This is a genomic window from Pedobacter sp. UYP24, from assembly GCF_054057295.1.
The window spans coordinates 1-197,984 of record NZ_JBSRZD010000007.1 but is presented as its reverse complement, the minus strand read 5'-3'; the positions used below and the strand labels follow the sequence as shown (position 1 = coordinate 197,984).

Genomic DNA, 197,984 nt, shown 5'->3' with positions numbered 1-197,984 from the left:
TCGCCTATAGCTTCTTTCCGAAAAAACCAGCAATCAAATATCAAACTGATGCTTCAACACAAATAACACTTTTTTAAATCGAACTCAGGTTAATAAAAATTTTAAATGCAACATTGTTGCGTTATATTTGTTTAATGAAATTATCAAACAAATCTGATCATCTTGACAAATTGGGGATGTCTGCGTCTATTGCCTGCGCTATCCACTGTGCAGCTGTTCCAGTTTTTATTACATTTCTCCCGCTTTGGGGATTGGGATTTTTGGCCAATCCAACGGTAGAACTCCTAATGATACTCCTTTCCATATGTCTTGCTTCAATTGCATTGAGCAAGTCATTTAGGGCACATAGAAAGATTCAGCCGATCATCGTGCTTTTGATTGGGTTTGCCTGTATTATTCTTGGTCACTTTCTTATCGAAAGCCTAGAGGCTGTACTTGTTCCTTTAGGCGGATTTACCATTGCTACCGGTCATTTCCTAAATATGAGGTACACCCGCATCTGTGCCCACCATATCAAAGACGATTTAGCGTAGCAAATACTTTACATATTTATGAGATGCAATATTGTTGCATTATTTATATTTGTATGGTTTAATTGAATTTATCGAATAAGCCCGACATCATAAAAAATCATAATATGAAAAGAAAATTGAGTTGGTTACTTTTGCTGATCTTGATTAGTGTTCTCCAACCCGGGTGCAAACATGAACAGGTTAACGCAAAAACTATATATCTTAGATATTTAAAGGCTCATATCAAGAAATAAATATGATATCGATAAGCTCAGTCACCCATGGTTATGGTAATGGTGCTCAGATTAGTTTTAGAGACCTGAAAATACAACAAGGGGAAAAGTGGTTGTTTCTTGGTGATTCTGGAAGTGGGAAGACGACGCTGCTCCACATCATTGCAGGTATACTCAGGCCAAGCAAGGGAGAAGTCCAAATTGATGACACGTTGATCTACGGATTATCATCAAAAAAACTAGATCAATTAAGGGGCAGAAGTATCGGTATCGTATTCCAACGCCCACACCTGATAGCCAGTCTAACGGTTAAAGAAAACCTTTTGGTGGCTCAGTCCTTTGCAGGCTTGAAGGAAGATGTTTCCAGAATAACTGAAGTGATGGGATCTTTGGATGTTAAAGATAAGCTGAATAGTTATCCATACCAACTTAGCCAAGGTCAGCTTCAGCGTGTCTCCATAGCTAGAGCAGTAATAAATGAGCCTTCACTGTTAATTGCTGATGAACCTACATCTAGCCTTGACGATAAAAATGCCAATGCTGTACTTAAGCTATTGGTTTCTCAAGCAAACCTTAACCATGCGTCACTGGTTATCGCTACCCATGATAAGCGGGTAAAGGACGCCATCAACAATATATATACCATCTCATGAGTCCGTTAAAAATCAGCTGGAAAAGCTTATGGTCTAAGCCATTGTCCTCATTGTTAAATGTCATGTTGATAGCTTTTGGTACGGGCATACTAACGATATTGATTTTAGCCACTACGCAGATCAGTGATAAGCTCAACAATAATTCCAAAGATATAGACCTTGTTGTAGGTGCCAAAGGCAGTCCGCTACAATTGATTTTAAGTAGTATTTATTATATAGATTTTCCTACTGGCAATATTCCATTAAAGGATGCGCAGGAATTGATGCGTAATCCATACGTAAAACGTGCTGTTCCGCTTGCCCTTGGTGATAATTATCAGGGTACAAGAATTGTTGGTACAGATAGTTCTTTTATAGCGCTTTATGGTTTGAAGTTGGGAGCTGGTAAGTTTTGGAATGGAGATTTTGAAACCACTATAGGCAAAACGGTAGCAGAGGTAAATCACTTAAAGGTTGGAGATAAATTTTTTGGCGCTCATGGTCTTACAGGTAACAGTGATATACATAAGGCACATGCTTATATCGTTACTGGTATATTGGAGCTTCAGGGTAATGTTACCGATAACCTAATCTTAACCAATATAAAAAGTGTGTGGCGGATGCATGATCCTGCCGATGAACACAACGAAGAAAAATCAACGGTAGCTACAAAAAATAAATCAAGTGCTGCGGTTGATATAAACGGATACCATAACCGATCTGTTGATGAAAAACCTGCAGAGATCCAAGATAAGGAGATTACTTCCTTACTTATCCAGTACCGTTCCCCCATGTCTGTAGTGATGTTTCCAAGAATGGTTAATTCTACCACAAATTTGCAGTCTGCGTCCCCAGCAATGGAAAGTACCAGACTATTTTCATTGATAGGGATAGGCGTAGATACGATTCAGTGGTTTGCCATCCTGATTATGGCCATTGCCGCAATCAGTGTTTTTGTAAATCTTTATAATTCACTCAAGGAACGAAGTTATGATTTGGCCATCATGCGAATATTAGGAGCATCTCGAACCAAATTGTTTATCATTATTATTCTTGAGGGAATTATACTAGCAGTAGCAGGCTCTTTGATTGGGATTGTGCTAGGTCATGCGGCAGTTGCGCTGATAGGTCATTTTCAGGACAGTAGCCAGGCAAAGTTAAGCGGAACGATATTTCTTGTTGATGAATGTTATCTCTTTGCCGCTGGAGTCTCCATTGGGATCATAGCAGCGGTGTTGCCTTCAATCCAGGCCTACCGAGCTAACATTTCTAAAACGCTCAGCCAGAATTGAATTTGACAAAAATAGGAGGACAAATTAGTTAGGTTTTACTAATTTTGTATCTATTCACCAAGATTAGGTCGTAAAGAATTATGAAAGTTAATGCCGAGGAAATTCTAAGGAACAACAAGCTTAAGAATACCAAACAACGAGTAATGGTGCTTGATGAGATTGCCGCCAATGATTTGGCCGTTTCCCAACCTGAGTTAGAGAAAAAATTTGGAAAGGACATTGACAGGGTAACACTATATAGGATTTTATCAATATATGAAGACAAGGGAATCCTCCATAAGATACTTGACCATAATGGCACTGCCAATTATGCGGTATGTAGCTCAAATTGTTCTTCTGATAAGCATCAGGATGAGCACCTTCATTTCAACTGCACCAACTGCTCAGGGATTTATTGCCTCAATATTGCGATTCCACATGTTTCAATGCCAAAAGGGTTTACGGCGAATACAATCAACCTAATTGCGTATGGAATATGTGATCGATGCAATAAAAAATAACACTACTGTTTCTTAAAATATTCGTTAATAGTTAAATGATATTTGAGTTATGAAAAAAATAAGTTTGATGATTTTATTATTTTCAGGTACATATTTTGTAGCTAGGGCTCAACATGATCCAAGTGACCAAATTATTTCAGGAAACTGGGATATGATCGGTAATATAGAATTTAAAACTGTTAAAAGCACAGAAATGTATGCCATTTTTGGTAATGACATTAAAAAGTATTCAAACAAACCATTTGAATTGGAAGGATATATAGTCCCTATAAAAGATGGCATGAAACAAAGTAAGTTTATGCTCAGTACACTCCCTATAAACCAATGTTTTTTTTGTGGACAAAATGGTATTCCGATGATGGTAATGATAGAATTGACGGAGCCTATCAAGTTTACCTATCAACCAATTACAATAAAGGGTATTTTAAAGTTGAGTACATCAAATGTAATTAATGTTCCTCCAGTTAGCTTGGTGTCTGGAAAAGCACTTTAAAATTTTCAATAATTAGAAACTTCAAGAAATTTTTAATGTTAGAATAGTGTTCGAAAAACTTTAACTTAATTAACTACAATCGCCTTCGTGAGCATAGCTGTAGGTGTATACATGATATTGCCAGCGTGGAGTTTTAGAATTCCTTTAACTTTTATAGTGTTGTCGGTAAATTTCATAGCCTTGTCTAACATAATATAGACCATGATAGGTACACCGTTTTTGCCGCAGAAGAAGCACTGATTGATTGGTAGCGGTGAAAGCATGAACCTATTGTGCTCCATTCCCTCTTTCACCGGTATCATGTACCCCTCTAGTTCAAATTGTTTATTGGCATAAGCTTTAACGGTCGGGTTCAGGATACCAAAAATCTGCATATTGTCATCGGTCTTGAATTCTATACTTCCTATAGTTGCCCAATTATCAGATTTAATCTGGTCGTTTGAATTATGAAGCCGTTGTTGTCCCAATACTGGTAGAGATGTTAAAAATAGAATTATCAACACGGTTAAAGTTGCTATAATATTTATTTTCGATTTTTCCATACTCCTCGCTTAAAGTCTTTTTTGTTCGTCTGTAGTGTTAATTTTGCTTCTGGTCATCTCTCCTCCAAAATGGTAACTCAGTTTTAGGCTAAACCTATTGCTGTTAGGCTTAGAAATATAACTATAGTCTGTATTATTGCTTAATGATGTCCCCCAATACCTACTGGTATGCAACAAATCGGCCAATGCGGCGACAAGTTTTTTCCCTGCTTAAAAGTGAAAAGAACCCCAAAATTGATAGAACTTATAGACAGTGAAGGAGGTTGATAATATCAATAAACCTTTAAAACTGATCTGGCTCTCTGAAGTTTAAAGGTTTTTTTTGAATTAACTTTTCCGACAATTGTCTGGTCAATTTGTTCATGGTGATGCAACAACTGAACTATTGGGAACATCACAAATATACACGCAATTAGTTTTGTAAATAAAGTTTGATGTTGCTTTTGCATTTTATATTGCATCAAAGTTGCAACAAAAAATTTTGATTTGCAAGAAAAAGTTTTGTAACAGTTTAATTGCATTTTTTTAAGCTAAAACATGAGCTAAACATCTTTTCAAATCCATGCATTTGCAAGTTTTTACCAATAATCACGATTTTTGATTCTCGGGGTTCATCTGTAGCCCACATTTCTCCGCAAGTTACAGCAGAATTTTTACCCACACTTTGGTAAATCACTTTATATTCATGATCGTCACTTTCAATAATCCCTTTAACACGATATACATCTTTAGCCTGAAAATGCAGAAAAGCCATCATCCTGTATTCTAGTTCTATAACATTGAAAGGCGTTGTAAATTTCAATAAAAGCGTGTCTATATTACTATGCTGATGCCGTTTATGAACATTATTTGAGAGCGAAAATTTGGGCTGAGGGTTGGCTGGTGCGATAGAAATAAACCCTTTGATAGTGTAAGCCTGTTTAGGGTTAGAAAAAAATGTAGTTGATCTGGAATGGTTGAATAGTTGATTCACTTTAAAATCATTTTCTGCACCAATTAAAATTTCTGTAAAAGGGTTAATCGTGTTTAGCGTTTCTATTAGTGTAGCAACATGATTTGCACTTACTTTCTCTACCTTATTTAACAAAATAATATCACAAAAGGCAATTTGCTTAATTGCTTCTTCGGTATCTCTTAACTGGTTCTCTATCAATTCTGCATCAACCACGCAAATCACTCTTTTTAAATTACACCATTTATAGATAAACGGATTTAACATAAATGGGTTAGCGATATTTGCAGGATCAGCAATCCCTGTGGCCTCAATAATTAATTCGTCCCATTCGTTCGTTCTTTGGTGAAGGGAATTTAAAATATCGTACAAATCATCGTTTAAAGAGCAGCATAAACAACCATCATTAAGTTCTATAATATCCTCAGCACCTTTTATAATTAAACCGGCATCAATACTTTCTTTACCAACTTCATTTTCAATGATGGCAAATTTAGTGGTTGATTTTTGAGCAATAATTTGGTTTAACAGGGTTGTTTTTCCGGCTCCCAAAAAGCCTGTTAAAATAGTTACCTGCTTAGTTTCCATTTACTAGTGTTAATAATTGAGTATGTTAATTAAAATCTCATAAAGTATTAATGTGATGTGATATTTAAATCCGCACCACGATAACGCATCAAAGTTGCATTTAATTGTTTAGATTTACATTAGTTAAATATTCAAATGGATGTAAAATAAAGTATCAAGAAAAGCAGGAACTAAAATTATTGCATTTAACACATCGCCTCTGCAGGTTTACAAAGACTTGCTTTTTCTATAAACAGCACAAATATTAAATTTTCAACTGTGAGCCAAACAAAAGAATTTAACGAATTACTAGAGAAGCATCAACTAAAAAAAACATTATCTCGTTTAAGTGTGCTTTCAGTTTTAAAGTCAAGCAATGCCGCGGTATCGCAGCCTGAACTGGAAACCATTTTAGGAAAAAAAACAGACAGGGTTACCTTGTACAGAACGCTTACAACTTTTGAGGAAAAAGGAATAATCCATAAAGTTTTGGATTTTAAAGGAACGGCAAATTATGCTTTCCGTTCCGCCTCACTTAACAAACACCAGCACAGTGACGAACATGCTCATTTTAATTGTACTGTTTGCATGAATGTTTATTGTTTAGCGTCTGTACAGATTCCTCAATTAACTATGCCAATTGGCTATACTTCTCACGCTGTTAACTTTATTGTTTATGGCGTTTGTAACAGCTGTAACAACGGGTCGGCGATGCTTTTATAAGTTTTTTTTAAATTTTGTACTTGAAATGTAATCGCTTTGGCACTATCTAACTTTTTAACAGAGCTATAATTTACAACTATGCTATAGTTTAAGCCTTAAAGCGTAATCATATAATTTCCTTATTTTTAAATGCAACATTGTTTCATTTAAAAATAAATCCTATATTTGCAACACAATTGCATTATGGAGTGGTTTAGTTTAGAAAGTACGGTTCTATTATTTGTTTTAGGCTTACGGCATGGTTTAGATCCAGACCATATTGCGCTGATCGATAATATTACGCTAAAATGTGTTGAAGAGAAACGTAGCTATTCTCGCTGGGTGGGTAGTTTTTTTGCTTTAGGTCATGGATTAACTGTTACGCTTATTTCCGTTTTGATTTCTTCTTTTAGCATACAGTTAAATGGGGCAAAATCATTTTTTACCTATACAGAATGGCTGCCTACATTGCTATTAATTGTGGTAGGCTGTGCCAATTTGCATCAGCTATTAAAAAGACCGAATGAAGTTCCTGCTAGCAGATTGGCATTGATTCCGAAAAGTTGGAACATACAATCTAAGCCCATTTTCATTGTTTTTGTGGGAATGGTTTTCGCTATGGTTTTTGATACCACCACACAAGCAGCTGCTTGGGGATACGCCGCCAGCTCTCCATTAAATCTAACTGGAGCATTCATTTTGGGTGCTATTTTTACGATGGGCATGTTGTTAAGCGATACCATAGACAGCAGCCTGCTCAATGCCTTGTTAAAAAAAGGACTATCAATAAAAAACCTCACCACTTATCGCAGAAAGCTGGGATGGATCATTGTGATACTTTCTTTTTCGGTAGCCGGTTACCAATTACTCCTTGCTTTTAAACCCAGCCTACAAATAGCTGAGAGCTATAAATTAATGTTTGGTTTATCCTTTGCAGTGTTCGTTTTATTCAATTATTTGTATCTGTTTATCAAAACCAATCAAAAAAATGGCTATTAAAGATTTAACCGAAATAAAAAAACACCTTTTTATTTGCAACGGGAGCAGTTGTAAAAGATTAGGTGCAGAAGAGGCAACAGGTGTGTTGCGTTCCGCTATAAAAAAAGCAGGGCTTCATCAAGAAATACATACTTCTAAAACCCTATGCAATGGCCGTTGTGATGATGCACCTGTTGTTATTGCGATGCCAGAAGGTAAATGGTTTAAAAACATAACTCCAGAGAGTGCGGAAATATTTGTTAAAGAATACTTGGTGGAGGAAAAGCCATTATCGCATTTAACATTATACACTTACGGCAACAATGAAATCAATAGCTAGAACAGCCTATTGGTACAAATAATTTATCTTTTATAAATAAAAATAATACTATGATTAATAAAAAAATACCTGTAACGGTGTTAACCGGTTTCTTAGGGTCAGGAAAAACAACGTTGCTAAACCGCATTTTAACGGAACAGCATGGTAAAAAAATAGCCGTAATTGAAAATGAATTTGGCGAAATTGGTGTAGATAATGAGTTGGTTATCGGTGCAGATGAAGAAATTTTCGAAATGAATAACGGTTGCATTTGCTGTACCGTTCGTGGAGATTTAATCCGCATCCTAACCAACCTAACCAAACGAAAAGACCGATTAGACCATATCATTATTGAAACTACAGGTTTAGCAGACCCTGCGCCAGTTGCACAAACTTTTTTTGTAGATGAAGAGATGCAGGAACAATACCAAATCGACGCTATTGTTACCGTAGTTGACGCTAAACACGTATGGCAACATATTGATAGTAGTGATGAATGTAAACAACAAATAGCTTTCGCCGATGTATTGCTATTGAATAAAACCGATCTTATATCGCCGGAAGAGCTAGCTATTTTAGAACAGCGCATTCGCAAAATGAACTCTCAAACTAAAATTTACAAAACAATTAATTGTGACCTAGCGATAGATAAAATTTTAGATGTGAAAGCATTCGATTTGGATGCTAAAGTAGAGATTAATCCTGATTTTATGAAAGAGGAACTTCCTTTTGAGTATGCAGGCGTTTATTATTTTGAAACAAGGAAATATACGATACTTGCCCAAGAAGGCCCAGATCCAGAAATGGATCTCATCATCAAGAAAATAGAAGCCAATACAGACGATGCGATAGAAAGAGAAAAAAAAGCCGCTGTGATTGCTTTTTCAGGTGATCCCCACCAACACAGGCCTGGCACCATGCTTATTCCCGACAAGGAATTGCACCAATTATTATTTACAAAATCTGTTAATACCTTTGAGCTAAACATTACACAGGCTGGCTGGTACATACTTTTTACGCAGCACCATCCTGATGAATTTGAACTTAAAATAACAGAAGGTAACATTATCGTCAAGCCCTTTAAATCTTTAGAATTTGAAGCCAGTCACGAGCATGACAATTCTGTAACTTCGGTTGGAATAGAATATACGGGCGACCTCGATCTGAAAAAGTTTAACACATGGATTTCTTGGGTATTGGATAATAGAGGCGTGGATATTTTCAGAAGCAAGGGGATTATTAGTGTAGCCGGCCATGATGAGCGTTTTGTGTTTCAGGGTGTGCATATGCTTTTCGACGCCCAAAGCGACCGTTTATGGAAACCTGGGGAGAACCGTAAATCACAAATTGTGTTTATTGGTCGGAATTTGAAAAGAGAAGAATTAAACGCGGGCTTTAAAGAGTGCATTGCCAGATAAGTATATGGAACAGGAAAACGAACTAGAGATATGGAAGGTCTCATTGGACGACTATGTGATACAAACCGCTTGGAATGCCAATGGCAAGCAATTACTGGCTGGGACCGCTTCGGGCAAATTATTCGCTTTTGGTGCAGCAAGCGGCGATCCACATTTTTCTGAGCAACTGCATCAAGGAAGTATATCTGCTATCGCAACACATCCGCACGAAGCTTCTAAAATTGCCACCGTTGGACAGGATGGGTGTATTGTGATTTATGATACTTTAAACTTGAAAATCATTAATCGCATTAAAAGTAATGCACAATGGATAGAGCATGTGCAATGGTCTCCTGATGGGAAATACCTAGCTGCTGCCGGTGGCAAAGAGGTGATGATCATGAACTACGAAGGTAAGCTAACCGGTATCTTTTGCCATCCGCAAAGTACGGTATCCGCTATATTTTGGAAAAAAGACAGTTCTTTATTGGCAATAGGCGGGTTTGGATCTGTACAATTAATTAATCCAGAAAATTTAAAACCTGAAGAGGTTTTAGAATGGCCAAATTCCCTTATTTCTTTATCTTGGAACCGCGACGGAAAGTATATCGCAGCCGGCACACAAGATTGCCGCATTCAATTTTGGAAATTGCCTCATACTCCCGGTAAAGAATTACAGATGAGCGGTTACGCCACAAAGATCAAAGCGCTGAGCTGGTCGGGAGATAATAAATCTTTGGCTACCAATTGCGGGGTAGAAATAGTGATTTGGAATATTTCTGGCAAAGGACCAGAAGGGACAAGCCCGCAAACGTTAAAATTTCATCAGTCAAGGATTACCCAAGTTGCCTACCAAAACCAAGCATCTTGTTTGGCCAGTGCAGACCAAAATGGAATGATAGTTTTATGGTTGCCAAATAAAGGGTCGAAACCATTGGTTAATGGCGTTGTAAAAGGTGTGGTAAGTAGTTTAAGTTGGTCGCCAAATGACGAAAAACTGGCTATCGGCACTGCAGACGGCATGTTGAACGTTTGGGCATTGCCTTAAACCTTACCTTGTGCTCAAAAGGCGATGAAAATGTTATTGCGGATTTGGGCAGATAAGTGTCATCAATAGTAAATGTCTCGGTTTTAAGTTGTTAAATTTTCTGGCTCTGTCTTTCTTTTCCTGCGGTTCAACATCGATGCGCTCTATGACAAAGGCACGATTACCAAACTGAGAACAGCGTTACAATAAAGATGTACGTTGTTTCAGTTTTTTATCTCTATAATTAACCTAGCTTTGGAATGAGGCGTTAGATTCTCTTAATATAAAGCAGTAATAGCACTAGCCAAAAGTCAGGAGATAAATATTACCAGTTTTGAAGAAAAAATTAATTCGTTCAGGGATGGCTTTGGGAAAAGTTACGATTTGGAATCAAGAAAATGTAATGATGCATTTTTACCGCTAGACAAAAGTATCAAAAAGATACAGAGCATATAAAAGGCATTGTTATCTTCAAAAAATAATCTTCGTTAAAAACAATTGTGCTCCCGACAATTGATTAGTAAACAACGCTTGCAATTTCCAGCACAATCGGAGGGATATCCAACGAATTGAGATTATTTAGAATTAGTTTTCCCTTAATTTTTACAGGTTTGTATGTAAATTTGAGAGGTTTTACAAGTTCTACCATCACCATGATTGGATTTCCATTCTTTCCGCAATAAAAGCACTGGTTAATAGGGAGTGTGGAAAGCATAAACTTGCTTTGTTTTATTCCTTCTTCCAAGGGAATCATGTATCCTTCAAGTTCAAAGATCTTGTTCTGATATTTCTTGATTTGAGAAGAAAATATAGGGTATATTGTGTCTTCATTAACAGTTTTAAAATCTGTAGTGCCAATGATCTCCCAATTGGTTGAGTTGAGTTGGTCGATTAATTTGTGCTGAGCTTTACCATAATATCCATTGAATATTAAAATAAAGAAAAAAATACTTTTCGAAATAACAGTACAATCGATGATGTTGATTTTTTTTGTATGGCAAATTGCTCTTTTCATTATTTATAATATTTAGATATTTACCAGTTAAATTTTATTTCCCGTTGCGGGTGTAAAAGAAAGCTTGCATTCTTGATCAAATATAAGTGCAATTGTGTTGCATTTAAAATTAATTTTTAATGTTCAAATTTGATTGAAACATGTATATAAAGTAAAGTATTAAAGATGATCGGAGAAATTTACAAGATAAAGCTTTCCTTTTGAAGCTAATTAGATTAACTCGCATACTCAATTTAATCTATTTAGCTAAAGCAACAATATTGCATTTGCTCAAAAAATTTGTATGTTTGTTTTTTGGTCGCTATTAATATTATTGAATATTTCAATCAATAATGTGTAAAGGAATTAGTTTTATAAAATAGGAATTTTCATTTACTGAAGAAAGATGGGCACTGATTACAGGATTTTTTAAATTCCATGACTTTATTCCATTTACCAAATCGAATTTGATTAATTAATACTTTCATCATTTTAATTTCACATTAATTATCTTTCTTAGCCATTATGAAAAGAAGAGATTTGTTTAAAGGAGGCACTGCAGCATTTATTGGCTCAGCGTTGCTCTCACCTTTGGAAACTATTGCCTCCATTGGAAATGAGGAGAGATATGGGAAAGCTGGGATTGCTAAAAATATTATTTTTTTGGTAAGCGATGGTATGAGTATTGGTACGCTCAATATGGCAGATTTGCTTTTGAAACGAAAAGAAGGACGACAGAGCAGATGGCTTTCATTGTACGAACAGAGCATAGTAAAACGTGCCTTAATGGATACGGCCTCTGCTAGTTCGCTAATTACCGATTCTGCGGCCGCTAGCTCTTCCTGGGGTGGGGGCAAAAGAGTGCCAAATGGTTCATTGAATGTGAATGCCGATGGTTCTGAGAATGTACCTATTTGGAAAAAGTTTAAGGCTGTTGGCAAATCTGCAGGCTGTGTAACAACCGTTCCAATTACCCATGCAACACCAGCAGGGTTTTGTGTGACCAGTAAGCTAAGGAGCGATCAACCTGAGATAGCGCTGAAATATCTGACCAACGAATATGACGTCCTTCTAGGTGGGGGAATGGAATATTTTAGCGCAAACATGCGGGCAGATAAGCAAGATGTTTTTAAGAAATACGCTGATAAAGGTTATCAAATCACAACCAACCGCGATGCTCTCCTGGAGGTGGGCAAGGATAAAAAAGTACCGTTTTTAGGCGTTTTTTATAAAGATGGGCTTCCCTATTCCCTTGATAGGGCAAACGATAAAATGTTACAGGAAACGGTTCCTACATTGGCTGAAATGACTCAAGCTGCTATTAGTAATTTGAACCAAAATAAAGAAGGTTTTGTGTTGCAGGTCGAAGCTGGAAAGGTAGATTGGGCAGCTCATGCCAATGATGTAGGCGCATTGCTGTATGATCAAATTGCATTTGATGAGGCCGTGGGAATTGCCATGGATTTTGCCCAGCGAGATAAAAATACTTTGGTAATAATAACTACAGACCATGGCAATTCTAATCCAGGACTGTTCTATGGTGCAAAAGCCAATGCTAATTTTGATAGAATACAGCAATTTAAACACACCAACGAATGGGTGTTGGCAGGCGTTGATAAGAATACAACCAGTAACGCCCTTATTGAGAAGATAGAATTTGGACAAGGTTATGCCATAAAACAAACAGAGGCAATTGACATTCTTAAGCATTATGATAAGCTGGACGATGAAGCTTTGTACAATCCCCGCAAGCTTCCTTTTAAACAACTTGCCTTGGTACAGGTAGGTTATACTTCTGTAGGTTGGGGAGCAATGGATCATTCTGCAGATTATGTAGAACTTGCTATGTTTGGTCCTGGAAGTGAACTTCTGTTGCCTTTTGTAAAAAATACAGATCTCCATTATCTTATGCTTAAAGCATGTGGTCTTTAATTATGACTTAAAATTTTAAAAGGCGACAAATTTGAAAAGCAAAGATGAGCCGAAATAAAGTAATTAGTTATCATCGGTAAAAACCTAAAAGTAAAAGGGTTCGGAAATTTGTTTAGTAATTGTTTAAAACCTTCTATATGACTTTAGGCTATATCAACTGGAACCCAGATCCGACGCTATTTGATTTTGGTTTCTTCCAATTAAGATATTACTCATTATTTTTTTTGTTGGCCTTTGTTTTTAGTTACGTCATCGTTAAAAAGCAATTTATTAAAAATAAAATCGACTTAACATTGTTAGACAAACTAACGATATATGTTTTTTTAGGAACATTGATTGGGGCTAGATTAGGCCATTGCCTGTTTTACGATTTTGATTACTTTTCCAAGCATCCTTTAGAAATAATTCTTCCTTTTTCCTTTTCTCCGTCCTTTCATTTCACTGGATATACAGGTTTGGCTAGCCACGGTGGGGGTATTGGTATCATTACTAGCCTCATTTTATTTGCAAAAAGGTATAAGATCAACCTGTGGTTTCTATTGGATAAAGTTGCGCTGGTGGTGCCATTGGCTGGTTTTTTTATAAGGCTGGGCAATTTGATGAATTCCGAGATTATTGGAAGGCCTACCCACGTAAGTTGGGCATTTGTTTTTTTAAAAGAAGATCTTTTACCAAGGCATCCTACACAATTGTACGAGGCGGCGGCCTACATGTTTATCTTTATAGTTGTGTATCAACTTATGGGTAAATGGGTGAGACCAAGCGGTTTTTATTTTGGGCTGGTATTGCTGTTGATTTTTCTTTTCAGGATTGGAATAGAATTCTTTAAGGAAGACCAGGTTGCATTTGAATCGGGGATGCTACTGGATATGGGACAGTTGTTGAGTATTCCTTTTATCTTAATAGGAATAGGAGTTATGGCCTTTAGGTATAAAAAAGTAGTTAAATTAATCCATCAAAAATGATAAAACTAAAATCTATTTTATATCGCACTTTTTTAATTTGTATTGCCCTTTCGCAATCAAATTGTTCAAATGGAGGCAAAGTCACAACTTCCGATACAGTTAAAACTGCAGCCGTATCTGGAGATGGTGCGAAGTTAACTTCTTTTATAGCCAACGAACTTGGAAAAGTAATGGTGCTGGAATATCACTTGATCGGAACCCCGGAAAATGAATGGAGACGAACCCCAGATAATTTTAGAAAAGACCTGAAGTTACTCTACGAAAATAATTTTTATCCGATATCTGTTAATGAGCTTGCGACAGCCACATTTAATATCCCGGCAGGTAAAACACCCTTCGTGCTAACTTTTGATGATTCGAGTGCCGGCCAGTTCCGTTTCATCACCACAAATGGGAAAATGGAAATAGATCCAGATTGTGCCATCGGAATAATGGAGGCATTTAAAGCCAAGCACCATGATTTTCCACTGACTGCCAGTTTTTATATACTGCCTGCAATAAAACCCACACTAAGATTATTCGGACAGCCAGAATACCAGAAGCAAAAACTAGAATGGTTAACTAAGCATCATTATGAAATTGGCAACCATAGCTGGTTCCATGTGGCACTCAATAAGTTAGATGATGCAGGCGTACAAAAGCATTTGGCAATGTTTGTGAAAGAGATTAGAGCCTTTTTGCCTTCTTACGAAGTTAAAAGCCTTGCCTTGCCTTTGGGTATGCATGCCAAAAATAGGGCATTAGAATCTAGGGGTGAATTTTAGGGAATTACATACCGTCACGAAGCAGTTTTTTTAGTAGGCTCAGCAACTTCTGTATCCCCTTATTCTAAAGATTTTAATCCACTTGCATTACAGCGTGTACAGGCAGGTGATACTCAAACCGGACCAGAAGCATTTATGAAACAGCAAGATAAACATGGAAACCGTTTCATCAGCGATGGAGATGCAAAGCAACTTTCTTTCCCAGGAAATTTCAAACCCATGTTGCGACAGGATCTCATTAAAAAATATAAACTTAACCTGCTTCCTGCTCAGGAGTTATAATAGTGATAACATACCTAACCTTAAACGCCTATTTATTGGTCACATCTTAGCTTTTTTAATTATTTCCTAGCCTATAATATAATGGACCAGTTGATAAGTTTACCTCTACGATCACCTTCTTTTTGAAAAACATTCAGGTAAATAATTTTTGTTAATAATTATCGGATTTAATCGCGATTAAATGGTTTTTCGAAAAAAAATAGATAATCTAATACGGGAATTTAGTAATAAAACATAGAGAATAAAACTGCTTCAAAAGCAACATAGTTGCATTTAATATTAATTTTAGTAGTTTTGTTTTACAATAGATTGAAAGAAAATGAAAAGATTACCAGTAACAGTATTGAGTGGATTTCTAGGAAGTTGGTTTAAAGAGGAAAAAGGCAATAGGTTAGATTGATAATTAAAAATGCAAAAGTAAGTTTTGAATTCCGATGGAATAAATGCAACTTTGTGGCGATGTTTAAAAATTGGAATACAGGTAGGTTATCAACCATAAGAACCGCATTAGCTTTAATGCTAGTGTTATGTGTACTCTTGGCACCTATATCCGAGATTTCTCATACACATTCCAACACTTCAGATATTTCAGGAACGGTAAAAGATGGGCTGCCTGTATTAAAACATGCCAGCTGCGAAGTATGCCAATTCTTTAAAATCTTTCATACCCAATCAATCGATCTCCACACGTCCACAAATAGCCATATATTTTTTGGGGAGATAGCAGTCAGCTTTGTTCCGTTCAAAAAGAACTATGGCTTTATTGCGTTCATTCAAAAGGGGAATAAGGGTCCACCCATATCCAATCAGCCGGCTTAATAGCCAAAATCATAACGATTGAATATTTTCCTTTAACTTTTACAGGCCGTAGTAATGCAGCCTTTCACTAATGCGCATGCGTTTTTCTAAAATTAATCTCACTTTAGTTAGTATTGGGATACTGCTATACTTACTTTGTATTTCGGCCATTGCCAAAGCTCAGGTACATCAGATCACAGTAAAGGGCAAAGTAACTGCTATTGAAAATGACAGACCGCTTCCTGATGCGATTGTTCAGGTTGATGGCGCTGGAATATTTGCCACAACAGATCAGAATGGTTTTTTTACCTTGTTACTTCGTAATCCCGGCGCTTATCAGCTCTTGGTTTCTCTATTAGGCAAAAAGCAATTGCAACTTAATATTTTGCTAAAAAAAGATACGCTACTCAATCTGCAGATGGAAACGCTTTCTTTAGCGTTAAAAGAAGTTTCGGTAGTGTCAAAACGCAGGAAAATGGGGTCGTCCAATGTAATCGATCAAACTGCCATCCACCATTTACAACCCATAAGTCTTGGCGATATACTACAACTTTTGCCTGGGCAATTAGCAAGAAACCCCGATATGTCTGCTGCACAACAATTCAACCTTCGTCAGGTACCAAGTAATAGTGATGCCAGTAGGGCAAACGCTTTGGGCACAGCAATAATTATGGATGGAATTCCACTTTCAAATAATGCAAATTTGCAAACCAGTGTAAACATCTTAAATAGTGCACCAGGATCACTGCCTTCTTTTTCTTCTGTTGCTGGCAGGGGTAACGACTTGAGGCAGATTCCTGCAGACCAGATTGAGAGCATTGAGGTAATTACCGGTGTGCCATCTGCACGTTATGGCGATCTTACAAGTGGGGGAGTACTAGTTAATACCCGTGCTGGTGTTTTCAGCCCACAATTAACTACCCGTGTAAATCCACTGCTTGTACAACAGTCGCTAGGCTTCGGTTTTAAATTAGGTAAAAATGGAGGGATTTTGAGTATAGACAATGACTTTTCCTATTCATTTCAGGATCCCCGTAATACCTTAAGTCAATATACTCGAATAACAAACCAACTGACCTATAGCAAAGCTTTCCTAAAAAATAAGGGCCTGTATACCACCACACGATTAGGTTTTTCTTCAACACTAGATAATCTAAAGCAGGATCCTGATGATAAAAGATACCAAAGAAAAATCTATAGCAAGGATCAGGGGCTTCGGTTTGGAACCAATTTAAAGCTTAATACTTCACTGAGTTGGCTATCCTCACTAACTATGGATTTTGGAATAAACTATACCCATCAGCAAAGCTATCTTCAGGAACTGATAACCCGTGATCTTTTTCCGGTAAGCAACGCATTGGTTGATGGTACCAACGTTGCTCGTTATGGCGAAAGTGAATACCTATCAGTAGTTAATACAGACGGGAAGCCATTATCTTTATACAACCGTTTGGAAGGTGTTTTTTTTAATAATGCTACAGCTAGAAACTTAAAACATCAATTGGTAGCTGGATTTGAGTATCGCTTTGATGGTAATACTGGCGAGGGTAGGCTTTTTGACCCAACAAGGCCGCCAAGGCAAAATTATGCAGTTGGTGACAGGCCGCGTTCCTATGACGAGATACCGGCATTGCAACAGATTGGCTATTATGTAGAAGATAGAATAACCTCAACAATTTTTAATAGGGAACTGAATTTCAATGCTGGCATACGTTATGATAATATTCAGCCTAGCAGCCTATTTACAGGAAGATTTGGCAATAAATTGTTGCCAAGGATAAATATGGCAGTAGAAATATGGAAAAATTTCCGTTTTAAGGCAGGTTATGGGCTAACCTCCAAATCACCTACACTATCCTTTTTATATCCAGGCAAACGGTATGTTGACCTAGTTAATTTCAATTATTACGCTGCCAATCCCACCGAAAGACTCGTGGTAATTACCACTAAGGTATTTGATGTTAATAATGAACAGCTCAAATCTTATACCGCAGAAAAATTCGAACTCGGACTTGATTATGAAAAAAATGGATTTAGCGGTTATATTACTGCATATAGAGAAGGTACAAACGGTGCTTTTGGTATCAATAGGGATGTTACCGTGTTAGCTGTTGCCAAATTAAAGGCAACAAGTTTTCCTGTAGGCACACCACCAGTTCTTAGTCCAACTCCAGAAAGCATGGTTCCTTTTTATGCTGGTTATGATGTAAGTGTTAACAACAGAAAAATTACCAACAAGGGTGTCGAATTCCAGCTGAATACACCAGAATTTAAGGACATCAATACCAGTTTGAACTTTAACGGTGCCTGGACTACAACTACGTCTTTCGACAATGGAAATGCTGTTGACTATCAAAAGGCGATTTTCAGTAGCGTTACTCCAACATCTGTAGCCATCTACAGGTCGGGTTTTGGTAACAGGGGAAGCCGTTTCAATACCTCACTCCGATTTGCAACCCATTTTCCGCAGCTTAAATTCCTACTATCAGGTCTGGTGCAAACCGTATGGAGCAGCAGCAATAGAAATCTTGATCTTAGTCCATACCCTGTAGGCTATGTATCCAATATGGGGGAAGTGGTTTATCTTTCCCAATCGGATGCCATGAAGCCTGAGTATATTCCTTTACGCCGCATCTTGAGCAGTACTTTGGCAGGTACAGATAGCGCTCCACCCTTATGGCTTTTCAATATCCGATTAACCAAGGAATTCAAAAACAATAGCGGCATTTCATTTTATGTTAACAACGTAGTTGCAGATAGGGGAACTTATCTGAATACAGTTTCAAACAGTTTCGTACAGCGCAACCAAAGTCTGTTCTTTGGCGCAGAATTTACTATCCATTTATAAACACAATTAAAAAACATGAAAACAACAAAAGTTACAATTATTCTTTTATTAGCTATAACCGCTTTTTTTGGCTGCAAAAAAAGAAATAGCATGATCCAAACTGCTACGGTGCAGGTAACCGTTCAATATCCCACTACTTACAGTCAGAGCGGTGCCGCTAATACAGAGGTAAAACTGGTCAGCAAAACTGATGGAGCAACTCTAACTGCAGTTACCAATAGCTCGGGGGTAGCCACATTGAACGATGTGATCCCTGGAACCTATAATATTACTACCACAAAATCGATAACAGCAACAGAAGCCCTAACCTTAACTGGAGTTTCACGGGCGATCCAATTAAATGCTGCAGAAAATGATGTGAACGTTGGAACCGTAGCAAATGTTACGCTAAAACTTGCAGGCTCAGCTGCGGGAAGCCTGTTGATCAAAGAAGTGTATTATAATGGATCTAGAACGCTTACAGGGGGCACCTATTTCTCTGATCAGTTTGTGGAAATTTACAACAATTCAACCGATGTGATCTATCTTGATGGACTTTACATCGCCGATCTTTATGGAAATTCTGGGCTGATAAATCCTACCTCAGACGCTACTCCATATAAAAATGATAAGGATAATAGCTATGCGAGTAATGTTTGGCGCATTCCTGGTACTGGAAAACAGTATCCACTAGCAGTAGGTAGTAGCATCATTATTGCACAGGATGGGGTAAACCATCAAGAAGCAACGCTAAATCCCAATAGCCCGGTAGATCTTTCTAAAGCAGATTTTGAAACTTATAACGAAAGACCTGATAACCGTGATGCAGATGCTCCTAGCGTGCCTAATCTTGAAAAAACATACTTTACAGGAGGTTTTGATTGGTTGTTAACCGTATTTGGCCCTGGCTTGGTTATTTTCAGGGCAGATGATTTTACCAAACTTGAAAAGGTTGCTATCCCTGGCAGTACTCAAGATCCGCGTATCAAAATCCCTAATGCCTTGGTAATTGATGCTTTCGAAGCGTTAAAGGATGCAAATAGTGCAGGATACAAGAGAGTTCCTGTGGCGTTAGATGCGGGGTTTGTATTTGCGGCAGATACCTATAACATGGAAAGCTTCAGAAGAAAAGTATCCACAACCATCAATGGCCGTGTGGTACTCCAAGATACAAATAACAGTGGAAATGATTTTGTGAAGATCGCAAAACCTACCCCTAAAAAATTCAATTAAATTATCAATACAGGTCGTCAATATCTTTGACGACCTGTTAACTCATTTGAAATGAAGAGCACTAAATTTCGATACATGTTGTTACTGGGCACAGCCATTTTGTCTTTTGATATGACATCGGTTGTTTTTGCGCAGAAAGGCGAACAGCACATCGACAGATTGGAACTATTTCGCCAACAGATTAATGGATTTTCGTTGGGAGCTTCATCAAATGCATTGGATATAAAAGATGTTGGCATCCCAAACTATGCATTAGCGGGTTTCGATTATAGTAACCAAAACGGAAAATTTAGAAGGCCCCAAGAGGCAGACAAGATCCAATTTCTTGGCTTTGGTGCTAACGGATTTCAAAGCTATAAAAATTGGCATTTCTATGGGGAATTCAATTACCACAAGTTTACAAAAGATAGCATCCGGTTTGCCAACGTGGCAAGGCCTTATGAAGGTAACCCCTTTATTACAGCCGATTCGATAGGAGGAAATTGGCGTGGTGATGAAATGAGGGCTAAACTTCAGGTTGCCTATCCTAAGATCGGCAGATGGATATTGGCAAGCGACATCGACTACCTGGCCGAGCAGGGTAATAGAAGGAATGATCCAAGACCATTATATCGCTACCTTGATTTTAAAGTTTCACAATCTCTAGGCCTCCTCATTAATAGTAAAAATCGGATGAGCATAGAAGCTTCCTATAGGCGAAAAACCGAAGATGTCGAAACAGGCGAATTTTCATCCACAAATTTCAAACTTTACAGCTTGCGTGGGTATGGTACTTTTGACTATGTTCCGGTAGTGAGAGCAGAACGCTATACCAAGGGATGGGGATGGCAGGCCGGATTGGCGTATAAATATCAATTCGATAAGGGAGTATTCTTGATTGGTGCTAGGGTGGGCTACCTTACAGAAGATGTTGGAGATGGAAATGTACGTGATCCGAGCACCAATATCCTAAATCCATTATTAGTTGGTGGCTATGATGAAAAAAATGCGGAATTTTATTCAGGCTATCAGCACCGATCTGATTATAATAGGGGATGGTCGGTAAATGTAAATGGTACGCTTAAAGATGGGACCGGTTATGATCCAAGGTTCAAGGGCATAAATCCAGCCAGTTACATTTCCAACCTGCGGCTTAAAGCTTCCATTTGGCGGCCTTGGGGTAAAAAAAGCTGGGTTCATGCCGACTTCCTTCCTTCGATAACCTACATGAACTATAACGAGACCATCGCAAAAACAGATTGGACGGTAACACAATTGCATAACGATCTCCGTTTCAGTTTAAGTCAAAGATTTAATGGAAGAGTGCAACTACAAATAGAACCTTTAATGGGCTATCATTTTCCATTGTTCTCAGATTTGGTAATCAATCGCGCTACTGTAATTTCCAATCTGTTGGTAAGGCCGGATTTTGCCTACATGGATACTTCCTACCTCAAATTCCAACTGGCAACAGCTTTAAATTTTAAAACAGGTTCCCTCAACTACCGCTTGTCTGCAGCCTATACGACACTCCAGACACAAAATAATAGCAGCCTTAATTATTTACAAACCACTATTCAACTTTTATTCTAATATCAACTATAAATGCTGGCAGTGCTTAAAAATGGAATAGTGGATTAGCGCTTGAATCGTTTAAAACTTTAACAAAATAACAATGAACAAATTCCTCTACAGCTGTACTCTTTGCATCATGTTTCTTGGCGCATGTAGTGTTTCAAAGCAGCACGTAAAAAAATATCGCAGTGCATATAATTCCCTATCGGTAATCGATAAGCAATTGGCAGACACCTTACTACAAAAATCGTTAGAAAATGAAGGCCTTTATACCCTTTCGGGACGGCTCAAGCCAATGAGCACCGTGGCGGATCTTAACCTGGCAATTGCTCAAAAGGATACCTTGGCAAAAAGCAATGCGATGGTTACGGACGTAAATGGGGGGGATTATAAAAAACTACAACAATACCAAAGAATAATCAATGCGCTTCAGTTTGATGATGTACACTTCATCATGGTTCCATTTAAGATTCAGCGGAAAGGTTTAAGAAATATTTCCATCAACGTTTACCGCCAGAGTTTGGTTGATTCGATGGTCAATGCAAACAGTTCTTTTTATGGTCAGTTCGCATACGTGTCTGGCACGCCTGCACCATTACTGGTCAATACCACCGAATATGAGCGGCCGTATGACCGCTTCCGTTCCTATGGAAATTTGTTTGGCTACCCACCGCATGCGGTAGATTTTTTTGTGAAGGCTTCCATCACGAGTGATGAAACCAAGGAATTCGTTAAACGCGATTTTTATAACATGCCAGTATATTCAAAGGAAACTGGAAGGTTCGTTTATGCGATCCCGAAAGATAGCAAGCCAGGTACTGCAGATGAGACCATTAAGCAGAGGGCAGCCTTTGCATTAGAGAAATACAGGGCGCTGCGTATTAAATATGTAAGGACTGATGGTTCAGTGGACTATTACAACCTTTTCCTAAATATTGCAAGCATTGGAAAAAAATAAGATCGGATTTCTTACTGCCACTGCGCTGGTAATTGCCAATATGATTGGTACTGGAGTGTTTACCAGCTTGGGTTTTCAGGTCGGGGCATTACCATCTGTATCTGCCATCCTACTTTTGTGGATAGCCGGAGGAATAATTGCGTTATGCGGAGGGTTGAGCTACATAGAGTTGGCGAAACAATTTCCTGGATCAGGCGGCGAATACCATTATATTGGTAGTAATTATCCCGTAGCGATACGTTCTTTTGCTGGTATTGTTTCTGTATTTGCAGGCTTTACTGCACCTATTGCCCTTGCCTGCATGGCTTTTGCCGCCTATTTGGGAACTGGATTTTCTTATTTTTCGCAAAAAACTTTAGCTATAGCCATATTAAGTTTCATCTCCCTATTTCATTTTATAAACCTGAAAATAGGAGCCAACTTCCAGCTCTTCACCACTGGCCTTAAAATATTGGTCATATTGATATTGATCGGTTTTGGTTTTAGTGTTGCGGGCACAGCAAATCCAGTAACGTTAAACCAATGGGATATTGGACTAGTCGCTTCGCCTTCGTTTGCAATTGCATTGGTGTACGTATCTTTTGCCTATTCGGGATGGAATGCCTGTGTCTATATTTTTGGGGAAATAAGTGATGTTGAACATACCATCAAACGGGCAGTTATTACAGGAACCATTTTCGTTATAGTCCTTTATGCGCTGCTCAATTATATTTTTTTAAAATTGATACCTATCAATAAGATAGATGGCGTACTTGAGATTGGGGCATTGGCCACTATGTACTTATTTGATGGGGTCAGTGGCAGATTTATAGGAATGATGCTGTCCTTTTTGCTCATTTCTACCATTAGTGCCATGGTTTGGATTGGTCCTAGAGTGATAGCAAGAATGACCGCCGACACAAAGATTCCCTTTTTTGCAAGGGCTGGACAGGGCATTCCGCGTTATGCGATAATGTTACAATATGCAATAATTGTGGTGATGATCCTGTCTGGCTCCTTTAAACAAATTTTAACTTATTCGGCGGTTTTAATGAATGTTTGTGCGGTGCTTTCTGTTGTTATCCTGCTGCGTTCACGGCTCCAATTGAAATGGTATAAATTAATTTGTCCTGGTTTTTTTATTGCAGCTACTATATGGAGCATCTATCATTTAGTTAATCAGGGTTTAAAAATTTAGTAATCGATATGGGAAAAGATTTAAAACTTGATGCAATCATTATTGGAGGTAGTTATGCTGGTCTTTCAGCCGCATTGGCTCTCGGTCGTTCGTTAAGAAGTGTGCTGGTCATCGATGGTGGGCGTCCCTGCAACAGGTATACGCCAAGGTCCCATAATTTTTTAACACAGGATGGAAATACCCCAATGCAAATTCATAAACTGGCGAAGAAGCAAGTGGCCACCTATAAAACGGTTAGTTTTTTTGATGATGTTGTGCTTGGTGCGAGTCCGATAGCCGAAGGCTTTGTACTAAATACATTGTTGGGGGAAGTATTTAGTGCAAAGAAACTCATCTTTTCCACAGGAATTATAGATGTGATGCCTGATATAAAAGGTTTCGAACAGTGCTGGGGAATATCCATATTACATTGCCCATATTGCCACGGCTATGAAGTCCGTAATCAAAAGACTGGGGTGATTTTAAATGGGGAAATGTCGTTCGAACTTGTTCAAATGGTTTCAAACTGGACAAAAAACCTAATTCTGTTCACTAATGGGACTGCGCATCTTTCATCCGTAGGTATTGCAAAACTACATAGCCGTGGGGTGATGATAATTGAGGTGCCAATACAGGAAATTGTTGCAAATATGGGTATGGTTCAGTATGTGGTACTGGTAGATGGGAGCAGTATTGCCGTTGAGGTGCTTTATGCCAGACCGCAAATGGTACAGCATTGTTCTGTTCCAGAGAAAATGGGCTGTGATATCACTGATCAAGGCCTTGTCAAAATCGATGGATTTAATAAGACAACACTATCGAGTGTGTTCGCCTGTGGCGATAATGCTAATCCTCTCCGTTCAATCTCCTCCGCTGTAGCGGCTGGAACTTTGACAGGAGCAATGCTGAATAGGGAAATGATTATCGAAGAATTTTAGCACAAGATTATGAAATTAAGGATAATCTTATCAATGCTTTATTTCTTTTTCTTTTGCCAATTGGCAAGAGCTCAGCTCAACTGCACCGAGTTGTTGGATAAAAAACCTTATTTCCTTGGACATCACGTTACAGCAAAGAATTCTCTTTTCATGAACGATTTAAAGATTTTGAGGTATTGCGGAAATTTTATTGGCTCAGATACATTACTTATGAATGGAACCATACTCCTTACGGTTCTGCAAGACCAGGTAGAGCTTTCCAATTTGGCTAGTTATAGAGACGTAGTAGGTGCGATCAACGCATTCAAAAAGACGAACAATTATCGGGAATTTATGGAAAGCCTGCTATTGTACCAAAGCCTGGAAAATAAAAAGGTAGCGCCGAAAGATTGGGAAAAGGATAAGCAACTGTTTGTGAGGTTGGGGTTTACCGAAGCCGACCTTGAAGATTTTCTCCGCTACATTTCCGATTCTGCACACAATAAGTTTACCTACAAACAGGCCTACATCGATTACATGAAAGAAATCGATGCGATGGCTCCTCCAGTACATTGATTAAATAAAAATTTGTTTATAAAATTAAATTTATAGAAAAAAATGAAAAAGATAATTTTTGGACTTACCCTTTCGCTAGCTGGGGTTCTGATGACCTATTTCAATATGCCTGAGGCAGATCCCCAAACTGGCGAGTATATCGAAGAGATTACTTTTCTCCGTTTACTATATTGCTATGTGATTACGGTCGGTATAATTATTGCTACAGCGGGCCTCGGCGACTTTTATCAATCCAAAAAAAAATTAAAACATTTCAGCCGCTAACATGTATTAATGATGTTGTACAGCTTACTTTTCCGAAAATTACACTTATCTTGCGAACATAAGATGAAGACAAAAATATTAGTCCGTTATATCAGTTATGTGCTGCTCATTGCTATGCAATTTGCAGTATTGCCGATACAACAGATTTTTCATCATCATCTCAGTACAACATCTACAGAAAGTAAAACTCCTATTTTAAAAAAATACGAGAGGTCTTGTTGCGAGCAGTTTAAAGTAATTATTTCGACTGCCGTTCAGGATCAATCGCCTATTATTGCTCATCAACAGCATTCAGTAAATTATTTAATCCCTTCAATTCCTTATTCTTTCTTAGCCGATCTTCAATTGGCCAATAAAGCTCCACCTGTAGCGTAGCCTAAAGTCCATTTAGTCTAATTTTTATCTACAGTTTCTAATGAGTAACAATAGCTGGCTTTTAATGCCATTTTTCTTGTTTTTTATGCCTTTTTATAGTACTGCGCAACAATGCTCGGGTACTATTAGTGGGCTTGTTCTTGATGGCAGAACCAATTCTCCATTGATTGGTGCTAGTATTGAACTGAAATCAGTGAACCAGGTTGCAGTGTCTAAAGCAGACGGAAGTTATTTGATAAACGGCTTTTGTCCAGGTAAATATAGCATGACCATCAGTTTTATTGGTTATCAATCTAAAGAAATAACTATTTTATTGAAGGAAAAACTTCAAACTAATATTTCACTTTTTGCTTCTGACAATCGATTGGCTGAAGTAAGAGTGGAAGGCGTTCGGCCAGAAATCAAGCCATTGCAAATCAATAACCAATTGGATGGAAAAGCGCTTGAAATGACAAGGGGCGAATCCCTTGGAGAAAGCTTAAAGGCTATCGCTGGGGTAAACTCGATCCAAACTGGCCCAACGATTTCAAAACCCATTATTCAGGGGCTTTATGGTAACCGTGTACTTATTCATAATGCGGGTGTAAGGCAGGAAGGTCAACAGTGGGGTAGTGAGCATGCACCAGAAATTGATCCCTTTATTGCTGGTCAGCTTACCGTGGTAAAAGGTGCAGCTACCGTAATGTATGGCGCCGATGCAATTGGAGGCGTAGTGTTGGTAGAGCCTGCACCGTTAAACTACCACACAGGATTAAGGGGACAGGTAAATTTAGTAGGAATGAGCAATAGCGGGCTCGGTGCTTTTTCTGGGATGATAGAAGGTGGCCCAGGTTTACAAAGCCATTTCAGCTGGCGACTACAGGGAACTGTAAGAGTTGCAGGCAATTCTAAGACGGCAGATTATTACTTAAAGAATACTGGATTGCGGGAATATAATGGTGCACTGATACTTGGCTACCATTATAACAATTGGAAAGCGGAAGTATATGCTTCCAGCTTTAATACCAAGTTAGGAATATTTAGCGGGTCTAATGTGGGAAGCACGGCAGACAGGAACAATGCAATTGGAAGACCTGAGCCTTTGGCAATCTACCAATCAAATCTCAATTATCTAATAGAGCGTCCTTATCAACTTGTTAACCATCAACTTATAAAATCGAAAGTAAGCTACCTCTTTGAAAACATTGGTACAGTTAATTTGCAATATAGTTATCAGCAGAACTATCGCCGCGAATACGATGTAGTGCGTGCCTCATCGCAGGATGATTACCAATACAAATTTGACCTTAGTACACAGGTAGCTGATTTTTATCTTGATCATAAAACAATAGCTGGCCTCTCGGGCAGGATTGGTGCAGGAGGAATAGTTCAGCAGAATTATTATGATGGTGCCTATCTTATTCCATTTTTTAAAAGCTACAACGGTTCGCTTTACTTAATCGAAAGGTGGAATAGTGGCAATCTTGGACTTGAAGCAGGATTTCGTTATGATAAAAAATTTATGCAGGTAACCAAAAGGATTAGCCCTAAAGATAACAACAGCCCGATCGAAAACCCTGAATTTAACTTTAATCAACTTTCTGGTACCGTAGGATCGTCTTACATGCTGCCGGCTAATTATAAATTAACAGCAACAATAGCTAAGGGATGGCGCCCACCTGCTATTAACGAACTCTTTATAGAAGGTGTTCATCAGGGGAATGCATCTTTTGAAAAAGGAGATCGAAAACTTAAGGAGGAATCTTCATTGAATCTATCTGTTGGTATTACTAGGCATAGTGGTAAACTAACAGGCGATATTAATTTCTACCATAATAAAATAGATGGCTATATTTATCTGCAGCCCCAGCTTGACGCATCTGGAGCTCCAATATTTGAAATTACCCAACGTGGTGGCTTTCTTTCCAATAAGTATGTGCAGTTAAATGCTCGTTTTACGGGTCTGGATGCAATGTTGGATTATGAAATAGATAAACATTTTAGTTTAAATGGAAAATATTCCATCGTAAGGGCTTATGACCAAGCTACCCACGACCATCTTATCTATATTCCGGCAGACAAGGTAACAGGAAGTATTCGTTACAGCTTACCAAATTTCAAATCTTTCAATGCAACCACAATCGATTTCTCGACAAGCTATGTTGCAAGACAGAACCAGGTTAGGGATGATCAAGATTTTGCACCAGCACCAGCAGCTTACACGCTTTTGGACGCAACGGTTGCAAGTTCAATTACTATTGGTGCACAGCAATGGAATATTGGACTTACCGTGAATAATATAATGAATGTTGCCTACCGAGACTATCTTAATAGATTTAGATATTATACTGATGATATAGGTCGAAATATTACGTTGCGCTTACAGATACCCTTTGGAACAACACATAATTAAAATAAATATTAACAATTTAAAAACAAAAATCATGATTAACAAAAAAGTAAAATTCGGAACGATCGCTGTAACTGCTCTAGTGATGAGCTTATCGGCATGTAAAAAAGATAAAGAAGTGCCAATGGCTGATGAAAATGAGCTGATTACAAAGGTCTCTTTAAAATTTACCAATACAACAAATACAGCCGATGTATCAACTGTGACTTGGTCTGACCCTGATGGTGATGGTGGTGTAGCTCCAACCATTGGTACACTTACACTTAAAAAGAATGTAGCATATACTTTTGAAGTATCTGAGGTATTGAATGAATCTACTACCGATGCAACCAAAAGAAATGTGCTAAGTGAAATCATCTCAGAGTCCGATGAACATTTATGGATCTACAAACCAGCTACAGGATTAAACATTACATTAGTGAGAACTGATAAGGATAAAAACAACTTAGAGATTGGTATTAAAGGCACGGCAGCAGTTGGAGCTGCTTCTACTGGTAAACTTCAGGTTGTCCTTCGCCACCAACCAAATGTTAAAAATGGAACAGAGTCACCTGGAAGTACTGACTTTGATGCTAGCTTTAATACGATTATACAATAATTAAAAATATTGCATAATTAAAATTCCCTGTTGCTAAATAAGAAAAAGGGGATAAAGAGGTCTAGCTTAATAGCTGGGCCTTTTTTTGAATACTATATTGGAAGAACTACTTGCTTTTCGCTGAGTTTGCTGATTGCTCTCGCTACAATATTTTTTAAGGTTTGCTGTTTTTTATATTAATCGTTTAATTATCCAACCTACAATAATTAATAAAACTTAATGATTCAACACATTAAAGAGTTTTTGATAATTTTACATTGAAATTTTTTTAAAATTAATATTAACGCAACATTATTGCGTTTGAATATTTTTTCTTTATATTTGGCTATCATAAATTTGATAGATTGGTTAATATAGTTAAGGTGTGGCGGAGTTTCTCCGCCACATTTTTTTCCAGTCGCTATGCAGATCATACTAAAATATTCTCAATATCTAAGATTAAAAAAATACATATTAAACTTTAAAAAATTCGATGGGCTGTGAAATTTTTTCTATATTTGCATCATCAAAACATAATTGATTGCAATTAAAAGATGTTTTTGACATATATAATTATATAAATTTAGGTTAATTATATGTGCCCTATTCGGTGTCTTTTTATTAAAAATGTACAGGAGAAATATCTAAGTAATTAGATAACAACATATTAAAAAGGGAACGGCTAATCCTGCCACCCCGACAAATTGCTTGGCTTAGCAATTTAAATTTGACCAGCTAAAAAAGAAGATACCAGTTCGGGGTGTAGCGTAGCCCGGTATCGCGCCTGCTTTGGGAGCAGGAGGTCGTAGGTTCGAATCCTGCCACCCCGACAATTAGACTTCTAAAAGTCACTTAAACCCCTTTAATTGTATGATTAAAGGGGTTTTTTATTGTTTTCTAATTTTCTTTCCTCCTTATATTTACGTTGTTCTACCATTGGCTATGCAAAAGGGTCTTCCAGTTTAGACTATCAAAAATCTATGCTTAGTTATAACTAAGAAAAATTAAACCCAAAGTATTATGAATACTAAAAACCCTTCGAAAGTATAGGATTGGCTGACGACGCCCTTTTTCTTCCTCATGAACCAACAACAAATTAATACATAATGAAGAGGAGATATTTGATATGCCATTATTCGCTTCTTTTACGATGCTGAAAGTTCAAGATGAGAAAATGTTTATTGCACAGATATTCAGAAAATAACGGAAAGGGAGAATTTTAATTATGGGAAACTGCTTGGAGAACAAATTTATACCGAAGAGAAAAATGGAGGAAAGGCAGGTGCTATTTCTTGAAAAAGTAATGCTAAGATATGTAATAACGAACAAAAGGTATCATCTGAGTATAATGCAATAGTTAAATAGAAATATTAACTGATTGCATAACAGTTTGAAAATGTGTAAATTATATAACTTATTTACGCATTTATGTAACTTTTATCAATTTAAACACAATACTTTTATTCATATTAATTCAATACAAAAAAGAGAGGTTACGTTAAAATGGGTAACAGCGGAACTGAAGAGCAGGAGACAGTGTAACTGAATAAAAAATAAACAAAAAAATCATGGATAATTTTATCAAGCATACTTTTCATATTGGCGGCATGAGCTGTGGTGGCTGCGTTTCATCAGTTAAAAATAGATTAGCCGCTGCTCCAAATGTAACATCGGTATCCGTTGACTTGGCCAATAAGCAAGCAGAAATCACGTCTTCTGTGGCGATCAAGGCCGAGACACTTCAGGATGCATTCAAGAATACGAATTATACCATTACAGACTTAACACAGCTTAATTAAATGTTATGTAAGGTTCAAGATATTGGTTAGTAAATAATCGTGCTGCGACGAAAATTATATAGAAGTTTGTTTGTAGAGGAATGATTAAAATCTTCAATCGATCTCCTTATTAGAATATTTTTTCCTGTCTCACATCATTTAATCGACAAAAAAAAGGAATCGAAAAACGAAAACCTGTTAATAGAAACAACGCTTAATATGGAATCAAAAACTGCAATAACAACACTCTTTCTTGACATTGGCAATGTACTACTAACCAATGGATGGGGTCATAAGTCGAGATGGCTGGCTGCAGAAAAGTTCAATCTTGATTTTAATGAGTTTGATACTAGACATGCCGTGGCATTTGAAACTTATGAACTGGGAAAGCTTACTTTGGATGAATATCTGGACATCACAGTTTTTAATAAACTGCGTGATTTTACAAAAGTGGAATTTCGTCAATTCATGTTTGCGCAATCAAAGCCCTTCCCAAAAATGATCGAGCTGATAAAGAGCTTAAAAAAGCGGTACGGTTTAAAGGTTATTGCAGTGAGCAATGAGGCAAGGGAACTAAATGCATACAGAATTGAGGAATTTGAATTGGCAGACATTATAGATTTTTTTGTATCCTCAACCTATGTTCACATACGGAAACCCGATGTTGATATTTACAAATTGGCGCTTGATATGGCACACTCAAAACCAGAGGAAACGGTTTGTATTGATGATGTATGCGTATTTGTAAAGATTGCCGAAAGCTTGGGCATAAAAGGTATTTGCCATAATAATTATGAAGCAACCTGTATAGAATTACAATTATTAGGATTTAATACTTCATTATAATGGCCTTAAAAACATGTGTATTGGTCATCAATGGCGGATGCACAAAGAAACTTTAAATAAATACTCTAATTAAACAACAGTAAAAATTTAAGTAATGGAAACAAAATCTTTAGAAACATCAAACGAGAACTTATCGGAAGATCTGTTAAAAAAAATAAATGCCTACTGGCGAGCCGCTAATTATCTTTCTGTTGGACAAATTTATTTACATGAGAATCCGCTTCTAAGAGAGCCTTTAAAACCCGAACATATTAAGAATATGCTGCTTGGGCATTGGGGCACCACTCCGGGTCAAAATTTCATCTATGTCCATCTCAACAGGATTATAAAAAAGTATGATCTTGATATGATCTATGTTTCTGGCCCTGGTCATGGCGGTCCCGCAATTGTTGGGAATGTTTATTTGGAGGGTACTTATAGCGAAGTTTATCCAAATATAAGCCAGGATGAGGAAGGGCTAAAAAAGCTTTTTACGCAATTTTCATTTCCCGGCGGAATACCGAGCCATGTTTCTCCCGAATGCCCCGGTTCTATCCACGAAGGTGGAGAACTTGGCTATTCGCTCAGTCACGCTTTCGGAGCTGCCTTTGACAATCCAGATTTAATCGTGTCTTGTGTAGTTGGCGATGGCGAAGCGGAAACAGGACCATTAGCAACTGCATGGCATTCCAATAAATTTTTAAATCCAGTTACAGATGGTGTGGTGTTGCCTATTCTTCATCTAAATGGGTATAAGATTGCTAATCCTACTATTTTAGCAAGAATCGGAGATGAGGAATTGGAGCAACTTTTCTTGGGTTATGGCTGGAAGCCTTATTTAATTGAAGGCAGTGACCCGATGGACATGCACCAAAAAATGGCAACATTGCTGGATAAGGTAATCGGAGAAATAAAAGCCATTAAGGAAAAGGCAGCTCAAGACAAAAATGCTGCTCGTCCGAAATGGCCTATGATTATTTTAAAATCACCAAAAGGTTGGACAGGCCCTAAATTTGTGGACGGTAAAAAGATAGAAGGTAATTTTTTGGCGCATCAAGTTCCTATTAAAGATCCTGCAACAAATCCCGAACATTTAAAGCAGTTAGACGATTGGCTGAGGAGTTACAAACCAGAAGAATTGTTTGATAAAAACGGACGTTTAAATGGCGACCTTCAAGAATTGGCACCATCGGGAAAACACCGAATGGGAGATAATCCAAATGCCAATGGAGGGCTCTTACTCCAAAATCTACGTATGCCCGATTTTAGGGACTATGGCATTGAAATGAGACGTGGTGAATTGGGACCAGGCGATACTTTGGTGCTGGGGAAATTTATAAGAGATATTATAAAGGCCAACATCGGCCAAAGAAACTTCCGGATTTTTGGACCAGATGAAACCCTTTCCAACAAATTGGACTTTGTTTTTGAAGCGACCAACCGTCAGTGGGAAGCACCGGTAATTGATACGGATGACTTTCTTAAAAAGGAAGGTCGAGTGATGGAAATGCTAAGCGAACACCAATGCGAAGGCTGGCTGGAAGGATATTTATTGACGGGAAGACATGGGCTTTTTAATTGTTATGAAGCCTTTATTCATATTATTGACAGCATGTTTAATCAGCATGCTAAATGGCTGAAAGTCACCTCGCATTTACCTTGGCGTAGAAAAATTGCCTCTCTAAATATCCTTTTAGCATCACACGTATGGCGACAAGATCATAACGGCTTCACCCACCAGGATCCTGGTTTTCTTGATGTGGTGATGAACAAAAAAGCATCGGTAGTACGGGTTTATCTTCCACCAGATGCCAACTGTCTTTTATCGGTAATGGATCATTGTTTCCGTAGCAGGCAATATGTAAATGTAACAGTGGCTGGTAAACATCCTGCACCACAATGGCTAAGCATGGATGAAGCTGTAGTGCATTGCACTAAGGGAATCGGAATATGGACCTGGGCAAGTAACGATAAAGATTTAGAACCAGATGTAGTAATGGCTTGTGCAGGAGATGTACCGACACTAGAAATTTTGGCTGCTGTTTCTATTCTTCGGGATAAATTACCTGAACTTAAAGTGCGGGTAGTAAACGTAGTTGATTTAATGAAACTGCAACCGGAGACAGAACATCCCCATGGTTTAAATGATAAAGACTTCGATACTTTATTTACAAAAGACAAACCGGTAATTTTTGCATTTCATGGTTATCCATGGCTCATACATAGACTAACTTATAAACGTACTAACCACGTAAACTTCCATGTACGTGGCTACAAAGAAGAAGGAACAATTACCACACCCTTTGATATGACGGTTTTGAACGATATGGATCGGTACCATTTAGTAATGGACACGTTAGATAGGTTACCGCAATTGAAAAACAAAATAGCCTATTTAAAACAAGAGATGCAGGATAAATTGATAACACATAAAAACTACATTAGGAAAGAAGGTATGGATATGCCTGAAATTAGAAACTGGAAATGGGAGGGTTTTAAGTCATGAACAAACAGATTCTTATAGATACCGTTCAACAATTATTAGGCTTAGACAAAGGATTGCTTGCTATGGATGAAAGTACAGGCACCTGCAACAAACGTTTTGCCGCATTGGGTATCCCACAAACCATTGAAATGCACCGCAAATATCGTGAACTAATCGTGACAACTCCTGGTTTGAATGAAAGCATTGGTGGTGCTATTTTGTATGATGAAACTATCCGCCAGCAAACAAAAGACGGAATTCCCCTTATAGATGTGTTGGTTAAGGCTGGGATTATTCCTGGAATCAAAGTTGATATTGGTGCAAAACCAATGGCCGGTTTTCCAAATGAAAAAGTAACAGAAGGATTAGATGGGTTAAGGGACCGCTTACAAGAGTACAAAAAATTAGGTGTTCGCTTTGCCAAGTGGAGGGCTGTAATTTCCATAGGCGATGGTATTCCAACTACTGGTTCTATTGAGGCGAACATTCATGCCCTGGCCAGGTATGCCGCTTTATGCCAAGAGGCAGATATTGTGCCGATTGTGGAGCCTGAAGTATTGATGGATGGTAACCACAGTTTGGAACGTTGTTATCAAATAACAACGCAAGTACTTAAAATACTTTTTTATCAGTTGTATGTTAACAACATTAGTTTGGAAGGAATGATTTTGAAACCGAATATGGTAATTGCCGGAACGGGAAGCAAAATACAAAACAGCATAGACCAGGTAGCAGAAGCCACTGTTAACTGTTTGCTAGAATCAGTTCCTGCTGCCGTTCCTGCTATTGCATTCTTATCTGGTGGGCAGTCTGCCGAAGATGCGACAGCTCATTTAAATGCGATACACACAAAGTTTAAGAACCAATTGCCATGGATAGTTACATTCTCTTTTGCAAGAGCTATTCAACAACCCGCTTTGGATATTTGGAAAGGTGTTGAAGCAAATGTTGCAAGAGCACAAAAATCATTATATCACAGGGCAAAATGTAACGCAGCTGCAAGGCGTGGAGAATATGATGCTTCCATGGAAAACGATTTAATAGAGTAGATTTATTTTTCATTTAACGAGGTTTTAATTTTTTTCCCTTCAATAACCCCCAAATTTAAAAATATGTCAAAGAACTTTTTCACCAGCATCACTGCTTGCTAACATCGCGTTGTATCATACAAATTTACCCAATATAAGTGTCTTTAAAAAGGTCATATGACCTTAGTTGGTACGTCATTTGACCGGTTTTGGTACCTCATATGATCGATAAATGGGACAAATAATACATTATCAGCGTATTGCAGCTTGGCTGATGTTAACTCTCTAAAGCACCTCTTTTCGATAACGATTGCGTAAAAAAACAGGGGATAACATTTTTAAAACCGTACAAAACATTGATATTGTCGAGTAATCAAAACCCCTATAGATTTAGTGTGGTATATCTAAATGAGCAAATCACTTATGAAAATACATTTATCCATATTATCACTTTTAACAATAGCTTTAACTTCAATCAGTTTTTCTGCAACTGCTAAAGATTATCCTGCGTCTTATTTTGGCATACAAGGTGGAGGCACCATACTTAATACGAGATCAATACAATATGGTATTGATTACATCAGCCTAAATGGCGGTGGAAAGCTCATTTTTCCTTCTGGAAAGTACCTAACCGGGTGTATTCACTTAAAATCTGATGTCACCATTCATTTAGATAAAGGCGCAGTATTATTAGGTTCGGTTAATCCTTTTGATTATGATCGGCAAAACACGGCTTTCGACCATAATTTTAATACTTCACTAGCACTTATATTGGGCCTTAACCAACATAATATAGGTATTACCGGCAAAGGTATTATTGATGGACAAGGAAAAGAGCTGGCTGCAAACGTTGGCGAATTATTAAGAAAAGGTTTGGAAAAAGGTGGCTCGATAAACCGACCAGATGAAGACAGGCGGCCCATGATCATAAACTTATTTGGTTGTGAAAATGTGACTGTTAAGAATATCACCCTGAAAAATTCGGCCTGTTGGGTAGAATGTTATAACCAGTGCAAAAATGTTACCATTGATAGTATACGGGTTGAGAGCCGTGCGTTTTGGAATAACGATGGTGTTGATATTGTTGATTGCGATAACGTAAAAGTAACCAACTCTTATTTCAATAGCAGTGATGATGGTATCTGTCTGAAATCATTAGGGCCGGATGTCTTAAATCAGAATATATTAATACAAAATAACAGCATGACTACAGATGCAAGCGGCATCAAGTTTGGAACAGCTTCGCTTGGCGGCTTTAAAAACATTCGTATAATAAATAATAAAGTATTTGATACCAATCGCTCAGCAATAGCCCTTGAAGCCGTCGACGGTGCTACCATTGAAAACATTGAAGTTGATGGTATAGAAGGGACAAATATCGGTAATGCTATATTTTTACGTGCCGGCGCGCGTAAAGGCACGCGAAAGGGTGAGGTAAAAAATGTCTCAGTTCAAAATGTTAATGTAGAGATTCGCACTGAAAAAAATCCGCTTAAAGCAATGCCTGGTGTAGTGATAGCAGGTATGGCAGACCAGATGATCGCTAACATTACCCTTAAAAATATCGTCATCAAATTTCCGGGCGGGGCAGAAAAATCATTGGCAAAGGTATCTATTTCCAACATGAAGGATATTCCCGAAAAACCAGATAGCTATCCCGAATACAGTATGTTTGGAGAGTTGCCTTCCTGGGGGGTGTACATTCGCCATGCCAGGAATGTTACGTTTACCGGTCTTTCTTTATCAGTAGGCAAAAGCGATTTTAGAACCGCTATTGTTCTAGATGATGTTCATAAAGCCTCATTTAAAAAAGTAAACGTAAAAGGCCATGAAAATAAAAAGAAAATATTTGTTTTGAACTCTTCGGGTATTTCTGCAAAATAGTTTATCAGCACCAGCGCAATATAGATATGAAAAAGAATTACATTAACGGATTGATATTACTAACGCTACTGATAAGTGTCATTACTTTATCAGCCTTGAAATATCTGGATGATGAGCCTAACGCCGGTTTAATAATACCCCAAGGCTTTACAGCAGTAAAGCTGATTGAAGGTATAGGCAAAGTAAGGCACATCGCTATTACACAGAACGGGAATATATATGCCAGGCTGGCTAGGCCGGTTAATGGGCAGGGGACATTGTTGTTAGAACAAAAAGACGGAAAAGCTACGGTAAAGATGGGATTTGGTAATTATGGCGGTACCGGAGTGCATTTATATAAAGGTTATTTGTATACGGCTTCAAATTCAGAGATATTCCGTTATAAGATTGATAAAAACGAGCAGGTAATAGATACCAATGCCCGCGAGACTATTGTAACCGGATTATTAGATAAAGGAACCCATGAGACCAAATCTATTATGATGGATAATGTGGGTAATATGTACATACCCATAGGCTGCCCATTAAACTCTTGCCAGCAAAAAGATAGAGAAAAAGGATCCATGGGTATACCCGGATGCCCTTTGTTATCCATAAGCGGTGGTGTGTGGCAATTTAAGCCCGACAAGCTAAATCAAACCTATGCCGATGGTGTACGTTATGCTACCGGCCTAAGAAACGTTGTGGCAGTTGACTGGAATACCCAAACTAACCAGCTTTATGTAATGCAGCATGGCCGCGATCAATTAGATAACATATTCCCGGACCTGTTTACTGCTAAACAAAATGCGGAAACGCCTGCAGAATGCATGTATGCTTTGAAAAAGGGTGATAATGCAGGCTGGCCGTTTATTTATTATGATCGTTTACAAAATAAAAAAATCCAAATGCCTGAATATGGTGGCGATGGTAAAAAGGAGGGGAGTGCTGAATACATTGACCCAGTGGCGGCATATCCCGCACACATGGCACCTAATGATATACTCTTTTACACAGGTGATCAATTCCCTGCAAAATATAAAAACGGGGCATTTATAGCATTTCATGGCTCTTGGAACAGAGGTCCCGAACCACAGGCGGGTTATTACGTTATTTTTCAACCTTTTAAAAACGGTAAACCATTTGGAGATTGGGAGGTATTTGCAGATGGTTTTTCGGGTTCGCCTGAAAAAACCGCATCAGGCCGTGCAGATCATCGCCCATGCGGGCTGGCACAAGGCCCGGACGGCGCTTTGTATGTTACAGATGATGTAAAAGGTGCCATTTACAAAATCAGTTATGATAAAGACAAAATGCCACGAGCTACAACTACCAACGAAAAAACTACTCCCGTTAAAGTTGTTAGCCCTATAAAAACGATTTACAAGATACCAGCGGCAATTAAGCCGTCTTATACTGCGGGATCGGCAATTTACACAAAAAACTGCGCTGCCTGTCATATGGTTGATGGCGGCGGGGTACAAGACCTGAACGCACCGCTTATAAAAACCGATTATGTATTGGGTAATAAAACCAGGCTAATTAAGGTACTTCTTAAAGGCCTGAAAGGAGTAGAAATAAACGGAGAAAAATACAGCAATGTAATGCCATCACACAGCTTTTTAACAGATAAACAAATTGCCGATGTGTTAACCTACGTGCGCAATAGTTTTGGGAATAAAGCTGGTGCGGTCACTCGTTCAGAAGTCGCCAATGTGCGTAAAATTAAATAATAGCTAACAAACACTTTTCCATTTATAACCAAATATTACCTATGAACACTTCATACACAAAATTAACCGGGATATTTATCTTGCTACTTTTAACTGTTAATCAGGCTTCGGCACAGGCGCCGGTTTATAATGTTAAAAAATATGGGGCAAAAGGCGACGGTAAAAATATAGACACCAAAGCCATTGACAAGGCTATTGATGCGGCTAACGCAGCAGGAGGCGGAACTGTCTATTTCCCAGCAGGCGATTATTTGTCGGTTACTATTCATTTAAAAAGCAACGTAGCTTTATATATTGATCAGGGAGCCACTATTGTTGCGGCCACTACAGGAGAGGGTATTCAATATGACTTGCCTGAAAAAAGTGAAAATGAAACCTACCAGGATTACGGACACAGTCATTTCCACAACAGTCTAATTGTTGGCGAAAATTTACATGATATCTCCATTATTGGGCCGGGTCGGATATGGGGAAAGGGCCTGGTAAAAGATGAAGGTAAACCCGGTAAAAATGAAGGTTTTGGCAATAAAACGCTTGCGCTTAAACTTTGTCGCAATGTAACATTAAAGGATTTTACCATTTTTCATGGCGGCTGGTTTTGCTTTTTGCTAACGGCGGTTGATAATGCCACTATCGATAACATCAAGATGGATACCGGTCGTGATGGAATTGATCTGATCTCAAGCAAGAATGTTCGTATTTCAAATACCACTATCAATGCCCCCGGCGATGACGCCCTGGTATTGAAATGTGATTTCTCATTGAATTATCCACGTGCCTTAGAGAACGTAACCATAACCAATTGTCAGGTTTCAGGCTACAATGAGGGTACTTTTTTAGACGGAACTTATTTAAAGGACGGCAGAAAACACCCACAAGGCCGTATTAAACTGGGTACCGAGTCCAACGGCGGCTATAATAACATTACCATAACTAACTGTATTTTTGACCATTGCAAAGGTTTGGCGCTGGAAACTGTTGACGGTGCGGCATTAGAGGACATTATTATCAGTAATATAACCATGCGTGATATCAACAACGCACCTATATTTATCAGGTTAGGGGCCCGCCAGCGTGCCCCTAAAGATTTTCCATATAGTCAGCTTCACCGGGTAATGATCAGCAATATTATAGCTTATGATGTAACGGGCGATCAAGGTGCTATTATCAGTGGCATACCAGGACATGATATTGAAGATCTGACCTTAAGCAATATTCATATTTATTTTAAAGGCGGCGGCACTAAAATACAGGCGGCGCGAGAAGTTCCTGCATTAATAAAAGACTACCCTGAACCGGATTCTTTTGGTATAACACCTGCGTATGGGTTTTTTATCAGGAACGTTAAAGATTTAAAGATGAGTGATGTTGAAGTGAGCTATTCAAGTGAGGACCTGCGCCCCGCTTTTGTTTTAGACAATGTAGATGGTGCAGATTTTCAGCATATCCGTGCTCAGAAAGCTGATGGAGTGCCGATGTTTATGTTTAAACAGGTAAAGAATTTTAACCTGTTTAACAGTGGCCAGCTTCCAAATACCAAACTGGCTACTGTTGATAAACAACAATTGTAATTATGACATTATTATATCGCAACTTAACTGGGATATTTCTCTTACTTCTTTTAAATGCTAGCCCTGCCTCTGCGCAGGCACCAGTCTATAATGTGAAAAAATATGGTGCCAAAGGAGACGGCAAAAATTTAGACACCAAGGCCATTGAGAAAGCAATTGGCGCAGCTGCGAAAGTGGGAGGTGGTACAGTTTACTTCCCCGCCGGCAACTATCTATCGGTAACCATTCACCTTAAAAGTAATATTGGATTATATTTAGACCAAGGTGCCACCATCGTTGCGGCAACTACCAGCGAAACGGTTAAATACGATTTACCCGAAAAAAGTGATAATGATTTGTACCAGGATTTTGGACACAGTCATTTTAACAATAGCTTAATTGTTGGTGTAAATCTACATGATATCTCTATAACTGGTCCGGGACGGATTTCAGGTAAAGGTGGTTTGATCAGAGACGATCAAGAAAAAAAAAATGATGGTTATGCCAATAAAGCGATTAGCTTAAAGCTTTGCCGAAATGTAATATTAAAAGACTTTACCGTTTTTTATGGCGGCTGGTATGCCTTTCTCCTCACCGCTGTTGATAATGCGACCATCGATAACATTAAAATGGATACCAACCGCGATGGTATTGACCTGGTATCAAGCAAAAATGTACGTATTTCAAACTGCAGTATAAATGCCCCTGGTGATGATGCTATTGTTTTAAAAAGTGATTACGCCCTGAACTATCCTCGTGCCACCGAAAATGTAACCATTACCAATTGCCAGGTATCAGGTTATAACGAGGGTACTTTTTTAGATGGCACTTATCAAAAAAATGGAAGGAAAGACCCAAGTGGTCGCATTAAATTAGGGACAGAATCAAATGGAGGCTTCAAAAATATAACGATAACTAATTGCACGTTTGATCATTGTCGTGGCCTAGCCCTCGAAACTGTTGATGGAGCTGTTTTAGAAGACATCACCATTAGCAACTTGACCATGCGCGATATTTTGAATGCACCTATTTTTGTACGATTAGGAGCCCGTATGCGCGGACCTAAAGATTCCCCTTACAGTCAATTGCGCAGGGTAATGATTAGTAATATTATCGCCTCTGAAGTAACTGGTGAACAAGCTGCCATCATCAGCGGGATACCTGGACATGATATTGAAGATCTTACATTAGACAATATTCATATCTATTTTAAAGGAGGTGGCACCAAAGCCCAAGCCAAAAGAGAAGTGCCTGCCTTAATAGACAGCTATCCCGACCCCAATCGCTGGGGAATTACACCTGCTTATGGTTTTTTTATCAGAAATGTTAAAGACCTAAAAATGAGTAATGTGGAAGTAAGCTTCATGAAGGAGGACCTTAGGCCTGCATTTATTCTGGATAATGTAGATGGTGCAGACTTTCAACACGTGCGTGCACAAAAAGCTGATGGGGTGCCAATGTTTATGTTGACCCAGGTAAAAAAGTTCAACCTTTTTAATAACGATAAAATTCCCAATACCCAATTAATAGAAGTTGGTAAAAAACAATTATAACTATTAACCAAATATTTAAACATTATGAGAGTTATCAAAATCAGTCTTCTTTTTGCGTTATGTGTAACTGTTTCTCCAAAATGGCTTAGTGCACAGAACGCCAAAAGCACATCTAAAAAGACTTCAGCAACCCCATGCATGGATGTGCTTCACTTATTCACGGCAGCCAATGTCCCTGCAATGGCTCCAGAAGAAGAGTTTGCGCCACTAATAAATTCAACAGAGCCAACACCTGCAAACCTGCCCGGAAAAGGCTTGGCGCAACATCCCATGTTATATGTTGGCGAAAACTGCAATAGAATGTCATTAGTGAAAAATGGCAAAGTGATTTGGACTTACAATACTGGTAAAGGACCTGAGTTTGACGATGTGTGGATGTTGTCAAATGGCAACATTTTGTTTTCACGTATGCAATATATTGCTTTAATAACACCAGACAAGAAGGTACTTTGGCGTTACGACTGCAATAACTCCAAAGGAATGGAGCATACCGAGGTGCATGCCTGCCAGCCTATTGGTTTAGACAAGGTTATGTTTGTCGTAAATGGCCTGCCTCCAAAATTATTTGTGGTTAACATTAAAACTGGTAAGGTTGAAGTAGAACAGGTGCTTCCGTCTAACCAGCCGGCAACAGTTGGTGATATTCATCCTCAGATTAGAAGGGCTCGTTATACCGCACAAGGTACCTACCTGGTTTCATTACTTAACCAAGGTCGTGTTGTAGAATACGATAAGAATTTCAAAGAGATATGGAGCTACAAATCTACCAAACCCTGGGCTGCCCTGAGATTAAAAAACGGCAATACTTTAATTACAGACGAAACTGACAATGCTACCCGAGAAGTAAATACCAAAGGCGAAACCGTTTGGGAATTCAATTGTAAAACAGACCTGCCAACCGAATATCAGTTTACTTCGGCGCCACAAAGCTGTACCAGGCTGGCTAATGGCAATACCATTTTTGCCTCACGCGGCCAAGGAGGCAAAGGTCCGCAAATGATTGAAGTTACCCGAGATAAAAAAGTAGTTTGGGTACTGCATGATTGGCAAACCGTAGGCGACGGTACAGCAGTGCAAGTTTTAGACGATCCGGGTATACCTGAAATACCGGGACAATCAGAACATTAATGGTACATTAGATGCTATAATAAAAACAACAGCCAGTATACCGATGAGTAATCATTATAAAATAACATTCGTAACATTAACAACCTTGGTTGCTAATGTTACGCTTGCGCAAGTTCCTCCAAAGGCACAGGCTGCACAAGAAAGGGCAAAAACCGATTCTTTAACCAAAGAAAATTATCAGCAAACACTGCAAAGCTTAGGTATTAAATTACCAGTTCTTCCACCAATGGCAGAAGATCCAATGCGACCCAAAAATTCAACCCTAAAAACTAATGGTAGGGGCTATGTCGATTCAAGAGGCCAGTCGCTTACCCGCTCGTCTTGGGGTGCTTGGGTAAATTATAGTGAAGATAGCGCTAACGAATACACTTTGCCCGATCCATTGGTTTTAAAAAACGGCAAACAGGTTACCGATGCTAAAACGTGGTGGCAGCAGCGCCGCCCCGAAATAGTGAATGATTACGAAACCCATGTGTTTGGTCGTATTCCAAAAAATACCCCTAAAATAGCCTTTGAAACAAGTGATATCGATAATAATGCATTGGATGGTACCGCCATTAAAAAAACCATTACCGGCCGTATTGATAATTCTGCTTATCCGGCTGCGCAACCTGTCATTAAAATGGTTTTGTATTTACCGGTTAAGGCAGCAGGACCGGTCCCTTTAATGGTTATAGCTTCATCAAACACAATTGGTGATGCACAAACTATTAAGTTGATGAATAGTACAGGCTGGGCCGTAGCCATATTTGATACCAATGCTATACAAGCTGATAATGGGGCGGGGTTAAGTGCAGGTATTATTGGATTGATGAATAAGGGTAAACTAAGAAGGCCGGAACAGTGGGGTGTTCTAAGAGCCTGGAGCTGGGGCCTAAGCAGGGCTTTAGACTATTTTGATGCTCATGAGATGATGGCACTGGTAGCACCGCGTCCATTATTCATTACTGGTGGAACGCAGGACATTTGGGCTGATCCTTTAGGCGAATTTAAAGCTTGTGTTGCTGCAACACCGGTTTATACGTTATTAGGTAAAACAGGCATTCCCGTAACCCAATTACCATCGCCAGATGTTTCCCTTATCAATAGCGAATTAGCATTCCGTTTACATGAGGGTGGCCATACAGATTCAATTGACTGGCCAATTTTTATAGAATTTGCAAAGAAATATTTTAAATAAAATGAAAAAATCAACTATTGTTTTAACGGGTTTATTGGCCTGTTTTGTAACCGTAAATGCACAAAATAAAAAAGGCAGTTACGTTCCCCTATTTAATGGTGTTAATGGCAAGGGATGGCATCTAGCTAATGGAACATCTTTCCCAGAAAAGGGCTGGGAGATCAAAGATGGCGTAATTACTATTCAAGCCAGCGGCGGAAAAGAAGCAGTTACTTATGGTGATATTGTTACTGATAAAGAATATAGCGCGTTTGATCTGGTCTTTGATTTTAAACTTACACCAGGGGCAAATAGTGGTATAAAATATTTTGTAACGCTGGCCGAAAAATCTGCCGGTTCTGCCATTGGCTTAGAATACCAGATATTGGATGATGAACGTCACCCTGATGCCAAACTCGGCAGGGATGGCGACCGGACTCTGGCATCGTTATATGATCTGATCAAAGGCAAAAAATCAAAATCAATTATCAAACCAATTGGCGAATGGAATCACGGACGCATCATAGTATATCCCAACAATCATGTGGAACATTATTTAAATGGCGTAAAAGTTTTAGAATACGAGCGTAGTTCTTCCTCGTTTAAAGCATTGGTTGCTCAAAGTAAATATGCTAAATGGCCGAATTTTGGGGAAGCTAAAAAAGGGCACATCTTATTGCAGGACCACGGTAATGAAGTAAGTTTTAAAAATATAAAAATAAAAGTGCTTAATTGATCGCTAAATATCACATGAAAGGTCTAAGATTTTTTGCTGCCATTTGTTGTTTTTCTATAAGTACATCTGGCCTTTACGCGCAACAAAAAGTATTTGCCGGTGCAGACGAAAAGACACCGTCTAAAGCGCAATATTTCAGTTGGATCAACAATACTAATGAGGGACCAACCGAAAAGCAAACCTTGATCAACTTTAACTTTTTTAACTGGTTAAAGAAAGATTACGGTATGCAACTGGATATCTATGCTTTTGATGCGGGTGCTATAGATGGGAAAAACTTTTACGGCAGCATTTATTCAGATCGTTTTAAAAAGCAGTTTCCCAATGGGTTTGATCCGTTATACAAGCAAGCCAAAGATATGGACTTCCGCCTGGGTGTTTGGGGCGGACCAGACGGTTTTGGCAACACGCCGGAAGAACAACAGCAACGGATAGATCAAATGGTTAAACTTTGCAAAGATTATAACTTTGCACTCTATAAATTTGATGCAGTTTGCGGCCCTTTAAGACCGGAGAAAGAGGATGCTTTTATCAAAATGATGGTCGACAGCCGTAAATACAGCCCGGATCTGATCTTGCTGAATCATCGGCTCGGGTTGACTAAAGGACTGCCTTATGCGACAACGTTTTTGTGGGGCGGCACAGAAACTTATATTGATGTTTTTTTGGCCAATAGTACAACTGCTCCTCATCACCGCGCAGGGGCGCTTGCCCGTGGCGAGGTTCCCGGCCTTCAACGACTAACTGAAGACCACGGAGTCTGTCTGTCATCTTGTTTGGACAATTGGGATGATGACCTAATCTTACAAGCGTTTAATCGGAGTTTGATACTCTCGCCGGAGATCTATGGTAATCCTTGGTTATTAAGTGATGCTGAATACCCAAAACTAGCCCGTATTTACAACATCCATCGCAAATACAACAGCATATTGATCAACGGTAAAATATTACCATCTGAAAAATATGGAGCTGATGCGGTTTCACGAGGTGATGGCACGATCCGATTGATCACTATGAAAAATCTTGGCTGGACAACGCAGACAAGACAAATCAAACTTGGAGAAGAAATTGGATTAGAAAAAGGCAAAGCAGTTAAGCTAGTTCAAATTCATCCTCAGGAAGAATACTTGGGAAGCTATGCTTCTGACGCAGAGGTATCAGTTAAAATAGAGCCTTTTAAGTCGACATTATTTATTGCTACAACGGTAGATTATACCGATCCTTTGATTACCGGATCGCGTTTTAATGTAGTTAAAAATGTACCGGGCCAACCGGTGATCATTGATTTGGTTGGCGCTCCTGGTACTGATGCTTTCATTTCTGTGGCGCATCCTGAAAAATATAAAAAGGCAGTGTTACCCAATGGTGTAAATTTAAAACGAAATATTCATTTTGGCGGGACCAAATTAAAACTTAGTCCATACCGAAAGTTAAATAATTTTACTCCTATTACCATACCTGAAGATGCTGCAGCATTATATGAGGCTACGGTATTTGCTGCGGATAATAATGCTTTAGAGGTGCGTTCGCTACAGCGTTCGGGTGATACACATATTTTGGAAGTAAAGCAGGCAAGGGATGCTTTTTTTGAACAGGAAACTTTTATTAAGCGTGGCGTATGGGATAAAAATTTATTTGACGGTGATATGAAAACCGGGTTTTGGGTTTCTCAAAAATATCAGCAAAAAGTAAATGGTGGTATGTTAAGGCTCGACTTGGGCAAAGTAACCGCGTTAGATGAATTGTTGTTGAAAGTACCCAATGAGTTTGCCTTACAACCGCTATTGCCCCAGGAAGGAAATTATGTAGAAGTTTCAAATGATCTGAAAACTTGGAAACAGCTTACCTATATAGCCGGTATTACCAGCCATATCACCATTAATGATTCCGTACGTTATTTCAGGTTTGGCAGTTCACCGCAACAGTTGGTTGAGATAGAGGGAATATATAAAGGCATATCAGTAGACAGAGCTTTATGGCGAGCCTCAAATTTGTTTTCACCGGCAAATAAAATGGGTACTAAAAAAGCATGGAAAACTACTATAAAACTGTCTGAACTTGCAGCTAACAGTTATTTAACCATTGCCCTTAACGGAAAACATGGTGTAGAAGGAGCTTATGTAGCTGCTAAGATTAACGGGGAATACATTGGCGCACCCGATCGTTCCACTTCTTATCCATCTAATACCTGGGAACATATTAACGTTAAGCAAGATCAGAATTATACGTACTACATACCCCTTAAAGACAGCTATTTGAATAAAGAGATAGAAATTTTTGTGTTAGCCAATGATCCGGAAAATCTTAATATCGATCCCCAAGCCTGGATCTGGTCTAAAGACCCAAACAAAAAGATACGTCTAACACTTTATCAAAAATAACCGACAAATTTTATTAGGTGAGATTGCAATGCTCACCTTAAACTTTTCAGCCTTGTTACTGAAAAAATTTCAATCTGATGCTCACCAAAAGTTCTTCCGCTTTTTTGATGTTGCATTTTTTATATATAGGCAATTGTTTATGTAAAGATTTTTCCATTTCCTTTACATAACATGTTATATTTGTATGAGTTTTTTAAATTTCTTTACATATGCAAGGCTGGACATTAGATAAGCTTCCTTTAGCAATAGAGTTGGAAACCGTAAAAGTTTTGAAAGCATTGCCGGCTGCACATGCAGCTTTGGCAGAATTGAAAGGTATAGCTTCAACAATTCCTAATCAAAGCATTTTAATAAACACTTTAGGACTTCAAGAAGCAAAGGACAGTTCTGCTATTGAAAACATCATTACTACACATGATGATTTATATAAATCTGAACTTAATCTTGACGCGTTCAAATCAATGGAAGCAAAAGAAGTGCAGAATTATATATTAGCATTAAAAAAAGGATTCGAACTCATTAAAAAGGATAATTTATTAACCAACAGAACTATTATTGAAGTTCAAGAAACTTTAGAAGATAATAATGCTGGATTTAGAAAACTTCCTGGAACTGCACTCAAAAATGCTGTTACCGGGGAGGTAGTGTATACACCACCACAGGATTACGAACAAATAAACCAGTTGATGTCCAATTTAGTAAAATACATCAATGATTCAGAAATGCAGGATTGCGACCCATTAATAAAGATGGCAATGATTCATTTTCAATTTGAAAGTATACATCCATTTTATGATGGAAATGGACGCACCGGAAGAATTATAAATATTCTATATCTGATTTTGGAAGGCCTGCAAAATCTACCCATACTGTACTTGAGTAATTATATTATCAAGCATAAAGCTGATTATTATCGGCTGTTACAAAAGGTAAGAGATGAAAACTTATGGGAAGAATGGCTTTTGTTTATGATAAGAGGCATTGAAATTACCGCTAGGGAAACTATAGAATTGATTATCAAAATAAAAGACTTGATGTTGGACTTTAAGCATAAGCTAAGAGACAATTATAAATTTTACAGTCAGGACTTATTAAACAATCTATTTAAACACCCCTATACTAAAATTGAGTTTTTGGTGAACGATTTAGGCGTATCGAGATTAACTGCCGGAAACTACTTAAATAAACTGGCAGAAGATAAAATGCTGAGAAAAGAAAAATTAGGGACTGGAAACTATTACATTAATGAAGATTTATTCGCGTTACTAACGAAGCGGTAAACGATTACTGTATTATTTTTTAGGGCAGATACTTACGCTTGACAACTATCATTGTTTACGCCTTTGATTAAGTAAGCCGTGAAAATGGAACGGTAATAACAAAAGCTTCAATCATAATGTAATCTTTTTTGATTCTGTGTTTTTGTACGTTATGATTGAACAGAATCAAGAGTCTTTTTTTGACGATAACGATTTCGTAAAAAAGCACTGAATATCGTTTTAAATCAGTATAAAAGATAGATATTGCTGAGTGATTTAAACAATAACCAATGAAAATCAAAATATTCCCTTACTTATTGCTCACATTGACGATCATATGCATTATGTTTTTTAAAGCATCTGCTCAAAAAAAACATGGTGTTCAACTTATATTACGCGCTACTCCCTGGCAATTTTCTGGAGGGAAAGCACTAAGTACCCTTTCGCTGCAAAAGAACAAGGCGATATTTAGCGTGCCATCTGACAGCAGTAGCTTTACCATCAAAATGCGGGTTAACTTAAAAACGGTAAGCGCTGCTATCAATCTCCTTAACATTCCAGGCGTGCTCACTTTGACCACCTCCCAGCATAGTCCGACGGATAGAAAAATTCAAAACTATCCGGCTTATCCAAGGCCAGATGGTTCAGTTCCGGTATTAGAAGCAGCACTTAGGCTTTATCCACCATTAGAACCTGCGGGCCCAAGAGACATGCCTATAGGTATTCCATTGGCCATGTTGGCGAAACCAGAAGGAGAACATGAGGTGGTGCTTCATTTCTCCGGCGTTAGATGGACTATGTATGTCGACAATGAATTGTTGGACAACGACTTTCCTATAGGTTATCCAAAATGGGGAGCTAAAACCACTTGGGAAATAAATCCATCATTGGTTTCCAGTGCAGAGATTTTCTTCCCCGGCATCGAACCACAAAGAGTAGCCTTAAAGAAACCCCGTGTTTCAAACGAGATCCAATATTGGACACCTCAGGCCCATAACGCCTGGGTGGGCGACGTAGCTTCGTTTTACTACAAAGGTCGTTATCATATATTTTATTTGTTTGACCGCCGTGGCCATAGTAGTAAGTTTGGGAAAGGTGGCCATTACTTCGAGCACATCTCCACAACAGATTTCAAAACATGGACTGAACATGAGGCAGCAACTCCAATAGAGGCACAATGGGAAACAATTGGTACCGGTACACCTTTTATATTCGACAATAAACTTAGTTTGAGCTACGGTCTTCACACCACACGGATCTATCCCAAGGAACAAACCATGTTGCCTTTACAATGGGATTACTACAATAAACATGGCTATACAGGTTCTTTCCGTTATGATACTATTCCTGGCTATCCGGCCGGATCTACTTATTCGGTTAGTGAAGATGGCGTCAGTAAATTCAAAAAAACAAAAATTTTATTCCATCCCTGCGAAAACCCAAGTGTTTACACCGACCCCGAAGGACACTTACGCATGTTGGCTAACTATGGAGCGAAAGGAACCTGGGGATCAGAATCAATAGTGGGCGGGTGGCGCTCTCTCAATCCAAACTTCCCTCCGGGCGGTGATTGCACTTTCTTTTTCCGTTGGGGAAATTACGATTATGTAATAGGAGGCTTTACCGGCTTTTGGTCGAAACCAGCTACCGCATCCGAAGATAAATTTGCAGATGGAGTTAAAGCCGGGTTAGATTTTTACAACGGAATGAATGTGCCGGCGGTGACAAAAATAAAAGATGGCCGTTTCTTATTAGCCGGTTGGATCCCCATGGCAGGCTGGGGCGGTTCACTAACTATACATGAAATGATCCAATCTGCTGATGGTAGAATTGGAACAAAATGGATGAAGGAGATCATACCTGCAACCCTTAATGAAAAACTGTTGACCAAAGAAGTTAAGAAAACCTCCACTTTTGCTACCGGATCTTCCTCTTTCCTGTTAACATTTGATGTAGAACCAGGTAAAGATCTAAAAGGGAAATTAGGCGCACTTTTTCTAGGTAGAGATGGTGAAAATCATGCCTGTGAAGTCCAGCTTAACCCAATTGCAAAAATCGCACAATACGGAAAAGGATACTTTCAGCATTTCTCTTCGCCAGAGAAATCATTAAGAGCGGGTGGTTCTCCAAGTGCTGCGCGCAATTACGCTATCGAAAATTTGGCCAATACAGATAAACCGTTTACCGTTCGCATCATTGTAAAGTATGAAGATAAATTTGGTGGTTCACAGATAGACACAGAAATTGCAGGGCAACGCACCATGATCGCTTTCTGTCCGGATTTAAAGATCGAAAAACTGTTGTTACGGTCGGAAGAAACGGGAATCAAAAATGTAAAGATTGCAGCGCTTAAGAATTAAGTATTCTGGCATTTCTTTACCTATGTAAAGTGGTTTTAATCTTTCTGTCTCTATTTTAGCTAAAGCAAAATTGGTGAGCAATTATAAAAACACTCGCCCATGTTAGAGACTTATGCGCCCAAACAGATTGTAACCTTAGAAAGACTAAAACAATGACAAATAACAAATTATTAAGAATGGACAACGTTGGCATCGTGGTAGAATCTCTAGACGATGCAATTTCTTTTTTCTCAGAGATTGGTTTAAAGCTCGAAGGTCGGGGAAAAGTAGAAGGCGAATGGGCTGGCCGTGTTACAGGACTTGATTCTCAATGCGTAGAGATTGCCATGATGATTACTCCAGATGGTCACAGTCGATTGGAGCTTTCGAAATTCATAACACCATCCACCATATCAGATCATAGGAATGCGCCTGTAAATGCACTTGGTTATTTACGTGTTATGTTTACCGTTGAGGACATTGATGAAATGGTAGCCAGACTGATCAAACATGGTGCTCAACTTGTTGGAGAAGTAGTTCAATATGAAAACTCCTACAGATTGTGTTATATTAGGGGAGCTGAAGGACTTCTTGTTGGACTGGCAGAAGAAATTGGTAAAAAATAATTGCATACTTAACTCATCAGGCTATAAGTAAATTAGTAATCTTAACCATCTTAAAATACAAAAATTAAACAAAAATGAAAAATTCAATTAAATCCAGAATCTTATTTTTATTGGCACTCTTGTTTGGGCTAATGTTCATCAACGCAGGTCTTAATAAATTCCTCAATTATATGCCTATGCCAGAAAAGTTACCAGAAAAGATGGTAAAAGCGATGGCAGCATTTATGGAAATCGGATGGCTTTTACCACTTGTTGGACTTGCAGAAATCGTTGGTGGAGTGCTAATAATTATTCCAAAAACGAGGGCACTTGGTGCATTGGTAATTTTCCCTATAATGGTTGGTATAACACTTACTAATATTTGCCAAGACAGTAGTGGTTTGCCGATAGTATTTATTTTATGGGCTATTCTAATCTGGATAATGGTTGAAAACAAAAGAAAATATCTGCCTTTGCTTGATTAATTTAATTCCTATCAAGGACCTTTAAAAGCAACTTAGAAGGATACTATTTTAGTCTGCCTTCACACAAATACCATACAAGAACCATATTCAGACCATACTTCTACACAAAAAGGTACCCTTTTTGTGTAGAAGTATGGTCTTTGTATCGAAGAAATATCGAAGCAGTTCCTAACTTGTCTAGTACTGATTTACATCAGTCCTGCTCTCCACCGATAGTCTACTGTTGCCTGTCATTTTTCTTGACCTATGTAAAGCAGATTATATAATTCTATTTCTATTTTAGCTAAAGCAAATAGTTAAGTATTAAAATATGAGAAAAGTAATTGCGGCAATCAATATGACACTTAACGGGGTTTGCGATCATACGGCAGTTAATCCGGATGAGGAGATACATCAGCATTATGCTGATCTGTTAAGTAGTGCAGATACCGTGCTTTATGGGCGGATAACTTATCTGCTTATGGAATTCTGGCGAGCTTTGGTGAAAAATCCATCGGGAGAAAAATCAATGGACGACTTCGCCCTGGTCATGGACCGCATTCCGAAACTTGTGTTTTCTCACACGCTTGAAAACGTAGAATGGAAAAGTGCAAGCTTGTCGACAGAGCCCCTTGAAGCAGCAGTTGCAGCACTAAAGCAACAATCTGGTAAAGATATTTTAGTGGGTAGTAGGAGTTTAATTATACAATTATTAAAGCTAAATTTAATAGATGAATTCCAGCTGTGTATTCACCCTGTCATCGCTGGAAAGGGATCGTCCTTATTTGAAAATATGATTGATAGGACCATTCTTAAACTGTTAAGTACAAAAACCTTTAATTCTGGGGCAGTGATTCTTTACTATGAACCCATAAATAAAAGAACAACTATATGAGAAAGATAATTTCATTTATGCATATATCGCTTGACGGTTTTGTAGCAGGCCCGAACGGAGAAATGGACTGGATTAAAGTTGATGAAGAACTTTTTGAACATGTAGGTCATCGCATAAGCGATGGAAATACTGCATTATACGGCCGGGTAACTTATCAAATGATGGAAAGTTACTGGCCTACAGCAGGAGAGAAACCAACAGCATCCCAGCACGACATTGAACATTCAAAGTGGTATAGCAAAGTTAAAAAAGTTGTGCTATCAAGAACAATGAAAGGTGCTGATTTGGAAAACACATTAATTATTAATGATGACCTTAAGGATAGCCTAAATGAGCTAAAACAAGAAGGAGATCAAGAAATCCTACTTTTTGGTAGCCCAACAGCTACACATTCATTGATGGAAAAGAATTTAATTGATGGCTATTGGCTTTTTGTTAATCCGATAATTTTGGGACAAGGTATTCCGCTGTTTACAGGTAGCACAGCAAAAGCACAACTAAAACTATTAACTACGCATCAGTTTACGTGCGGAGTAACCGAATTGAATTACATAGTGGACAAACATAAAAACTAATCATGAGCAACACCGTAACATTACATCGCGTTTTAACCGCGTCGCCAGAGAAAGTATTTCGAGCCTTTTCCAATATAAATGCTTTTTCTTCGTGGATTCCCCCATATGGATTTATCTGTGTAGTTGATCATAGTGATTTTAGCCTAGGAGGAACCTACAAAATGTCTTTTCTCAATTTTTCTACCGGGAGTTCCCATTCTTTTGGTGGCGAATTCTTAGAAATCATCCCAAATGAGCTGATAAAATATACAGATCGATTTGATGATCCAAATATGCCCGGAGAGATGATCACTACCGTGCGCTTGAAGAAAGTGTTGTGCGGAACGGACTTGCATATTGTACAGGAAGGTATTCCTGCAGCAATTCCTGTAGAAATGTGCTATCTGGGATGGCAGGAATCTCTTGAAAAACTAAAGAAACTGGTTGAACCTGAGATTCCTGACGCATAAGTGGAGTAGGGAGGAGCTGTAAGTCATTTTTTATTTCAAGTACTTCACAATTGCTTTGTTAAATGGGCTTTTGAACCGATCATAGCTATCCATTGTCGGTTAAATTTTGTCGGGAGGTTGTAACTGCTGTGAATACTGAAGTTGTTAAAATAAAAAATTTGCCTTGTTTACTTCAAAATGTTCTGTTGAGTATTAAACAGAAATACCTAAACAACGCATAGTTGCGGTAATAATTCCTGTAATCACCGCATGACTTACTTATAATTTTAGAAATGCGGTAATTAAACTTTATATTCACCGCATATTTGCGACGATATGTATGTGCATCAATTAGAGAAATGGCCTGAGTTTTATTGGAACGCAGATAGTTTATCAGCAAAACTTGGAAGAGTCAGGCATCATCAAGGCAAAATTTTCGGTCAGGTTAAGGCTTTGGGGTTTAAGTTTCAAGAAGAAACCTTATTATATACGCTAACACAAGATGTTTTAAAATCTAACGAGATTGAAGGACAATTGCTCAATCGCGACCAGGTTAGGTCTTCAATTGCCAGAAGGTTAGGGATAGATGTTGCGGGTGCTACACATGTTGAACGTAATGTGGAAGGTGTAGTAGAAATGATGTTGGATGCCACCCAAAACTATAAAGATGAACTAACAGAAGAACGCCTTTTTGGTTGGCATGCGGCTTTATTCCCCACTGGAAGAAGTGGGATGTCCAAAATAAATGTTGGCGCATGGCGAGAACATCCGATGCAAGTTACTTCTGGATATATAGGTAAGGAGATTGTTCATTTCCAAGCTCCGGAGGCGGAGAGATTGGATGAGGAAATGCATACCTTCCTAAATTGGCTTAACGGAAAAAGGGAATTAGATGCGGTAATTAAGGCTGCGATAGCACATTTATGGTTTGTAACTATACATCCATTCGACGACGGAAATGGACGTACTGCCAGAGCGATTGCCGATCTACTTTTGGCTAGGGCAGATCAAAGTTCTCAGCGTTTTTATTCCATGTCCGCTCAAATCCAACAGGAGCGAAGTGAGTATTATACAATTTTGGAACGCACACAAAAAGGAGATTTGGACATTACCGCCTGGCTCGATTGGTTTTTGGAGTGTCTTTATCGTTCTTTGGAAAGCACGGAAAAAACTATTGAAAAAGCTTTAGAACGGGCCAGATTTTGGGAAAGAAATAATGCTGTAGATTTTAATGCCCGGCAGCTGAAAATGCTACAGGTTTTATTAGATGATTTCTTTGGAAAATTGAATGTTTCCAAATGGGCTAAAATAACAAAAACATCAACTGATACCGCTCTAAGGGATATACAAGATTTATTAAAAAAGGAAATTCTAATACAAGAAGGTGCAGGAAGGAGTACCAGTTATCGCATAAAGGAAGATTTTATGGAGAATTAATTATATTTATTTGGTCTTAGGCGAAGACTGTTAAGTGATTTATCCGTAGAAAAACAATGATGTGGTAACAAATTTTACAATTGCGATGTTCAAGCGCTATCGAAGAAGTTTATAAACGTATTGATGTAATCTGTCTTTTACTAGCTGAGCGGTGAATACTGCCAGTAGGGAACTCAATATTTTACATTTGAGCCTCGCTAACTGGTACACTTTTCTATTTTGATCTTTATCATCGTTTTTTCGGTCTCTGTTTTGCATAGATGAAGTGCCTTTGTCAAATATTCATTGGTCTTGTTAGTGTCAATAAACTTGTATAATTCTGCTAAAAGAATAAAGTAAAAATGATTTGTTTTTAAGTCTAATTTTTTAGCTTCTCTTATGGCTGATAAATTTCCATAAACTTTTGAGAACGCCCAAACTCTGTTTAAGGCAACTATTTGAGAATTGTTAGCTAACAATAACACTTCATACAAATTCAAAATGTTTGGCCATTTGTCAGGATTTATGCTTTCAACCGTATGCCAATAAGCGATACTTGCCTCAATATAGTATGTTGATGTGATTTCCCATTTAGATGCTTGCTGTAAATAATAAAATCCTTTTTCAATAAACTCTGTGTCCCAAAGCGTTCTGTCTTGGTCGTCATACAGCACAATGTTTCCATTTGGCGTTTGCCTTGCTTCTAAACGTGAAGCGTGAAAACACATTAGTGACATCAAACTATTTGTATCGTGATTGTTCGTAATAGGATTGTCCAAAAGTAAACACGCTAAATTTAATGCTTCAACGCAAAGGTCTTTGCGAACAATAGCGTTGTTACTTTCTGAATAGTAACCTTCACTGAATAGAAGATATATCGTCTGTATAACGCTGTTTAACCGCTCATTAATTTTTTTATCATCAGGCATTTCAATCTTTATTTTTTCTGACTGCAGCTTTCCTTTTGCCCTTTGTAATCGTTTGTGAATTGTTTCTTTGTTCGATAAAAATGCGTCTGCGATTTCATTTAGCCCTAAGCCACAAAGTATGCGTAATGCCAAACAAATTTGTGATTCGGCGGAGATTGCCGGATGACAAACCGCAAAAAGCATTTGAAGCTGACTATCAGATATATTACCATCCGAAAAGTCAATCTCAATTAGCAAATTTTTGTTGGTTAATTGTCCAGAAACGATTTTGCTAAAAGAATTGGTTCTTGCAAAATGATTTCTCAATTTGTTTTTAGCAACGGTATAAAGCCAGGCCGTTGGGTTTTTAGGCGTTTTTTTATATGACCAACTATCAAGTGCCGATAAAAAAGTCTCGCTTACAATATCTTCTGCGATTTCAATATACGCAAGACCAAATGACTTGGTTAGAACAGAAACCATTTTACTGTATTCTGTTTTAAATAAATGGGGAACCAATTCATTTTTATCGCTATCCATTACTATTCAAAAAAACCTTTTGTAGCATTAACAAGTTCATCGATAACAACATTATTTGCTAATTTAGAAGGGTGATCTCCTGATTGAAAACCATAATTTCCAATGTCTGAATGATTCATACCCTTAATAAATATGATCTGTGCATCATTTGGTAGCTCATCTTTATGCTTTTTAATTTTCTCTTCTGGAAACACACCATCCTGCTCGCCATTAATGCTTCTAACTTTTTTCATTTCTTTTGAAATGTCAGTACCACTATAAGTGCCGAAAATCAAAATGCCATCGACACTTTTATGGTTCTTACTGGCGTACAAGCAGGCCATAGAACCACCAAGAGAATGGCCTCCAATATACCAGTGTGTAATTTTAGGAAACCGTTTCTGAATTTCGGACGCTTTATTAATACCAAAGAATGCAAGATTCTTATACATCTTAGGAATAAAGATTTCTACATTATTGAAAACCGCGATGGAAGACAGTTTTGAGATATATGCTTCTGGTTGAACTTTGGCGCCTGGGTAAAAAATATATCCTTTATTACTTTTATGGTTGAACGGTGTAATTGAAATATATTTATCAGTGTTTTCTATAATAACGTTTCGATTCTTTAACGCATTTGACAGCACTTCTTTATCAGCATCATATCCAAAAGATGCCCAAACAAAAAAAGCTACAGTACCTATAACTAACACCAATAAAATAAAGTATCCTATCCTTTTTAAATTCCTTTTCATTTAAAAACATTGATTTCGAAAATATCAAAAAAGGTTGCCTGTTTGAGACAACCTTTTCTTTCCTATTTTTGTTGCATTATCTGTCTCACTTCTACTGTATTACCTTCACCTTGTAAAATAGGTGCTCCTTTTGCAAATTCTGCTGCTTCGTCTGCAGATTCTGCTTTTACAATAATGTAGCCACCAAGTGTTTCTTTAATATCTCCAAAAGGACCATTTGTAACAAATTTATTGTGATTGACTACTTTGGCATCGTCAAATAACAGCCCTGTACCGCTCACAAATTTGTTTTGTGCAACAATGTTGTTTACCCAATCCATTTGTTGTTTCATCCATTGTTGTATTTGCTCAGGTGAAACTTTACCGTTCACGTTTTCATGTCTGAAAATAAGAATGTACTCTTTCATTTTGTTTATTTAAAATTGTTATTAAATATTTAGATTATAACCTAATAACAATCTGATTTGGTTAATAGGGACATATAAAGTTAAAAAAATCTGTATGCTGTTTTGATATTGAGTGGTCAATAATACTCCGAACTTATTGGGGGCTAAAATAAAATAGCATATGGCTCCGTTTTTCTTCCGCTATATTCATCCAGCAAAGCTAAATGGATCAACTTACAAATCACATATGCACTTTGTAGGTCGGATAGCGTTAAGCTGCAAGTCATGGCTCGATAACTGGGTAAATTTCTCCGCCTTCTTTGAATATGATTATGTGATCCGAAAGATCATTTATACCACTAATCCCATTGAGGGAGTCCGCCAGATCCGCAAAATAACAAAGACTAAAGGTGCTTTTTCTTCGGAACAAGCATGAATGAAAATGATGTACCTGGTTATTAAAAATATCAGCAAAAAATGGACGATGCCATTACATAATTAGGGATTAGCATTTTCACAACTTTATATTAAATTTGGGGATAGAATACTCAAGGAGCTTTTTACAATATGGATACCCTCGATCATCAACACCAGATCCCTCCATTCCAATTCAAATACATCCTTATTAACGGGTAGGGAGAAAGTGCCCGATTCCAGCCTTTTGTAGTAGAGTACGAAGCCTCCACTTTCCCAGTGCAGCAGTTTGATGTGTGTCCGACTTCGATTCAGAAATACAAAAACCTCACCACTTGTAGATGAGCGCTGCATATTTGAGCTCACCAATCCGCATAACCCATCAAATGATTTCCTCATATCACAATGGCAATTATAAAGGTAAAAACGATGTGAAGATCCCAGCGAGAACATCTTTAGTAGAGATGGATCAGCCTGGCAATAAGATGAAGATCACTGCCGGCATTGACCTTAACTCCGTTGGGATAAATGACTTCTATTTTTTGAACGGAATTACCTTTGGGTAAAACTTCCGTAAAACGAGATAAACCTTTTTCTTCTTTACTGATATTGATCCAATAACCTAATTTGCCAACCTTGATGCCATGAAAGGAACAAAATTCTTGTTGGGTCTGATCACTGTTGCGCCATTGACTAACCAGGGAAAGCATATGGCTCCGTTTTTCTTCTGCTATATTCATCCAGCAAAGCTAAATGGATCAACTTACTAATCACATATGCACTTTGTAGGGCGGATACTGTGCACTTGGCCGCAGTGCCTGTTTGCTGGGCTACCGGACACAATACTTCAGTATGAACAAATTTCTGGAGGCACTGGCCCAGGCCAGGCTGGATGGTTCTTATCTGAAATGGATCAGGGCAATCTCTGCAAATAAGTTGCTGATCCTGGACGACTTTGGACTCAAGCCATTGACTAATGATGCCAGGATTGCCCTACTGGATATTCTGGAAGACAGGTACGGGAACGGCTCAACTATGATTACCTCACAGCTCCGTAAGCGTTCGGCCGTTCCCCTCTTCTTCCAGACACCTTGATTAGGTAGCTTTGTTTTATTAAAACATAGCGAAAATGAGAAACAATAGTGCGCTACATCAGGAAATGTTCAGCCACTATCAAAACTGGCAACAAAGTGGTTTAAGCCAAATCGGCTTTTGTACCTTACATGGGATTACTTTTCACAAGTTCAATTATTGGGTTCGAAAGTTTGATTCAGGAGATACCAAAGGCAAAGCATCATCGGGTGGTTTTCTATCGGTAGCCATTAAACAGCCCGCCTCTGATTGTAAAGTTGAGATCATCCGTACCGATGGTACGCGTATTCAGTTTCATGGCGCTGTAGAGGCAGGCTTTATCAAAAGCCTTTTAGACTAGTGCTCAGTCTGAATTCCGGTTACCGGTATTACATTTATCGTGGTATAACTGATTTTCGATGTGGAATGGACAGCCTGAGTGGCACAGTCAGACGGGAACTTTCCATTGATCCTACCGGCGGGGAGATATTTATCTTTTTTAATCGTAAGCGCAATATGGTTAAGTTACTCCACTTCGAAGGGGACGGGTTTGCAATTTATCACAAGCGGCTGGAAGCAGGGACTTATGAACTTCCCCTTGCCACAGCACAGGCCAGTTCGGTGCAAATGAGCAGTGAGGACTTGCTGCTGATCCTACGTGGTATAAGTTTGAAAAGTATAAAACGGCGTAAGCGTTTTAGCCTAAAAAAGACTGGATAAAATAAAGAAATATCTTGCCTGATTGGGCTAAAATGCGTATTTTTAGTTCATGATCGAACTGGTTTCAGAGACTGTTTATAACCCCCGTGAGCTGATGAAAAAGCTTAATGAAGTGGTCGGCATCCTGAACCAGACCTTACAGGAATCTGCCAAAAAAGATATTATTATCGATCAGTATGCTGCAGAAAACATGCAGCTGAAACATGAACTGTCCAAGCTGAAAACATTAGTGTTTGGTGCCAAAAGTGAGCGCTTTCAAGCCCTGGGTTCCGCCGATCAGATGCAGCTTTCTTTTGAAGCTGAATCCCCAAAGCCACTTACTGCAGAACAGCTGACAGAGAAAATCAATTACACCCAGAAAAAGGCGGCCTTAAATGTAACTTCACACCCGGGCAGAACAGCTTTTCCTGCTTCCTTACCACGAGAAGAGAACATCCTTTTACCAGACACAGATCTTACCGGATATCGCGAAGTTGGCAGGGAAATAACCGAAGAGCTGGAATATATACCGGGAAAACTATTTGTCAGACAGTACATCCGGCCAAAATATGTCCGTAAAAATACAGATGACTTTATTGTAGCACCACTTCCATCACGGCCAATTGAAAAAGGCATAGCCGGGCCAGGGCTGCTGTCCCAGATCATTATTGATAAATATGTCGATCACCGTCAAGTAGAACGTTTCAAACGTGAAGGGATTACTTTGGCAGCATCCACACTCTCGGGATGGCTGACTGCCTGTTGCACATTGTTGGATCCTCTATACCAGCAGCTAAAAAATCAGGTGCTCAAAAGCAGCTACCTGCAAGTAGATGAGTCTCCAATTAAGGTATTGGACAAAGATAAAAAAGGAAGCAGCCATAAAGGTTTTTACTGGCTGTATTATGCCCCTGTCAGCAAACAAGTCTTCTTCGATTACCGGCAGGGCCGTGGCAGAGAAGGCCCTGAAGAATGTCTGAAAAACTTTACCGGATATCTTCAGACTGACGGGTACCAGGTTTACGAAAACTTTGCAAAACGTAGTGGAATCACCCATATGGGATGTATGTCCCATTCACGGCGTAAATTTTCAGAGGCCATGGACAATGATGGCACAAGGGCGGAATATGTGCTGGGAGAATTGCAGAAAGTCTATGCCATTGAACGCAAATTCTTGGAGAAACGAATTGATGCTGCGCAATTATTTGCGGACAGAACCGAACAAGCCGCACCAATATTGGTAAAGCTAAAAGAATGGATGCTGGAAAATTATGTGCAAGTATTGCCTAAGAGTCCCATTGGAAAGGCAATACAATATGCATTATCACGCTGGGATCAATTATCTGTTTATCTCCTTGACGCGGATCTGCTCATCGATAACAACCAAATTGAAAATGCAGTACGCCCCCTGGCTATCGGGAGAAAAAATTATCTCTTCGCTGGATCACATGAAGCAGCACAAAGAGCAGCAATGCTATATTCCTTCATGGGGACCTGCAAGAAAAATGGGGTTAATCCTTTTGAATGGCTAAGAGATATTCTTATCAGAATACCCGAACATCATGCAAATAAATTGGATGAACTCCTCCCTCAAAACTGGGTCAATAGCACCAAATCACTAGATTCGGGTACTTAGCCGATGGCTTACGCCGCACCGCACTAAATTAATTAAATAACCAATGAATTAACTTAAGCCATCGCCAGCCATTTTTGAACAAATTTACTTTTACCTGCTGGCATTAATTCTGTTTTAGTAACCAGCTAATTAATTCATCATTGTCAACAATACTCCAAGAATGCGGATGTCTTATATTGTCTGGCTTGCTATAACCTTTGTTTTGTGTCGTTATTAAAGTTGCATTAGCATTACCAAGTCTATTTAGTTCGTTAATCATTGCCGAAGATTCTGTAATATTCATACTAGTAAAATCTGCACCACGTTCTTTTAGCCACCAATTTATGTCTGGTTCCGAATATATCCTTATTGGAGTTTTTATCAACCTCTTAATTGCGGTTTGTGTCGTGTCTGAAAATGAATAGGGAGAAGTTTTATAAAAATTTGTCAAAGCTGTTTGTGGGGTTCCATTCATTTCCTTTTCAATCCTTTCAACCATATAAATATTTTCCTTGTTGGGTTCTTTTAGTTTAGAAAGACGCAAACTTTACCGGAGAAGCCCACAGGTTGAAAAATAGAAAAACCATTTTTGGAGAAACAAAATAACGTATTACTTTTGCAGAACTGTGTATGAATTGTTACGGTTTTTAATGTAGCGTTCTTGCCGATAATGCTGCACTTATTGTTACCGTTTTTGCTGCACTCTTAATTGCCAAAAATGCTGCATTATTAGTTACCGATTACACGGAGCTTAAAGATTTGCAGATACGGTGTTTGAGTGGCATTAATTTAATCACCTTATGGCATATTATTGGAATAAGATTAATACATTAGAACTGTAAATTGCTTTACATAGGAATTTGCTGTTACCAGCTGGCTTTTATTCTTTTCTTAAGTTCAGCTTTAGCTTGTTCCAAATTAATTGACATTTCACTCTCAATTTCTCTTATTAACTTTTTCCCATACTGCCATAGAAACTTATCAATATTGTAATTAGAATAATTGTTTAATTCTAAATCCATTTTGAATTTTTCAAATATTGAGTAGAACTCTTTGAAGTTTCTTGGGTTTTCAAAAGAAATTTTTTCATTATTTTTTTGTCCTAAATAACCCTTTATAATAATCCAAATGTAACTGTCGTAAATTGGTATTTTAAAATCGCTTAGAAAGTGAACATACTTAGAAGAAAAAGACAAGTTATTGCGTTCAAAGCTTTTTGCCTTTTCGTTTGTCCAATTAACTTTAGATATCTTATCTACAAATTCGATATATTCATTAATTGTTTTGGGGTTCGATTCAGAGTTTGAAATTTTAACTATTTGATCAACGACAGGATTTATATTAACGATGGCTGTCGAGTAAATTTTATTTAATGAAGCAACTTTTATCAAAACATCAAATTTGTTTTGGTCGTCATTGAATGTTTTAAATAATTTTAAAAGCTTCTGATTAAGTTCATCCCCTTCTTCGATTGAATATAACTCAAGTATTTCGGCAATAAATTTTTCTGTCGGTTTTTTTAGTTCCATTTTTTAAGCTTGCTGGTAACGTTTTGGAAATTTGTGCAGAAATGGGATTAATTGCAGAATTTTTGTCGTACCGCACTGAACTAAATAATTAACGAAAAACCTGAGTTAAACCACCGTCAGCCATTTTTGTGCAAATTTGCTGTTGAACTAAACCTTCGATAGTTCCCATCATATTATTTATCTTACTAATATAATAAAGATAAATAATATGGCTACAAAAAAAAGAATGCTGAAGAATTAGGTGCAGTGTACAGAAGCCTTATCGTATCCCCCTTACGAACTACATATTGTTTATTAGCAGGTTTTGTTTATAGTTGGATAGAGCTCCTTAAGCTTTTTGTGATTTATAGACATGATGTTTTCCAAAGTATATTTGAGCCATTGGTATGGATTTACCTCATGTTTTTTGCAGATAGCAAAGAAAGAATAGAACATTGCAGCTCTTTTTGCTGCTTCATGACTTCCGGCGAAGAGGTAGTTCTTGCGTCCCAGAGCAATGGTTCTTAGCGTATTTTCACAGAGGTTATTGTCAATATTAACGGTTTGAAAATTTGCGCAGAAATGGCATTGCTTGCAGAACCAATGTCGCACCGCAATGAACTAAATAATTAACGAATAACCTGAGTTGAACCACCGTCAGCTATTTTTGTGCAAATTTGCTGTTAACTGATGCCTTTTATTTTTTTGATAAATGTTATTTATGCCTTTGGGACCCGTTCTATAATACTATTTAATATACCAGACATCAGTTTAATTTTTGAAGGGTCTTCAGGAGTTTCAATTTCAAGTTTATGTTGTTGCATACCCTCAAAATATCTCATTATTTGATTCCATCTTATACTTTCTTTTTTGTTGATTAGGTCTTTTTTAGAAACATTTATGGTAGTAGTTATTTCCCCAGTTTCGTCATCTTCAATCTCTTCTGTTAAAGAAATTCCATATTCATTTAGTAGTTGTGCAACATTTCCAGAAATCGCATAAATAGCCGACATGTTTCGTTTATCTTGATTGATTTTTTCATAGGTCGAAAGCAGACCCTTTAATAGACTATACATTCCAGTCAATACGGCACTTAAACAAAGTGCCCAAGGTAACTTTACAATTAATAGACCTAAAGCATAATTTATTATTTGCCAGTCTGTTATTTTAATTCCTTGATTATTTATGAAAACATCGAAGCTGTTAAAGGACGATAATAAATTCGGAATGCTAAAACCAATCCCTACTATTCCAGCAAGTAGAATACCAATAATTACTATTGAGTAAAGATTCATATTCTTATTAGTTTCTTCTAAGAAATCTCTAAATTGATTTATTAATTTAACTTTTCCAGTTGCATTTTTTTCAGCATCAGCAATTTTTTGGTTAGATTCTTGAATTGCTGTTTTAGTAATAATATTGATTTCGTCATTGTCCTTTTCGAATTTTTTATCTAACTGCTTTTCTTTTTCCTGGTAGTTTTTTTCTAAATCTTCAACCTTTTTTTTGAATGCATTGTCTTCTTTATTTTCTTTTTCTTTTTGTTTTAACAATCTTGCGTTCTCAGCGGATTCTTTAGCGGAAATTTCACTATTGAGAGAGTCCCTTTTCTCTATCATATTTTCTATTTCTGCTTTTAAACTTAACAATATTTGGTTAGCTAGCGATCCTTCGCTACCATTTGTTTGCTCTCCGATTATTTCAGTTAAATTTATATGTTTGTTTTCTAAGATTTTTATTTCTCTCTTTTGTTTTTTGATTTCTTTTTCTAAATCTACAAATTCAGATAATTTCGAAAAATCTAACCCGTCAAATTCGTTATTCAATAAATCATAAGCATTTTGGCCACTGCCATATCCTTCGATTACTAAATATGGAATAGCACTATTACCATAGGATACATTTGGCAATTGATTTACAAGAGATTTAACTCCGTTTATAGTTTTCAAAGTCGATTCTTCGTCTGTCATGTTTTATTAAGGTTTATATCGTAAAGGTTACACATAACGGTTTGAAAATTTGTGCAGAAATGGAATTGGTTGCAGAACGATTGTCGCACCGCACTAAATTAAATAAATAACGAAAAACCGGAGTTGAACCATCGTTAGCCATTTTTGAACAAATTTGCTGTTATATGTCGTACTATATTCTGTTGTTTTGAGCAAGTTTTCTATAATGTTCACCCAAAGCAGTTAATTTGCAAGATTTACTTTCCATTGCGGCATTCCACATATGTTGTGCATTGACTGGTTTAAGTAAATTAAGTCTATTGTACTTTTGAAGTATTGCAAATGTCTTGGTGTTTTTTTCATTAGGAGTTGGCATTCCTTCGTCTCGTCCTCTCATTTCAGGCTCGTATGTCGGGTCAAGGTTAAATTCAAAACCTGCTGTAGGAAATAATTCGCTGAGCATTCGAAGGTTATCTAATTCAATTGATGGTGCTGATTTCCTTAAGGAAATGAAATTTCGGACGTTTGTTTTGAAAATTGGTCTTTGTTCCCAAGCACCAAGCGACTGGTCAATATGGGCATACACACTTCCAGGTGTAACATCACCTAAAATATTTGAAGCACTACCACTTAAAGCATCAACTAATAGTGAGGTAAAAACTCCGCTTCCGTCTTTCTCAGATGCGTATTGGTCAGATGTGGAAGCAGTCAAAATGGTAATTCCTTCCGAAATTAATGCGCTGTCTTTTATGTTTGGAACGTCTCCTGCAATTCCGGAATGACAACTGTCTAAGATAATAATCTTATTGGTGGCTTTTGATTGATTTGCTATAACTAATATGTCGTTTAGAGAAACGCCATCATCTCCTCTTTTTGCTTCACTACCAAGTAAGTATCCACCTGTGATTTCAATATGACCATGACCCGCAAAATATAAGAGTGCAATTTCTGCATTAGTTGAAAACAATTGCGATATTGCGTCTTTTAATTCTCCTCTTTCAAGCGATTCTTTTGAATTAGATGCAGTCATTAATTTGCAATCAAAATTCACAGAACCGTCGTAATTTCTTTCCAACATACTTTTTACAGAATAGGCGTCGTTTACGCAACCATACAAGTCTCCACCATTTGGATAGTGATTAATACCAATAATTAATGCAATTTTCATACTTAAAGACTATCGATAAAATTTGAAATATTAGTGTCAGACCAAACTACAGTGTTTACTCCAAGAATATTAGTTCTGTCGTCAGTGTAAGCCCAAATTCCTAAAATTCTTTTACCTTCTTCTTTAGCGCACTGTATTTCCCATTTTTGTCCACTTGATAAAAGTGAATTTTTGCTAACTAAAATAATAACTCCATTTGAACGTCTAATTCGTGTCCGTACTCTCTCTTTCCATTCTGAACTATAAGGCTCTTTTACAGACATATCTATAAATTCGTATGGTGTTCTTGGATGTAATGACTGTCCCTTTAAAAAGTCTCGTTGTCTTTCATCATGAATAGAGAATGCAATAAATAATACTTTTTTCATAAACTGTTTTTTTTGGTTTTAAGTGTCGCAAAGTATGGTATATAACGTTTCTCGGCTTGGCGATGTGGAGGATTAGAAAGCCGAAACTTTCAATAATCAATAAATTTTGTAAAAAGCAAAAACCTTTGATTTAGCATTAAACCCGCCATATTGCCAACCGATGTTATGCCTTCGCACTTTATATTTTATCAAACCATTCTGGATTAATTGTTACATCTTCTATCAATTCGGTTTTAACTCCAAGATTAAATTCTTTCAATTTGTCACAAAGTTCTACTCCGTCAATAAGGTCAATTGGAGGAGCTCCATCTCTTGTAGCTTCCTTAATTGCTTCTCTAGTAAAATTTCCTGTTGTTATAAAAAGTCCCTTGTCCGCTCTTCCTTGCATTGCTCCACGAAAATCTCTAATGTCTCCTGAACCGACGGAGCCTTTATATCTTTTACTTTGAAAAAAAACGTGAAAACTTAAAAAACCATTCATACGCACAATTCCTTTTCCGTCAATTCCTCCATCACCTGATTTTCCCGTTACTTCAACTTGCACAAATCCACTTTCTCTTAAAAGTCTTTGACACAGACGTTCAAATGCAGATGGGTCAATTTTCAATAAAACTGAAATTAAATTTTCTTTCCAATCTAACTGTCCTTCAATTTCATCTTCAACTTCTTCATTTTGAAGTTTCGGATTTTTTGGCTTTTCGGATTTTGGTTTACGAGTTTTTTCTCTGACGTATTTTACAATTTCATCAGCTTTGAGTCGGGTTGTGTCAATTTCATTGTCAACTAATGCCCAAATTCCTCTGGAAGAGTTTTCTAAAAGGCCGTATTTTTTTAAATAAGTTCTTGCCCAAGCTAGTCGATATTCAACTTTTGTTTGCACTCCATTTTCATCGTGTGGAGTTTCTAAAGTTTCAGCATCATATTTTTCTAATTCATAAATTTTCTCATTGATTTCGTCAATAGAACCTGAACCACCAAGATTTTTTAATGCTTCCAAAGTTGGAATTAGCATTTTGTCATAAGTTGGAACACCTTCGTGTATTTTCTTTCTTCCCATTAATCTTGTATTTCTTTAAAATGCGGTTTTTTAGTATGAGGCATAACGTTTTGAAAATTTGTGCAGAAATGGCATTGCTTGCAGAACCATTGTCGCACCGCACTGAACTAAATAATTAACGAAAAACCTGAGTTGAACCACCGTCAGCCATTTTTGAACAAATTTGCTGTTACCTGCTGGGCTTTTTGTCATTTTAAAAACTTGAATAGGCCTTTAATACATTTTGTCCTAATATTTTTGCTGTCGCCAAATAGATAAACTGTTTTGGCTGTGTTACTAAAAACTCACTCATTAACCATTGTTCTTTATCAGAAAATATCTTGTCAAACATGTATGGGTGATACCTTGTTATTGAACCTAAAAAAAACATAGTATTATAAATTATTGTCTCAGGAGATTTTCTGCAAGTCAAATGTGTTGATAGATATGCTGTGTAACCCTCATTACCAATAAAATACCAAATTCCTTTTTTTCGTAATACTTGGGATAGATTATAGTAGTCAGCTCTCCCAGGAGTATATGTAGGCATTGTGATTTCTTCTTTCCAGTAATATATGTCGTCCTCTAAAACAATGTTATAACCTGATGAAATAAGATTTAAGCTTTGTTTTTCATTGCAATATACTTTTACTGTAGTTTTAAGCTTTTTAACATCCTTATATAGCTTAAAAGTGTTAAGTCTCACGAAAACTTCATCGATGTTATATATTTCACTGTATGCCCTGTGAATACCTACACAATTTGTCAAGTAGTCCTTTATGTTAATTGTCGTACTGGCTGTAGTAATGTTAAAGTCTAAAGCCTCTTCTAACTCACATGCGACGTTTTTAACGTGATTTTTCTTTTCTGCAATTGTAATTGTTGAATTACTAAATTTATTTAAATGCTTTTCTCCTATTCCATGCATGTAACTGCAACTAGTTTTACCATATGACTTCTCGATATTCACAATTACTTTCGCAAGATTTAAAAAGGAGTAGTAATATAACAATGGTTTAGATTTTATTGGACTGTTTTCAGCGGCAACGTAAAAATTCTTCGCTTGTTCGAGCAAAGAATTCATAAAATCTTTTTCGAAATTATTCTTCTTAATAATGTAGTCCCAGAATGACCAAATGTCAGAAATGATTAATTTTTTACTGTTCCCCAAATACACATTGTTTGTCGGTCTTGTAAAAAGCGGAAAACCATATTTTTTCTCTAATTCGGTCATTGTTTATTTTTCATTATTATAGTCGTTATAGCCTTGCTTGTAACAATTGTTTATGTGAAACCAATGCATGGAAAATTTCGCAAAGACATCTCTATATAGGCATTTCGTTTTTACATACTTTAACCCTGGTAATGTAATGATTATTTGTGATTTACCTTCTATCTATTTGTGAATAGCGAAACAATTATATTGATATGAATGTTATCTTAATATGAATAGCGAAGACATCTTAATGGCGTTTGAAAAAAAGTTGATTATCCAGAGATATGCTATCAATACAATTAAGTCATATAAGGATTATGCTAGTCTATTTCTCAAGCATGTTAATGATTATCCGTTTTTAAAAGAAGTGCCCGTATCGGCTGTAGAATCTTTTATAAATGACAAAGTTACAAAACAGCGTATCAGTGTTTCCTATCAAAAGGGATTAGTTGGAGCTATTAAAAAGCTATACGAATTGACTTTGGGCGAGAAGATTCAACTTGATTATTTATATCCCAAAAGGGCATTTTCAAAATTGCCTAAGTTCTTCTCCAAGGAAGAAGTGCGACAATTATTCGACAATACTACCAATCTAAAACATAAAGCAATATTAATGACTATCTATAGTTGTGGATTACGTCTCAGCGAATTGCTTAACCTAAAAATAAAGGATGTACGATCATCCGACAAGATGATCAGAATCAACCAAAGTAAAGGTAACAAGGACAGGATTTTGCCACTACCAGATAAGTTGCTGGATATTTTGCGCGAATATTACCAGATTTACAAACCTGCCGACTATCTTTTCGAAGGTGAAAAAGGAAATCAATACAGTGCGCGCAGCGTTCAATTAGTTTTGAAAAAAGCATTGGTAAACGCAAGAATCAAAACTGAAGGCACAGTACATTCGCTAAGGCATTCTTATGCGACACATTTAATTCAATCCGGTATTGATATTCGAATCGTGCAGGAATTACTTGGTCATGAAAGTATTAAGACAACGATGATCTATACGCACATCACTGATATTGATAAAAAGCGTACGCATAGTCCGTTGGACTTTCTTTAATTTCTCTCAGCCTGTTTTCTATAGGGGTGTTGTAGCACCTAAAGTACCCTCAGAGGTACTTTGGTGCGGAAAAGGGTACCTTTAGTGCTACAAGATACCTAGTAGCCTGCACGAAGCGTGCTAGAAGCTACGGCGAGGCCCATTGAAATAGTAGAGCGTAAATTATAGCATTAAAACAACCGATAAGTAGACCGTAAAACCAATAATTATAGAGCTATTAAAAGCATATTTAACATGCTGTAAATCAAGGAGTTTAATTCGAAAAAATCTCATAATTTATTTGGAAATCTCGACTATTTTTCCTACATTTGCAGATATAATTCTACGAGCTTTGATAAGCCACAATTATAATGATCTATCGGTTAAATCCGGTCGATTTACAAGCATTGGGAACGCCTCGGCCATCGCTGATCAGCAAAAATTAATAGGCAAGCGTTCCGGCTTCAATTTTTAATAAATCGATATTTAGATTTAAACTGCCAGCTGTGATAGCCGGCAGCAGATGTTCTTTGACGTATTTTTTTTATTTTACTTATACTCGATTGCAAATTCTTCAGTCGGGTTGCGTACTTTTTTCATGGATGACAGCGAATCTCCTTCTGCATCACGGTATCCTAAGTACAACAGCGTTACACTTTTTAGCCCTTTTGATTTAAGATCGAGGAGATCATCAACTAAATCATTGTTAAAGCCTTCTGCTGGCGTGCTATCAATTTTAAGCTCTGCAGCTTGAGCAATAGCCATTGCAAAACCGATATAAGATTGACGGGCAGTATGTACAAAGTTTTCTTCGGAAGTCTCATTTAAATATATTCCCTTAATTTTATCAGTATAACTGTCGAACCTTCCTTTAGGCAAGTTTCTCTCTTCCGTAGTTCGGTTATAAATTGCGTCTATTCTTTCTGCAGTATACTTGTCCCATGCAGCAAATACCAACACATGGGAACAATCTACCATAGCTTCCTGGTTAAGCACACTAGGTGCCAGTTTTTCTTTAATTTCCTGATTGGAAACCACCATTACGCGAAACTGCTGTAATCCAGAAGAAGTGGGGGCCAGTCTGGCGGCCTCCACAATTTTGTCTATATCTTCCTGACTAACTTTTTTTGTAGGATTATATTTTTTTGTGGCGTACCGCCACTTTAATGATTCTATTAATGACATTTTTTCTGATTCAATTACTTCAACAGTGAAATCATTTTTTCTGCCACACTTTCAGATGACGCTGGATTTTGGCCGGTGATCAACAAACCATCTGTTACCACATGTACACCCCAATCTGCTACCTTGCTGTAATTGGCACCTAATTTTTCCATTTCGGTTTCTACAAGGAAAGGAACTACATCTGTTAATTTAACGGCAGCCTCTTCTGTATTCGAGAATCCAGTTACATTTTTACCTTTTACAAAAGGATCACCGTTTTCAAATTTTACGTTTTTAAAAGCACCTGGAGCATGACAAACAGCGCCAACTAATTTGTCGCTATTGTAGAAATCTAAAATAAGCTTTGCGGAGTCCTTGTCATTCGCTAAATCCCAGAGTGGACCATGGCCACCAGGATAGAATACGGCATCGAAATCTGCTGCTTTCATTTCGGATAGGAGGTGGGTATGTGCTATTACTTCTTGTGCCTTTTCGTCCTTATAATAACGTTCTGTATCTTTGGTTTGTGCAGACGATACCTCACTGCTGGGGTCAATAGGTGCCTGTCCGCCTTTAGGCGTAGCAACGACTACATCAAAATCTGCATCTAAAAATCTATAGTAAGGGGCGGCAAATTCTTCTACCCAAAAGCCTGTTTTGTGACCAGTATTTCCTAATTGATCATGTGATGTTAATACAAATAAAACTTTCATTTATTTCTTCTTTAAGTATTGATTTTTTGGTGTATTGCAAGGTTAGACCTTCCTATAGACCGAATTATAAACGCCTGAAAGCTTATAAATGTTTACTGTGCTAAATCATTCCGGGATAAAAAGACCTTAAAATGACGAGTTAAAGCGTTTGATTTTTCTAACCCGATAATACAATCTTTTTTGAATCTCAAAAGCATGTACGTATATTTGTAGAATACACACGTATCATGACGACTAAGTTAACATTAACGGTAGAAGAAAGCGTTATAAAAAAGGCCAAGTCTTACGCTAAGCAAACAGGTAGAAGCTTATCTGAGTTAATTGAAAAGTATTTGGAAACATTAACGGAAGAACAACAGGAGCCCAGGCAAATTTCTCCCAAACTGAGAAAATTAGTGGGTTCGGTTAAACTGCCAGCAGATTATGATGAGAAAAAAGAATTAGGTTCCTATTTTGAAAATAAGCATTTATGAGGAATGTGTTTTCGGCTTTTTACTTCTTCTCATTCTTACGCCACCACACATTACTTGTTAAAAAAACATTTAGCTGAAAAGGAATTAAGGACATTACTGTATTCTTTGTTGGATTTTATTGAATTGATAGCTATTGATATTTCTATCATTAAAAAAAGTCTATTATCTAATCACAAAGATTTTGAAGATGCTATTCAAATTTTCGCTGCAAATTCAATCCCTAATATAGATTTTATCGTGACCAGAAATTTAAAGGATTTTAAAGATGCTGGAATCCCTGTATTAGCACCTGATAGATTGATTCAATTTCTGTAGCGAGTTAAAAATTTACAAATTTAGACTTGTCATCTTGTTTTTTAATTGGCTTTGGGATAGTCTTTCCAGAGCCATTCCAGTGCATCTGGCAGGGTTTGCCTTCTTACTTTGTCTTCCACATGCCTGGCATTGCGTGCAAAAACAAACTGATATGGATACTTTTTAGCAGCAAGTACCTTGGCCATCTTTTCATTTGCCAACACCCAGTCGTGCATATTGTCGCGCATTATATTTGGGTTAAACAAGTCTTGATCGCCTACTTCCATCCAGATGCGCAGGGGTTTTAGTTTGCTTTTAGGAATTATGTTTTCATGAAATCCCCAGGCGCCCATAGGTGTTTTTGGGTTGTATGGCCATTGTTGGTTGATAAAGGTACCAGAATAGGTGAGAACACGGTGATACCATTCGGGATGGTACCATGCCATTATCAGCGCACAGGATCCCCCCGAGCTGTTGCCCATGGTGGCGCGACCGGCTGGATCTTTTGTCAGTTTAACGTGGTAATTGCTTTCTATGAGTGGCAGTATTTCCTTTTCTACAAATTCTGCGTATAAGCCATTCATCGTATCATATTCCAGACCTCTTTCGCTGCCCTGCGCATCGCCGCTGCCATTACCTATAGAAATAGCGATCATTACAGGCACCTTACCTTTTGCAATCAGGTTGTCCAATACGGTGAAAAGCAAGTTGTCTGTCCCATCGGCGCCAACTATAAATGGTGCTGCCGTACCTGCCACATATTGTTTCGGAACATATACGGACACTTCGCGGGTGTAGGGAGCTGGGTGACTAGTCGTTAAGATCAATTTGGCAGGATTCGATGGGTCTGGAGTGCCAAAGGTATTTTGCTCCCGTGCGATGCCGGGATAAGTTTTGCTATCCCTGGAATTAATGAAAAACCGATAAATGGTTCCTTGTGGTACGTTAGCTTGTACTATAGATTCTGGAGATGGGTTGTGGGTAGGTCCAATAATAAAATTCCCATAAGCATTGGGAGAAGGATTGGTGCCATCCGGTAATTCTGTTGCTGATACATAACCAGCTGTATGTGGATCGCGGATTGGGATCTGGGCGCTGAGCGGGTTTACACTCCCTACCATATAAAACAACAGGCCAAGTAATGCCCAGCGAATAACTAGTTTATGTGACTTCATTTTTTTTCTGTATTGGTTTGCTAATTATATATTGGTATGCTAAGTAAGATATAATTTCGCTCAATATCAATACTTTGTAAAGATGAATTGTTATATGTATTTGGATTTACGGATTAAAAATAATACTTTTTGGGTAACCAAATAAAACCTGATTTTACATGTTAAAATACTTACTATTCCTGATTCCATTGTTGTTTATTCTATGGTTCGGACAAAAATATTCGCCCTTGGGCAAAGCCGATGATGCAATGCTTGAAGCTGTTCAGGATGAAAAGACCGGGACGATAACAGTTCTTAGAACAGATACCAAAGCCGTTGTGCTGACACAAAATGCTGGGGAGGATTTCCGTCCTTATATACACCCCATTGCCGCACCAGATGGCCAGGGAATGCTTACAGAGTTTAGTCCGCCCCACCATAAACACCAGACGGGTTTGTACTGGGGGCTTACCAATGTGAACGGTCGCAATTATTTTGAAAACCCCGGCGCTGGTTTTTGGAAACGTGTAGCGGTTCGTGTTCTGGAAAAAACAGGTGCGATAGTGAAATGGCAAACGGTGTACAACTTGCTGGACGATAAAGGCGTGGCCACCATGACGGAAACCCAGAACTGGAGTATGGAGCAGAGCAAAGGCCGCTTTTTGATTACGCTGGAATGGAAGGGGGAAGCTAAAACGGACATCACCATTGGTAAATATCCTTATGGAGGTCTATTTCTGAGGATGCCCTGGAAGCCGGGTATTAATGCAGAACTAATCAATACCGCCAGACAAAAAAATGAAAAAGCAGAAGGACAACCAGCTACCTGGGTGGATTTGGGGATGCAGGTTGATGGTCGTTCCGATATGGCGCACATTGCTATACTGGATCATCCGGAAAACAAAGGCTACCCACAAAAATGGCGGGTAGATGAGCAACTGGGTTTTGGACCTACAAGGGCACGTGATGCCGACTGGACCATTAAAAAGGGGGAGACAGAAACGGTTAAACATCAATTGGTGGTTTATACTGGCGCCTTTAACGATATTGAAATGAACAATACCTGGGCTAAGTTTGCGGGTAAAGATCCGAACTGGGCCAGTGTAGACATGTGGGCAATTGCCAAACAAGAAGGCAGAGATGCCAAATTTCTGAGTCCTGAGGAAGCGGTAAAAGCCATGACTTTAAAAGAGGGTTTCATGGCAAACGTTTACGCCGGAGAGCCTATGATTACGCAACCGATGGCTTTTTGCTGGGACGATAGGGGAAGACTTTGGGTAGCAGAGAATAGAGATTATGAATCGCGCTCGTCTGGGTTTTCCAATGATGGAAACAGTCGCATTTTGATTTTGGAAGATACGGACCATGATGGAAAGGCGGATACTAAAAAGGTATTTGCAGAAGGAATTCCTTTTCCTTCGGCCATGGCTGTTGGTTTTGATGGGGTATTCATTGGTGCTCCACCTAATTTATTGTTTGTGCCCGATCGCAATCATGATGATAAGGCGGATACGAAGGATATTGAAGTGCGGCTGACAGGTTGGGGAATCCGCGACAGGCATGAGACGCTCAACAGTTTTCACTGGGGGCCGGATGGTTGGTTGTATGGCTGTCAGGGTTTTGCTACTCCTTCGCGCATCCGCAAGCCGGTGGGTAAGGGTAAGCTTTACAGTCACCAGGAGCCTTTTCCAGATAGCGAAATCCTGAAGGGTGAAGGTGTCGACATCAATGGTGGCGTATGGCGATACCATCCTTTAAAAGATAAATTTGAAGTAGTTGCACATGGTTTTAGCAATCCCTGGGGGATAGATTATGATGCCAAGGGTCAGATCTTTATTACGGCCTGCGTGATTCCGCATTTGTGGTATGTGATTCCGGGCGGCATTTATCACCGTCAGGGTGGTCAGCATTTCAATCCATATACGTATACAGATATTAAGACCATTGCCGACCATAGTCACCGTTCTGCACATGGCGGCGCAAGTATCTATCAAAGTGATGCCTTTCCAGAAGATCAGAAAGGCCGGATCTTTATGGCCAACATCCATGAGCATGCAATCCTGACAGACATTTTAAAACCTTCGGGCTCTGGCTTTATCGGTTCGCATGGCGATGACCTGATGGCGGCTAACAATGCCCAATGGGTTGGTTTTAGTACCTCTGTTGGTCCGGATGGAGATTTGTATGTGCTGGATTGGCATGATGCCGATATCTGCGGTGGATCAGTAATGAACAAAGAAACAGGGAGGGTATTCAGGATTTCACCAAAAGTGGCTTTGTCGCAGAACTTTAAAAACAGGTACTCAGATCTAAATAAATTAAGCGACAAACAGCTGGTGGAATTCCAGACCAGTAAAAGCGACTGGCATTCCAGACGGGCGAGAATTATCCTGCAAAACAGAGCCTTCAAAAAAGAACTTAAAAAAGGTACATTGGAAGCACTTTCGGAAATCTATCGTAATAATATCAATAGCGATTATCGGTTACGGGCAATGTGGGCGCTGTATGTATGCAATGGACTTTCAGCAGCGCAGCTTAATACGGCGCTGGATGATAAAGATGAATATATAAGGGGCTGGGCGGTTCAACTGCTTTGGGAAGATGGAGTGCCAGCTGATGCAGTGATTGAAAAGATGGCAGGTATGGCTAAAACGGAGCATTCTGCTCCAGTACGGCTGTACCTGACTTCGGCCATGCAACGCTTGCCATTGGATAAAAGATGGGCCCTTGCAGCCAATTTATCTCAACATGGAGAAGATGAGAACGACCACAATTTACCTAAAATGCTTTGGTATGGCATTGAACCTATGGTGCCGAAATCGCCGGAGCGTTCTTTTGAACTGGCTGCTCAAAGTAAGTTAAGCCTGATTAGGAAATTCATCGCCCGCAGGGCAATTGATGCTGATGCAACTGATGCACTGGTGAGCTGGATTGCTAAACAAAATCATATTGATACCGCAATGGTGATTGGTATGAGAGATGGATTGGAAGGACGAACAGATCTTAAAACGCCTTTAAATTGGAAATCGGCATACGCAAAAATGCAGGCATCTGGTGATAGAAACAAACAGTTGTCGCTGGAAATTGCCCAGTATTTTGGTGATACGGAAGCTGCGGCAGCCTATTTCCATACACTACACGATAAAAACGCAGGCATTGAAGGCAGGCGTAAGGCATTAGCCACCCTGGCTGCACAACAACGCACGGAATTGGTAGCGGAACTACCGGGACTAATGGACCATGCTTTGCTTCGCAATGACGCCATCCGCGCAATGGCGAGTTACGATAGTGATAAGCTGGCACAGCTGCTGCTTTCGCGTTATCCGAAATTGAATGAAAAGGATCAGCAAACAGCCATTGAAACATTGGCTTCACGATCCAGATCTGGGTGGATGCTAGCCCTGGCTATAAAAAACAAAACGATTGAAAAAAGAGATGTACCAGCTAGTGTGGCAAGGCAGTTAAGGCGTGTAGTAGGTAGTGGTTTTGTGGAGATTTGGGGGCCAATAGATCAATTGCCTTCCAATGAACTGGCATTTAAAAAATACCGTGATTTACTGAACCCTGCTGCTCTAGATAAAGCCAACTTAAAGAAGGGGCAGACTGTTTTTATGCGTACCTGTGGAAGTTGCCATAAAATGTATGGCGATGGTGGAAATATAGGACCAAACCTGACGGGCTCTAATCGTGCTAAAGTGGATTATTTATTGTTTAATGTGCTGGACCCGAGTGGTGAGATACAGGATGATTACAAGTTGGTGGTGATTACTACAAGAGATGGGCGTACGTATTCTGGTAACATCAGTTCTGAGAATGACCGGCAGATTACCTTACGTATTGTTGGGCAAGATGCAACAGTAATCAACAAATCAAATATCCAGTCGAGAGAGGTAATGCCGGTATCCATGATGCCAAATGGATTGTTTGAAACGCTTACAAATGCCGAGATTATTGATCTGGTTGGGTTTTTGAGCAGGTCTAAATAAGTAAAAACCACATATAAAGTTATGATACCTTCCATTTTTAAAACACTTTATAATCACCCGCTTATTAACTCTGGTAATTTGCAGGAAATTGTTTCGTTACATAAAAAAATCATTTTGCAGAAAAACGACTTTCTATTAGAAGAAGGGACTACTGCTAGTGCTTATTATTTGGTAGAAGATGGTTTAATACGCTTCTATGTAAACGATTTTAACGGAAATGAGATTACCACACAATTTATCTGTGAGAACGAAATAGCGAATGAAGTATCGTCTTTGTTTCAGCGTATTCCTTCGGTGCAAAACGTACAGGCGGTTACGGATGCAGTGGTTTGGAAGATTGATTTTAATGATTTTCAGCATTTATATCACAGCATGGAATCCGTAAGAGAGTGGGGACGGGAATGGATGTCGGCGCAGCTTTTTCAAACCCAACAGCGGTCTATAGAGATGATTACTCAATCCGCTTCTTTGCGTTACCTGCATTTACTGGAACATAGGCCGCAAATTATCAGACAAGCACCGCTAAAGCAAATAGCCTCTTATTTGGGTATTGCAGATACTTCTTTAAGTCGCATCCGTAAAGAGCTGGTTTCTTCTTAGCATTTCTTGACCTATGTAAAGTGGTTTTGGTATTTCTATAATTAATTTAGCTAAAGCAAAATAGGTGAGCAATGAAAAATTTTAAAACTATATCTTTTTCCATATTTATTGATTCGGATAGAGAAAAAATATGGAGCGTACTCTGGAGTCCTAAAAATTACGAAAAATGGACTAGCGTGTTTGCGGAGGGAAGCCATTATAAGGGTGAGATGAAGCAAGGTAACACAATTCTGTTTTTAGGAAAAGATGGACGAGGCATGAGTTCATATATTGAAAAACTTACTGAAAACGAGCAGATGGTTTTTGCCCATCAAAAAGAATTAAAAGATGGTATGGAAACCGAATCATTGTGGCAAGGTGCAAAGGAAATTTATTACTTAAAAAAGGAAACAGAGACCTGTACAGAATTGCAGGTGATTTTGGATATCACCACAGATATGGAAGGTTATTTCAATGGTGTTTTCCCAAAGGGATTAGCTTTGATCAAACAACTTTCTGAACTTAATCATTAACCCTTAAAATTATATAATGGAAACAGCATCAAAAAAATTAGCTATCATCATTCCTGCTTATCGAATGCATTCACAAAGTTTTAAAAATGTTTTGGACAGTATTACGGAAGAGGCAGGCTTAAGACGAATTGAGAATAAGACCAACCATGTGGTATGGATGACTGGCAATTTAGTTAATTGTCGTTATTGGATTGGCAATTTGTTGGGTGTTGAAGATAAAGACCCTAATGAAGCCTTATTTAAAGAGGGTAGGGCATTGGATGAAAGTCTTACCTATCCAACGCTGGAAGAGCTAAAGAAAAATTTTGCGGCTATATCACCAAAAGTATTTGAAAAATTGTTGATTGCAACTGATGAACAATTAGATGCCGCTTTTCCATTTGGTATGAACGTACCTTTTGTGCCAGAAAATGTACTGAACATGATTGGTATGTGCATTGGTAGGGAAGATTATCTCTTCGGTCAAATAGGACTGATGCGAAAAATGCTTGATTTAAAAGGGATGAGTTATGATATAGACTTTAGCATAAGTTATTAAGTTGATTTGAATTTATATATTAATCTTTAAGAAGAATAAAATTATGGCCACTGTAAATGCTTATTTAATGTTCGATGGGAACTGCCAGACAGTTTTCGATTTTTATAAATCCGCCTTAGGCAAAGAGTTTAGCCAGTTAAGTAGGTTTGGCGAAATCCCTCCACAGGAAGGAATGCCGCCATTAGCTGATGATATGAAAGATAGAGTGATGCATGTAAGTTTGCCTATTAGTGCAGAAACAATTTTGATGGGGAGTGATACCATGCCTGGTATGGGGCCGGGTTTAACAGTGGGAAACAATTTTTCCGTTGCTTTAGGCGCAGACTCTAAAGAAGAAGCCGATGAATTATTTAATAAACTATCAGTAGGTGGTCAGATTACTATGCCTTTAGCGCTTACTTTTTGGAATGCATATTTTGGCATGTTTACAGATCAATTTGGTATTAAATGGATGGTTAATTACGATTTACCGAAGTAACAAGTTACAGTTGCTTTATATTTGCATTTAAAAATTAATATGAATTTTGGGCAACTTCAAAAGCAAGTGGATTTCATACATGAAATTGATAAGCTAAAATATATACAACGTAAAACCCGACTTTTCAATAGTGATCGTACTGAAAATGATGCTGAGCATAGTTGGCACCTTGCATTAATGGCTGTAATATTGTCTGAACACAGCAATGAAGACATTGATCTATTAAAAGTAGTAAAAATGCTTTTAATACATGATCTGGTTGAAATCGATGCTGGTGATATTTTCTTATATGATACCGTAACGAGTCACACAAATACCGCTGCGGAACTAGCAGCTGCAAGTCGAATATTTGGTCTTTTGCCAAAACAACAGGCAGAAGAACTTACATCAATTTGGGAGGAGTTTGAAGGTGGTGAAACCGCGGAATCAAAATTTGCTCGTGCAATGGATCGATTTGAACCGTTACTCCAAAACAGATCTAATAATGGAGGTACATGGAAAGAGTTTAACGTGTCTTACGATAAAGTATTTGAGAAAAAAAGTGTGATAAAGAAAGGATCTCAGTTTATTTGGGAATATGCTAAGAAGCTTATTGACAAAAGTGTAGTAGAAGGCATATTAAAAAAGTAATTAGTTTACTTGTATTCCATTATAGCAACAATAGGGTAATGGTCTGATGGGAGGTGGCCATTAAACGTATTGGTTAAAATGGCATAACGTTTAACGTTGAACTGTTTGGTTACAAAAATATGGTCAATACGCGCATCGTTTTTATTGATGACACTAAAGTTATTAAATGACGAGTTAGTAGCCAGTTTAATTGGAGCCAATGTATAGCAGTCTTTTAATACGCCCGTACTTAAAACTTCAGCATACACCTATATTGTCCATGTGAATATTAAAAAAGAAAAACTTAAATCCTGTTTTTATATCCTGAAATTGTCCCCAGGTACATATACGCGGTAAAGCTGCATCCCAGCCTGTATTTGGTCTGTCTGTAATGGTTGATAACCAAAAATCGCCATGTTTTAATATTTTAAATCTGGTAGATTTATAAAAGATTGCGGAGTGTTCGCCAGCTTGTTTACCATCATCACGACCAATACCTATCCATTTATAACCGGCATTGCATCAGCAAGGATATCAACATGTGGAACTTGCCTTCCTGTGTGCCAAAAACATCGAAATCATTAAACTGGATGATCTTTGCAATTACCGGATAGCGCTCTTTCCAGCCATTACCGTTTAAAGAATCGTCTTTATTGTCATAACGAAGATTATAAGATGCGACGTTTAATTGCTGACCAAAAGTAACTCTGGTTAATAATAAGCAGGTAAGGGTAAGGAAAATAAACCTGAATGCCATTTGTGCTACATTAATTCCAATAGTAGCTTTATATTTACTTAAAAAATAAACGAATATGGAGCGAATTAACATGAGTAAAATTATCCCTGATGGTTATAAATCACTTTTTCCATTAGAAAAATACATATCATCATCTGGTCTAAAACCTGAGCATCTTGATCTGCTCAAAATTAGGGCTTCACAGATTAATGGTTGTGCGTACTGCATAAATATGCATACAAAGGAAGCTAGATCAAGAGGCGAAACAGAAACAAGAATATATATGTTGCAGCAGTGGAAAGAGGTAGATCTTTTTAATGAGGAAGAAAAGGCACTTCTTGCACTTACAGAAGAGGTTACTTTGATTAGCAATCATTTATCAGATCAGACCTATAAAAAAGCGTTGGAAATTTTCGGAGAATCATATTTAGCCAATCTAATCATGGCGATTGTTGCGATAAATGCCTGGAATCGGATTGGAGTTGCAACATTATTGAAGCCCGAATATTAGTAAATAAATTACTTAGGACAATTAACACTAGATAAGTTTAAAGCAGCATTCTATATGTTCTAAATAAATAATGCACTGATAAGCTGATATTTATAAACATTTTTCATAATTGATGGTTTAATAATAAACAAAACTATAACAATATGAAAAAATTAATTTATGTCATGGCAGTTTTTGCAACTGCTTTCGTTTTCCAGGGATGCGGTAACAGTTCTGGTAGCGCAACAGATATGTCAGATACTACAAAAATGGCGACGGGCTCGATGTCTTCCGATACCATGGCGATGTCTATGGAACAAATGGATATTGATTTTGCTAAAAAGGTTGCAGTAGGTGGTATGGCTGAAGTAGCATTTGGAAAAATGGCACAAGAAAAAGGCATGAGTACTAAAGTGAAAGATTTTGGTAAAATGATGGTAACCGACCATAGTAAAGCCAATGAAGAATTGATGGAGATTGCCAAAAAACAGAACATTGCATTGCCAGCTGGATTGGATGAGGATCACATGAAAAAAATGGAAGAACTTAAATCCAAAACAGGAGCTGACTTTGACAAAGCGTATGTAGATGCTATGGTTGGAGGGCATCAGAAAATGCTTGCCCTATTGCAGGATGGCGCTCAGAATTGCAAAGATTCAGCTTTGAAAGACTTTGCGGCGAAAACAGCTCCAGTTGTTAAGAGTCATTTAGATATGATCACAAAAATACAGGCTGGACTTAAATAGTTAATTTCTATTTATTATAGTAAAAGCCCCTTTAATTCAGGGGCTTTTACCATTTGAAGACTACTAAATTTCTTTGTGTAGTAGTTTATTGTAGCTGCTCAATCAAGATTGATTATAGATCAATGTTCTGATTGACCAGGAATTTCAGGAATACCGGGATCGTCTAGAATTTGTACTGTAGTGACTGGGCCTAGCGTCTTCCAGTCCTGCATAACCCAAACAACCTTCTTGTCCCTGGTTACTTCTACCATCTGCGGGCCTTTTCCCTTATCATCACCACGAGATGTAAAAATGGTATTGCCATTGGCCAACCGGGTGCAGGTTTGAGGGGCGGTAGCAAAACGGTATGCCTCTGGTAGGTCTGTTTTGGCATTAAACTCCCATACTGTCTCTCCTTTTTTATTCACTTCAAGTGCCTTTGAATCAGCTTCATTGGTAATCAAAGTGTTACCGTTCTTTAAACGAAGAGCCGACCAAGGCTGTTTGCAGTCGTACCTCCAGATCTCTTTAAAGTCCTTGTCATATTCTACAACATATCCAAGCCCAAAAACAGAAACGAGATAAGTTCCATCGGCCGTAACACGAGCCCGGCGATATTGACCATGGATATTGTTGGGGTTTGGCGGTTGTGAATATGGAAGCTCGTGCTCAACCTCAACAACTCCGGTCTTAATATTGACAACCATCAGCTTGGCCGGTAAACCATTCACAACAAACATTACTTTATCCAGGCCAATTGGCTGACATGTATGAATTTCGGTATGAGTGAGTCCGGGTTTAGGATTACAATCATAGCGCCACACTACCTTCTTATCTGGCGTAATTTCTTCCACGTATTCCATTCGGGAATAAAGGATATTGCCATTTGAAAGCATCCATACATCATCGTATTCATAGCTTGTGCCTGTGGAATAGGTCCAGATTACTTTGCCTTTATTAACCAGGAACATTTTGTCATAGTTTTCGCCTACCAGGAGCATTGGATGTTGTGCCAAACCATTTCCCGGTAGATTTGGAGGTGTTTCTCCATTCGTCCAGTTACCTGCAGTAGTAGGGGTTTCGCCCTTACCAAATTCAGGAACGCCAGGAGAGGTAAAAAGGTGAAGTACATCCATACAAGGTGTTGTTGTGGAAGATATACCTTTAGCCGCTTTGTTGGTTCTATCTTTCTTTTGTGCAGACACAAAATTAGTCAAAACCACCAGCAGCGAAATTGTAAGAATACATTGAGTACGATTCATAATATTTAGCTTATTGATTAGTTAAAATTGTAAATTTCAGGGTTGTTCGATTGAACTATTTTATTTCGTATCGATCATCAATTCTTTGCCCAGGAGCATATCATCATAATTAACAAACCATCCTTTGAGAGGCTTTCCGCCAATAGTAATACGATTGATGTTTTTGCCACCACCCTTTTTGGTAATGGTAAATTTTTTCCCATTACCAAGCTGCATTTCAATTTTATCAAAGACAGGCACTGAAACAATATATTCCGGGTCTGTCGGTGAATAAGGGTAAATGCCCATTGCATTAAATACATACCATCCTGTAAGGGAACCATAGTCGTCCATGCCTGCCAATGCAAAACCTTCCGGGCCCATTCCATAGTAATCTGACAAGAGTTTGGTAAGGATAGCTTGTGACTTTGCTGGTTTGTTTACGAAATAATAAAGATAAGGATAGCCAAAGTCTGGCTGGTTACCCATACAAAATTGTCCAAGGAAGCAGGAAAGATTATCTTTTGCATATCCGCCCCAGGGAATCGAGAAAAGTGAATCTACTTTAAGCTCGAAGTCTTTAGGGCTCTTGTACAGTGCAATAAGTCCCTTGGTATCTTGTGGTGCGAAGAATGATGCCTGCCAGGCATTTGCCTCGCGGTACATGTATTCATAGTAAGGGTAATTAGGTTTAAATGGCGTAACCCATGCTCCGTTCGCCTGGCGACCTCTCATAAATCCCGTCTGGGCATCGAAAACGTTCTTGTAGTTCTGGCTACGTTTCATCATACTGTTGTACGTATCCTTATCTCCCAGGACTTTAGCTACTTGTGCTACCGAGTAGTCCGAATAAGCAAATTCCAGTGTTTTGGTAGTTCCTGCGCTTGCAACAGTTTCAGTTGTTGCATTTGGGACACTTGCTTCTGAAACATAACCAAGTTTTAGATAGTCATCGTTATGGGGTCTGGGTACCCTTACGCCATTACCGGCAGGGGTATTGGCATTATTAAGCATAAGACGGTATGCCTTCTGAATATCGTAATCCCTTACACCGCGCGCATAGGCTCCGGCAATGTAGGATGATGCAAAATCGCCATGAAATGAAGTAGACAGGAATCCTGAGCGCTCTCCAGCAAGAATCATAGATTTAATAACATTGTTGCTAATATCAGGCCTAAACATATTAAGAACAACAAGTTGTGTACGGAAAACATCCCAGAGTCCTGGGCCTGTATAGGTGTCAAATCCAGGGATGGTATCCGCATTTTTACCATCCGCATCGCTCGTGATGCTTGGATACCAGAACTGTCTGTAAAGGCATGAATAAAACATTACTTTTTGCTTTTTTGTTCCACCGGTAACCTGGATTTTTCCAAGGAGTTTTTCCCAGGTATCATCCGCCTCTTTATAAACCTGATTAAAGCTTTTGTTCGCTATTTCTGCATTATAGTTAAATTTTGCACCTTCGGGACTAACACTTGATATCGCAATTTTAACCTCCAATGGTTTGTCAGATTTTTCAAAGCTAATAATAGGAATGTCAATGTTTCCGGTAAGTTTTCTTTGACCTCCTGCACCCTGACCACTACTCGGGATATCGGGCTGGTTTGGATTGCGCTTGTAGATTTCAATGCTTTTGATCTTACTGTTCATTACGGCATAGAAATATAGGTTGCCCTGTCTTCCTGTAACGATGTTATCGCCGCCCTTGTTGAGTTCCCATTTACTGCTACCCCCACCTGAGTGTACAAGGTCGAATGCAAGCTTTTTATCTTGACCGCCTAAATAGGTGTATTTATGGTATGCACATCTTTTGGTAGCGGTAAGCTCTACCTTGATATTGTAACGATCTAATACAACGCTATAATACCCTGGATGTGCCGTTTCGTTGGAATGGAGGTAGGTTGATGCAAAATCATCGGCTGAGAAATTGCTGCCTTCCAGAGGCATAATGGGGATATTAAGTTGTCCCCAATCAGTTCCACTGGTTTGAGCAAAAGCTTTAATTGTTTTTACTTCGTACTCATAACCACTACCACTGCCATAGGTAGTAACGGGAACTGCCTGTACCATACCGAATGGAACGGTAGCTGCCGGCCCTAAAAGGCCATTCCATGTTCGCCAGGGAGCGACGTAGCCGAGCTTAGCAGAGTCTGTCAGAACCGTTGTTCCGATTAACGGGTTTACATAACCTGTTAGACGAATTTTGGTCTGACTATAGATAAAAGTCGGAAAGATGATTCCTGCTAAAATAAAACTTTTTATTTTTTTCATAATTATACTATCTAAAAAAATGGATAGGGATTTAAAATTCACTTTTGCTTTTTACAGTAACACAATATGGTTAGAAAACAGGAACGGTACATCTAGCTTTCGAGCAAATCCAGGCGTTGCGGAATTGGAAGATAAGTTAAGTTTTATAAGAAAAGAGAAAAGGTAAATTCTCATGATTGGAAGTGGTTCATAAATGGGTCAAAATAATTTGGTTAGATTTCAACCCTCAAATTACCAATTTGTAATTATCTGAAAGCAAGTTGTCTATTAAGATTCTACGGAAACGATTGCATGAATTTTATAGCAGAATGAACTGAGGTTGCAGTTTTTTTAAAGGGTCATGAAAAGTTTTTTACCGCCTTGCGTTTAAGGAATTTATTGTTAATGTAATGGATTGCTGCTAAGCAGTATTTAAACATATCTATGTTGTCTTTTACTTAATATCTACATATGATGGCTAATTATAGGCTATTAATTCCTGATAAAATTAAATAATGGATAAATTTTACTTTTAAATACTTCATTATTTAAATAAAATAAATATTTTAGAGATTTTTAGTTGATTTTTCATAAAATATGAACAATATATATGAATAACTATTGTATATTTTATTATTAAATACATTTTTTATATAAAAAATTAGTAATTAATAATATTTTATGTTTTTTATATATTTAAATTGATAAATATCATATTTAAAATAATCTATTTAATTGTAAACAGTAAAATTATTATAATAATAACAGTTTAATTGTATTAAAAATCTTTAAAAATTAAAATAACATGAAAAAAGTAAAATTAATAACGATTCATTAACAGTAATAATTCATTTTTAATGATTTTAATCATATAATTTAAGATTTATTTGAAATTAATTGTATTTTTATATTAAAAATGATATATTTATCGCAGTAAACAAATGAACCACTCAAAAACCAAAATTTGCCTATGACGAAAATTTAACCTATAAAAAAAGCCTCGCTGGGAGGTCGGATTCCCAGTGAGGCAAAACAGTTTTCCATCTTTTAACAATAAAAAACCTTTCAAATGTATAAAAATGTACGTTATAAACTTCCAGTATTTGCCGTAATTTTAATTTCAGGCATTTTCCAATCAAATATCGCAAAAGCTCAGTTTAGTCTTACAGGCCAGCTGCGCACCCGTACTGAAATTCGTGATGGGTATGGGAATCTCACACTATCAGGAGCCAAGAAAGCCGGTTTTACTTCACAGCGAACACGTCTGAATTTCGGCTACAAATGGGATCTCTTAACTTTTGGTGCCAGTGTTCAGGATATAAGGGTGTGGGGAGCAGACGCTTCAACTATATCAACAGCCGATGGCAATCGCTTTATGCTGCACGAAGGCTGGGCAGAACTTACCCTCGCGAACAAGGCAGATACCAATATTAAATTTAAATTAATAGACCAGCTTTCTCTGAAAATCGGAAGACAGGAACTTATCTATGACGATTCCCGATTAATAGGTAACCTGGACTGGCTGCAACAGGCCCGTCAGCATGACATGGCATTATTAAAAGTAATGCACCATGGATGGCAAGTTGATCTGGGCTATGCTTACAATCAAAATTCAGATGCTGCAGGTGTCACCAACACCAATTATGTGCCTGGCAATTTGCCTGCCTATGTAAAGAATAGCTCAGGTATATTAGTCCCGCTACCGGCGGGTCTTGTACCCCTTGCCGCAGGCGGTAGTGCCTCCAATAATAGCTCAAAAACAGGCAATCCTGTGTACAGTAACCCTGTAGGTACCAATGGCGCTACACAAAACTACAAATCATTCACCAGCTTGTACATCAGTAAAAAATTTAAGCAGACAAAGGTTTCGGCATTGTTGTTCAATGACAATTTTGGAAAATATAAATTGGATTCTGCAGGAAGCGCAGCTGTAGGTTATGTTTATGGTCGTCGTTTTTTACCTAGCGCTCCAACAGACACTTATGATTATGGCAGCCGTAGCCGCTACACTTATGGGTTGATGCTCAGCCCAACTTTTGGAAATGCATCGGGTTTTGGTAAAATTGCTATACAGGCCGCTTACTATCAACAATCGGGCAATGACCGGGATGGCAACAGGATGAACGCATTTCATTATACGATAGCCGCTACCTATCAAAAAGGGCTATTTAGTATCACTCCGGGCTATGACGTGCTTTCAGGTTCCAAGCCTGCAGACGTTGCTTCGGGTAAAAACAATTCTTTTGATCCACTTTACGGCACACCACATAAATTCTGGGGCTATATGGATTACTTTTATGCTGGTACCGGTTCACCAAAAGGCGGACTTAATAATCCGTATGTTAAGCTCAAATACACCGCAAATACCTTTGCAATTGGCCTTGATCTTCATTCTTTTAATTTGAATCAGGAGATGAAAAAAGCAGATGGAACTTTTGTAGGCAAAAATCTCGGTAAGGAGGCAGACCTGGTGCTAAACTACACCATGAATAAGTTTACCAATATAGAAATGGGTTATTCCATGATGAAGGCCACTGGTAATATGCCATTTGCAAAAGGTCAGGCTGTAAACGATGTAACAGCTGCCACATTCGACAAGACACCCAAATGGGCTTACCTCATGTTGAAATTTAGTCCCGACTTCTTCTACGCCAAACCTGTAGCCATCAAACAATAATTGTTAAACCCATTAATTGAACTCACATGAATAACTATACCAAAAAATTCGAGAAGCCTATTTTATTAAGCTTATTTTGTATCCTTTTAAGTTTGTGGGCTGCGGCCGCAAATCCCGGAAAAAGAGTTATTAAACTGGGTTTTATACCCCTTACAGATTGCGCCCCATTGGTTATCGCCAAGGAAATGGGCTTTTTTGCTAAATATGGCGTAGACGTACAGCTTTCTAAAGAAGCTTCCTGGGCGGTGATCCGAGATAAGATCCTAAATGGAGAACTTGATGCTGCTCACTGTTTGTTTTCGATGCCTTTTTCTGTTTATACTGGTATTGGCGGCAAAGCAGGGTCTGAAATGAAGATTGCGATGGTCATGTCCAACAACGGACAGGCCATTACCCTATCCAAGGATTTCTGCGGACTGGTGGGCTTCAGGGACATGAAACATGTTGCAGCAGCGATTAAGTCGGTAAAGGCCCGTAAAGAAGTAACTTTTGCGATGACTTTTCCAGGAGGTACACACGATATCTGGCTGAGGAACTGGCTGGCTGCTGCGGGAGTAAACTCCAAATCTGTAGGTATTATCACTATCCCTCCACCACAAATGGTGGCCAATATGAAAGTTGATAATATGGAGGGTTTTAGTGTAGGTGAGCCATGGAACGGTGTTGCTGCCGCGCAAGGCATTGGCTTTACGCAGATCTCCAGTCAGGACATTTGGAAAAACCACCCGGAAAAAGCTCTTGTAGCCAATAAGGCCTTTGCAGAAACCGACAAAGAAGACTTAAAAAATGTGATGAAGGCCATTATTGATGCCTGCAGATGGCTGGATGTAATGGGTAATCGTAAAAAGGCCGCCATTTTGCTGAGTAAGCCCAATTATGTAAATGCACCGATTCAGGTGATCGAAGCCAGACTGGTTGGTTCAACAGATATCGGCTGTGAGTTGGGCGTTCAGAAATATAAGGACGACTATATGTTATTTTATAACAACGGTATTGTCAACACACCTAAACTTGCTTATGGTGTTTGGTTCATGGCCCAATACATGCGCTTTGGTATGATCAATACCGCGCCGGATTATCAGGCTGTAGCAAAAAAACTTATTATGACCGACCTGTTTAACGAGGTAGCAAAAAGTATGAATGTACCGGTGCAGGAAGATATGAAGCCATTTAAAACCAACCTGGAAACTATAATTTTTGATCCGAAAAATCCTGCGGCTTACATCGCCGGAGCTAAAAAATAATTCCTAACGTTATGAAGCAATTACTTTCAGCCAAAACAACCTCTTCCGTCCTATATTTTCTGGCAGGTATATTTATTATGGGCGGCATTTGGGCATTAATTGCCAAACTCACCAAGGGCGAAATACCTGACCCATCATCAACCTGGGTAGTATTTAAAGAAGTGATTAAGCAACCTTTTCAGAATGACCCTGATCAAAAAGGCATTGGTACCAAGCTGTTAAGTTCTTTGGGACGGGTGGGCATTGGTTTCGGATTGGGATCTTTATTTGCTGTTCCCATCGGATTAATGATGGGCAGCAGCAAGATCGCCATGCGAATTCTGAACCCGATGGTACAGATCCTAAAGCCGGTTTCTCCATTGGCATGGTTTCCACTCGGGCTGGCCATTTTCCAGGATTCACCGAAAGCCAGCGTGTTCATGATTTTCATCTGCTGCTTGTGGCCAACACTAATCAACGCCGCCTTCGGCGCATCAAATGTTCCGCAGGACCACAAGAATGTGAGCAAAGCCTTTGGGTTCTCGACCTGGAAATATCTTAATAAAATATTGGTTCCTTTTAGCCTTCCGCATATTATTACCGGACTAAGATTATCAATTGGTATTGCCTGGATGGTCATAGTGGCTGGAGAAATGCTTTCTGGCGGAACGGGACTTGGCAACTTTGTATGGGAAGAAGGTTTCAATGGTGGAAATACCGCTAAAATTCTGGTTGCCATCATTATTATTGGCCTTGTAGGTTCTTTACTGGACCGTTGTTTTACCTGGCTGCAACAGAAGTTTTCCTACGCGCTTTAATGCCTGACCATTTATTAAAATTGTGATTATGAGTACATCAACAACATTTGAAGAAAGCATTACAGAGATGACAGATAGAGTTCTTAGCCAAGCGGCCCAACCAGAGATAAGTATCCGGGTTGATAATGTAACTGTAAGTTTTAAAACTCCAAAAGGGACATATACTGCCGTTAAGGATATCGATTTAACTGTCAATAAAGGAGAAATTGTGGCCTTAATCGGCCATTCCGGCTGCGGAAAATCTACCTTAATGGGTACGATTAGCGGTATGGTTAAGCCCTCAGCTGGCCAGGTCTATGCCAACGATAAAAAAGTAGAAGCTCCAGGACCCGATAGGGGTATTGTGTTTCAGAATTATTCTCTGCTACCATGGCTTACTGTCTATAAAAATATAGAGGTTGCGGTCGAGTCTGCGCTGAAGGATTTATCCTTTGTTGAAAGGAACAAATTGGTAGAAACTAACCTGAGGATGGTTAATCTTTGGGAACATAAGGACAAACTTCCAGGTCAGTTGTCAGGCGGAATGAAGCAAAGGGTAGCTATAGCACGCGCATTTGCGATTAACCCAAAAATTTTATTGCTGGATGAGCCTTTTGGTGCCCTTGATGCCCTTACCAAAAGTTCAATGCACGTGGAGCTGCTTAAGCTCTGGAACCTGGACAATCGTGAGAAAACCATCGTGATGGTAACCCATGATATCGAGGAGGCCATATTCCTGGCAGATAAAGTAGTGGTCATGAACAATGGCCCGGCAGCCACGATCCGGGAAATTGTAGAAGTTCCTTTAAAAAGACCGCGCAACAAGAAAGATATTGTTCACGATCCTAAATATATGGAAATACATGACCGTTTGCTGAGCCTGCTGATTGACAAGTTCTCGATCGATGACGAGCGCTAAGTTTTAAAGGGGTTGTATAAGGGTTTGCCTCTTTCTCAACTCCTATGTAACTCCGGTCAAAATCCTATTTCAATGCCATCCATATAAGAAACGTCCAAGCGCTACCTGCTGCCACTTGCCAGACAGATCAAATGACTTACGAAGAAAACGTAAAAAGAGTTACAAACAAGCTAAAAGCAGGAGAGAGAGTGCGGTACACCTATGAAAATTGAAATATCAATTTCATAGAATGGTTGGTGATTAAGTTTACAGCCGAAATTGTGAACTTAGAATCAGGGGGTGATGTTAGTACATCGCTCCCTGATTCTTTTAATCTTGATGTTAACTAAACTTTTTTAGGAGGCAAGTCAAAAGCTACAGCATCATGCTCAAAGTGACCATTATGGGAGCCATCACAAAAAGGTTTGTTTTTTGAAAGACCGCATCTGCAGATGGAAAGTACAGTTCTTCCCTGTAATCCATATTCATTGCCATTTCTATCCACAATTTCAAAGTCGCCTTCGATCTTAACAGATCCATTATTATTTATTGTAAGTTTTGTCTTAGACATAAAAGTGTTTGTTTTCCTATAAAGCTAAGGGAATACTGATGATCAGAAGAATCAGATGGCTATTTAGATACATTCTGGAAAGTTATAGTTTTTATCCACGCATTGTTAGAATGAATAAAGACTAGGTAAAATCTTTGTCACTTCTTCGTGCTGGAGTTATTCTTGAAAAACATTCGGCTCTTTATGCTGTACCTTAGTAATACTAACATAAAATATTAAATAAATTTAAATATGATACCAGTAAAAGGATACGCGGCACAGGACGCACAAACAAACCTTGCACCATGGGATTTTCAACGTCGCGATGTTGGACCTAATGATGTTCAGTTTGATATTTTATTTTGTGGTGTATGCCACTCAGATCTGCATCAGATTAAAAACGATTGGTTCCCGGGCATTTTTCCAATGGTACCGGGACATGAGATTGTTGGTCGCGTTGTTAAAGTAGGCGCTGATGTAAAGAATTTTAAGGTTGGTGATTTAGCTGGTACTGGCTGTCTGGTCGATTCTTGTCAGGTATGCGAGAATTGTAAAAAAGATCTTGAGCAATATTGCCTGGAAGGTGCCACTGGAACTTATAATGCCATGGAGCGCGATGGCTCTTCGCCAACTTATGGGGGCTATAGCAACTCTATCGTGGTTAAAGAGGAATTTGTTTTGCACATCTCTGATAAATTGGACCTTGCAGCTACTGCACCATTATTGTGTGCCGGTATAACTACCTATTCTCCCTTAAGACATTGGAAAGTTGGTAAAGGACATAAACTTGCTGTATTAGGATTAGGTGGTTTAGGGCACATGGCCGTTAAATTTGGAGTAGCTTTTGGTGCTGAGGTTACTGTTTTAAGTACTTCGCCAAAAAAAGAAGCCGATGCTAAAAAGCTTGGTGCACATAATTTTGTGGTGACCACTGATCCGGAACAGATAAAGGCGGCTAGAGGCAGTTTTGATTTTATTCTGGATACGGTTTCTGCAGAACATGATTTTAACATGTACTTAGGTTTATTGAGAACTGACGGAACCATGATTTGTGTTGGCGTTCCTCCTAAGCCTGCTGAGATTGCTGCGTTTAGTCTTTTGGGTGGTAGAAAGAGTTTAGCCGGATCTGGAATTGGTGGTATAGCAGAGACTCAGGAAATGCTTGATTACTGTGCAGAACACAACATTGTTTCTGATATTGAAATGATTGATATTAAAGATATTGATACCGCCTACGATCGTATGCAGAAGGGCGATGTACGTTATAGGTTTGTAATTGATATTGCTACATTGTAAATACACTGGTTTAGCTATTTTGGAAAGAGGCTAAATGCCTCTTTTTTTATGCAATCTTTTCATGTACCTTCCAAAATGGAAAAAACCCTTCCATTTTGGAAGGGTTGCTTCGTTATGTTAATATTCAAATTTACTGAAATTGGCCTTTACATGGTTTTAGATGCTGATTTGTTTTAATTGGGCATCACCGGGTATACGTTTTGCGGAATTTTATTTAAAAATTAAATATTTAAACTATGTTTCTAATTGTCCTTGGCTTACTGATTGTTGTCGTAAGCTTTTTTATTGCCCGTGGAGATAGCCCACTAACTAAATTCAGTGTCCTAATCCGTGTAGCAGGAGTCGTCTTAATGCTCCTCGGTGCAACTATTTCCATGTTTAAAGTTGTTGATGCAGGCCAGGTTGGCGTTAAAACACTTTATGGTAAAGTAGATGACGATGTATTGTACAGCGGTTTGCACATTGTTAATCCTTTAGTAGAGGTGACTACCTTTGATACCAAGACCCAGAATTATACTATGTCTGCTGTACATGATGAGGGGGTGAAACAAGGTGACGACGCAATCCGGATACTCACATCTGATGGATTGGAAGTTACCATTGATCTTTCGGTGCTTTTTAGTGTTAAACCGCAATCTGCTCCACAAATTCTTAAGGAAATAGGTGAAGATTATTTAGATAAGATCGTACGTCCTATTGCCCGAACAGCGATTCGAGATAATGCAGTGTCCTATGAGGCGGTAGCATTGTATTCTACTAAGAGACAAGAGTTTCAGAGTAAGATATTTGCAACTATCAATCAAAGCTTTAACAAACGTGGATTCGAATTACAGCAGTTGCTGATCAGAAATGTAACCTTGCCCGAGTCGGTAAGAAAGACCATAGAATCTAAGATCAATGCAGAACAGGATGCACAAAAGATGCAGTTTGTATTGCAAAAGGAAAGACAAATGGCCGAAAAGAAGCGTATAGAAGCCCAGGGTATAGCAGATTATCAAAAAATTCTATCAACCGGATTGAGCGATAAGCAACTTCAGTATGAATCTATCCTGGCTCAAAAAGAAATAGCACTCTCGCCGAACACAAAGATTATTATTATGGGTAGTGGTAAAAACCCTATAATTTTGGGGGCTAATTAATACCAAGACGTCAAAATAATTCATTGTATTTCGATATTTGAAGATTAGTAATGAAATAGTACTTTTGCGTTAAGGCGCTACTAAACCATTTTGAAATCTATAACTACTATATATGCTGGTCATTAATAATTTTGAAGAATATCAATCGCATTTGGGCAAAGAACTAGGCCTTTCTAAGTGGCACACTATAGACCAGCCACAGATCAATAAGTTTGCCGATGCAACAATCGATCATCAATGGATTCATGTTGATAAAGAAAGAGCGGAAAGTGAAGGGCCTTTTAAATCAACTATTGCGCATGGCTATTTAACACTTTCCTTAATTCCATACCTGTGGAAACAGATTGCAGATGTACGTAATATAAAAATGGAGATTAACTATGGTATTGAAAGCTTTAAATTCAGTCAGCCTGTGCTGGTTAACGATGAAGTTCAGTTAAAAGCCAAATTAAATTCTATTGTGAATTTACGTGGAGTTACCAAAGTGATTATTGAAGCCACTTTGATTATCAAAGGTCAGGTAAAGCCTGCTTATACCGGAAATGTGATCTTTCTGTATCATTTTATTTAGTAATCAATATTACTGAAAAATATCTTTGCCAGACAAAAACCAAATTAAGTTAACCATTGTTAGCTAGTCGGTTTTGTTTTTAAGGGCTGTAGAAAATTGGAACAAATTAAATGTATCGCTATTCTTGGAGGTGGGCCTAGCGGCCTTTTCCTTTTCAAAAGATTTGTAGACGAAAATAAACATAGTATCAGTGTTACTGTTTTTGAGAAAAAGCAGGTACTTGGATCTGGTATGCCATACAGTAGTGAAGGAGCTAATGAAGAGCATATTACCAATGTTTCGGGTAATGAAATTCCTGAACTGGTTACATCATTACTGGATTGGATGGGTACCGTTCCCCAAGGAACACTTGAGTACTTCAATATTAACCTGGAACAATTTCATGATTTTAAAGTGCTGCCCAGATTGTTATTCGGGCAGTATTTGTCTGCTCAATTTTCGTTGTTAAGGGAGAAAGCAAAGCAACAGGGTATGGATACCTCTTTTTATATGGGTAGTGAGGTTGTAGATATTATAGATGAACCCGACAAGGATATCGTGGTTGTTGAGACTGCGGATGGGAAACAGTATAGTTTTGATCAGGTTATTGTTTGTACCGGGCACAGGTGGCCCTTAAAATATGAGGGTAAAATTGCGGGTTGTTATGATGCACCCTATCCGCCGGCTAAAATTGCTAAACAATTCAATCATACCGTTGCTATTAAAGGATCGTCACTAACGGCTATTGATGCTGTACGGACATTAGCCAGGAATAATGGAACTTTTAGTTATCATGAAGAAGGTAAAGTAACCTTTCAATTGGCAGCAAACTGTCCTGATTTTAAAATGGTTATGCATTCCAGAAATGGGCTGCTGCCCGGAATCCGTTTTCACCTGGAGGATTCACACTTATTAAAGGATTCTGTTTTGTCTAAGGAAGAAGTGAATAGGAACCGGAAAGAAAATGAAGGATTTCTATCGCTCGATTTTATATTTGAGCAGAATTTTAAAGAAGCTTTCAAAGAGAAGCGCCCTCGTTTTTACCAGTTGATCAAAGACATGACCATCGAGGATTTTGTACTACGTGTAATGAAAATGCGGGAGCAAAAAGATGCTTTTCAACTGTTTAAGGAAGAATATTACGAAGCAGAGCGATCTATTGACGAAGAAGAGTCTGTTTATTGGAAGGAAATGCTTGCGGTTCTCAGTTTTGCAATGAATTATCCAGCCAAATATTTTTCTGCAGAAGATATGCAGCGTTTGCAAAAGGTATTGATGCCCTTAATCTCTATTGTAATTGCATTTGTGCCACAAAAATCTGTGGAAGAAATGCTTGCGCTGCATGAGGCTGGCTTGCTGGATATTGTTTCGGTAGGAGAGGATGGTGAAGTTGAACCTCAGGCAGAGGGTGGTATTGTTTATAACTATACCGATAAAGATGGTGTAGAACAGGCTGTGCGATTTAAGGGTTTTATAGATTGTGTGGGACAACCCCATTTATCTTTTGAAGATTTGCCTTACAAAAGCCTAATTGAAAAGGGAACGGTTAGTCCGGCAAAGATCAAATTCTGCGATAATAACAATGGAAAAATGGCCATTGAACAAGCCAACCGGAAAGTAGTGCTAGACAGGACTGCAAACCAGGAAGGCGATTATTACTTAAGGGTTCCTGGAATAACCATAAACGATAGCTTTCAGGTTGTTGATAGCTATGGCGCACTTAATCCGCGAATTTATATTATGGCGGTACCTTATATAGGAGGTTATAATCCAGATTATTCAGGATTGGATTTTTGCGAGGCAGCTTCTGGTTCAATAATTGAAAGCGTATTGTCTACAACGTAATACAATTGTTTTTATGAATACGTCCTTGCAACATATTGCTGAAGACCCAAAACTATTTATGGTTTTACTGGGCTCTAAAGCCAGACATAGAAATGTGGAACAGCATGATTATTTTTTTGGCATTGCACGCTCTTTAAAGGATTTGGTTCCGCAAATGAAAGCATTCTGGCCAGAGGCGGGAGCAAGCTTACATATTGATGGCTGGCGGGAGGTAAATGTAGTAGATGGCTATTCAGTAAACATTCTATTAAAGGAACAACATCCTGTTATGCAGGATAACATCGGTAAGTTGTTCTTTATTAATCTTGGAGGCTACCAATCTGGTAAACTGGAAGAACAACACTATACAGTACTTACAGTACAAGAAGATAGAGCAAAGGCTGTTCAGGAATCTAAGAAGACCATTTTTTTTAAAACAAATTCTATTAAAGGTGCCAATTCTCATATTGATGAAAAATACGGTATAGATGTGGATGATGTTTATAAAATAGAAGAGATCCTGAGTGCTCAATTAAAAAAAATGTATTATATACAGATTACGGAAGGAACTTACATGCCACAAGATTCGATTCATTTGGGCTATTTTAAGCTGGATAAAATTTAAGTGTATGTAATCTAATCTTAAAATACTAATTTGGCATCACCAATTTAATTCGGTTAACCTTATAAACCTTTTAGTAAATGAAACACTCGTTAAAACCATTTTTGGCAGCAGCACTGTTACTTGCGGTAACTGCTTGTAACCAAACAACTAAAACTGATGCATCAGCTGTACAATCTGACAGCACTGCAACTACTTTTCAATTAGATAGTACAAAGTTCCAGAAGGAAATTGATGGTAAGAAGACCAATCTTTATATCCTAAAGAACAAAAATAACATGCAGGCTGCTTTTACCAACTATGGTGGTAGGTTAGTTAGCTTACTTGTGCCAGATAATACAGGTAAACTAGTTGATGTTGTAGTTGGATTTGATAGTGTAGATGGTTTTGTAAACTCAACCGAGCCTTACTTTGGTGCTACCATTGGACGTTATGGCAATAGGCTTGCTAAAGGTAAGTTTACTATTGATGGAAAACAATATTCTGTATTCACTAACAACGGACAAAATGCGCTTCATGGTGGCAAAAAGGGTTATCAATATGTAGTATGGGATGCTAAGCAACCAAATGACCATACAGTTGAGCTGTCTTACCTATCTAAAGATATGGAAGAAGGTTTTCCGGGTAACCTGAATGTTAAGGTTACGTATTCACTGACTGATGATAATGAATTGAAGATGGATTATGAAGCTACAACTGATAAAAAAACTGTAGTTAACCTTACAAATCATGCATTTTTTAACCTGAACGGGGAAGGAAGTGGAACGATATTAAACCATGTATTACAAATCTATGCTGATCAGTTTACACCGGTTGATACAACCTTAATTCCATTAGGGAAAAACATCCCAGTAAAAGATACTCCTTTTGATTTCAATACGCCAATAACCATTGGAAAACGTATTGATGCAGTTAATGATCAATTGAAAGCTGGTGGTGGATACGATCATAACTTTGTACTGAGCGGAGCTAAAGGAATGGGTATGAATCATGCTGCTACTGTTACTGGTGATAAATCTGGAATCGTAATGGATATTTATACTCAAGAGCCTGGTCTTCAGTTTTACAGTGGTAACTTTATGCAGAGCAAAAACAAGTTTAAAGGTGGTGCTTTAGATGATTTTAGAACTGCTTTGGCACTAGAAACTCAGCATTTCCCTGATTCTCCAAATCAACCTGCATTCCCTTCTACGTTATTAAAACCCGGACAGGTTTACAAAACTTCTTCCATCTATAAATTTAGCAAATAAGCTAAATCAATATTTTAAAAGGGTCGTTTTGGATATTACCAAAACGACCCTTTTTTTTATTCGTGGATATATAGCCGATTGTTTAATTGCTCAATACGCTGCTGCATGTCAATTACCTTTTGCAGAAGATGTCTTATTGCATCTATACCTTCAATGTTAATTTCAAGGTCGTAATGCAGGTGTTTGTAGGTATCCAGTTCTTTAATCTGGTCTACATGAATATACTTGCTTGTTTCTATGATGGTTAATGTGATGATGCCACAATCTTCCAAAGCAACAATAAATGATGGCTCAATTTCGTAATTGCCGCAGTATTCTTGAATACTGATCAATTCTGTTTCCATAACAATTATTTTAAGTCTTGTAATTGTTTAAAAAGTTCGGTTTGTTCGGTTGTAAGGCTAGTTGGGATCTTTATATTATAGGTAATGTAAAGACTACCAGATTCTCCCTCTTTTTTATAAACAGGGAACCCTTTTCCCTTTAACCTTACTTTTATTCCGTTTTGCGTGCCTGCAGCAACTTTGAGCTTTACTTTGCCATCAAAAGTTTCTACAGTTGTTTCCCCTCCCAGAACCGCAGTATACAAATCAATTTCATGATCAGCATAGAGATCATCATTAAGGCGTTTAAATTTCCCATCATCGGTAATGATTATGGTAATATAAAGATCTCCATTTGGTCCGCCATTATTACCTGGAGCACCCTGACCGCTAAGTTTTAGTACTTGCCCATTACCTATCCCCGCTGGAATAGTTATTCTTATTTGCTTCCCGTTAACTGTTAGTGTTTGTTTATGTGTGGTAAAAGCATCCCTTAAGGAAAGTTTAAATTCAGTTTGATAGTCCTGGCCTTTTGATTTCCGACTGCTGCCTTGCCCTCGACCACCCCCTGCACTGCCAAACATCGATTCAAAGAAATCTGAATAGTCTCCGCCGTTGCCTCCGCCAAAAGGGTTCCCACCTGCGCCCCCAGGATTTCCTCCACCACTTCGCTGGCCTTGGCCGCCATATTGGCCTTGTCCGCCCGACCTTTTGGCTTGTTCAAACTGATCGGCATTGCGCCAGTTTTCGCCGTATTCGTCGTACTTCTTTCTTTTATCCGGGTCGCTCAGCGCCTCATTGGCTTCATTAACCTGCTGAAATTTGGTATGTGCGTCTTTATCATCTGGATTTAGGTCGGGATGTAATTTTCTGGCTAGCTTTCTGTAAGCTTTTTTCACATCATCCTGCGAAGCAGTCTTATCAATTCCCAGAGTTTTATAGTAATCTATAAATGCCATTTATGTTGTTTTAAATTATAACAAATGAAAATATAAAAAGGAGAGTAAATCGGATATATTTTCAGGAAGTATGAAAATTTCGAAATACTGTTAGTGTTAATTTTAAAGCAATGGTTTTGATTTCTTTGCTTTTTTGATGTAACTGTCTAAAAAATAATCAATACCTGTCGTGGCATAGCCCAGCAGTCTGGAGTTTTCACCAAGTTCGGAAGAAACTATTGTAGTCTTATCCCTAATTTGAGTCATGCAATAGGTGTTGATGGCTTGTTGCATGGGTAAGGTAATGTATTGCTTTGCTTCGGCAATTTTTCCACTCAAAATAATCAGCTCAGGATTGAATAGCTGGATTAGCATAGCTATACCTTTTCCCATGTAGGTGCCAATGTTAGAGAGCAACTGGATGGCATATTGATCTCCTTTGTTCGCTGCCTGAATAATAACTGCAGGTTCAATTCTTTCCAGCTCTTCATTACTAAGTTGGTTAAGCATAGAGTTTTTGCCAGATAGGATGCCCTCTTTAGCCATCGAAGACAATGCATTGCCAGAAGCAATGGTCTCCAGGCAACCATGCTTGCCGCAATAGCATAAGGCGCCATTTTCTACAAATGGAATGTGCCCAAGCTCACCCGAAAAACCACAGGCACCCTGTCTTAATTTGCCATCCATTATAATTCCTAGTCCCACACCCCAATCCATTAATAAGATTAAAGCATTTTGTTTGCCTTTGGCCATTCCATGTTTAAATTCTGCCATGGAAGATCCATTAACGTCATTTTGTATAACTACCGGAAGTTGCAGCATATTTTCAAATGCTGCCGATAAAGAAACATCGGCCTGATTGCTTAGAAAGTAACTGTAGTTTTCACCTTTTTCTCCATCAGTTAAACCAGGCAGGCCTACGCTACAGCCAATTAATTGATCGTTGCTAATATCCTGCGATTGTAAAATCTCTTGAACATTTGTATTTAATATTTTAAAAAAATCCGACCTGCTTTTAGAGATCGGTATTGCGATGGTTTTAACTTCAAGTACAAAATTATAGTTGTTGTCTATGATTGCAATTTTGGTGTGGAATAATTCAATGTCAATGCAGATGATCATGATTTTTTTATCCTTTAGGCCATAGAGGTCTGGTTTTCTTCCCCCCATCGACAAACCAAATCCTTTCTTTTCTATCCAGTCGTCATCACTCAAGCTAACAATGAGTTTCAATATGCTGGGCGAACTCATGTCCATGATTTCGCACAGGGTGGCAACAGAAGAAGGCCCTGAATTAAATAGATGTTTTATGAGCCTGTATTTTTGAGTCAGCTGTTTATCACCTGCAGATTTTGTTATGTTATTTAATAGATGAAGATTCATGGCTTTAATTACTCTATTTCGATAAATATAGCTAACTTATATTAAAAAGTAATAAAAGTATTTTTATTACCTAAATAATTAGACAATGTTTTGCGTTTATAACAATTTCTCGCTAATATTAGATATGGAAATATTAAAATTCTATGCTGCTGTTACCTACTAAAGCTATATATTTCTTATAACACCACTAACCACAATGAAAACTAAAGAAGAACCACAAGAAAAAAACAACTCCAGGCGGGATTTCATCAGGAAGTCTGCGATAGGGGTAGCTGCATTTACTATTGTTCCCCGCTGTGTACTAGGAGGGCAGGGCTATCTGGCACCCAGTGATAAACTGACTAAGGCCGTTATAGGCGTTGGTGGCATGGGTAGAGGTCATTTTGGCTATGAAGGTACGCAAGTGGTGGCCATTTGCGATGTAGACAAAAACCACCTTTCGCAAGCTGCTGGTATGCTGGACAAGGGGGTTAAAACCTTTGGTGATTACAGGGAAATGATTCAATTGCCCGAGGTAGATATTGTTCACATTGCCACTCCGCCGCACTGGCATGGTATTATGGCTGTTGATGCTGCAAATGCAGGCAAGGATATTTGGTGTGAAAAACCTATGACTCATACCATTGGTGAGGGGAAAAGGGTAGTTGAGGCAGTGCAGCAACATGGTCGCATGTTTAGGTTGAATACATGGTTTAGGTTTAAGGATACATTTTACGGAATGGGTACCACAGTAAGGCCAATTAAAAAGCTGGTGGATACCGGCATGTTAGGATGGCCATTGAAAGTTACCGTAAGTAAGCATACTGGATACGATTGGAAATTTTATTGGGTGGGTAAGGACAATTTGGAGCCTCAGCCTGTTCCACCAGAATTGGATTATAATACCTGGCTAGGTCCAGCGCCTTTTAAACCTTACCATCCGCATAGGGTGCACCAGACGTTTAGGGGGTATTGGGATTATGATGGCGGTGGCTTGAGTGATATGGGACAACATTATATTGACCCCATTCAATACTTTTTGGGTAAAGACGATACCAATCCTATTTCTGTTGAAGTAGATGCACCCGAGCAGCATACTGATGCGGTAGGAACCTGGCGTAGAATAACCTATACTTATGCAGATGGTTGTCAGATTATACTGGACGGAGAAGGTAAAGATGCCAACGTACCTTATATAGAAGGACCGAAAGGCAAACTGTATCCGGGTTTTAAATCTGATATTCCCGATTTGGATCGCAAACTGGCGCAGTTTCCGGATCCTGATCCGCAAATAGTTGAATTTTCTGAATCAGTAAGAACACGTAAGAAATTTGCATTGAATGAAGAGAACGGACATCGCTCTTGTAATATCGTAAATATCGGTTTGGCAGCCTTAAGATTGGGGAGGTCATTAAAGTTTGATCCGGTAAAACAGGAGTTTGTAGACGATGAAGCAGCTAACAAACTGATTAATCCCATTATGCGTGCTCCTTTTAGTATATAGTTAAGCGCATAAGCCAGTTTTACTTTTAAGAATTCATTCTAAAACCGAAGAATAGAAAAAAATACAATGATAACTATAATCAAAAAAATATCTTTTGTGCTGATGGCAGTGTTACTGCTTATACAGGTCGCTGTAGCTCAGGACAAAAAAGATGAAAGAATAGTAACGACTAAGATTGCAGATCTATTGGCGCAGTTGCCTGCAAGTGACGCTGCACAGTTGAGTAGAAATATGAAAGAGGTGGCAGAACTTGGTGAAGGGGGTTATGCTACGCTGATTAACGGACTAATGGCGTCTGGAAAAGGTAATAATGCGGCGATACAATATGCGGTAGGCGGATTTACTGCTGCTGCATCAAAAAATGAGGCATGGAGAAAGATGGCAGAATCGGCTTATTGCTTGGCCTTGGCAAAGGCAGGCGACAAGCAGAATAAGGCATTCATCATTAGTCAGTTTGAGTTAGTTGGTACAGAAGCTGCAGTAACTTGTTTATCTGAATATTTAACCGATGAACAACTTGCTGATGAAGCTTCAAGAGCATTGGTAAAAATTCATACTCAAGGTTCAGTGGATGCTTTAGTGGCTGCGCTACCTAGAGCTGCTGGGAAGGCAAAACTTGCGCTTGTTGAGGCATTGGGCCATACAGTTACAAGTACATTAACCGCTACAGCAATTAATAACCTCGATACCGGTTCTGATAAGGATTTGCAAAAAGTTAAGCTTTTTGCGCTTGCAAATTTAGCTGATCCATCATCAGCTGACTTATTAATGAAGGCTGCGGAAGAAGCGGGTTATAAATATGACCAGACTAACGCAGTTGCTGCATTGCTGGTTTATGCTAAAAAAATGGCTATTACTGATCCGAATTCAGTCGTAGATATGGCTAAGAATATAGCAGGTAAACTCAAAACTGACGATCAGGTGGATTTGCGTATAGCTGCCTTAGAGCTGATTGCCGGTGCGAAAAACAATCAGCAAGTTTTACGCTCTGCTGCAGATGATAGTAATTTTGAGTACCGCGCAGCGGCCATCAGAATGGCTAAGATGGACGGTTTAAATGGTGCTGAATGGATAGGGAAATTAGCCAAAGTAGACGGGCAAACGAAAGTACTGATCTTGGATAAACTGGCTTCAAGTGGCGCACAGTTAGCAATTCCAACTGCGTTGAAGTTAGTCAAGGATAAAGATCCACTGGTCAAAACCGCGGCCGTTTTTGCTGTTGTAAAACTTGGAGGCGAAAGTGCATTGGATGATTTAATGAAAATAGTTAGCAAAGCAGATACTGCTGATCTGGATATTTTTTCTGCTGCTATATTAAGGATGAAAGGCGAAAACCTGACGGCAAAAATAGCAACTTATATTCCGAAAGCGAACCCGGAAGCTCAGGTTGCGCTCCTCCATATTTTGTCTGCCCGTGCGGCAAGCGGACAAATGGGGATAGTTTACACTATGTTGACCAGTAAAAATCAGAAAGTCAGAAAGGCTGCTTTTGAAGCTTTGAAGTTTATATCAACACCGGAAAGTAAAGGAAAATTATTTGACCTGATGACCAGAACTTCAGACCAGACCGAACTAACTGCTGTACAGGACGCAATCATTGCTTCTGTGAAAGGCAATGGAGCTGACAGTGATGTGCAAACCGAGACTATTTTGGCTCAAATAGGAAGTTCGTCAGAAGATAAAAAGCTTTTATACTATAAGGTATTGGGAAGTATTGGTGGAAAAAAGGCCTTAAAATCTGTTTCCGATGCCTTTGCTTCGGGTAATGAAGGAACGAAAAAGGCAGCATTGGATGCATTGTCTTCCTGGGCCGATGCTGGGTCAGCTGAAGAATTGATCAAAATTGCCCGAACTTCTCAAAATGAAGCATTTGTAAACCAAGCATTAACTGGCTACTTAAAATTGGTACGCAATACCGACTACCCAGCTGAACAGCGGTTATTATTGTTGCGCAATGCAATGGCGGTAGCGAAAAATCCTACGCAACAGCAATTGATTTTAAAGGATACTGAACAAGCCAAATGTTTCAATTCGATCGTGTTCGCAGGGCAGTATCTTGATAATTCTGCTTTGCAGCAAGCTGCCGCGAATGCGGTGATGAATATTACCCTCGCTGGTGAATACAATGGAACTATCGTAAAAAATCTATTGAATAAAACCATATCGGTAATTACTGGTGGTGATGCAGCATACCAGAAAGAGGGTATGCGCAAGTATATCTCGAGTATGAAGGAAGGGGATGGTTTTGTACAAGTGTTTAACGGCAAAGACCTGTCGGGCTGGAAAGGGTTGGTAGCAGATCCAATTAAACGTAGTATTATGGATGCTAAAACGCTGGAAGAGGAGCAAGTTAAAGCAGATGCAGCGGCGAAAGACAGTTGGAAAGTTAGGAATGGAGAGCTTTATTTTCAGAGCCATGGAGATAACCTGGCTACGGTTAAGAAGTATGGTGACTTTGAGATGCTGGTAGACTGGAAAATAATTGATGACAAAAAAGGCGAGGGAGATGCTGGGATTTATTTGAGGGGAACACCACAGGTACAGATATGGGATTTGGCCCGTACAAATGTTGGTGCGCAGGTAGGTTCAGGTGGATTGTATAATAACCAAACAAATCCAAGCAAGCCTTTGGTGGTAGCCGACAATAAATTAGATGAGTGGAATACGTTTAGAATAGTAATGAAAGGCGATAGGGTTTCTGTGTGGTTAAACGGAGTGTTGGTTACTGACAATGTGATCCTTGAAAATTATTGGGACAAAAACCTGCCGATTTTTGCTGAGGAGCAGATTGAATTGCAGGCGCATGGATCTCCGGTGGCTTACCGCGACATTTACATCAAAGAGATTCCTCGTCCGAAGCCATTTGAGCTAACTGCACAGGAAAAGAAAGAAGGATACAAGATCCTGTTTGATGGAACCAATATGTACAACTGGACCGGAAATCTGACTGACTATATCATTAAAGATGGTAATATTGCTATTGAACCAGTTCCGGGTAAAGGATCAGGAGGTAATTTGTATACCAAAGAGGAATTTAGCGATTTCATTTACAGGTTTGAATTTCAGTTGACTCCAGGTGCTAATAACGGTTTAGGTATACGTGCTCCTCTGGAAGGTGATGCAGCATATGTAGGTATGGAATTACAAATTCTGGACAATGACGCTCCAATCTATAAGGATTTGCATGTGTACCAATATCATGGTTCTGTGTATGGTACTATCCCGGCAAAGCGAGGATTTTTAAAACCAGTAGGCGAATGGAACTATGAGGAAGTTGTAGTAAAAGGAACCAAAATAAAAGTGATACTGAATGGTACGGTAATTTTGGATGGTGATATTGCACCATTTCAGAAGAATGGTACACCTGATCACCAGCAACACCCTGGTTTGTTAAGGGAAACTGGACATATTGGTTTCCTCGGACATGGTTCGCCAGTTCAGTTTCGCAACATCAGGATAAAAGATTTGAGTAAAAAAATGGCGACTGATAAAACGGAAGTCAAAAAGAAATAATATTTTTAATCATAACCAATCAAAAAGTTGAACGATATGACTGAGGAAAAATCAAATTCAGCATCAGAAAAATCAAGAAGAAATTTCATTAAGACTACCGCGCTTGCAGCTGCTGGCTTTATAATCATACCCAGGCATGTGTTGGGTGGAAAGGGATTTTTGGCCCCAAGTGATCGCCTGCAACTTGCAGGGATAGGCGCGGGAGGTAAGGGAGAGAGTGATATTGCTAACATAGTTAAAGGTGGTAAAACGGATGTTGCATTTTTATGTGATGTTGACGACAGAAGAGCAGCTACTTCCAGAAGAAACTTCCCAAAGGCAAAATATTATAAGGACTACCGCGAATTGCTGGATAAGGAGGGGAAAAATATTGATGCGGTAACGGTATCAACTCCAGACCACACGCATGCACAGATTGCAATGGCTGCAATGCAGCTTGGAAAACATGTGTACGTACAAAAGCCACTTACTCATGATATTTACGAAGCGCGCATGTTAACTGAGGCAGCCCATCGTTATAAGGTAGTTACCCAGATGGGCAACCAGGGTGCATCTGGAAATGGTGTAAGAAGATTGCAGGAGTGGTATGACGCGGGAAGAATTGGGAAAGTGCATACAGTGTATTGCTGGACGGACCGTCCGGTTTGGCCACAAGGCATTGCCTGGCCAACTGCTAAAGCAGTAATTCCTAAGGAACTGGATTGGGATTTGTGGTTGGGTAGTGCCCCATACAAAGAATATATTGATAAAATGATACCGTTTAACTGGCGCGGATGGTGGGACTATGGAACCGGCGCTATTGGAGATATGGGTTGCCATTTGGTTGAGCCACCGTTTCGTGTGCTTGGACTAGATACACCAATGAGTGTGGAGTGTAGCGTAGGCAGTGTGTATGTAGACGAATTTAAAAGGGGTTACTTCCCTGAAAGTTGTCCGCCATCAAGCCATGTGATTATGACTTTCAACAAGACAGGTAAATCAAAAGATGATACGCAAATACATTGGATGGACGGTGGCATTAAGCCGGAACGACCAGAGGAGCTTGGTCCGAATGAACGTTTTGGAGATAATGGTGTTTTATTTGTTGGAACCAAAGGAAAAATGATTTGTGAAACCTATGGTAAAAACCCTAAACTTTTGCCGCTTTCACGAAATGAATCTGATAGAACAAAAGAGACGATTGCGCGTGTGCCAGGTGAAGAGGATGGTCACTATGCACAATTTGCAGAGGCTGCTATTGCCGGATATGGTAAAATGCAGCTAAGTTCGCCATTTGAAACTGCCGGACCATTAACGGAAACATTATTAATTGCCAATTTGGCCATTAGAGGTACAGACGTGCAGAGAAGAAATGCAGATGGTGGAACCAGCTTTCCAGGCAGGGATATGAAAATGCTTTGGGATAAGGTAAACATGAAAGTGACCAATTTTGATGATGTTAACCAATTTGTAAAGCGCGAATACCGCAAAGGTTGGAGCTTAGGTGTTTAAACAATAAAAAATATGTCTTTTAATAACAAGGACCTTAGGATATTGGTAGTTGGTTGCGGAAACATGGGGGCTTCTCATGCAACCGCATACCATACGCTGGAAGGATTTGAAATATGCGGACTGGTATCAACCGGCAAAAGTAAAGAACTACTGAATGAAAAACTTGGAGGTGGATACCAATTATTTGATGATTTTTATGAAGCGCTTGAAGTAACTAAACCTGATGCGGTTTGCATTTCTACCTACCCGGATACCCATGAAGAATTTGCAGTAAAATCTTTTGAAGCAGGATGCCATGTTTTTATTGAAAAACCACTGGCAGATACCGTAGAAGGAGCAAAACGTGTTGCAGCTGCTGCTGAAAATGCAGGGAAAAAGTTATTAATTGGCTATATACTTAGGTATCACCCCTCATGGGAGCGTTTTATAGCTGTTTCTCAGGAAATGGGTAAGCCACTCGTGATGCGTATGAATCTAAATCAACAAAGCAGTGGTGCTAAATGGAACGTTCATAAAAATTTAATGAATAGTTTGAGCCCTATCGTTGATTGTGCCGTACATTATATTGATGTTATGTGCCAGATGACCAGATCAAAGCCTACACAGGTATATGCAATTGGAGCAAAGCTGACTGAGGAGATACCCGATTGGAATTACAATTATGGGCAACTCCAAATCCGTTTTGAAGATGGTTCTGTAGGCTGGTATGAAGCTGGATGGGGACCAATGGTAAGTGAAACTGCTTTCTTTATAAAAGATGTATTTGGTCCGAAGGGATCCGTATCGATTGTAGCTAAAGAAGCTAGTCAGGCAGGGAAGTCTGATATGATTGATGTGCATACAAAAACCGAATCTTTAAAAGTTCATTATGCAGATCTCAACTCCCGAGGCGAATTTGCCACACCCGACAGTTGGATAGATCTTACAGACGAGCCAGATCATCAGGAACTTTGCAATAGGGAACAGCGCTACTTTCTGAAAGCTATAAATGAAAATATTGATTTATCTGACCCAACACTTGATGCAATAAATAGCCTGCAAATTGCCTTTGCATGTGACGAGTCTGTGAAAAGTGGTGAGGTGGTAAAACTTTGAAGCATTTAATTAGAGTGGACAATTTTCTGAACGGTTTGTTCAGGTATTGTTTTTAATTTCCAAAGTAAATTGGGTGTTAATACGTTATACCAATACGTTTAATTACGTGTTATTTGTAGGTTTTATTGTTTAATATAGGATGGTACAGGATTTGATTTAACGAAAAAGGAACTCCTAACCTAATATATCATGAACAACATTGCCTTAAACCTTGAAATCTGTGAACATAAAAGTGCCCTTGACTTGTTCGCTAGAAAATTTACTAATGATCTTGAAGATGCCAATGATTTGGTACAAGATACCATGATTAAAGCTATTCGTTACAGTAACTTATACAAGGAAGGAACAAACCTTAAAGGTTGGCTGTATACCATAATGAGGAATACTTTTATAAATAGCTACCGAAAAGTGACCAGGAAAAACAGTATTATGGATACAAGTGAGGAACTGAGTTCAGCGCAGCTTAAAAACAGTGCATCCGCTAATCTTGGTGAGAATAAATTTGTAATGGAAGATATCAATAAGGCCCTTTCTGTTTTGGAGCCTGTATACTCAGTACCATTCTTGCGCTATTTTGAAGGCTATAAATATCATGAAATTGCAGAGGAGCTTGACATACCTATCGGCACTGTAAAAACCCGGATTCATATGGCAAGACAGGTCTTGAAAAATAACCTAAAAATGTACGCTCAACAGTATAAGCACTCAGCTTGAGAAAGAACCAATTGATAAGGCCTTTAAGTGATACTAAAGGGCCTTTTTTTGTTGCTCTTTAGTGAAATTGCAATTTGTATAGCAAGCGATTATTTTAATTTCCAATGCCCCATTTTAGATATTCTATTACCAATTAATCTAATATGGTAAGGTAGTTGGTACATGGTTGGTACATCGTTGATACATGGTTGGTACATGGTTGATACATCCATAGATGTCCCAATCATGTATTAAACATGTATCAACGATGTTTTAAACTTATATTCGATAACTATATAATTCATTGTTTATGAAGGATTGACTCCACTTGTGGGAGACCAACCTAATCAGAGAATTCAATACAGCTTTGTGAAAATTAGTTCAGGGACATCCTCCATAAGCGCTTAATGGGGCAGCAAATTGGCTATTTATTGCGTTTTCTCTTGACTTAGTTGATCTAAAAATCCTGATCCGTAAGTGTACTATAGTATACTGAGTGTAAATACGCCTAAAATGCTTTTAATAAAAAAAGCGACGTTTGGAGCAACGTCGCCTTTAGTTTAGAGATAAATCTCTGTACACCCAATAGACATATAACCCTGTCTGTGTATCACCATGTTATAAAAAAATGTTGCCGCTTCCTGGAAACAAATGGGTTGAATGCACTAAAAATTATTTTTTAATTGCCATGCCAGAGGAACTCCAGCCTTGCAGATAAGAGTATCCTTCCTTATCAACAGCAAATTTTGCCGTAAAATTTAAATTTATAATTGCATTAGCTCCCTTGGACTTCGCTTCGTCTACTAATTGTTTTAGAACTCCTTCTTTAGAAGCTTTTATGAATTCTTTTGTCACAGCCGTATATGGGGTAACATATCCCGTTTGGAAAGCATCGTCGTTCACTTCCTTATTACCTGAGCCTTTTACTTTGTAGCCTGACAATTGAATCGCAGAAACTGACGCTATTGGTTCATAGGAAAAACTCACACTATTAGACTCAGACAAGAAAAAGCCTTGCTTTTGGTATTCAGTATAGTCTAATGCAGATGAAGAAATGAATGCAGGAGGTCTACGTACAGTACAGCCTAGGATTAAAACAGATAGAAGAGCTGGTAAAAAGATTTTTTTCATTTTTTCATTTAAAGCCAATAAGTGGCTATTTTAATTTGTGTAGCAAATCGACATGCGCTTCTAAAAGCTTGATGTATTTTTGCTGTATTTCAAGGAGTTGATTTCTTAACTCCAAATTATTAGCTGTTTCAAAATAATGATTACCATCTACTATGCTACTTACTACTTCTGTATTTAGCTGAGGGAATATATTTGAGAAATCGTATCTAATAGAATTTCCAATACCTAAAACGTACTTCATTTCCATTTCTGGAAGAGCCAAAATCTTCCCCAGCTGAACACGGCTAATACCGACGTCTTTCGCAATACTAGTTTGAGTTTTTCCCGACTTGGTTACCTCATTTCTTACAAATTCGTCAACTTTTATTTTCACTTATGCAAACCTATAGTGCTGTATTAAATAAATTATTTATAAAATGATTTGCATTCCTTAAATTAAGTTTGCATAATTGTATCAAATATTACAAAAACGATAACATCAAGCAATCCTATTTAAGTACCATTATGACTGAGAAAGAACAAAAAATAAAAGATCAACTAAGGAACACCTTGCCTTATGGATCTAACGCTGAGATCAAAAGGCGCATCAAAACCCTAAAATTTAGGACGTTGAGTTCTTCAATGATTGGTAACGTACTTAATCCTAAAAAAGACGCTTGGGATAATGACGTCATATCGATGGCTTTAGATATTGCAACTGAAAATGCTAAGGAAAGAGAGTTGATTTCAGAAAAGGCAACCAGCTTACAAATTCTGTAAAAATGGAAATTACACCAGGTCTTATCTGTCAAAATGGAGAGTTCTTTACGAGCGAATCGGAAATACATTCTGTTTTTGATGCTCATTGTAATGACTTTCCAAATACGCCTTCTGTGATGTTAGAGGTGTTGGACAATTCAATTACTACAGAAGATCTGGAATGGCTTATTTGGATGGGGCTTGTTACTCAAGATCAATTCAGGAAACAGTGGATATTTTGTAACCAGGCTAAACTGGATTCAACTCCAGATTATGTACCTGGTCAAAAAGTTCTGCAGCGTGAATATGTATCCTGTCAAAAACGTGGCGCATGTGAAGCAGAAGGCAAACTATGCCGCAAGCAATCACAATTAACAATATATACCGAAAGAGAAGTTGAAGTGCTCACTCATACTTTCAATGGACTTCTCAATAAGGAAATTGCTCATAAAATGGGGATCAGCAAAGCAACGGTTGATTCTCACACTCAAAATATTCGCATTAAAACAGGTGCTGCAAGGAAAGCGGACCTAGTGCGGATCGCTCAAAAACTCAATCTTAATTCTTAACGAAATGCAAAAAAAACAACTCATTCAAGAAATGCTCGTAGAGCTTTCAAAAACAAACAAAGACATCAAAAGCCTTCGCTCCAGACTGGAGGCAGGCAAATTAAAAGATGATCAGCAGATCCTTCGGAACTACCGCTTTCTGATTCAAGCAATAGAGCACAAGGCAGAACTTGAAAAAATGCTGGTGGAGGAATATTCAGTTGAGTTTTCCTTGGTTAAACTTTGGGAAGATGTTAAAAAAGCCAACTAGCCATGGAAGAGATAACAAGAGAGGAAGCAAACGCACTCAGTAAAAAAATGCATGCAATCTGTGAGCAGATACCCAGTGGTTTATCTCATTTAAGTGATGCACTAATTTTTGCCTCCCTAGACATTACAGCATTTGGTAACCATGGCATAAGGACCAAGTACTTTCCACAGGCACTAGCATTCGCTAAGTCCATTCCAGAATTTTCAAATCTTGATGGTGCTGATTTTACTCACTGGATGCTAAACGATCAGGAGCACCTCGAGTACTGGCCAGGATATTAACTGCATTAATAATTGAGTCCAATACGAAAGGAGGGTGTCTGGCAAAATATCAAAAGAAGCAAAAACAATAGCGACAATAGTAGTTTAGGAACAAAGCTTTTGGGTGTTCCGGAACAAGATTACAAATCGCAGTGATCATCAAAGCAAAAGGCCCGTAAAGTATAAGTGGCGGGCCTTTTGAAAATTTACCAACTAAATTAAAATAGTATGAATTTCGAGGAAATTAAAGAATTAGCCAATAAAACCAATAGGATCATAGAGATCGAAGAATTGATAAATGGCATAGAAAAGCTAGCAGTAGAACTGTTAAGTCGTAACCAAAGCCTATCTATAAAGCTTGATATCTCTGACCAGAAGGAAGAAAGTCGGCAGGACGTTATGGAGCACTTTATAAAGTCGGTTATTCGGCCCTCCCTCCCAAAAAATATGATAATTGCAAGTGCAGTCCAGTTCTCCAGTGCTGATAGCTTGAATTTAAAGCTTGGTGATAAATACCAGATGATAATTATCGAGGCAGTTTCAAGAGCATTGAAGCAGGAGCAGGTCGATTTGAAAGAGGCCATGAACAAAAGCACCCAGTTCGCATAAGACGCTATGACAAAATATCCAAATCATCCGCTAAAATTTTGGGACTATTTCTCCTGGTTAATTGTGATTGCAATGATCTTGCTATCGCTATTTAAAATTGGAGTAGAACTTTACAAGTCAGCCCAAATTCACGAACAGAAAATCAAACAAACCACTAATAAATAGCACATGATTACGCAAGATTCTATCGATAAGGTTAAGGAAACGGCAGAGATACTGTTTATTGTAGAACAATATCCAGATATCAAATTAAAGAAACGCGGCGCAGGTTATATCGGCTGCTGTCCATTTCACGACGAGAAAAGCGGTTCTTTCCATGTTACGCCCTCTAAAGGAATCTATAAATGTTTTGGGTGCGGTGTTGGTGGTGATCCGATCAGCTTTGTAATGAAAATGAACAACGTTGATTTTATTACAGCTATTCTTTTTATCGCTGAATTGTATAAAATTACTGTCGAAGAAAAGGAGGAAACTCCAGTTGATAGAGAACTTAAGGATAAAAAGAAGGAATATTTGCTGGTTAACGAAAGTGTGGCCAAGGTTTATTTCAAGCATCTATTGGCTCTTAGTGATGATCACCCAGTTAAAAAGGAACTGCTAATTACTAGGGCATTGCTACCAGGTACCATAATTGATTTTCAATTAGGTTTTGCTCCGGATGAATGGAAGTTTATTACCCCATCGCTAATTGAAAAAGGGAAATATCAGCCCGCCTTTGATCTTGGTTTGATTTCTACAACCAATGGTAATTCTAACGATGTATTTAAAAACAGGATTATTTTTCCAATTCATAACGAGCGTGGCCAGGTAGTAGGTTTTGGTGGCCGTGCAATACAAAATAAGAAAGAGATCCCAAAATATCTGAATAGTAGGGAAAGCGCGATTTACAATAAATCAAAAATTCTTTATGGCCTGTACCAGGCGCAAAAGGCAATCCGGGATTTGAAATTTGCAATCATTGTAGAAGGCTATTATGATGTGATCAGTATGCACCAGTTTGGCGCGCCAAATACTGTTTGTACCGGTGGTACCGCAATAACTGAAAGTCATGTGCTGCTGATCAAAAGATTTACTGGTCACGTCGTGCTAATGGGTGATGGAGACTCAGCCGGTAAAGCTTCAAATCTGAAAGCTGTAAACCTTTTTGTAAAGCACAACATTAAAATTGAAATCTGCTTACTACCAAAACCTGAGGAAGGAGAACCCAATATTGATCCGGACATATTTGCGCGCAAGCATGCCATCCCAACTGAAGACACCACAGAACTAGAGACCGAACCCACCAATGACTAATACTTTACTTCAATATATTTTAACATTTAAGCAGGACGCCATTTTATTTAAGGTGTCTGAATATCTCGAGCAAGCAGGAGAAGATACCTATGCAAAGAGTATGGTCCTTTATCCGATATGCGAAATGCTCAACCAAATGAGCAATGAGCTGCTGCAGGATGAATATGTAAAAAAGGTCAGCAAGATGATGGCAGTAAAGCCGAACATCATCATCAGCCAGTTAAAGAAGGAGACCGAAAAAAAGAAAGAGGAATCTGTACAGATACTTAAGGAAAATGAAGATGCGCTGCCGAAATGGGTAGACAAATCACATTATTACGAACACAGTTTTGTCCAACGTTTGGATCTAGAAAATAAAACAAAGACCGGGATCTATTTTTCAACTGGAGAAAGCTTACCTAAAAAGCTGACCAACTTCACATTCAAAGCCATTGCACACGTAAGAACGGACGGAGACGGGAACAGAAGACTGGCAGAAATAAATAATGGTTACGAGCTCGTAGTTATTGAGGTGCCAAGTGCCTTGTGGAGTAGCCCCGAAGGTTTCGAACGCATCCTAAATGAAAAGGGTGTCTTTTATACAGAAGATTTTTCAAAAGCAAATTTAACCAGGCTAAAGGCATATTTCCTGCCGCAATTTAAACCTTGTTATGAACTCGACAATTTGGGATGGCAGGCTGAAGGCTTTTTCGCTTATTCCAATCTGATCTATAAGGATAAGGTAATTAACTATGATGAATACGGCATAGCTGATGTAGATGGCACCAACTTCCTGAGCATGGGAGTAAGCAAGGCGCTGGAGGGTTTGCGTAAGAACAAATCAAATTATGAAAACGATAAATACCTCACTTATACAAAGTCGCCGATATCCTTCACTCAGTGGACCGAGTTAATGACAGACGTTTATCTGGAGAAAGGCATGATGGGCATCTGCTTTGTATTAATGGCGTGTTACAAGGACTTGATTTTAAGCAGGAATAACAACTGTCCAATCCCATATATGGTGGGCGCCGCGCAATCCGGTAAAAGTAAATTCGGAGAGAGTATTTCCAGCGTGTTTACGATGAATATGTACGCTCTCAACCTAAATCAAACCACCATCCCTGCTTTGTGGGAAAGGCTAAGCAGGTTTTCAAATGTTCCCATGCTGTTTAATGAGTTTGACGAAAACAGCATTAAAGAGGAAATCACCAGGGCTTTTAAAGGCGCCTACGATAATGAGGGAAGAAATAGGGCTACAATAACGCGCAGACGTTCTGAAACGCAGGAAGTGCGTTGCCTCCCTATTATAATTGGCCAGTACTTGACTACTAGTGATGACGGTGCCATTCTGCAGAGAACTATCCCGATCAAATTCGCAGAAAACAATTTAAGGACCAATGCCCAAATGCAACGGTACGACGAATTGAAACGCCTGGAGAAAGAAGGCATCACTTCGCTCAGCTGTGAGGCCATGGTGCATAGGAAGTATCTTTCTGACAATTATTTGCTGAAATATCATGAGCTAACCGTAAAAATGAAGGAAGCCCTGGCCAGTGATAACCTGATTCCTAAAATGCGGATTCTGGAGAACTTTGTAAATGCAATGACCGTCACCTTACTGGTAAAGGATAAGATTGAAATGTCTTTTACCGAAGACGAATTTTTTGAGTACTGCAAACAACAAATTATATCGCTCAGCCTGATTATCAGTGAAAGTAATGCGCTAGCCAATTTCTGGAGCATGATGGAATTTCTTTTGGATGAAGATATGATAGAACAAGGTTTTCACTTCAAAATTGAAACGAAAAACGAAGTTACCGTAGCTGCTGATAGAAAGGATGCCATTAAAAAGACGTTTTCTGAACCGAAAAAACTCCTTTTCATTCGCCTGAATACCATTCACACCCTTTATCAAAAGCAAATGAATGCGATCAATAAGAAGCCGATCGATAAAGAAACCATTCTGGTTTATATGAAGGACCAGGAATTTTACATCGGCAATAGTCCTTCAGGCAGTTTTAGAAGCAGGCGCAGAGGAAGCACAAACACCAGTTCTTTTGTTTTTGACTACGATATGCTGAAAATTAACCTGGAACGGTTTGATGAAAAAGACGAATCTCATGTGGTTTCAGTCACCGGCAAATTATCAGCTGATGCCACAGCTATCAATGTTCTGGACGTAGAGAAGCTTTCATTTACGATAGTACATAATGAGGACTACTATAAAGAGGAAATAAGGATTGATCAGAAAGTCTATACCCGCTGCTTTTTCAAAGACCTCAGCATAATCAATAACCTAAAGATCAATACAGCCGTCAAGGTTACTGGGTCACTTGATGTTAAGCCAGGGAAAACAGTTGATTACCGGTACATGGAAGTGCATACTATAGAATTTACAAAACCTGAACCCATGAAATTTTAATCTGGTATGAAAGGAAATGAACAGCTTGTGTTATTTAATCTTCCTGAGCGTAAGAGCGAAGCGAATGTGGAGGCCTTTAAAATAGCCATAGCAGTGGATGAAATCGAACAGAAGAAGCTGGCCATCGATCTTCAGCGCTATTATTTTCATAGAAAGCTGAAAAACAAATACAAGATTAATCCGGACCACTGGACGATTGATATCCCATACAGTTCTTTCAAAGAAATTCCCGATGGTGACCGGTATTACATCTGGCACTTAAAAAGACTTGGATATAATTTACAATACATTTTATTATGATAGAACCTCAAAAAATTATGATGCAAACCTGGTTTCAGGATAGCCACAATAGGGTATGGGTGATACTCCGGGTGAATCCATTTTCTACGGAACCACCAAAAGAGATCGATATGCTGGAGCTTGGGAAATCAGAATCAATAACCCGCCCTTATAGAGAAATAGTTGACTTAGTAGCAAACGGAATTTTTAAACCAATCAGTAGATAAATGGGAAACATTACAAATTCACTTAAACAGGCCTCAGATAGAGGCAAAATTGCCGAAGAAAAGGCAATCAAGATCGGCGAAGAAGCAGATCTGCTATTCAAAAAATGTACAGACTTATTTAAGGAGTTGAAACGCCAGGTCGGTATGGATCTGGGTGAGCGAATTGATGATTTAGTCAGTACGATCACCAAAGTCAAATCCCGTGATCAGGTTTATCATTTTGACAAGGAACCAGAAGGGCAGTAGCATGAGAGCAATTATACTTTTAATCATTCTGGCGCTGTTAGTTGCAGCAGCTGGAGCATAAAAAATCAATTATATGAAAATTACTTCCAAGCAGATAAATGATGCTGCAAAGGTTCACGCTCAATCAGTACTGGGCAATCAATTCAAAGCAAACCCAGATGCAGCTGCTGCTGTGCAAAATGATTTCAAAGAGGGCTTTAAATGTGCCGTAAAACTTCTTTCAAAAGCTAAATAAGATGCTGAAGAGATATACAATAACATATCAATACGAATGGTCATGTGAAGTTCAAGTAAATGAAGAATTTTTAATACTGGAGCGTTGTGAGGCAGATAAGCCATTTACCACGCTAGACGGTATGAAGGAAATGATATTATTCTGGTCCAATGGCGCTACAAGACTTAAAGAAAATGGTGGCGACGTTTTAAAGACTTTTCTAAAAATGCTTGCTCAGGCTATCATGTATATCCAGGCTGAAGATAATCTCACTGTTGCCGGTGTCATTGAAAAATTCGAGGAAATGGAAGGCTGGTATAAGCCAGATGGCGGTTATGGTTTCAAGTTGGTTGATACTGAAGATGTAGATTTTAGTATTGATGATTTTAAAGTGGAGGAGATTATATGATCGGTAAGCAACCTGTAAAAGTCGTTTTATCAAGTTCTATAATAACGACGAAGAAAGAAATTTCGAATGCTTTAATTGATGCTTTTCTTTCTAAAAACTATGATTTATCTATCCATTTAAAGACAGTACCTGTAAAGTTTGCGGACTATTTTGCAGAGTCAGAATATATTGAAAAGGAACATTAAAACTCAAAACGGGAATGCAACTCCTTGCATCCCCGTCTCAATCTTAAATTAACGCTCAAGGGCAAATTTATAAATTAATATTTAACCAGGAATAATAATGATTGTACAAGCAGTAAGTTTTGGTTGGGACAAAAAGCTTAAAAGAGGTGTTACACAACAGGAAAGAAATTCTATAATGCTAAAATCTGGTAAAGAACGGGCGCGGCTCATGATGAATTTTGAAACTAAGGAAGAATACTATAGGCCTTGCATAGGTAAGTTTATTATTCATGGCTTGGTGAATGGCGATGATTTCAAATTCAAAGAATCCATAGAAGCAATTAATAAATCCAAAGAGATGATTTCGATAATTGAAAAAAGTATAAAAAAATCAATATGAAAAAAATAATTTTGATAGCTGCTATTGTCACCATCCTGATCAGCTGCGAAAAGCGATATTATTTACCGGAAAATGTAAGACCCACTCAAAAGCGTAGGCCATATCCCGATACGAGCAAAAGACCGCTTGTAATTCCGGATAGAGTCAGGAAATAGTTAATTATAATATTTTAGTCCCCTTTGAAAGCTTTGCACATCTGCAAGGCTTTTTTTATTCTCCAGCATTTTATAAAATCATGCATTTCTGGTAGGGTGTTCCTAACGTTCCTAATGAGTCCTATAGGAAAACACCCTATTTTCAATGGAGCTTGTAAATTCTTGAAATTTGGATTTTATCACACCTGAATTATATCATGCGCGTTTAAACACATTTAAAGGAAGGTAAGCACTAAATATTTGATATTTTTCGTTTCCGTCAGGAAATCGTGTAAAAGTGCTCCTAATGTATATATTGTTCCTAATATAGTATTTAAAGTATAATAAAGTAAGATTAGTGCTAAAAAAAGCATTAGGAACACTTAGGAACAGTTGGAACAGTTAGGAACAGTGGAGCGCTTTTTTACAAAGTATATCATCCATGGAATAATTTTGAGAAAAACGATGTTTGAAGATGAAAAGATGTCGGCAGCGATACCAAAAAGTTTAGTTAAATTTGAACATAAACCAAACACCAGGGATGATATTTGTTTTACCGGTTTCTATCAAACCATTTCTTCGAAGCTATCTCGCGCATTATTGCGAAATAGAACCACACCTAACGGTATCTCATAAAAATAGATATACCAGCTTCCTTATTAATTGCTTAAAACATAAAACGCAAATCGTTGCTGAGGATAAGAAATATACCCTGGGAGTTCGGCCATTGAAACTAATGCTTTCCATCCCGGAACATTACGAGCGGAATTATGGCATTAACATAGGGATTCGCCAGCAGTACTGGTTTAACCAGTTCCTCCAGGAAGATTTTATTCACCAGATGCTAACCGCTGTTTCCCCATCCCTTACCGGTAGAAAGGGTGAGCTTAAAGCACAGTTGATAAAATTCCGTGAACGCTATGATATTTCTGAAGATGATCTTCCTTTTAAAACCCTGGAGAAAATGTGGGAACGGAACAAGTTCAGGATGCCTAAGTACAGAATGAATTAGCAAATTATTTTTCAAAAAGTTACCACGATATTGTCGGTAACCGATTTGGGCTGCTTTTAAGAATATTAGTGTCGTTTATCAGCCAGGGAATAGATTGTTCCTTTGGATATGATTAGCAATTTCCCTACCAAAAAACTATCAAACCTTGGAGGTTTGAAGGGCTTTAAGTTCATTCCATCTTTTCATATCTCAGTCGCACCGCCAATATCTGAAGGAGTGATCACTTCGGCTATTGTTCTGCAACCCGGTAAATCTTGGTTAAATGGATATGCTACGCCTGAAACCCTTGAGTATAACGAAGAAGCAAAGGATTCTGATAATGGGGTAATCTTTACCTGTCACCTTTCCGGATTTGTTCCTGGTGATTTTCCTGAGCTGAATAGTTTATTGAACACTATGGCCGGTCTTCCATTCTGTGTACAGTTCTATAACGCAAAAAATGAACTAAGAATAGCCGGTACCCAGGGACAGCCGCTAATATTTAGCTATACTTTTAAAAGCGGATCCGCAAGGTCTGATAGCAAAGGATATCAGTTTGAGTTCCTAGGAGAGTCAATTTGTAGTGCTCCAGCCTACAATATTTAATATGCTGTCGTTTATCAGCTCTATTTCTATCTAGACTTTTGTATTATGTTAGATCCATTTTTATCTGCTCTTTTAAGAGGATCATGGCTTATTGATGAAAGTTACGCACTCAGCAGTATGCCTCTTGCTATTAGTGTCCTTAATGGATCCAGTTTGGGATCTTCGTTACTAAACGGCAATGGTGATTTTGAGAATCCATTCTTTGTAGGACCAGATGGGCAAAGGAGAGAAGCATTTGCTTTTTTCAGAGGTCAAATGGTTTTTCAACCAGATAATGCATTACCGGGGAGTATCGCTGTGGTTCCATTCATCGGGCCTATGATTAAATATATGGGGTCTTGCGGAGAGCCTGGAATGATCCAAAGACAGCAATGGATTGGCTTAATGGCTTCTCTTCCAAATGTTGTTGGATATGCTTCTATCTTAGACACTCCTGGAGGTCAAGCGGACGGAACACCGCAAACAGCCAAATTTATTCAGGAGATAGATAAACCAACAGCAGCTATAATTATTGGTGAGGCTTGTAGTGCTGGTGCATGGATCGCTTCAGGTCACGATGAGATATTCGCAGCTGATGAATTTTGCGATTTTGGTAGCATTGGAGCTTATCAGACAATAGTCGATCCAAGGGGTAAATATGAAAACGATGGGTACAAAATTCGTACAGTATACCCAAAAATATCAAAAGACAAAAACCTTTCTTATAGAATGGCTATTGATGGCGATACCTCTATGGTTGAGGAAGAGGTTGGTGGATTAGCCCAAAGCTTCGTTGACGGTTTTCGCAATAATAGATTAGCACAGCTTAAATCCGACGACTGGGAAACTGGTAAAGTATTCAATGCCAAAACGGCCACCGAAATGGGTATGATCACAGGAATAAAACCAATGAATGAGGTTTTTGATCATCTCCGAAAAATATCAATTACACGTACTAAACAACAAATAAGTAACAATTCAAAAATGGAAACTAAAAATATTGAAGCTCTGGCCGGAAAAGAAAGTCTTTCTTCAGAGCAACTGGATTTGGCTAATGCCGAACTTACAGCAGCTGGTGTAACTAATGCAACAATAGTTACTGAAGCGATGATAACCGAAGCTACAGAAGCCACAACAAAATTGGCTACGACTAAAAAGGATTTAGAAACTGCCAATACAAATTTGACAGCTTCTCAAAGCAAAGTAAGTGAACTTGAAGGTAAACTATCAGCCCTCGGTAAAGTTCCTGGTGCTACTCATGTAAAAGCCCTGGGTAAAGAAGATCCTGTAGATCCTGGAAAAGAAGATGATGATGTAATCTCCAATCTTGCACACAATAAAGCTGCTGAGGCATACTTAAACAGCTAACGGTAAATAATAATTAACGCTCTCTAAATTAACGCTCTCATTTTTTAACCTCTCAAAACAAATCAATGAAAAATTTATTAATTCTCGCTTTTAAGCTTTCCGGCGGACTAGCTGCCTCATTCTGTATGGGCGCAACGCTTGCATATACTGCAGGAGCCTCGGATTTTTACGTCGCCCTGATCGGCGCTTTATTCGCCGCTTTCAGTTTAATGCCAAAAGGTATTAATCTTACCGGCACATTGGCAACTATTACTGTTACTGACCTGGTGACTGAATATGGTGCGTTTTACAAGGCCGGATCCCAATCGTTGAAAGATTTACGGAAAAAGATTTTCCAGCCTTCTGTTACTGAAGCATTCTTTACCAATAGATTGACCGATTCAACTCGATTAGAATTGGCGAATGCTACCATTACGCGAGTGTTACAGGCATTCCAGTCCGCATTTACTCCGCTTGGAGACACGACCTTTACGCCACAACCCATAATTCTTGATCACCTGAAGATCGATGCCGATATCATTCCGCATGATTTGATGGAAACGTGGTTAGGCTTTTTGGCTTTAAATGGATTAAAGCCTGCTGATTGTCCAATCGTAAAATATTGGTTGGAAGAATTAGTTATTCCTCAATACTGGGAAGATCTGGAGAAATACGAAATCTGGAATGGTAAAAAATTAGCTATTATCCCAGGAACGCCCTCAGTTGCCAGTGCTGCAATGAATGGAATCAAAGAAAAGCTAAAAGGTCCAGGAATAAACATAGTGACGATGGGCGCTGCACCTACTGATCCAGTTCAGTTTGTGGAATACTTGGAAGACTATACTGGTAACATTCCCGAACTAATCCGTGATAAGATGGATGCTCACGCAATGAGTACCACTCTTGGTCTGAGATTCAGACAAGGTATGAGAGCGAAGTATAACCTTCATTATGCTCAGGAAGCTGATTTAATGAAAATGGCTGACTTTGACATCAAAATCCAGGCACTTCCTTCTATGGTGGGACATACGTCTATCTGGAGTACAATTCCAGAAAATAGAATCGTAGCTAATAAAAACCCTAAAAACCAGGGTGTATTCGATGTTCAAGTTTCCAAACGCCAAGTTCTTGCTTTGACTGATTTCCATAAAGGAATTGGTTTCTGGAATAACGGTTTGATCTATCGTACTGACGTTGCCTTAACCTAAATCATTAATCGCCTTGGGCTTCTGCCCAGGGCTTAACTCTATTTAAATGAAACTTATAAAAGATTTTACCGACCTGGCTGAGGCCATTAAGTACATCGCCGGCATTAATGAAGCTTACCAGAAGGAAGTTCAGGAAAAAGAAGACATCAAAAATAAGGGTGTTCTTTTGAAGGAAACCTTGGATAAACAATCAGCTGCTTTGACTGATTTAAATTCGCAGGTTGTCTTGTTAACTGGTACAATTGCCGGACTTAGAAATGAATTGGAGGCCTCCAAATCTGATACCTTAAAGGCTATTGAAGAATTAACTGAACTTGGTACTAAAATGGACCTGCAGGAGAAATTCGGCAAAGATGGTATAGTGGTAGTTGTTGGTGGAAAAAACTACACACTTATTGGCGATGTTTTCGCGTATGATGGTTCTAAAAAAACCGCTGAACAGTTGAGTAAGGACAAACCTCAGCTAGAGAAAATGGTAAAGCTCGGTTCTGGAGCTTTGGTCGAAATAACTAAATCCTAATCATATTAACGCTCTCAAATAATGAATGCAGTCGCAGTACAATGGCCACAAGGCAGGTATAATCCTGCCGGCTTAACAAAGGTTTTCTACGCTTTTGTAGATGATATCCTTTCGTTCCCATCTTTAGCGGATCCTGAAACCGCCACTACTTTCGCAAGTTTAGTAGAATTTGCCAATCCTATCGTCATGAAAGCTGGCAAGCAGTTCAATGAATTGTATTGCACTGTTGAAGAAGGTGAATTAAAATCTACTCTAGTTGGTCCAAGGGATGGTAAAGGATATGAAAATATGCTTGAGATTTCTTTCCCAGGTAATGAGTCTTTGTTCTTAGGTTTTAAAGCAGCTTCAGCAAATAGAAATATTGTTTTCGCTGTAGCAGAGAAAAACAAAAAAGTAAGGATTTTGGGTTCTCTTGAAGATCCTGCTTATATGGAATCTGACGAGTCTACTTCCGGAAAGAAGATAGCTGATGGCCGTAAGTCTGTTTTGACTTTTAAAGCCTCCAGTGCAACTCCTGCTCCGATTTATACTACGGCTCTTGCATCCATTCTTGCACCTGGTGCTTAACTGAACTGATATGTCAAAAGAGTTGTTGCCGGCTGTTGCCAAGAAATATGAAGTTACCGGTATAAAGATCGGGAAACATTACTATGCTGAGTTTGGTGAAGTGGATTTCGAAAAGATTTCCCTTCCTGAAGCTGATCAGCTTTACAAAGCAAAGTTTCCGCACCTGGTACTCAAGAAAAAGCAGATCGCCCCGGCCTCTGTCTAAATGTCCTTTGAATTTTCGCTCTCAACCTGAAGCCGGCCCATTGTGGTCGGCTTTTTTTTATTAAGTTTGCCATGCAACTGAATTTTATTGTTACCACTCGCTTTTCTGTTATACGGTAAGGCGCGGGCTTGTCATAATGCTTAGGCAAAAAACGGCCGATGAGTGGTATAAACATTCAGTTGCAGGCCTTACCGTTATTTTTTATGTCAGAGCAGCAAAGATTCCCGGACAGTGTTTTATTTCAAAGAGTGGAACAAATCTATATGCCTGCACAGAATTGGCAGCTTTGCACTATGCCGCTTACTTCAGATCAATTGATAGAAGCCATAAATGTAGCCTTACCAGGTTACTTTGATAACACAGAGAAGATCTTCCAGATATTTGAAGAGCTTAATTTTAGGTATGAGCGCAATGAGTTCAATAACAAGTATTATTGGCTGGTAAATCCGGTTTAATTGATGAATTATTTTCATAGTTTAGAGAAAATTAACTACTATGGAAATAAAGGAAATATATGATGAATTTAAGGATCGAATATCCAATCCGTTCACAGGTTCATTTGTCATATCATGGATAATACTTAATTATCAAATTCCAGTTGGTTTAATCTTTTACAAGCAGTCTGAACTTCTTTTAGACACACATCGTTCCTTCATTGCCTTGATTGCAGATACATATAACGTTGAAAATATGCTCATTTTCCCGTTTTTATTTGCTTTGATATATACTTTTTTGGTGCCATTACTTACCACCGAAATAAAGGTATACCTTGCTAAAAATCTTGCAAAGAGAGACACTCGGATTTTATTAATTAATGAAACCACACCAATCTCGCCAGTGCGGTATATGAAGTTAAAAAAACAACTTGCAGATGAGAAAGATAACTATCGTGCATTGCTTACCTCTGAGAATCAAGTTATGCAACAAAACAATGATCTTGAAAAACAGATTGAAGCTTCAGAATTGAAGTTATTGGATGTTGAAGCAGGTCATAAAGAAGTGATAAGAACACTTAATGTAAGACTTGAAGGGCTGAAAGAGACTGTGGAAACTTTAGAAAAGGATAAAATTGCTCAACAAAGTAAGATTCATTCATCTGAAGATCAATCTCAAAAAACTCAGTTATTATTGATTAAAGCACAGGAAGACTTAGATGTTTCTGTTGGTCAACTTAAAACTCAAGATAGAACCATTCTAGAACAAGTTAATCGTATTAAACGTCTTGAAGATATTATTAAAAATAATGATAGTGCTTTGATGGGTGGTTTACGGCCTCCTAGTTAATAAAGTTAACTCTTTGTCGTTTACTAATAAACCAGCAATTGCCACTTTTGTATTATGGCAATTGCGTCTCTCACAACATGGCTAACGAACCCTGACAGGCAATACGATCAGGGTTTATTGATATACGAACAGTACGGTACCAATCAGGTTACCTTGGCACTTCTTAGGAGTGGCAGCAGCTCATATCATTTTAGCAAACTTCAAAAATCCCTTGAGGAATTAAACCTCAGGGAAGATCTGGTGCCTATTCCAATTGTTATTGGCGAATATATTCCTGAAGACATTGTTTCTCCAGGTAAACCCGTCTTTGATTATAAGTCCGCTCCGGACATCATCATCGATATCAGGGATAATAAAAATAAATCCTTTGCTCAGGCAAGAAAGCTTTTTGAAGTTATCCGGGTAATGGATAGTAAAGATCATCGCTTGGCGGCTGCGCTTGAATTGCTTGATCACATGGATCACGTACAGGAATCATGGGGAGCAATTGATGCATGGCAGAATACAGGTGAAATTAAACAGATTGCGGTAGAAGCAGAAATTATCGATATCGCCGGACTTTCTCATGCGCAGCTCCTCAGGGAGCAAGGCAATTTGATGAGCAATATCTGCAAAGACAAAACTCAAATTCTTACCACTTCCAAACCCGGACTAAAGCTGAAAGCTTCAGCCAGGTTAAAGTTTAGGGAAGACAGACTGGCGAAAGTCAGGGAAAGGCTGGGTAATGAGTTTGTTTAAAAGTGCCGATCTAAAAGAAATGGAGGAAGTTGCTTCTTACCTTTCCTTGGCCGTTGAAGTGGGTAAAACCTCTTTTATCACAGATAAAAAGAAAGATGCTTTGCAAAAGGCTATTGGTAACATAGACCAGTGGCAATCTTTATTCTATGTTACTGATGGTGCCTGGAGTAATATTGATGTGCTCGAGTATTTACTTGAAAAGACTGGGCCCGCTAATGTTTATTTCTCCAGCTGGGCGATATCTTCTGATGCAATAAGACGCTTCCAGTACTGGCAGCAAAATGGCATTATAAAAAATACCTATGCCATATTCGACCAGGGTATTAGAAACCGCAAGCCGGAGCTTTTCCAGGAAGCATTGGCAGCCTTTAAAAATTTAAGACTCCTTAAATGCCATGCAAAGTTATTGGTAGTTGAAGGTGAGCGTTATAAAATTACCCTGATGGGTTCTGCAAATATGACCTCCAACCCGAGGAAGGAAACTGGAATAATACTCAGGGATATGTTTTTGGCTGATCACTCTATTAATTGGATTATGGAGGAGTTTGCTAATGTATAGCCCGGAAATACTTCAGGAAGTCACAGACTTCGCGTATAAGTACTTACTGATAGCTGAAATTGCCATCATTACAGGTGTTGAAATTGATGATCTGAAGGATAAGCTACATCCGGTGCACCAGGCGTTTCTAAAGGGCCGGTATATGCGTAAAGCGGAATACAACAGCAGCGTTATTGCTTTAAGCAAGCAGCTGAGCTCTCCGGCCATGGCCATTGAAAGCAAAATAGCCGAAACAGCATTCTTAAATGATCATAAAACATTATGAAGCTGCTTGGGAAAATGTCCTCTTACGAGCGGATTGTAGCCTATTATAAAGATCCTGAAGGGGATGTATCAACGCTTACTGAGCATGAGCAAATCATGCTATCCAGGTGGAATGAAGCTTTCACGCTTCAGCGGAATTATACCAGTACTTCCGACTCTGCAGCAATTTTAATGAAGCGGTTCCCTGGTATCAGCAGGGCAACTGCCTATCGGGATTGTAGTCATGCCATAAGTCTATTTGGGGATATCTCCAAAGCAACAAAGGATGGGATAAAACATCTTGCAACCGAGATCGTTCGCGATGGTATTGGCATTGCCAGAATGAAAAATAATGAGGATGCCATGATTAAGGGTGGTGTTGCCATTGCCAAGATTAATGGAGTAAATCTAGTGGATCCGGATCTTCCGCGCTTCGACTTACTGCAGCAAAATACTTATGAGGTCAATCTCCCTCCAGCTGCAGTTTCTTTATTGGAAGCAATGATCAAAGGTGGAAGCATAGACCTTACTCAAATGGTGGATGCTATGGGCACCCATGCTGAAGAAGCCACCATTGAAACCGAGGAGGACGATAATGGAGCTGATTAAAGCGGTTATCGAAAAGGTAAAGGTTGTGTTCAATTTAATGCAGCTGCTGTTGAAAATTGCCTGGCAGCGCATTAGGGTAGTTCAGGTTGGTCGTGGTGGTGGTAAATCTTTTATCGTGGCCATAGAGATCATCAACCTTGTTTATGATATGCCCCGCTCTAAGAACTTTATTCTTGGAGAAACCTATCAGCAGATCCTAACTAGGACATTGCCCTCAACAATCAAAGCCCTAGCAATTCTGGGGTTCCACAAAGATCTCCATTATTTCATTGGGCGATATCCTCCAAAGTCTTGGGGTTGGCCTGAAGCCTTCGAGCCGCCACTAGATCCAAAACATTCCATGTTCTTTTATAATGGGACTGTCTTCGATTTCTTATCTCAGGATACCAATTCCAGAGGTGGTAACTACAGTGCCGGCATTGTTGACGAGGCTCAAGATATTGACCAGGGTAAGTTCGAGTCTCAGGTCATTCCAACTATGCGTGGTGAATACCAGCGCTTCAAAAAAAATAAGACCTACAGACGGTTGACACTGCTTTGCTCAATGCCAAGAATCCGCCGTGCTGAATGGATATTCAACTATGAGAAGTTAGCCAAAGAGTTTCCTAAGATCTATCTGTGGTTGGCTGGTCCTTCCAGAATTAATGCGCACAATCTACCTCCAGACTGGTTCGAAGATCAGCGTAGAATACTTGCGCCATCTGAATATGATATCGAGATCGAAAACATACGGCCTAAAAAGATAATAGGTGGGTTTTACCCGAGGTTTGATGATCGAATCCATTCTTATGTAGCATTTAATAATGATTATCTGTTAGGTAATATCGATAAACATAGCGGCTATACTGCCGAGGCGTTCGAACAAATGAACTGTTTGCAGGATGGTGATATTGATTTGGATAGTCCATTGGAAGGTGCGCTGGATTACGGCGCCTGGTTCAATGGTATTGTCACAGGTCAGGAGAGTAAAGATGGTGCTTACTTTGACTTCCTCTCCGGTATGTCCATTGATGAGAAAAGTAAGTTCGAGGATCTGATCGTAATGTGGTGTACTTATTACAGGTTCCACCGTAATAAAACATTTATATATTGGTATGATCATACGGCCAAAGGAACTGATCCAAGGGTTGAAGAGTACTATAAGATTGTGTGCCGGGTAATGCGTGGCCGTGGCTGGACGGTAATACAAAAAGATATCGGTCAGCAGCCTTCGCATGATGACCGATATAAGTTCTGGAATATGGCGCATGCTGGTGATCATCCCAATCTGCCGCGCTTCAGGTACAATCGCTACCATTGCCATTGGTTGATCATTTCTCTTAATGGTGCGGATGTTATACAGGGCCGTAATGGATTCGAGAAGCGTAAGGTGGATGAGAAGAATAGAAAGATAGACCAGAGGAGTACTACCCACTTCTCTGATGCCCATGATACGCTTGGTATTGGCAAGTATGGTGCCCGAACTATCCAAAAGGGCAATGGAATGGCCCGAGCACGGATCGGAAGCTGACCGAAGTAGCAAATCTTTATGGAAAAACGCCTCTTACACTATGTGGGGGGCGTTTTGTGTTGCTAGGGGTCCCAATCATATACCGCAGGGGCCCAAAAGGGCAATTGCGGGTTTTCCACAGGGCAGGCGGGGGGGCTGTTAGACAAATTTGAGACTGTAAAAAAGTCTCAAATCTGTTAACGGTTTCTAATTCAAAATTTTATGCTAAAATTTCTCAGGATTTTTGAGACAAAAATTTAAGGCAAAAAAAGTGCAAAAAATCATTAAATAATTGCTTAAGTCCTTGATATTTAAAGGAGTTTTTCTTATATTTATACTATGAAACAAGGAAGAAACCAAGTTAATTCTGCTAAAGTAGCAGGATTGCCAACCGAAAAAGCCGAAACAATTTTAACAATCGTTGCCAATCCAGGAGCGACACACATTCCCGTAACTGACTACGACCTTTTAAGTTCAGAAATTAAGAAAGGTCTTAGTCTGGATGAAACTATGAAGCTGATCGAAGAGCTTCACCTGAAAAAAAGACACCGTGACCGTCTTGACCTTTACATTGATCTGCTAAACTCTTTTGCTGTTGCGCAAAAAGTAGAAGATTTGGACACCGACCCGAATAGCTACTATAACGGTTGTTCGCTAGTGATCACTGACGACAAATCAGGAAAGTTTAATCTTCGTAACCCGACATTGATTAAAGATGTTATTGAATTTTTAACTGGCCGAATGGCTGTTAAATTATCGGAGATCGAATCAGAAATCCAATTGCCTAACTAACAAAAAAAAAACGCCTCAAAGTTGGAGCTAAGAGGCGTTTTAATTTTCAATCTATTCTTAAAATGCAATGTACGAAGATTTCTTTCAACTCCTTGACCAAATTTATTGGGATGGCTACGCCGAACAGTTAGCCTTTGATAATCCCGAAAAACTATATTTTGAACTCGACCAATTTTTAAACTCATAATGCCAGACCCAATGTTTCAACTAGCGGAAATCACAATAAATTATAAGCCGATACAAAAATTAAGCGCTCAACCTCAAATTAATAAAAGTCAAGATGCTTATCACATTTTTCTTGCCCAATGGGGAGAAGATCTTCATTACAAAGAGCATTGCAAACTCTTGCTCTTGTCAAGGTCTAACAAAGTCTTAGGAATAGCCACCGTTAGCAGTGGCGGAACTTCTGGAACGGTCATTGATCCTAAAAATGTTTTTCAAACGGCACTCATGGCCAATGCTTCATTTATAATACTTGCCCACAATCACCCAAGCGGAAATCTAAAACCCAGTCAGGCAGATATCAGCCTAACAAAGAAAATGACCGATGCAGGGAAATTTATGGATTTGCTTTTGTTAGATCACCTCATATTAGCAGAAGATAGCTATTATAGTTTTGGTGATGAGGGGCTAATGTAAAAATTCAAAAAGCCAAAAAATCCCGCTGATCGCGGGATTTTTTGTGTCTAACTTCTTTTCTTTTTTCAGTCGCCTGAAAGAAAATAAGCAAAAGAAAAGGCTTTTTCCCTTTGTGGTAAGTACATTTTTTTTACATTGCTGCATATGAAAGTTAGGTCGTTAGCGTCAATACTTTATTTCGATTTCGATGGAGATATTAAAGTTTTCATACTTGGAGTATTTACAATTACGAAAAGCCCTCAGCAAGTCGCTCGTTTTCTACAAACCCAAAAAATTGATTTAGAAATTGGTAAGATTGGGATGGATACGATATATAAGTCCTATACGGCTTATATCGAAGGTGATACTGAAAATTTTGATGCATTCACTAGATCAAATAATTCAAGTGAGGTTGCGCATAGTATTAATGGTTGTCTAAATAGTTTTTTACTTTTTAACTTATGGTTCCTGAAAGACTGCAGTGTCTATTGTTTGAAAAATCACTTGTTTAACGTTGACACAAAAGCTATAAAAATCGATACCCGGGATAAGATGATAAGCAATTCTTCAGGATTATACCAAACTGTGAAGTTTAGTGCGGCTGAGTTGAGTGAACTAGCCTTAATAAATGAATTAATGCTAAAATATCAGATCACGGAAGCATTAATCGAGGAGGCCGCTTTGCCAGTTTTTGATAAAGAAAATTTCTCTTTAACATCTCGAGCAAATTATCTTGCTTATAATTCGAATATAAATAGAATTATAAGGGCTTTACTATTTTTATTCCATGCTCGGTCTAATTCTTTTCTTCCTCAAAAAATTTCATTCTATATAGCAATATTAGAGGCATTATTTACCATACAGCAGACTGGAGTAACAAAACAAATAACTGAAAGAACTGCCTTTTACCTAGGGGGGGATGAGTCAAAGATTCAGAAGACATACGAACTGGTGAACAAGGCTTATAAAGTGCGGTCCCAATACGTACATGGACAACCGCTTAAAAATTCTTATGCTAGTATTGCATTCCTTCTGTCGATTTCAAAAGACTTGGATGAAATTCTGAGAATAATATTTAATAAGGTTTTAAAAGAAGATTCTGAGAAGTTCAAACAACAAAATGAACATTTAATGGCTTGGTTTAAGACTTTGGTTAAATATGATCTAAAGCCAGCTCTGCCACGAGCAACATTATTTAATAAGATCGCAACCTTGCCAAAGCTCCTGCTGAACCACTTTAAATCCAGCGAGATTTAAAATCTCTGTAACCTTATCCGAGGAAAGTTTCCCTTTTCTAAACATCAACTTAGCAGAACTCGCAGCCTTCTCGCTAATATTTAACTTCTTATACCAACCCCTTTCTTGGGTTAATTGTTCAAAAGCTTGATTCCTTGTCATATTCAAAGGTAATAAACTGCTTTAAATAAACAGGAGTTTCTTTTGTAATTCCTTGTCGTTTATCAGCTGATCATAGGTGCCGACATTCGTATTGTGATAGAACTAAAATTGGCGCTCAGGGCAATTGATAAAATGGATTATCGGGATGGTACCGAATCGTTCTCTATTGTATTCCTGACAGCGGATCGCACCCGTAAAACCGGTGGCGAAATGATAGTTCTGGAAAGTGCAAATAAATGTGGTTTACCGCCAGGTTGTAAAGATCATGAGATGCGCGGCATCAAAGACAATGAGACCGGTAAAAGGTATGCCATACACAATCGACTGATTTTTCAATTTAACAAACAGGATATATACTGGGTATGAGTACGGTTATTAAAAAGTCTAGCGAAGGTAGAACCTCCCTTATTTATGGTAATAATGCTCCGGTTGCACTTATGCAAGTGTCAACTAAATCCGGATCTCCTGCTAATAAAAGCAAAACCCTGGATGGTGTGGCAGTTCCTCATGTAGAGGCCACAGCTTCCAAAGAGGAAGAAGAAGGCAAGAAAGCCTGGATTCCCTGGGGTGTTAACGATGATTTTCCGAAAATAGTAACCAAGCTTATACGCAAAAGTACTGTTGGCCGTGCTGGTCTAAAATTTATCACTAAATCCTTATATGGTCAACGCCTAATCACTTATAAGGTAGTTAAAGGGGTGACCAGTGGCGGCACGGAAGTCATTGAAATGGTTGATTTTCCCGAGTGGGATGCAATCCTCAGCAGGTCTAATATGCCGATGGTGCAATTGGCACTTAGTCAGGATCATGCATGGTTTGAAATGTCTATGCCTCAGATTAGGTTTAATGGAAATAAAACGGAAATCTGGGCGATTGACTTTCAGAAAACCTCGCATTGCAGGTTTGCTCCGGCTGATCCTAAAACAGGTATCATCCCAAGCATTTATGTTTCTGCAAATTTCCCTGACGTTCAGCCAGTGGATTGCCAGGTAATTCCAATGATTGATTCCATGCAGTATCATGATCATATGGAAGAGATCCGCGCCGATCTAAAGAATTTAAAATACATCATGCCGCAAATGTGGCCTGATGTGTTAAACGATTATTATCCTGTTGCGTCCTGGGACAGCGCTAGGGAAAGTGGGTACCTGGATATAGCGATATCTATTCCTACTTACATAAAGGCCTTATTTAAAAATCAAATGAGCCTGAAGTATCACATCGATATCCCGATGGAATATTTTGAGGATCTGTATGAAAACACCTGGCATTCTTTGGATGATGATGCTAAGGATACCATTTTCACTGATTTGTATGAAGAAATTGTAGAGCAGCTTACCGGTGCTGAAAATGCGCAGAAAGCCTTAATGACTTTTTCTCGTACCGGTACAAACGGTAAGCCTATTGGCCAGTGGACCATTACTACTATTGATGATAAGAGTAAAAGTGGTGATCTGTTACCAAACTCATCCGCTGCAAATAATGAAATCTTGGCTTCCATGAATTTAAGCCCGGCGCAGATTGGATATGGAAACTCAGGAGGCGCGCCAAATGGTGGTGATAACAATGGTGGTTCAAATATTCGTGAAGGTGGTTTACAGATGCGCAGCACCCTTAAGCCAGACCGTGATATCTTAACTCAATTCTTTGGATTTGTCAAGGCTTGGTACAATGCCGATCCTGAAATACAATTGGGTATTCAAGACCAGGTACTGGTAACTCTTGATGAAGGTCGTGGTACTAAAAAAGTAGTAAGCTGATGAAATTAATTACAACTATAGATGAGGTTCAGGAAACCTTGCCGGTAAGCTTTACCAGCACGATTGATAGGGTAAGACCTTTTATTGCTGCAGCTGAACGCAACTACCTTCTGGCCGTAATAGGAAAAGCCCAGTACGAGGTTCTGGTAGATGCTTATGTTGCTGCTGATCGTATTGCCAAGGATATCGCGGATACCGAAATCCAAGAGGCTGTTTTGATTTGCCAGCGAATAATTTCTAACCTTGGTTATTTAACCGGGATACCGGTCTTGAATGTAAATTTTACAGATGCCGGCATTTCGGTAACTTCTACTTCAGATATTAAGCAAGCCTTTAAGTGGCAGGTGGAAGATGTTAAATCAGCGATTTTAGAACTGGGCTTCACCGCAATTGAAGAGCTGCTGATTTTTATGGAAGAAGACTCTCCAGATAAATTTCCGGAATATCTCAATTCAGAAAATTACACAAAGCGGCATCAATATTTGATCACTGATGCAGCTGATTTTTCCGATAATTTCAATATAAATAACTCCAGGTATATTTTTAAAATGCTTTCCTATCTGATGAAAAGGGTAGAGGAGCAGGTGGTTAAAAGATTGTATGGGGCCACTTTTTTTGAAAGCTTAAAAACAGAAGAGCTCTCCGGAAAATCATTGACATTGGTGAAAGACTACATCATGCCTGGTATTGCACTTTTAACCGGTGCAAAAGGCATCATTGAAAGGGTAATTAGCTTTAAAAATGGTATTGCTTCCGTAAATCTGGACGGTAACTATGATAGTGAAAAGAATAATATTGCCGCCTCCAGGGACCAAATGAATATGGCCATGGAACAGCTAAATATAGATGGATCTGCTTTTCTTCAATCTGGATTGCAATTTGTCCTGGATAACCTGGTAGATTTTCCATCCTATCAGCAAATAGCACCCAAAAGGCGCAGAAACATTGGTAACAGTAAAGACAAAGGAATATACGCAACGTAATGGAACCTACACACGCTCAAAATATAGAAGACGGATCTGTAAGGATCAGTTTAAAAATGCTGTGGACTATGGCTGCATCGATGGTAGTAGGGAGTCTCTCTATTGCTGGTCTATGGTTCGGTTTACAAGGTAGTATTAACGAAGTCTCAAAAGCTGTTGAGATTAACCGGCTTAACCAGGTTCCGATTGATGCACTACAAAACCTCCAGCTGGAGAACATAAAATTAAATGCTACCTCAACTCAAATTGATCTGAAGGACCTCAAGCGTCAACTAGATCTAAAACAAGATAAAAACAAGTAATTATGAAAAATAAAGCTCTCAAATTCATTAAGGAATACATCGCGCTGATCATGGCCTTCGTAGTCTTTTTCATTTCTCCCTATTTATTAAAGATGATAGATCCAACAGCCGGCGCTTACGATGCTGGTGTTCTGCAGGTGATCATCATGGCTATTGTTCAGTTCGCCGTTTTTCAAGCTGTGACCTGGAGCGTAGTCAAAAATATATGGCCTGCTATAGGCCTTTATATGAAGAATTTTTTCAATAACGAATTTTTAAACCTCTCATCATGGCAAAGAATCTGTGTCTCGCTTTTTGTGTACTTCTCTATTTTAGCAGTACTGGTAACGCTCAGCAGAGTAATTCAGTAAGGGCAAATGTTGTCAAGATCTATGAATCCAAGATTGGCGTTCGTGAGCTCACTGGCCGCAATGACGGACATGATGTCGAGACTTTCCTTAAATATGTCTGGCTTCCAAAAGGTCAGCCCTGGTGTGCCGCTTTCGTATCATGGACCTTTGGACAGTGTGGCATTAGCAACGCTCGCTCTGGTGGGTGCGTCCAACTTATGGAACAAGGAGTTACCATATATAAACCTAGTAGCCCAGCAATTGGCGGCAAGGGATATGGAACTCCACAGGCAGCGGATGTTTTCTTCATCTACTTCCCCGAAAAGAAAAGAGTCGCTCATACCGGCTTTATACATATCTGGGGGGCGGCTTATGTCACGACCGTTGAAGGCAATACCAATGAAGCAGGCAGTCGCGAAGGCGATGGAGTTTATCGTAAAATTAGGTTAACCAGGCAGATCTATGCTGCCGTAAGTTTTTTAAAATGAAACAGTCACTAAAAATATTCACGGCCGCTCTGATGGCCGCCATGCTTTTTTCTTTCTTCTCAGGCTGTAAATCAAAACAGAAATTAGTTAAGACTGGAACCACCATTGACAAGTCAGCTAGTTCCAGTTCTGACAGTACGCATGTTATTGCAAGCAATCTAAAGCGAACTGATAACATTGATAGCGCGAAATTGGTGCTTTCGTCCAGGGCTTCCAACCAACAGCAGCATACCTTGGAATTACATTTTAAATTGGACAGTTCTAAGAAAATAATTCCTTTGGACAGTACTGGGAATTTTGATTTGCGCCAGCTGATAAACCGTGGTTTACAGAATGCAACATCACTTATTATTAAAGTCACTGATCAACAGTCACAATCTGAAGTAAATAGCACTACAAAGGAGCGTATCCATAAGCAAAGTAACTTGTCCGATTCTAGCAAAGACTCTACAGGTGTCAAGAAAACAGCAACGCAAAAAGATATTAAAAAGACTGAAAAAGAAGTGCAAAAAAGTAAAGATTCTACAGTTGCAAAAAACACCGGTGGTGGTACGGTTTTACTTTTTGTAATACTGGGATCGGTTGCAATTGTGTGTTTTTTTCTATTTAAACGTTAATTTTAATCCATGAGAATCATAAGTGGTAATTATATAAAGGATTATAAAGAAGTTCCATTTAAATGCGAGGTACCTGGTAGTTGGACTGAACTAGATCCAAAACAATTCTCCAGGATAATCCAAGTGCTGCACTACTCAAAAGCAGATGAGCACACGATTTCAGTTTCTTTGCTGGGGCTTCTATTCGGGCGTTTTAATTTTCATATTTTGGAGAATCTCCCTGATGAAGACCTTTATAATCTTGTTCCGCTTACTAATTTTATCAGGGATGAAAAACCTAGTGTTTCTAATCCATTTCCTAATCTAAAGATTCATAAAAGGTGGTGCGCAGCGCCTGCTGATGATTTAAGTAATTTGTCATTTGGCGAATGGTGTTTTGCATTTCAATTCTTTACTTATTACAAGCTTACTAATGATGATTCCTGGATAGTAAAACTATTAGCCTGCCTTTACAGACCAGCTGATCCGAATCAAAAACTTGATAGTCCGGAATATTCAGGGGATGTACGTGAGCAGTTTAATGAAAACCTTATTGAAAGCAGAGCCATACGGATAGCATCTATACCTGAGCACATGAGATTGGGAATCCTTGCCTGGTTTACTTTGGCCGTACAAAATATTATGGAACAGCGACCGCTTGTCTTCCCTGTCAATGAAATAGATCCGGAAGAAAGTGCAGCTGATGCTGAGGAAATGCCAGAAATGGATTCCCGTACCTGGCTAACTGTATTCAGAGAATTGCTAGGCCCAAAATGGGGCACGACAAACCAACTGAAACATACCAATGCAATGTTTATCCTTGATGCGTTGGAGGAACAACAGATTGCCTACAAAGAAGCCCTGGCCGCACAGAAGTCTTAAAAATTACTGTCGTTTATTAGCCTGCTACCATTTGCGACATTCGTTGCATGAAGTTAGCCGCACTCATAGCCCGTTTCAGGTTTTATGCCGAGATGCATAAAGCCATAAGGCATGATCCTAATAGTATAAAAAAATCATTTCTTCATATTGAAGTTCAGGATTTGGTTAAAGCTGCGCAAAGCGGGTTAAAACTACCGGCACTTTTAATACAGACTCCTGAGGTAGAAAAAACAGGATCCTACGATGATGTTTCTGAAGATTGGGGATTTACTTTTATCATTTATCAAAAGCTTGGCAAACGGGATAAGTCTGAACTGATTGATGAGTGTAAAGATATTTGTGATGACATCATAAACATGGTTGCCCTCGATGTTCAGGCAGAAATTTTACCCAGTCTTGTTCCTGGAACAAATGAAGGTTTGTTCGGTCCTGTAGTAGATGATCTCTATGGATGGGGCGTGAGCTTATCGGTGGCAGAAAGCTATGACGGCGAAGTGAATCCGGCTAAATGGTTACACATGACTCCTGATCAGCCATGAGCATAGTTTTGAGTTCAGCGCCACCGCCACTTTCTTTTAGTGGTGATAGAATTGCTGCAGTATTTACCTGTACAGATATTTTTGCTACGGTTGGGGTTAAGGCAATAAATAAGATCACACTTCCAAACCCTGTTAATCCAGGTTACAGTGTTGTTTTAAAATATGGCGGAAAAACGGTAACCATGGTTGCTGCCTCACCCATTGATGACAGCGGGAATCAGTTCTCAGCAACCGATTTTCTTTACTTACCGCCTGCCGTACAGGTGAAGAACTTCCAAGCCAATTATCAGCTTAGCCAGGACTTCATAATTACCATGGCCGGTGATGAGATTACCTTTACGGCGAAGCTTACCGGTACGGCTTTTAACATCGCCACATACAACATTACTCCTGGTGTAATTGAAACGCTAAAGCCTAATTACCGTGTTATGGTTCGCTTATTCTGCGAGAATGCCGAAAATACGGGTTTTGATATGATTTCTGGAAGCCAGGTAAATGTTCAGATTGCTGATTCAAACACCGCTGAAGGTATATTTGGCGACAAGCTTCATACTTATATTGGCGATGAGATACGGAAGAACTTACCCGATATCCCTACAGGATCCTTGCTCTGTAAAAAAAGCTGCAGGCGCTATTATTTCGAGTATGCGGAAAGTTATGGTGATCAGGTCCGCAAAGTATACAAATCTGATGTTAACACTGTGCTGCATGGCATTTTTTCTGCATTAGGACAAGCCACAAAGACAATTTCGTTAGAATTATATCCTACTAGTGGTATAGCTAAGTTTTTAAAGCAGGGAAGCCGGAGTATCGATACCCGCGCTGATCAGCCTCAATACTTATATTTCTATAATACCCAGACTGATCAAAATGCTTCCTTAATGGTAAAGTATTATTTTACTGATGGTACCGTGGCCACCAAGGTGCTGTATGCAGCTGTACTTTCTGAACATCGAAAATACGCGTTTAACGTACAGTTGACTCAGGTATTTATTCCTAGCGAGTACCCTACCAAATTAGTAAAGAAATATGAGCTTTGGCTCAATGACGAGGCACTTACCGCAATATCCGAAAGTATATTTTATGTAGTAGACACTGCTTATAGGCAGTTTTATAAATATTTCTTGAACTGGAGCAGCTGGGGATCTATGGACACCCGGATGTTTTACGGCAAAGGTAGTCATGAGCTTAACCTGGTGCAATCCAAAGCGGATAAAGGCTATTATAAACCTTCTGATATCAGCAAAGGATCTTCGCTAATTTTTAACATCAGCGCTACTACTAATTTTACTGTGGCTACCGGCTTTATTAAAGATCATAATGCCCTATTGTTTAACCGTGACTTTTTCCTTTCAGTTCTGAAATACCGGCTTTATAGTAATATGCTTTTACCTATTGAGGTCACCAGTAAAACCATTCCGGAGATTCCGGACGGGGAAAACTTGTTCGCTCAAAAATTTGAATACAGTTATTTATTTGATGATCATGCATATACTGAAGGAGACATTGTGCCGGTAATGGTGCCTGATCCGGCTCCGACAGGACTAATATATTTCGGACCAGATGGAGGAGCTCCAGTAACAGAAACCGATATTATAGCATTGGGAAATACGCTGCCACCAGAAACATACAGCTGGCCAATGCTAACCGGCTTAAATCGTATTTTCTGTATTGCGCTTCCTCCAGGTAAAATTTTATCAGTTGTAGTAGATGAAACTACAGAAGAGGACATCACACTACTTTTCACTTTAACTCATATTGTTGTTGATGGATTAGCATATAACATCTATACCATGCAGAACGCAATTGCTTTTCCAAACTCACATACTTTTTCAATCTCCATAATCAATGGCTAGTACTGCAAACTCAAAGAATTTTAAAATGGTTAACCCCGGACCATTGGATGCTTGGATGGGTCCATATGAATCAGTTGATGCCGCGAATACAGCAATTCCCAATGTTGTGATAGATGTTGACGGTACCCCGAAGAATTTTAGAGAAGGAAAATTCGCGATTGTGTTGATTGGAGCTGTCAGGATTCTACACTGGTGGGATCAAGATTATACAAATTCAGGATTGAAGCCAATCATTAACGGTATTACTGCGCCAACAATAGTGTTTTCTACTTATGCAAATATGAGGGCTTATAATGTGGTAAGCCCAATAATCGCTTTGGTGGTAGTTGATGAGAAAAGAAAAAGAGAAAATTCACAGTACACTCTTTGGTCAAATACCAATAGAAGGTGGATTGCAACAGTTGAAGACGATAATACATATATTTTATAATAATGGGAAATAAAGCAGATTTTAGTATTAATGTAAAAAAACAAAAAACGTACGTTGATCTTGTCACTCGTTTGACAATGGAGGGGATGCAGTTGGATGGCTATAATGTCTCTAACCCGGCTCAATATGATGCTAGCAATAATCCTGGTGGCTACAAATATAACGGAATTCAAACACCAGAAACAGATGGATTCACAGTTATAGCACCGACAACTTTTGACACGGTGTTATCATATAAGCCAATCCCCACCAGAATTGGATTAGTAACTGAGATTCATGCTTGGAGTTCTGGGGCTAGTAGATTTCGATTGTCTAGTCCTGGATTAATGGAAAGCATACTTCCTGCAAATTATTTGTTTCACTCCAGACCAGCTACCATAATAAGACGAGGAGATACTTTTTATATTGGTCTTCGGGGATTAATTACAACAAATACAAAAAGGCTAACAAATATTGCTGTTCAACTTATAAGAGCTAGCTGCGATATGAATTATTCAGCAGAAAATTCTATGTACCTGATTGCTGATAGTTTAATGGAGGGTAGATATGCAACAATTCCAGATATTGACGCAGCAACTTATACAGCATCCGATATTTATACATTTATGATGAGGAACTGGTATAATGCAAATGGTAATGATTGTCGTATTATTGATAAATCAATTGGAGGTAAAAGCTCTATCGATTACGAGAATTACAGACAACAAGGGAGGTTAGATCTAATTGATCCGCCATCAATTATTTTTTATGCTCTTGGCACCAATGATACAAATGCCGCCACCTATAAATCTAATGTTAAAATATTTCTTAAATGGGCATTGACAAAATGGCCTAATGCTAAAATAGTTGTTTTAGGACCATTGCCAGCACAAGGAAATTTTAGCGGTGGGGGTACGATGGAAACTTTCCTTAATTCAATTAGAACTAATGGTGCAGCCGCTGTTAGCGAAATCAACACAGAACTAGCCACGTCAAGCCGCTGTATTTTTATAAATCTCGGATTAGCATTTAGTGTAGCAGATAATGCTCAATACTCGACGACGGAGGCTGATGGAAGTCATGTACATATAGGATTAGTTGGTAATATTTCAACCTTCAATTATATTAAAACGCAAATTAACACCTTTTACCCTTCATTTGCAACGCTGTAAAATGAGAGAAAAACTTTACCCGAGCTCTATTTTTTTAAAACTTATAATTAGGCATTCTATCTAAAAATAATGATTCAAATTATAAACCAATTTAACCAGGTACTGGATCTTGATCCAGCTACTTCCATTCCTGCAGAACGCAAATTGCCATTACTTAGCGATAGTGATAGTTTTCTGCAAGATGTGACTTATCCTGGTAAAGCCGGACTGACTGAAAATAACATCCTTTTCATTCAGTCCGGGCATTTGGTGGAAGCTAAGCTGAGCGTATATGAATTGCCGGTCCGGGTGGTAATATCCGGTGAACCTTTTTACGCCGGGTTATTTTCTTATAAGATCGTATCAGGAAATATAGAATTTCTTTTAAAAGTGAACTTCGGTGCAGTGGCCACTAAGTTAAAGACTACGCTGATCAGGGAGATACTCACAGAAGATCACGACTTTACTTCAAGTTCAGATACACTGATGGAAGCCTTAATGAAGGATACCTGTTTACATCCTGAAAACTATCCTTATGCTTTCTTTCCAGTTTACAATAATGGATGGAATGATCAAGACCTTACTCAAGCTTATCCATGGATGAACTATTGGGACCATGCTGCACAAAAGTTCTTTGTAAAAGTTACAGGTACCGGTGGCCGCATTGGAGATACAATACAGGTACCTTTCTTTAAATTATCTTTCCTACTTACTGAACTATTCAAATATTTAGAGTTTACACTGGAGGGCGAAGTACTTCAGGATGTTACATTCAATTCCCTGTACCTATATACCCGTAGAGGTTTGAAACGTTACGATGTTAACCCTTGCTTCAGTTATTTCCCTGATAAGCTCACTATTGAAACTTTTGTTAAAGCCATCGGTGCCAGGCTAAATGTAAATTTCAGGTTCGATCTTTTAAATAGAAAAGTAATTGCTGAAAGCCTGGTACAGGAACTAGCAAAAACTGCGTACATAGACTTAACAGATTATCTGGAAAAAATCACGGAGCTCGGGCCTAATGAAAAAAAGGGTTACACAGTTACTTTAAAGACTGATGAGTCTGACAATGCTTTAAATTTAGCCAGTCCAGATGCAACGGAATCGGTATTCCTTCCTGCCTATTCCCTGGTTGTTGGTGGTGGTGAAAACATAGTTGAATTGGAAGTATCAACACTTAAATTAAAGGACCATACCGATTATGTAACTCCGGAAGCCGACCAGGTGATTCAGATTAATCAACCTGAGTTAATGGAGTGGCCAATAAGACTAATGACTTTTAACGGTATGAAATCCGTTACTGGAGGTATTTTTCCTGAAGCCAAGCCTTTTGAACTTTCTGCCGATGATGCAGCGTTTTACAGATTTGTAAGTGATAGTAAGAAAGTGATCATGCAGGCGAACATTCCGCCGGGTGTGCTCGCAAAAATGAGAACATGCGGAAAAATAGGTTTCAAATCTCAACAAGGCACATTTGTATACGCAATTCCAGCTAAGCAATCTTTTGCATTTAGCAATAGTAGTCCAGATTATATGGCGGTAAATATTGAAGCTCAGGTGATCCTTTCCAACATCAATACGCCGTACTCTATTTTGCCAGTTGATAAGCCTGAAGATACGACAGGTGGGAAAAGTATCATGTCTTTCAAGTTCGCTGCTGCCAATGGTTCTTTTGCACCCGATGAGGTAGCGCTGATCCGCGTTGCCAATGTTGGATCAGCTGCCATATTTGAAAGTTACCCTAGTAAAGCTCCAGCTGATCTATACGGTATCGGTGGCCAGTTAGGGAAATCTTTCGCCTCCAGCGGAAGCAGGATCGATATCCGTAATTCTGGTATTAGGATTTATGGCCAAAAGCCTCAATACATGTTGGCCGGTGGATCTAGGATCACATGGTCTACAATTGGAGGTGGAGCATATCACTACCCAGATACAAGTATTTGGTCTGATGATGGCAGGCCGCTGCTGATAGTTTTCTAGAATCTTACCGTCGTTTATCACCCCATTTTTTAGCTAGTCATTTGTAGAAATTAACCTTTCTCAAATGACGCTCGTAGATAAATATAATCAGGATGTCAGCAAATGGACCAGGGAAACCAAGCGCCAGCTGAAACTTGAAGTTATAAAACTTACCACGCAATATTCCGGACATAGTCGCTCAGACTTAGACGCTAAAGTGCGCAGATATGCAGGAGAAGCCAGTAAGATCAATTTCGCATTTCCATTTTACATGGCCTTTGTCCATAAAGGAGCAGGGAAAGGTTACGGTGGATCAAAGACCGGTCTTTTCACCAGGGCAAATGGATCCAAAGGAACAACTAATGCCAGTAGTATGGGTAAAATGGGCACAGGCGCAAGACGACCAAAGCCTTGGTTTAATCCGGTAGTCGAAGAACGATTCCCTCGGCTGGAGGAATTGGTTGCAGTTTATCATGGTGGGAAAGTAGCACTTAACATTCAACGAATTTTAGTGAACTAATGGCCAGTACTCCCAGATCAATTCGGGCGAGTCTGTACATCGACGGACAACCGGCAGAAAATTCTATAAAAAATGTTTCCCAGGTAGCCAGAGCCCTTCGCCGGGATTTGGAAGGGATGGTGATTGGAAGCACTCAATACAACAACACTTTAGCACAGCTTCGGGTTCATGAGCAAACTTTGCAACGTCACCGTGATGGTGTAAGAGGTGTGGCCGGAGCATTCGGCTGGCTGAGAACTGAAGTTGGCAAAATGGGTGCCCTTGCGGTTGGCTTCTTAGGCTTGCAATTTATTACCGAGCAGTTCCAAAATATCATTGTAAACAATGCAAAGCTTTCAGACAGCCTGGCTGATGTAAGGAAAACTACTGGTTTAAGTGAAGAAGGAGTAAGGCGCCTGCATACTGAACTGGGTAAACTAGAAACCCGGACTTCCAGAAAAGAACTTTTAGACCTTGCTCAGGTAGCGGGTAAGCTTGGAGTAAGTGGTGAACGTGATGTGCTCGGATTTGTTCGCGCTGCAGATAAAATTAAGGTTGCACTTGGTGGAGATCTAGGAGATGCCGAAGCAGCTGTAAATAGCTTGGGTAAATTAACCGAACTTTTCAAAATAAAGGAGGAGTTTGGACTTGAAGGCGCACTGATCAAGACGGGTTCCGCAATTAATGCTTTAGGCGCAGCGGGTACCGCAAGTGAAGCTTACCTGGTAGAATTTACAAAACGAATGGGCGGTATCGCGCCTCAGGCAAATTTCTCTATTCAGAGTATTCTTGGTTTAGCAGCAACAATGGACGAACTCGGCCAACCAGTTGAGGCATCAACAACAGCCATTGGCCAATTCGTTATAGGTATGGGTAAGGATATTCCGGGCTTTGCAAAAATTGCCGGAATGAGTGTAAAGCAATTCTCAACGGTATTAAAAACTGATGGAAACCAGGCTTTACTTGAGGTGCTCAAGAACTTGCAAAGTACCGGAATGGGTGTTGCAGGTTTGGCCGAGAAAATGGGAATGATCGGCGAAGAAGGTGCCAGGGCAACTTCAGCGCTTGGTGCGCTCTCAAATAATCTTGATTTACTTGTAAGCCGTCAAAAATTATCTAATGAGCAGTTTGAATTAGGAACAAGCTTACAACAAGAGTTTGATATTAAAATGTCCACGTTCGGTGCAACGCTGGATAATATGTCTAAGAAATTCAATGCTTTAAGCACAAATAGTGTGCTTACTGATTTTCTGAAAAATATGGTTTTTGGCTTTAGCCAATTTCTTGACTGGGGGCAAAGGAATGCAGTGATGATTGTGAATTTCACTAAATTTTTGATTGTGGCCGGAGTAGCATGGATTGGTTATCGATCAGCTATTCTTTTAACAAATACAGCTTTAGAAATCAATGCAGCGAGAACTGCTTTAACAAGGACCGTATCGCTTGCATTCGCGTATGCTCAAGCTTTGCTTACAGGGAACACACTCAGGGCGACAGCAGCACTTAGAGCACTAAATGTAACAGCTGCTGCTAATCCGTTCGGTGCAGTACTCGCAGTAGTTCTGGCACTGGTAACAGCCTTCGCTCTTTATAGCAAAACTACCACAGCTGCTCAAAAAGCACAACAGGCTTTCAACTCTATTGATGCTGATGCCAAAAAAAACCAACTTTCTGAGATAGATAGAATCCTTCAATTGAAAAAGGTTTTGGATAATGAAAGCATCGCAAGAGACAAGAAGTTATTGGCTATAAAGAGGCTCAAAGAAATAATGCCTGATGCACTAAAACAATTATCTGATGAGGAAATGCTAACCAATAAAGGCTCAATTGCCATTGGAAAGTATATTCAGCAATTAGAAAAAAAATCTATTGCTGAGGCTGCACAGGCTGAAATTCAAAAACTGCGCCAACGGAATATCGAAATCGACAGCGGCGCTGTTAACGACACTACTATATGGCAGGATACGAAAGCATTTCTTCGGGCTGGTACAATCGACAAATACAAGGAAAATCAAAAGGGTTATGGTAAAGCTAATGCTGGAGAAGAAAGAGCAGGCAATGTTTTACAAATAAAGTCTATCCAAGACAAATATAAAAATGAATTAAACGACGTCGATACCATTTTAAAAATAGGCGACGTAACTACAGGTACCGGAAGCACTGGAGGCCTTAGTTCTGACAAAAAAGATAAAGCAAAACAGGAAAAACAAAAGGCGCTTATTGAATTCGAGAAACTTGATGACAAGTACAAGAAGCTAAATCTTCAAAGACTAGATGATCAGTTAAGCGCTAATGAGAAAGAAGTAGCTCAGGAAGCGAACAAATACAATTCGCTAATTAAGCAGGAACAGGAGTTTTTAAAGTTCAAAGGAATTACTGCAGAACAGAAAAAAATTACTGAAGCTGCTATAAAGACCCTTGAAACTGATCGGGATACTTCTACTACAAATTTGAGAGTTCGTCAGGAAACTGAAATGCTTCAGAAAATTTCTGAACTCAGGACAAATCTTGCGGATATACATGAATCAGAATTGGTTAAACAACAAAACCAGATCAATAAATTCTACGACCAGCAAGAAAAGCAGAATGAGGGAAATGAAAAAGCACTTGCAATCCTGCGTCGGGATCGAATTAGGGAGCTGAACGACTCTGAACTAAGAGAAAAACAACGATTAGAAAAGGAAAAGCTTGATATAGAATCTAAGTACGAAACGCTCTCAGGGAATAAAAAAGAGAATAAGCTTGCTTTGATAAATAAAAAGTACGATGACGAAATTATCGCGCTTAAGGAAAAATTTAGCAAAGAATTACAGGCTACTCAAGAATTTCAAGATGCCGTAAAATTAATTGGTAATAATAGGGCCGCTGAAACTAAGTTCCAGGAGTTATCAGATCTTCAACAGAAACGCGATTTTCAAATTCAACTTGCACAACAGGCGGCAGATGCGACTTTCAATATTATATCAAATAATCAGAAGGCTCAGCTGGAGCATCGGATTACTGGTATTGAAAAAGAACGAGACGCGGAACTTTCACAGAAAAATCTAACAGAAAAACAAAAGACTTTAATTAATGATCGGTACAATCAGAAGGTTAAAGAGGAAAAATTAAAAGGATGGAAAGCTGAGCAATCGGCGGCAGTAGCTCAGGCCGTTGTTAATGGTGCTCTAGCGGTAACAAAAGTTTTGGCTCAAACCGGTATTCTATCTCCATTTGCTATCCCGGCAATTGTAGCAGGTACCGCATTCCAGATTGGAACCATACTCGCCCAACCCACACCGCAATTTGGTGGTGGAGGCTTTAGCAATGAAGATCCTGCCGGGTTTGTTAATAGCAGTACTGTATTTGCAAATTCGGCCTCAGGCAGACCATTTGAAGCCGGTGAAAAGGGTAGGGAATGGATAGCGCCTAACTGGATGATTAGAAATCCTAGGTATGCAAACATTATAAATACACTGGAGGTGGCCAGAAAAGAAAAGCGATCATTTGCCTCTGGAGGTTTTAATGATACAGCTAAAACTTCAGTATCCGCTCCCGCTACAAATGCTGTGAGTTTTGATAAAGTTGAAAAAATGCTGGAAGAGCTGATCAGGTCTCAACGTATCGCTGACTCTAGACCAGTAGTATTATCTTTTCAGGAGTTAAGAAGATTTGGTGAGGAAGTAGATCGGGTTGAAATTGCTCAAGGCAGGTAGGATCGTCGGAGATTTGCCAGATATAATGATATTGTAGGTCAACATAAAAGCCGCTTATTTTTTAGCGGCTTTTTCTTTTTCGTAATGTTCTAAACCTCTTTCAAGAAGATCCGAATAAATATCTTCAAGCGAAATTTTAATATTTTCATCTTCTAAGTCTAACTGAAGTCGCTTTATAGCTCTATAAATCTCATCTGGTACTTGTTTTAATGTAATTTCTGCCATAATATTTGTTCGCTACAAAAATAGAAATTTTTACAATTCGCCGGTTAGGTATGAGAAACTTTTGCAAGGTCTGTTGTTCCAAACGTTCCTAATGAGTCCATACTAATTTTTTTAGCTTAAAAAGCCCGTAATAGCTAAATTACGGGCTTTTTCTGTTTTTCGGAACGTTAGGAACACTAAATCGAAATTAGCTCGGCTGATGGTGCAACTGGTGATAATGTATAGGAACTGAAAGCATTTTGAAGCTTATCCATTTCCTTCGCCTTAATTTTTTCGGCGATATGAATATATATCATTGTGGAAATTATTGATTTGTGCCCCATCAATTTTGATATGATAATCACCGGTACACCAAGTATAGCCAATGAAGTTCCAAATGTATGCCGGGACACATGAGCAGTTAATTTCTTCTTTACCCCTGCAATTGCAGCGATGGTCTTTAGCCTTTTGTTGTATTTAACAGCACTGCGCGTTTCCAGACTATCTGACTTTAATGTATTAAGAAACTCCTTCGCAACAGGTATCAAAGGAATTTTAAGGGTGTTATCCTTTTTATCTGTAATTCGCTTTTTTGTAGGGTTAAAAACAATAAAATCATCCTGTATCCATGAGATGTTAAACCGCTGAAGGTCGGAAATCCGCATACCAGTAAAGCATCCAAATAGAAAAATGCGCAGCGCATTTCTATTTTCATATTGTGTTTCCGGAGCTTTATACATTTTGTAAAGCAAATCTATCTCCTCACGTTCCAGATACATTGGGTCGTGTTCAGGTGGTGAGTGATGGTGATTGTAAAAATCATCGCTTACAGTTGCCCCATCAATTTTGGCAAGCTTGACGTATCCTTTTAAATCTTTTATTTTGGACCAAGCGCCAGAGTAAGACATGGTTTTAAGTAACCAAACTAAATACTTTGAAAGCCATCTGGTGTCAATGTTCGCGATATCAACGTCATCGTTTACAAAGTTGAGAACAGTCTTAGCGCTGCACCTGTGATTTTTTGCAGTTGTTTCTTTGATTTCAGCATGCCGTTCTCTCTCTTTAATTTTAAAGAACATGTATTCAGCCAGGTATTTGCCTTTTTCTCCAAGTTTAACGCCCCTAACTACGTCCTTTATATTAAAGGCTTGATCTTTCAAAAGTAGCTTTTTGACTACTCTCCAGTATTTTGCACGCTCTAATTCAATAAGTGTGGTATAAGTAAGCTGAACCTGATCATCCTTTGATCTGGGTAAGAGCTCATGCTTTTCGTTATCGAAGCAGTCAACCGGCCAGTAGAGTGGAAGAGGGACTTTCATATTTCCTCCACGTTTAACGTTTATCCTTAAATATATTCTTGCAGTGCCATCAGGGCGAGAGCGCTGCTTGTTTATCAGGCAGTAAATAGTACAGCCAGTATTCATGGCTTTTTCCATAAAAATCAATGTTTTAGGCCGTGATCAATTGTTGACACAATGTTGCACAGCGATCCTTAAAAATATATAAGTGATTTTGGGAAAAAACCGCCTTGGGATACCAAACCAAGGCTGTTTTCTTTTTTAATTTGAGACGTAAAACGCCTTTGTACACCCAATAGGATTCGAACCTATGACCTACGGTTTAGAAAACCGTTGCTCTATCCAGCTGAGCTATGGATGCGTTTCCTGTTATAGAAGTCGCAAATATAGAATTTACGATGTAAAAGCACAAATGTTTAAATGGAAATTTTTTTATCAGGAAACCGGTCTACATAAGAACTGATCATGTGCACGATATAATCATTTGACTGATAGGGTTGTAATGCTGATTTCAATAAGCTGGGTTCTTTAACATCACTATGGTTAGATATGTATCCCATGCCATAAAATATCCCATTTTCCACCAATAAACAGCTTTTTTCCTCTTCATTTCTACCTTTATCGATAACAGCAAATGACGGAAGCATCACTTTTAACTCGCTGATTGCATATTTGACCCTTACGTTATAGGATGCTGCAGATTCTTTCAAAATGCAAGCGCCACTGCAAGTTCCAGCCTCATGACCTGTGCAAGCAGTTCTGTTCTTTTGTACAAAACAAAGTTTTTCACATAGTGAATGCTCCTTTATTAGTATTTTTAATAAGTTATGGCCTTCCAAAAGGCTATCGAAACTGTAAAGTACCTTTGCCTGTTTTTTAAATTTGTCAACCCCCATTCTTAAATATCCATTTTGATCCTCGAAAGAGTACAATGCATATTTCTGCTGAAAATTTTTCAATGCACGGTTATTTTCTGGCCATAGTCTCCTGATTTCAGAAGCTTCCAGTATAAATGCCATTAATTCAGTTCCGCAAATCTCCACATCTATATTATAGATGTCTTTTAAGAAATTTTGACGTTGTTTACTCGTGTTGTTTCCGCTGAAATGGGTACATACCCGCTTATACAAATTTTTGGCCTTTCCAACGTAAATAACTTTTCCTTTTTGATCTTTGAAATAGTATACGCCTGAAGTTGATGGCAGTTTATCAATCTCAGATCGGTTGAGGTTCGGTGGAAGAACATGTTCTTTGGTCAATTTACCTAATGAACTTTTAATGTGGTCCTCTTTATCTGCATTTATCAGAAGTGTTAATAATTGTGCCGTGGCTTCTGCATCGCCACCAGCCCGGTGCCTGTTGTTAATGTTTATTTTTAAATCACTGCACAATTTACCAAGGCTATATGACCTGTGACCAGGAAGTATCTTTCTACTTAAACGAACTGTACAAAGTTTTTTACATTGTAAATCGTAATTACAGACCTGTAACTGATTTCTAATAAATGAAAAATCGAAGTTGACATTATGGGCTACAAAAATTTTATCGTGCAGCAATGCATAAATATTTTCAGCAACTTCACTAAATAAGGGTGCGTTTTCTACCATCTCATTACTGATGCCCGTTAGGGCCTCAATGTGCTGCGGAATAAATTGCTGTGGATTTATAAGGGTCTCAAATTTGTTTACTATAATTTCTCCATCATGAACAAGTATAGAAATTTCTGTTATGCCATTTCCTGATGCAAAGCCTCCGGTGGTTTCAATATCTACAACTGCATATAACATTTTTTATAGCTAAATTAGGTTTGTAAATATGCTAATAAATTTAGTATTACGCTAATTTTCTGAGAAAATACCTTTTTGGCATATTTATGGCTCTTATGCCAACTATCATACGTACAAATCAATTAATAAATGTCGAGACGGATATTAGCGGTAGATGATGACAACGATATAGTTGACATTATAAAGATCATTTTGGAGGACGAAGGTTACGAAGTTTCGACATTAACTAACGGTAGGGATGTGCTTAAAACGATTTCATTATCAAGGCCAGACTTGATATTATTAGATGTAATGTTAGGTGGAATTGATGGTAGGGACATTTGTAGGGCAATAAAGTCTGATAAGTTGCTAAGTGATATTCCAATAGTAATGATATCTGCAAGTCATAACCTACACAATATTTTGAAAGAACAAGGATCTCCAAATGATTTTCTAGCTAAGCCATTTGATATTGATATTCTAATTAAAAAGGTAAATGCCCAATTTGCCGCATAACATGTACTTGTACTAATTACCCGATATCCCTCGATTTGTGTATGGAAATCAGTTCTGTATAATATCTTATTCTACACTTAACTTTAACAAAACATTTTATGTAGATGTTTGTTAAAAGATAACTAACCAAATCTAAAATGTTAAGTGATTGCCTAAACTTCCAGTTTGAAATTCAAGGTAAGCCTGTTAAAGGGTTTTGTATGAGAATTCAGGATGATTTTCATGAAACTTATGCCGTTATTGTGGACGGATACCATTCGTTTTGCGTATGGATTGATGCAACGTCTACATGGAGAAGTTCCAGAAACGTAGCAGTTGAACCAACCGTTTTACAAAGAATTATAAATGAACTTACTTTGAGCAAACAAAGTTCAGTAATGTAGCTATCCAAAAAACAAGTAACACAACGCAATCGCAGTGCATATTCCAACAAAGTCTGCCAGAAGCATTGCGCCAATAGCATATCTAGTGTTTTTGATGTTTACAGAACCGAAGTAAACCGCAATTACATAGAAAGTAGTATCAGAGGATCCTTGAAGTATGCTGGAAAGCCTCCCTGCAAATGAATCTGCACCATGTGCAGTAATCGTATCTACCATCATGCCTCTTGCACCACCACCACTTAATGGCCTGATTAAAGCCGTTGGTATACCATCAATAAATCTGGAGTCAGCGTTAAAAAAAGTGCATACGTATTTCAGTCCGTTTATTATAATGTCAAAGGTTCCGCTAGTACGGAGCATGCTAATGGCGATTAGCATACCTACCAAATAAGGAATAATTCGAATGGCAGTTTCAAATCCACCTTTTGCGCCTGCTATAAATGAATCAAATACATCAATATTTTTGTAAACTCCACCTAATACTATAATTAGAAAAATAAAAAGTAATAGTCCGTTACTAAGAATTCCTGAAAAAGATTGTAGCTCTGCTGTATTCATTTTAACCAGGTAAAGCACCAATGAGGCAATAATAGTAGACAAACCTAGTACCAAGGCTAAAATAGCAGGTTGCAAAATGTTAATCTTCTGCTTAAATGATACGATTAGCATGGCGGCCATGGTGGCCACAAATGTGGCAATCATACATGGTATGAAAATATCAGTTGGATTAACGGCATTTAATGATGCCCTGATGGCGATAATACTTACTGGTATTAATGTTAATCCCGATGCATGTAAGCAAAGGAACATGATTTGGGCGTTGGAAGCTGTGTCTTTATTTGGATTAAGCTCTTGCAGGCTCTCCATAGCTTTTAAACCGAAAGGGGTAGCTGCATTATCCAAACCTAGGAGATTTGCGGAGAAATTCATGACCATATGCCCAGTTGCCGGATGACCTTTTGGAATATCAGGAAAAAGCTTTGAAAAAAATGGTGCGATTATTCTGGAAAGTAACCTAATTCCGCCCGCTTTTTCTGCTATGCTCATAAAACCCATAAACAGTGCCATTATTCCTATTAGTTTAAGGCAAATGTTTACTGCCGTCCAGCAGGTTTCTATAACTCCATCAACTTTTAAAAGGTTGCCTGGGTCGTCAGCCTTACCAATAATCATTAGATTAAATATATCAACCTGACCGAAAAAGAAGCATTTTACACAGCCTACAAGAATTGCAACTATTATAAAGGCAGACCAAATTCTACTTAATGCCATACTTTGTTTTTTTGGTTCAAAATAAGCTTTTAGAACAATAATCCATTGGAGATTGATAAAATAATTTAGCTTCCCAATAACGAGAGAGATTTATGCTATGGCTTTTCGTCTGTCAACTCAAATCCCCAGGTTCTTCCTTTTTCTGTCGCTGGTATTCCATTTACCATCCATATTGGCGCCTTAGCACCCTTAAGGTAATAATCAAAAAATTGCTGTTCTCTAATTTGAATGTCTTTTCTGTTTTGGCGAAGTACCAGGTTATGTGCTTCATTGTTATAATTTAAAAGCCATGCGGTCTTGCCAAGGCGTTTTAATCCAGTAAACATCTCTATGCCCTGATACCATGGAACAGCACCATCTGCATCGTTAGACATAATTACAACAGGTGTGCTAACTTTAGGCAGGGAGAATAAGGGTGAATTTTCTAAATACAACTCAGGCTTTTCCCACAAAGTTGCACCAATTCTGCTCTGTGTTTTTTCATATTGAAATTGTCTGTTCATGCCAGATTCCCACCTAATGCCTCCATAAGCTGAGGTCATGTTTACTACCGGCGCACCGGCCCATGCCGCAGCATACATGTTTGTGCGTGTAATTAAGTGGGCTACCTGGTAACCTCCCCAGCTTTGCCCTTGTAAGCCAATCTTTGTGCCGTCAACCCAGGTGTTTTTCTTTAAAGACGCTACGCCAGAATTGATGAATTCTTCAGCAGATCTTCCTGGATAACCGATTTCATAGCTGATGTCTGGTGCAAAAACCAGGTAGCCATTACTTACAAAATATGGAATGTTAAGTCTGGAAGGAGTAGGGGCGGGAGGTTGATAAGCATACAAACCATCTGAAAGCTTTTCGTAGAAATAAACGATCATCGGGTACTTTTTATTGGGATCAAAATTTTCGGGTTTATAAAGAATACCTTCGGATTTAAAACCTTTTGGGGTAGTCCATTTTATCAACTCTGCTGTTCCCCAGTTGTAATTTTGTTGTTGTGGGTTGGTATTACTCAGCTTAGTTTCCGTTTTCAAATCTACAGATGTATATACATTTGGAGAATTTACATAATTTGCTTTTTCAAATAGATAACGCTCGGCCTCCTTGGATTTCGTTAGTCCAGTAAATTTGAATTTTCCCATAACGGCAACTTCTGGGTTTTTACTATCCCCAATATTTTTGCTGTAAAAGCCAGTTTCTTTTGTAATATCATTAAATGCATCAAGCCATATTAACTGTTTTTTAGCTAGAAATCTGCTTTCCGGATCTAGCTGATCATACCTGAAAGTAATATTGTTCGTGCGTCCGTAACCATTCGTCATGTTTTTTGGAGTGTATTTTCCTTCGGGAGAGAACTCCCAAATATCATATTTGTCATATAATAAAATAGTTTTATCATCTTCAGTCCAGGCAGCTAGTCCATAGGGGTTAGGGTTATCCGGAACATCATTTTCTTCATCAACTAGTTTTACCGTCATTCCGGTATTTAACTGCGTCTTCTTTCCTGATGCAATAGCATAAGTAAACCAGTTACCTGTTGTCTTTTCAAAATATAGTACATACTTTCCTGAAGGAGATGGGCTGGCATCTCCCGCAAGCGACTCAATTATTTTTTTTCTAGCGCCTGTTTTTGTATCAACAAGATAATAATCTTTCAAAGTCCCAGCCGCCCATTGTGCTGCAATCCTATTTCCATAATCTGTATATGCCAAAACATTATCAGAATTTCCCTCGTCTATAAGTGTAGCTTCTGGCAGTTTCTGATCGGTTAAGGGAACAATTTTGGCATCGCTGTTAAATATTTCAATTGAGCTTAGGTAGGTTTTCTTCAATTCCCGATCAACATTTTTCAATTGCATCGGCTGCAAATAATCATCTTTATATCCCCAAATGTCTAGTTTTGCATTTTCAAAGTCTACTAGCGTGGTGTCCTTCGGTTGTTTAGTAGGAGCGATGCCAAAGAATAGCTTTTTTCCATCTTTACTGAAGTTTAATTTCCCATCGCCGCTTACCGACCATTTTAAAGGCATTCCTTTCATTGTGTTTTCTACCAAGACTTGAGCAGTATCTAAAGAAATTGAATTGTAATAAATGGAATAATCTTTTATCTCATTCTTCTCCGGACTTTGCTCACCCAAAAAGGCAAGTGCTTCACTGCCATCATCAAAGGCAAAAGTTTTATAATTACCTTTAGTGCTAACTAGTGTTTTAATGGTTCTCTTCTCTGTATTATAAAGATAAACCCCATTTGGTGCTGTTTTATCCTTCTTAGATCCTGTGCATGCGAAAACAAGCTGTTTTCCGTCTTTGCTAAATGCATACTCCGAAACAGATTTAAATGTTTTTTCGCTACCGTTGATTAAGTTTTTAATTATCAAATCAGTTCCTTCATTTTTTGAAGCTGCATTAGCATCGTCATCTGCAAGAAAGTCTGTCGCATCTTTTTTTATACCATCAGGCTTTGCAGATGAACTTTTTTTAGTGGTATCTGCAGGTTTTTCCAGCTGATAGGCAATAACAGGAGTACCATTTTGAGGGAATTTGAAAGACTTAACTCTTGGTATTTTTGTAAGTCCCATATTAGTGAGGTCCACTATACCTAAACTGTCTTTGGTCATCTCATCAGCCTTTTTCTTTTTTATCTTTGCTAGCCTGGTTTCAGAATAAATGGGTTTAATCGCAAAAGCAATGTATTTTGATTCCGGACTAAATTGTAAACCCTCTCCACGGTTGATTTTCATTTTTGCACCGGTAACCAAGTTATTTATATAAAGTATTGCATCACCTTCTTGCCGACTAATTGTAAATGCCGACCAAACTCCATTATTAGAAAGTTTTTTTAATGATACTGATTCCCATGAATCATAGACGCTATGGTCTAACGGTTTTTTCTGACCATAAGCAATGCCGGTAATTAATAACAGTGCTATTGTGAAATGTTTTTGCATATGAAGTTCTAAAAATTGGAGTTTAGAGCGGCTTTATAAAAATTGCAAAAAAAAACCGCCTAATAAACATTGTATGGCTTTTTTTACAAAGAGACATAAATGTGTAATAGAATAAAAGGCATCCCGAGGGATGCCTTTTATAAGTTACTTGTCTTTTTTCTGTTTTAGCTGATTTTGCTGGCGCATATAATCATCCAATCTAGACCCGAATTTAGATTTCTTTTTTTGCTCGGCAGGCTTAACTTTGTTTTCCTGCAAAGTTCTATGGATCTTTTCATCATCCACCATCGATTTAATTAAGAACTGTTGCGCAAAAGTTAGCATATTGGCAAGAAAATAGTAATAGTTCAATCCTGAAGGATAGCTGTTTAATACGCCAAGAAATACAATTGGCATAATATAACCAATGTATTTCATTTGACCTGTAGCTCCCGAGATCTGGTTGTTAAAATAGGTGTAAATTAATGTAGAAATTGTCATCAGGATACACATTAAACTTAAGTGGTTTCCAATAAACGGCAACTTAACCCCAAATTTAATAAACTCATCATAAGTAGATAGATCATGCATCCAAAGGAAGCTGTGTCCTCTTAGCTCAAATAAGTTCGGAAAAAAGAAGAAAAATGCCATAACAAACGGCAACTGAAGTAACATTGGTAAACAACCTCCCAATGGGTTAACACCCACTTGCTTATAAAGCTTAAGGTATTCTTGTTGTAATAAGGTTGCGTTATCTTCTCCTACCTTAGCTTTTATCACATCCATTTCAGGCTTAAGAATTCTCATCTTTGCCATAGATACATATGATTTGTAAGTAAGAGGAGACATGGCCAATTTAAGTGCCAAAGTAAGAATCAAAATAATCAGCCCATAGTTCCATCCAAAACCTTCTAAAAAGTTGAAGAAAGGCAATACTACCCATCGGTTGATGTATTTCAATGGCCAATAACCCATGTCGATCTGTTTTTCAAAATCATTACCTTGAGCCTTAAGTGTAGAAAACTTATTGGTGCCGAAATAAAATTTCATCGCATAACTCTGCTGTGCAAGCTGATTAAATTGCAGTTGCATATTAGCGGAATACCATTTAATCTGACCTGGCAGGGTACTCACTTTTACTTCCAGATCTCCTTTATCGAAGGGTACTGCTGGTAAAAGCACTGCAGAAAAGAAATGCTGTTTGAAAGAAAACCACTCTATTTTTCCTTCTTTCAATTCTTCTTTTTGGTCTTTTGCTACACTTAAATGATCAGGACTTTTATCAAAATACTTGTAATAAGGAGCAGAGTAACGTTGTTCATTAGCCACATCCTTTTCTTGCTGTACTAAAGTTGTTTCCCAGTTAAGGTTGATGGTATTGCCCTGAATTACCTGATTTAGTCCATTTAGATTGATAGTCATGCCAACGTTATTGCTGTTGGGTTTTAAATCATAAACAAACTCAATGTATTTGCCTTCAAGATAATTGGCACGCATACTTAAAGTAGAGGCATTAGTGGTAGCTGTAAAGTATAGATCATTGGTATTGATGATCTTACCACCAATATTAAGGTTTAGACCAAATTTATTTTCATTTCCTGAAAATAACACAACAGGTTTACCCTCAAAATTTTTCTCACCCTTTACTACTACTGATAGAATTCTACCTCCTTTATTGGTAAAACTTATTTTAAGACTTTCATTCTCAAGTGTTGAAACCGCATCGGTACCAACTATACTTTTACCAAAAGGTCCATTAAGCGTAGCGGAATCTACTGCTGCTACTGGAGCTGCTGCAGTAGGTAGAATGGCTTGTTTTGCAGTAGCTGCAGATTTTTGTGTCGAATCAGCCGCGATCCTTTCTTTTTCTTTCTTAATATCTGCCTCACTAGGCTTAAAAAAGTAGAAGGAACCAGCGAGAACGATCATGATCAGGAATAATCCTGTAAAAGTATTTCTATCCATTATTGTAATTTAAACGCGTATTATTTTATTTTCTTTTTCGCAAACTCAACCGCAGCGGCGACAAATTTAACAAAAAGTGGGTGAGGATTAGCAACTGTTGATTTTAATTCCGGATGGAACTGACCGCCAATAAAGAAAGGATGGTTTTTAAGCTCTACAATTTCTACCAGTTTGCTTTCTGGATTTAATCCAGATGCAATCATGCCAACTTCTTCATACCTTTCCAGGTAAGCATTATTGAATTCATAACGATGTCTGTGTCTTTCAGTAATATGTAATTTTCCATAAGCAGCATATGCTTTTGTTCCTTTTTTCAAGTCACAATCATAAGCACCTAAACGCATTGTTCCGCCTTTATTTGTAATGCTTTTTTGCTCTTCCATCATATTAATTACCGGATTTTCAGTAAGCTCGTTAATTTCAGTGGTATTGGCGTCTTTCAATCCAAGAACGTTACGTCCAAATTCAATAACAGCACATTGCATCCCAAGACAGATACCGAAGAATGGAACATTGTTTTCTCTTACATATTTAATGGAGTCAATTTTCCCTTCAATGCCTCTGCTACCAAAACCAGGCGCAACCAGCAGGCCATCTAAATGACCTAACTTTTCTTTTGCATTATCAGGATAAATGCCTTCAGAGTGGATGTATTCTACCCTAACTTTACATTCATTTCTTGCACCTGCATGAACAAACGATTCTGTAATAGATTTATAAGCATCAGGCAATTCTACATATTTACCAACTACGCCTATAACAACTTCTGAAATAGGGTTTTTTAGTCGCCCAAGGAAATCCTTCCAGCTTTCCATGTCGGGTTCATTCTTTTGTGCAAGCTTTAATTTACTAAGCACAGTTTTGTCAAGCTGCTCCTTCATCATTAATAAGGGAACATCATAAATGGTAGAAGCATCAATGGATTCAATAACCGCGTTAACGTTAACGTTACAAAACAATGCTATTTTCTTACGGATATCTTGGTTAATATGGTGTTCGGTGCGACAAACAAGTATGTCTGGCTGAATACCATATTCCAATAGTGCTTTTACTGAATGTTGGGTAGGTTTTGTTTTAAGCTCACCAGCAGCAGCAAGATATGGAACCAGTGTTAAGTGTATCACAATGGCATTATTTGCGCCTTCTTCCCACTTAAATTGTCTTACGGCTTCAATAAATGGTAAGGATTCAATATCACCTACGGTACCGCCTAATTCTGTGATCACGATGTCATATTTACCGCTTTCACCAAGGATACGCATGTTCCTTTTAATCTCATCAGTGATGTGGGGAACAACTTGTACAGTTTTGCCCAAGTATTCGCCCATTCTTTCTTTGTTGATCACGTTTTGATAGATGCGACCTGTTGTAATGTTGTTGGCCTGTGATGTGGGAACATTTAGGAACCTTTCGTAGTGTCCAAGATCCAGATCTGTTTCTGCTCCATCCTCCGTTACATAGCATTCTCCATGTTCGTAAGGATTTAGAGTACCCGGATCAATATTAATATATGGATCAAATTTTTGAATGGTTACACTGTAACCTCTTGCTTGTAATAGTTTAGCTAATGAAGCGGAAATGATGCCCTTTCCTAAAGAGGAAGTAACACCGCCCGTAACAAAAATATACTTAGTCATGTTTGTAAGTTTGTGATATTAAAGCAGTGTTTTTGGGCTGCTTTAATGTTTTTGTACGGGGTACAAAGCTAGTAAATAAAACCAATTTACCGGAATTAATAATGATTGTTGCGGGATACGTGTAAGGGCTTAAAGCTTAAAAAGTTACCAAATGATCTTTTCAAAATCCTGGACTGATCCTTCTATAATAGAAAATTAGAATAATAAGGTCAAAAAAAATGCCCGAATGAATCGGGCACTTCTAATAATATATTTGGTTAGAATATGTAAGTTTCTTTAAGGCAGGCTTATTAGGGCCCTTGGATGCCTTACAATGTTTAAACATACTACAATATTTATTATTATCATAATATTTTTTTAATTATTTCGTTTATGACAATTGTTAATACGTTTTAGCAGTGTCTTGAACAATATAGTTTATTGAAATCTTTTTTGTAATTGATGAGCTTTCTATTTTTTACAACAGTTGTAGTACACTTTAACTTTTTTTTCTTTGGTTGACCACGCAATATAGATTTTTTGTTCGGGGCCAAGTCTGTAAGAAAATCCGTTTAGGCTGCTTATCTTAAGTTCATCGTAAAAAGCGAGATCAGGAACATTTTTATCAGCTGTTTCATTTTCTGTCACCGCAGGCTCCATAAAATTTTCATCATCAAGGAAACGTTCCAGTTCGTTGTTAATAAATTCTAGCTTTTTTTGCTCTCTTTTAAGATCCACTGTGGCATGGTAATTCTTAAACAGATCGTTAGCGTTTACATCAAGACTGTAAATAACAGTTGCTTTTGAATTTGTTATGGTAAAATGAATGAGTTGTTCTTTAATTTCTTTCCCTTCCAGACTAACCTTAAAGGTATCGAGGCTTACTGAGTCACTAAAGTTCTTAACTATCTTTTTGTTAAAACCTGGCTCATGTATTTTAACTTCTTTCCCGCTGTTGCAAGAAGCAGTTAGAAATAGAAACGAACAAAGAAGTAAAGTAGCAGTTTTCACAAAATTTCGTTAATTTTTTTTAAATCTTCAGGAGTGTCTATTGCAATAGTTTCCAATTCAGTAATCCTTGTTTGGATATGGTATCCATTTTCAATCCATCTGAGTTGTTCCAGATTTTCATAGCTTTCCAATTTGGATGGAACTAGCCGGGTAATTTCTTTCAAGGCTTCTACAGTGTAGCCATATATGCCAATGTGTTTATAGAAATCTGAATTTAGTAACCATTCTTCCGGAGCGATATTTCTTAAGTAGGGGATGGTTTGTCGACTGAAATAAATAGCTTCAAGCCGGGTATTCACCACTACTTTAGGAATGTTTGGATTGAATAGGTCTGCATTGGTATTGATTTTTTTTATAAGCGTTGCAAGTTGGACTGTCTTTTCATCAAAACAGGAAGCAAGAAGATCAATTTGTTTTGGATCAATATAAGGTTCGTCACCCTGTATATTAATTACAGCATCAATATCACTCATTTTACTAATTACCTCTGCACACCTGTCTGTCCCGCTTACATGATCTGATCTCGTCATCAAATACTTTCCGCCAAACCTTGTAACTTCTTCCGCTATGCGTTCGTCATCGGTTGCAACTACCACATCAGCAAGGGACCGGGCTGATATCGCTTGTTCATATACACGCCTTATCATGCTTTTGCCTAGGATATTTACCAAAGGTTTTCCAGGAAACCTTGTTGATGCAAATCTAGCTGGTATGATCCCTATTATTTTCATAGTTAGAATAAACCGTTTATTTCTGCGTCTATTGCCTGTATTATGGTGCCGAGATCTTCTGGAGAATTGGTGAAGTCTAATTTGTCTTTATCCAGAATTAATAGATTGCCAAGACTGTAATCTTTTATCCAGGCTTCATATTTTTCATTCAATTTAGATAGGTAATCTATTCTGATACTCGCTTCGTATTCTCTTCCTCGTCGCTGTATGTTGTTCACCAGGGTAGGAACAGATGCTCGCAGATATACTAAAAGATCTGGTGGTTTAATAAATGAGGTAATGTTGGCGAAAATCGCCTTATAATTCTGATGATCGCGAGAAGTCATTAAGCCCATCTCGTGTAAGTTGTCGGCAAAGATGTGTGCATCTTCGTAAATCGTTCTGTCCTGAATTACATTTCTATTAAAGTTTTGTATATCCACAATTTGCTGGAAACGACTGTTCAAAAAGTAAATCTGCAAGTTGAAACTCCATCTTTTCATATCGCTGTAAAAATCCTCCAGATACGGATTGTTGTCTACCGCTTCGTACAAAGCCTCCCAATTGTAGTGCTTTGCGAGTAAACCGGTAAGGGTTGTTTTTCCAGCGCCTATGTTTCCAACTATTGCTATATGCATACTAAATATGTTACTGTTATTAAAATGTTACTGCTTAACCGCAGATGAAATCTTCGACTGGTGTGATAAGGTAGTTAATTTACTTTAAATCTTAAAAAGATTTAAAGCCAATAAGTGCCCGTACTTCATTGATTGTCTTTTGAGCACTTTCTCTTGCTTTTAATGCGCCTTGTTCTGCAACTTTTCGAAGGTAAGAACTGTCTTTTGAAAGTTCCTCAATACGTTCGCGTATTGGTGAATTGAAAATGATCATATCTTCTGCAATTTGTTTTTTGAAATCGCCGTAGCGGATGGCAACATTGTTGTATAGAGTATCGAAATGAGCTATCGTATCTGGTGATGAAACGATCTTCATCAAGTCGAATAGGTTTTGGATAGCCTCTGGTTTTTTCTGGTTCTCTATACTCGGACCACTATCTGTAACAGCTCTCGATAGTTTTTTCCGAATAATTTCTGGACTGTCTGACAGGTATATACAGTTTCCATCACCTTCAGATTTACTCATTTTCCCTTTTCCGTCCAGTCCGGGTACCTTAACCAGATTTTCTGCGTAATTAAAAGCAAAGGGTTCAGGAAAATAATCTGATATATAAAGTCTGTTAAAACGGTTCCCAAAGGTACGTGTCATTTCCAAATGCTGCTCCTGATCTTTACCTACAGGCACTTTTGTTGCGCGGTGGATCAGGATGTCGGCTGCCATTAACGCAGGATAGGTAAGCAATCCTGCATTTACATTGTCAGGCTGAGATCTGATCTTGTCTTTAAAAGAAGTACTTCTTTCCAGTTCACCCAAATATGCATTCATATTAAGGTAAAGGTAAAGTTCTGCAACTTCTGGTACGTCAGATTGTATATATATGGTACTCTGCTCTGGGTCAATGCCACAGGCAAGATATTCTACCAAAACATGTTTTACATAACCATGAAGATCTTGAGGGGTAGGGTGGGTGGTTAGCGAATGCAGATCGGCTATAAAAAAGAAACAATTGTAATCATATTGCATCTTCACAAAATTGGTAACTGCACCAAAATAATTTCCAAGATGCAACTTCCCTGTTGGACGAATCCCGCTAACTACTGTTTCTTTCATAGGGCCGAAATTAATAAAAAAGCAATAATTTGATCAGTTATAATTTCAATTTTTGTAATATTGAATTCATGATAAAATTTCTAAGACGTGCTCATTGGCTCTACTCCATTATTATCATACTTACTCTTTCTTGTCTTTTTTACCCTTTTTATTATGCATTTACAAGAAGTGAGCGGTTATACCTGCTGCTTAACTACTCCAGAAAGGTACATAGCTTTGTGTGCGCATTGCTGATTGGTGTAATTTTTAAGTTTGAATTTGAAGTTCCGTTAGAAAGAGACCAAACTTATATCTATTGTGCAAATCATTCTTCCAACCTTGACATCATGATTATGTGTGTTCTTGGAAATGGTAGGTTTCATTTTTTAGGCAAAGATGAATTGCTGAATAATCCGGTTTTAAAACTTTTCTTTAATACAATTGATGTACCTGTTAACCGTGACAGCAAGATGTCTTCATTCCGTGCTTTCAAAAAGGTGAGTGAAAACCTTGGTAAAGGCATGAGTTTGATGATCTTTCCAGAAGGTAAAATTGATGAGGAGCATTATCCACCGCAATTACTTCCATTTAAAAATGGCCCTTTTCGATTGGCAATTGAAAAAAACGTTCCCATAGTAGCTGTGACTTTAATAGATGTGTGGAAGAAAATGTGGGACGATGGCGCTAAATATGGAACCAGGCCAGGCATTTGCAAAATTTATGTTCATGCACCTATATCAACAGCCAATTTAACTATAGAAGATTCAGATGTCCTTAAAGACCGTATCTTTGCACTTATTAATAACAAGTACCATAATGATCATAGATAAGCAAACTATTGATAAAGTGGCAAACCTGGCCAGAATTGAGATCCTTGATAGCGATGTAGATACATTGATTGCGGATATGAATAAAATACTCACCTTTATGGAACAGCTTAATGGGCTTGATACAACAGGTGTAGCACCCCTTGTGTACATGAACGCAGAAGAGAATGTTTGGAGAGAAGATGTAGTTAAGCAGGAAATCTCAGTTGAGGATGGATTAAAGAACGCTGGCAAACATAATGAAAGCTTTTTCTTTGTTCCAAAAATTATTGAAAAATAGGCTAGTTGTAATAGTTGATCTAATCTGTAACATTGGGGGTAATCAGGCCGTCTAAAAATAAAAAGCAATGGAAAAAGCATTAATAAATGTTAAAGATATAGGCCGGAAATACGTAATTGGTTCAGAAGTAATACATGCGCTAAAGTCAGTATCATTAGATATTTTTAAAGGTGAATTTGTTGCATTGATGGGTCCTTCAGGTTCTGGGAAATCCACACTGATGAATATATTGGGCTGTCTTGATACGCCAAGCAAAGGAGATTATGTGTTAAATGGAATCAATGTGAGCCAAATGACCGACAATGAGCTTGCTGAAGTTAGAAACAAAGAAATAGGATTTGTATTCCAAACATTTAATTTACTACCAAGGTCAACATCCTTGGATAACGTTGCATTGCCACTGATTTATGCAGGCGCAAATAAAAAGGAACGTGATGAGCGAGCCCAGAAAGCATTGGAAAATGTTGGACTTGGTAATCGTGTTACGCATAAGCCTAATGAGCTTTCCGGGGGTCAGCGCCAACGTGTTGCTGTAGCTCGTGCCCTCATTAATAATCCATCGATTATCCTGGCAGATGAGCCCACCGGTAACCTGGATACAAAGACTTCTATTGAGATTATGGGGTTGCTGGAAGAGATTCACAGCAAAGGAAATACGATTATCCTGGTTACGCATGAAGAGGATATCGCACAGCATGCACACCGTATTGTTCGTATGCGCGATGGTCTTATAGAGAAGGATTATGCCAATACTGATATAAAAACGGTTTCTCCAAGGCTTTCTAATCTGGAAAAGCTGGGCAGCGATTTCGAGAAAATAGGCTAGTCATAATTCATGAAGATATATACTAAAACAGGAGATAAAGGACTTACTTCATTAATCGGCGGCACCCGTGTTCCTAAATATGATCTTCGCATAGAGTGTTACGGTACTGTAGATGAACTTAACTCTTATATAGGTCTAATTATGTGCCAGCAGATAGATCTACATTTTCAGGAGCTTCTAAAAGAGATTCAGGATAGGTTATTCACAGTAGGTGCCTATCTCGCTTCAGATCCACAGAAGTCAAGAATGAAAATTCCTGATCTTCACAATGTAGATATTACATTGCTGGAGCAGGAGATGGATCATATGAATAATACCCTGCCAGAACTAAAACATTTTATCCTTCCGGGTGGAAATACTGTCGTATCTTATTGTCATATAGCAAGATGTGTATGTAGACGGGCTGAGCGACTCGTTTTTCATCTGGCTTCTGAAACTGAGGTTGATGACAAAATAACTATCTATCTAAACCGACTTAGTGACTATTTATTTGTGCTTTCCAGAAAGCTTAATTTAGATGCTGGCACACCCGAAAATATCTGGTTACCAAGGGTTTAAAATAGTGGAAAAAAAGTTTGTTTTGCTCGCAATTTTTAATATACTTTTGCGGAATTAATTTAGAACTTAATAATATAAAAAATATGTATTGGACTTTAGAACTTGCATCCCATTTAGAAGACGCCCCATGGCCTGCAACAAAAGATGAATTGATTGATTATGGTATCAGATCAGGTGCCCCGGTTGAAGTTATTGAGAACCTACAGGCTCTGGAGGATGATGGCGAACCTTATGAGACTATTGAGGAGATTTGGCCGGATTACCCAACAAAAGATGATTTCTTCTTTAACGAAGACGAATACTAAACGATTAACGAAGGCCGCATACTAATGTGGCCTTTTTAATTTTTGGAACGATGATTGTTTATGAATTGTCATGGAAGTGTTTGTGCTTCCTTAAAATTTAAAATAGATTAACATTCTAAAAATTAAACGTTATGGGAAATTTACTTTATTTGGTTGCCGTAGTACTTGTTATCCTTTGGATCATCGGCTTTTTCTTTCAGGGCTTCGGACCAAATGTTGGTGGTGGCCTGATTCATATTTTATTGGTTATCGCAGTAATTGCTATCCTCTTAAAAGTGATTAATAGAGCAGCCTAATTACCGATTAAAATACAAAAAAACGCATCAGTTTAACTGGAGCGTTTTTTTTTGACCAAAATTGAAGCAATGTCTATATCCTCTGGATAAGTTATTTTGATATTTTCTCTTTCCCCTTCGATCATGTTAATAACAACTCCGCTACTTTCTGCCACACTCGCATCATCCGTAAAACTACTTTTGTAGGAAGATTGGTATGCTTTTTTTATGATGCTTAAATCAAAAGTTTGTGGGGTTTGTATCAAAATAAATTCACTTCTATCGAATGCTTGTGTAAATCCTTCTTTCGTTATTTTTCTTATAGAATCAGTGGGGTGTATGCCTGTAACGCAATTTCCTGTTTCTTCTGCTACCCTAAATGCCTTTGTTATTAGTTCTGAAGAAATAAGAGGTCTTACTGCATCATGAATTGCAACCATTCCATCACCCTCAATTTCCGATAAGCCATTTTTAACAGAAAAGAATCGTTGTTCGCCACCTTCTACCAACTTATGAGGAACAGTAAAGCTGTATTCTTCACACAATGAAAGCCAAAGATCGTTCATTTGGTGGTTTAACACCACAAGAATTTCAGGATTTAGGACACATCCATGAAATGCATTGATGGTATGCATCAAAACAGGTTTACCATCAAGAAGCAAGAACTGTTTGGGAATAGTATTATTCATCCTATTCCCAAACCCTCCGGCAACTATAATGGCATAGTAATTCATTGCTGATTTTAGATGATCAGCATCGCGTCACCATAGCTATAAAAACGATATTTCTCTTTCAATGCAACTTCATAAGCATTTCTTACATAGTCATAGCCACCAAAAGCACTTACCATCATCAATAAAGTTGATTCTGGGGTATGGAAATTAGTTATCATGGAATTGGCAATACTGAATTCGTATGGAGGGAAAATGAATTTACTTGTCCAGTCGTTAGCAGCCTTTAAAGTTCTGTTAGAAGAAACTGCTGATTCAATGGCACGCATTGATGTTGTTCCAACCGCACAAATCTTTCTTTTTTCTTCAATAGCTTTATTTACCATATCAGCAGATTTTTGCTCAATGATATATTGCTCAGAATCCATTTTATGTTTGGTAAGGTCTTCCACTTCTACAGATCTGAAAGTACCTAAACCCACGTGCAAAGTTACCTCGGCAAAGTTAATTCCTTTTAGTTCCAGGCGTTTCATCAACTCCCTGCTAAAGTGTAAACCTGCAGTAGGAGCAGCCACGGCACCTTCATGCTTCGCAAAAATGGTTTGATAACGTTCTTTATCCTGTGCGGTTGCCTTTCTTTTTATGTATTTAGGAAGTGGAGTTTCTCCTAAAATTTCGATGTTTTTTCTGAATTCTTCATCAGTACCGTCAAATAAAAATCTAATGGTACGGCCACGGGAAGTAGTGTTGTCAACTACCTCAGCTACCAATAAGTCGTTATCTCCAAAATAAAGTTTATTACCCACACGGATTTTACGTGCAGGATCAACAAGAACATCCCACAAACGGAGCTCTTTATTTAACTCACGTAAAAGGAACACCTCTATTGTAGCTCCAGTTTTTTCTTTATTGCCATATAAACGTGCAGGAAAAACCTTGGTGTTGTTCAAAATCATGACGTCTTTATCATCAAAATAACTTAAAACATCCTTGAATATTTTATGTTCTATCTTGCCACTGTCTTTATGCAGAACCATTAAACGAGCTTCATCTCGTTGTTCTGAAGGATTGTTGGCAATTAAAGACTCAGGTAAATTAAACTTAAATTGAGATAACTTCATATTTTTTGATGTGATAATTAAGGCCGCAAAATTACTAATTATTATCCCATTTTGTGCAAAAATATTGGGGTAATAATTAGTAAGTTAACAATTGTGTATTTTGTCATTCTTTAATGGGACGAAACTTTTGCACTTTTAATTAGTGTCTGGCTTCGGCCTGGGTAGTACCTGCCTTCGGCCTGGCTTCGTACTTCGGTTATCCATTCGGTATCCGTCGGCTATCGGTTCTGCATCATTGGTATATCTAAAAGGCTAACATATAACCTTTGATGTCCCTTTAACGGATAGAGAATATATGAGGCCAGATACCATTTATCCCTGATGTAGGAAGGGAACACTGTATACTTGAAATATCTCGAATATGAATTTTTTCTATACCGCAATATTTTAGAATATATAATACTCATCCTGTAACCTTTTTGGGTACTTTTGATCTAAACCTTAATTATGATTATTTTCAGATTAGTAGGCGAAAGTTTTAGGTTTGCAGCTGATGCACTGCGCCAGAATAAAATGCGTACCCTCCTTTCCCTTTTAGGGATAACTATCGGTATTTTTGTTATTATTTTTGTATTTACTGGTGTAGATTCATTAAGGGCCAAATTGCAGGAAAGCGTTGATAAATTAGGCTCAAAAACTGTATTTGTACAAAAATGGCCATGGGGTGGTTTTGGTGATTATCCTTGGTGGAAGTACGTGAATAGACCAGTGCCTTCCCTCCGGGATTATGATCGTTTAAAAGACCGATTAGAATATGCAGAGGGCGTTTCTTATGAAATTTTTGCCAACTCAAGGACAGTGAAATACAGGAGCAGTTCTGTAGAAGGGGTTGGTATAAGGGCTGCCTCACAAGATTTTAACAAAACCTGGAATCTTGATTTTCAAGACGGCCGTTATTTTACAGAAAACGAAGGTAGGGCAGGATCTCCGGTATTGCTTATAGGTGCAGATGTTGCCGAAGGCCTTTTTGATGGTGTTGACCCCGTTGGAAAGACTATAGTTGTGATGGGTAGGAAGTTAAATGTTGTAGGGGTATTTAAGAAGGAAGGGGAAGACATGATGGGTATGTCTCAGGATAAGAACATCGTGATGCCACTAAATTTTGCTAAAGGTATTATGGATGTTGAGAGCGAGCGCTACGACCCCATGATTACTGTTAGGGGCTTTGAAAATATAGATTTAGACGAAATAGAGAGCGAAATGCGGGGAGCGATGCGAGCTATAAGACGTACAAAACCTGGTGCAGAAGAAGATTTCTCTTTAAACAAGAGTACAATCGCTTCCGCTCAGTTGGATCAAATGTTCAGTATGCTGAAGAAGGGAGGCTGGGCAATCGGTATTTTTTCTATCCTAGTAGGTGGTTTTGGAATAGCCAATATCATGTTCGTGTCCGTAAAGGAGCGAACCAATATTATTGGGATTCAGAAATCATTAGGTGCGAAGAATTATTTTATATTATTGCAATTCTTATTTGAATCTGTAATGCTATGCTTAATAGGGGGGGTATTAGGTCTGTTTCTTGTTTACTTAGGCTCCATTTTGATAGGTTTAACTGGATTCAAAATGATCCTTTATTGGAACAATATAAACCTCGGGCTAGGGATATCTTTGATTATAGGTACCATATCTGGATTTTGGCCTGCATTTTCTGCTTCCCGACTTGATCCTGTTGAAGCGATTAGATCTTAAAGTCTTAAATCCTTAAAAAGAAAAGGGCGTTTTTGCATAATTGCAAAACGCCCTCTTATTTATGGTTAATTTCTAGCTCAGTTTAGCTAATGCATCTTTTATTCTTGAAACTGCTTTTCTCAACTGTTCTTCAGAAGCCGCATAAGAGATCCTGATGCAATCTTCATTTCCAAATGCCTCACCAGTAACTGTAGATACATGAGCTTCATTTAACAAGTATAAAGAAAGATCCTCTGCAGTGTTAATCACATTATCTCCATCTTTTTTTCCAAAGTAAGATTTGATTTCAGGGAAGAAGTAAAAGGCACCATCAGGTAGGTTTACATTCACTCCCGGTATTTCAGAAAGTAAGGCATAAACAATGTCCCTACGTTTCTTAAATTCTGCAACCATTTCATTCACAGTAGCCAATCCGCCATGATATGCTTCAAGCGCAGCGCGTTGTGCGATGGAAGAGGTGCCTGAAGTGATTTGACCCTGAAGCTTATCGCAGGCATTGGCTATTTCTTTATTTGCTGCCATGTAACCAACTCTCCATCCGGTCATCGCATAAGATTTAGAAAACCCATTAATTAAGATCACCCTGTCTTTAATTGAATCAAATTCAGCAATTGAAGCATGCTTTCCTACGAAGTTAATGTGCTCATAAATTTCATCAGAAATGATATAAATGTTTGGATATCTTTCAAAAACTTCAGCTAGTGAAGCAAGTTCCTCTTTGCTATATACAGACCCGGTTGGATTGCATGGCGAAGAGAACATGAATAATTTAGATTTCGGCGTTATTGCAGCCTCTAATTCAGCAGCTGTTATTTTAAAGTTATTTTCAACAGTGGCATTAATAAACACAGACTCACCTTCTGCAAGTTTAATCATTTCAGAGTACGATACCCAGTAAGGAGTAGGTACGATCACCTCATCACCAGGATTTACCAGACAAAGAACTGCATTTGCAAGAGATTGCTTGGCACCTGTAGAAACGACGATTTGGTCAAAACTATAGGACAAGCCATTCTCTCTTAATAGCTTTTCAGCAACAGCCTTTCTCAGGTCAGGATAACCAGAAACAGGGGTGTAGTAAGAATAGTTTTCGTCTACAGCTGTTTTGGCGGCATTCTTTACAAACTGAGGCGTAAAGAAGTCGGGCTCACCAAAACTTAGGTTAATAACGTCTATCCCTTTTGCGGATAGCTCTCTACCCAGTTTAGCCATTTTAATGGTCTGCGACTCAGATAGATTGTTGATTCTGTTGGATAAAAATGTCATAATGATTAGTGCTCAGCAAATTTAATTTTGTGCGATCGCAAATATATGAACCTCACTGAATTATAAACTAAAAAAAATACTTTTTAATATAATTCAAGTGTTATAATGTATTTTTGGAAGCTCAACCGCTTAAATTTGCAACCTAAAAAGAAAGCAATACTCATCGCCCTTTGTGTTAGCATATTGCTCATGCTGGCTAAGTTTGGGGCTTATTTTATTACCCATTCCAATGCTATCCTTACTGATGCGATGGAAAGTATAGTAAATGTACTGGCTAGCGCATTTGCATTCTACAGTATTTATTTGGCTACCTTACCTAAAGATACCAACCATCCATATGGCCATGGTAAAGTTGAATTTTTCTCTGCATTTTTAGAAGGTTCTTTGATCAGCATTGCCGGAGTGGTCATCATTTTAAAATCGGGATACGACCTTATCTATCCAAAGCCAATATTTCAATTGTTTGAAGGTGCAGCTATTATAGGTGTTACTGGAATTGTTAATCTGATTGTAGGATATTATTTGATTAACGCTGGTAAAAAGCACCGCTCTATAACCCTCGAGGCAGACGGAAAACATTTACTCACTGACGCGATTACAAGTGCCGGCTTAGTGGCAGGGATTTTACTTATCCAGATTACTCATATATATTGGTTGGACAGCTTAATCTCTATCGCATTGGGTATCTATATTATTTACAACGGATACTTGCTTACAAGGCATTCTGTAGGGGGATTAATGGACGAAAGCAATACGGTATTAGTTAAAGATATCATAGCTGTATTACAAGAAAACAGACATGATTCCTGGATTGATGTACATAACCTTAGGGCACAGCAATATGGTTCAGATTTACATATTGATTGCCATGTGACCATGCCCTATTATTTTGATCTTAATCAAGTACATCAGGAAGTTTCAAATATCGATAAAATGGTTAATGGTAACACTGATCATAAAACAGAATTATTCATTCATACGGACCCTTGTCTACCAGCCTGTTGTAATTATTGCAAAATGAAAGCCTGCCCTGTAAGGTCAGAGCCATTTAATTTTGAAATCAAATGGAATATTAGAAATGCCACCAAAAACCAAAAACACTTTGATCAATGAGTTATTTTAACGTAAGGGTTTACGGAATGCTCATTAACGAGCACAATGAAATTCTGATTAGTGATGAGCAATCAGGGGGAAGGACATTTAGCAAGTTTCCAGGTGGAGGGTTGGAATTGGGTGAAGGATTGATAGACGCACTTAAACGTGAGTTTATGGAGGAGTGTGATACACAAATTGAAGTTATTGGCCATTTTTACACGACTGATTTCTACGAACAGTCTTCTTTTAACGACAGCCAAATCTTGAGCATTTATTACTTGGTGAAGCCTCTTCATTTGCTAACCATGAACTTTAAATCGAAGGTCTTCGATTTTGATGAAGGTACTATGCAGGCATTTAGATGGGTTAATTTGGATGAACTAAATGCAGATGATGTTACCTTTAAGACAGATAAAACTGTTATAGAACTATTAATAAGCAACGCATATGATGAGCTTACAGGAAAGAGATGAAAAAGTAATTTGGCATCCTTATACGCAAATGAAGAATGCACTGCCTAATATTCCCATTGTTAGCGGAAAGGGTGTCTACTTGTACGATGAATCTGGTAAAAAATACATTGATGCAGTTTCCAGCTGGTGGGTAAATATCCATGGGCATGCTCATCCTCATATTGCGGAAAGCGTTTCTGCACAACTTTCTATACTTGAACATGTAATTTTTGCCGGCTTTACACATGAGCCTGCTGTATTATTGGCAGAGCGGATATTGCCATTATTACCCGGAAAACAAGAAAAGGTTTTCTATAGCGACAATGGATCTACCGCGGTAGAAGTTGCGCTTAAAATGTGCCTGCAATATTGGGTTAATATCGGTAAGCTACCAAGAACTAAGATCCTGGCGTTTAAAGAAGCCTATCATGGAGATACTTTTGGCGCTATGTCAGTAAGCGGGCGTAGTATATTTACCAACCCATTTAATTCATTGCTATTTGATGTGGAGTTTATTGATCTGCCAAACGATCACAATATTGAACAGCTAAAATCCCGCATAGATTATTTATCTAATGAGGTTGCTTGTTTTATTTTCGAGCCAATGGTACTTGGGGCAGGGGGTATGCTAATGTACCATGCAAAACACCTGGATCAGCTTATTGTTGCATGTAATAAACATGGTATTCTAACTATAGCTGATGAGGTGATGACTGGATTTGGGCGTACTGGAACCTATTTTTCATGTGAAGCACTTGAATGTAATCCAGATATTTTTTGCTTATCAAAAGGACTAACCGGCGGCACTATGCCCTTAGGTGTAACTACCTGTAACGCTAAAATATATGAGGCGTTCTTTAGTGATGATAAGCTTAAGACACTATATCATGGACATTCTTTCACTGCCAATCCTGTAAGTATCGCAGCTTCTCTTGCGAGTCTTGATATATTACTGGAATCCCAAACGCTTCAAAATATCCAACGAATCAGCAAAAAGCATACTGAGTTTGCAAAACAAATAAGTTCTAACGACAAACTGAAAGACGTTAGGCAAACAGGTACAATTTTAGTAATGGAGTGGAACACAGGAAAAGATACATCATACCTGAGTGAATTCAGAAATAGACTTTATCTGTATTTTCTGGAAAGAGGAATTATCCTAAGGCCATTAGGCAATATCATTTATATTTTACCTCCTTATGTCATCACTGATGAGGATCTGGATTATATTTACCAAACTATTTTACAGGCGTTAAACGATTTATAAGATGCAGATCAAATTAATATTAGAAAATATAGTTAGCAACAATACCTTGCACGCAAAGTGGTTAAATACACTGTCTTACATGGAGAATGCAGGTGCCAAAAAGATCTCTGCCTCAGAGCATAAAGAAACGGTCAATCTGATCATCTTAAAACATGCGGCAGAAGAACACCGCCATGCCTACTACTTAAAAAAACAGCTGGATAAACTAGATGGCGGGCTATGTAAAACCTATACTAACGACGAGCTGCTTACCGCTAATAATACTAAATTTTACCTAAATGCCCTGGATGTATCTGTATGTAGATACCTAAAGAAGCAATTTGATCTAAATGGTTATGAACTCAAATTTGCGGCGTATTTATTTGTGACCTATGCTATTGAAGTACGTGCAGACGAATTATATCCTGTTTACCAGGAAGTATTGACTGCGGCTAAAAGCAAAGTTACTGTCAAATCTATTATATTAGAGGAAGAAGGACATCTGGAAGAGATGCTTAATCAACTCAGGTCTTTTTCTCCGGATTGGGAAAGACATGCAGAAGTGGTAATAGGTATAGAACAGGAAATGTTTAATGATTGGATTTCTAGTTTATGCAAACAGCTGAACTAAACCTCGATAACTTGCTGAGGCGTAATAGCAAAAAACCTATCACCCTCTTGTTGTTTAATCAGAAATAGACCAGTGAAGATGCTGAATGCCGGTAGTACCGCACAGGTCTCATTAAAGTAAAAACATGGAAACTTTAACCTTTGTTTAGCTTTTCCATATAAGATAACCCCTGGGTGAATGTGACCTGATATATTGAAATACTCGTCGGCAACTTTCGGCTTATCATGGATAAATCTAAAGGGTGATATGATTAATTCTTTTGTATGCAGTTCGATATTTAAAGCCTTATAATCTTTGGTCTTCAATTCATCATGGTTGCCTTTAATCAATATTACTTTAAGATTGCTGTATGTATTCCTCCACTCTAAAAATGCATTTACATCGCTGTTTATCTTATTGTGAAACATATCACCAGTAACCAGTACTATTAATGGATTAAATTCTTTCACTAAAGAGGTAAGTCTATGCAGATCCGTTAACCCAACAGCATTAGGCACTTGAATGCCTGATTTCCTAAAATGGGCTGACTTACCGATGTGGAGGTCGCTAATGATCAGCATTCGTTCTCTTTCCCAATAAATCGCTTTTTCTTTACTTAGAAATAAAGTTTCTCCTCTGCAACTAATGTTCATTCCTTTTCTTCAAACTATTCTTCTCTGCTTCGGCAGTCATTCTTTCAATTCTTTGACTTAACTCTTCAGAACTCATATTGTCGCGTAAACTGTCCACTTTAATAGGAAAACATAAAGGCGTATAGCTTTCTGTTTTTACGATGATGACTTTACTTTCTTGGATGCGATTTAAAGCTGCTGCTATTCTTGGTTCTTCAATCTGTTGATAAAAGGCTTCGTCATAAGCCTGGCGCAATAATAAGTTATGTTTATCATAATCACTAAAAACATTGAAAAATAGTGCAGCAGAAGATTGCAAGTGTTTATTAGCTACATATTTCCCTGGATATCCCTGGAAAATTAATCCAGATATACAAGCAATATCCCTAAATTTTCTTCTTGCCATTTCGGTGGAATTGATGCTCGCAATGATGTCGTCTGATAAGTTTTCCGGGGTAAATAAGTGTTTAATATTCACTTCATCCAGTGGGATTGGTTGTTCACTTAGCAGTTCAAATCCATAATCGTTCATCGCTATAGAAAAGCTAATGGGCTTAAGTTTACCCAATCGGTATGCAATCAAGGAAGCCATGATCTCATGTACTTGCCTGCCTTCAAAAGGGTAAGCAAAAAAATGATATCCATCTCGTGTATTGATCAATTCAATTAGAAATTCGTCATCCTTGGGAACATGCGATACCTTTGCCTGTCTTTCAAACAAGGGCAAGACAAAATCCAGTTCCTCATCGGAGTGTTGTTTAGATAGGGTTTCGTTGTACTTTTTCCTGAGTATCGCGCCCAGATTAGCGGTAAGCGACATCCTACCACCCATCCAGCTTGGGCTCATTGCGGTTTTTTGTTTGCTTTTCCTTACCAAAACCATCATGTCTTTGATCATCACAAACTCTAAAACTCTGCCCGCAAGCGTAAAATTGCTTCCTGGTTTCATTCTCGCAACGAAAGATTCTTCTACCATGCCTATAAAGCCTCCGGTGATGTATTTCACCTTTACCATAGCATCGCTAACAATTGTTCCAATATGTAACCTATGCCGCGTTGCAATCTGTCTGCTCTCAACTTTCCAGAGTCCATCAACCTTGGTTACCTTGCTAAATTCTGTATAGGCGGTCAAGCTATCTCCACCTGTGGTGATAAATTGCATAATCCAACTCCATTCCTCTGGTAATAATTCTCTAAAAGCGTGGGTTTGTTTAATTTCAGCAAATATCTTTTTATCATCAAAGCCATCACCCACCGCCAGAGTAACCAGATACTGAATCAAGGTATCGAAAGCCATTACAATTGGTTCTCTACTTTCAATGTTTTGTGTTTTCGCTGCTTCTTTTATGGCTGCAGCTTCCACGAGTTCTAGCGCATGGGTTGGTAAAAAATAGATCTTAGAAGTTTCATAAGGTGAGTGACCACTACGTCCTGCACGCTGTAAAAATCTGGCTACACCTTTAGGTGATCCAATTTGCACTACCGTGTCGACGGGTTTAAAGTCTACTCCCAGATCTAACGATGATGTACTTACAACGGCTTTTAAAACGCCTGAATGGATGGAATCCTCTATCCAGTTCCTCAACTCAAAATCAATTGAGCCATGATGTATTGCCAGTTGTCCAGCCAAATTTTCATCTTTTGCTAATAATGTTTGATACCACATTTCTGCCTGTCCGCGTGTGTTGGTAAATATCAGTGTTGTTTTACTTTTATAGATAATGGGCAGCAGCTTATCCGCTAACTTATGTCCAAGATGACCAGCCCATGGAAGCATATCAATATGATCTGGTAAAATAGATTTGATAACAATCTTTTTTTCTATATCGGCTTTGATGATCGTTTTAGCTAGATCCTTATAAGGAATCAGCACATCAAGCGCCTGGTTAATATTTCCTATAGTAGCAGATATACCCCATATTCTGAGTAATCGCTCTGGATTTTGCTCATTGATTAGGCCCTTAATCCTTGATATGGCTAACTCAGCCATTACTCCACGTTTACTCCCCATTAGTTCATGCCATTCGTCGGCCACAATGCATTGTAGGTGCTCAAAATAATTGAACGTACTCTTTTGAGCCAGTAATAAATGAATACTTTCAGGGGTGATGATCAAGACTTCGGGCATTTGCTTCTTCTGCTTTAGCTTCTCATTTTGAGAGGTATCCCCATTTCTAACACCCACATGCCAATCAATTTGAAGTTCATTACAAACTTCGGTCATTGCCCTTGAAAGATCTTTAGCTAGCGATCTTAGTGGAGTTATCCAAATGAGCTTTAGACCAGGGACTACTTTCAGCTTTTTCTTTGTTCCCTTTTCTTTTTTTTGCGCACGCTCCAAATCATCTAATTTATTCAACTCATCAATGGCAACAGCAAGAAATAGTGAGAAAGTTTTACCAAAACCGGTGGGAGCGTTTACCAATCCGCTATAACCTTCTGCATAGTATAGCCAAGCATCTGTTTGGAATTTGAAAGGTTTTTTGCGACTGGCTTTCAGCCATCTCATTACCTGTTTATATCCTTTACTGGTTTCTATGCCCATTTTTAATAATTAAGATAGGGTAGAAACTAATAATTGGCGCAAATCTTCTAATGTATTGATCTCATCTGCTTTCTTGTCTTTTCTCCATCTTGCTATCCTTGGAAATCGAAGTGCTAGTCCGGCTTTGTGACGTTTACTTTCCGCTATGCCTTCAAAAGCAATTTCAAAAACGAGTTCTGGCTTAACTGTTCTAACAGGACCAAATTTCTCTACGGCATTTTTTAATACAAAAGAATTTACCTCTTTTATCTCTTTATCTGTCAACCCTGAATAGGCTTTTGCAACTGTAATTAGCTTATCGCCATCCCTTACAGCAAAAGTATAATCCGTGTAGAAATTTGCTCTTCTGCCACTTCCTTTTTGTGCGTAAATCATAACGGTATCCACAGTATACGGGTTAATTTTCCATTTCCACCAATCTCCTCGTTTTCTTCCCGCATGATATAAGGAGTCCAATTTTTTAAGCATGATCCCCTCGCTGTTTAGTTCCCTTGCACTCAATCTTTGTTCAGCAAGGTCTTCCCAAGTACTGAATGTAACTATTGGTGATAGGAATACTAAGTTTTTTGTTTTCAGATTCGTTACAGTTTGTTCCAGGAAATTACGTCTGTCTATTAAATTGTTTTCCCTCAAATCTTTGCCATTTATTTCAAGGAGGTCATAGACGTAAAAGCCAATTGGAGCATCTTTAAGTTGAGTTTTGTTAATTGTTTTACGATTTAACCGTTGCTGTAGTATGCTGAATGCTTGAACATTGCCCTCTTTTATTGAAAGTATCTCTCCATCTAGAACAGTCCCATCTTCCAATTCATCTAAAAGAAAATGCAATTCTGGAAACTGCTCCGTTACCAATTCTTCGCCCCGCGACCAGATAAAAAGTTCTCCATTTCGCTTTACTATTTGTCCGCGTATACCATCCCACTTCCATTCTGCCTGCCATTGTTCAGGTTTACCCAATTCTTCTGGTTCAACTTCAAGCGCGTAGGCCAGACAAAAAGGATATGGCCAGGAATTGTCGGTATTTACGTGAAGTCCGCCAACCAAGTCCTGAAAAGTGATATCTTGTGGATGCCATTTTCCCATTATGCTATGCATAATTTTGTTAGCTTCTGTATTAGTTTGTTTGGCCAGGGCATTTACCAGCATTTTATTAGAAACACCAATTCTAAAGTTCCCTGAAATCAGTTTATTGAAAATAAACCGCTCCTGAGTAGTCAGGCTATCCCATGCATCGAGGATAAATGCTTTTTTGGCGTCTTCATCTTTTCCATACAATGATGCGAGGTCAGCTATCCATTCATGTAATTTTCTATCAGTAATTCTTGATGGAGGCGGCAATACTAAAGCTATAGTCTCACTTAGGTCGCCCACACTATGGTAACTTTCTGCAAAGAGCCATTCGGGTATGCCACTAAGTTCTGTTGCCCATTTCCTGATCAAGGACGTGCTCACAGGTCGCTTTGGTCGCTTCCCAGTAAACATGGCAATTACAAAAGGTTTGTCCAGGTCATCTGCTTCGTTAAAATAGTCTACAAGTGCAGTAATCTTATCGTTCGTCTTATTGCTCATCTCGAGTCGCTGTATCAATTCTGTAAAGCGCCTCATACCGTAGTAGTTGTTAGTTCTTTCTCATCGGAATCGTCTTCGTTGCCATATTGAGTTTTTACTTCCTCGCTGGCTATTCCTATTTCATTTAAGTATTTCGAAAATGTGGCCGTAAAACCGTGGGTGACGTAAACCTTTTCGGCCTCTGTTTCTTTAATGGCAGAAATCAAACCTGGCCAATCAGCGTGATCGCTTAATGCGAAACCTGCATCTGCACTTCTCCATCTTCTGCTCGCTCTGACCTGCATCCATCCAGAGCAAACGCCAGTTGCACCATTAATCAGGTTCTTTATCCACCTTCCTTCTGCAAGAGCAGGAGGAACGATAACTATGCCTCTTTGCAGTTCATCTTTTTTGGTTTCAGTAGTTATTCCAATGGTTTCAGGCAAATCAACACCTGCTTTTATAAACCGTTCATTCAAATTTGCGATGGAATTATGCACATAAATTTTACCGAAACCGTCCAGCCCTTTAATCAATCGCTGAGCCTTGCCTAAACTGTAGGCCACCAATACACTTGTTTTATTGTTATCGTGATTATCGGCTACCCAACTTTTTATCTGGTCAAAAATGATTTCCTGCGGTTGCCACTTGTATATAGGTAAGCCGAATGTACTTTCAGATACAAAAGTGTGGCATTTAACAGGTTCAAATGCGGTACTGATACCATCATATTCCACTTTGTAATCGCCTGATACTACACATACTTGTCCTTTATATTCAAGCCTCACCTGAGATGATCCAATTACATGCCCAGCTGGAAAAAGGCTAACTTTTACTCCATTTATGTTAATTTCCTTGTTGTAAGGTAGCGTTTCTATGTTAAGATCTGGCCCAAGCCTTTGATCCAAAATTGGTTTTGTTAATTCATGGCATAAATAGGCATTATTTCCCCATTTAACATGATCTGCATGTCCATGAGTAGTAACCGCAAGTTTCACAGGGTGCCAAGGATCAATATAGAAATCCCCTTGTTCGCAATAAATTCCTTTATTGGTAAATTTGATTAGATCCATTGTTTTCCCTAACAAAATTTGGTTCACAAAGTTTTAACATTAGGGATAACTGATAATGACATTTCTTTGCTATTATTGTAATCAGATACCCCTATACATGCCAAATATACAACGCGTTGCCCTTTTACTTATTATAGGCCTTCTTTTTTCAAAATTCACTTATGCGCAAAGCAATTATACCATTAGTGGTTTAATAACTGATGCAAGTAGTGGGGAAACCTTAATAGGGGCGAGTATACAAGTGTCAGGGACTGTAAAAACGGGAGTTGTTACTAACTCTTATGGTTTTTATGCGCTTAGTTTGCCCCAGGGTGAGTATGAAATATCAGTAAGCTTTATTAGCTACAAGACACAGGTACAGCGAATAACTGTAAAAAATAACCAAAAGCTTAATGTTGCTTTAGCTGAGAACAATCAGTTAACAGAAGTGGTCATTTCGTCAATAAAAAAGGATGAAAATGTAAGTAGCGCACAGATGGGATTACAAAAGGTTAATGTGAGAGAAATTAGTACCGTGCCAGTCCTTTTAGGAGAACGTGATGTACTTAAAACACTCCAGCTTTTGCCAGGAATTAAATCTGCCGGTGAAGGAAATAGCGGATTTTATGTAAGAGGAGGGTCAACTGATCAGAATCTGATTCTGCTTGACGAGGCACCTGTTTACAATGCATCTCACCTTTTAGGCTTTTTTTCTACATTTAATTCTGATGCCATAAAGGATTTGAGCGTCTATAAAGGAGGCATGCCTGCACAGTATGGCGGTCGCTTATCATCAGTGCTTGACATCCGCATGGATGAGGGTAACCGAAAAACTTATGGGGTTGAAGGCGGAATCGGGCTGATTTCATCGCGTTTAAAGGTAGATGGTCCTATTGTTAAAAATAAGGGTTCATTCATGATTAGTGCCAGGCGTACCTATCTCGATGCTTTTCTTGCACTTTCTCCTGATAGTTCTTTAAGAGGGAATACCTTGTTTTTTTATGATGTAAACGCCAAAGCAAATTATCAGCTTAACGAACGGAATACTTTTTATATATCTGGATATTTTGGTAGGGATAAGCTTGGAATTTCAAAGTCTTTTGGTTTTAACTGGGGTAATGCAACTGTTACTGCCAGGTGGAACCATTTATACGGTAGTAAATTGTTCTCTAACACATCATTAATCTACAGCAATTACAATTACGTAATTCAAAATAAGAATGATGTAAATAATTTTGAAGTCAACTCTTCTATTAAGGATTATAATTTGAAACAAGACTACGAGTATAATGTTAACAGCAACAATAGTTTGAAGTTTGGAATTAATGCCATACACCATAATATTTCACCAGGAAAGCTTACTGCAAGTAAGTCTTCCAGTATCAACCAAACCACTGCAGAAAAAAGAAATGGGGTGGAGCTAGCGGCATACATGTCTGATGAATGCAAGGTCTCTGATCATTTTAATATTGTTTCTGGTTTAAGATTAAGTTCTTTTTCTTTGCTCGGACCTGGTAATTTCAGAAATTATGACGCAGATGGAAATACAATAAGTACACTAACCTATGGCAAAGGAAAAATCATTAAAACGTATCTGTATCTTGAACCGCGCTTGTCTGCCAGTTATCAATTGAGTAGTGCCGAATCTATAAAGGCTGCTTACACTAGGAATGTTCAGCACATCCATTTGATGTCAAATTCCACCACAACTTCACCAACAGATGTTTATATATTAAACAGTAATAATGTAAAACCTGAATTGTCAGATCAGTTATCTACAGGTTATTTTAGGAACTTCTTAAACGATAGTTATGAATTTTCCGTTGAATTGTATTACAAATCACTTGAAAATCAAATAGAATACAGGACGGGTACGGACTTACGTGGAAACAATAACGTTGAGGCCGATCTTTTGTACGGTAAAGGAAGAGCTTACGGGGTGGAGTTCTTTTTAAAAAAAAGATATGGGAAATTTAATGGCTGGATAGGATACACATTATCACGTACGGAACGTAAATTCGATCAATTAAACAATGGTGATTGGTTTTATGCTAAGCAAGACAAAACCCACGATCTTTCTGTAGTTGGAATTTACAAACCCGGAAAACGATGGAGCTTTTCTTCTGTTTTTGTTTACAATACAGGTAATGCCGTTACTTATCCTAGTGGAAAATATCAGATCAATGGACGGACAGTTTTTTATTATACGGAAAAGAATGGATATAGAACACCTGCATATCACCGGATGGATCTCTCTGCAACGTTAGAGGCTAAACCAGGAAAGAAATTACAGTCGAGCTGGTCTTTTGGTATATACAACGTTTACAATCGCCAAAATGCGTTTTCTATTGATTTCAAGGATGATCCGGATGATGCTACCAGAACACAAGTAGTTAGAACTACCTTGTTCGGTATTATCCCTTCTGTTACGTGGAATTTTAAATTTTAACTGATGAAGAAAAAATTGATTAAGCTGGTTATTGCCGTTCTTTATGTGGTAATCTCATTTTCCAGCTGTGAAAAAGTAATTTCATTAGATCTTAAAAATGCGGAAGCAAAAATCGTTATTTATGGAGATATTAGTGACCAGACAGATAACCAATTCGTTAGAATTTCCAGAAGTTATAACTTTACAGAGCCCAATAAATTCAACGCTGCCACAGGAGCAAGGGTTATAGTAACTTCTCAACTGGGAAGCGTGATCAATTTTTCAGAGATTACACCTGGTGTATATCAAAGTCCTAAATTCCGTGGAAGACCTGGTCAAAAATATACACTTGATGTAACACTTGATGGTCAAAAATATACGTCGGTATCTTCTATGCCAGAGAAAGTTTATTTGGATTCTTTAAACTTCAGGCAGATTTCATTTTTTGGAAAGACAGCTACTCACATCGTGGCAAATTTTGAAGATCCTTTAGAAACACAGAATCAATATCGTTACTTGCTCACCATAAAAGGCAAAGTGGTGGAAGAAGTAGTGAGTGATGACCGTTTTAACAATGGAAATAAAGTGGCAAACACAATTTATCACGAATTAAATGACCTGCAGACAGGCGATCCAATTGAGCTTGAGCTACAATGTATAGATAGGAATGTTTACACTTATTTTTTCAGTTTTGGTCAAAATCTGGGTGGAGGTGGGCCACCTGTTTCGCCAGCAAATCCACCTTCAAACATCAGTAATGGAGCGCTAGGCGTATTTAGTGTACATACTTCAAGTAAAAGAATAGCAAAAGTGCTGTAATTACGATAGGGATATCGACCAGGTGCGTGAAAAGGTCTTATTAGGTTCCAGCATTAGTATACCTTCTTTACTGGCTAATTCTTGATTGTGACCAACTACATCAGCTATTCCACACCAAGGTTCCAAACATACGAAGTCAGCATTTTTTGCAGCCCAAATTCCAAAATAGGGAAATCCTTCAAACCTAAAGTCCAATCTGCTGGTATTTTTGTTATTCCGTAATGAGATTAAGCTGCTTTTAAGTGATTTAAAAACCATAGCATCCTGATAAAAAAGGTCATATCTCAAGGCTAATTGTTTCTGATCAAGTTCAATAACCTTAGTATTGTTCCCTATTAAATCCTGTTCAATCTTGTGGTAAATCAATTCATCATCAGCATTAAATTCTAGGTAATAATCTGCATAGGAAATATCATTATCAGTGGTTACTGCAAATGCAGGGTGCCCACCCAAAGAGAAAAATAGATTTTTATGCTGCGAAGGATTAATAACTTCATACTTACAGGAAAGCATATTATCTTCTAGTTTATAGTGTATTCCAAGGTGGAATTGGAAAGGATAGCTCTTTAAGGTTTCGGAAGATTGCTCAAGTGAAAAAAGTAACTCTGTTTCGCTTAATTGTTGCAGCGTAAATTCATTATCTCTTGCAAAACCATGGCGATTTAAGTGATAGGGGAGTCCTTCGTAAATAAATGTATCATCCTTCAATCCTCCAACAATTGGAAATAGTACCGGACTATACTTTCCCCAGAAAGTCTTATCCCCGCTCCAAAGGAAATTTTTATTTGTCTGTTTATATATTAGTGATTGGAGTTCGGCGCCCTTGAGCGAAAAACTAGCTTTAATAAAGTCGTTTTCTAGTATAATCATTGTAATTTGCTAATATTGCTAAAGTAATTAAAAACATCTTAACGATTTAAAGAGTTTCGGTCATGGGTATTGTTTTTATTGAAAACTGTTCAAGTGCTATATAATGGCAGAACGTAGTAGGTTTACTAAAATATCTAATTGGTTGCTTGATAAACCCAGGGTAACCTGAATATTTGTATTCCTTTTTTTATTATTAATTATTTCTCTTATTACCAATCAGCGTTATAAAATTATCAGAGAAAACGAGCACCATGAAATGGTGAACATGCTGAATGTAGTTAATCAGAATATCGATCAAGCATTAAAAAACAGCTATACATCAGCATTGTCATTGTCGCTTACTATCGACAAAAATGGTATTCCACAAAATTTTAATAAAATAGCCAGTAAGTTAATCGATTCTAATTCCAATTATCAAGCATTGCAACTTGTTCCAGATGGCATCATAAAATATATTTATCCGATTAAAGGTAACGAGAGGGCACTTGGGTATAATATATTTAAGGGCAATACCCCAAATGTCCTTAGGGCATATAGCGCTATCGAATCTCGGAGAATGTATTTTATTGGTCCTGATAAATTGCAGCAAGGTGGCATTGGTGTAGTAGGCCGACTTCCTGTATACTTGAATAACAAATTCTGGGGCTTTTCTGCCGTGGTAATTAAGCTCGACAATTTCTTAAAAGACGTAGGTATTCGCAATGAAAATGAAAGCAGGTTCTATTTTCAGTTCTCCAAAATAAACATAGATACAAAAATAGAAGAATTTTTTCTATCCGGATCTTCCAAATTTTCTGATCATGAATATGAAACTGTATTATTCCCTGATGGAAACTGGAGGTTATACCTGATTACTAAAAATAACTTAAATATTCTTTATCAGTTACTCTACCCTTTAATATTCGGAATGATATTGGCTTTGTTTTGCAGTATTTTGGTAACTGAACTTTTAAAAAAGCCTGCTCAGTTGCAGAAAATGGTTGAAGCAGCGCGACAAGATCTACAGCAATCTTTTGAAATGGTTACTGAACAAAATAATCGTCTTCTTAATTTTTCATACATCGTTTCACATAACCTTAGGTCACATACTTCTAACATTCAGGCCATAAGTGACTTGATTGAACATACTTCTGATGAAACGGAACGACAGGAACTCCTTGGTCTGATGAAAACCGTTTCAGGAACTTTGAATGAAACACTCTTAAATCTGAATAAAGTAGTAAATATTCATACAAATATTGATGAGATAAAGGAACAGTTGATTTTGAAAGATTATGTAGACAAAACTATAAATATATTAAGAGAACAAATTCATCTTAAACAGGCAGAGGTTTTGAATAAGGTACCTAATGAGATAAGGATTAATTATAATCCAGCCTACCTGGAAAGTGTTCTTCTCAATTTTATATTCAATGCTATCAGATATTCCAGTGTACACCGCAATCCAAAAATTGAGATAAGCGTCAATATGCAAAACGACCAGCTTGCCCTTAATATTAGTGATAACGGTATTGGAATAGACCTGGAGAAGCACGGAGACCAGCTTTTTGGTATGTACAAAACCTTTACTAATCACCAAGATTCGAAAGGTTTGGGTTTATTTATTTCCAAGAATCAAATCAATGCAATGGGAGGGAAAGTAATGGTGAAGAGTACGCTAAATGAGGGTACGACCTTTACTATACTTTTTCGATAAATTATTGTTCCTTTTTAACTGCTTCTTCCTTTGCTTTTTTCTTGAAGAAACCTCTTAATAAGAAGTTGCTCTGGAGCGCTTCCAAATCTTCATCGAGTTTTTTGCTGCTGGTTTCCAGATTTTTCATAATAGACTTTACCTGCCCTGCGGTCTGCTGATCATTCAGTAATAATCCAAGTGCATTGTCATTTTGATTTAACTTGGCAGATGCTTTGTTTAAGTTTTCTGTAAGTATAGCTGCTGATCCTGCCGTCTTTTGTAATTGATCAACTGAATTTTGAAGTTTTGCAAATACTGCAGTATCAGTTAATAGTTTATCTGCCAGTCCACCTTTAGTATTCAGTGTATTTGTAAATTTATCAAGCTCCTTCGCCATTTTGTTCGCAGAAGCAGTAGTATTCTTAAGATTGAGCACAATAGACTTAAAATCATCAGCGACTTGTTGATCAGTAAGTAAAGCGCCAACAGTACCTTTGCCTTCAACTAATCCCCTAGCTAGAATCTTAAAGTCCGAAGTTACATCTACAAGGTTCTTGTTATTTACCTGAAAAGTCTTCATGATATCATCTGTAGACAGGGTAGTATTTACCTGTAAGTGGTCGCCGTCTTCAACAAAAGGAAATTTCGGACTACCACCTGTAATTACAATGATTTTGTTGCCTATTAGTCCATCAGAACTGATACTAGCTGTAGCATTTTTGTGTATGTATTTATGGGCTTCTTCTTCAATATTCAGGAAAACCTGTACTTGAGATGTTCCATAAAATTGGATCTTTTTAATCGTTCCAATTTTTACTCCCGAGAACCAAACATTATTTCCTGTTTTTAAACCCTGAATGTCGTTAAAAACTACATCCACGGAAAAACTTTTCACAAATGCCTTTTTCTGACTGCCGAGGGTAAAAATACCCACAACAAATATCACTAATCCTAGAAGTATAAAAGCGCCTACTGTAATTCCACGGCGGTTGTCTTTTGCCTGCATAATTTATTTATTGAATAAAATTGTAATCATAAAATGGTTTTACCCGTTCATCGTTTGTATTGAATACCTCCTCAAAAGTACCTTGTCGCTCAAATTTTCCATCAAGCAACATGGCTACACGGTTTCCAACTTCCTTTGCACAAGTAAGATCGTGAGTGATCACAATTGAACTTGTATGGAAACGCTCCTGTATCTCATTAATTAGACTATTAATTTCCAAACATGTAATAGGATCCAGACCAGCGGTTGGTTCATCATATAACATGATTTCCGGTCTGAGTATTAATGTTCTGGCAACTCCAATCCGCTTTCTCTGCCCTCCAGATAGTTCAGAAGGCATTTGATTTATCGTGTTCAATAAGCCAACAGCATCAAGCATTTCTTCAACAGCACTGTTCACTTCTTGCTTGGTAAGCTGTTTTTGATTTCTAACCAGTGGAAACTCCAGATTTTCTCTAATTGTCATACTGTCATACAGTGCACTATTTTGAAAGGAAAATCCCACTTTCAAGCGTAGTGCCAGTAAGTCTCTATAACTAATCGTATCCACTATTTGATCTAACACTTTTACTTCGCCTATGTCAGGTGTTAAAAGTCCAACAATAATTTTAATAAGTACGGATTTTCCGGTTCCAGATTTTCCCAGAACAACTAAGTTTTCACCTTTAAATAGTTCCAGATCAACTCCCTTTAAAACATCGTATGTCCCGAAGGATTTATAAAGACCTTTTATTTCTATTACTTTCTCTAATGTTGATGTTTTTGTCTTTCCCTGCATGATTATGTTCTGAATAAGCCAAAAAACTGAACAGAAACTACTTCCTCAATAAATATGAGGAACATTCCAATCACAACAGCAGAGTTAGCAGCTTTTCCAACGCCCTCTGTACCTTTTGATGAATTATAGCCTTGATAACAACCTACCATTCCAATAGTAAATCCGAATAATATAGCTTTGACTGTTGATGCGGTGATATCCAGGAAAGTAATTGACTCTAAGCCCGACTGGAAGAAGGCCTTTGCACTTGTGCCCTCACTTAAAGATACGTTTAGCAATGCACCTAGCATTCCTACCATTGCAGTGTAAAAAGTAAGAATTGGAATGGTAATAGTTGCAGCGAGAACTCTTGTAGTAACCAAGAACTTAAATGGGTTAGTAGCAGAGACTTCCATTGCATCTATTTGTTCAGTAACACGCATAGATCCCAATTCAGCACCAATACTGGACCCAACCTTACCTGCAGCAATCAGAGATGTTAATAATGGTGCTAGTGTCCTTAGAAGAGCTATACCAACCAGCGATGGCAGCCATGACGTAGCACCAAACTCAGCCAGGGAGGGTCTAGATTGCTTTGTAAATACAACTCCAGTAATAAATCCAGTAAGCGAGATCAATGAAAGTGATTTATAACCAATATCATAACATTGTTTCATTAGTTCTTTACCTTCATATGGGGGTAAAAAAGCTTCTTTAAAAAACCTGTTTATAAATTGGAAAACATCATACAACGTTAGGAACATTCTCCCAAATCTACTCGGACCTTCTGTCTTAGTTGCCATGTATGTGTCTAAAAAATGATAATATTTTGCCTGTCATATTTAAATATTTTTTGTTAAACAAATTGTGCGCCATTTATACTATTTGCCGCCTGGCGGACAATTTTTTTGTAAAAACTTAGTATATGTCAGCATCAAATGGTCTGAAGTTCCTGAACCCTCATTAATATTATGCGTACGATTTGGATAGGCCATCATTTGGAAAACCTTTCTATTTCTAATCAATTCGTTAATTAGAATCTCTGCATTTTGATAATGAACATTATCGTCGCCTGTACCGTGAATATACAAAAGATTTCCTTGTAGATTTTTAGCGTATGTAACAGGTGAGCCTTTGATATAGGCTTCCGTTGTTTTTAATGGTGAGCCCATATAACGCTCCTGATAAATGTTGTCATACGTAAGTTGATTTGCAACCGCAGCGATTGCAATACCAGTTTTATAGATCTCAGGATACTGGAACAACAAGTTTAACGTACTGGAACCGCCACCACTCCATCCCCAAACAGCTACCCTAGATTTGTCTACATAAGGCCATTCCAGTATCTTTTTTGCGGCCATAGCTTGATCACGAATATTCAAAGCACCAATTTTTTGATATATGCTTTTACGCCACTCTCTTCCTTTTGGAGCAGGGGTACCACGATTATCTAATGATATATAAATATAACCATCTTTTGACATATCACCATCGTACAACCTATTTTTCCCAATGCCATAAGTATCTTTAACTGTCTGCGAAGCAGGCTCTCCATATACATAAAATACAATAGGATATTTTTTAGTCTGGTCAAAATTATCTGGTTTCTTCATCCATCCATCCATCGTTACACCATCTTCTGTAGTTACTTTGAAAAATTCCACCTTATTTTTTGGTTGTTTAACTCTACCCAATTGGTTTGTTAAACTACCCTCCATTGTTAGTGGGTTTAATGTAGCAAAATTCATCCATTCAGATATTAAAGGAACTGAAGCATTCTCGAAGGTATGTTGTGCAAAAAGACCATTTGGGGATATGTCATAACTATGAGTTCCGGAAAACACAGAAGACGTAACCATTTCCAGTTTACCCCCACCACTCAGTTTTGTTTTGTAGAGATATTTCTGCGTTGCATTTGTTGGCGAGGCCATAAAATAAAAATAACCAGACTTCTCATCTATCAAAGAAGCATCGATTACATCGTAATCTCCTTTAGTGATCAGTGTTTGTTTCTTACCATCTTTTGAAACCTTGTAATAATGATTCCAACCGTCCTTTTCGCTAACCCATAGAAACTCCTTTCCTGCGTTAATCCAGTCCCATTGCTTAATGGGCTCTACCCAGGCTTTGTCAGTTTCGGTCAATATATTTGATGCTAATCCTGTTGTTGCATTAGCTACAAATACTTTAGTTTCATTTTGTTCCCTGTTGATTTGCTGAAGAATGAGCTCATTGGTGTTTGGAATCCAGCTCATTCTTGGAATGTAGTTTTGTACTGCATCACCTGGAACCTTTATCCAATTTGTTATTGAGCTATTGATATTCACTACCCCAATCCTGCACAATGAAGGATTTTGTCCAACTTTTGGATATTCTACCGGAATAGTGAATGAATAAATCGAATCTGTATTGTTAATCATTAGAAAATTCCTAGTGTTACTGGCATCTATTTGCCAATAAGCAATAGATTGTCCATCAGGGCTCCATCTAAATCCATCCTGACAAGAGAATTCTTCTTCATATGCCCAATCAAACGTTCCATTTATCATTCTGTCCGTTCCATCAACAGTCAGCGCTTTTGACGTTTTATTTGAAAGGTCATCTATAAATAAATTATGCTTACTCACATAAGCAACTTTACTTCCATCTGGCGAAAATTTAGCAAACATCAAGGAAGATTCAGGTTTGTCCTTTCCAATCTGTATAAGTTGATTTAGTTTTAAGTCTGCTACATAATAATCACCTCTGGTTTCTTGTCTCCATACTTTTTTACTATTGGTGTATATCAGGACCTTAGAGCCATCTTCTGATATCTGGAAATCTTTTATATCATATACAGGTTTGCTGCCGCTTTCAAGTAACTGGCGACTAACAATTGTTTTTCTTTCGCTTTTTGGGAGTGTTATAGAAACGATTTCGCCATCTGATGCCAAATAATAAGCGTTGCCATCTTTTGTCCATTTTGTATCCTGGGCATTTACAAAAACTGGTAGTAATGTTAGGATTGCTATAGAAATTTTAAATATAATGTTCCTGTAATTCATCTTTAAAGTTTTAAAAATTGCTCGTATGCGGTTTGCAGGTAGGATTTCGCATTTATTAAAGTATGCTGAGTTTGCAAATCATTTCCTTTTTTATCGTTATAGAGAACCATCTTTCCAACGTTGTCAAATGTAACACATTGTTGGTTATTGATAAAGCCCATTCCATTATCCCAGCTAAAAAATGCAAATGGGCTGACATATGGATTGAGTAGGTTTTTGCTCCATTTAAAATCTTTTGCAGGTAAATTAAGCTGCGCAAGTATGGTGGCGGGGAGGTCTGCCTGACTGCCTACCTTATCAAAAATTTTTCCTCTAAATTCTTTTTTAATCACATCGCCAAATAATAATAGTGGGATATGATAACGTTGGGGCACGAATACATCTGATCTATTCATTGGGTATACATGACCATGATCTGCTACAAAAACGAATAGGGTATTCTTATACCACGGTAGTTTTTTTGCCGCACTTAAATAGGCTATAATGCATGAATCTGTGTAATAGGCGGTACTTTTAAACTTAGCAACATTGTCTGAATTACCAAACCTGGGCTTTCCAGGAACGGCAAATGGTTCATGATTGGTCAGTGTTAAAATGGTAGAGAAAAAAGGCTGCTTTTCATTTTTCATTTCTTCCAGCTGTCTGCTAAATACAGCCCCATCAAATTGACCCCAGCTGGTAACTTTTCCGCCATGGAAATTATTTCTATCAATAAGTTTTCTCACATTGTGGCTCAATAAAAAGGCTTTATAGTTGTCGAACTCAGACTCTCCACCATAGAAAAATGAATTTTGATAACCTTTTTTGTAGAGGGTACGAGAAAGTGAAGGAAGTTTTTCCGTTTTCTCCGGCCATTTCACAATATTTACAGCCGCTAAAGTTGGAAAACCAGCCAATGCGGCCATAAATCCTTTATCAGTCCGATTACCTGTAGAATAGATATTACTGAAAAGAACACCACTATTTACCAGTGTGTCAAATCCTGGTGTAATATCCTTTAAACCACCTAATGATGCAGTCAGGTCTGCCGTAAAGCTTTCCATAATAAACAGCACAATGTTTGGTTTTCTAATGCTGATGACACTGATTGTTGTGTCCTTATCCACTCGGTAAAGAGAATCTACCAATTGTTTAGCATTACTCGTAGATAGGTAGATATATGGATTTGATTTAGTCTTCTTAGAGTCAATAATACTAGACAATAGATTCCATTCTGTATTTACAGCAGCGATATTCAAAACCTGTTCATTCGAAAAATAAGCCATGCTTTGATTTATCGGTGATCCCGAAACTCCGCCTCTCATGAGTAAGAAGGTCAGGCCTAGTATTAGTATTGATGCCAATGCACGTAGTAATATCGGAACTTTACCGAATTCCAGCTTACGTATAATTACATAACGCTGTAAAATAAAGCCTGTGCTAATAAGTAGCACTAATAGGGCAAGAGAAAGGCCAATTGGTGATGAAGCGCTTGATGCGAAGGCCTCATTAGGTGTAGTAAAGGCAACTTCCAGGGCTTTGGCATTTATTTTACTTCCCCATTCCCTGTAAATATTAAAGTTGGCGACAGATAAGATACTGATCAGAACTACTATTACTTTTATATATATACTTAGCCATTTCATTTCTACTACCTTTTTTCCGGTTAATAACCAGAAAATGAAGCTTATTGCCGGTATCGCCAGTAGATAGGCAACCATTGACAGATCCAGAAGCAAAGAATGATAAAAAGTGGCTAGCGTTTCAATAAAAGGAATCCCGGAAACCGTTTTAAAGTTGATGAATAAAAAACACAAGCGATCAATAAAAAAGAACAATAGCCAAAATATGAAGAATCTTAGAAAAAATAGCAGGCTCCTGATCATTTCAATTTTCTATTGACCACCTCCACGCATGGCGTTCAAGGCTTCCATCGTAGTTATTTCATAACCTTTCGGAACGTCTAGAGAAAAAGGGCCAATTTTTTCTGCCTTTACCGTCTTTAATGTAAGGGTGCTTTTAAGCCCATTTTGATTAATTGTATATTTAATAGGTGTGCCGTTTAGTTTACTAAACCTAGGTAAAACTGCACCTGTTGAAAGTTTAAGAGCTTTAGTAACCCAAACTTCATAAGCAGCTCCATTATTGTCACTATAGCTATATTTTTCAGCCTCATAACCTGCAAAGGTTTGTTTTTCTCCAGTTGCTTTGAAATCGCCAAAGGTTAGATTTCCTGCTTGTTTATCAATGTCTTCCTTTGTCATTTTAGCAGCATATTGCTTTTGCATTATAGGTACATCCACTAGTACAATAGCATTATTTGTAGATGCGTCTGTTAAAATTTTAATCATGGCAGCTCCCATATCTATCTCCACTTTAGATACATTGCTGTTAAAGCGCACTTTACTTTCACTTGGTAAAACGCTTGGGTCAATTACCTTCTTTTGCTCATCGGTTAGCATATATTCAATTTGATAAGTTAGCGTACCCTGGTCAATTACTTTTTGCGCTTTTGCGATTACAGCTGTTCCGATTAAAATTATTGCTATAACGCTGGTTTTGATTGATTTAAACATATTCTTATTTCTTTTATTACCAATTTATATTTTCCTTATTTAAAAATGCTGCTACACCCAACTTAAAATCCTCGCTATCCCTAACTCTTGCATTGATTTGTACTGCCAATGACAAGCTTTTTTCTATTAGTGGATTAGTGGTTTGTCCAATGAGTTGCTTTGTTACCATTAACGAGTTTGCAGACGCTTCATTGCACAAACTTAAAGCAAAATTTTTAACCTTATCGTCAATATCATGTCTGTTTACAACAAAAGTTATTAAGCCTAAATCCAGCGCTTGCTGTGCCTCTATGAGTTCTGCAGTTAGCAAAAGTCTTTTTGCCATTGTCTCACCAATTTTCCTAATCAGGAAGCAGGTAACAATGGCTGGAACAAACCCAAGTTTAACTTCAGTATAGCCGTATTTAGCTTCTGGGACGGAAAAAATAATGTCACATACAGTAGCTAATCCACATCCGCCGGCAATTGCATGTCCTTCTACCTGCGCAATCACTACTTTTGGTAAATAATAGATTGTGGTAAATAATCGTTTTAAATTTTCGGAATCTGCCAGGTTTTCTTCGTAGGAGTTGCTTTCTAATTTCTGCAGGTAGGCCAAGTCTGCTCCAGCACTAAATGTAGTGCCGTTTGCTTTTAGTACGATTATTTTAACAGACTCATCTTCTGAAGCACTTAAGATTGTTTCGGTTAACTGAGAGACGAGTTCAGGATTTAATGCATTTCTTTTTTCTGGCCTGTTGATAGTAACTGTAGCTACGCGTTCAGAAACGGAGTATAGAACAAGATCTGCTGTCATGCTTACTGGATTTATCGTCTTGATTTTACTGCTCAAATATAGCGAAAGCTATTTAACATTTTAATTGTAGGATCATTCGATATTGGTGATTATTGCCTTTTTGTTCTGAGGCCGCGGTTTAATCAGTTCAGATTTGTTAATGAGGTAGTTAAAGAATTTAATGTTTTTTTCACTACATTCAAAATGACCTTTTTTTAAATGCTGCTGATCAGTGATAAATTGAATGGAAATAACACGATTTTTCTCCAGGTAGGGCAGAACCTGCTTTTTGTAAATTTGGTCTGATCTAAATATATCCGTCAGGATAATTGCCTTTCTACCTTCTATAAATGCAATTGCATGACGATTCTTAATCGTATAGACAACCAATTTTCTTTGCCCCATCGCATTCAAGTCTTGATAACTGCTAATAGTAGCTAACAAAGCTATTAAGCCCAAGCCTATCATTAAAAGTCTTTTATTATAGTGCAAAAACGCAACAATAAGCGCTGCCAGACCTAAGGAAAGAAGTAATAGTTCTGTCTTGTCGATCCAAATACCCTGCATCGTGCTAAATGGAAGCCCTGCAATAAAAGATAGCGTGCTATTTGTTAAAGTAATAAGCCACTCAAACAAAGGCATTAAAAAATCTAATCTAAAAAGCAAGATGAGTATTCCCAGGTACATCAGAGCAGAGAGTGGAATCATAACAATCAGATTTGCAAATAAAAAGTAAATGGGAAATTGGTGAAAATAATAGATACTCAATGGATAGGTTGCCAGTTGTGCAGCTATGGATATGCTCGCCGCATTCCATAACATACTAAATAAACGATTCTTAGTGTACCACCAACCAGATATCACTCGGTTTAGGGACACCAGTCCAAGAACGGCAAGGAAAGAAAGTTGAAAACCTATATCCATAACCATATTTGGAGTTACAATTAGCATAAGCAAAGCAGTAAAAGCCAGAATATTATAATTGCCAGAAGTTTTATTGAATGCTTTTCCGATAATAAATACCGATAACATAATCGCCGATCTTAGCACAGAGGGAGATAAGCCGGTTAAAACAGTGTAAAACCAAACTAATGCAAAAATTAGAACATACTTTATTGCGCGGAAATGCCTCCTTTTACTGATCAGATCTAATAGTGAATTTAGTAGTAAATAAATTAGGCCAACATGCATTCCTGAAACAGAAAGCGCGTGGATTGTACCAGTTTTTGCATAAACTGTCAATAATTCTGGATCCAAATCGGCACGATACCCTAATATTAAAGCACCTGCGAATGCAGTTGCATCTGTAGATTTTAAGTGTTTTTTTAAAAATTCAAGCTGTTTAATTCGCAGTTGTTGAGCAAATTTGATCAGCGGATTGCCATTATTTCCATTAAGCCTTGTAACTTCTCCCTGTTTAAAAAATGCCTGATGATAGATGCCTTGATCAGCAAGCCAGGACTTATAGTCGAAAGCACCTGGGTTCAAGCTTTGCTGTATTTCTTTGTACCTAGCCGGCACGATCAGCTGATCCCCATAACTAATATTTGGATGTTCTTTTACATTTATAAGGATGGCAATATTTAGCTTTCCCGAAGCTGAATTAGACTGTTTAACATCAAATGTTTGTAATACCCTTGTTTTTAGGCGTAGAATTTTTCCGCTAATTTCTGGTTCGTCGGTTACCTGCACCTTTAGGTATTTATGGGTGGACTGCGCAAAAAATCCTACTTTATACCTTTCATTAGATGCCATTACATTCCAACTGCCCAGTAAACAGACCTGCAATTGTATCAAAATACCCAGAAGCATTTTATTTCGGTACAATTTCAATTTCTTGTAAGAAATATTCGAAAAGATTAATGCGCAGAAAAGCAAGCTACAGCAGATGACTACTATTGGGAAAATTTTAACAGGAGCCGCGTAAAAAGTAATTATACCAATTAAGTATGGAGCCAGTATTTTTACGAAAAACTGTTCAGAACTGGTAGCGGAGCTGAAACCTGACATCTGATTTTATATTACCGTTTATTTCATCTAAACCAGACCCTATTACCTGCTGATCTTTATAGATGTAGGCAGCATACCTTGCCCATATATTCATCGATCTATTTAATTGGTATCTAACATTAACATAGGTTCTTACACCAGTATTAAAATAAAGCCCAGAAGTAGAAGCATATAGCACGTCATCTTCATAAGCATATATCCTGCTATTATAAGAAGGAGAAGAGTACCATGCGAGCCGTAGGTTTCCAGAGATCGGGGAACCCATGCGCTTAAAGTTCATGTCACTATAGATCAACTTACCAGTTTCATACGGGGCATTACCTTTTTTATAACCCGCAAGCTCCATTCTTTGTTGCCAGCTTATGGTGGAAGACAATTTCCAATCGCAACCAAGCCTCAAACCTTGTTTAATTACCTTTCTCAAACCAGGAGTTGTATCCCCAGCATCGGGATTCTGACTTTTCACTTCCTGTTTTACTCTGAAAATCATTTTCCATGTCTTGGTTGGACTATAGACAGCTTGAAAAAGTGCTTCATGCCCAACAGATGCGGAGTCAACCCGATATTTTAGCCATGGAAATTTAAATACATCAATATAAAATGAGTAGGTGAACTGCTTTTTAGGGGAGAAATTTAAACCCGCATAAAAGCCTTTCTCATTTGCGATCTCTGTATTTTCCCCAATGCCACTACTAAAAAAATTATGGTAGTCCTTTTGGTAATCCCTATAAAGAAACGCAGCCGATAATTTTGGTGAAATACTAATTAGTAATCCATTTACCATCGCTCCTCCAGATCCAATACTTTGTGCAATTTCTCCGTAACTGTAAATATTTTTATAGGTTAAACTATAGTGAAAGCCAGTATTTACTAAAGTTTTACCTGTAAAGCTATAGCGGTTATATAGTGCGTTTCCTGTAACGAAATCATGCTGATAATCTGAGTTATAAGCAATAATTCCCATATTTAGAGCTGCAGTTGAATATTGCATCACTGCTCCATAGGCTGTTTGTTCTACGCTATTTTTATTATTTATTTCAGTTTTGCTGCGGTGCAAACCTGTAATGTTGAGTGTTTGTAGCGTGTAACTACTGTCAGATTGCATCTTTAAACTAGCATCACGTTTTCTGGAAGAAATAAAAGTAGTAAGCAATAGATGATGTCCCAGATCAAATGTTCCTGCAATTCCCCTAAAAAATGAGCTTTCATTTGCTGATGAATAGGGTCTCAATCCCAAGTCACGTGCAGCTACTCCTGTTACATCCGGACCTTTTCCAAACGAAAAACCTGACCATAAAGTTAATCCCTGCCCAAACTGTAGGCTATAATCTCCAAGTACTAGTCTCTTAACCCTGCCTACATCATTTAGCGCAATATTTGCCGTTAGGTGGTCGGCTAGGTTTGGTTTGCTAACCATGTACTCCCCGGCATCTTTTTCCATAAGCAATCCAGCCGTAACTGTTTTTTTGAAATTATATCGATACCTAAGTAAAAGTTTGTCTTTACTGCCCAGATATCTACTTCCGGGCAAATCTCTAAAGCCTTTTTGAGTATGCAAGATTTGGCCATACCTAAGCAGAAAATCATTTTCCCCAGTATTTAGCAAAGAATGACGGTCTACTTTTTTTAATGGATTTGCCAAACCAACTTTGGTAAACTTTCTAAGTCTCTCTATCGCAATAAGGTCCAGGCCATTAATCCCTTGCAACTCTAACAGATCAATTAATTTTCCATTGATTCTAATGTGGTTTAACAAACTATTGATCTGAAGAGGGGATAAGAAGTAAAGTTCCTTTAGCTGCTTTTCTGTTGCCTTATTCAAATCCAGCGGATCTGTAGTATATAAATTTAACCGTTCCGTAAGCTCAATTAGATCAACCTCTTCCGGCAGGTTTTCTGTCAAATTTTCAATTAGATCTCTAATAAAAGTATCTTCCTGGGCAACTGTAGAAAAATTGAATAATATTAACAATAAAATAATTGGTAAATATCTGTATGGCACCATGCGCCAAAACAGGTTGGTTTTAATTTAAAAAGCCAACATTTTATCTGTCTCTTTTTTAAAAATTATTTGTTACCAAGAAATAAACGATTCGACAGGCATTGGTGTAAAGAAGAGCTCCACTCCTTTTATGCCCGTATAATTCACCCGGTCGTTAGCGGCTGATTCTAGAATTAAGAGACCTATCTTTCCAGAATCCAATACATCTTGCTGTAGCCTAACTATCCCGTCAAATCTCCCATAGGGGTATTGTAGGACTGAAAGCACCTTTACAGGTGCTTTGGAGGGGAAAAGGGTACCTTTAGTGCTACAAGATACCTAGTAGCCTGCACCAAGCGTGCACCAAGCGATGTAGGTGCTTGTTGTTTTTGGTGTATATGTCACGTCCTGAATTAACTATACACCCATTGATTGATTGTCCTGGATTAACTATACACCTGGTGTGTAGAATCCTGAAATAACTATACGTTCCG

Annotated in this window: 191 protein-coding genes, 2 tRNA genes and 3 pseudogenes; 138 read left to right on the top strand and 58 right to left on the bottom strand. The window is 38.3% G+C overall.

Going from position 1 to position 197,984, the window contains the following annotated elements; genetic code table 11:
- Nucleotides 1-134: 134 nt before the first annotated feature.
- The 5 genes from ACVWYN_RS13815 to ACVWYN_RS13795 all read left to right on the top strand — a co-directional run bounded on the left by ACVWYN_RS13815 (nucleotide 135) and on the right by ACVWYN_RS13795 (nucleotide 3,662).
- A complete protein-coding gene (locus tag ACVWYN_RS13815) occupies nucleotides 135-533 on the top strand; it encodes a MerC domain-containing protein (protein WP_457289453.1) in 399 nt (132 codons plus the stop codon).
- A 235-nt stretch (nucleotides 534-768) separates the two neighbouring features.
- Nucleotides 769-1,398, top strand: a complete 630-nt coding sequence (locus ACVWYN_RS13810) for an ABC transporter ATP-binding protein (protein WP_457289452.1) — start codon at nucleotides 769-771, stop codon at nucleotides 1,396-1,398.
- Complete coding sequence (locus tag ACVWYN_RS13805; protein ID WP_457289451.1) at nucleotides 1,395-2,669, top strand: ABC transporter permease; 1,275 nt, start codon at nucleotides 1,395-1,397, stop codon at nucleotides 2,667-2,669. The genes ACVWYN_RS13810 and ACVWYN_RS13805 overlap by 4 nt, the downstream gene beginning before the upstream one ends.
- An 80-nt stretch (nucleotides 2,670-2,749) precedes the next feature.
- Nucleotides 2,750-3,169: a Fur family transcriptional regulator gene (locus ACVWYN_RS13800; RefSeq protein ID WP_457289450.1), complete on the top strand. Its 420-nt coding sequence runs from the start codon at nucleotides 2,750-2,752 to the stop codon at nucleotides 3,167-3,169.
- A 49-nt stretch (nucleotides 3,170-3,218) separates the two neighbouring features.
- The gene (locus ACVWYN_RS13795) at nucleotides 3,219-3,662 is read left to right on the top strand and encodes a hypothetical protein (RefSeq protein WP_457289449.1); all 444 of its coding nucleotides are present in this window, start codon (nucleotides 3,219-3,221) and stop codon (nucleotides 3,660-3,662) included.
- A gap of 65 nt (nucleotides 3,663-3,727) precedes the next feature.
- On the opposite strand, the gene ACVWYN_RS13790 is transcribed toward ACVWYN_RS13795, so the two are convergent.
- Nucleotides 3,728-4,204 carry a hypothetical protein gene (locus ACVWYN_RS13790; protein ID WP_457289448.1) on the bottom strand — a complete coding sequence of 159 codons (477 nt, stop codon included), beginning with the start codon at nucleotides 4,202-4,204 and terminating at the stop codon, nucleotides 3,728-3,730.
- A gap of 511 nt (nucleotides 4,205-4,715) precedes the next feature.
- Nucleotides 4,716-5,744 (bottom strand): CobW family GTP-binding protein, encoded by a 1,029-nt coding sequence (locus tag ACVWYN_RS13785; protein WP_457289447.1) that lies wholly within the window; start codon nucleotides 5,742-5,744, stop codon nucleotides 4,716-4,718.
- Nucleotides 5,745-6,002: 258 nt separating this feature from the next.
- Between ACVWYN_RS13785 and ACVWYN_RS13780 the strand changes: the two genes are divergently transcribed.
- From ACVWYN_RS13780 to ACVWYN_RS13760, 5 genes are all read left to right on the top strand, one after another.
- Nucleotides 6,003-6,446 (top strand): Fur family transcriptional regulator, encoded by a 444-nt coding sequence (locus ACVWYN_RS13780; protein ID WP_457289446.1) that lies wholly within the window; start codon nucleotides 6,003-6,005, stop codon nucleotides 6,444-6,446.
- Nucleotides 6,447-6,629: 183 nt separating this feature from the next.
- Nucleotides 6,630-7,424: a HoxN/HupN/NixA family nickel/cobalt transporter gene (locus ACVWYN_RS13775; protein ID WP_457289445.1), complete on the top strand. Its 795-nt coding sequence runs from the start codon at nucleotides 6,630-6,632 to the stop codon at nucleotides 7,422-7,424.
- Entirely contained in the window at nucleotides 7,414-7,743 is a 330-nt protein-coding gene (locus ACVWYN_RS13770; RefSeq protein WP_457289444.1) for a (2Fe-2S) ferredoxin domain-containing protein, read from the top strand. Before ACVWYN_RS13775 ends, ACVWYN_RS13770 begins: the two co-directional genes overlap by 11 nt.
- Before the next feature lie 50 nt (nucleotides 7,744-7,793).
- On the top strand, nucleotides 7,794-9,140 hold the full coding sequence (locus tag ACVWYN_RS13765) for a CobW family GTP-binding protein (RefSeq protein WP_457289443.1): 1,347 nt from the start codon (nucleotides 7,794-7,796) through the stop codon (nucleotides 9,138-9,140).
- A gap of 4 nt (nucleotides 9,141-9,144) precedes the next feature.
- The gene (locus ACVWYN_RS13760) at nucleotides 9,145-10,167 is read left to right on the top strand and encodes a WD40 repeat domain-containing protein (protein WP_457289442.1); all 1,023 of its coding nucleotides are present in this window, start codon (nucleotides 9,145-9,147) and stop codon (nucleotides 10,165-10,167) included.
- A gap of 496 nt (nucleotides 10,168-10,663) precedes the next feature.
- Here ACVWYN_RS13760 and ACVWYN_RS13755 read toward each other — a convergent pair whose 3' ends face one another.
- Nucleotides 10,664-11,161 carry a hypothetical protein gene (locus tag ACVWYN_RS13755; RefSeq protein WP_457289441.1) on the bottom strand — a complete coding sequence of 166 codons (498 nt, stop codon included), beginning with the start codon at nucleotides 11,159-11,161 and terminating at the stop codon, nucleotides 10,664-10,666.
- Nucleotides 11,162-11,665: 504 nt separating this feature from the next.
- Here ACVWYN_RS13755 and ACVWYN_RS13750 point away from each other — a divergent pair.
- From ACVWYN_RS13750 to ACVWYN_RS13575, 36 genes are all read left to right on the top strand, one after another.
- Complete coding sequence (locus tag ACVWYN_RS13750) at nucleotides 11,666-13,072, top strand: alkaline phosphatase (RefSeq protein ID WP_457289440.1); 1,407 nt, start codon at nucleotides 11,666-11,668, stop codon at nucleotides 13,070-13,072.
- Nucleotides 13,073-13,209: 137 nt separating this feature from the next.
- The gene (gene lgt / locus ACVWYN_RS13745; RefSeq protein WP_457289439.1) at nucleotides 13,210-14,037 is read left to right on the top strand and encodes a prolipoprotein diacylglyceryl transferase; all 828 of its coding nucleotides are present in this window, start codon (nucleotides 13,210-13,212) and stop codon (nucleotides 14,035-14,037) included.
- Complete coding sequence (locus ACVWYN_RS13740; RefSeq protein ID WP_457289438.1) at nucleotides 14,034-14,801, top strand: polysaccharide deacetylase family protein; 768 nt, start codon at nucleotides 14,034-14,036, stop codon at nucleotides 14,799-14,801. Before lgt ends, ACVWYN_RS13740 begins: the two co-directional genes overlap by 4 nt.
- A gap of 135 nt (nucleotides 14,802-14,936) precedes the next feature.
- The gene (locus ACVWYN_RS13735; protein WP_457289437.1) at nucleotides 14,937-15,083 is read left to right on the top strand and encodes a hypothetical protein; all 147 of its coding nucleotides are present in this window, start codon (nucleotides 14,937-14,939) and stop codon (nucleotides 15,081-15,083) included.
- A gap of 895 nt (nucleotides 15,084-15,978) precedes the next feature.
- Nucleotides 15,979-18,729, top strand: coding sequence for a TonB-dependent receptor (locus ACVWYN_RS13730; protein ID WP_457289436.1), 2,751 nt, complete (start codon nucleotides 15,979-15,981; stop codon nucleotides 18,727-18,729).
- 15 nt (nucleotides 18,730-18,744) lie between these two features.
- Nucleotides 18,745-19,941 (top strand): DUF4876 domain-containing protein, encoded by a 1,197-nt coding sequence (locus tag ACVWYN_RS13725; protein ID WP_457289435.1) that lies wholly within the window; start codon nucleotides 18,745-18,747, stop codon nucleotides 19,939-19,941.
- 51 nt (nucleotides 19,942-19,992) lie between these two features.
- Nucleotides 19,993-21,513 (top strand): DUF6850 family outer membrane beta-barrel protein, encoded by a 1,521-nt coding sequence (locus ACVWYN_RS13720; RefSeq protein ID WP_457289434.1) that lies wholly within the window; start codon nucleotides 19,993-19,995, stop codon nucleotides 21,511-21,513.
- A gap of 82 nt (nucleotides 21,514-21,595) precedes the next feature.
- Nucleotides 21,596-22,453 carry a hypothetical protein gene (locus ACVWYN_RS13715; protein ID WP_457289433.1) on the top strand — a complete coding sequence of 286 codons (858 nt, stop codon included), beginning with the start codon at nucleotides 21,596-21,598 and terminating at the stop codon, nucleotides 22,451-22,453.
- Entirely contained in the window at nucleotides 22,440-23,630 is a 1,191-nt protein-coding gene (locus tag ACVWYN_RS13710; RefSeq protein WP_457289432.1) for an APC family permease, read from the top strand. The genes ACVWYN_RS13715 and ACVWYN_RS13710 overlap by 14 nt, the downstream gene beginning before the upstream one ends.
- A gap of 8 nt (nucleotides 23,631-23,638) precedes the next feature.
- Complete coding sequence (locus ACVWYN_RS13705; protein ID WP_457289431.1) at nucleotides 23,639-24,547, top strand: NAD(P)/FAD-dependent oxidoreductase; 909 nt, start codon at nucleotides 23,639-23,641, stop codon at nucleotides 24,545-24,547.
- A 9-nt stretch (nucleotides 24,548-24,556) separates the two neighbouring features.
- Nucleotides 24,557-25,102, top strand: a complete 546-nt coding sequence (locus ACVWYN_RS13700; RefSeq protein ID WP_457289430.1) for a hypothetical protein — start codon at nucleotides 24,557-24,559, stop codon at nucleotides 25,100-25,102.
- Nucleotides 25,103-25,144: 42 nt separating this feature from the next.
- Nucleotides 25,145-25,366: a hypothetical protein gene (locus ACVWYN_RS13695; protein ID WP_457289429.1), complete on the top strand. Its 222-nt coding sequence runs from the start codon at nucleotides 25,145-25,147 to the stop codon at nucleotides 25,364-25,366.
- Nucleotides 25,367-25,429: 63 nt separating this feature from the next.
- Complete coding sequence (locus ACVWYN_RS13690; RefSeq protein ID WP_457289428.1) at nucleotides 25,430-25,741, top strand: hypothetical protein; 312 nt, start codon at nucleotides 25,430-25,432, stop codon at nucleotides 25,739-25,741.
- 40 nt (nucleotides 25,742-25,781) lie between these two features.
- Complete coding sequence (locus ACVWYN_RS13685) at nucleotides 25,782-28,133, top strand: TonB-dependent receptor (RefSeq protein WP_457289427.1); 2,352 nt, start codon at nucleotides 25,782-25,784, stop codon at nucleotides 28,131-28,133.
- Nucleotides 28,134-28,164: 31 nt separating this feature from the next.
- Nucleotides 28,165-28,728: a hypothetical protein gene (locus ACVWYN_RS13680; RefSeq protein WP_457289426.1), complete on the top strand. Its 564-nt coding sequence runs from the start codon at nucleotides 28,165-28,167 to the stop codon at nucleotides 28,726-28,728.
- Nucleotides 28,729-29,463: 735 nt separating this feature from the next.
- A tRNA-Pro gene (locus ACVWYN_RS13675) sits at nucleotides 29,464-29,537 on the top strand.
- A 738-nt stretch (nucleotides 29,538-30,275) separates the two neighbouring features.
- On the top strand, nucleotides 30,276-30,506 hold the full coding sequence (locus ACVWYN_RS13670; protein ID WP_457289425.1) for a heavy-metal-associated domain-containing protein: 231 nt from the start codon (nucleotides 30,276-30,278) through the stop codon (nucleotides 30,504-30,506).
- A gap of 198 nt (nucleotides 30,507-30,704) precedes the next feature.
- The gene (locus ACVWYN_RS13665) at nucleotides 30,705-31,331 is read left to right on the top strand and encodes an HAD-IA family hydrolase (protein ID WP_457289424.1); all 627 of its coding nucleotides are present in this window, start codon (nucleotides 30,705-30,707) and stop codon (nucleotides 31,329-31,331) included.
- Between the two features lie 94 nt (nucleotides 31,332-31,425).
- On the top strand, nucleotides 31,426-33,816 hold the full coding sequence (locus ACVWYN_RS13660) for a phosphoketolase family protein (protein ID WP_457289423.1): 2,391 nt from the start codon (nucleotides 31,426-31,428) through the stop codon (nucleotides 33,814-33,816).
- Nucleotides 33,813-34,844: a class I fructose-bisphosphate aldolase gene (locus ACVWYN_RS13655; RefSeq protein WP_457289422.1), complete on the top strand. Its 1,032-nt coding sequence runs from the start codon at nucleotides 33,813-33,815 to the stop codon at nucleotides 34,842-34,844. Before ACVWYN_RS13660 ends, ACVWYN_RS13655 begins: the two co-directional genes overlap by 4 nt.
- A 402-nt stretch (nucleotides 34,845-35,246) precedes the next feature.
- Entirely contained in the window at nucleotides 35,247-36,707 is a 1,461-nt protein-coding gene (locus ACVWYN_RS13650; protein ID WP_457289421.1) for a glycoside hydrolase family 28 protein, read from the top strand.
- A gap of 26 nt (nucleotides 36,708-36,733) precedes the next feature.
- On the top strand, nucleotides 36,734-38,419 hold the full coding sequence (locus tag ACVWYN_RS13645) for a PQQ-dependent sugar dehydrogenase (RefSeq protein ID WP_457289420.1): 1,686 nt from the start codon (nucleotides 36,734-36,736) through the stop codon (nucleotides 38,417-38,419).
- Between the two features lie 41 nt (nucleotides 38,420-38,460).
- On the top strand, nucleotides 38,461-39,990 hold the full coding sequence (locus ACVWYN_RS13640; RefSeq protein WP_457289419.1) for a rhamnogalacturonidase: 1,530 nt from the start codon (nucleotides 38,461-38,463) through the stop codon (nucleotides 39,988-39,990).
- A 2-nt stretch (nucleotides 39,991-39,992) separates the two neighbouring features.
- Nucleotides 39,993-41,522, top strand: coding sequence for a rhamnogalacturonidase (locus ACVWYN_RS13635; RefSeq protein ID WP_457289418.1), 1,530 nt, complete (start codon nucleotides 39,993-39,995; stop codon nucleotides 41,520-41,522).
- Nucleotides 41,523-41,546: 24 nt separating this feature from the next.
- Complete coding sequence (locus ACVWYN_RS13630) at nucleotides 41,547-42,650, top strand: beta-propeller domain-containing protein (protein ID WP_457289417.1); 1,104 nt, start codon at nucleotides 41,547-41,549, stop codon at nucleotides 42,648-42,650.
- Between the two features lie 43 nt (nucleotides 42,651-42,693).
- Nucleotides 42,694-43,830 carry a glucuronyl esterase domain-containing protein gene (locus ACVWYN_RS13625; protein WP_457289416.1) on the top strand — a complete coding sequence of 379 codons (1,137 nt, stop codon included), beginning with the start codon at nucleotides 42,694-42,696 and terminating at the stop codon, nucleotides 43,828-43,830.
- Between the two features lies 1 nt (nucleotide 43,831).
- Nucleotides 43,832-44,545, top strand: a complete 714-nt coding sequence (locus ACVWYN_RS13620) for a 3-keto-disaccharide hydrolase (RefSeq protein ID WP_457289415.1) — start codon at nucleotides 43,832-43,834, stop codon at nucleotides 44,543-44,545.
- 14 nt (nucleotides 44,546-44,559) lie between these two features.
- Complete coding sequence (locus tag ACVWYN_RS13615) at nucleotides 44,560-46,926, top strand: hypothetical protein (protein ID WP_457289414.1); 2,367 nt, start codon at nucleotides 44,560-44,562, stop codon at nucleotides 46,924-46,926.
- A 209-nt stretch (nucleotides 46,927-47,135) separates the two neighbouring features.
- The gene (locus tag ACVWYN_RS13610; RefSeq protein WP_457289413.1) at nucleotides 47,136-48,206 is read left to right on the top strand and encodes a Fic family protein; all 1,071 of its coding nucleotides are present in this window, start codon (nucleotides 47,136-47,138) and stop codon (nucleotides 48,204-48,206) included.
- 269 nt (nucleotides 48,207-48,475) lie between these two features.
- Nucleotides 48,476-50,545 (top strand): hypothetical protein, encoded by a 2,070-nt coding sequence (locus ACVWYN_RS13605; protein ID WP_457289412.1) that lies wholly within the window; start codon nucleotides 48,476-48,478, stop codon nucleotides 50,543-50,545.
- Between the two features lie 152 nt (nucleotides 50,546-50,697).
- On the top strand, nucleotides 50,698-51,150 hold the full coding sequence (locus ACVWYN_RS13600) for a VOC family protein (RefSeq protein WP_457289411.1): 453 nt from the start codon (nucleotides 50,698-50,700) through the stop codon (nucleotides 51,148-51,150).
- Nucleotides 51,151-51,224: 74 nt separating this feature from the next.
- A complete protein-coding gene (locus ACVWYN_RS13595) occupies nucleotides 51,225-51,614 on the top strand; it encodes a DoxX family membrane protein (protein WP_457289410.1) in 390 nt (129 codons plus the stop codon).
- A gap of 310 nt (nucleotides 51,615-51,924) precedes the next feature.
- Nucleotides 51,925-52,488 carry a dihydrofolate reductase family protein gene (locus ACVWYN_RS13590; RefSeq protein WP_457289409.1) on the top strand — a complete coding sequence of 188 codons (564 nt, stop codon included), beginning with the start codon at nucleotides 51,925-51,927 and terminating at the stop codon, nucleotides 52,486-52,488.
- Nucleotides 52,485-53,063: a dihydrofolate reductase family protein gene (locus ACVWYN_RS13585; protein WP_457289408.1), complete on the top strand. Its 579-nt coding sequence runs from the start codon at nucleotides 52,485-52,487 to the stop codon at nucleotides 53,061-53,063. Before ACVWYN_RS13590 ends, ACVWYN_RS13585 begins: the two co-directional genes overlap by 4 nt.
- A 2-nt stretch (nucleotides 53,064-53,065) precedes the next feature.
- Nucleotides 53,066-53,512: an SRPBCC family protein gene (locus ACVWYN_RS13580; RefSeq protein ID WP_457289407.1), complete on the top strand. Its 447-nt coding sequence runs from the start codon at nucleotides 53,066-53,068 to the stop codon at nucleotides 53,510-53,512.
- Between the two features lie 315 nt (nucleotides 53,513-53,827).
- Nucleotides 53,828-54,928, top strand: coding sequence for a Fic family protein (locus ACVWYN_RS13575; protein ID WP_457289406.1), 1,101 nt, complete (start codon nucleotides 53,828-53,830; stop codon nucleotides 54,926-54,928).
- 197 nt (nucleotides 54,929-55,125) lie between these two features.
- On the opposite strand, the gene ACVWYN_RS13570 is transcribed toward ACVWYN_RS13575, so the two are convergent.
- The 3 genes from ACVWYN_RS13570 to ACVWYN_RS13560 all read right to left on the bottom strand — a co-directional run bounded on the left by ACVWYN_RS13570 (nucleotide 55,126) and on the right by ACVWYN_RS13560 (nucleotide 57,496).
- Entirely contained in the window at nucleotides 55,126-56,355 is a 1,230-nt protein-coding gene (locus ACVWYN_RS13570; protein ID WP_457289405.1) for an RNA polymerase sigma factor, read from the bottom strand.
- 2 nt (nucleotides 56,356-56,357) lie between these two features.
- Nucleotides 56,358-57,089: an alpha/beta hydrolase gene (locus ACVWYN_RS13565; protein WP_457289404.1), complete on the bottom strand. Its 732-nt coding sequence runs from the start codon at nucleotides 57,087-57,089 to the stop codon at nucleotides 56,358-56,360.
- 62 nt (nucleotides 57,090-57,151) lie between these two features.
- Nucleotides 57,152-57,496, bottom strand: coding sequence for a YciI family protein (locus ACVWYN_RS13560; protein WP_457289403.1), 345 nt, complete (start codon nucleotides 57,494-57,496; stop codon nucleotides 57,152-57,154).
- A 250-nt stretch (nucleotides 57,497-57,746) separates the two neighbouring features.
- Here ACVWYN_RS13560 and ACVWYN_RS13555 point away from each other — a divergent pair.
- Nucleotides 57,747-57,974: pseudogene (locus ACVWYN_RS13555) on the top strand (transposase); the annotation flags it as partial.
- Nucleotides 57,975-57,997: 23 nt separating this feature from the next.
- Here ACVWYN_RS13555 and tnpB (ACVWYN_RS13550) read toward each other — a convergent pair.
- Nucleotides 57,998-58,342, bottom strand: coding sequence for an IS66 family insertion sequence element accessory protein TnpB (gene tnpB, locus ACVWYN_RS13550; RefSeq protein WP_457289402.1), 345 nt, complete (start codon nucleotides 58,340-58,342; stop codon nucleotides 57,998-58,000).
- Nucleotides 58,343-58,344: 2 nt separating this feature from the next.
- The gene (tnpA, locus tag ACVWYN_RS13545) at nucleotides 58,345-58,629 is read right to left on the bottom strand and encodes an IS66 family insertion sequence element accessory protein TnpA (RefSeq protein WP_457289401.1); all 285 of its coding nucleotides are present in this window, start codon (nucleotides 58,627-58,629) and stop codon (nucleotides 58,345-58,347) included.
- 70 nt (nucleotides 58,630-58,699) lie between these two features.
- On the opposite strand from tnpA (ACVWYN_RS13545), the pseudogene ACVWYN_RS13540 reads away from it, so the two are divergent.
- The 4 genes and pseudogenes from ACVWYN_RS13540 to tnpC form a co-directional block, all read left to right on the top strand.
- A pseudogene (locus ACVWYN_RS13540) lies at nucleotides 58,700-58,984 on the top strand (ATP-binding protein); the annotation flags it as partial.
- Nucleotides 58,985-59,018: 34 nt separating this feature from the next.
- Nucleotides 59,019-59,321, top strand: a complete 303-nt coding sequence (gene tnpA / locus ACVWYN_RS13535) for an IS66 family insertion sequence element accessory protein TnpA (RefSeq protein ID WP_457289400.1) — start codon at nucleotides 59,019-59,021, stop codon at nucleotides 59,319-59,321.
- Nucleotides 59,321-59,680 (top strand): IS66 family insertion sequence element accessory protein TnpB, encoded by a 360-nt coding sequence (gene tnpB, locus ACVWYN_RS13530; protein WP_457289399.1) that lies wholly within the window; start codon nucleotides 59,321-59,323, stop codon nucleotides 59,678-59,680. The genes tnpA (ACVWYN_RS13535) and tnpB (ACVWYN_RS13530) overlap by 1 nt, the downstream gene beginning before the upstream one ends.
- A 112-nt stretch (nucleotides 59,681-59,792) precedes the next feature.
- Nucleotides 59,793-61,295 (top strand): IS66 family transposase, encoded by a 1,503-nt coding sequence (tnpC, locus tag ACVWYN_RS13525; protein WP_457289398.1) that lies wholly within the window; start codon nucleotides 59,793-59,795, stop codon nucleotides 61,293-61,295.
- A 103-nt stretch (nucleotides 61,296-61,398) separates the two neighbouring features.
- Here tnpC and ACVWYN_RS13520 read toward each other — a convergent pair whose 3' ends face one another.
- The 8 genes and pseudogenes from ACVWYN_RS13520 to ACVWYN_RS13485 all read right to left on the bottom strand — a co-directional run bounded on the left by ACVWYN_RS13520 (nucleotide 61,399) and on the right by ACVWYN_RS13485 (nucleotide 68,537).
- A complete protein-coding gene (locus ACVWYN_RS13520) occupies nucleotides 61,399-61,818 on the bottom strand; it encodes a hypothetical protein (protein WP_457289397.1) in 420 nt (139 codons plus the stop codon).
- A gap of 322 nt (nucleotides 61,819-62,140) precedes the next feature.
- Complete coding sequence (locus ACVWYN_RS13515) at nucleotides 62,141-62,803, bottom strand: hypothetical protein (RefSeq protein WP_457289396.1); 663 nt, start codon at nucleotides 62,801-62,803, stop codon at nucleotides 62,141-62,143.
- A gap of 294 nt (nucleotides 62,804-63,097) precedes the next feature.
- Nucleotides 63,098-63,343: pseudogene (locus ACVWYN_RS13510) on the bottom strand (IS66 family transposase); the annotation flags it as partial.
- Nucleotides 63,344-63,501: 158 nt separating this feature from the next.
- Nucleotides 63,502-64,752, bottom strand: coding sequence for a hypothetical protein (locus tag ACVWYN_RS13505; protein WP_457289395.1), 1,251 nt, complete (start codon nucleotides 64,750-64,752; stop codon nucleotides 63,502-63,504).
- A gap of 172 nt (nucleotides 64,753-64,924) precedes the next feature.
- The gene (locus tag ACVWYN_RS13500) at nucleotides 64,925-65,899 is read right to left on the bottom strand and encodes a caspase family protein (RefSeq protein ID WP_457289394.1); all 975 of its coding nucleotides are present in this window, start codon (nucleotides 65,897-65,899) and stop codon (nucleotides 64,925-64,927) included.
- Nucleotides 65,900-65,901: 2 nt separating this feature from the next.
- Nucleotides 65,902-66,267 carry a TIR domain-containing protein gene (locus ACVWYN_RS13495; RefSeq protein ID WP_457289393.1) on the bottom strand — a complete coding sequence of 122 codons (366 nt, stop codon included), beginning with the start codon at nucleotides 66,265-66,267 and terminating at the stop codon, nucleotides 65,902-65,904.
- A 178-nt stretch (nucleotides 66,268-66,445) separates the two neighbouring features.
- Complete coding sequence (locus tag ACVWYN_RS13490) at nucleotides 66,446-67,324, bottom strand: restriction endonuclease (RefSeq protein ID WP_457289392.1); 879 nt, start codon at nucleotides 67,322-67,324, stop codon at nucleotides 66,446-66,448.
- Nucleotides 67,325-67,517: 193 nt separating this feature from the next.
- Entirely contained in the window at nucleotides 67,518-68,537 is a 1,020-nt protein-coding gene (locus ACVWYN_RS13485) for a YaaC family protein (protein WP_457289391.1), read from the bottom strand.
- A 211-nt stretch (nucleotides 68,538-68,748) separates the two neighbouring features.
- On the opposite strand from ACVWYN_RS13485, the gene ACVWYN_RS13480 reads away from it, so the two are divergent.
- Nucleotides 68,749-69,588, top strand: a complete 840-nt coding sequence (locus tag ACVWYN_RS13480; protein WP_457289390.1) for a tyrosine-type recombinase/integrase — start codon at nucleotides 68,749-68,751, stop codon at nucleotides 69,586-69,588.
- A 528-nt stretch (nucleotides 69,589-70,116) separates the two neighbouring features.
- Here the strand turns inward: ACVWYN_RS13480 and ACVWYN_RS13475 are convergent.
- Both ACVWYN_RS13475 and ACVWYN_RS13470 read right to left on the bottom strand, forming a co-directional pair.
- On the bottom strand, nucleotides 70,117-70,752 hold the full coding sequence (locus ACVWYN_RS13475) for a nitroreductase family protein (RefSeq protein WP_457289389.1): 636 nt from the start codon (nucleotides 70,750-70,752) through the stop codon (nucleotides 70,117-70,119).
- A gap of 14 nt (nucleotides 70,753-70,766) precedes the next feature.
- Nucleotides 70,767-71,444, bottom strand: a complete 678-nt coding sequence (locus ACVWYN_RS13470) for a type 1 glutamine amidotransferase domain-containing protein (protein ID WP_457289388.1) — start codon at nucleotides 71,442-71,444, stop codon at nucleotides 70,767-70,769.
- Nucleotides 71,445-71,671: 227 nt separating this feature from the next.
- Between ACVWYN_RS13470 and ACVWYN_RS13465 the strand changes: the two genes are divergently transcribed.
- Complete coding sequence (locus ACVWYN_RS13465; protein ID WP_457289387.1) at nucleotides 71,672-71,917, top strand: DUF6364 family protein; 246 nt, start codon at nucleotides 71,672-71,674, stop codon at nucleotides 71,915-71,917.
- 3 nt (nucleotides 71,918-71,920) lie between these two features.
- Nucleotides 71,921-72,232 carry a PIN domain-containing protein gene (locus ACVWYN_RS13460; protein WP_457289386.1) on the top strand — a complete coding sequence of 104 codons (312 nt, stop codon included), beginning with the start codon at nucleotides 71,921-71,923 and terminating at the stop codon, nucleotides 72,230-72,232.
- 41 nt (nucleotides 72,233-72,273) lie between these two features.
- Here ACVWYN_RS13460 and ACVWYN_RS13455 read toward each other — a convergent pair whose 3' ends face one another.
- Complete coding sequence (locus ACVWYN_RS13455; protein ID WP_457289385.1) at nucleotides 72,274-73,386, bottom strand: alpha/beta hydrolase; 1,113 nt, start codon at nucleotides 73,384-73,386, stop codon at nucleotides 72,274-72,276.
- A gap of 158 nt (nucleotides 73,387-73,544) precedes the next feature.
- On the opposite strand from ACVWYN_RS13455, the gene ACVWYN_RS13450 reads away from it, so the two are divergent.
- The 6 genes from ACVWYN_RS13450 (at nucleotide 73,545) to ACVWYN_RS13425 (ending at nucleotide 80,109) form a co-directional block, all read left to right on the top strand.
- Nucleotides 73,545-77,351 carry a PVC-type heme-binding CxxCH protein gene (locus tag ACVWYN_RS13450; protein ID WP_457289384.1) on the top strand — a complete coding sequence of 1,269 codons (3,807 nt, stop codon included), beginning with the start codon at nucleotides 73,545-73,547 and terminating at the stop codon, nucleotides 77,349-77,351.
- A 21-nt stretch (nucleotides 77,352-77,372) separates the two neighbouring features.
- Nucleotides 77,373-77,951 carry a Crp/Fnr family transcriptional regulator gene (locus ACVWYN_RS13445; RefSeq protein ID WP_457289383.1) on the top strand — a complete coding sequence of 193 codons (579 nt, stop codon included), beginning with the start codon at nucleotides 77,373-77,375 and terminating at the stop codon, nucleotides 77,949-77,951.
- A 71-nt stretch (nucleotides 77,952-78,022) separates the two neighbouring features.
- On the top strand, nucleotides 78,023-78,463 hold the full coding sequence (locus ACVWYN_RS13440) for a hypothetical protein (protein WP_457289382.1): 441 nt from the start codon (nucleotides 78,023-78,025) through the stop codon (nucleotides 78,461-78,463).
- Between the two features lie 16 nt (nucleotides 78,464-78,479).
- A complete protein-coding gene (locus ACVWYN_RS13435) occupies nucleotides 78,480-79,001 on the top strand; it encodes a DinB family protein (RefSeq protein WP_457289381.1) in 522 nt (173 codons plus the stop codon).
- 43 nt (nucleotides 79,002-79,044) lie between these two features.
- A complete protein-coding gene (locus ACVWYN_RS13430) occupies nucleotides 79,045-79,479 on the top strand; it encodes a VOC family protein (protein WP_457289380.1) in 435 nt (144 codons plus the stop codon).
- Nucleotides 79,480-79,518: 39 nt separating this feature from the next.
- Nucleotides 79,519-80,109, top strand: coding sequence for an HD domain-containing protein (locus tag ACVWYN_RS13425; RefSeq protein ID WP_457289379.1), 591 nt, complete (start codon nucleotides 79,519-79,521; stop codon nucleotides 80,107-80,109).
- A gap of 5 nt (nucleotides 80,110-80,114) precedes the next feature.
- Here the strand turns inward: ACVWYN_RS13425 and ACVWYN_RS13420 are convergent, their stop codons facing one another.
- Together ACVWYN_RS13420 and ACVWYN_RS13415 are read right to left on the bottom strand one after the other, a co-directional pair.
- Entirely contained in the window at nucleotides 80,115-80,309 is a 195-nt protein-coding gene (locus ACVWYN_RS13420) for a hypothetical protein (protein WP_457289378.1), read from the bottom strand.
- A gap of 284 nt (nucleotides 80,310-80,593) precedes the next feature.
- Nucleotides 80,594-80,917, bottom strand: coding sequence for a hypothetical protein (locus tag ACVWYN_RS13415; protein ID WP_457289377.1), 324 nt, complete (start codon nucleotides 80,915-80,917; stop codon nucleotides 80,594-80,596).
- On the opposite strand from ACVWYN_RS13415, the gene ACVWYN_RS13410 reads away from it, so the two are divergent.
- Nucleotides 80,916-81,335, top strand: coding sequence for a carboxymuconolactone decarboxylase family protein (locus ACVWYN_RS13410; protein WP_457289376.1), 420 nt, complete (start codon nucleotides 80,916-80,918; stop codon nucleotides 81,333-81,335). The genes ACVWYN_RS13415 and ACVWYN_RS13410 overlap by 2 nt on opposite strands.
- 143 nt (nucleotides 81,336-81,478) lie before the next feature.
- Complete coding sequence (locus ACVWYN_RS13405; RefSeq protein ID WP_457289375.1) at nucleotides 81,479-82,060, top strand: DUF4142 domain-containing protein; 582 nt, start codon at nucleotides 81,479-81,481, stop codon at nucleotides 82,058-82,060.
- Nucleotides 82,061-82,179: 119 nt separating this feature from the next.
- On the opposite strand, the gene ACVWYN_RS13400 is transcribed toward ACVWYN_RS13405, so the two are convergent.
- Both ACVWYN_RS13400 and ACVWYN_RS13395 read right to left on the bottom strand, forming a co-directional pair.
- Nucleotides 82,180-83,301 carry a beta-propeller domain-containing protein gene (locus ACVWYN_RS13400; RefSeq protein ID WP_457289374.1) on the bottom strand — a complete coding sequence of 374 codons (1,122 nt, stop codon included), beginning with the start codon at nucleotides 83,299-83,301 and terminating at the stop codon, nucleotides 82,180-82,182.
- Between the two features lie 60 nt (nucleotides 83,302-83,361).
- Nucleotides 83,362-85,554, bottom strand: a complete 2,193-nt coding sequence (locus ACVWYN_RS13395; protein ID WP_457289373.1) for a GH92 family glycosyl hydrolase — start codon at nucleotides 85,552-85,554, stop codon at nucleotides 83,362-83,364.
- Nucleotides 85,555-86,602: 1,048 nt separating this feature from the next.
- Between ACVWYN_RS13395 and ACVWYN_RS13390 the strand changes: the two genes are divergently transcribed.
- The 4 genes from ACVWYN_RS13390 to ACVWYN_RS13375 are packed head-to-tail and all read left to right on the top strand — an operon-like array spanning nucleotide 86,603 to nucleotide 91,149.
- A complete protein-coding gene (locus ACVWYN_RS13390; RefSeq protein ID WP_457289372.1) occupies nucleotides 86,603-88,210 on the top strand; it encodes an alginate export family protein in 1,608 nt (535 codons plus the stop codon).
- Nucleotides 88,211-88,236: 26 nt separating this feature from the next.
- Nucleotides 88,237-89,454: a CmpA/NrtA family ABC transporter substrate-binding protein gene (locus tag ACVWYN_RS13385; RefSeq protein ID WP_457289371.1), complete on the top strand. Its 1,218-nt coding sequence runs from the start codon at nucleotides 88,237-88,239 to the stop codon at nucleotides 89,452-89,454.
- 11 nt (nucleotides 89,455-89,465) lie between these two features.
- The gene (locus tag ACVWYN_RS13380; RefSeq protein WP_457289370.1) at nucleotides 89,466-90,251 is read left to right on the top strand and encodes an ABC transporter permease; all 786 of its coding nucleotides are present in this window, start codon (nucleotides 89,466-89,468) and stop codon (nucleotides 90,249-90,251) included.
- A 28-nt stretch (nucleotides 90,252-90,279) separates the two neighbouring features.
- Nucleotides 90,280-91,149, top strand: a complete 870-nt coding sequence (locus ACVWYN_RS13375; RefSeq protein WP_457289369.1) for an ABC transporter ATP-binding protein — start codon at nucleotides 90,280-90,282, stop codon at nucleotides 91,147-91,149.
- Nucleotides 91,150-91,474: 325 nt separating this feature from the next.
- Here ACVWYN_RS13375 and ACVWYN_RS13370 read toward each other — a convergent pair whose 3' ends face one another.
- Nucleotides 91,475-91,699, bottom strand: coding sequence for a CDGSH iron-sulfur domain-containing protein (locus ACVWYN_RS13370; protein WP_457289368.1), 225 nt, complete (start codon nucleotides 91,697-91,699; stop codon nucleotides 91,475-91,477).
- 231 nt (nucleotides 91,700-91,930) lie between these two features.
- Here ACVWYN_RS13370 and ACVWYN_RS13365 point away from each other — a divergent pair, with 231 nt between their 5' ends.
- From ACVWYN_RS13365 to ACVWYN_RS13340, 6 genes are all read left to right on the top strand, one after another.
- On the top strand, nucleotides 91,931-92,974 hold the full coding sequence (locus ACVWYN_RS13365) for an NAD(P)-dependent alcohol dehydrogenase (RefSeq protein ID WP_457289367.1): 1,044 nt from the start codon (nucleotides 91,931-91,933) through the stop codon (nucleotides 92,972-92,974).
- 236 nt (nucleotides 92,975-93,210) lie between these two features.
- A complete protein-coding gene (locus tag ACVWYN_RS13360; protein ID WP_457289366.1) occupies nucleotides 93,211-94,113 on the top strand; it encodes a prohibitin family protein in 903 nt (300 codons plus the stop codon).
- A 112-nt stretch (nucleotides 94,114-94,225) separates the two neighbouring features.
- Nucleotides 94,226-94,684: a MaoC family dehydratase gene (locus ACVWYN_RS13355; protein ID WP_457289365.1), complete on the top strand. Its 459-nt coding sequence runs from the start codon at nucleotides 94,226-94,228 to the stop codon at nucleotides 94,682-94,684.
- A 96-nt stretch (nucleotides 94,685-94,780) separates the two neighbouring features.
- Complete coding sequence (locus ACVWYN_RS13350) at nucleotides 94,781-96,508, top strand: FAD/NAD(P)-binding protein (RefSeq protein WP_457289364.1); 1,728 nt, start codon at nucleotides 94,781-94,783, stop codon at nucleotides 96,506-96,508.
- 13 nt (nucleotides 96,509-96,521) lie between these two features.
- Nucleotides 96,522-97,112, top strand: coding sequence for a DUF1543 domain-containing protein (locus ACVWYN_RS13345; protein WP_457289363.1), 591 nt, complete (start codon nucleotides 96,522-96,524; stop codon nucleotides 97,110-97,112).
- A gap of 77 nt (nucleotides 97,113-97,189) precedes the next feature.
- Nucleotides 97,190-98,359, top strand: a complete 1,170-nt coding sequence (locus ACVWYN_RS13340; RefSeq protein WP_457289362.1) for an aldose epimerase family protein — start codon at nucleotides 97,190-97,192, stop codon at nucleotides 98,357-98,359.
- A gap of 56 nt (nucleotides 98,360-98,415) precedes the next feature.
- Here the strand turns inward: ACVWYN_RS13340 and ACVWYN_RS13335 are convergent, their stop codons facing one another.
- The 3 genes from ACVWYN_RS13335 to ACVWYN_RS13325 all read right to left on the bottom strand — a co-directional run bounded on the left by ACVWYN_RS13335 (nucleotide 98,416) and on the right by ACVWYN_RS13325 (nucleotide 101,003).
- Nucleotides 98,416-98,703 (bottom strand): chaperone modulator CbpM, encoded by a 288-nt coding sequence (locus ACVWYN_RS13335; protein ID WP_457289361.1) that lies wholly within the window; start codon nucleotides 98,701-98,703, stop codon nucleotides 98,416-98,418.
- Nucleotides 98,704-98,708: 5 nt separating this feature from the next.
- Nucleotides 98,709-99,641 (bottom strand): DnaJ C-terminal domain-containing protein, encoded by a 933-nt coding sequence (locus ACVWYN_RS13330; protein WP_457289360.1) that lies wholly within the window; start codon nucleotides 99,639-99,641, stop codon nucleotides 98,709-98,711.
- 102 nt (nucleotides 99,642-99,743) lie between these two features.
- Nucleotides 99,744-101,003 (bottom strand): ROK family protein, encoded by a 1,260-nt coding sequence (locus tag ACVWYN_RS13325; RefSeq protein ID WP_457289359.1) that lies wholly within the window; start codon nucleotides 101,001-101,003, stop codon nucleotides 99,744-99,746.
- Nucleotides 101,004-101,199: 196 nt separating this feature from the next.
- On the opposite strand from ACVWYN_RS13325, the gene ACVWYN_RS13320 reads away from it, so the two are divergent.
- The 5 genes from ACVWYN_RS13320 (at nucleotide 101,200) to ACVWYN_RS13300 (ending at nucleotide 109,299) form a co-directional block, all read left to right on the top strand.
- Nucleotides 101,200-102,486 (top strand): Gfo/Idh/MocA family oxidoreductase, encoded by a 1,287-nt coding sequence (locus tag ACVWYN_RS13320; protein WP_457289358.1) that lies wholly within the window; start codon nucleotides 101,200-101,202, stop codon nucleotides 102,484-102,486.
- Nucleotides 102,487-102,552: 66 nt separating this feature from the next.
- Nucleotides 102,553-105,999 (top strand): family 16 glycoside hydrolase, encoded by a 3,447-nt coding sequence (locus ACVWYN_RS13315; protein WP_457289357.1) that lies wholly within the window; start codon nucleotides 102,553-102,555, stop codon nucleotides 105,997-105,999.
- A gap of 36 nt (nucleotides 106,000-106,035) precedes the next feature.
- Nucleotides 106,036-107,490, top strand: coding sequence for a Gfo/Idh/MocA family protein (locus tag ACVWYN_RS13310; RefSeq protein WP_457289356.1), 1,455 nt, complete (start codon nucleotides 106,036-106,038; stop codon nucleotides 107,488-107,490).
- 12 nt (nucleotides 107,491-107,502) lie between these two features.
- Complete coding sequence (locus ACVWYN_RS13305; RefSeq protein WP_457289355.1) at nucleotides 107,503-108,585, top strand: Gfo/Idh/MocA family oxidoreductase; 1,083 nt, start codon at nucleotides 107,503-107,505, stop codon at nucleotides 108,583-108,585.
- 189 nt (nucleotides 108,586-108,774) lie between these two features.
- On the top strand, nucleotides 108,775-109,299 hold the full coding sequence (locus ACVWYN_RS13300) for a sigma-70 family RNA polymerase sigma factor (protein WP_457289354.1): 525 nt from the start codon (nucleotides 108,775-108,777) through the stop codon (nucleotides 109,297-109,299).
- Nucleotides 109,300-109,950: 651 nt separating this feature from the next.
- Here ACVWYN_RS13300 and ACVWYN_RS13295 read toward each other — a convergent pair.
- Complete coding sequence (locus tag ACVWYN_RS13295) at nucleotides 109,951-110,427, bottom strand: hypothetical protein (protein ID WP_457289353.1); 477 nt, start codon at nucleotides 110,425-110,427, stop codon at nucleotides 109,951-109,953.
- 7 nt (nucleotides 110,428-110,434) lie between these two features.
- Entirely contained in the window at nucleotides 110,435-110,782 is a 348-nt protein-coding gene (locus ACVWYN_RS13290) for a hypothetical protein (RefSeq protein ID WP_457289352.1), read from the bottom strand.
- 131 nt (nucleotides 110,783-110,913) lie between these two features.
- Between ACVWYN_RS13290 and ACVWYN_RS13285 the strand changes: the two genes are divergently transcribed.
- The 45 genes from ACVWYN_RS13285 (at nucleotide 110,914) to ACVWYN_RS13065 (ending at nucleotide 147,206) form a co-directional block, all read left to right on the top strand.
- Nucleotides 110,914-111,168, top strand: a complete 255-nt coding sequence (locus ACVWYN_RS13285) for a hypothetical protein (RefSeq protein WP_457289351.1) — start codon at nucleotides 110,914-110,916, stop codon at nucleotides 111,166-111,168.
- Nucleotides 111,169-111,170: 2 nt separating this feature from the next.
- On the top strand, nucleotides 111,171-111,716 hold the full coding sequence (locus tag ACVWYN_RS13280; protein ID WP_457289350.1) for a response regulator transcription factor: 546 nt from the start codon (nucleotides 111,171-111,173) through the stop codon (nucleotides 111,714-111,716).
- Nucleotides 111,717-111,720: 4 nt separating this feature from the next.
- Nucleotides 111,721-111,966, top strand: a complete 246-nt coding sequence (locus ACVWYN_RS13275; protein ID WP_457289349.1) for a hypothetical protein — start codon at nucleotides 111,721-111,723, stop codon at nucleotides 111,964-111,966.
- Between the two features lie 2 nt (nucleotides 111,967-111,968).
- Nucleotides 111,969-112,247 carry a hypothetical protein gene (locus tag ACVWYN_RS13270; protein ID WP_457289348.1) on the top strand — a complete coding sequence of 93 codons (279 nt, stop codon included), beginning with the start codon at nucleotides 111,969-111,971 and terminating at the stop codon, nucleotides 112,245-112,247.
- A 207-nt stretch (nucleotides 112,248-112,454) separates the two neighbouring features.
- Entirely contained in the window at nucleotides 112,455-112,835 is a 381-nt protein-coding gene (locus ACVWYN_RS13265) for a hypothetical protein (RefSeq protein ID WP_457289347.1), read from the top strand.
- Nucleotides 112,836-113,003: 168 nt separating this feature from the next.
- Entirely contained in the window at nucleotides 113,004-114,128 is a 1,125-nt protein-coding gene (gene dnaG / locus ACVWYN_RS13260; protein WP_457289346.1) for a DNA primase, read from the top strand.
- A complete protein-coding gene (locus ACVWYN_RS13255; RefSeq protein ID WP_457289345.1) occupies nucleotides 114,121-116,532 on the top strand; it encodes a hypothetical protein in 2,412 nt (803 codons plus the stop codon). The genes dnaG and ACVWYN_RS13255 overlap by 8 nt, the downstream gene beginning before the upstream one ends.
- A 6-nt stretch (nucleotides 116,533-116,538) precedes the next feature.
- Entirely contained in the window at nucleotides 116,539-116,832 is a 294-nt protein-coding gene (locus ACVWYN_RS13250; protein ID WP_457289344.1) for a hypothetical protein, read from the top strand.
- Nucleotides 116,829-117,038: a hypothetical protein gene (locus ACVWYN_RS13245; protein WP_457289343.1), complete on the top strand. Its 210-nt coding sequence runs from the start codon at nucleotides 116,829-116,831 to the stop codon at nucleotides 117,036-117,038. The genes ACVWYN_RS13250 and ACVWYN_RS13245 overlap by 4 nt, the downstream gene beginning before the upstream one ends.
- On the top strand, nucleotides 117,039-117,284 hold the full coding sequence (locus ACVWYN_RS13240; RefSeq protein ID WP_457289342.1) for a hypothetical protein: 246 nt from the start codon (nucleotides 117,039-117,041) through the stop codon (nucleotides 117,282-117,284). It begins immediately after the preceding gene.
- 73 nt (nucleotides 117,285-117,357) lie between these two features.
- Complete coding sequence (locus ACVWYN_RS13235; protein WP_457289341.1) at nucleotides 117,358-117,519, top strand: hypothetical protein; 162 nt, start codon at nucleotides 117,358-117,360, stop codon at nucleotides 117,517-117,519.
- A 1-nt stretch (nucleotide 117,520) separates the two neighbouring features.
- On the top strand, nucleotides 117,521-117,907 hold the full coding sequence (locus ACVWYN_RS13230) for a DUF2528 family protein (protein ID WP_457289340.1): 387 nt from the start codon (nucleotides 117,521-117,523) through the stop codon (nucleotides 117,905-117,907).
- A 282-nt stretch (nucleotides 117,908-118,189) separates the two neighbouring features.
- On the top strand, nucleotides 118,190-118,471 hold the full coding sequence (locus ACVWYN_RS13225; protein WP_457289339.1) for a hypothetical protein: 282 nt from the start codon (nucleotides 118,190-118,192) through the stop codon (nucleotides 118,469-118,471).
- A 675-nt stretch (nucleotides 118,472-119,146) separates the two neighbouring features.
- Nucleotides 119,147-119,617: a hypothetical protein gene (locus ACVWYN_RS13220; protein ID WP_457289338.1), complete on the top strand. Its 471-nt coding sequence runs from the start codon at nucleotides 119,147-119,149 to the stop codon at nucleotides 119,615-119,617.
- 108 nt (nucleotides 119,618-119,725) lie between these two features.
- The gene (locus ACVWYN_RS13215; RefSeq protein ID WP_457289337.1) at nucleotides 119,726-120,202 is read left to right on the top strand and encodes a hypothetical protein; all 477 of its coding nucleotides are present in this window, start codon (nucleotides 119,726-119,728) and stop codon (nucleotides 120,200-120,202) included.
- 45 nt (nucleotides 120,203-120,247) lie between these two features.
- Nucleotides 120,248-121,549, top strand: coding sequence for a S49 family peptidase (locus tag ACVWYN_RS13210; protein WP_457289336.1), 1,302 nt, complete (start codon nucleotides 120,248-120,250; stop codon nucleotides 121,547-121,549).
- Between the two features lie 65 nt (nucleotides 121,550-121,614).
- Entirely contained in the window at nucleotides 121,615-122,736 is a 1,122-nt protein-coding gene (locus tag ACVWYN_RS13205) for a hypothetical protein (protein WP_457289335.1), read from the top strand.
- Nucleotides 122,737-122,782: 46 nt separating this feature from the next.
- Nucleotides 122,783-123,256: a hypothetical protein gene (locus ACVWYN_RS13200; RefSeq protein ID WP_457289334.1), complete on the top strand. Its 474-nt coding sequence runs from the start codon at nucleotides 122,783-122,785 to the stop codon at nucleotides 123,254-123,256.
- Nucleotides 123,257-123,277: 21 nt separating this feature from the next.
- Nucleotides 123,278-123,823: a hypothetical protein gene (locus ACVWYN_RS13195; protein ID WP_457289333.1), complete on the top strand. Its 546-nt coding sequence runs from the start codon at nucleotides 123,278-123,280 to the stop codon at nucleotides 123,821-123,823.
- A 10-nt stretch (nucleotides 123,824-123,833) separates the two neighbouring features.
- Entirely contained in the window at nucleotides 123,834-124,028 is a 195-nt protein-coding gene (locus tag ACVWYN_RS13190; RefSeq protein ID WP_457289332.1) for a hypothetical protein, read from the top strand.
- A 203-nt stretch (nucleotides 124,029-124,231) separates the two neighbouring features.
- On the top strand, nucleotides 124,232-124,483 hold the full coding sequence (locus tag ACVWYN_RS13185) for a hypothetical protein (protein WP_457289331.1): 252 nt from the start codon (nucleotides 124,232-124,234) through the stop codon (nucleotides 124,481-124,483).
- A 40-nt stretch (nucleotides 124,484-124,523) separates the two neighbouring features.
- Nucleotides 124,524-125,312, top strand: coding sequence for a hypothetical protein (locus ACVWYN_RS13180; protein ID WP_457289330.1), 789 nt, complete (start codon nucleotides 124,524-124,526; stop codon nucleotides 125,310-125,312).
- Between the two features lie 54 nt (nucleotides 125,313-125,366).
- On the top strand, nucleotides 125,367-126,050 hold the full coding sequence (locus ACVWYN_RS13175; protein ID WP_457289329.1) for a hypothetical protein: 684 nt from the start codon (nucleotides 125,367-125,369) through the stop codon (nucleotides 126,048-126,050).
- Entirely contained in the window at nucleotides 126,037-126,609 is a 573-nt protein-coding gene (locus tag ACVWYN_RS13170; protein WP_457289328.1) for a hypothetical protein, read from the top strand. Before ACVWYN_RS13175 ends, ACVWYN_RS13170 begins: the two co-directional genes overlap by 14 nt.
- Nucleotides 126,602-126,874, top strand: a complete 273-nt coding sequence (locus ACVWYN_RS13165) for a hypothetical protein (protein WP_457289327.1) — start codon at nucleotides 126,602-126,604, stop codon at nucleotides 126,872-126,874. The genes ACVWYN_RS13170 and ACVWYN_RS13165 overlap by 8 nt, the downstream gene beginning before the upstream one ends.
- Nucleotides 126,871-127,461: a hypothetical protein gene (locus ACVWYN_RS13160; protein ID WP_457289326.1), complete on the top strand. Its 591-nt coding sequence runs from the start codon at nucleotides 126,871-126,873 to the stop codon at nucleotides 127,459-127,461. The genes ACVWYN_RS13165 and ACVWYN_RS13160 overlap by 4 nt, the downstream gene beginning before the upstream one ends.
- Nucleotides 127,448-128,971, top strand: coding sequence for a hypothetical protein (locus ACVWYN_RS13155; RefSeq protein WP_457289325.1), 1,524 nt, complete (start codon nucleotides 127,448-127,450; stop codon nucleotides 128,969-128,971). The genes ACVWYN_RS13160 and ACVWYN_RS13155 overlap by 14 nt, the downstream gene beginning before the upstream one ends.
- 318 nt (nucleotides 128,972-129,289) lie before the next feature.
- Nucleotides 129,290-129,742 carry a hypothetical protein gene (locus tag ACVWYN_RS13150; RefSeq protein WP_457289324.1) on the top strand — a complete coding sequence of 151 codons (453 nt, stop codon included), beginning with the start codon at nucleotides 129,290-129,292 and terminating at the stop codon, nucleotides 129,740-129,742.
- Nucleotides 129,743-129,940: 198 nt separating this feature from the next.
- Nucleotides 129,941-130,381, top strand: a complete 441-nt coding sequence (locus tag ACVWYN_RS13145) for a JAB domain-containing protein (protein WP_457289323.1) — start codon at nucleotides 129,941-129,943, stop codon at nucleotides 130,379-130,381.
- A gap of 144 nt (nucleotides 130,382-130,525) precedes the next feature.
- A complete protein-coding gene (locus ACVWYN_RS13140; RefSeq protein WP_457289322.1) occupies nucleotides 130,526-131,617 on the top strand; it encodes a hypothetical protein in 1,092 nt (363 codons plus the stop codon).
- A gap of 234 nt (nucleotides 131,618-131,851) precedes the next feature.
- Nucleotides 131,852-132,124 carry a hypothetical protein gene (locus ACVWYN_RS13135; protein ID WP_457289321.1) on the top strand — a complete coding sequence of 91 codons (273 nt, stop codon included), beginning with the start codon at nucleotides 131,852-131,854 and terminating at the stop codon, nucleotides 132,122-132,124.
- Nucleotides 132,121-133,518: a hypothetical protein gene (locus tag ACVWYN_RS13130; protein ID WP_457289320.1), complete on the top strand. Its 1,398-nt coding sequence runs from the start codon at nucleotides 132,121-132,123 to the stop codon at nucleotides 133,516-133,518. The genes ACVWYN_RS13135 and ACVWYN_RS13130 overlap by 4 nt, the downstream gene beginning before the upstream one ends.
- Nucleotides 133,518-134,501 (top strand): DUF6712 family protein, encoded by a 984-nt coding sequence (locus ACVWYN_RS13125; protein WP_457289319.1) that lies wholly within the window; start codon nucleotides 133,518-133,520, stop codon nucleotides 134,499-134,501. Before ACVWYN_RS13130 ends, ACVWYN_RS13125 begins: the two co-directional genes overlap by 1 nt.
- Nucleotides 134,501-134,803 (top strand): hypothetical protein, encoded by a 303-nt coding sequence (locus ACVWYN_RS13120; RefSeq protein ID WP_457289318.1) that lies wholly within the window; start codon nucleotides 134,501-134,503, stop codon nucleotides 134,801-134,803. The genes ACVWYN_RS13125 and ACVWYN_RS13120 overlap by 1 nt, the downstream gene beginning before the upstream one ends.
- A gap of 2 nt (nucleotides 134,804-134,805) precedes the next feature.
- Complete coding sequence (locus tag ACVWYN_RS13115; RefSeq protein WP_457289317.1) at nucleotides 134,806-135,153, top strand: hypothetical protein; 348 nt, start codon at nucleotides 134,806-134,808, stop codon at nucleotides 135,151-135,153.
- Between the two features lie 197 nt (nucleotides 135,154-135,350).
- A complete protein-coding gene (locus ACVWYN_RS13110; protein WP_457289316.1) occupies nucleotides 135,351-135,620 on the top strand; it encodes a hypothetical protein in 270 nt (89 codons plus the stop codon).
- Nucleotides 135,617-136,237, top strand: a complete 621-nt coding sequence (locus ACVWYN_RS13105) for a hypothetical protein (protein ID WP_457289315.1) — start codon at nucleotides 135,617-135,619, stop codon at nucleotides 136,235-136,237. The genes ACVWYN_RS13110 and ACVWYN_RS13105 overlap by 4 nt, the downstream gene beginning before the upstream one ends.
- A 9-nt stretch (nucleotides 136,238-136,246) precedes the next feature.
- Entirely contained in the window at nucleotides 136,247-137,098 is an 852-nt protein-coding gene (locus ACVWYN_RS13100) for a hypothetical protein (protein WP_457289314.1), read from the top strand.
- Between the two features lie 47 nt (nucleotides 137,099-137,145).
- A complete protein-coding gene (locus ACVWYN_RS13095; RefSeq protein WP_457289313.1) occupies nucleotides 137,146-137,637 on the top strand; it encodes a hypothetical protein in 492 nt (163 codons plus the stop codon).
- Nucleotides 137,634-139,493, top strand: a complete 1,860-nt coding sequence (locus tag ACVWYN_RS13090; protein ID WP_457289312.1) for a hypothetical protein — start codon at nucleotides 137,634-137,636, stop codon at nucleotides 139,491-139,493. The genes ACVWYN_RS13095 and ACVWYN_RS13090 overlap by 4 nt, the downstream gene beginning before the upstream one ends.
- The gene (locus ACVWYN_RS13085) at nucleotides 139,486-139,923 is read left to right on the top strand and encodes a hypothetical protein (protein ID WP_457289311.1); all 438 of its coding nucleotides are present in this window, start codon (nucleotides 139,486-139,488) and stop codon (nucleotides 139,921-139,923) included. Before ACVWYN_RS13090 ends, ACVWYN_RS13085 begins: the two co-directional genes overlap by 8 nt.
- A gap of 2 nt (nucleotides 139,924-139,925) precedes the next feature.
- The gene (locus ACVWYN_RS13080; protein WP_457289310.1) at nucleotides 139,926-141,074 is read left to right on the top strand and encodes an SGNH/GDSL hydrolase family protein; all 1,149 of its coding nucleotides are present in this window, start codon (nucleotides 139,926-139,928) and stop codon (nucleotides 141,072-141,074) included.
- Nucleotides 141,075-141,143: 69 nt separating this feature from the next.
- The gene (locus ACVWYN_RS13075; protein WP_457289309.1) at nucleotides 141,144-143,033 is read left to right on the top strand and encodes a hypothetical protein; all 1,890 of its coding nucleotides are present in this window, start codon (nucleotides 141,144-141,146) and stop codon (nucleotides 143,031-143,033) included.
- Nucleotides 143,034-143,097: 64 nt separating this feature from the next.
- Nucleotides 143,098-143,532, top strand: a complete 435-nt coding sequence (locus ACVWYN_RS13070; protein WP_457289308.1) for a hypothetical protein — start codon at nucleotides 143,098-143,100, stop codon at nucleotides 143,530-143,532.
- Nucleotides 143,532-147,206 (top strand): phage tail tape measure protein, encoded by a 3,675-nt coding sequence (locus ACVWYN_RS13065; protein WP_457289307.1) that lies wholly within the window; start codon nucleotides 143,532-143,534, stop codon nucleotides 147,204-147,206. The genes ACVWYN_RS13070 and ACVWYN_RS13065 overlap by 1 nt, the downstream gene beginning before the upstream one ends.
- 54 nt (nucleotides 147,207-147,260) lie before the next feature.
- Here ACVWYN_RS13065 and ACVWYN_RS13060 read toward each other — a convergent pair whose 3' ends face one another.
- The 4 genes from ACVWYN_RS13060 to ACVWYN_RS13045 all read right to left on the bottom strand — a co-directional run bounded on the left by ACVWYN_RS13060 (nucleotide 147,261) and on the right by ACVWYN_RS13045 (nucleotide 150,495).
- Complete coding sequence (locus ACVWYN_RS13060; protein ID WP_457289306.1) at nucleotides 147,261-147,431, bottom strand: hypothetical protein; 171 nt, start codon at nucleotides 147,429-147,431, stop codon at nucleotides 147,261-147,263.
- Nucleotides 147,432-147,607: 176 nt separating this feature from the next.
- Nucleotides 147,608-148,846 (bottom strand): tyrosine-type recombinase/integrase, encoded by a 1,239-nt coding sequence (locus tag ACVWYN_RS13055; RefSeq protein WP_457289305.1) that lies wholly within the window; start codon nucleotides 148,844-148,846, stop codon nucleotides 147,608-147,610.
- Nucleotides 148,847-148,995: 149 nt separating this feature from the next.
- A tRNA-Arg gene (locus ACVWYN_RS13050) sits at nucleotides 148,996-149,069 on the bottom strand.
- 55 nt (nucleotides 149,070-149,124) lie between these two features.
- Entirely contained in the window at nucleotides 149,125-150,495 is a 1,371-nt protein-coding gene (locus ACVWYN_RS13045; RefSeq protein ID WP_457289304.1) for an exonuclease domain-containing protein, read from the bottom strand.
- 129 nt (nucleotides 150,496-150,624) lie between these two features.
- Here ACVWYN_RS13045 and ACVWYN_RS13040 point away from each other — a divergent pair, with 129 nt between their 5' ends.
- Both ACVWYN_RS13040 and ACVWYN_RS13035 read left to right on the top strand, forming a co-directional pair.
- Nucleotides 150,625-150,990: a response regulator gene (locus tag ACVWYN_RS13040; RefSeq protein ID WP_457289303.1), complete on the top strand. Its 366-nt coding sequence runs from the start codon at nucleotides 150,625-150,627 to the stop codon at nucleotides 150,988-150,990.
- Nucleotides 150,991-151,190: 200 nt separating this feature from the next.
- Nucleotides 151,191-151,373: a hypothetical protein gene (locus ACVWYN_RS13035; protein ID WP_457289302.1), complete on the top strand. Its 183-nt coding sequence runs from the start codon at nucleotides 151,191-151,193 to the stop codon at nucleotides 151,371-151,373.
- Here ACVWYN_RS13035 and ACVWYN_RS13030 read toward each other — a convergent pair whose 3' ends face one another.
- The 8 genes from ACVWYN_RS13030 to trpS form a co-directional block, all read right to left on the bottom strand.
- Nucleotides 151,374-152,645: a nucleoside recognition domain-containing protein gene (locus tag ACVWYN_RS13030; protein WP_457289301.1), complete on the bottom strand. Its 1,272-nt coding sequence runs from the start codon at nucleotides 152,643-152,645 to the stop codon at nucleotides 151,374-151,376.
- Between the two features lie 95 nt (nucleotides 152,646-152,740).
- Nucleotides 152,741-155,584: a S9 family peptidase gene (locus ACVWYN_RS13025; protein ID WP_457289300.1), complete on the bottom strand. Its 2,844-nt coding sequence runs from the start codon at nucleotides 155,582-155,584 to the stop codon at nucleotides 152,741-152,743.
- Nucleotides 155,585-155,728: 144 nt separating this feature from the next.
- Nucleotides 155,729-157,528 (bottom strand): membrane protein insertase YidC, encoded by a 1,800-nt coding sequence (gene yidC, locus ACVWYN_RS13020; RefSeq protein WP_457289299.1) that lies wholly within the window; start codon nucleotides 157,526-157,528, stop codon nucleotides 155,729-155,731.
- A 20-nt stretch (nucleotides 157,529-157,548) separates the two neighbouring features.
- A complete protein-coding gene (locus ACVWYN_RS13015; RefSeq protein WP_457289298.1) occupies nucleotides 157,549-159,165 on the bottom strand; it encodes a CTP synthase in 1,617 nt (538 codons plus the stop codon).
- Nucleotides 159,166-159,615: 450 nt separating this feature from the next.
- Entirely contained in the window at nucleotides 159,616-160,155 is a 540-nt protein-coding gene (locus ACVWYN_RS13010) for a hypothetical protein (RefSeq protein WP_457289297.1), read from the bottom strand.
- Complete coding sequence (kdsB, locus tag ACVWYN_RS13005; RefSeq protein WP_457289296.1) at nucleotides 160,152-160,886, bottom strand: 3-deoxy-manno-octulosonate cytidylyltransferase; 735 nt, start codon at nucleotides 160,884-160,886, stop codon at nucleotides 160,152-160,154. The genes ACVWYN_RS13010 and kdsB overlap by 4 nt, the downstream gene beginning before the upstream one ends.
- A 2-nt stretch (nucleotides 160,887-160,888) precedes the next feature.
- Nucleotides 160,889-161,503: a deoxynucleoside kinase gene (locus tag ACVWYN_RS13000; protein ID WP_457289295.1), complete on the bottom strand. Its 615-nt coding sequence runs from the start codon at nucleotides 161,501-161,503 to the stop codon at nucleotides 160,889-160,891.
- Between the two features lie 91 nt (nucleotides 161,504-161,594).
- Nucleotides 161,595-162,593, bottom strand: coding sequence for a tryptophan--tRNA ligase (gene trpS / locus ACVWYN_RS12995; protein WP_457289294.1), 999 nt, complete (start codon nucleotides 162,591-162,593; stop codon nucleotides 161,595-161,597).
- A gap of 68 nt (nucleotides 162,594-162,661) precedes the next feature.
- Here trpS and ACVWYN_RS12990 point away from each other — a divergent pair, with 68 nt between their 5' ends.
- From ACVWYN_RS12990 to ACVWYN_RS12965, 6 genes are all read left to right on the top strand, one after another.
- On the top strand, nucleotides 162,662-163,402 hold the full coding sequence (locus tag ACVWYN_RS12990; RefSeq protein ID WP_457289293.1) for a lysophospholipid acyltransferase family protein: 741 nt from the start codon (nucleotides 162,662-162,664) through the stop codon (nucleotides 163,400-163,402).
- The gene (gatC, locus tag ACVWYN_RS12985) at nucleotides 163,389-163,679 is read left to right on the top strand and encodes an Asp-tRNA(Asn)/Glu-tRNA(Gln) amidotransferase subunit GatC (protein WP_457289292.1); all 291 of its coding nucleotides are present in this window, start codon (nucleotides 163,389-163,391) and stop codon (nucleotides 163,677-163,679) included. The genes ACVWYN_RS12990 and gatC overlap by 14 nt, the downstream gene beginning before the upstream one ends.
- A gap of 67 nt (nucleotides 163,680-163,746) precedes the next feature.
- Nucleotides 163,747-164,505, top strand: coding sequence for an ABC transporter ATP-binding protein (locus ACVWYN_RS12980; RefSeq protein ID WP_457289291.1), 759 nt, complete (start codon nucleotides 163,747-163,749; stop codon nucleotides 164,503-164,505).
- A gap of 9 nt (nucleotides 164,506-164,514) precedes the next feature.
- Nucleotides 164,515-165,063, top strand: coding sequence for a cob(I)yrinic acid a,c-diamide adenosyltransferase (locus ACVWYN_RS12975; RefSeq protein WP_457289290.1), 549 nt, complete (start codon nucleotides 164,515-164,517; stop codon nucleotides 165,061-165,063).
- Nucleotides 165,064-165,146: 83 nt separating this feature from the next.
- A complete protein-coding gene (locus ACVWYN_RS12970) occupies nucleotides 165,147-165,368 on the top strand; it encodes a DUF2795 domain-containing protein (protein WP_008240955.1) in 222 nt (73 codons plus the stop codon).
- A gap of 131 nt (nucleotides 165,369-165,499) precedes the next feature.
- Nucleotides 165,500-165,664, top strand: a complete 165-nt coding sequence (locus tag ACVWYN_RS12965; RefSeq protein ID WP_457289289.1) for a lmo0937 family membrane protein — start codon at nucleotides 165,500-165,502, stop codon at nucleotides 165,662-165,664.
- A gap of 32 nt (nucleotides 165,665-165,696) precedes the next feature.
- Here the strand turns inward: ACVWYN_RS12965 and ACVWYN_RS12960 are convergent, their stop codons facing one another.
- Both ACVWYN_RS12960 and queA read right to left on the bottom strand, forming a co-directional pair.
- Nucleotides 165,697-166,377 carry a 2-C-methyl-D-erythritol 4-phosphate cytidylyltransferase gene (locus ACVWYN_RS12960; protein ID WP_457289288.1) on the bottom strand — a complete coding sequence of 227 codons (681 nt, stop codon included), beginning with the start codon at nucleotides 166,375-166,377 and terminating at the stop codon, nucleotides 165,697-165,699.
- 8 nt (nucleotides 166,378-166,385) lie between these two features.
- The gene (gene queA, locus ACVWYN_RS12955; RefSeq protein ID WP_457289287.1) at nucleotides 166,386-167,435 is read right to left on the bottom strand and encodes a tRNA preQ1(34) S-adenosylmethionine ribosyltransferase-isomerase QueA; all 1,050 of its coding nucleotides are present in this window, start codon (nucleotides 167,433-167,435) and stop codon (nucleotides 166,386-166,388) included.
- A gap of 447 nt (nucleotides 167,436-167,882) precedes the next feature.
- Between queA and ACVWYN_RS12950 the strand changes: the two genes are divergently transcribed.
- Nucleotides 167,883-169,124, top strand: a complete 1,242-nt coding sequence (locus ACVWYN_RS12950) for an ABC transporter permease (protein ID WP_457289286.1) — start codon at nucleotides 167,883-167,885, stop codon at nucleotides 169,122-169,124.
- Between the two features lie 72 nt (nucleotides 169,125-169,196).
- On the opposite strand, the gene ACVWYN_RS12945 is transcribed toward ACVWYN_RS12950, so the two are convergent.
- The gene (locus ACVWYN_RS12945) at nucleotides 169,197-170,390 is read right to left on the bottom strand and encodes a pyridoxal phosphate-dependent aminotransferase (protein ID WP_457289285.1); all 1,194 of its coding nucleotides are present in this window, start codon (nucleotides 170,388-170,390) and stop codon (nucleotides 169,197-169,199) included.
- Nucleotides 170,391-170,579: 189 nt separating this feature from the next.
- Between ACVWYN_RS12945 and ACVWYN_RS12940 the strand changes: the two genes are divergently transcribed.
- The 4 genes from ACVWYN_RS12940 to ACVWYN_RS12925 are packed head-to-tail and all read left to right on the top strand — an operon-like array spanning nucleotide 170,580 to nucleotide 173,814.
- Complete coding sequence (locus ACVWYN_RS12940; RefSeq protein ID WP_457289455.1) at nucleotides 170,580-171,503, top strand: cation diffusion facilitator family transporter; 924 nt, start codon at nucleotides 170,580-170,582, stop codon at nucleotides 171,501-171,503.
- The gene (locus ACVWYN_RS12935; protein ID WP_457289284.1) at nucleotides 171,500-171,958 is read left to right on the top strand and encodes an NUDIX domain-containing protein; all 459 of its coding nucleotides are present in this window, start codon (nucleotides 171,500-171,502) and stop codon (nucleotides 171,956-171,958) included. Before ACVWYN_RS12940 ends, ACVWYN_RS12935 begins: the two co-directional genes overlap by 4 nt.
- On the top strand, nucleotides 171,936-173,204 hold the full coding sequence (gene bioA / locus ACVWYN_RS12930) for an adenosylmethionine--8-amino-7-oxononanoate transaminase (RefSeq protein ID WP_457289454.1): 1,269 nt from the start codon (nucleotides 171,936-171,938) through the stop codon (nucleotides 173,202-173,204). Before ACVWYN_RS12935 ends, bioA begins: the two co-directional genes overlap by 23 nt.
- 1 nt (nucleotide 173,205) lies before the next feature.
- Entirely contained in the window at nucleotides 173,206-173,814 is a 609-nt protein-coding gene (locus ACVWYN_RS12925) for a hypothetical protein (RefSeq protein WP_457289283.1), read from the top strand.
- On the opposite strand, the gene pdeM is transcribed toward ACVWYN_RS12925, so the two are convergent.
- The 4 genes from pdeM to ACVWYN_RS12905 are packed head-to-tail and all read right to left on the bottom strand — an operon-like array spanning nucleotide 173,811 to nucleotide 179,591.
- A complete protein-coding gene (gene pdeM / locus ACVWYN_RS12920; protein ID WP_457289282.1) occupies nucleotides 173,811-174,446 on the bottom strand; it encodes a ligase-associated DNA damage response endonuclease PdeM in 636 nt (211 codons plus the stop codon). The two genes, ACVWYN_RS12925 and pdeM, sit on opposite strands and share 4 nt — an antisense overlap.
- Entirely contained in the window at nucleotides 174,436-176,970 is a 2,535-nt protein-coding gene (locus ACVWYN_RS12915) for a ligase-associated DNA damage response DEXH box helicase (RefSeq protein WP_457289281.1), read from the bottom strand. The genes pdeM and ACVWYN_RS12915 overlap by 11 nt, the downstream gene beginning before the upstream one ends.
- Nucleotides 176,971-176,979: 9 nt before the next feature.
- Nucleotides 176,980-178,575: an ATP-dependent DNA ligase gene (locus ACVWYN_RS12910; RefSeq protein WP_457289280.1), complete on the bottom strand. Its 1,596-nt coding sequence runs from the start codon at nucleotides 178,573-178,575 to the stop codon at nucleotides 176,980-176,982.
- On the bottom strand, nucleotides 178,572-179,591 hold the full coding sequence (locus tag ACVWYN_RS12905; RefSeq protein WP_457289279.1) for a ligase-associated DNA damage response exonuclease: 1,020 nt from the start codon (nucleotides 179,589-179,591) through the stop codon (nucleotides 178,572-178,574). Before ACVWYN_RS12905 ends, ACVWYN_RS12910 begins: the two co-directional genes overlap by 4 nt.
- 97 nt (nucleotides 179,592-179,688) lie before the next feature.
- Here ACVWYN_RS12905 and ACVWYN_RS12900 point away from each other — a divergent pair, with 97 nt between their 5' ends.
- Nucleotides 179,689-182,019: a TonB-dependent receptor gene (locus ACVWYN_RS12900; protein ID WP_457289278.1), complete on the top strand. Its 2,331-nt coding sequence runs from the start codon at nucleotides 179,689-179,691 to the stop codon at nucleotides 182,017-182,019.
- Between the two features lie 3 nt (nucleotides 182,020-182,022).
- The gene (locus ACVWYN_RS12895; RefSeq protein WP_457289277.1) at nucleotides 182,023-182,817 is read left to right on the top strand and encodes a DUF4249 domain-containing protein; all 795 of its coding nucleotides are present in this window, start codon (nucleotides 182,023-182,025) and stop codon (nucleotides 182,815-182,817) included.
- On the opposite strand, the gene ACVWYN_RS12890 is transcribed toward ACVWYN_RS12895, so the two are convergent.
- On the bottom strand, nucleotides 182,818-183,687 hold the full coding sequence (locus ACVWYN_RS12890) for an aldose 1-epimerase family protein (protein WP_457289276.1): 870 nt from the start codon (nucleotides 183,685-183,687) through the stop codon (nucleotides 182,818-182,820). It lies immediately after the preceding gene.
- A gap of 265 nt (nucleotides 183,688-183,952) precedes the next feature.
- Between ACVWYN_RS12890 and ACVWYN_RS12885 the strand changes: the two genes are divergently transcribed.
- Complete coding sequence (locus ACVWYN_RS12885) at nucleotides 183,953-185,383, top strand: ATP-binding protein (protein ID WP_457289275.1); 1,431 nt, start codon at nucleotides 183,953-183,955, stop codon at nucleotides 185,381-185,383.
- 1 nt (nucleotide 185,384) lies between these two features.
- On the opposite strand, the gene ACVWYN_RS12880 is transcribed toward ACVWYN_RS12885, so the two are convergent.
- From ACVWYN_RS12880 to ACVWYN_RS12840, 9 genes are all read right to left on the bottom strand, one after another.
- Complete coding sequence (locus ACVWYN_RS12880; RefSeq protein WP_457289274.1) at nucleotides 185,385-186,368, bottom strand: MlaD family protein; 984 nt, start codon at nucleotides 186,366-186,368, stop codon at nucleotides 185,385-185,387.
- 7 nt (nucleotides 186,369-186,375) lie between these two features.
- A complete protein-coding gene (locus ACVWYN_RS12875) occupies nucleotides 186,376-187,146 on the bottom strand; it encodes an ABC transporter ATP-binding protein (RefSeq protein ID WP_457289273.1) in 771 nt (256 codons plus the stop codon).
- A 2-nt stretch (nucleotides 187,147-187,148) separates the two neighbouring features.
- Nucleotides 187,149-187,928: an MlaE family ABC transporter permease gene (locus tag ACVWYN_RS12870; RefSeq protein ID WP_457289272.1), complete on the bottom strand. Its 780-nt coding sequence runs from the start codon at nucleotides 187,926-187,928 to the stop codon at nucleotides 187,149-187,151.
- Between the two features lie 78 nt (nucleotides 187,929-188,006).
- A complete protein-coding gene (locus ACVWYN_RS12865) occupies nucleotides 188,007-190,169 on the bottom strand; it encodes a DPP IV N-terminal domain-containing protein (protein WP_457289271.1) in 2,163 nt (720 codons plus the stop codon).
- Between the two features lie 2 nt (nucleotides 190,170-190,171).
- Nucleotides 190,172-191,869: an LTA synthase family protein gene (locus tag ACVWYN_RS12860; protein WP_457289270.1), complete on the bottom strand. Its 1,698-nt coding sequence runs from the start codon at nucleotides 191,867-191,869 to the stop codon at nucleotides 190,172-190,174.
- Nucleotides 191,870-192,043: 174 nt separating this feature from the next.
- Complete coding sequence (locus tag ACVWYN_RS12855) at nucleotides 192,044-192,724, bottom strand: DUF4412 domain-containing protein (protein WP_457289269.1); 681 nt, start codon at nucleotides 192,722-192,724, stop codon at nucleotides 192,044-192,046.
- 16 nt (nucleotides 192,725-192,740) lie between these two features.
- The gene (locus ACVWYN_RS12850; RefSeq protein ID WP_457289268.1) at nucleotides 192,741-193,520 is read right to left on the bottom strand and encodes an enoyl-CoA hydratase/isomerase family protein; all 780 of its coding nucleotides are present in this window, start codon (nucleotides 193,518-193,520) and stop codon (nucleotides 192,741-192,743) included.
- Nucleotides 193,521-193,592: 72 nt separating this feature from the next.
- Nucleotides 193,593-195,509: a ComEC/Rec2 family competence protein gene (locus tag ACVWYN_RS12845; RefSeq protein ID WP_457289267.1), complete on the bottom strand. Its 1,917-nt coding sequence runs from the start codon at nucleotides 195,507-195,509 to the stop codon at nucleotides 193,593-193,595.
- A complete protein-coding gene (locus ACVWYN_RS12840) occupies nucleotides 195,478-197,481 on the bottom strand; it encodes a helix-hairpin-helix domain-containing protein (protein WP_457289266.1) in 2,004 nt (667 codons plus the stop codon). The genes ACVWYN_RS12845 and ACVWYN_RS12840 overlap by 32 nt, the downstream gene beginning before the upstream one ends.
- Between the last annotated feature and the right edge of the window lie 503 nt (nucleotides 197,482-197,984).

What these genes read in the sequence shown, in the direction of transcription:
- ACVWYN_RS13630 (WP_457289417.1), top strand. Translation starts at nt 41,547, where the DNA reads ATGAGAGTTATCAAAATCAGTCTTCTTTTTGCGTTATGTGTAACTGTT.
- ACVWYN_RS13205 (WP_457289335.1), top strand. Translation starts at nt 121,615, where the DNA reads ATGAAAAATTTATTAATTCTCGCTTTTAAGCTTTCCGGCGGACTAGCT.
- ACVWYN_RS13075 (WP_457289309.1), top strand. Translation starts at nt 141,144, where the DNA reads ATGATTCAAATTATAAACCAATTTAACCAGGTACTGGATCTTGATCCA.
- ACVWYN_RS13465 (WP_457289387.1), top strand. Translation starts at nt 71,672, where the DNA reads ATGACGACTAAGTTAACATTAACGGTAGAAGAAAGCGTTATAAAAAAG.
- ACVWYN_RS12865 (WP_457289271.1), bottom strand. Translation starts at nt 190,169, where the DNA reads ATGAATTACAGGAACATTATATTTAAAATTTCTATAGCAATCCTAACA.
- ACVWYN_RS13800 (WP_457289450.1), top strand. Translation starts at nt 2,750, where the DNA reads ATGAAAGTTAATGCCGAGGAAATTCTAAGGAACAACAAGCTTAAGAAT.
- ACVWYN_RS13170 (WP_457289328.1), top strand. Translation starts at nt 126,037, where the DNA reads ATGAGTTTGTTTAAAAGTGCCGATCTAAAAGAAATGGAGGAAGTTGCT.
- ACVWYN_RS13150 (WP_457289324.1), top strand. Translation starts at nt 129,290, where the DNA reads ATGAAACAAGGAAGAAACCAAGTTAATTCTGCTAAAGTAGCAGGATTG.
- ACVWYN_RS13695 (WP_457289429.1), top strand. Translation starts at nt 25,145, where the DNA reads ATGAAAAAGATAATTTTTGGACTTACCCTTTCGCTAGCTGGGGTTCTG.
- ACVWYN_RS13330 (WP_457289360.1), bottom strand. Translation starts at nt 99,641, where the DNA reads ATGGCATTTATAGATTACTATAAAACTCTGGGAATTGATAAGACTGCT.
- ACVWYN_RS13460 (WP_457289386.1), top strand. Translation starts at nt 71,921, where the DNA reads ATGTGTTTTCGGCTTTTTACTTCTTCTCATTCTTACGCCACCACACAT.
- ACVWYN_RS13115 (WP_457289317.1), top strand. Translation starts at nt 134,806, where the DNA reads ATGAAAAATAAAGCTCTCAAATTCATTAAGGAATACATCGCGCTGATC.
- ACVWYN_RS13070 (WP_457289308.1), top strand. Translation starts at nt 143,098, where the DNA reads ATGACGCTCGTAGATAAATATAATCAGGATGTCAGCAAATGGACCAGG.
- ACVWYN_RS13500 (WP_457289394.1), bottom strand. Translation starts at nt 65,899, where the DNA reads ATGAAAATTGCATTAATTATTGGTATTAATCACTATCCAAATGGTGGA.
- ACVWYN_RS13410 (WP_457289376.1), top strand. Translation starts at nt 80,916, where the DNA reads ATGAGTAAAATTATCCCTGATGGTTATAAATCACTTTTTCCATTAGAA.
- ACVWYN_RS13275 (WP_457289349.1), top strand. Translation starts at nt 111,721, where the DNA reads ATGCAAAAAAAACAACTCATTCAAGAAATGCTCGTAGAGCTTTCAAAA.
- ACVWYN_RS12940 (WP_457289455.1), top strand. Translation starts at nt 170,580, where the DNA reads ATGCTGGCTAAGTTTGGGGCTTATTTTATTACCCATTCCAATGCTATC.
- ACVWYN_RS13620 (WP_457289415.1), top strand. Translation starts at nt 43,832, where the DNA reads ATGAAAAAATCAACTATTGTTTTAACGGGTTTATTGGCCTGTTTTGTA.
- trpS (WP_457289294.1), bottom strand. Translation starts at nt 162,593, where the DNA reads ATGAAAGAAACAGTAGTTAGCGGGATTCGTCCAACAGGGAAGTTGCAT.
- ACVWYN_RS13045 (WP_457289304.1), bottom strand. Translation starts at nt 150,495, where the DNA reads ATGTTATATGCAGTTGTAGATATTGAAACCACCGGAGGCTTTGCATCA.
- ACVWYN_RS13430 (WP_457289380.1), top strand. Translation starts at nt 79,045, where the DNA reads ATGGCCACTGTAAATGCTTATTTAATGTTCGATGGGAACTGCCAGACA.
- ACVWYN_RS12935 (WP_457289284.1), top strand. Translation starts at nt 171,500, where the DNA reads ATGAGTTATTTTAACGTAAGGGTTTACGGAATGCTCATTAACGAGCAC.
- ACVWYN_RS13775 (WP_457289445.1), top strand. Translation starts at nt 6,630, where the DNA reads ATGGAGTGGTTTAGTTTAGAAAGTACGGTTCTATTATTTGTTTTAGGC.
- ACVWYN_RS13310 (WP_457289356.1), top strand. Translation starts at nt 106,036, where the DNA reads ATGACTGAGGAAAAATCAAATTCAGCATCAGAAAAATCAAGAAGAAAT.
- ACVWYN_RS13380 (WP_457289370.1), top strand. Translation starts at nt 89,466, where the DNA reads ATGAAGCAATTACTTTCAGCCAAAACAACCTCTTCCGTCCTATATTTT.
- ACVWYN_RS13680 (WP_457289426.1), top strand. Translation starts at nt 28,165, where the DNA reads ATGATTAACAAAAAAGTAAAATTCGGAACGATCGCTGTAACTGCTCTA.
- ACVWYN_RS13195 (WP_457289333.1), top strand. Translation starts at nt 123,278, where the DNA reads ATGAATGCAGTCGCAGTACAATGGCCACAAGGCAGGTATAATCCTGCC.
- ACVWYN_RS13255 (WP_457289345.1), top strand. Translation starts at nt 114,121, where the DNA reads ATGACTAATACTTTACTTCAATATATTTTAACATTTAAGCAGGACGCC.
- ACVWYN_RS13505 (WP_457289395.1), bottom strand. Translation starts at nt 64,752, where the DNA reads ATGACAGACGAAGAATCGACTTTGAAAACTATAAACGGAGTTAAATCT.
- gatC (WP_457289292.1), top strand. Translation starts at nt 163,389, where the DNA reads ATGATCATAGATAAGCAAACTATTGATAAAGTGGCAAACCTGGCCAGA.
- ACVWYN_RS13415 (WP_457289377.1), bottom strand. Translation starts at nt 80,917, where the DNA reads ATGTTAATTCGCTCCATATTCGTTTATTTTTTAAGTAAATATAAAGCT.
- ACVWYN_RS13180 (WP_457289330.1), top strand. Translation starts at nt 124,524, where the DNA reads ATGGAAATAAAGGAAATATATGATGAATTTAAGGATCGAATATCCAAT.
- ACVWYN_RS13760 (WP_457289442.1), top strand. Translation starts at nt 9,145, where the DNA reads ATGGAACAGGAAAACGAACTAGAGATATGGAAGGTCTCATTGGACGAC.
- ACVWYN_RS12890 (WP_457289276.1), bottom strand. Translation starts at nt 183,687, where the DNA reads ATGATTATACTAGAAAACGACTTTATTAAAGCTAGTTTTTCGCTCAAG.
- ACVWYN_RS13645 (WP_457289420.1), top strand. Translation starts at nt 36,734, where the DNA reads ATGAAAAAGAATTACATTAACGGATTGATATTACTAACGCTACTGATA.
- ACVWYN_RS13815 (WP_457289453.1), top strand. Translation starts at nt 135, where the DNA reads ATGAAATTATCAAACAAATCTGATCATCTTGACAAATTGGGGATGTCT.
- ACVWYN_RS13160 (WP_457289326.1), top strand. Translation starts at nt 126,871, where the DNA reads ATGAAGCTGCTTGGGAAAATGTCCTCTTACGAGCGGATTGTAGCCTAT.
- ACVWYN_RS12990 (WP_457289293.1), top strand. Translation starts at nt 162,662, where the DNA reads ATGATAAAATTTCTAAGACGTGCTCATTGGCTCTACTCCATTATTATC.
- ACVWYN_RS13215 (WP_457289337.1), top strand. Translation starts at nt 119,726, where the DNA reads ATGATTAGCAATTTCCCTACCAAAAAACTATCAAACCTTGGAGGTTTG.
- tnpB (WP_457289402.1), bottom strand. Translation starts at nt 58,342, where the DNA reads ATGTTCTCGCTGGGATCTTCACATCGTTTTTACCTTTATAATTGCCAT.
- ACVWYN_RS13225 (WP_457289339.1), top strand. Translation starts at nt 118,190, where the DNA reads ATGATTGTACAAGCAGTAAGTTTTGGTTGGGACAAAAAGCTTAAAAGA.
- ACVWYN_RS13735 (WP_457289437.1), top strand. Translation starts at nt 14,937, where the DNA reads ATGAAACAGCAAGATAAACATGGAAACCGTTTCATCAGCGATGGAGAT.
- ACVWYN_RS13580 (WP_457289407.1), top strand. Translation starts at nt 53,066, where the DNA reads ATGAGCAACACCGTAACATTACATCGCGTTTTAACCGCGTCGCCAGAG.
- ACVWYN_RS13245 (WP_457289343.1), top strand. Translation starts at nt 116,829, where the DNA reads ATGATAGAACCTCAAAAAATTATGATGCAAACCTGGTTTCAGGATAGC.
- bioA (WP_457289454.1), top strand. Translation starts at nt 171,936, where the DNA reads ATGAGCTTACAGGAAAGAGATGAAAAAGTAATTTGGCATCCTTATACG.
- ACVWYN_RS13200 (WP_457289334.1), top strand. Translation starts at nt 122,783, where the DNA reads ATGAAACTTATAAAAGATTTTACCGACCTGGCTGAGGCCATTAAGTAC.
- ACVWYN_RS13305 (WP_457289355.1), top strand. Translation starts at nt 107,503, where the DNA reads ATGTCTTTTAATAACAAGGACCTTAGGATATTGGTAGTTGGTTGCGGA.
- ACVWYN_RS13615 (WP_457289414.1), top strand. Translation starts at nt 44,560, where the DNA reads ATGAAAGGTCTAAGATTTTTTGCTGCCATTTGTTGTTTTTCTATAAGT.
- ACVWYN_RS12875 (WP_457289273.1), bottom strand. Translation starts at nt 187,146, where the DNA reads ATGCAGGGAAAGACAAAAACATCAACATTAGAGAAAGTAATAGAAATA.
- ACVWYN_RS13375 (WP_457289369.1), top strand. Translation starts at nt 90,280, where the DNA reads ATGAGTACATCAACAACATTTGAAGAAAGCATTACAGAGATGACAGAT.
- ACVWYN_RS13730 (WP_457289436.1), top strand. Translation starts at nt 15,979, where the DNA reads ATGCGTTTTTCTAAAATTAATCTCACTTTAGTTAGTATTGGGATACTG.
- ACVWYN_RS13395 (WP_457289373.1), bottom strand. Translation starts at nt 85,554, where the DNA reads ATGAAAAAAATAAAAAGTTTTATTTTAGCAGGAATCATCTTTCCGACT.
- ACVWYN_RS12950 (WP_457289286.1), top strand. Translation starts at nt 167,883, where the DNA reads ATGATTATTTTCAGATTAGTAGGCGAAAGTTTTAGGTTTGCAGCTGAT.
- ACVWYN_RS13425 (WP_457289379.1), top strand. Translation starts at nt 79,519, where the DNA reads ATGAATTTTGGGCAACTTCAAAAGCAAGTGGATTTCATACATGAAATT.
- ACVWYN_RS13265 (WP_457289347.1), top strand. Translation starts at nt 112,455, where the DNA reads ATGAATTTCGAGGAAATTAAAGAATTAGCCAATAAAACCAATAGGATC.
- ACVWYN_RS12910 (WP_457289280.1), bottom strand. Translation starts at nt 178,575, where the DNA reads ATGAGGCGCTTTACAGAATTGATACAGCGACTCGAGATGAGCAATAAG.
- ACVWYN_RS13640 (WP_457289419.1), top strand. Translation starts at nt 38,461, where the DNA reads ATGAACACTTCATACACAAAATTAACCGGGATATTTATCTTGCTACTT.
- ACVWYN_RS13210 (WP_457289336.1), top strand. Translation starts at nt 120,248, where the DNA reads ATGTTAGATCCATTTTTATCTGCTCTTTTAAGAGGATCATGGCTTATT.
- ACVWYN_RS13670 (WP_457289425.1), top strand. Translation starts at nt 30,276, where the DNA reads ATGGATAATTTTATCAAGCATACTTTTCATATTGGCGGCATGAGCTGT.
- ACVWYN_RS13000 (WP_457289295.1), bottom strand. Translation starts at nt 161,503, where the DNA reads ATGCATATAGCAATAGTTGGAAACATAGGCGCTGGAAAAACAACCCTT.
- ACVWYN_RS13370 (WP_457289368.1), bottom strand. Translation starts at nt 91,699, where the DNA reads ATGTCTAAGACAAAACTTACAATAAATAATAATGGATCTGTTAAGATC.
- ACVWYN_RS13095 (WP_457289313.1), top strand. Translation starts at nt 137,146, where the DNA reads ATGAAGTTAGCCGCACTCATAGCCCGTTTCAGGTTTTATGCCGAGATG.
- ACVWYN_RS13470 (WP_457289388.1), bottom strand. Translation starts at nt 71,444, where the DNA reads ATGAAAGTTTTATTTGTATTAACATCACATGATCAATTAGGAAATACT.
- dnaG (WP_457289346.1), top strand. Translation starts at nt 113,004, where the DNA reads ATGATTACGCAAGATTCTATCGATAAGGTTAAGGAAACGGCAGAGATA.
- ACVWYN_RS13190 (WP_457289332.1), top strand. Translation starts at nt 123,834, where the DNA reads ATGTCAAAAGAGTTGTTGCCGGCTGTTGCCAAGAAATATGAAGTTACC.
- ACVWYN_RS13605 (WP_457289412.1), top strand. Translation starts at nt 48,476, where the DNA reads ATGAAAATCAAAATATTCCCTTACTTATTGCTCACATTGACGATCATA.
- ACVWYN_RS13145 (WP_457289323.1), top strand. Translation starts at nt 129,941, where the DNA reads ATGTTTCAACTAGCGGAAATCACAATAAATTATAAGCCGATACAAAAA.
- ACVWYN_RS13060 (WP_457289306.1), bottom strand. Translation starts at nt 147,431, where the DNA reads ATGGCAGAAATTACATTAAAACAAGTACCAGATGAGATTTATAGAGCT.
- ACVWYN_RS12855 (WP_457289269.1), bottom strand. Translation starts at nt 192,724, where the DNA reads ATGTTTAAATCAATCAAAACCAGCGTTATAGCAATAATTTTAATCGGA.
- ACVWYN_RS13110 (WP_457289316.1), top strand. Translation starts at nt 135,351, where the DNA reads ATGGAACAAGGAGTTACCATATATAAACCTAGTAGCCCAGCAATTGGC.
- ACVWYN_RS13355 (WP_457289365.1), top strand. Translation starts at nt 94,226, where the DNA reads ATGCTGGTCATTAATAATTTTGAAGAATATCAATCGCATTTGGGCAAA.
- ACVWYN_RS13455 (WP_457289385.1), bottom strand. Translation starts at nt 73,386, where the DNA reads ATGAAGTCACATAAACTAGTTATTCGCTGGGCATTACTTGGCCTGTTG.
- ACVWYN_RS13480 (WP_457289390.1), top strand. Translation starts at nt 68,749, where the DNA reads ATGAATAGCGAAGACATCTTAATGGCGTTTGAAAAAAAGTTGATTATC.
- ACVWYN_RS13690 (WP_457289428.1), top strand. Translation starts at nt 25,430, where the DNA reads ATGAAGACAAAAATATTAGTCCGTTATATCAGTTATGTGCTGCTCATT.
- ACVWYN_RS13315 (WP_457289357.1), top strand. Translation starts at nt 102,553, where the DNA reads ATGATAACTATAATCAAAAAAATATCTTTTGTGCTGATGGCAGTGTTA.
- ACVWYN_RS12895 (WP_457289277.1), top strand. Translation starts at nt 182,023, where the DNA reads ATGAAGAAAAAATTGATTAAGCTGGTTATTGCCGTTCTTTATGTGGTA.
- ACVWYN_RS13750 (WP_457289440.1), top strand. Translation starts at nt 11,666, where the DNA reads ATGAAAAGAAGAGATTTGTTTAAAGGAGGCACTGCAGCATTTATTGGC.
- ACVWYN_RS13365 (WP_457289367.1), top strand. Translation starts at nt 91,931, where the DNA reads ATGATACCAGTAAAAGGATACGCGGCACAGGACGCACAAACAAACCTT.
- ACVWYN_RS12960 (WP_457289288.1), bottom strand. Translation starts at nt 166,377, where the DNA reads ATGAATTACTATGCCATTATAGTTGCCGGAGGGTTTGGGAATAGGATG.
- ACVWYN_RS13035 (WP_457289302.1), top strand. Translation starts at nt 151,191, where the DNA reads ATGAGAATTCAGGATGATTTTCATGAAACTTATGCCGTTATTGTGGAC.
- ACVWYN_RS13485 (WP_457289391.1), bottom strand. Translation starts at nt 68,537, where the DNA reads ATGACCGAATTAGAGAAAAAATATGGTTTTCCGCTTTTTACAAGACCG.
- ACVWYN_RS13385 (WP_457289371.1), top strand. Translation starts at nt 88,237, where the DNA reads ATGAATAACTATACCAAAAAATTCGAGAAGCCTATTTTATTAAGCTTA.
- ACVWYN_RS13600 (WP_457289411.1), top strand. Translation starts at nt 50,698, where the DNA reads ATGACAAATAACAAATTATTAAGAATGGACAACGTTGGCATCGTGGTA.
- ACVWYN_RS13345 (WP_457289363.1), top strand. Translation starts at nt 96,522, where the DNA reads ATGAATACGTCCTTGCAACATATTGCTGAAGACCCAAAACTATTTATG.
- ACVWYN_RS13085 (WP_457289311.1), top strand. Translation starts at nt 139,486, where the DNA reads ATGGCTAGTACTGCAAACTCAAAGAATTTTAAAATGGTTAACCCCGGA.
- ACVWYN_RS12870 (WP_457289272.1), bottom strand. Translation starts at nt 187,928, where the DNA reads ATGGCAACTAAGACAGAAGGTCCGAGTAGATTTGGGAGAATGTTCCTA.
- ACVWYN_RS13360 (WP_457289366.1), top strand. Translation starts at nt 93,211, where the DNA reads ATGTTTCTAATTGTCCTTGGCTTACTGATTGTTGTCGTAAGCTTTTTT.
- ACVWYN_RS13440 (WP_457289382.1), top strand. Translation starts at nt 78,023, where the DNA reads ATGAAAAATTTTAAAACTATATCTTTTTCCATATTTATTGATTCGGAT.
- ACVWYN_RS13030 (WP_457289301.1), bottom strand. Translation starts at nt 152,645, where the DNA reads ATGGCATTAAGTAGAATTTGGTCTGCCTTTATAATAGTTGCAATTCTT.
- ACVWYN_RS13015 (WP_457289298.1), bottom strand. Translation starts at nt 159,165, where the DNA reads ATGACTAAGTATATTTTTGTTACGGGCGGTGTTACTTCCTCTTTAGGA.
- ACVWYN_RS13785 (WP_457289447.1), bottom strand. Translation starts at nt 5,744, where the DNA reads ATGGAAACTAAGCAGGTAACTATTTTAACAGGCTTTTTGGGAGCCGGA.
- ACVWYN_RS12880 (WP_457289274.1), bottom strand. Translation starts at nt 186,368, where the DNA reads ATGCAGGCAAAAGACAACCGCCGTGGAATTACAGTAGGCGCTTTTATA.
- ACVWYN_RS13685 (WP_457289427.1), top strand. Translation starts at nt 25,782, where the DNA reads ATGAGTAACAATAGCTGGCTTTTAATGCCATTTTTCTTGTTTTTTATG.
- ACVWYN_RS13130 (WP_457289320.1), top strand. Translation starts at nt 132,121, where the DNA reads ATGAGTACGGTTATTAAAAAGTCTAGCGAAGGTAGAACCTCCCTTATT.
- ACVWYN_RS13120 (WP_457289318.1), top strand. Translation starts at nt 134,501, where the DNA reads ATGGAACCTACACACGCTCAAAATATAGAAGACGGATCTGTAAGGATC.
- pdeM (WP_457289282.1), bottom strand. Translation starts at nt 174,446, where the DNA reads ATGAACATTAGTTGCAGAGGAGAAACTTTATTTCTAAGTAAAGAAAAA.
- tnpA (WP_457289401.1), bottom strand. Translation starts at nt 58,629, where the DNA reads ATGAATATAGCAGAAGAAAAACGGAGCCATATGCTTTCCCTGGTTAGT.
- ACVWYN_RS13220 (WP_457289338.1), top strand. Translation starts at nt 119,147, where the DNA reads ATGATATTTGTTTTACCGGTTTCTATCAAACCATTTCTTCGAAGCTAT.
- ACVWYN_RS13140 (WP_457289322.1), top strand. Translation starts at nt 130,526, where the DNA reads ATGAAAGTTAGGTCGTTAGCGTCAATACTTTATTTCGATTTCGATGGA.
- ACVWYN_RS12885 (WP_457289275.1), top strand. Translation starts at nt 183,953, where the DNA reads ATGCTGAATGTAGTTAATCAGAATATCGATCAAGCATTAAAAAACAGC.
- ACVWYN_RS13515 (WP_457289396.1), bottom strand. Translation starts at nt 62,803, where the DNA reads ATGGAACTAAAAAAACCGACAGAAAAATTTATTGCCGAAATACTTGAG.
- ACVWYN_RS13405 (WP_457289375.1), top strand. Translation starts at nt 81,479, where the DNA reads ATGAAAAAATTAATTTATGTCATGGCAGTTTTTGCAACTGCTTTCGTT.
- ACVWYN_RS13320 (WP_457289358.1), top strand. Translation starts at nt 101,200, where the DNA reads ATGAAAACTAAAGAAGAACCACAAGAAAAAAACAACTCCAGGCGGGAT.
- ACVWYN_RS12860 (WP_457289270.1), bottom strand. Translation starts at nt 191,869, where the DNA reads ATGGTTGCCTATCTACTGGCGATACCGGCAATAAGCTTCATTTTCTGG.
- ACVWYN_RS13585 (WP_457289408.1), top strand. Translation starts at nt 52,485, where the DNA reads ATGAGAAAGATAATTTCATTTATGCATATATCGCTTGACGGTTTTGTA.
- ACVWYN_RS13665 (WP_457289424.1), top strand. Translation starts at nt 30,705, where the DNA reads ATGGAATCAAAAACTGCAATAACAACACTCTTTCTTGACATTGGCAAT.
- queA (WP_457289287.1), bottom strand. Translation starts at nt 167,435, where the DNA reads ATGAAGTTATCTCAATTTAAGTTTAATTTACCTGAGTCTTTAATTGCC.
- ACVWYN_RS13725 (WP_457289435.1), top strand. Translation starts at nt 18,745, where the DNA reads ATGAAAACAACAAAAGTTACAATTATTCTTTTATTAGCTATAACCGCT.
- ACVWYN_RS13090 (WP_457289312.1), top strand. Translation starts at nt 137,634, where the DNA reads ATGAGCATAGTTTTGAGTTCAGCGCCACCGCCACTTTCTTTTAGTGGT.
- ACVWYN_RS13700 (WP_457289430.1), top strand. Translation starts at nt 24,557, where the DNA reads ATGAAATTAAGGATAATCTTATCAATGCTTTATTTCTTTTTCTTTTGC.
- ACVWYN_RS13705 (WP_457289431.1), top strand. Translation starts at nt 23,639, where the DNA reads ATGGGAAAAGATTTAAAACTTGATGCAATCATTATTGGAGGTAGTTAT.
- ACVWYN_RS13250 (WP_457289344.1), top strand. Translation starts at nt 116,539, where the DNA reads ATGAAAGGAAATGAACAGCTTGTGTTATTTAATCTTCCTGAGCGTAAG.
- lgt (WP_457289439.1), top strand. Translation starts at nt 13,210, where the DNA reads ATGACTTTAGGCTATATCAACTGGAACCCAGATCCGACGCTATTTGAT.
- ACVWYN_RS12945 (WP_457289285.1), bottom strand. Translation starts at nt 170,390, where the DNA reads ATGACATTTTTATCCAACAGAATCAACAATCTATCTGAGTCGCAGACC.
- kdsB (WP_457289296.1), bottom strand. Translation starts at nt 160,886, where the DNA reads ATGAAAATAATAGGGATCATACCAGCTAGATTTGCATCAACAAGGTTT.
- ACVWYN_RS13490 (WP_457289392.1), bottom strand. Translation starts at nt 67,324, where the DNA reads ATGGGAAGAAAGAAAATACACGAAGGTGTTCCAACTTATGACAAAATG.
- ACVWYN_RS13570 (WP_457289405.1), bottom strand. Translation starts at nt 56,355, where the DNA reads ATGGATAGCGATAAAAATGAATTGGTTCCCCATTTATTTAAAACAGAA.
- ACVWYN_RS12845 (WP_457289267.1), bottom strand. Translation starts at nt 195,509, where the DNA reads ATGTCAGGTTTCAGCTCCGCTACCAGTTCTGAACAGTTTTTCGTAAAA.
- ACVWYN_RS13795 (WP_457289449.1), top strand. Translation starts at nt 3,219, where the DNA reads ATGAAAAAAATAAGTTTGATGATTTTATTATTTTCAGGTACATATTTT.
- ACVWYN_RS13595 (WP_457289410.1), top strand. Translation starts at nt 51,225, where the DNA reads ATGAAAAATTCAATTAAATCCAGAATCTTATTTTTATTGGCACTCTTG.
- ACVWYN_RS13660 (WP_457289423.1), top strand. Translation starts at nt 31,426, where the DNA reads ATGGAAACAAAATCTTTAGAAACATCAAACGAGAACTTATCGGAAGAT.
- ACVWYN_RS13105 (WP_457289315.1), top strand. Translation starts at nt 135,617, where the DNA reads ATGAAACAGTCACTAAAAATATTCACGGCCGCTCTGATGGCCGCCATG.
- ACVWYN_RS13715 (WP_457289433.1), top strand. Translation starts at nt 21,596, where the DNA reads ATGAACAAATTCCTCTACAGCTGTACTCTTTGCATCATGTTTCTTGGC.
- ACVWYN_RS13155 (WP_457289325.1), top strand. Translation starts at nt 127,448, where the DNA reads ATGGAGCTGATTAAAGCGGTTATCGAAAAGGTAAAGGTTGTGTTCAAT.
- ACVWYN_RS12850 (WP_457289268.1), bottom strand. Translation starts at nt 193,520, where the DNA reads ATGACAGCAGATCTTGTTCTATACTCCGTTTCTGAACGCGTAGCTACA.
- ACVWYN_RS13040 (WP_457289303.1), top strand. Translation starts at nt 150,625, where the DNA reads ATGTCGAGACGGATATTAGCGGTAGATGATGACAACGATATAGTTGAC.
- ACVWYN_RS13805 (WP_457289451.1), top strand. Translation starts at nt 1,395, where the DNA reads ATGAGTCCGTTAAAAATCAGCTGGAAAAGCTTATGGTCTAAGCCATTG.
- ACVWYN_RS13590 (WP_457289409.1), top strand. Translation starts at nt 51,925, where the DNA reads ATGAGAAAAGTAATTGCGGCAATCAATATGACACTTAACGGGGTTTGC.
- ACVWYN_RS13125 (WP_457289319.1), top strand. Translation starts at nt 133,518, where the DNA reads ATGAAATTAATTACAACTATAGATGAGGTTCAGGAAACCTTGCCGGTA.
- ACVWYN_RS13185 (WP_457289331.1), top strand. Translation starts at nt 124,232, where the DNA reads ATGTCAGAGCAGCAAAGATTCCCGGACAGTGTTTTATTTCAAAGAGTG.
- ACVWYN_RS12970 (WP_008240955.1), top strand. Translation starts at nt 165,147, where the DNA reads ATGTATTGGACTTTAGAACTTGCATCCCATTTAGAAGACGCCCCATGG.
- ACVWYN_RS13655 (WP_457289422.1), top strand. Translation starts at nt 33,813, where the DNA reads ATGAACAAACAGATTCTTATAGATACCGTTCAACAATTATTAGGCTTA.
- ACVWYN_RS13335 (WP_457289361.1), bottom strand. Translation starts at nt 98,703, where the DNA reads ATGGAAACAGAATTGATCAGTATTCAAGAATACTGCGGCAATTACGAA.
- ACVWYN_RS13100 (WP_457289314.1), top strand. Translation starts at nt 136,247, where the DNA reads ATGAGAATCATAAGTGGTAATTATATAAAGGATTATAAAGAAGTTCCA.
- ACVWYN_RS13765 (WP_457289443.1), top strand. Translation starts at nt 7,794, where the DNA reads ATGATTAATAAAAAAATACCTGTAACGGTGTTAACCGGTTTCTTAGGG.
- ACVWYN_RS13755 (WP_457289441.1), bottom strand. Translation starts at nt 11,161, where the DNA reads ATGAAAAGAGCAATTTGCCATACAAAAAAAATCAACATCATCGATTGT.
- ACVWYN_RS13635 (WP_457289418.1), top strand. Translation starts at nt 39,993, where the DNA reads ATGACATTATTATATCGCAACTTAACTGGGATATTTCTCTTACTTCTT.
- ACVWYN_RS13230 (WP_457289340.1), top strand. Translation starts at nt 117,521, where the DNA reads ATGCTGAAGAGATATACAATAACATATCAATACGAATGGTCATGTGAA.
- ACVWYN_RS13280 (WP_457289350.1), top strand. Translation starts at nt 111,171, where the DNA reads ATGGAAATTACACCAGGTCTTATCTGTCAAAATGGAGAGTTCTTTACG.
- ACVWYN_RS13720 (WP_457289434.1), top strand. Translation starts at nt 19,993, where the DNA reads ATGAAGAGCACTAAATTTCGATACATGTTGTTACTGGGCACAGCCATT.
- ACVWYN_RS13435 (WP_457289381.1), top strand. Translation starts at nt 78,480, where the DNA reads ATGGAAACAGCATCAAAAAAATTAGCTATCATCATTCCTGCTTATCGA.
- ACVWYN_RS13650 (WP_457289421.1), top strand. Translation starts at nt 35,247, where the DNA reads ATGAAAATACATTTATCCATATTATCACTTTTAACAATAGCTTTAACT.
- ACVWYN_RS12975 (WP_457289290.1), top strand. Translation starts at nt 164,515, where the DNA reads ATGAAGATATATACTAAAACAGGAGATAAAGGACTTACTTCATTAATC.
- ACVWYN_RS13270 (WP_457289348.1), top strand. Translation starts at nt 111,969, where the DNA reads ATGGAAGAGATAACAAGAGAGGAAGCAAACGCACTCAGTAAAAAAATG.
- ACVWYN_RS13475 (WP_457289389.1), bottom strand. Translation starts at nt 70,752, where the DNA reads ATGTCATTAATAGAATCATTAAAGTGGCGGTACGCCACAAAAAAATAT.
- ACVWYN_RS13740 (WP_457289438.1), top strand. Translation starts at nt 14,034, where the DNA reads ATGATAAAACTAAAATCTATTTTATATCGCACTTTTTTAATTTGTATT.
- ACVWYN_RS13625 (WP_457289416.1), top strand. Translation starts at nt 42,694, where the DNA reads ATGAGTAATCATTATAAAATAACATTCGTAACATTAACAACCTTGGTT.
- ACVWYN_RS13400 (WP_457289374.1), bottom strand. Translation starts at nt 83,301, where the DNA reads ATGAATCGTACTCAATGTATTCTTACAATTTCGCTGCTGGTGGTTTTG.
- ACVWYN_RS12915 (WP_457289281.1), bottom strand. Translation starts at nt 176,970, where the DNA reads ATGGGCATAGAAACCAGTAAAGGATATAAACAGGTAATGAGATGGCTG.
- ACVWYN_RS13285 (WP_457289351.1), top strand. Translation starts at nt 110,914, where the DNA reads ATGACTGAGAAAGAACAAAAAATAAAAGATCAACTAAGGAACACCTTG.
- ACVWYN_RS13175 (WP_457289329.1), top strand. Translation starts at nt 125,367, where the DNA reads ATGGCAATTGCGTCTCTCACAACATGGCTAACGAACCCTGACAGGCAA.
- tnpA (WP_457289400.1), top strand. Translation starts at nt 59,019, where the DNA reads ATGAGAAACAATAGTGCGCTACATCAGGAAATGTTCAGCCACTATCAA.
- ACVWYN_RS12980 (WP_457289291.1), top strand. Translation starts at nt 163,747, where the DNA reads ATGGAAAAAGCATTAATAAATGTTAAAGATATAGGCCGGAAATACGTA.
- ACVWYN_RS13325 (WP_457289359.1), bottom strand. Translation starts at nt 101,003, where the DNA reads ATGAATCTTCATCTATTAAATAACATAACAAAATCTGCAGGTGATAAA.
- ACVWYN_RS12900 (WP_457289278.1), top strand. Translation starts at nt 179,689, where the DNA reads ATGCCAAATATACAACGCGTTGCCCTTTTACTTATTATAGGCCTTCTT.
- ACVWYN_RS13165 (WP_457289327.1), top strand. Translation starts at nt 126,602, where the DNA reads ATGTATAGCCCGGAAATACTTCAGGAAGTCACAGACTTCGCGTATAAG.
- ACVWYN_RS13575 (WP_457289406.1), top strand. Translation starts at nt 53,828, where the DNA reads ATGTATGTGCATCAATTAGAGAAATGGCCTGAGTTTTATTGGAACGCA.
- ACVWYN_RS13300 (WP_457289354.1), top strand. Translation starts at nt 108,775, where the DNA reads ATGAACAACATTGCCTTAAACCTTGAAATCTGTGAACATAAAAGTGCC.
- ACVWYN_RS13610 (WP_457289413.1), top strand. Translation starts at nt 47,136, where the DNA reads ATGCAAGGCTGGACATTAGATAAGCTTCCTTTAGCAATAGAGTTGGAA.
- ACVWYN_RS13450 (WP_457289384.1), top strand. Translation starts at nt 73,545, where the DNA reads ATGTTAAAATACTTACTATTCCTGATTCCATTGTTGTTTATTCTATGG.
- ACVWYN_RS13445 (WP_457289383.1), top strand. Translation starts at nt 77,373, where the DNA reads ATGATACCTTCCATTTTTAAAACACTTTATAATCACCCGCTTATTAAC.
- ACVWYN_RS13390 (WP_457289372.1), top strand. Translation starts at nt 86,603, where the DNA reads ATGTATAAAAATGTACGTTATAAACTTCCAGTATTTGCCGTAATTTTA.
- ACVWYN_RS13080 (WP_457289310.1), top strand. Translation starts at nt 139,926, where the DNA reads ATGGGAAATAAAGCAGATTTTAGTATTAATGTAAAAAAACAAAAAACG.
- ACVWYN_RS13025 (WP_457289300.1), bottom strand. Translation starts at nt 155,584, where the DNA reads ATGCAAAAACATTTCACAATAGCACTGTTATTAATTACCGGCATTGCT.
- ACVWYN_RS13055 (WP_457289305.1), bottom strand. Translation starts at nt 148,846, where the DNA reads ATGGAAAAAGCCATGAATACTGGCTGTACTATTTACTGCCTGATAAAC.
- ACVWYN_RS12965 (WP_457289289.1), top strand. Translation starts at nt 165,500, where the DNA reads ATGGGAAATTTACTTTATTTGGTTGCCGTAGTACTTGTTATCCTTTGG.
- ACVWYN_RS13560 (WP_457289403.1), bottom strand. Translation starts at nt 57,496, where the DNA reads ATGAAAGAGTACATTCTTATTTTCAGACATGAAAACGTGAACGGTAAA.
- ACVWYN_RS13810 (WP_457289452.1), top strand. Translation starts at nt 769, where the DNA reads ATGATATCGATAAGCTCAGTCACCCATGGTTATGGTAATGGTGCTCAG.
- ACVWYN_RS13495 (WP_457289393.1), bottom strand. Translation starts at nt 66,267, where the DNA reads ATGAAAAAAGTATTATTTATTGCATTCTCTATTCATGATGAAAGACAA.
- ACVWYN_RS13770 (WP_457289444.1), top strand. Translation starts at nt 7,414, where the DNA reads ATGGCTATTAAAGATTTAACCGAAATAAAAAAACACCTTTTTATTTGC.
- ACVWYN_RS13340 (WP_457289362.1), top strand. Translation starts at nt 97,190, where the DNA reads ATGAAACACTCGTTAAAACCATTTTTGGCAGCAGCACTGTTACTTGCG.
- ACVWYN_RS12905 (WP_457289279.1), bottom strand. Translation starts at nt 179,591, where the DNA reads ATGGATCTAATCAAATTTACCAATAAAGGAATTTATTGCGAACAAGGG.
- ACVWYN_RS13240 (WP_457289342.1), top strand. Translation starts at nt 117,039, where the DNA reads ATGGGAAACATTACAAATTCACTTAAACAGGCCTCAGATAGAGGCAAA.
- ACVWYN_RS13790 (WP_457289448.1), bottom strand. Translation starts at nt 4,204, where the DNA reads ATGGAAAAATCGAAAATAAATATTATAGCAACTTTAACCGTGTTGATA.
- ACVWYN_RS13565 (WP_457289404.1), bottom strand. Translation starts at nt 57,089, where the DNA reads ATGAAAAGGAATTTAAAAAGGATAGGATACTTTATTTTATTGGTGTTA.
- ACVWYN_RS13235 (WP_457289341.1), top strand. Translation starts at nt 117,358, where the DNA reads ATGAAAATTACTTCCAAGCAGATAAATGATGCTGCAAAGGTTCACGCT.
- ACVWYN_RS12925 (WP_457289283.1), top strand. Translation starts at nt 173,206, where the DNA reads ATGCAGATCAAATTAATATTAGAAAATATAGTTAGCAACAATACCTTG.
- yidC (WP_457289299.1), bottom strand. Translation starts at nt 157,528, where the DNA reads ATGGATAGAAATACTTTTACAGGATTATTCCTGATCATGATCGTTCTC.
- ACVWYN_RS13065 (WP_457289307.1), top strand. Translation starts at nt 143,532, where the DNA reads ATGGCCAGTACTCCCAGATCAATTCGGGCGAGTCTGTACATCGACGGA.